The organism is Hirschia sp. (assembly GCF_058892565.1).
The window spans coordinates 1-180,148 of sequence record NZ_JBZXVU010000003.1 but is presented as its reverse complement, the minus strand read 5'-3'; the positions used below and the strand labels follow the sequence as shown (position 1 = coordinate 180,148).

Annotated in this window: 153 protein-coding genes, 5 tRNA genes and 2 pseudogenes; 104 read left to right on the top strand and 56 right to left on the bottom strand. The window is 44.5% G+C overall.

What is annotated here, in order from left to right:
- Positions 1 to 148: 148 nt before the first annotated feature.
- The 3 genes from AC5EF3_RS01500 to AC5EF3_RS01490 all read left to right on the top strand — a co-directional run bounded on the left by AC5EF3_RS01500 (position 149) and on the right by AC5EF3_RS01490 (position 1,789).
- The gene (locus tag AC5EF3_RS01500; RefSeq protein ID WP_015827741.1) at positions 149 to 535 is read left to right on the top strand and encodes an NADH:ubiquinone oxidoreductase subunit NDUFA12; all 387 of its coding nucleotides are present in this window, start codon (positions 149 to 151) and stop codon (positions 533 to 535) included.
- Positions 528 to 1,028 carry an MlaD family protein gene (locus AC5EF3_RS01495; protein ID WP_015827740.1) on the top strand — a complete coding sequence of 167 codons (501 nt, stop codon included), beginning with the start codon at positions 528 to 530 and terminating at the stop codon, positions 1,026 to 1,028. Before AC5EF3_RS01500 ends, AC5EF3_RS01495 begins: the two co-directional genes overlap by 8 nt.
- Before the next feature lie 107 nt (positions 1,029 to 1,135).
- Complete coding sequence (locus tag AC5EF3_RS01490; protein WP_493546756.1) at positions 1,136 to 1,789, top strand: DUF2155 domain-containing protein; 654 nt, start codon at positions 1,136 to 1,138, stop codon at positions 1,787 to 1,789.
- Between the two features lie 41 nt (positions 1,790 to 1,830).
- Here the strand turns inward: AC5EF3_RS01490 and aat are convergent.
- From aat to aroQ, 4 genes and pseudogenes are all read right to left on the bottom strand, one after another.
- A pseudogene (gene aat, locus AC5EF3_RS01485) lies at positions 1,831 to 2,400 on the bottom strand (leucyl/phenylalanyl-tRNA--protein transferase); the annotation flags it as partial.
- A gap of 9 nt (positions 2,401 to 2,409) precedes the next feature.
- Positions 2,410 to 3,753: an acetyl-CoA carboxylase biotin carboxylase subunit gene (accC, locus tag AC5EF3_RS01480; protein ID WP_041302191.1), complete on the bottom strand. Its 1,344-nt coding sequence runs from the start codon at positions 3,751 to 3,753 to the stop codon at positions 2,410 to 2,412.
- 9 nt (positions 3,754 to 3,762) lie between these two features.
- Positions 3,763 to 4,233: an acetyl-CoA carboxylase biotin carboxyl carrier protein gene (gene accB / locus AC5EF3_RS01475; protein ID WP_493546755.1), complete on the bottom strand. Its 471-nt coding sequence runs from the start codon at positions 4,231 to 4,233 to the stop codon at positions 3,763 to 3,765.
- Entirely contained in the window at positions 4,233 to 4,685 is a 453-nt protein-coding gene (aroQ, locus tag AC5EF3_RS01470) for a type II 3-dehydroquinate dehydratase (RefSeq protein WP_015827736.1), read from the bottom strand. The genes accB and aroQ overlap by 1 nt, the downstream gene beginning before the upstream one ends.
- Positions 4,686 to 4,791: 106 nt before the next feature.
- Here aroQ and thiS point away from each other — a divergent pair, with 106 nt between their 5' ends.
- Complete coding sequence (thiS, locus tag AC5EF3_RS01465; RefSeq protein ID WP_015827735.1) at positions 4,792 to 4,992, top strand: sulfur carrier protein ThiS; 201 nt, start codon at positions 4,792 to 4,794, stop codon at positions 4,990 to 4,992.
- Positions 4,992 to 5,780, top strand: a complete 789-nt coding sequence (locus AC5EF3_RS01460; RefSeq protein ID WP_015827734.1) for a thiazole synthase — start codon at positions 4,992 to 4,994, stop codon at positions 5,778 to 5,780. The genes thiS and AC5EF3_RS01460 overlap by 1 nt, the downstream gene beginning before the upstream one ends.
- A gap of 107 nt (positions 5,781 to 5,887) precedes the next feature.
- Here AC5EF3_RS01460 and AC5EF3_RS01455 read toward each other — a convergent pair whose 3' ends face one another.
- The 3 genes from AC5EF3_RS01455 to AC5EF3_RS01445 all read right to left on the bottom strand — a co-directional run bounded on the left by AC5EF3_RS01455 (position 5,888) and on the right by AC5EF3_RS01445 (position 10,974).
- Entirely contained in the window at positions 5,888 to 6,631 is a 744-nt protein-coding gene (locus AC5EF3_RS01455; RefSeq protein ID WP_493546754.1) for a DsbA family protein, read from the bottom strand.
- An 88-nt stretch (positions 6,632 to 6,719) separates the two neighbouring features.
- Complete coding sequence (locus AC5EF3_RS01450) at positions 6,720 to 8,108, bottom strand: M48 family metalloprotease (protein ID WP_015827732.1); 1,389 nt, start codon at positions 8,106 to 8,108, stop codon at positions 6,720 to 6,722.
- A 154-nt stretch (positions 8,109 to 8,262) separates the two neighbouring features.
- A complete protein-coding gene (locus AC5EF3_RS01445) occupies positions 8,263 to 10,974 on the bottom strand; it encodes an Rne/Rng family ribonuclease (RefSeq protein ID WP_493546753.1) in 2,712 nt (903 codons plus the stop codon).
- 423 nt (positions 10,975 to 11,397) lie between these two features.
- Here AC5EF3_RS01445 and AC5EF3_RS01440 point away from each other — a divergent pair, with 423 nt between their 5' ends.
- The 3 genes from AC5EF3_RS01440 (at position 11,398) to prfB (ending at position 16,843) form a co-directional block, all read left to right on the top strand.
- Positions 11,398 to 12,594: an N-acetylmuramoyl-L-alanine amidase gene (locus AC5EF3_RS01440; protein ID WP_493546752.1), complete on the top strand. Its 1,197-nt coding sequence runs from the start codon at positions 11,398 to 11,400 to the stop codon at positions 12,592 to 12,594.
- Positions 12,595 to 12,723: 129 nt separating this feature from the next.
- The gene (locus AC5EF3_RS01435) at positions 12,724 to 15,636 is read left to right on the top strand and encodes a penicillin-binding protein 1A (RefSeq protein WP_493546751.1); all 2,913 of its coding nucleotides are present in this window, start codon (positions 12,724 to 12,726) and stop codon (positions 15,634 to 15,636) included.
- A 93-nt stretch (positions 15,637 to 15,729) separates the two neighbouring features.
- Positions 15,730 to 16,843 (top strand): peptide chain release factor 2 gene (prfB, locus tag AC5EF3_RS01430; protein ID WP_493546750.1). Its coding sequence is split into 2 segments (ribosomal slippage): positions 15,730 to 15,798 and positions 15,800 to 16,843, totalling 1,113 coding nucleotides; the frame shifts between segments, so codons are not numbered across the junction.
- Positions 16,844 to 16,939: 96 nt separating this feature from the next.
- On the opposite strand, the gene AC5EF3_RS01425 is transcribed toward prfB, so the two are convergent.
- Positions 16,940 to 18,826, bottom strand: coding sequence for an AMP-binding protein (locus tag AC5EF3_RS01425; protein WP_493546749.1), 1,887 nt, complete (start codon positions 18,824 to 18,826; stop codon positions 16,940 to 16,942).
- Between the two features lie 219 nt (positions 18,827 to 19,045).
- On the opposite strand from AC5EF3_RS01425, the gene AC5EF3_RS01420 reads away from it, so the two are divergent.
- The 3 genes from AC5EF3_RS01420 (at position 19,046) to AC5EF3_RS01410 (ending at position 22,141) form a co-directional block, all read left to right on the top strand.
- Positions 19,046 to 19,771, top strand: coding sequence for a thermonuclease family protein (locus AC5EF3_RS01420; RefSeq protein WP_493546748.1), 726 nt, complete (start codon positions 19,046 to 19,048; stop codon positions 19,769 to 19,771).
- A gap of 109 nt (positions 19,772 to 19,880) precedes the next feature.
- Positions 19,881 to 21,221, top strand: coding sequence for a glutamate--tRNA ligase (gltX, locus tag AC5EF3_RS01415; RefSeq protein ID WP_493546747.1), 1,341 nt, complete (start codon positions 19,881 to 19,883; stop codon positions 21,219 to 21,221).
- Between the two features lie 227 nt (positions 21,222 to 21,448).
- A complete protein-coding gene (locus tag AC5EF3_RS01410; protein ID WP_493546746.1) occupies positions 21,449 to 22,141 on the top strand; it encodes a GOLPH3/VPS74 family protein in 693 nt (230 codons plus the stop codon).
- Positions 22,142 to 22,181: 40 nt separating this feature from the next.
- Here the strand turns inward: AC5EF3_RS01410 and AC5EF3_RS01405 are convergent, their stop codons facing one another.
- Together AC5EF3_RS01405 and AC5EF3_RS01400 are read right to left on the bottom strand one after the other, a co-directional pair.
- Entirely contained in the window at positions 22,182 to 22,508 is a 327-nt protein-coding gene (locus AC5EF3_RS01405) for an excalibur calcium-binding domain-containing protein (RefSeq protein WP_015827722.1), read from the bottom strand.
- A 10-nt stretch (positions 22,509 to 22,518) separates the two neighbouring features.
- Complete coding sequence (locus tag AC5EF3_RS01400) at positions 22,519 to 23,079, bottom strand: LOG family protein (protein ID WP_493546745.1); 561 nt, start codon at positions 23,077 to 23,079, stop codon at positions 22,519 to 22,521.
- A gap of 102 nt (positions 23,080 to 23,181) precedes the next feature.
- Between AC5EF3_RS01400 and AC5EF3_RS01395 the strand changes: the two genes are divergently transcribed.
- Positions 23,182 to 25,038, top strand: coding sequence for an ABCB family ABC transporter ATP-binding protein/permease (locus tag AC5EF3_RS01395; RefSeq protein ID WP_493546744.1), 1,857 nt, complete (start codon positions 23,182 to 23,184; stop codon positions 25,036 to 25,038).
- A 4-nt stretch (positions 25,039 to 25,042) separates the two neighbouring features.
- Here AC5EF3_RS01395 and AC5EF3_RS01390 read toward each other — a convergent pair whose 3' ends face one another.
- Entirely contained in the window at positions 25,043 to 25,258 is a 216-nt protein-coding gene (locus AC5EF3_RS01390; RefSeq protein ID WP_493546743.1) for a DUF2842 domain-containing protein, read from the bottom strand.
- A 130-nt stretch (positions 25,259 to 25,388) separates the two neighbouring features.
- Between AC5EF3_RS01390 and AC5EF3_RS01385 the strand changes: the two genes are divergently transcribed.
- Positions 25,389 to 26,453 carry a COX15/CtaA family protein gene (locus AC5EF3_RS01385; RefSeq protein WP_493546742.1) on the top strand — a complete coding sequence of 355 codons (1,065 nt, stop codon included), beginning with the start codon at positions 25,389 to 25,391 and terminating at the stop codon, positions 26,451 to 26,453.
- Here AC5EF3_RS01385 and AC5EF3_RS01380 read toward each other — a convergent pair.
- On the bottom strand, positions 26,450 to 27,430 hold the full coding sequence (locus tag AC5EF3_RS01380) for a hypothetical protein (protein ID WP_493546741.1): 981 nt from the start codon (positions 27,428 to 27,430) through the stop codon (positions 26,450 to 26,452). The two genes, AC5EF3_RS01385 and AC5EF3_RS01380, sit on opposite strands and share 4 nt — an antisense overlap.
- 128 nt (positions 27,431 to 27,558) lie before the next feature.
- On the opposite strand from AC5EF3_RS01380, the gene rplM reads away from it, so the two are divergent.
- The 9 genes from rplM (at position 27,559) to AC5EF3_RS01335 (ending at position 41,662) form a co-directional block, all read left to right on the top strand.
- On the top strand, positions 27,559 to 28,026 hold the full coding sequence (gene rplM, locus AC5EF3_RS01375) for a 50S ribosomal protein L13 (RefSeq protein ID WP_015827716.1): 468 nt from the start codon (positions 27,559 to 27,561) through the stop codon (positions 28,024 to 28,026).
- A 2-nt stretch (positions 28,027 to 28,028) separates the two neighbouring features.
- The gene (gene rpsI, locus AC5EF3_RS01370) at positions 28,029 to 28,520 is read left to right on the top strand and encodes a 30S ribosomal protein S9 (protein WP_015827715.1); all 492 of its coding nucleotides are present in this window, start codon (positions 28,029 to 28,031) and stop codon (positions 28,518 to 28,520) included.
- Between the two features lie 101 nt (positions 28,521 to 28,621).
- Entirely contained in the window at positions 28,622 to 29,563 is a 942-nt protein-coding gene (gene argC, locus AC5EF3_RS01365) for an N-acetyl-gamma-glutamyl-phosphate reductase (RefSeq protein ID WP_493546740.1), read from the top strand.
- 226 nt (positions 29,564 to 29,789) lie between these two features.
- The gene (locus AC5EF3_RS01360) at positions 29,790 to 32,255 is read left to right on the top strand and encodes a glycogen/starch/alpha-glucan phosphorylase (RefSeq protein WP_493546739.1); all 2,466 of its coding nucleotides are present in this window, start codon (positions 29,790 to 29,792) and stop codon (positions 32,253 to 32,255) included.
- Positions 32,255 to 34,432, top strand: a complete 2,178-nt coding sequence (gene glgB / locus AC5EF3_RS01355; RefSeq protein ID WP_493546738.1) for a 1,4-alpha-glucan branching protein GlgB — start codon at positions 32,255 to 32,257, stop codon at positions 34,430 to 34,432. The genes AC5EF3_RS01360 and glgB overlap by 1 nt, the downstream gene beginning before the upstream one ends.
- 86 nt (positions 34,433 to 34,518) lie before the next feature.
- Positions 34,519 to 36,021, top strand: coding sequence for a glycogen synthase GlgA (glgA, locus tag AC5EF3_RS01350; protein ID WP_493546758.1), 1,503 nt, complete (start codon positions 34,519 to 34,521; stop codon positions 36,019 to 36,021).
- A 17-nt stretch (positions 36,022 to 36,038) separates the two neighbouring features.
- Positions 36,039 to 37,958 carry a glycogen debranching protein GlgX gene (gene glgX, locus AC5EF3_RS01345; RefSeq protein ID WP_493546737.1) on the top strand — a complete coding sequence of 640 codons (1,920 nt, stop codon included), beginning with the start codon at positions 36,039 to 36,041 and terminating at the stop codon, positions 37,956 to 37,958.
- 96 nt (positions 37,959 to 38,054) lie between these two features.
- Positions 38,055 to 39,713, top strand: a complete 1,659-nt coding sequence (locus tag AC5EF3_RS01340) for an alpha-glucosidase family protein (RefSeq protein WP_493546736.1) — start codon at positions 38,055 to 38,057, stop codon at positions 39,711 to 39,713.
- 197 nt (positions 39,714 to 39,910) lie between these two features.
- A complete protein-coding gene (locus tag AC5EF3_RS01335) occupies positions 39,911 to 41,662 on the top strand; it encodes a sugar phosphorylase (protein WP_493546735.1) in 1,752 nt (583 codons plus the stop codon).
- Between the two features lie 47 nt (positions 41,663 to 41,709).
- Here the strand turns inward: AC5EF3_RS01335 and AC5EF3_RS01330 are convergent, their stop codons facing one another.
- The 5 genes from AC5EF3_RS01330 to AC5EF3_RS01310 all read right to left on the bottom strand — a co-directional run bounded on the left by AC5EF3_RS01330 (position 41,710) and on the right by AC5EF3_RS01310 (position 47,174).
- Positions 41,710 to 42,933, bottom strand: coding sequence for a glycosyltransferase family protein (locus tag AC5EF3_RS01330; protein ID WP_015827707.1), 1,224 nt, complete (start codon positions 42,931 to 42,933; stop codon positions 41,710 to 41,712).
- A complete protein-coding gene (locus AC5EF3_RS01325) occupies positions 42,926 to 43,771 on the bottom strand; it encodes an HAD-IIB family hydrolase (RefSeq protein ID WP_493546734.1) in 846 nt (281 codons plus the stop codon). Before AC5EF3_RS01325 ends, AC5EF3_RS01330 begins: the two co-directional genes overlap by 8 nt.
- 1 nt (position 43,772) lies before the next feature.
- Positions 43,773 to 44,573 (bottom strand): hypothetical protein, encoded by an 801-nt coding sequence (locus AC5EF3_RS01320; protein WP_493546733.1) that lies wholly within the window; start codon positions 44,571 to 44,573, stop codon positions 43,773 to 43,775.
- 125 nt (positions 44,574 to 44,698) lie between these two features.
- Positions 44,699 to 45,274 carry a hypothetical protein gene (locus tag AC5EF3_RS01315; protein WP_493546732.1) on the bottom strand — a complete coding sequence of 192 codons (576 nt, stop codon included), beginning with the start codon at positions 45,272 to 45,274 and terminating at the stop codon, positions 44,699 to 44,701.
- A gap of 88 nt (positions 45,275 to 45,362) precedes the next feature.
- A complete protein-coding gene (locus AC5EF3_RS01310; protein ID WP_493546731.1) occupies positions 45,363 to 47,174 on the bottom strand; it encodes a PHA/PHB synthase family protein in 1,812 nt (603 codons plus the stop codon).
- An 82-nt stretch (positions 47,175 to 47,256) separates the two neighbouring features.
- On the opposite strand from AC5EF3_RS01310, the gene AC5EF3_RS01305 reads away from it, so the two are divergent.
- The 16 genes from AC5EF3_RS01305 (at position 47,257) to AC5EF3_RS01230 (ending at position 61,658) form a co-directional block, all read left to right on the top strand.
- Positions 47,257 to 47,616, top strand: coding sequence for a hypothetical protein (locus AC5EF3_RS01305; protein ID WP_493546730.1), 360 nt, complete (start codon positions 47,257 to 47,259; stop codon positions 47,614 to 47,616).
- A gap of 116 nt (positions 47,617 to 47,732) precedes the next feature.
- Positions 47,733 to 48,944, top strand: coding sequence for an LL-diaminopimelate aminotransferase (locus AC5EF3_RS01300; RefSeq protein ID WP_015827701.1), 1,212 nt, complete (start codon positions 47,733 to 47,735; stop codon positions 48,942 to 48,944).
- A gap of 3 nt (positions 48,945 to 48,947) precedes the next feature.
- Positions 48,948 to 50,237 carry a homoserine dehydrogenase gene (locus AC5EF3_RS01295; RefSeq protein WP_015827700.1) on the top strand — a complete coding sequence of 430 codons (1,290 nt, stop codon included), beginning with the start codon at positions 48,948 to 48,950 and terminating at the stop codon, positions 50,235 to 50,237.
- A gap of 51 nt (positions 50,238 to 50,288) precedes the next feature.
- Entirely contained in the window at positions 50,289 to 51,242 is a 954-nt protein-coding gene (gene glpX / locus AC5EF3_RS01290; RefSeq protein ID WP_493546729.1) for a class II fructose-bisphosphatase, read from the top strand.
- Between the two features lie 177 nt (positions 51,243 to 51,419).
- The gene (gene recJ, locus AC5EF3_RS01285) at positions 51,420 to 53,249 is read left to right on the top strand and encodes a single-stranded-DNA-specific exonuclease RecJ (RefSeq protein WP_493546728.1); all 1,830 of its coding nucleotides are present in this window, start codon (positions 51,420 to 51,422) and stop codon (positions 53,247 to 53,249) included.
- Positions 53,250 to 53,309: 60 nt separating this feature from the next.
- A tRNA-Glu gene (locus AC5EF3_RS01280) sits at positions 53,310 to 53,384 on the top strand.
- 302 nt (positions 53,385 to 53,686) lie between these two features.
- Entirely contained in the window at positions 53,687 to 54,187 is a 501-nt protein-coding gene (locus AC5EF3_RS01275) for a cold-shock protein (RefSeq protein WP_015827697.1), read from the top strand.
- A 135-nt stretch (positions 54,188 to 54,322) separates the two neighbouring features.
- On the top strand, positions 54,323 to 54,805 hold the full coding sequence (locus AC5EF3_RS01270) for a DUF192 domain-containing protein (protein ID WP_493546727.1): 483 nt from the start codon (positions 54,323 to 54,325) through the stop codon (positions 54,803 to 54,805).
- A 194-nt stretch (positions 54,806 to 54,999) separates the two neighbouring features.
- A tRNA-Pro gene (locus AC5EF3_RS01265) sits at positions 55,000 to 55,076 on the top strand.
- 53 nt (positions 55,077 to 55,129) lie between these two features.
- Complete coding sequence (locus AC5EF3_RS01260; RefSeq protein ID WP_493546726.1) at positions 55,130 to 55,825, top strand: sirohydrochlorin chelatase; 696 nt, start codon at positions 55,130 to 55,132, stop codon at positions 55,823 to 55,825.
- A gap of 89 nt (positions 55,826 to 55,914) precedes the next feature.
- Positions 55,915 to 56,220, top strand: a complete 306-nt coding sequence (locus AC5EF3_RS01255; RefSeq protein WP_015827694.1) for an ETC complex I subunit — start codon at positions 55,915 to 55,917, stop codon at positions 56,218 to 56,220.
- A gap of 103 nt (positions 56,221 to 56,323) precedes the next feature.
- Positions 56,324 to 56,400 (top strand) — tRNA-Arg (locus tag AC5EF3_RS01250).
- Between the two features lie 170 nt (positions 56,401 to 56,570).
- Positions 56,571 to 58,334 (top strand): DUF885 domain-containing protein, encoded by a 1,764-nt coding sequence (locus AC5EF3_RS01245; protein WP_493546725.1) that lies wholly within the window; start codon positions 56,571 to 56,573, stop codon positions 58,332 to 58,334.
- A 429-nt stretch (positions 58,335 to 58,763) separates the two neighbouring features.
- The gene (locus tag AC5EF3_RS01240; RefSeq protein ID WP_493546724.1) at positions 58,764 to 59,804 is read left to right on the top strand and encodes a LacI family DNA-binding transcriptional regulator; all 1,041 of its coding nucleotides are present in this window, start codon (positions 58,764 to 58,766) and stop codon (positions 59,802 to 59,804) included.
- Between the two features lie 215 nt (positions 59,805 to 60,019).
- Positions 60,020 to 60,895 carry an aldose 1-epimerase gene (locus AC5EF3_RS01235; RefSeq protein ID WP_493546723.1) on the top strand — a complete coding sequence of 292 codons (876 nt, stop codon included), beginning with the start codon at positions 60,020 to 60,022 and terminating at the stop codon, positions 60,893 to 60,895.
- A 502-nt stretch (positions 60,896 to 61,397) separates the two neighbouring features.
- Complete coding sequence (locus AC5EF3_RS01230; protein ID WP_493546722.1) at positions 61,398 to 61,658, top strand: hypothetical protein; 261 nt, start codon at positions 61,398 to 61,400, stop codon at positions 61,656 to 61,658.
- Here the strand turns inward: AC5EF3_RS01230 and gph are convergent.
- Positions 61,655 to 62,338, bottom strand: coding sequence for a phosphoglycolate phosphatase (gene gph / locus AC5EF3_RS01225; RefSeq protein WP_493546721.1), 684 nt, complete (start codon positions 62,336 to 62,338; stop codon positions 61,655 to 61,657). The genes AC5EF3_RS01230 and gph overlap by 4 nt on opposite strands.
- Before the next feature lie 134 nt (positions 62,339 to 62,472).
- On the opposite strand from gph, the gene glmU reads away from it, so the two are divergent.
- The 7 genes from glmU (at position 62,473) to AC5EF3_RS01190 (ending at position 70,302) form a co-directional block, all read left to right on the top strand.
- Positions 62,473 to 63,819 (top strand): bifunctional UDP-N-acetylglucosamine diphosphorylase/glucosamine-1-phosphate N-acetyltransferase GlmU, encoded by a 1,347-nt coding sequence (glmU, locus tag AC5EF3_RS01220; protein WP_493546720.1) that lies wholly within the window; start codon positions 62,473 to 62,475, stop codon positions 63,817 to 63,819.
- Between the two features lie 46 nt (positions 63,820 to 63,865).
- Positions 63,866 to 64,567 (top strand): ribose-5-phosphate isomerase RpiA, encoded by a 702-nt coding sequence (gene rpiA / locus AC5EF3_RS01215; RefSeq protein ID WP_493546719.1) that lies wholly within the window; start codon positions 63,866 to 63,868, stop codon positions 64,565 to 64,567.
- 49 nt (positions 64,568 to 64,616) lie between these two features.
- Positions 64,617 to 65,990 (top strand): glutathione-disulfide reductase, encoded by a 1,374-nt coding sequence (gor, locus tag AC5EF3_RS01210; RefSeq protein ID WP_493546718.1) that lies wholly within the window; start codon positions 64,617 to 64,619, stop codon positions 65,988 to 65,990.
- 199 nt (positions 65,991 to 66,189) lie between these two features.
- Positions 66,190 to 67,041 (top strand): ParA family protein, encoded by an 852-nt coding sequence (locus AC5EF3_RS01205; protein WP_015827685.1) that lies wholly within the window; start codon positions 66,190 to 66,192, stop codon positions 67,039 to 67,041.
- A complete protein-coding gene (locus AC5EF3_RS01200; protein WP_015827684.1) occupies positions 67,038 to 67,406 on the top strand; it encodes a hypothetical protein in 369 nt (122 codons plus the stop codon). The genes AC5EF3_RS01205 and AC5EF3_RS01200 overlap by 4 nt, the downstream gene beginning before the upstream one ends.
- Before the next feature lie 105 nt (positions 67,407 to 67,511).
- Entirely contained in the window at positions 67,512 to 68,888 is a 1,377-nt protein-coding gene (locus AC5EF3_RS01195; RefSeq protein ID WP_015827683.1) for a class II 3-deoxy-7-phosphoheptulonate synthase, read from the top strand.
- 49 nt (positions 68,889 to 68,937) lie between these two features.
- Complete coding sequence (locus tag AC5EF3_RS01190; protein ID WP_015827682.1) at positions 68,938 to 70,302, top strand: MATE family efflux transporter; 1,365 nt, start codon at positions 68,938 to 68,940, stop codon at positions 70,300 to 70,302.
- Between the two features lie 61 nt (positions 70,303 to 70,363).
- On the opposite strand, the gene AC5EF3_RS01185 is transcribed toward AC5EF3_RS01190, so the two are convergent.
- Both AC5EF3_RS01185 and AC5EF3_RS01180 read right to left on the bottom strand, forming a co-directional pair.
- Positions 70,364 to 70,633 carry an HU family DNA-binding protein gene (locus AC5EF3_RS01185; RefSeq protein ID WP_267879147.1) on the bottom strand — a complete coding sequence of 90 codons (270 nt, stop codon included), beginning with the start codon at positions 70,631 to 70,633 and terminating at the stop codon, positions 70,364 to 70,366.
- Positions 70,634 to 70,747: 114 nt separating this feature from the next.
- Complete coding sequence (locus AC5EF3_RS01180) at positions 70,748 to 71,656, bottom strand: cobalamin biosynthesis protein CbiG (protein ID WP_493546717.1); 909 nt, start codon at positions 71,654 to 71,656, stop codon at positions 70,748 to 70,750.
- A gap of 307 nt (positions 71,657 to 71,963) precedes the next feature.
- Between AC5EF3_RS01180 and AC5EF3_RS01175 the strand changes: the two genes are divergently transcribed.
- From AC5EF3_RS01175 to AC5EF3_RS01145, 7 genes are all read left to right on the top strand, one after another.
- Complete coding sequence (locus AC5EF3_RS01175; RefSeq protein ID WP_493546716.1) at positions 71,964 to 72,884, top strand: Gfo/Idh/MocA family protein; 921 nt, start codon at positions 71,964 to 71,966, stop codon at positions 72,882 to 72,884.
- A 12-nt stretch (positions 72,885 to 72,896) separates the two neighbouring features.
- On the top strand, positions 72,897 to 74,075 hold the full coding sequence (locus AC5EF3_RS01170) for a DegT/DnrJ/EryC1/StrS family aminotransferase (RefSeq protein WP_493546715.1): 1,179 nt from the start codon (positions 72,897 to 72,899) through the stop codon (positions 74,073 to 74,075).
- Between the two features lie 192 nt (positions 74,076 to 74,267).
- Positions 74,268 to 75,929 (top strand): NAD+ synthase, encoded by a 1,662-nt coding sequence (locus AC5EF3_RS01165; protein WP_493546714.1) that lies wholly within the window; start codon positions 74,268 to 74,270, stop codon positions 75,927 to 75,929.
- Positions 75,922 to 76,971, top strand: coding sequence for a class I SAM-dependent methyltransferase (locus AC5EF3_RS01160; RefSeq protein ID WP_493546713.1), 1,050 nt, complete (start codon positions 75,922 to 75,924; stop codon positions 76,969 to 76,971). The genes AC5EF3_RS01165 and AC5EF3_RS01160 overlap by 8 nt, the downstream gene beginning before the upstream one ends.
- 129 nt (positions 76,972 to 77,100) lie before the next feature.
- A complete protein-coding gene (locus tag AC5EF3_RS01155) occupies positions 77,101 to 79,581 on the top strand; it encodes a M1 family metallopeptidase (protein WP_493546712.1) in 2,481 nt (826 codons plus the stop codon).
- A complete protein-coding gene (locus AC5EF3_RS01150) occupies positions 79,578 to 80,102 on the top strand; it encodes a DUF6702 family protein (protein ID WP_493546711.1) in 525 nt (174 codons plus the stop codon). The genes AC5EF3_RS01155 and AC5EF3_RS01150 overlap by 4 nt, the downstream gene beginning before the upstream one ends.
- 126 nt (positions 80,103 to 80,228) lie before the next feature.
- Positions 80,229 to 80,942, top strand: a complete 714-nt coding sequence (locus tag AC5EF3_RS01145; RefSeq protein WP_015827673.1) for a DUF599 domain-containing protein — start codon at positions 80,229 to 80,231, stop codon at positions 80,940 to 80,942.
- Positions 80,943 to 81,216: 274 nt separating this feature from the next.
- Here AC5EF3_RS01145 and AC5EF3_RS01140 read toward each other — a convergent pair whose 3' ends face one another.
- Positions 81,217 to 82,683, bottom strand: a complete 1,467-nt coding sequence (locus AC5EF3_RS01140; protein WP_493546710.1) for a glycosyltransferase — start codon at positions 82,681 to 82,683, stop codon at positions 81,217 to 81,219.
- Positions 82,684 to 82,942: 259 nt separating this feature from the next.
- Here AC5EF3_RS01140 and AC5EF3_RS01135 point away from each other — a divergent pair, with 259 nt between their 5' ends.
- The 6 genes from AC5EF3_RS01135 (at position 82,943) to AC5EF3_RS01110 (ending at position 90,835) form a co-directional block, all read left to right on the top strand.
- The gene (locus tag AC5EF3_RS01135; protein WP_493546709.1) at positions 82,943 to 85,300 is read left to right on the top strand and encodes a putative bifunctional diguanylate cyclase/phosphodiesterase; all 2,358 of its coding nucleotides are present in this window, start codon (positions 82,943 to 82,945) and stop codon (positions 85,298 to 85,300) included.
- Between the two features lie 106 nt (positions 85,301 to 85,406).
- Positions 85,407 to 87,632: an excinuclease ABC subunit UvrB gene (gene uvrB, locus AC5EF3_RS01130; protein ID WP_493546708.1), complete on the top strand. Its 2,226-nt coding sequence runs from the start codon at positions 85,407 to 85,409 to the stop codon at positions 87,630 to 87,632.
- A gap of 217 nt (positions 87,633 to 87,849) precedes the next feature.
- Positions 87,850 to 88,659 (top strand): TIGR04255 family protein, encoded by an 810-nt coding sequence (locus AC5EF3_RS01125; RefSeq protein WP_493546707.1) that lies wholly within the window; start codon positions 87,850 to 87,852, stop codon positions 88,657 to 88,659.
- 3 nt (positions 88,660 to 88,662) lie between these two features.
- Entirely contained in the window at positions 88,663 to 89,142 is a 480-nt protein-coding gene (locus tag AC5EF3_RS01120; RefSeq protein ID WP_493546706.1) for a hypothetical protein, read from the top strand.
- A complete protein-coding gene (locus tag AC5EF3_RS01115; RefSeq protein WP_493546705.1) occupies positions 89,117 to 89,569 on the top strand; it encodes a hypothetical protein in 453 nt (150 codons plus the stop codon). Before AC5EF3_RS01120 ends, AC5EF3_RS01115 begins: the two co-directional genes overlap by 26 nt.
- Before the next feature lie 480 nt (positions 89,570 to 90,049).
- The gene (locus tag AC5EF3_RS01110; protein ID WP_493546704.1) at positions 90,050 to 90,835 is read left to right on the top strand and encodes a hypothetical protein; all 786 of its coding nucleotides are present in this window, start codon (positions 90,050 to 90,052) and stop codon (positions 90,833 to 90,835) included.
- 12 nt (positions 90,836 to 90,847) lie between these two features.
- On the opposite strand, the gene AC5EF3_RS01105 is transcribed toward AC5EF3_RS01110, so the two are convergent.
- On the bottom strand, positions 90,848 to 91,045 hold the full coding sequence (locus AC5EF3_RS01105) for a hypothetical protein (RefSeq protein ID WP_015827665.1): 198 nt from the start codon (positions 91,043 to 91,045) through the stop codon (positions 90,848 to 90,850).
- A 233-nt stretch (positions 91,046 to 91,278) separates the two neighbouring features.
- Here AC5EF3_RS01105 and AC5EF3_RS01100 point away from each other — a divergent pair, with 233 nt between their 5' ends.
- Both AC5EF3_RS01100 and AC5EF3_RS01095 read left to right on the top strand, forming a co-directional pair.
- Positions 91,279 to 91,752, top strand: a complete 474-nt coding sequence (locus AC5EF3_RS01100; protein ID WP_149037392.1) for a hypothetical protein — start codon at positions 91,279 to 91,281, stop codon at positions 91,750 to 91,752.
- Positions 91,753 to 91,961: 209 nt separating this feature from the next.
- Complete coding sequence (locus AC5EF3_RS01095; protein ID WP_015827662.1) at positions 91,962 to 92,210, top strand: DUF3297 family protein; 249 nt, start codon at positions 91,962 to 91,964, stop codon at positions 92,208 to 92,210.
- A 72-nt stretch (positions 92,211 to 92,282) separates the two neighbouring features.
- Here AC5EF3_RS01095 and AC5EF3_RS01090 read toward each other — a convergent pair whose 3' ends face one another.
- The 3 genes from AC5EF3_RS01090 to AC5EF3_RS01080 form a co-directional block, all read right to left on the bottom strand.
- Positions 92,283 to 93,209, bottom strand: coding sequence for an acyl-homoserine-lactone synthase (locus tag AC5EF3_RS01090; protein WP_493546703.1), 927 nt, complete (start codon positions 93,207 to 93,209; stop codon positions 92,283 to 92,285).
- Between the two features lie 155 nt (positions 93,210 to 93,364).
- A complete protein-coding gene (locus AC5EF3_RS01085; protein ID WP_493546702.1) occupies positions 93,365 to 93,853 on the bottom strand; it encodes a hypothetical protein in 489 nt (162 codons plus the stop codon).
- Between the two features lie 244 nt (positions 93,854 to 94,097).
- Entirely contained in the window at positions 94,098 to 94,319 is a 222-nt protein-coding gene (locus tag AC5EF3_RS01080) for a hypothetical protein (protein ID WP_015827659.1), read from the bottom strand.
- Positions 94,320 to 94,570: 251 nt separating this feature from the next.
- Between AC5EF3_RS01080 and moaB the strand changes: the two genes are divergently transcribed.
- The 11 genes from moaB to AC5EF3_RS01025 all read left to right on the top strand — a co-directional run bounded on the left by moaB (position 94,571) and on the right by AC5EF3_RS01025 (position 106,288).
- On the top strand, positions 94,571 to 95,131 hold the full coding sequence (gene moaB / locus AC5EF3_RS01075) for a molybdenum cofactor biosynthesis protein B (RefSeq protein ID WP_015827658.1): 561 nt from the start codon (positions 94,571 to 94,573) through the stop codon (positions 95,129 to 95,131).
- A 2-nt stretch (positions 95,132 to 95,133) separates the two neighbouring features.
- Positions 95,134 to 95,640 carry a cyclic pyranopterin monophosphate synthase MoaC gene (moaC, locus tag AC5EF3_RS01070; protein ID WP_493546701.1) on the top strand — a complete coding sequence of 169 codons (507 nt, stop codon included), beginning with the start codon at positions 95,134 to 95,136 and terminating at the stop codon, positions 95,638 to 95,640.
- A gap of 628 nt (positions 95,641 to 96,268) precedes the next feature.
- Positions 96,269 to 97,429, top strand: a complete 1,161-nt coding sequence (locus AC5EF3_RS01065; protein WP_015827655.1) for an OmpA family protein — start codon at positions 96,269 to 96,271, stop codon at positions 97,427 to 97,429.
- A 170-nt stretch (positions 97,430 to 97,599) separates the two neighbouring features.
- Entirely contained in the window at positions 97,600 to 98,760 is a 1,161-nt protein-coding gene (locus AC5EF3_RS01060; protein ID WP_233356660.1) for a Ppx/GppA phosphatase family protein, read from the top strand.
- Between the two features lie 55 nt (positions 98,761 to 98,815).
- Positions 98,816 to 99,571, top strand: coding sequence for an RlmE family RNA methyltransferase (locus AC5EF3_RS01055; RefSeq protein ID WP_493546700.1), 756 nt, complete (start codon positions 98,816 to 98,818; stop codon positions 99,569 to 99,571).
- 126 nt (positions 99,572 to 99,697) lie between these two features.
- A complete protein-coding gene (gene guaB / locus AC5EF3_RS01050) occupies positions 99,698 to 101,164 on the top strand; it encodes an IMP dehydrogenase (RefSeq protein WP_493546699.1) in 1,467 nt (488 codons plus the stop codon).
- Between the two features lie 218 nt (positions 101,165 to 101,382).
- The gene (locus tag AC5EF3_RS01045) at positions 101,383 to 102,702 is read left to right on the top strand and encodes a hypothetical protein (RefSeq protein WP_493546698.1); all 1,320 of its coding nucleotides are present in this window, start codon (positions 101,383 to 101,385) and stop codon (positions 102,700 to 102,702) included.
- 70 nt (positions 102,703 to 102,772) lie between these two features.
- Positions 102,773 to 103,309 (top strand): hypothetical protein, encoded by a 537-nt coding sequence (locus tag AC5EF3_RS01040; protein WP_493546697.1) that lies wholly within the window; start codon positions 102,773 to 102,775, stop codon positions 103,307 to 103,309.
- Positions 103,302 to 104,609 (top strand): RsmB/NOP family class I SAM-dependent RNA methyltransferase, encoded by a 1,308-nt coding sequence (locus AC5EF3_RS01035; protein ID WP_015827649.1) that lies wholly within the window; start codon positions 103,302 to 103,304, stop codon positions 104,607 to 104,609. Before AC5EF3_RS01040 ends, AC5EF3_RS01035 begins: the two co-directional genes overlap by 8 nt.
- A gap of 232 nt (positions 104,610 to 104,841) precedes the next feature.
- Positions 104,842 to 105,312: a hypothetical protein gene (locus AC5EF3_RS01030; protein WP_493546696.1), complete on the top strand. Its 471-nt coding sequence runs from the start codon at positions 104,842 to 104,844 to the stop codon at positions 105,310 to 105,312.
- A 34-nt stretch (positions 105,313 to 105,346) separates the two neighbouring features.
- Positions 105,347 to 106,288, top strand: coding sequence for a pyridoxal-phosphate dependent enzyme (locus tag AC5EF3_RS01025; RefSeq protein WP_493546695.1), 942 nt, complete (start codon positions 105,347 to 105,349; stop codon positions 106,286 to 106,288).
- Between the two features lie 4 nt (positions 106,289 to 106,292).
- Here the strand turns inward: AC5EF3_RS01025 and AC5EF3_RS01020 are convergent, their stop codons facing one another.
- Positions 106,293 to 107,444, bottom strand: coding sequence for an aspartyl/asparaginyl beta-hydroxylase domain-containing protein (locus AC5EF3_RS01020; protein WP_493546694.1), 1,152 nt, complete (start codon positions 107,442 to 107,444; stop codon positions 106,293 to 106,295).
- A 98-nt stretch (positions 107,445 to 107,542) separates the two neighbouring features.
- Here AC5EF3_RS01020 and guaA point away from each other — a divergent pair, with 98 nt between their 5' ends.
- Together guaA and AC5EF3_RS01010 are read left to right on the top strand one after the other, a co-directional pair.
- On the top strand, positions 107,543 to 109,117 hold the full coding sequence (gene guaA, locus AC5EF3_RS01015) for a glutamine-hydrolyzing GMP synthase (protein WP_493546693.1): 1,575 nt from the start codon (positions 107,543 to 107,545) through the stop codon (positions 109,115 to 109,117).
- 121 nt (positions 109,118 to 109,238) lie between these two features.
- A complete protein-coding gene (locus AC5EF3_RS01010) occupies positions 109,239 to 110,213 on the top strand; it encodes an SDR family NAD(P)-dependent oxidoreductase (RefSeq protein WP_493546692.1) in 975 nt (324 codons plus the stop codon).
- A gap of 58 nt (positions 110,214 to 110,271) precedes the next feature.
- Here AC5EF3_RS01010 and parE read toward each other — a convergent pair whose 3' ends face one another.
- From parE to AC5EF3_RS00990, 4 genes are all read right to left on the bottom strand, one after another.
- On the bottom strand, positions 110,272 to 112,233 hold the full coding sequence (gene parE, locus AC5EF3_RS01005) for a DNA topoisomerase IV subunit B (protein WP_493546691.1): 1,962 nt from the start codon (positions 112,231 to 112,233) through the stop codon (positions 110,272 to 110,274).
- A 133-nt stretch (positions 112,234 to 112,366) separates the two neighbouring features.
- Complete coding sequence (locus AC5EF3_RS01000) at positions 112,367 to 112,975, bottom strand: transglycosylase SLT domain-containing protein (RefSeq protein ID WP_041302170.1); 609 nt, start codon at positions 112,973 to 112,975, stop codon at positions 112,367 to 112,369.
- Positions 112,976 to 113,142: 167 nt separating this feature from the next.
- A complete protein-coding gene (glnA, locus tag AC5EF3_RS00995) occupies positions 113,143 to 114,546 on the bottom strand; it encodes a type I glutamate--ammonia ligase (RefSeq protein ID WP_015827642.1) in 1,404 nt (467 codons plus the stop codon).
- Positions 114,547 to 114,648: 102 nt separating this feature from the next.
- Positions 114,649 to 114,987: a P-II family nitrogen regulator gene (locus tag AC5EF3_RS00990; protein WP_015827641.1), complete on the bottom strand. Its 339-nt coding sequence runs from the start codon at positions 114,985 to 114,987 to the stop codon at positions 114,649 to 114,651.
- A 373-nt stretch (positions 114,988 to 115,360) separates the two neighbouring features.
- Here AC5EF3_RS00990 and AC5EF3_RS00985 point away from each other — a divergent pair, with 373 nt between their 5' ends.
- The 9 genes from AC5EF3_RS00985 (at position 115,361) to fcl (ending at position 126,285) form a co-directional block, all read left to right on the top strand.
- A complete protein-coding gene (locus AC5EF3_RS00985; protein ID WP_493546690.1) occupies positions 115,361 to 116,893 on the top strand; it encodes an NAD(P)H-hydrate dehydratase in 1,533 nt (510 codons plus the stop codon).
- A 44-nt stretch (positions 116,894 to 116,937) separates the two neighbouring features.
- A tRNA-Leu gene (locus AC5EF3_RS00980) sits at positions 116,938 to 117,021 on the top strand.
- A gap of 400 nt (positions 117,022 to 117,421) precedes the next feature.
- Positions 117,422 to 118,762, top strand: coding sequence for a trigger factor (gene tig / locus AC5EF3_RS00975; RefSeq protein ID WP_015827639.1), 1,341 nt, complete (start codon positions 117,422 to 117,424; stop codon positions 118,760 to 118,762).
- A gap of 272 nt (positions 118,763 to 119,034) precedes the next feature.
- Positions 119,035 to 119,655: an ATP-dependent Clp protease proteolytic subunit gene (locus tag AC5EF3_RS00970; protein ID WP_015827638.1), complete on the top strand. Its 621-nt coding sequence runs from the start codon at positions 119,035 to 119,037 to the stop codon at positions 119,653 to 119,655.
- A gap of 200 nt (positions 119,656 to 119,855) precedes the next feature.
- Entirely contained in the window at positions 119,856 to 121,127 is a 1,272-nt protein-coding gene (clpX, locus tag AC5EF3_RS00965) for an ATP-dependent Clp protease ATP-binding subunit ClpX (protein WP_015827637.1), read from the top strand.
- A gap of 207 nt (positions 121,128 to 121,334) precedes the next feature.
- The gene (gene lon / locus AC5EF3_RS00960) at positions 121,335 to 123,749 is read left to right on the top strand and encodes an endopeptidase La (protein ID WP_493546689.1); all 2,415 of its coding nucleotides are present in this window, start codon (positions 121,335 to 121,337) and stop codon (positions 123,747 to 123,749) included.
- 154 nt (positions 123,750 to 123,903) lie between these two features.
- Positions 123,904 to 123,979: transfer RNA gene (locus AC5EF3_RS00955), tRNA-Val, on the top strand.
- 210 nt (positions 123,980 to 124,189) lie between these two features.
- On the top strand, positions 124,190 to 125,308 hold the full coding sequence (gene gmd, locus AC5EF3_RS00950) for a GDP-mannose 4,6-dehydratase (protein WP_493546688.1): 1,119 nt from the start codon (positions 124,190 to 124,192) through the stop codon (positions 125,306 to 125,308).
- Between the two features lie 5 nt (positions 125,309 to 125,313).
- Positions 125,314 to 126,285, top strand: a complete 972-nt coding sequence (fcl, locus tag AC5EF3_RS00945) for a GDP-L-fucose synthase (protein WP_493546687.1) — start codon at positions 125,314 to 125,316, stop codon at positions 126,283 to 126,285.
- On the opposite strand, the gene AC5EF3_RS00940 is transcribed toward fcl, so the two are convergent.
- From AC5EF3_RS00940 to AC5EF3_RS00920, 5 genes are all read right to left on the bottom strand, one after another.
- The gene (locus AC5EF3_RS00940) at positions 126,280 to 127,677 is read right to left on the bottom strand and encodes an O-antigen ligase family protein (RefSeq protein ID WP_493546686.1); all 1,398 of its coding nucleotides are present in this window, start codon (positions 127,675 to 127,677) and stop codon (positions 126,280 to 126,282) included. The genes fcl and AC5EF3_RS00940 overlap by 6 nt on opposite strands.
- A 3-nt stretch (positions 127,678 to 127,680) precedes the next feature.
- Positions 127,681 to 128,790: a hypothetical protein gene (locus tag AC5EF3_RS00935; RefSeq protein WP_493546685.1), complete on the bottom strand. Its 1,110-nt coding sequence runs from the start codon at positions 128,788 to 128,790 to the stop codon at positions 127,681 to 127,683.
- Between the two features lie 32 nt (positions 128,791 to 128,822).
- Complete coding sequence (locus AC5EF3_RS00930; RefSeq protein WP_493546684.1) at positions 128,823 to 131,114, bottom strand: GumC family protein; 2,292 nt, start codon at positions 131,112 to 131,114, stop codon at positions 128,823 to 128,825.
- A gap of 33 nt (positions 131,115 to 131,147) precedes the next feature.
- Positions 131,148 to 131,840, bottom strand: a complete 693-nt coding sequence (locus tag AC5EF3_RS00925) for a polysaccharide biosynthesis/export family protein (RefSeq protein ID WP_493546683.1) — start codon at positions 131,838 to 131,840, stop codon at positions 131,148 to 131,150.
- A 145-nt stretch (positions 131,841 to 131,985) separates the two neighbouring features.
- Positions 131,986 to 134,250: an SUMF1/EgtB/PvdO family nonheme iron enzyme gene (locus AC5EF3_RS00920; protein ID WP_493546682.1), complete on the bottom strand. Its 2,265-nt coding sequence runs from the start codon at positions 134,248 to 134,250 to the stop codon at positions 131,986 to 131,988.
- 365 nt (positions 134,251 to 134,615) lie between these two features.
- Between AC5EF3_RS00920 and AC5EF3_RS00915 the strand changes: the two genes are divergently transcribed.
- The 4 genes from AC5EF3_RS00915 to AC5EF3_RS00900 all read left to right on the top strand — a co-directional run bounded on the left by AC5EF3_RS00915 (position 134,616) and on the right by AC5EF3_RS00900 (position 137,702).
- The gene (locus AC5EF3_RS00915; RefSeq protein ID WP_493546681.1) at positions 134,616 to 135,419 is read left to right on the top strand and encodes a hypothetical protein; all 804 of its coding nucleotides are present in this window, start codon (positions 134,616 to 134,618) and stop codon (positions 135,417 to 135,419) included.
- Positions 135,420 to 135,637: 218 nt separating this feature from the next.
- Positions 135,638 to 136,435 (top strand): metallophosphoesterase, encoded by a 798-nt coding sequence (locus tag AC5EF3_RS00910; protein ID WP_493546680.1) that lies wholly within the window; start codon positions 135,638 to 135,640, stop codon positions 136,433 to 136,435.
- 124 nt (positions 136,436 to 136,559) lie between these two features.
- A complete protein-coding gene (locus AC5EF3_RS00905; RefSeq protein WP_493546679.1) occupies positions 136,560 to 137,021 on the top strand; it encodes a FecR family protein in 462 nt (153 codons plus the stop codon).
- Positions 137,022 to 137,540: 519 nt separating this feature from the next.
- Complete coding sequence (locus AC5EF3_RS00900; protein ID WP_493546759.1) at positions 137,541 to 137,702, top strand: hypothetical protein; 162 nt, start codon at positions 137,541 to 137,543, stop codon at positions 137,700 to 137,702.
- Here AC5EF3_RS00900 and AC5EF3_RS00895 read toward each other — a convergent pair.
- A pseudogene (locus AC5EF3_RS00895) lies at positions 137,655 to 138,599 on the bottom strand (IS3 family transposase). The gene AC5EF3_RS00900 and the pseudogene AC5EF3_RS00895 overlap by 48 nt on opposite strands.
- A 252-nt stretch (positions 138,600 to 138,851) precedes the next feature.
- Between AC5EF3_RS00895 and nusG the strand changes: the two are divergent.
- Positions 138,852 to 139,442 carry a transcription termination/antitermination protein NusG gene (gene nusG, locus AC5EF3_RS00890; RefSeq protein WP_493546678.1) on the top strand — a complete coding sequence of 197 codons (591 nt, stop codon included), beginning with the start codon at positions 138,852 to 138,854 and terminating at the stop codon, positions 139,440 to 139,442.
- A 421-nt stretch (positions 139,443 to 139,863) separates the two neighbouring features.
- Here nusG and AC5EF3_RS00885 read toward each other — a convergent pair whose 3' ends face one another.
- From AC5EF3_RS00885 to AC5EF3_RS00835, 11 genes are all read right to left on the bottom strand, one after another.
- Positions 139,864 to 141,123 carry a glycosyltransferase family 4 protein gene (locus AC5EF3_RS00885; protein ID WP_493546677.1) on the bottom strand — a complete coding sequence of 420 codons (1,260 nt, stop codon included), beginning with the start codon at positions 141,121 to 141,123 and terminating at the stop codon, positions 139,864 to 139,866.
- 71 nt (positions 141,124 to 141,194) lie between these two features.
- Entirely contained in the window at positions 141,195 to 141,758 is a 564-nt protein-coding gene (locus AC5EF3_RS00880) for a WcaF family extracellular polysaccharide biosynthesis acetyltransferase (RefSeq protein WP_493546676.1), read from the bottom strand.
- A 430-nt stretch (positions 141,759 to 142,188) separates the two neighbouring features.
- Positions 142,189 to 143,268, bottom strand: coding sequence for a glycosyltransferase (locus tag AC5EF3_RS00875; protein ID WP_493546675.1), 1,080 nt, complete (start codon positions 143,266 to 143,268; stop codon positions 142,189 to 142,191).
- A gap of 71 nt (positions 143,269 to 143,339) precedes the next feature.
- Positions 143,340 to 144,665, bottom strand: a complete 1,326-nt coding sequence (locus AC5EF3_RS00870) for a hypothetical protein (protein ID WP_493546674.1) — start codon at positions 144,663 to 144,665, stop codon at positions 143,340 to 143,342.
- Positions 144,662 to 145,912, bottom strand: coding sequence for a glycosyltransferase family 4 protein (locus tag AC5EF3_RS00865; RefSeq protein WP_493546673.1), 1,251 nt, complete (start codon positions 145,910 to 145,912; stop codon positions 144,662 to 144,664). The genes AC5EF3_RS00870 and AC5EF3_RS00865 overlap by 4 nt, the downstream gene beginning before the upstream one ends.
- A gap of 14 nt (positions 145,913 to 145,926) precedes the next feature.
- A complete protein-coding gene (locus tag AC5EF3_RS00860; protein WP_493546672.1) occupies positions 145,927 to 146,937 on the bottom strand; it encodes a glycosyltransferase family 4 protein in 1,011 nt (336 codons plus the stop codon).
- Positions 146,934 to 148,001, bottom strand: coding sequence for a glycosyltransferase family protein (locus AC5EF3_RS00855; RefSeq protein ID WP_493546671.1), 1,068 nt, complete (start codon positions 147,999 to 148,001; stop codon positions 146,934 to 146,936). The genes AC5EF3_RS00860 and AC5EF3_RS00855 overlap by 4 nt, the downstream gene beginning before the upstream one ends.
- Before the next feature lie 44 nt (positions 148,002 to 148,045).
- The gene (locus AC5EF3_RS00850) at positions 148,046 to 149,131 is read right to left on the bottom strand and encodes a glycosyltransferase family 4 protein (protein ID WP_493546670.1); all 1,086 of its coding nucleotides are present in this window, start codon (positions 149,129 to 149,131) and stop codon (positions 148,046 to 148,048) included.
- A 76-nt stretch (positions 149,132 to 149,207) separates the two neighbouring features.
- Positions 149,208 to 150,134 carry an acyltransferase family protein gene (locus AC5EF3_RS00845; protein ID WP_493546757.1) on the bottom strand — a complete coding sequence of 309 codons (927 nt, stop codon included), beginning with the start codon at positions 150,132 to 150,134 and terminating at the stop codon, positions 149,208 to 149,210.
- A gap of 182 nt (positions 150,135 to 150,316) precedes the next feature.
- A complete protein-coding gene (locus AC5EF3_RS00840; RefSeq protein ID WP_493546669.1) occupies positions 150,317 to 151,411 on the bottom strand; it encodes a polysaccharide pyruvyl transferase family protein in 1,095 nt (364 codons plus the stop codon).
- Between the two features lie 42 nt (positions 151,412 to 151,453).
- A complete protein-coding gene (locus AC5EF3_RS00835; protein ID WP_493546668.1) occupies positions 151,454 to 152,950 on the bottom strand; it encodes a lipopolysaccharide biosynthesis protein in 1,497 nt (498 codons plus the stop codon).
- Positions 152,951 to 154,214: 1,264 nt separating this feature from the next.
- Between AC5EF3_RS00835 and AC5EF3_RS00830 the strand changes: the two genes are divergently transcribed.
- Genes AC5EF3_RS00830 through AC5EF3_RS00820 form a run of 3 tightly spaced genes read left to right on the top strand, consistent with a single transcriptional unit; the run spans position 154,215 to position 157,679 of the window.
- Positions 154,215 to 155,339, top strand: coding sequence for an OprO/OprP family phosphate-selective porin (locus AC5EF3_RS00830; RefSeq protein WP_493546667.1), 1,125 nt, complete (start codon positions 154,215 to 154,217; stop codon positions 155,337 to 155,339).
- Between the two features lie 17 nt (positions 155,340 to 155,356).
- Positions 155,357 to 155,992, top strand: coding sequence for a hypothetical protein (locus AC5EF3_RS00825; protein WP_493546666.1), 636 nt, complete (start codon positions 155,357 to 155,359; stop codon positions 155,990 to 155,992).
- Positions 155,993 to 156,005: 13 nt separating this feature from the next.
- Positions 156,006 to 157,679 (top strand): methyl-accepting chemotaxis protein, encoded by a 1,674-nt coding sequence (locus AC5EF3_RS00820; protein WP_493546665.1) that lies wholly within the window; start codon positions 156,006 to 156,008, stop codon positions 157,677 to 157,679.
- 54 nt (positions 157,680 to 157,733) lie between these two features.
- Here the strand turns inward: AC5EF3_RS00820 and AC5EF3_RS00815 are convergent, their stop codons facing one another.
- The 6 genes from AC5EF3_RS00815 to AC5EF3_RS00790 all read right to left on the bottom strand — a co-directional run bounded on the left by AC5EF3_RS00815 (position 157,734) and on the right by AC5EF3_RS00790 (position 163,593).
- Positions 157,734 to 158,789 (bottom strand): glycerophosphodiester phosphodiesterase family protein, encoded by a 1,056-nt coding sequence (locus AC5EF3_RS00815; RefSeq protein ID WP_493546664.1) that lies wholly within the window; start codon positions 158,787 to 158,789, stop codon positions 157,734 to 157,736.
- 122 nt (positions 158,790 to 158,911) lie between these two features.
- The gene (locus AC5EF3_RS00810; RefSeq protein WP_015827615.1) at positions 158,912 to 159,796 is read right to left on the bottom strand and encodes a LysR family transcriptional regulator; all 885 of its coding nucleotides are present in this window, start codon (positions 159,794 to 159,796) and stop codon (positions 158,912 to 158,914) included.
- Between the two features lie 88 nt (positions 159,797 to 159,884).
- Positions 159,885 to 160,211 carry a hypothetical protein gene (locus tag AC5EF3_RS00805; RefSeq protein ID WP_493546663.1) on the bottom strand — a complete coding sequence of 109 codons (327 nt, stop codon included), beginning with the start codon at positions 160,209 to 160,211 and terminating at the stop codon, positions 159,885 to 159,887.
- Between the two features lie 12 nt (positions 160,212 to 160,223).
- Positions 160,224 to 160,868, bottom strand: a complete 645-nt coding sequence (locus AC5EF3_RS00800) for a hypothetical protein (protein ID WP_493546662.1) — start codon at positions 160,866 to 160,868, stop codon at positions 160,224 to 160,226.
- 12 nt (positions 160,869 to 160,880) lie between these two features.
- Positions 160,881 to 163,130, bottom strand: a complete 2,250-nt coding sequence (locus AC5EF3_RS00795) for a xanthine dehydrogenase family protein molybdopterin-binding subunit (protein WP_493546661.1) — start codon at positions 163,128 to 163,130, stop codon at positions 160,881 to 160,883.
- A 1-nt stretch (position 163,131) separates the two neighbouring features.
- Entirely contained in the window at positions 163,132 to 163,593 is a 462-nt protein-coding gene (locus AC5EF3_RS00790; RefSeq protein WP_493546660.1) for a (2Fe-2S)-binding protein, read from the bottom strand.
- Between the two features lie 328 nt (positions 163,594 to 163,921).
- Between AC5EF3_RS00790 and AC5EF3_RS00785 the strand changes: the two genes are divergently transcribed.
- The 3 genes from AC5EF3_RS00785 to AC5EF3_RS00775 are packed head-to-tail and all read left to right on the top strand — an operon-like array spanning position 163,922 to position 165,674.
- The gene (locus tag AC5EF3_RS00785; RefSeq protein WP_493546659.1) at positions 163,922 to 164,395 is read left to right on the top strand and encodes a MobC domain-containing protein; all 474 of its coding nucleotides are present in this window, start codon (positions 163,922 to 163,924) and stop codon (positions 164,393 to 164,395) included.
- The gene (locus AC5EF3_RS00780; RefSeq protein WP_493546658.1) at positions 164,346 to 165,143 is read left to right on the top strand and encodes a relaxase/mobilization nuclease domain-containing protein; all 798 of its coding nucleotides are present in this window, start codon (positions 164,346 to 164,348) and stop codon (positions 165,141 to 165,143) included. The genes AC5EF3_RS00785 and AC5EF3_RS00780 overlap by 50 nt, the downstream gene beginning before the upstream one ends.
- Positions 165,144 to 165,152: 9 nt before the next feature.
- The gene (locus AC5EF3_RS00775) at positions 165,153 to 165,674 is read left to right on the top strand and encodes a hypothetical protein (protein WP_493546657.1); all 522 of its coding nucleotides are present in this window, start codon (positions 165,153 to 165,155) and stop codon (positions 165,672 to 165,674) included.
- A gap of 77 nt (positions 165,675 to 165,751) precedes the next feature.
- Here AC5EF3_RS00775 and AC5EF3_RS00770 read toward each other — a convergent pair whose 3' ends face one another.
- Entirely contained in the window at positions 165,752 to 166,087 is a 336-nt protein-coding gene (locus AC5EF3_RS00770; protein WP_493546656.1) for a hypothetical protein, read from the bottom strand.
- A 211-nt stretch (positions 166,088 to 166,298) separates the two neighbouring features.
- Between AC5EF3_RS00770 and AC5EF3_RS00765 the strand changes: the two genes are divergently transcribed.
- The 5 genes from AC5EF3_RS00765 to AC5EF3_RS00745 all read left to right on the top strand — a co-directional run bounded on the left by AC5EF3_RS00765 (position 166,299) and on the right by AC5EF3_RS00745 (position 169,253).
- Positions 166,299 to 166,538 (top strand): FitA-like ribbon-helix-helix domain-containing protein, encoded by a 240-nt coding sequence (locus tag AC5EF3_RS00765; RefSeq protein WP_493546655.1) that lies wholly within the window; start codon positions 166,299 to 166,301, stop codon positions 166,536 to 166,538.
- A 19-nt stretch (positions 166,539 to 166,557) separates the two neighbouring features.
- Positions 166,558 to 166,977: a type II toxin-antitoxin system VapC family toxin gene (locus tag AC5EF3_RS00760; RefSeq protein WP_493546654.1), complete on the top strand. Its 420-nt coding sequence runs from the start codon at positions 166,558 to 166,560 to the stop codon at positions 166,975 to 166,977.
- Positions 166,978 to 167,204: 227 nt separating this feature from the next.
- Positions 167,205 to 167,678, top strand: coding sequence for a hypothetical protein (locus tag AC5EF3_RS00755; RefSeq protein WP_493546653.1), 474 nt, complete (start codon positions 167,205 to 167,207; stop codon positions 167,676 to 167,678).
- Between the two features lie 1,022 nt (positions 167,679 to 168,700).
- Positions 168,701 to 168,943, top strand: a complete 243-nt coding sequence (locus AC5EF3_RS00750) for a type II toxin-antitoxin system ParD family antitoxin (protein WP_493546652.1) — start codon at positions 168,701 to 168,703, stop codon at positions 168,941 to 168,943.
- Positions 168,936 to 169,253 carry a type II toxin-antitoxin system RelE/ParE family toxin gene (locus tag AC5EF3_RS00745; RefSeq protein WP_493546651.1) on the top strand — a complete coding sequence of 106 codons (318 nt, stop codon included), beginning with the start codon at positions 168,936 to 168,938 and terminating at the stop codon, positions 169,251 to 169,253. Before AC5EF3_RS00750 ends, AC5EF3_RS00745 begins: the two co-directional genes overlap by 8 nt.
- Here AC5EF3_RS00745 and AC5EF3_RS00740 read toward each other — a convergent pair.
- Together AC5EF3_RS00740 and AC5EF3_RS00735 are read right to left on the bottom strand one after the other, a co-directional pair.
- Positions 169,250 to 169,693 (bottom strand): hypothetical protein, encoded by a 444-nt coding sequence (locus AC5EF3_RS00740; RefSeq protein WP_493546650.1) that lies wholly within the window; start codon positions 169,691 to 169,693, stop codon positions 169,250 to 169,252. The two genes, AC5EF3_RS00745 and AC5EF3_RS00740, sit on opposite strands and share 4 nt — an antisense overlap.
- 2 nt (positions 169,694 to 169,695) lie before the next feature.
- The gene (locus tag AC5EF3_RS00735) at positions 169,696 to 170,208 is read right to left on the bottom strand and encodes an antirestriction protein ArdA (RefSeq protein WP_493546649.1); all 513 of its coding nucleotides are present in this window, start codon (positions 170,206 to 170,208) and stop codon (positions 169,696 to 169,698) included.
- Between the two features lie 360 nt (positions 170,209 to 170,568).
- On the opposite strand from AC5EF3_RS00735, the gene AC5EF3_RS00730 reads away from it, so the two are divergent.
- The 6 genes from AC5EF3_RS00730 to AC5EF3_RS00705 all read left to right on the top strand — a co-directional run.
- Positions 170,569 to 173,409 carry an SNF2-related protein gene (locus tag AC5EF3_RS00730; RefSeq protein ID WP_493546648.1) on the top strand — a complete coding sequence of 947 codons (2,841 nt, stop codon included), beginning with the start codon at positions 170,569 to 170,571 and terminating at the stop codon, positions 173,407 to 173,409.
- Positions 173,406 to 175,061, top strand: a complete 1,656-nt coding sequence (locus AC5EF3_RS00725) for a site-specific DNA-methyltransferase (protein WP_493546647.1) — start codon at positions 173,406 to 173,408, stop codon at positions 175,059 to 175,061. The genes AC5EF3_RS00730 and AC5EF3_RS00725 overlap by 4 nt, the downstream gene beginning before the upstream one ends.
- On the top strand, positions 175,061 to 177,751 hold the full coding sequence (locus AC5EF3_RS00720; RefSeq protein WP_493546646.1) for a DEAD/DEAH box helicase family protein: 2,691 nt from the start codon (positions 175,061 to 175,063) through the stop codon (positions 177,749 to 177,751). Before AC5EF3_RS00725 ends, AC5EF3_RS00720 begins: the two co-directional genes overlap by 1 nt.
- Before the next feature lie 82 nt (positions 177,752 to 177,833).
- The gene (locus AC5EF3_RS00715; protein ID WP_493546645.1) at positions 177,834 to 178,448 is read left to right on the top strand and encodes a KwaA family protein; all 615 of its coding nucleotides are present in this window, start codon (positions 177,834 to 177,836) and stop codon (positions 178,446 to 178,448) included.
- Positions 178,435 to 179,352, top strand: a complete 918-nt coding sequence (locus AC5EF3_RS00710) for a Kiwa anti-phage protein KwaB-like domain-containing protein (protein WP_493546644.1) — start codon at positions 178,435 to 178,437, stop codon at positions 179,350 to 179,352. Before AC5EF3_RS00715 ends, AC5EF3_RS00710 begins: the two co-directional genes overlap by 14 nt.
- A 533-nt stretch (positions 179,353 to 179,885) precedes the next feature.
- On the top strand, positions 179,886 to 180,148 hold a 263-nt coding region (locus AC5EF3_RS00705; RefSeq protein WP_493546643.1), incomplete at its 3' end, for a hypothetical protein.

Sequence of the window (180,148 nt, the reverse complement as noted above, 5' to 3'; positions counted from 1 at the left end):
TTCAATAGTGCAATATATGTTGTGTTAATGTGTGGATTTTCCCACAAGATTTTGTATGACACAGGTTTGATGAAATCTCATGGCTGTTGGCGCTGGACGTAATGCCTTGAGGGGATTACATTCGCCGCAAATCTCTTAAGGAGCGCGCATGTCTGTTATTGGCTGGTGGAAAAACACCACTATTGGAACTCGTTTTGATATCGGTCGTCGTGCCGTGTTTATCGGTGATGATGAATGGGGCAATAAGTTCTATGAAGAAAAGAAGCCGAGTCAGGAAGGTCGCAAGCGGCGCTACGTTATTTATAACGGTGCAGCAGAGCCATCGCGTATTTCTCCAGACTGGCACGGCTGGATGCACCATACTTTTGACAAACCTCCAACGGAAGAACCATTGGTGAAAAAGTCTTTTGAGCTTCAACACCAGCCAAATTTGACTGGGACTTTGTTAGCTTACAAACCTAAAGGTAGTTTGTGGCGTTCAGACGAGCGTACTAAAACTGCCGGTGATTACGAGGCATGGGATCCAGATGCGTGATTCATTATTTGAAACAATCGTAGGTATTGCTGTTGTTGCAGCTGCGGGTGTTTTTCTGTGGTTTTCATTACAACAATCAGAAAAAACAGCTGGAAATGGAAGTTATGAACTGACTGCTCAGTTCACTGGTCCAATCAATGGAGTTCTTCAAGGAACAGATGTACGTTTGATGGGCGTAAAAGTCGGCGTGGTTACGGATGTTGAGTTAGACAAGGCACGTCTCGTTCCTAAGATTACCATGAATGTTGCTGAAGGTATTGAATTGGACGAAGATACAACTGCCAAAATAGCGTCAGATGGGTTTTTGTCTGGGCCTCATATTGCATTGCTTCCTGGTAGCGGATTAGCAATGCTCGAACCTGGTGATGAAATACTCTACACAAGTGGTTCCGTTGAACTTGGACCTTTATTGACTGAGTTTGCGACATCTCTTGATGGGCGATTGAAGAATATTGCCGAGGCAATATCTGCTAATAATTCAGCAGCCCAGTAATATTTTATGTAGAATTTATTTGATGACATATGCCTAACACATTTAGGCATATGATCAGGGAATGATGATTGAATTGATTCTGATAGAAATTTGTGGAGTTCACGAAAATGCGTAAATTAGGTTTGTGCTCTGCATTTGTTGCTGTTGGTGTTTTGATTTCGGCTACTCAAACAGCATTTGCACTCGATCCACGACCGGGTGTGAAGGTGCGAGCGCTTGAGAAAATTACAGGTAAGGCAACAGATATTGAAATCGAATTGGACGAGACTGTCCAATTTGGTGGTCTTGGGCTAACTGTCCGTGCTTGCCATCAATCACCACCGGAAGATCAGCCACCTGAAGCAGCTGCATATCTTGAAGTGATATCTATGGGAGTGAATGCAGAGACCGGCACAGCAAAGGATGATGATCCAAGGCTTTTCTCTGGATGGATGTTTGCGAGTTCTCCGGGGTTAAATGCGTTGGAGCATTCGCTTTATGATGTTTGGGTAATCAGTTGCAGTGCTGCTTTGCCGGAAACCGAAGCAAAGCCATTGGATTTGTATGAAGAATCCAATCTGGGGTTTGATGCTATTCCAGAAGAAGCACTTCCTTCATCAGATATCAATGAATCTGCATCGATGGGATTGCCTTCAATTGATGATTTTAACCCAGAACCAATATTCGTCGAAGAAGCTGATTTAGAAGCGGTTCCCGTCGAGCGCTCTGGGTCATTTATAGATTCAATTTCTATCCCGAAGTCGTCCATTGATGAGGATTGAATAGCACTAAAATCAGAATAGAAATCACCATTCGCTTTTAGTGCTATTGCTAATTTATTTTGAAATTCATGGCGTGGAATTTCTATCGCACCTAAGCTTAACAAGTGTTCGGTAATGAATTGGGTGTCTAATAAGATGTAGCCGCCAGTCAATAAACGCGCCACGAGATGAACAAGAGCGACTTTTGATGCATTGGAGCGTGTAGAGAACATGCTCTCGCCAAAGAAGGCTCCGCCTAAACTTACACCATAAAGTCCACCGACTAATTCTGAATCTTTCCAGCATTCAACGCTATGCGCGTATCCTTGTCGGTGTAGAGCAGAATAAAGGTTGATGATAGGCGTGTTAATCCAAGTGGATTCTCTGTTTTCATATGGGGCTGCGCATGCTTCCATCACACTTGTAAAGGCGGTATCAAAAGTCACTCGGAACTCATCTCTTGAGACCGTTTTTCTCAAACTTTTAGATATATGCAATGCATCGAGAGGAATTATTCCTCTCTGATCTGGGTCAACAATGAATAGCTGAGTGTCGTCGGCATCTTCCCCCATGGGGAAGACACCGCGACGGTATAGATTCAGCAAATCATCTGGGCCGAAGCCACCACTCATAATTTTGCCTTAGGATTCTCTAGCTAGAAAATGCTCTAGCCAATGAATATCATACTCACCTTTTGCAACATCTTCATTTTCCACGAGACGAAGATGAAGTGGAAGAGTCGTTTCCACACCAGATATTACCATCTCATCCAAAGCACGCTTTAGGCGCAGAAGGCATTCTTCACGTGTCATACCATGCACGATCAGTTTACCTATCAAGCTGTCATAATGAGGTGGGATTTTGTAACCCGTATACATGGCGGAATCGAGACGGACGCCTAAGCCACCGGGGGCGTGGAAGTCTTTGATTGTACCTGGAGATGGTACAAATGTGACTGGGTGTTCTGCATTGATCCGGCATTCTATAGCATGACCGATGAATTGCACATCCTTTTGTTTAAAGGATAGTTTTTCGCCCGAGGCAATTCGGATTTGCTCTTGAACAAGGTCTTTGCGAGTGATCATTTCAGTTACAGGGTGTTCAACCTGTAAACGCGTGTTCATTTCAATAAAGTAGAACTCATTGTTTTCCCAGAGGAATTCAATTGTTCCAACACCGCGATAGCCGAGCTTTTTAATTGAAGCACAAACTCGCTTACCAATTTCTGCGCGTTCAGATTCAGTAAGTGCAGGAGAGGGTGCTTCTTCAAATACTTTCTGGTGACGACGTTGCAGAGAACAATCACGTTCACCAAGATGAACAACATTACCGTGAGTATCCGCAATCACTTGAATTTCAATGTGACGTGGCTTTTGAAGGTATTTTTCTATGTAAACAGCATCATCGCCAAAAGCTGCTTTAGATTCTGTCCGTGCAGTACGGAAGGCCGTTTCTAATTCATCTGGTGTTAGTGCGACTTTCATACCGCGACCACCACCACCAGCAGAAGCTTTGATAATAACAGGATAACCTATCTGTTTGGCTACTTTTTGAGCCTCAGCCACATCTGCTACACCGCCGTCAGACCCAGGTACACAGGGGACACCTGTGCGGATCATGGCATCTTTAGCTGCGATTTTGTCACCCATTAGACGGATGTGCTCGGCTGTGGGTCCAATGAAAGCAATGTCGTGCGCTTCAACGATTTCAGCAAATTTGGCATTCTCTGAAAGGAAGCCATATCCAGGGTGAATACCATCTGCCCCAGTGATTTCAGCCGCAGCCATGATCGCTGGAATATTGAGATATGAGTCCACAGAAGCTGCAGGTCCGATACATACACTTTCATCGGCCAGACGCACATGCATTGCATCGCGGTCGGCTTCTGAGTGGATAGCAACGGTCGAAATGTTCATTTCTTTACAAGCACGGTGAATTCGCAGTGCGATTTCACCTCTGTTTGCTATGAGAACTTTATTTATCATCATTGTGGCCTATTCGATCACCACAAGAGCTTCACCATATTCAACTGGCTGACCATCAGAAACCAAGATTTCTTTTACAATACCAGATTTAGGAGCGCTTACTGGATTGAATGTTTTCATCGCTTCAACGAGTAAGATAGTTTGTCCCTGCTTAACATTTGTACCGACTTCGATGAAGGGGGCTGCACCTGGTTCAGGTGCGAAATATGCAGTACCGACCATAGGAGATTTAACCGCATTTGCATTGTCTGCTGGTGCAGCAGCTGGTGCCGCAACCGCTACTGGTGCAGCGACCGGAGCGGCAGCTGGTGCCATCATTGGCGCTGAAGCTGCGTAAGAAACTGCAGCCGGTTCTGGCATGGAAACGCGAATACGCAATTCGCCATGTTCAACTTCAATCTCGCCAAGATTGCCATCTGTTAGGATGTTAGCGAGTTCACGGATAAGTGCCGTATCTAGCTTTTCGACTTTATCAGCCATTATTTAATGCTCCGTTTGTTCACGAGCGAGACAGCCGCTTCAACGCTTAGGCTATATCCGGCAGATCCAAAGCCTGCAATAACTCCATTTGCACATGGAGCGACATAACTGTTTGCGCGAAATGACTCGCGAGAGTGTGGGTTGGACAAATGCAGTTCAATAATTGGTATTTCCAGTGTCTTGAGTGCATCGTGGATTGCAATTGAGGTGTGAGTATAGGCAGCTGCATTTAAAATCAACGCAGAAGCTTTATTTCTTGCCTCTTGAATCCAATCCACTAGTTCGCCTTCATGATTTGATTGACGAAAGGTAAGTTTCGCGTTCAATTCACTGGCTTTGTCACTAGCGATTTTTTCTATGTCCTGTAATGTCTCCTTCCCATAAATCTCAGGTTCTCTCGTTCCAAGTAGATTTAGGTTTGGACCATTTAGACAATAAAGAATAAGACTCATAAGCACCTCGTAATTCTGCAAACTCGCAAGATGAGACTAAAGACGCAAGCACGTTCTTATGTAAAAACAAAGAAATACGATGAAAACTATAGAAGAGAGGCAAAATATGCAGCTAATTCTCAATGGAAATTCAAAAGAGTTGGATGAAGGCCTGACTTTAGGTCAGTTCTTGAAGGACTTGGGATTGCCAGAAAAAGGTCTGGCTGTAGAACGAAACCTCGAAATCGTTCCAAAATCCGCTTACGATTCTACGCAATTGGAAGCTGGCGATCGCTTGGAAGTCATTCAATTTGTAGGAGGCGGCTGATGCACGCTGAGACCAACCCCAAAGATGTTCTAACAATTGCTGGGCGCGAGTTTAATTCCCGTTTGATTATCGGGACGGGTAAGTATGCTAGCTATGAACAAAATGCAAAAGCAGCAGAGGCTGCAGGGGCTGAAATCGTCACGGTTGCTATTCGGCGCGTAAATGTGATGGACCCTACACAGGAGCGTTTGAGTGATCATTTGAGCCCAGAAAAATTTACATATCTTCCCAACACTGCGGGCTGTTTTACAGCTGAAGATGCACTGCGTACTTTACGCCTAGCGCGTGAAGCTGGTGGCTGGAAGCTAGTGAAATTAGAAGTGCTCGCTGACCAGAAAACACTTTATCCTGATATGGTGGAAACACTACGGGCTGCGGAAGTTCTTATAAAAGAAGGCTTTGAGGTCATGGTGTATTGCACGGATGATCCTGTATATGCACGCCGCCTTGAGGATGTGGGATGTTGTGCGATAATGCCTTTAGGCGCGCCGATTGGATCTGGTTTGGGAATCCAAAACCCTATAAATATTCGCTTGATCGTCGAGCAATCTAAAGTGCCTGTGCTGGTTGATGCCGGCGTTGGAACAGCGTCAGAGGCTGCGATTGCAATGGAGCTTGGTTGCGATGGCGTGTTGATGAATACGGCAATTGCTGAAGCGAAAGACCCGATTCGGATGGCGCGTGCTATGAAACATGCTGTTATCGCTGGACGCGAAGCTTATTTGGCGGGGCGTATGAAGAAGAAAATGTATGCGGATCCTTCTTCGCCTTTGGCTGGTTTGATTTAGCCAAACGTTGATTGGATTAGCTTTTATCTAATTTAAAACGGCGGCACTATTTAGATAGTGCCGCCGTTTTATTTTGATATTTTCTTTAAAAATCAATGCTTACATAATTAGCCACGGGCTTCGGAAATGTATTTGTCCAACATAGGGAAGTTGGCACCTGATACAAATTTCCCATTCACGTAAAAGCTTGGCGTTGCTAGAATATCTGCTTGTTCGGCTAGTTTCATCGTATCTTCTAAAAGGCGGTATACAGTAGCGCTTTCCATGTCTTTAGAGAGCTGCTGAACGTCTAGCCCTTCTTTTTCAGCAATTGAAAGTATCCGGCCTTTTGTTAGGCCGTTTGCTTTCATCATAGCAATGTGTAGTTCTTTATACTTGCCTTGCATGCTGGCAGCTACAGATGCTCTTGCGGCGAGTGCTGAGGTTTTAGTTCTAGAATCTAGAACAGGCAATTCCATGAATATTACTTTTACATCTTTGGAAGCGACTTGCGTCATCACCCAATCCGTTGATTTTTTACAGAATCCGCAATTGTAATCAAAAAATTCAACAATGGTGATTGGCGCGTCTTTATCACCAAGGATCGGCGCGTTTTCCAGTGCAAGGAAAGCGGGCAGGAATTGCTTTTTTTGTTCTGCTTCTGCAAGCTCTTGTCTCGCTTCTAAGGCTTGAAAGGCTTCAACGAGAACTTCAGGATTGGCGACCAAATATTCATGAACGATTTTTTCAATTGCCGCTTTATCGGTTGTTGAAACTTTGCCCGCGGGTTCCGATACCGCTTGTGAGCAAGATGCCGCAAATATGAGCGCGGCACTCGCGAGTGTCGTTTTTATTGTGGAACCCATGTTCATTCGTTATCAGTCCTTTAGGCAAAATTTGTGCTGTTGGTTCATACATAGTGTGTAAACACTTGCGAATATATTAGCAGATAATCACAACTTAGTGAGCAGTTACTGTGAGCTGCTGACTGAAACGGTTGCCCTGTCTACCTGATCGCATTTGAACCTGAGTGATGGCCGAGATGTCATCAGCTCGACGCCATTTTGGTGTGCTTTCAGCTAAGTCTTCTTTGGCACGACTAGCAAATACATTCGCACGGACATAGTCACCTATCGCATAGGCTGATTCAGCCGTCGCGAGTTCTGCTTCGGCATTGCGACCCAATGCACCAAGTGCAAACGACATTTGTTGCCAAGCATAACCATTATCTGGTTCTAGTATGAGAGCTTGGTGAAGCAGAGTTTCTGCTTCTTCGTTTGCTTCTTTCGTCTTTAAAGAAATTAGAGACTGGGCAAGGTTCACATATAATAGAGAGTGTTTTGTTGAAAGTTCTAATGCTTTCCTGTGGTGAGGAATTGAATCTTCAAACTTGCCGTTCTCAAACAAAATCTGTCCAAATAGTTCTTCAAAATATGGGTTGTCTGGCTCGATTTCTACAAGTGCAGCTATTTCTTTTAAAGCAGCTGTTTCATCATGATTACGGTGGGCGGCAATGGCTCTGGCATAACGCGCCGGTGTAGATAAATCAGTCAATGGATATTTGATGTAAGTTGAACGTGGCTGCAAGAAACCAATCAACTTAGCTTGCATCATATCCAGTTCACGCTGGTAATCGGGTGAAAGTGGAGCGGATTTGGCTGTGATTGTTTCTGCGCGATGACGTAATGCACCAATACGTGGCCCAGTTTCTGGGTGTGTGCGATAATAGGGGTCTTGGCGCATTGTCGACATAACTTCAGACACGCGAATTTTCTCCATAAAGGAGACCAGGCCATCAGCTGGGATGCCTGTTTGCTCTAATAATCTTAACCCAGTTTGGTCGGCAGAGCTTTCTTCAATTCGAGTGTATTTAAAGAAAGTCAGGGCTGCTGCCTGTTGGGAAGATGCCATCAAAGCGATACCTGCATCTGGTGCGCCTGCTGCAACAGCTAGAACACCAAGACCGAGTGCGATCCATGAAGAGCCCTGAGCTGATCCCATGGCTTGTGTACGGGTAATATTGTGACCGCCAATAATATGGCCAGCTTCGTGCGCCATGACGCCGAGAATTTCTTGGGGTGTCTCTGCTTTAATGAGAAGCCCTGTATGAAAGAACATATTTTGTCCGCCACTTACAAAAGCATTCAAGCTATTGTCATTGACTATGTATATATTCACTTCATCAGGATTTAGACCGCCAGCTTCAAATAGCGGCTTTCCATATTTTTTTAGTGTCGTTTCGATTTCAGCATCACGCACCAAACTTTGTGCATTTGCAGAAAGAAGTGGGACGAAAAGCAATGCCGCGGCCAGAGCCACGACATGTGGCAAACGTTTAAACACGCCCATTTAGACGGTCTCCTTCATAACCCCACGGTATACAACTATATCCCTGTGTTTTTTGTATCTTAAATTACGAATACAAAAAGAAACACCCCTGAGACTGATCAATAATTATCAACTAATCTCAAGGGTGTATGTCTAACTTAAGGCAATCGAGCGCCTATTTTCTGTTCCACCAACCAATTTTGCGTTTTTTAGGCGCTTTCTCTTCCGCGATTGTAGAGGTGTTCGCGTGCAAGGAGTGGAGAGAAGCCGTTTCTTCCGCTGGTGCAGGTTCTGTTTCTGCCGTCTCTGCTTTTGCAGGTGCGTCTATTTTTACTTCAGCAACTGGCTCAACGGGAGCTTCCTCTGAACTTTTAGGTGCAGAAGTGGACTCATCTGATTTTGAAGTCTCAGAATCTGATTCGCTCTTTGCCGGCTCTTCTTTGGTTAGAGGAGTCGAAGCGTCATTTGCTTCATGAGACACGTCTGTTGTTGGCTCTGACATAGTAGGAGCTGGCACTTCAGTTTCCGCTGGTTTAGCTTCTTCTTTAGTTGCAGCCTCTACGGCTTCTTCTTTAGAAACGTCCGAAGCAATTGCTTGGCTTTCTTCTGAAGTGTTGCTTTCATTTGTGTCAGTGTTGCCGTTTTTGCGACGTCGTCTACGACGTTTTCCATTTCTGGAACGCCCGTTTTCATTGTTGTTTTCTTCAGAGTTGGACTGTGATTCTGCTGTGACTTCTTGTTCCGCCTCATCCTCTTCTTCTTCTGGGGAGACGATTGCGAGAAAGGGCGCAGATGCAACAGCATCCAACATTTCTCCTCCATCCATTGCAACATCTGGTGTGCGACGACGGGGGCGACGACGGCGAGGGCGACGTGATTTTGAAGCGTTGGAAGAATTATTTGTGTCTTCGCTTTCTTCTTCACTATCTCCATCTATGACTTCCATACCGTCAGCAGAAACTTCTGAACCAGTCTCGTTTCCACGGCGACGACGTCCACCACGACGACCACGTCTGCGACGGCGTGAGTTTTCATCTAATTCATCATCGTCTTCCTCGTCTGAGGTGTCGTTTTGTTCAGAATTATCAACTGCTTCTTCGTCCTCTTCTGGACGACGACGACGACGTTTCTTTGGCGTTGCATCAATTGGAACAATTGGCTTGTAGGCAATGATATTGCCATCACCTGTTGCTTCAATTGCAAAGTCACCAGGCATCATTTCATCATCAGCACTGATGAGAATGTCTGCGCCTGTACTTGCTTCCATTGATGTTATGGAATCGCGTTTGTGGTTTAGGATGTAGAGAGCAACTTCAGAAGGCGCTTTTGCTGCAACGCTATCCACGCGTCCATCAGCGCCGCGTTCTTCGATAGCACGAAGTAATTGCAATGCAGCTGATTCAATGGAGCGGTTACGTCCTGTTCCTTGACATGCTTTACAAGGCTCAGAAGATAATTCGAGGACTCCTGCACGACGACGTTGGCGAGAGATTTCGAATAATCCAAATTGACTGATACGTCCTGTTTGAACGCGTGCGCGGTCAATAGAAAGACAATCCTTCATTTTCTTTTCAACAGCGCGATTGTTTTTGGATTCTTCCATATCGATAAAGTCGATAACAACGAGGCCTGCTAAATCACGAAGGCGCATTTGGCGACATACTTCAGCTGCGGCTTCAAGGTTTGTCTTGACTGCGGTTGCTTCGATATTGCGTTCGCGTGTTGCTTTACCCGAGTTTACATCAACTGCAACAAGAGCTTCTGTCTGATTAATCACCAGATATCCACCAGAAGGTAGCTGAACGACTGGTGAGAAAATATTATCGAGCTGAGCTTCAACCGCTTGAGATATAAATAGCGGCGCTTTGTGGCTATGCTCTATCACCTTTTCTGCGTGATCCGGCATTAGCATGCTGATGACGTTTTTCGCCTGAACGTATGCTTCTTTGCCTTCGACGATTATGTTGTCGATGTCGCGATCATAAAGGTCACGAATAGCTCTAAGCACAAGGTCACCTTCCTCATGAATAAGGCAGGGGGCCATCGAGTCTAGCGTTTGATCTCGAATGGTTGACCACAATCTTATAAGGTAATCATAGTCTCTGCTGATTTCAGATTTGGTGCGCTTGGCACCCGCTGTTCTGATAATCAGACCCATGCCTTCTGGCACAGAGAATTCGCCCATGATTTTTTTGAGGCGTTTGCGATCTGCGGCGTTTGCGATTTTACGGCTGATACCACCGCCGCGCGCCGTGTTCGGCATGAGTACACCATAACGTCCCGCGAGGGATAGATATGTTGTAACAGCCGCACCTTTATTGCCGCGCTCTTCTTTAACTACTTGAATGAGCAAGACCTGACGGCGCTTGATAACCTCTTGGATTTTATAGCGACGAGATGGCTTTTGATGACGCGGTTTAGGCGCGCGTTGTTTTGCATTGTCGTCATCAGAACTTGAGTCAGTGTCTTCATCTACAAGCGTATCATCGCCTTCAGATGACAGATTTTCTGTCTCAGAATTTTCATCAGATGAGTCATCTGAATCATGATTATGTTCAACGGAATCTTCTTCATCAACATCATCATCATCATGACGAGATGACGCCATTGTTTCAGCAAGAAGGGCTTCACGATCCTCTTTAGGGATCTGATAATAATCTGGGTGGATCTCAGAAAAAGCAAGAAACCCGTGACGGTTACCACCATACTCAACAAAAGCTGCTTGGAGCGATGGCTCCACGCGGGTTACTTTTGCAAGATAAATGTTCCCTCTTAGTTGTCGTTTATCACGTGCCTCAAAGTCGAAGTCTTCGATTTGTCCGTCGGCGACGACCGTCACCCGAGTTTCCTCTGGGTGAGCAGCGTCGATCAACATGAGCTTGCTCATGTAGGTTAGCCTCATTGTTATTAGGCGGGGCGGCGCAATTGTTGGCGACCAGCATCCCGCTATGTCTGAATAGGGTATGCGTCATTTGACGCTTTCCAGAGCGCGCAAAGCAGATTTCAGATTGTGATAGGGTCTTGCCCATCTTTTTCCTTATCCGGCGGCTGGCTTCCTTACTATTTGGATCTGCCAGCTTCGCACGTTTGAAACTCGAATATCTAAAATGGAGCAGTCTAGCGTTTTTTCGCTAATATGGACTTGCTTCATTAGTGCTGCATAAACGCAACAGGTTACTAACTTGCACAATCTTTTAGAAAAAAGAAAGATAAACTTTGCCGCTAATTGGTGTTTAATCTGCCTTAATTCATTGTTCGTATAGATAAAGCTACTATTTTAGGCTGATCTTGGCGGAGGAATGCAGTTTTGTTGCGACACGTAATTTTTGTTGTTGGATGCTTGGTTTATGGCATTCTAGGCAGCGTTGCATCTGCAGATTCAAATAAAATAGCAAGAATCACCGAAGTGCGATTCGGTGAAAACGGGGCTGCGACGCGTGTCGTTATTGATGCAAATGAGCCTCTAAATTATGAATATTTCACCCTCTCAAATGGCTCAAAGCGCATTGTTTTGGATATGCCGCGTCTGCGATGGAGTATAAATGGCCTAACAAGTGAGGCTGGCAAAGGAGACGGTGGTGGCCTGGTTATGCAATACCGATATGGCCACAATTCACCGTCTACATCTCGGCTTGTATTAGATTTAGATCAGCCTGCTGACATCGTAAATGCTTTTCGAATTAAACCTAAGGGTGATGAAAAAAGTCACCGGATTGTCCTTGATCTGAAGAAAATTTCAGATGTGGAATTTGAAGCCAAAGCTAATGATGATGGTTCGAAAAGTCATAAAAGTCTGGCTAAAAACTACAAAACAAGAAAACCACTTGTATTCATAGATGCGGGTCATGGAGGCAAAGACCCCGGTGCTATTGGTGTGCATAATACTAGAGAAAAGGATGTTGCGTTAGCTGCGGCGCTAGACCTTAGACAAATGTTACTAGCGACCAAACGTTTTGATGTTGCTATGACACGAGACACAGACGTTTTTATTGAGCTGGAAGATCGCGTTAAAATAGCTCGCTCTTATAATGTCGATTTGTTTATTTCTCTGCACGCAGATGCTGGGAAAAAACCAGAAACGCGTGGTGCTTCAGTTTACACTTTGTCTGCTTCCGGTGAGAAACGTTCTGACAGATTAAAAAATTCCAACAATTGGATGTTAGAGATCGAAAAAGATGAAGAGCGCTCAGAAGAGGTGACGGCGATACTGGTTGATTTGGTGAAACGGGAAACAAAAAGCCGGTCAGCAGAGTTTGCAGAGTTATTAATCCCTTCAATCACCAAAAATAGATGGCCTACTTTACGAAACACGCACCGAAAGGCCGGTTTTTTTGTGCTGTTAGCACCAGACGTTCCAGCAGTCCTATTTGAGATGGGCTTTATGACGAATGCAGCAGATGAAGCGATTTTAACTTCTCCACGCGAACGAAAAAAACTTATAAAGGGTATTGCAGAAGCTATAGATATCTTTTTCGCAGATCAGGAATTTTACGTCGCGCAACGTTAAGCTTTTAAAGTTTTTCAAGACACGCCATAAAGTTACCTAATTGCGAGGTGATTCTCGACAGGTTTGCAGCTCAGCGTCATAATTGGTCTCAGGTTTGAGTCCGTCTAAGTGAATAGGTTTGAATACTTTATGTTTAGAAAACTGCTTTTTCTCGCAGCTTTTTGTGCCGGCCTTGTAGGGGCAGGTATTCTTGGATGGGTTTATTCAGTCACACGCGACTTGCCTGCGCCCCGTGAACTCAAAACATATGAGCCGCCTATTACTAGCCGTGTTCATGCCGGTGATGGAACGCTCGTTGCAGAATTTGCGCGTCAGCACCGCGTATTTATTCCCAAAGAAGAATTACCAAATCGGGTTATTCAAGCTTTCTTGTCAGCTGAAGATAAGGATTTCTACGAACACAATGGAATTGACCCTAAAGGTATAATACGTGGTGTCATATTAAATGGTATACGCGGAAGACGTATTACGGGTGGTTCTACAATTACCCAACAAACCGTCAAAAACATGCTGGTTGGATCTGAACGTTCGATTGTACGCAAAGTGCGCGAGGCGTTTGTTGCCCGCCGTCTGGAAAGCATTTTTACTAAAGATCAAATTTTGGAACTTTATCTGAATGAAATTTATTTGGGTGGGCGCTCATATGGTGTGGGTGCGGCTGCAATAAATTATTTTGGAAAACCTCTGCGTGATCTCACAATTGCTGAGGCAGCATTGCTTGGTGCGATGCCTAAAGCACCCGGAAAAGTAAACCCCTACCGAAGAGCAGACGCTGCAGTGGCGCGACGTAATTGGGTTATCTCACGGATGGCGGTGAATGGTTACATCACTGAAGAAGAGGCTGAAGAGGCTCAAAAAGAACCACTCACCACTGTTGATGGGCTCAGAAGCGACGAAGTGCTCGCATCGGCTTATTTCGTTGAAGAAGTGCGCAGAGATATTCTGCGCCGTGCAAAAGAGGGTGAGCTTAAAGGCGTCGATTTTGATCCTTATGCAGAAGAAGCTGAGCAACAAGTTGCAGCTGAAAAGCTATTATATGAGGAGGGGCTATCAGTCCGTTCAACACTCGATTCGCGTTTTCAGTTGGCGGCCCAAACTGCTTTGCAAATGGGATTAGAAACCTATGATCGCCGAACGAAATTCTATCGCGGTCCGTTTGCGAAAATTGAAAAGCCTACCGATGACTGGGATAATGCCCTTTTTGAAATTAGTACGCCAAGTGGTTCAGGACATTGGAAAAAAGCGGTTGTCCTCGCTGTAGATGATAAAGCAGTTAAACTAGGGTTAGAAGAAAACAAGACAGGTTGGTTGGCCGAAGAAAGTCGAAAATGGGTAAAAACCTACAAATCAGCCGATGGAAAATCATCAGGTTTAAAGGTTGGGGATGTTATTCTTGTAACGCAGCAGCTTCCTCCTAACGTCCTTGAGCGGACTATTATGGATGAAGTTACGCCTAAAGAAGATGCGCCTTATCACGTAAGACAATTGCCCGGTGTTGAAGGGGCGTTGATTGCGATGGACCCGCACACAGGTCGGGTTTTGTCTATGGCGGGCGGATATTCATTCTGGCGATCACAATATAACCGTGCTGTTCAAGCTTATCGTCAGCCTGGATCATCTTTTAAGCCTGTTGTTTATGCGGCGGCTCTAGATAGTATTGACCCGAAAACCGGTAAAAATTTCACACCTGCAAGCACGGTTCTTGATGCTCCTTTCGTTGTTGATACGCCGCAAGGTTTGTGGAAGCCGGGCAATTATGCCGCTGGAAGTTTCTATGGCGAGTCGACTTTACGGTTGGGAATTGAGAAATCGAGAAACCTAATGACTGCGCGATTGGCGCAGGATGTGGGGATGGAAAAAATTGCAGAATATGGCCGTAAACTTGGAATTTATCCATATCCTCCGGCAGATGCGACAGAAGAAGAAGCACGCCGAATTCTTGGACCTCAGACATATTTATCTCGCACTCTTGGGGCAGGAGATACAACGCCAATAAAAATGGCGACGGCTTATGCTATGTTCGTCAATGGCGGTAAGCGGATTGAACCAGTTTTCCTTGACCGTATTCAAGACAGATATGGAAAGACAATTCAGCGTCGTAAAACACAAGAATGTGTAGACTGTAATGCGCCATGGTCTGGCCAATTGCCGCCTGTGTTTGAAGATATGCGCGAACAAGTTCTCGATCCGATTACAGCTTATCAGACCGTCTCTTTGATGGAGGGAGTTGTTCAGCGTGGAACGGCATCAAGATTACGGGTAATCGGTAAGCCAGTTGCCGGAAAAACCGGTACAACGAATGATTATATGGATGCGTGGTTCGTTGGCTTTTCACCTGATCTCGTCGTCGCAGTATGGGTTGGATATGACACACCTCAAACACTAGGAAACGGGGAATCCGGTGGTCGAGTCGCAGCGCCAATCTTCCGCGATTTCATGATGAAAGCTCTACAGGAAGCACCATCAATGCCATTCCGCTTGCCATCAGGTGTACGCTTGGTGAAAGTCGATGCGAAGACAGGAAAACTGCCCGATCACAATACGCGAGTAACTATTCTTGAAGCATTTAAACCCGGCACGGAACCTGGTGGAAATTCAGAAGATCTAGATTCATGGATTGCATCACTCGAAGCACAGCGTAACCAATCGCAATCTGGTAGCGAGGGTACATATTCTGGACCTGACGCTTCTACATATGGTGATAATTCAGTGAATGAACCATCTTTTGAATATGATGATCAGGATGGTGTGACCTCGAATGGAAACGGTGATTTTTCACCTTATGATTCTTCATCGACGGCGAATGATAATTCAGCGCCGCTGAATGGTCGTGTCCAATTAGGAGAGGAAGCTGACGGTTTAGGTGACCTTTCTGTGGGTGATGTGGCCAGTCCAACACCAGCGGCAACGCCATTTCGAGATTTAGGGTTTGGTCGTGATGCGCAACAATCACAATCTCCGAATTTAGGGCAGGCTACCCCCTATCAACCACCCGTTCGAGAAGAAGAACCAGATCAAGAGCTTGAATACGGCACGTATTAAGGGCTATTGCTGGCGTTCTTCGTTTTCTGAACCGATTCAACCTTGGTATAACAAGGCGAAATCGGACTTTAATTTAATGCGATCGAGATATTTATGACCCCTGAACTTCAGGCAATGGCCGATAAAATCCAGCAGTCTATTGAACTGCTGAGGAGGCGTCTTTGACTGGGATGTATCCAGCAAAAGACTAGAAGAATTGAATGCTCTTTCTGAAGATCCTGATTTTTGGAATGATGCTGAAAACGCTCAGAAATTAATGCGAGAACGCACCAAGATCGTGACTGCGATGGACGACATCACAGCATTGGAAACAGAGATTTCTGACGCGGAAGAAATGACAGAGATGGCCGAGATGGAAGGTGATAATAGCCTTCTGGAGGATATCGTTGAGTCCATGAAAGCGGCTCTTATCCGTGCGGAACGCGCTGAATTAAGTGCGCTGCTATCTGGCGAAGTTGATGGCAATGATTGTTTCGTTGAGATCAATGCTGGAGCAGGAGGAACGGAAAGTCAGGACTGGGCTAATATGCTTCGGCGTATGTATGTGCGTTGGGCGAATGCGCATGGTATGAAGGTTGAAGAATTAGACAGTCATGATGGTGAGGAAGCGGGTATTAAATCTGCGACCCTGAAAGTGTCTGGTGAAAATGCCTATGGCTGGTTAAAAAGCGAATCTGGTGTGCATCGCCTTGTTCGAATATCGCCGTTTGATTCAAATGCGAAACGTCATACTAGTTTTTCTTCTGTTGCTGTTTCTCCGGTGTTGGATGATACAATAGAAGTTGAAATTGAAGATAAAGATGTACGAACAGACACTTATCGTGCCTCTGGTTCAGGTGGTCAGCACATCAACAAAACCGACTCGGCTATTCGTTTAACGCATGCGCCAACAGGTATTGTAGTGGCGTGTCAGTCAGATCGTTCGCAACATAAGAACAGAGCTTCGGCTTGGAACATGCTTCGCGCACGTATTTATGAACTGAAAATGCGAGAACGTGCTGAAGCAGCACAAGCGAATGCGGATGCAAAAACCGATATCGGATGGGGGCATCAAATCCGGTCGTATGTGCTTCAGCCTTATCAGATGATCAAAGATCTTCGTACGGGTGTCGAAACATCAGATACTAAAGGTGTTCTTGATGGGGATTTGGATAAATTCCTAGCAGCGTCACTATCTGCGGCTGTCGGCGGCGATAACGAAACTTAGTTTTGGTAAAAAAATGCCTGCTTCCAAGTTTTCGGGGGGAGGTTGGAAGCAGGCTAGATGTTTCCATGGTTGGAAACATTCGTGTGTCGTATCAATTTATGAAGCGCAAGCTGCGGCAATGGAATCTAGTCCGGCAGGGTCATCAAGGGTTGCGGGTGTGACCCAATCTTCACCATCAATAATCTGACGAATGGTTTTTCGTAAGATTTTTCCACTGCGTGTTTTAGGAAGTTTGGAGACGATATGGACTCGCTTGAACGCAGCGACAGGACCTATCGTGTCTCGAACTTTGGCAACTAGTTCTTTGATGAGAATATCATCTTGGATGGTGTTTGCCTTTTTTAGGACAACAAAGCCAACTGGTGTTTGCCCCTTTAAGGAATCTGCAGCGCCAACAACGGCGCATTCAGCAACGCTTGGATGGCTAGCGAGAACTTGTTCCATGCCGCCCGTGGATAAGCGGTGACCAGCAACATTAATGAGGTCGTCGGTTCTGCTCATCACATGCACAAAGCCTTCATCATCAATGTATCCGGCGTCACCTGTGGAGTAAAATCCCTCATGTTCAATAAGGTAGCTTTCCAGCATTTTATCATTGCCTTGCCAAAGTGTTGGCAAACACCCTGGTGGAAGAGGAAGTTTGATTGCTATGTCGCCGGTTTCTCCAGTGGGTACGGGATCGTTGTTTTCATCAATTATCTGAATATCAAAACCAGGAACAGCGCGCCCTGCTGCGCCGTGTTTTGTATGCGTATCACCAAGCCCCAAACAAGCTGCCAGAGCAGGCCAGCCAAGCTCGGTTTGCCACCAATGGTCGATAACCGGTTTTTTCAACATGGTTTCGGCCCATTGCAATGTGTCTGGGTCGGCGCGTTCACCTGCAAGGAATAAAGCTTTTAGAGATGAGAGGTCTTTGTTTTTAAGATATTTACCTTCTGAATCTTCGCATTTGATTGCACGGATTGCAGTTGGGGCAGTGAAGAAGATATCTACGTGGTATTCTTCTATGACGCGCCAGAACGCACCGGGATCAGGTGTACCTATTGGCTTGCCTTCATAGATTATTGTCGTGCAGCCAGCCAATAAGGGGGCGTAGGTGATATAGGAATGACCTACGACCCAGCCTATGTCTGAAGCGGCCCAATATACATCGCCCGGGCTTGTGCCATAAATATGTTTCATGGACCAACAAAGTGCAGCAGCATGTCCGCCATTGTCACGGACGACGCCTTTAGGCACACCCGTCGTACCGGATGTATACAAGATGTATAGCGGGTCAGTCGCCATAACAGGTACGCAATCAACTTGCCGATTGAATTGCATTTCGGTTAGCCAATCGACATCCGTCTCTTCATTCAAGGTAACAGGGCTTTGTGGGCGTTCGAGAATAATGCATTTGTCAACTTCGTGTTCGCATAAAGCGAGTGCTTCTTTTAAAAGCGGAGAATAGTGAACAATACGGTTTGGTTCTATCCCGCAAGATGCCGACATGACAATTTTGGGTTTGGCGTCCTCTATACGTTTGGCAAGTTCTTTTGGTGCAAATCCGCCGAAGACAACAGAATGAACAGCGCCAATGCGCGCACAGGCAAGCATAGCGAACATGGCTTCAGGCACCATTGGCATATAGATGATGACACGGTCACCTTTTGAAACACCGTATTTGACCAACATTCCGGCGGTTCTAGCAACGGCTATTTGAAGGTCTTTATAAGTGTATTGGCGTTTTTTTCCGGTAACGGGACTATCATAGATAATAGCAATTTGTTCACCTCTGCCAGCACCCACATGGCGATCAACTGCATTGTAGCAAGTGTTCATGACGCCGCCACGATACCAACGATAGAAAGGCGGGTTTGAGGCATCTAAAATGGTTTCTGGTGGTATCATCCAGTCGATGAGTTTAGAGGCTTCAGCCCAGTATTCTTGCGGTGAGTTTATTGCGTTCTCACGAAGTGTTTCCACCGATAAAGTTGCATTCATTTTGTTGTCCTGCCCCAAAAGCTTTAAAGCTTGTAATTCTCGCTTATCGTGCTGCGAAGTTTTCGATGACAATCTATCAGTTTATGTGTTGGGCTTTGAATTGGCCTTAGGTCGTATGGGACAATAGGGCGCAAATTGCTGTGCTTCATGGCGTAGCATTGCTTTGAAAATAGGTTTGGTATCAGCCTTTCGTTAAGGCTTGCACGTTAGTTTGAGGGTATGAAAATACTCTCTTTTGTCTTCTCTGTTGCGTTGGGTGCGTTAGCGTCTTTGAGTGTGTTTGCAACTGATAAAGCCAACACTACGAACGGGACGTTACAAGTAATATCAGGGCGCGCTGATGTCACGGATGGTGATAGTTTGCGAATTGGTGCTGAGCGTATCCGTTTATTTGGAATTGATGCACTGGAAGGCAAGCAAACTTGTAATTATCGCGGTGAAGAATGGGCGTGTGGTCGTTCATCCCGTAAAGCATTAGAGCGCGCTATTGGAAACAAGCTTGTGGCGTGTACGGTCTATGACACTGATCGTTATAAACGTGCTGTTTCTATTTGTCGTGTGGGTGAGATCGATCTGAATGAAGCTCAGGTTCGCAATGGTTGGGCGGTTGCCTATACGCAATATTCGACGCGATATGTAGAGGCTGAAAAAGATGCACATGCTAATAATCGTGGGATCTGGCGTTCAGAGTTTGAAAGACCGCATGAATACCGAAAGCACATTCGTGAAGTAAATGAAGCGCGGGCTAAAGCTAATCAGGCAAAACCAGTGAAAATAGGATGCGATATTAAAGGCAATATTTCTTCTGGATCTGGTAATCGTATTTTTCATGTGCGTGGACAGCGTGACTATGAGCGCACGAGCATCAATGTGAAAAACGGTGAGCAATGGTTTTGTACCGAAGAAGAAGCTTGGGCATCTGGTTGGCGAAAAGCTTCGCGCTAATTCAAATCAGTCAAAATTAACGCTAGCTCTTGCGTATTTCCTCATGTTGCGGGAATACATGCGCTAGTTTTGGCGAAAATCGCCGTGTCTAATATCTGAGAAATCATACATGTCTTGCAAAGTTCGTTTCGCACCGTCCCCAACTGGTCGTCTTCACGTAGGTAATGTGCGTACAGCACTGATCAACTGGTTGTTCGCAAAAGGACAGGGTGGTGAGTTTGTATTGCGTATTGATGATACGGATCTTGAGCGTTCCACAAAGGAATATGAAGACGGTATCAAAGAAGACTTATCTTGGTTGGGTTTGAAATGGGATGACACATTCAAACAATCCGAGCGTTTTGCTGAATATGATAAAGCGACCCAAAAGCTAAAAGCCGATGGTTTGCTATATGCGTGTTATGAAACATCCGAAGAATTAGACCGTAAGCGTAAGATTGCATTGTCTCGTGGTCGTCCGCCTGTCTACGATAGAACAGGCCTGAAGCTAACGGATGATGAGAAGGCAAAGCTCGAAGCAGAAGGGCGTAAACCGCACTGGCGCTTTAAATTATCGGGTCAACCATGTGAATGGACTGACCTTGTGCGCGGCCCGCAATCTATTGATACAGCGTCGATTTCTGATCCTGTGCTGATCCGCGCGGATGGGTCTTATCTTTATACATTGCCGTCAGTTGTGGATGATATTGATGCTAAGATCACGCATGTTGTTCGCGGTGAAGATCACGTGACAAACTCTGGTGCACAGATTGAGATTTTCCGTGCGCTTGGTGGCACAACACCTCAAATGGCGCACACGCCTTTATTGATTGGGGCTGATGGTCAGGGGCTTTCTAAGCGTTTGGGATCATTATCAATTCAGCAATTAGGACAAGATGGAATTGAGCCTATAGCCATTGCTTCTTTGTTGGCAAAAATCGGGACATCTGACGCGGTTGAGCTGAAAGATAGTCTTGAAACTTTGGCGTCTGAATTCTCTTTTGATAAGATTGGGCGTGCGCCTGCGCGTTTTGATGAAAAAGAGCTTATGGGCCTTAATGCTGAAATCACGCATGGGCTGACATTTGAGGATGCAAAAGAGCGTCTAAATGCTTTGCCGATGGGCGATCTAGCGACACCGGAATTTTGGACATTAGTCGCTGAGAATTTGCAAAAAGTTGATGATGCGGCGGTCTGGCTTCCTGTTTTCTTTGGAGAAATTGAAAAAGCTGACCTTGAAGCTGAAGATGCGGCTTTCATTGCTGGGGCTGCTGAACATTTGCCGGAAGGCGCGATCAATGAGGACACTTGGAAAGAGTGGACGAATGCTCTGAAAAGTGAGACTGGCCGCAAAGGAAAAGGCTTGTTTATGCCGCTTCGCTTGGCGCTGACAGGACAGGCCCATGGACCGCAAATGAATAAGGTGATCGAGCTGCTCGGACGTGAAAAAGTGTTGGCACGTCTAGGGTAATATCTGACAATTAAAGATAAAAAGGCCGCAGATGTATAAATAATCTGCGGCTTTTTGTGTCTCTGGTGTTGATATAATGTGGAATGGCTGTCGCGTTTATATCAAGGTTCTATAGTCACAATGACGCGTTTGTAGCGCGTGAGTGCTGGACTTCCTTTGTCTGCCTTCTTTTTAGCAAATTTGAGGTGTTTCTTATATGAATAAAAATTCATTTAGGAGTGCAGCACATGAATTCTTCTCTGACATTATCTCAAGCACTCATGTTGCTGGCATTGCAGGATGAAAAAGGGACTTTGTATTCTGGATATTTTCCGCAGGCTTTGGCGGGGGTAGGTCTGACTGAATTATTATTGTCGGGTGTATTAGTAAGTGATAGTGGCAAGACACCAAAATACACATGTAAACCTGATGCAATTGTTCAGGGTCAGTTCCTGTCGACGATTGCTAATTACATGCAAACAGATGGCAAAGCGCGTCCTATAAAATCGTGGGCGGAGCGAATATCTCAAAAATCTAAATTCATAAAAATATTAGCGCAGGAATTGTGTGAAATTGGCGCAGTGAGTGAAGAGAAATCAAAACTGTTTGGATTGATCCCACAAACCAAATGGCCAACTGTGAATGGCAGAATAGAGGCGGGACTGATTGAAGAAATTAAAGCGGCTTTAAATCCTAATCTCCCTATCTCTCAAATTGATGATAAAATCGGATTGCTCATCATTCTTTCTGAAGCGGCAGGTTTTTTGAAGCACAATTTAGAGAAGGACTTATACAAGTCTTCAAAGGCGCGGCTGAAAGAGATGAAGAAAGCCGAGTTTATGAATTCGGAAGCTTTTGTGAAAGTCATCAAGGAGACAGAAGCAGCGATTATTTCTGTGATAGTCGCTGCTGCAGTTATTCCGGCAGTAACGGCTGGGTAGTGGTGAGAGTTGTCAGTAAATAGCAAGCGTCAGTTTATGGCTATTCGCAAGCGATACCATCATTATCTCGATCTAAGGCGGGACGATAACCCGGGTCAGAACGTTTCATACGGTAATACCCAGACGCGCGAGCTTCTTTGCAGCTTCTGAAGAATGGGGCGGCAGAATTGGAATTTAGGTTTGGAGCAGATGAACGATTTGGAGATAGCGGAGGGTTTCCTTTTCCTCCATTATGGCAATGGTAATTTCCAGTTTTCCGGTCTGTGTGACAGCCGTTTTTATCTTTGCCACCAGAATGCGCATAGGCGGGATTGTTATAAAGCACTCGTATAATTAGAAAAATTAATACGAATGCTGACTTACTCATAATTCAATTTCTAACCCACATCCACATACCGCTTTTTTAGCTCGTCTAATGTATGGTCTGCGTCATCGGATGTGAATGCGAGATCGAGCATGGATGGCGGTGCGAATTTTGCGTCGACCATTTTTTCCATACACTCAAAAAACGGTGTCCAATATTCATTTTTGGAAAGGAAACCCATTGGTTTGGCGTGTAGGGAAAGTTTGGCCCAAGAAAGCGTTTCAACAGCTTCTTCAAGCGTGCCAATACCGCCGGGTAGTACGACAAATGCTTCAGATTCATCCAATAGAAGTTTTTTGCGCTCGTGCATGGTTTCAACAACAATGTGCGGCACGTCTTCATAATTGCCTTCAATGCGTTGCAGGAATTGCGGGATAACGCCTAGAACTTCGCCGCCTGCTTTATGCGCGGCTTCAGCTGCAGCGAACATTAATCCGACAGTTCCACCGCCATAAACAAGTCTCCAGCCGCGCTTGGCAATTGCTCTACCTAATTCTTGTGCAAGCTTGGTGTAGGATGGATCAGCATCGTTAGATGACCCACAATAAACGCATACAGACTTGATTCCGGACATATACCATCTCCATTTATACTCTGAATCATATATATGGGTTTGAAACCAAAAGGGAGAGTGCAGGTTGTAGAAATTCAACTATTTGCACTCGGAAAGAAAGTTATGAGCCCACGCGGACACGGAAAAATGGCAGCAAGTGCCGACAATGATGGTATTGAAAGTTCCGATGCAGGGCTGATCTCGTCTATCGGTCGCATATTGATTGTGTTGGCACGGCCTGAATTGTCTAAATGGCGCCCATTGATGATTGTTGCGTTTGCCCTGACGGTGATTGCAAAGCTGTTTGCGGTGTCAGCACCATTGTTTTTTGGAGATGCAATTAACGCACTTTCTGATGGTGATTCGGTATTTTATTCGGTGCTAATGGGGATGGCGTTGTGGGTTGGTGCGCGTTTTCTGTCGACGGGCTTTCCATATCTTCGCGATGTGTTGTTTGCGCCGATCAGTCAGGATGCGATGCGCGTTGTGGCTGTTGAAGCATTTGGACATGCGCAGAAATTATCTCTGCGTTTTCATTTGACGCGCCGCACAGGCGCACTCAATCGGATGATCGAGCGGGGGGCAGGTGCCATTGATTTTTTGATCCGGTTTTTGGCATTCAATATCGGCCCGACCATTATTGAATTGGTGTTGGCGTCGGTTGTGTTGGGCGTGAAATTTGGTATCGGCATGTCGCTCATAGCTGTGGTGACTGTAGTGGTGTATGTGATTTTTACGCTCTCAATCACCGAATGGCGTGTAAGGCAGCGCCGTGTTCTGAATGAAGAAGATACAGAACTTCGCGGGCGTGCTGTTGATAGCCTCACAAATTTTGAGACCGTTAAAGCTTTTGCCGCTGAAGAGCGCGAAACTGAACGGCATAATCAATCCTTTTTGAGCTATAATAAATCATTCGTCGCGACGGCGCGTTCCTTGGCGCTGCTCAATGCTGGCCAAGAATTCATCATGAATTTAGGGCTGTTTGGTGTGGCTGGGCTGGGCGTATGGGCCGCTATTAATGGTGGTTTGAAACCCGGCGATGTTGCGGCGGTGACGTTAATTTTGATGAATTTATATAGACCACTGAACATTCTTGGTTGGGCGTGGAGGGAGATCAAACAAGGTAGTGTTGATTTAGAAAAATTGTTTGGCTTGATGGATATGGTGCCCGAAGTTGCGGATGCACCAGATGCCAAAGAGCTAAAAGTGGAGGGTGGCCGTGTTGAATTTAAAAACGCGGCTTTCTCACATGATGGTCGTTCTGCAGGGCTAGAGGATGTGAGTTTTGTGGCTGAGGCCGGCAAGAAGCTTGCGATTGTGGGGCCGTCTGGTTCGGGGAAATCGACATTGCTCAAGCTGGCATTTCGATTTTTTGATGTTGAAAAAGGGCAGGTGCTTTTTGACGGACAGGATTTACGGTCTGTGACGCAAAAATCTCTTCGAGAAGCGTTAGGGCTGGTGCCTCAAGAGGTGGTTCTTTTTAATACCACGATCAAAGAGAACCTCATTTACGGCGCGCCTGATGCTAGCCAAGAAGAAATTGAAGCGGCAGCGGATCAGGCGCAATTGCTTGATTTCATAAATGGTTTGCCGGATAAATGGGAAACACGCGTTGGGGAACGCGGCCTTAAATTGTCTGGTGGAGAAAAACAACGCTTAGGAATTGCGCGGGCAATTTTGAAAAACCCGCCAGTGCTTGTTTTGGATGAAGCGACTTCAGCGCTTGATTCGACGACTGAGGCAGAAGTGCAGCATGCGCTGGAATTAGCGTCAAAGGGGCGCACAACTTTGGTGGTTGCGCACCGACTTTCAACAATTGCAGATGCAGATGAGATTATTGTATTGAAAGACGGACATGTTGCTGAGCATGGCAAGCATGATGATTTGCTCGCTTTTCATGGCATTTATGCTCAAATGTGGGAGCGGCAATCGAAAGGCGGTGAAGCAGAAGGCAGTATTGCGGCGTTTAAAAGAGTTTAGTCCGTTATTCGCCAATCTCGTTCTTTGGTAGCACTTCGTCCTTGGCATGCATCCATTGCAATAGAGGCTTGAGGGGAAGTGCCCAGCCAATACCAGCGATACAGTAAAATAGGATAGACAGGATTTTTTTGCCTTGAAGCATTTCACCAAGGTGTACTGCGACGACGATATAGACGGCTAAAAATGCTAAAAGGGCGATTGATCCAAATACCTTGCGCAATGCGTATCTCCAAATATAGCTGCGGCAAATCATAGCTGCATGAAGCTATTTGTTTGCAGTGAGCACAAAAATTGCTTGTATGCAAAATAGTTCACTACTTAAATATTGTCACAGGCATATCTAAACACACATGCGTACTCAAGTTTCTTCTGAAGATGTCGGTTTAAAAGGTATTCGCCCTCAAAAGGGAGCCAATGCTGTTCGCATTTGGCTTCTTATAATTGCTGCTATGGTTTATGCGATGATTTTGGTGGGAGGGGCAACGCGCCTGACGGATAGCGGGCTTTCAATTACGGAATGGAAACCAGTGACGGGCGCTTTGCCGCCAATGAATAGCGAGCATTGGGCATCTGAATTTGAAAAATATAAAACTCAGACGGATGAGTACAAACTCCAGAATGTTGGCATGGAGTTATCTGAGTTTAAATATATATACTGGTGGGAGTGGAGCCATAGATTGCTTGGGCGGCTTGTCGGTGTGGTTTTCTTGTTGCCGTTTCTGGCTTTTTGGGCATTGGGCTACACGACACCAAAACTGCGCCGCCGGTTGTGGGCATTGTTTGCTTTAGGTGGTTTGCAAGGTTTTATCGGCTGGTGGATGGTCTCTTCAGGTGTGGGTGAAACCTCGCGTGTGGATGTCGCGCCCTATCGTTTGATGACGCACTTTTCACTTGCTCTACTTATTATAGGCGGTTGTGTGTGGACGTGGTTTTCCATGCGGGAGCGTCCGCGCTTCATTGATGATAACAGATCTCAAAAATGGGCTATTATTCTGCTTGTTGCAGCTAGTTTGCAGATGATGCTGGGCGCACTTGTAGCAGGACTGGATGCAGGGCGCACATATACCGACTGGCCAATGATGGATGGATCTGTTGTGCCAGCAGGATATTGGGGCAGTGAATTAGGGTTACGCAATTTCTTTGAAAATGTGGCAACAGTGCAGTTTAACCACAGAGTCATGGCGTATATTCTGTTGGGACTAAGTGTGTATGCTGCCTTTAAATTTCCACGTGCTGCGGGTGGTTGGTTTAAACGTACGGCGCACGCTGTAGCGGGGCAGTCCGTGCTCGGTGTCGTGACACTTCTATTTGGAGCACCCATTGGGCTTGGCTTATTTCACCAAGCCCTTGGTACGATAGTGTTGCTTTCGACAGTTATACTTGTCTGGCAGTGCTCGGGGCAAAGAGAACGTTAGTTTTCTTCGCTCACCGCTTTTAGTGCATCTTGAAGCGCTTTAATTTCTGGTGAAATTGTATTTGTGGCATCTTCTTCTTGGGGTGTGTCTGCATCGTCTGAAAAATCATCCAATAATGTCTCCATGCTAATGTATGACAGCTTGGAGGTGCCGTCATTGTGCTCACCTGCTACGACCAAGAGCCCTTGTGGATAGTCTATAGAAATAAAGTCTGGATAGGTTGCAATGCTTGATAGCGCTTGGGGCGCGTCAACGGACATTCCTTCTTTGAGAGAGTAGGTTTGTCTAGAGCCATTTTGGATGTCTGTTACTAATAAAGTGGACTGAGATTGTTTTGATATAGCAAGAGCCTTGCGCTCCAAAGATTGCGCAGAGGTGGATAGCGTCTGAGTTGGACCGCAAATTATATCGGTTTCTGAGCTGTTAGGTGTTTGAGCAGCCGCCAATACAGGCGTGTCTGTTGATAAATCTATCGCCGCTTTAAAAATTGCATCATCACTTTCATAGTTGATCTGCATTTCGTCCATTGGTTGGTCGGACTTTGCTTCGCATAAAGTATCGATCGTGGGCGATGTATTTAAAGCAGAAAATCCAACTATTTTGTTTTCTGGAGAAACGAGTGCCAAGGATAAAAGGTCATCTTGAGATTTTGCGATGTGTGCGATTAGGTCCGTGCCGGAAACAGAGATTGGTTTGCTAGAGGAAATTTCGGCAAATAGATCGGGTTTTGATCTTGCGACTGGGATTCCATCCATATCAAAAGTCTGGGCAGAGCCGTCTTCTAGAATTGCCGTAGTATAAAAGGCACCTGATTCTGATTTTCCAATAGCAATGTCTATAATTGGCGCGGCCGCAGGCTTAGATTCCCAGATTATTGGAAGTGTTGGAAGGGTGTTTTGAGGCGTTTCAGTTTCAATATTGGGTTGAACAGGCGCGATTTCTTCGCTATTTTCGGCTGGTGAACAGCTAAATGTCAAAAATGTTGCAAGGAATCCTAATGAGATTGCTAGCTTTGTGTTGACAAAGGTTACACTGGACTGTAGCCACACTCGCTCGTTCATTTGAACAATCAACTTTCTATTATATGAGGCCCCGTGAGGGAGCGATGAAAACTTATTCTGCAAAACCTTCCGAGGTCGAACACAAATGGGTCGTGATTGACGCTGAAGGCGTTGTTGTAGGACGTCTAGCGTCTTACGTTGCAAAGCGCCTGCGTGGCAAGCACCGTGCTGACTTTACACCGCACATCGACACTGGCGACCATATTGTAATTATCAACGCTGATAAAGCTGTCTTCACTGGTAACAAACGCCGTGACAAGACTTACTATTGGCACACTGGCCACCCTGGTGGGATCAAATCTCGCCGCGCTGAAGAAATTCTTGATGGACGTTTCCCAGAACGCGTTCTTAAGAAGGCCGTCGAGCGTATGATGCCAAGAGAAAGTTCTTTGGCTCGTACACAATTTTCTAAGTTGCGTGTTTACGCTGGCACAGAGCACCCACATGATGCTCAACAGCCAGAAGTTGTCGACTTCGCAGCTATGAACAGCAAAAACGTGAAAGCTGCTTAAATATGTCCGACGCTGTAGAAAGCCTAGAAGACCTAAAAAACTTGAACTCTGAAGCTGGCGCTGTTGCTGCTGCTCCGTTGATTCCTGTTGAGCCAACTATCGATGCACAAGGTCGTGCATACGGTACTGGACGTCGTAAATCTGCTGTTGCTCGTGTTTGGATTAAACCGGGTACTGGTAAGATTACAGTGAATGGTAAAGACCAGACAGAGTATTTTGCTCGTCCGGTTTTGCGTTTGATCCTTGAGCAACCTTTGATCGCCGCTGAGCGTCGTACAGAGTTTGACGTTGTATGTACTGTTAAAGGTTCTGGCCTTTCTGGACAAGCTGGTGCGGTTCGTCACGGTATCTCTCGCGCATTGGTGGCTTATGAGCCAACTCTTCGTGCTGCGTTGAAACCACACGGCTTCATGACACGTGACTCACGTGAGGTTGAGCGTAAGAAATACGGTCGTGCTAAAGCGCGTCGTTCTTTCCAGTTCTCCAAACGTTAAGTTTCGAAACAATATATTCTGGAAAGGGCGCTTGGCTTATGTCACAGCGCCCTTTTCTTTGTTTAAATTTCTTTGCAAGCTGAATTTAAGAGGTATTTGTCATGGCCCCGACAGTTTTTATTGATGGTGAAGCTGGAACGACAGGTCTTCAGATCGCAGATAGACTACGTGACCGGTCTGATCTGGAGCTTATTTCAATTGCGCAAGAAAAACGCAAAGACGCATCTGAGCGTGCGCGTCTTATTAATAGCGCGAATGTCGTTATATTGTGTTTGCCGGATGATGCAGCGATTGAAGCTGTGTCTTTGGTAAACAATCCCGATACGGTTATTATTGATGCTTCAACGGCGCACCGTGTCGCTAATGGATGGGTTTATGGTTTTGCTGAAATGGCTAAAGGCCAGCGAGAGGCAATTGCTAAATCTAAACGTATTTCAAACCCGGGATGCTATCCAACAGGTTTTATCGGATTGGTGCGTCCGCTAGTTGAGGCGGGAATTATTCCCGCAAGTCATCCCCTTACTGTGAACGCTGTTTCTGGTTATACAGGCGGTGGTAAAGGGATGATTTCTATGTTCGAAGATGAAGCATCTGAACACTATACCACAGAAGCATTTCGCGCGTATGCGCTCGGGCAAGAGCATAAACACCCGCCTGAAATGCAAGTACATGCAGGTTTGGAATATCTACCAATGTTTGCACCTGCTGTAGGGCGTTACGCTCAAGGTATGTTGGTTGAATTGCCGCTGATCACGCGCGCATTGCCCAACAAGCCGACACGCGCGGCTATTCAATCAGTACTAGAAGAAGCTTATATTGGTGAGCAATTTGTTGAGGTGAAATCACTGGATGATTGTGATGCGCTAGGTAGTGTTGAGCCTGAAGCTTTGAATGGCACAAATAAGATGGAATTGTTCACTTTTGGAAGTGATGAACAAGTTCGCTTGGTTGCGCGCTTGGATAATCTTGGCAAAGGTGCTTCAGGGGCGGCAGTCCAGAATATGAATATTGCGCTTGGATTGCCAGAAAATTCAGGACTTTAATCGTCAGCCAGTCTCTCTCATACACCAAATGGTGTGTAGTGATTGTTCAAGCAATTGAGATGGAAATGCTCAATGTTTGTCTGTTGAGCGGGCAGTTTACAAAAAAAATGCTATCTAATAGCGAAAAAGTGAATATCACTCGGTCTTGTTAACTAATCCGGTAGAGTTCATGGCGCAAAAGGCGCATACTATTTGAACGATGACCAATTAGACCCTGGGGAATTTCATGAAACTGAAGTCAGAGGGACTGCCACGTCCCGAGCCTCGCAAATTTGACTCTTCGATACTTGCTACAGAAATTGTTGAACGTCTGACTTACCGTGTTGGTAAGGATGCTGCCAATGCACACAAGCATGACTGGTTGCATGCGGTCATTCTCGTTATTCGTGACCGTATTATTGATGCATGGATTCGAACGAAACAAGAGTTTCATGAAGATAAAGGTAAGCGGGTATATTATCTCAGCCTTGAATTTCTTATTGGTCGTTTGATGCGTGACGCCGTTTCCAACATGGAAATGCTCGAGCAGATGCAAGAAGCACTTGGAAACCTTGGTGTTGATCTAAATGTTGTCGCTGAATTAGAGCCTGATGCAGCGCTAGGAAATGGTGGTCTTGGTCGTCTGGCTGCTTGTTTCATGGAAAGCATGGCAACCATTGGTGTACCAGCCTATGGGTATGGAATTCGCTATATCAACGGTATGTTCCGTCAGGAAATTTCGGATGGCTGGCAAGTTGAGCTTCCTGAAACATGGCTCGCACACGGAAACCCATGGGAATTTGAACGTCGAGAATGTTCTTACGAAGTTGGCTTCGCCGGAGTGGTTGAAGCAGCTGAGAAAACGCTAGGTACACCGGGTAAAATGACATGGAACCCGCAAGAGCGTGTTATTGCGACGCCATATGATACGCCAATTGTTGGTTGGCGCGGCAATCAGGTGAATACACTTCGCTTGTGGAGTGCACAGCCTATTGATCCGATTTTGCTCGATCAATTTAATGCCGGAGAGCATCAGGGAGCCCTGCGCGACAGCAATAGGGCGAGTTCTTTGACACGTGTTTTATACCCTGCAGATTCATCCGTTGCTGGGCAGTCTTTGCGTTTGCGTCAGGAATACTTCTTCACCTCAGCATCTTTGCAAGACATTGTGCGCCGTCATATTCAGGATTTTGGAGACATTCGTACTCTGCATGAGCGTGCGTCAATTCAGCTAAATGATACTCATCCAGCTGTTGGAGTCGCGGAGTTGGTGCGTCTTCTCGTTGATGTGCATGATATTGAGTTTGAAGAAGCTTGGGATATCGCGCGAGAAACATTCTCTTACACAAACCACACATTGCTGCCTGAAGCTTTGGAAAGCTGGTCTGTGCCATTGTTTGAACGTTTATTGCCGCGTCACATGCAGCTTGTATATGCTATCAATGCCCACATTCTTAAAGTTGCGCGTAAAACCAAAGGGTTTGACGATGCGGCTGTATCTGCCATTTCACTTATTGATGAAGCTGGCGAACGCCGCGTTAGAATGGGGAATCTGGCTTTTGTTGGCTCTCATAAGGTCAATGGGGTCTCGGCGCTACATACGGAATTGATGAAACAAACCGTATTTAAAGATCTACATAAACTCTATCCAGATCGCATCAACAACAAAACAAATGGTGTGACTTTCCGGCGCTGGTTGATGCAGTGTAACCCTGAGCTTACCAATTTGATTGAAGAGGCGATCGGACCTGCATTTAAAGATGATGCGGAACGTCTTATCGACTTGAATAAGTTTGCGGATGATACAGCGTTTCAAGAAAAGTTTATGGCTGTGAAGTTGGAGAAAAAAATTCAACTTTCTAATCACCTTGCTTCATATTGTGGTGCGAAAATTGATCCTGCGTCGATGTTTGATATTCAGATCAAACGGATCCATGAATATAAACGTCAATTGCTCAACATTATTCACGCCGTTGCATTATACGATCAAATTCGTACCCACCCTGAAAAGGACTGGGCACCGCGGGTGAAAATCTTTGGTGGTAAGGCGGCGTCTAGCTACCACAACGCCAAGCTGATCATCAAACTTGCTAATGACGTTGCGCGGGTTATCAATCAAGATCCAGCAGTTCAGGGACTGTTGAAAGTTGTATTCGTGCCAAACTATAATGTTTCGCAAGCAGAGAGATTATTTCCTGCTGCAGACCTTTCTGAGCAAATTTCGACAGCGGGTATGGAAGCTTCAGGTACTGGAAACATGAAATTCCAAGTCAATGGCGCTATCACTATCGGTACGCTAGATGGTGCGAATGTTGAGATTAAAGAAAATGTCGGTGACGACAATATAGTTATATTCGGAATGACTGCGGATGAAGTTGCGGCCAAACGTGAAGGTAATTATGACCCCAAAGAAATCATCGCTAATTCACCAGAGCTGAAGCAGGCGCTTACGGCAATCCAGACTGGTACATTCTCACCAGATGATACTTTCAGATATTCTGGACTTATTGATGGAATTGTCGAGCACGATTGGTTTATGGTTGCAGCGGACTTTGATAGTTATTCGTTGGCGCAGCGACGTGTTGACGAAATCTGGAAAGATAAGAAACTCTGGGCTAAAATGGCGATTAAAAATACCGCTAATGCTGGTTGGTTTTCGTCGGATAGAACAATAAGGCAATATGCTGAAGAAATCTGGAAAGTAGGTCTCTAATGACACTAGGATCAGACCGCATTCATGCACTGATCTCTGCGCAGGAAAATGATCCCTTTTCTGTTTTGGGGGTTCATCCTGATAATAATGGCAATAAAACGAAGCGGTTTATTGCGCGTGCGCTATTTCCCGATGCTATTCATGTGGAAGCATACACTTTGGCAGGAAAAAGCGTTGGTGAGTTGACTAGAATTGATGATGCAGGCCTCTTTGAAGGTTCAGTTGCATTGAAGAAACGTCAACCCATTCGGTATGTGGCGAAATATGAAAATGGCGGCACATATGAAATAGCTGATGCTTATAGTTTTGGTCCTGTTCTTGGCCCGATGGATGATTATTATCTTTCAGAGGGCTCGCATTTGCGATTGTTTGATAAACTCGGCGCACATGTGATTGAACACGAAGGAGCTAAAGGTGTTCATTTTGCTGTGTGGGCCCCAAATGCTCAACGCGTATCTGTCGTTGGGGATTTTAATAAATGGGACAATCGCCGCAATCAAATGCGCAAACGTGTGGATACGGGTATATGGGAAATCTTCTTACCCGACATTGGTGATGGTGCAGCGTATAAATATGAGATTGTTGGACCAGACGGAAATACGCTTCCGCTGAAAGCCGACCCATTTGCCTATAAATCTGAATTAAGGCCCAATACTGCTTCTATTGTTAAAGGTCCGTCAGAACGCAAATGGAATGATGATGAGCATCGTAAATATTGGGCAGATGCGGATGCGCGTAGATTGCCGATATCCATCTATGAAGTGCATCCAGGTTCATGGCGCAAAAATGGCTATGGCGGCTTTTTAAGCTGGGATGAAATGGCGGAGCAACTAATTCCATATGTTTTAGATATGGGATTTACGCACATCGAATTTTTGCCAATCAGTGAATTTCCATACGATCCAAGTTGGGGATATCAAACGACTGGCTTATATGCACCCACAGCACGCTTTGGAGACCCTGACGGGTTTGCGCGTTTTGTGGAAGGCGCACACAAAGCTGGTTTAAGTGTCTTGATTGATTGGGTGCCAGCGCATTTTCCAACGGATGCTCATGGTCTCTCTCGGTTTGATGGGACGGCACTTTATGAGCATGAAGATCCACGCAAAGGATTTCACCCTGATTGGAATACTGCGATATTTAATTTTGGTCGCAAAGAGGTTGTGTCCTATCTGGTCAACAATGCTTTGTTTTGGGCTGAACATTTTCATGTTGATGGTCTTCGCGTTGATGCAGTGGCGTCGATGTTATATTTGGATTATTCGCGGGAACAGGGTGAGTGGATACCAAATGAATTTGGTGGTCGTGAAAACCTAGAGGCTGTCGATTTTCTAAAATTGATGAATAAGGAAGTTTACGGCCGTCATCCAGGTATTTTGACAATGGCTGAAGAATCTACCTCTTGGCCTAAAGTTTCTCATCCAGTGCATGAAGGCGGGCTTGGTTTTGGGTTCAAATGGAATATGGGGTTCATGAATGACACGTTGCGTTATCTCGCACGTGATCCAGTTCATCGTCAGCATCACCACAATGAAATTACATTTGGATTGATGTATGCTTTTACTGAAAATTTTGTATTGCCTTTAAGCCATGACGAAGTTGTGCACGGCAAAGGATCCTTGCTGAATAAAATGGCGGGGGATGATTGGCAAAAATTTGCTACTCTTCGCGCTTATTATGCCTTTATGTGGGGGTATCCGGGCAAGAAACTTTTATTCATGGGGCAAGAGTTTGCTCAACGAGATGAATGGAGTGAAAAACGCTCTCTTGATTGGCATTTGCTAGAATATGGGGCGCACCAAGGTGTACAAAGCTTAGTACGTGATCTGAACAATATCTATAAGTCTGAGCCTGCGCTGCATGCACGTGATTGTGAAGGAGAAGGTTTTGATTGGGTACTTGTGGATGCCGCCGCTGATTCCGTGTTTGCGTGGCAAAGAAAAGCACCTGATGCGCCAACTATCCTAATAATTAGTCATTTTACACCCATGGTACGCAATAGTTACAAAATTAAATTGCCTCATGCAGGTATTTGGAAAGAAATTTTGAATACAGATGCGCATACTTATGGAGGATCAGGGGTGGGGAATTTGGGTAAAATACAAACTGATCAAAATGGAATTGCCGATTTGAATATTCCGCCGCTAGGAACGCTGATCTTAAAACTGGAGTCGTAATGATTGTGGCCGCACCAGCTTTGAAGACAAAAGAAAGTTTCGATTTTTTAGAGTCGCAGATTAATACGCAGAAATCTGATAGTGGGATGAGTGGTCCCATTCGTGTGTTATCTGTGACTTCGGAACTGTATCCTTTGATCAAAACCGGCGGTTTGGCTGATGTCACTGGTGCGCTGCCGTTAGCACTAAAAGATCAGGGCGTGGAAGTGCGTTCAATCCTCCCCGGATACCGTTCGGTGATGAGTAAATTGGAAAATCCACGTGTAGTGAAAACCTACAACAACTTATTTGGAAGCAAAGCTGCTATTTTGGCAGATGAAGTTGCTGGCCATAAAATTTATGTATTGGATTGTCCTGATTTTTTTGATCGACCAGGTGGCCCCTATCTTGATGAAAATGGTGCGGACTGGGAAGATAATTGGCAACGGTTTGGGGCATTATCTAAAGCTGCTGCGGACGTTGCACTTGGAAAGTTGAAAGAGTGGGAGCCGCAAGTCATTCATGCGCATGACTGGCAGTCTGCATTGTCGCTTGCATATGTGCGATACGCCAACTTTGGTAATATTCCTCGGATCATGACGATTCATAACCTTGCTTTTCAAGGCAGGTATGATGCTAAAATATTCAAAAAGCTTGGTCTCCCAAAAAAAGCTTGGGCTATGAATGGCGTCGAATATTATGGCGGCATTGGCTATATGAAAGCAGGGCTAAGTTCGGCTGATGTAATTACGACTGTTAGTCCGACTTATGCGCGTGAAATTCGGCGCCCTGAAAATGGCATGGGTCTGGATGGACTAATTAATCATCGTGAGAATGATCTATATGGTATTTTGAATGGGATCGACGATGATGTCTGGAACCCGCCTGAAGACCCTTATATCACGAAACAATATTCGGCACGTAATTATCAGATGAGGCGTCAGAACAGGTTTGATCTGGAGACAGAGTTTGGCCTGTTTCATGATGAAGACCCTCTGTTTGTTATTTGCTCCCGCATGACATGGCAAAAGGGCGTAGATATGCTCCTAGAGCTGTTGGATGAGCTGGTTCCGATGGGGGCAAAATTTGCGGTGCTCGGTCAGGGAGATAATGCAATTGAACGTGGTTTTCTTGCTGCATCGCAACGTCACCCAGGCAGGATTGGAGTCAAAGTTGGCTATGAAGAGCCAATTGCCCATCGTATGCAGGCTGGTGGTGATGCAATCTTAATTCCATCGCGTTTTGAGCCGTGTGGGCTGACGCAATTGTATGGGCTTCGTTATGGGTGTGTTCCAGTGGTTACGCGTGTTGGCGGGCTTGCAGACACGATTATTGACGCCAATGAAGCATCGGTATCTCTTGGGTGTGCGACTGGTGTGCAATTTTACCCGCCCGACCCATTTCATTTGAAACAAGCTGTCGTTCGGACGATAAAGTTGTACAATGACAAAACTGCTTGGAAATCTATGCAGCGCGCTGGTATGAGGTCGGACTTTTCTTGGGGACGAAGTGCAGCGCGCTATGTAGATCTATATCGTCAAGTTATTGCAAATTACGATGCCAAGAAAACGTTTCGGCCACTTTCTCGAGCAATTCGAGCTGCTCTATAGAGATTTAGAGAAAATCAATGATCAACCCTGATCTAAAATTACACCTTGGATCGCGTTTACTTCCCGATGGGGTGCATTTCTGCGTATGGTCTCCTGAAGCATCAAGTATGCATGTTTGTTTATTTGATGGTGATCATGAAACTGATCGCATTCTGATGACAAAGGATGAAGAGGGGTATTGGTCAGCATTCGTCGAAAATGCTGACGAAGGATGTTTATACGGCTATCGAGCTGATGGTGTCTGGGACCCAGAAAATGGTTTGTGGTTTGATCCAAACAAATTGCTTTTGGATCCCTATGCAACCCAAATCAATCAAGCTTTCGTATATCATGCGGATCTGGCGGCGCATCGTGATGCAGAAATTGATACTGCTGCATTGATGCCCAAAGCGGTTGTTTGCGTGCCTCCGCTTGAAGTTGAAAACGCTCATAAAAAGTTTCCTGATGGCGGTTTGATTTATGAGCTTCAGGTCAATAGTTTTTCAAAACTAAACCCCAAAATACCAAAGACTAAAAAAGGCACTCTTGCTGCCCTTACGCATCCATCAGTGATTAAGCATTTAAAACGGATTGGTGTCGATGCTGTGGAGCTTATGCCAATCAATGCATGGATAGATGAACGTCATCTTGCACCTTTGAACCTGCACAATGGATGGGGGTATAATCCTGTTAGCTATTTTGCGCTTGATCCCAAATTAGCGCCGGGTGGGTTAGAGGAATTAAAAGCTGCGGTGAAAGCGTTGCATGACGCAGATATTAGTGTGTTTCTAGATGTTGTTTTCAATCATAATGGAGAAAGCGACGTCTACGGACCAACACTGAGTTTTAGAGGCTTAGATGCCAAATCATATTTTAGAACACATGATGGTCAGCCTGGACATTTGATAAATGATACTGGATGCGGCAATTCCATTGATTGTAGCCATCCTGTTGTACGCCGTTTGATACTTGATTCCATGCGGTACTTCGTGAAATTCGCAGGTATAGACGGGTATCGGTTTGATTTAGGGCCAGCACTGGGCCGTGAAGATGCGAATGGGGGCCATTTCAACGCCAAAGCCAGTCTCATTCAGGAGATGTTGGCAGATGATGTGCTCAATGATTGCGTTCTAATTGCTGAGCCTTGGGATATCGGACCTGGTGGTTATCAGCTTGGTAATTTTCCGTCACGTTTCCTCGAATGGAATGATGCTTATCGTGACGATGTAAGACGTTTTTGGCGAGGTGACGCCGATGCACTTGGGAAATTTGCAACGCGGCTTTGTGGATCGTCTGATGTTTATCAAAATCTGGATGAGGATAAACCTTCAAAGACGCGTTCTGTGAATTTTGTCGCCGCTCATGATGGATTTACACTCGCTGACTTGGTGGCATTTGAAGACAAGCATAATTATGCAAATGGAGAGAATAATCGCGACGGCCACAATGATAATATTTCATGGAATAATGGCGTAGAAGGCGATACTGCCGACCAGTCTGTTTTGAATAAAAGGCGTGTTGATTTAAAAGCGATATTATCGACACTTTTCCTTTCCAAAGGTTGTATTATGCTGACAGCCGGTGACGAATTCGGACGCAGTCAATCAGGTAATAATAATGCTTACGCTCAGGATAATGAGATTACTTGGTTAGACTGGTCAAAGCGGGACAAGAAGCTTGAGCGTCATGTTTCAGAATTGTCTGAAGTTCGAAAAAAACTAGGTCTACATGATGATGTTCACTTTTGGGCGGAGCAAGATGTTGTCTGGCGGCGCTTTGATGGTGAAGAAATGACTGTTCTTGACTGGGAAAAGCCTGATATGGGGGCGTTTGTTATGGAATTGACCTCTAAAAATGCATTAATACTTTTCAACAGGACTGATCGTCATCAGACATTTATTCGTTGTGGAAGTACCCAAACCATAAGTCCGCGGACTGTGAATGTCGTTTTTTATTAAACGGCCCTTATTTTAACATGCTGCATAGATGATATTATCAATACTAAATTCAATTTGAAACCAATTAGACTTCAATTACCGATAGAAATGTAAGTTATGAATATTGTGACCCCTTCAGAAATTGAACTTGGACAAAAGAGCTCAGACAAAGCTCCTTGGTGGAAAGGGGCTGTTATTTATCACATTTATCCGCGCAGCTTCTACGACTCCAACGGTGATGGTATTGGAGATTTGAGAGGGTGTATTGAAAAACTGGACCACATTGCATCATTGGGTGTCGATGCCATCTGGTTATCACCGTTTTTTAAGTCTCCACAGGCTGACTATGGGTACGATATTTCTGACTATAAAGAGATTGATCCCACATTTGGAACCTTAGATGATTTTGATGACTTGGTTGAACAGGCTCATAGTCGTGGGCTGAAGATTATTATTGACCAAGTTTATGCTCATACTTCGGATCAACATGCTTGGTTTGAAGAGAGCCGCCAAAGCAGAAAGAATGCAAAATCTGACTGGTATGTATGGGCTGATCCAAAAATTGATGGAATGCCGCCCAATAATTGGCAATCTGTTTTTGGTGGACCAGCATGGGAATGGGATGCACGCCGCCAACAGTATTTCATGCACAATTTTCTAAAAGAACAACCGCAATTGAATGTGCATAATTTGGATGTGCAGAATGCCATTTTGGAAATTATGCGTTTCTGGATAGATCGCGGTGTTGATGGTTTTCGTATGGATGCCATAAACTTTGCTATGCATAACCGTGCGATGACAGATAACCCTCCTTCAAATTTGGAAAGGTCTCGTGTTACGCGTCCTTTTGATATGCAAAAGCGTATCCACAATCAGTCACAACCAGAAATCCCGCTTTTTATGGAACGTATTCGTAAAGAGCTTGATAAGCACGGCGAGATTTTTACTGTTGCCGAAATTGGAGGAGATGAAGCTTTATCGGAAATGCGCGATTACACGTATGGTGATAAGCGTTTGAACTCTGCATATAGTTTTGATTTTCTTGATGGGCCTCCCGTTTCTGCGGACAAGGTTCGAGGAACTCTTGGAAATTGGATAGGTGAAGACGGCGAAGGTTGGCCGTCTTGGGCGTTTGAAAATCATGATGCACCACGTGCGGTTAGTCGGTGGGCAAAGCCAGAAAACCGTTGGTTCGCAGCGCGTAATTATATGATGTTGCTGCTTTCACTGCGTGGGAACGCGTTTATCTATCAAGGTGAGGAATTGGGATTACCTCAGGGTGAGGTTGCTTTTGAACATCTGAAAGATCCAGAAGCTATTGCGAATTGGCCGAGGACGTTGGGGAGAGATGGTGCGCGGGTGCCGATGCCGTGGAATAAAAATGCAGATCATGCGGGCTTCACAACAGGGACACCTTGGATACCAGTCGATCCAAAACAAGCTGAATTAGCTGTTGATACTCAAACTGATGATATTCCCTGTATGTTGCGCTTCACCAAATATGCGATGGGTGTAAGAAAGAGAACTTTGGCGCTTCGACTCGGTTCGATGACATTTATGGATACGCATAATTCCTCTGTATTGGCGTTTATGCGACGACATGACGAAGAGCACATTATGTGTGTCTACAATTTCAGCGATAAACATTCAAAATGGAATCACCATCTTGGAAAGGGTTGGAAGGTCATGTTTAGTCATGACGGTATGAGTGATGGCTGGGAAGTGCCTCATGATTTACCAGCTTACTCTGCGTATTGGGCAAAACTTACTAAATAACCCGATAAATAAGAAAGGCAGGTGATATTGATTGTCTGCCTTCTTTATGTACGTAATTTCAATATAAACTCAAACCATCGTTCAATCTTCTGGCAGTCGTCTATTAAATTATTGACTGTTATTGCCATCTATTGATGTCAGTAGGACGAGGGCGCAATTTTTCAATTAAGACGCGCGTGCATAAGGCGGAGCATTCTATGCTGGATATTTCTGTAGCATTTAAGACTAAGCTGACTGAATTAGTGAGCTTCATTTATCCTGAGCATGACTGCGATTCCCTTATCGAGCAGATTATCGAAGCGTATTGGGAAGACAGTGATTTAATACGCACTGATCAACGTCAGCCAAGCAATATCGGACTGTGGTCCGAAGATGATGCTGTGATCATTACCTATGGAAATTCGATAAAAGACGGGAAGCATAAGCCGTTAGATTTATTACAGGATTTTTTAAGGCGCTATTTAGGGGACACTATAACTGGCGTACACATTTTACCTTTTTTCCCATTTACATCAGATGATGGTTTTGCGGTAACTGACTATCGTTCAGTCAATAGTGAGCTTGGAGAGTGGGAAGATATAAAACGTATTGGAAAGCGTTTTAAACTGATGTCAGACTTAGTGTTGAACCACGTATCTAGCCAAAGCAAGTGGTTTAACGACTATCGGCAAGGTCATGAGCCTTATGACAAATTTTTCTTTGAGGCGCGTCCTGATGATGATTTGAGTGAGGTTGTTCGTCCGCGTACCAATGAATTGTTGCGGGAAGTGCAAACTCCTTCAGGTAGTAAGCACGTTTGGTGCACATTTAGCCACGATCAAGTTGATGTTGATTTTACCAATCCTGAAGTTCTGCTGGAATTTTTGCGGATAATGCGCCTGCATGTCGATAATGGTGTTAGAATAATCAGGCTGGATGCTGTTGCATTTATCTGGAAAGAAATTGGCACGAATTGCATTCATCTTCCTCAAACACATGCAATCGTTCAGCTCATGCGTTTGTTGTTGGATTTTGCCAAAGAAGACGTGATCCTTCTGACAGAAACGAATGTGCCAAACACAGAAAACCTATCCTATTTTGGAAATAGGAATGAAGCGCATGCAGTTTACAATTTTTCTCTACCGCCATTGATTTTGCAGGCTTTGCTGAGTGGGTCTTCACGTCATTTAAACCAATGGCAAATGGCGATGCCACCTGCGCAAATGGGGTGTGCTTATCTAAATTTCTCAGCATCTCATGATGGTATAGGAATGAGACCGGCTGAAGGCTTGCTCGATGAAGAAGAAATCAATGATGTTATTGAAACAGTAAAATCATTTGGTGGCTTGGTTTCCATGCGCTCGACGCCAGATGGCGGTCAGAAACCCTATGAGTTGAACGTCACATTTTTCGATGCATTGAAGGGGACGCTCAAAGGTGAGGATGATCTTCAGCTTCAACGTTTCTTGTGCAGTCAGTCTATTGTTATGGCACTGGAAGGAATTCCAGCTTTCTACATCCATTCATTGATTGGAACGCACAATCACATGGCCGGTGTTGAAAAGACGGGTATAAATCGCGCAATTAATAGACGGCGCTGGAATTATCCTGATTTGCGAGCTTATCTTGACGATGAAAATAGCTCTCATGCACGTGTATTATCAGAAATGACAGCCCGTATTCAGATCCGCCGTAAACAAGAGGCATTTCATCCAAACGCTACTCAATTTACCATGCAGCTTGGGGATGATATTTTTGGTTTCTGGCGTCAAAGCTATGACCGTTCGCAATCAATTTTCGCATTGCATAATGTAACAGATAGAGAGCTGACCATTCCAGCTGTATCGATCAATCTGATTGGTGGACATGACTGGTTTGATTTACTATCTGGAGAAAAAGTGAACGAGCACACATCTGAAATCACTTTTGCGCCATATCAGTGTCGGTGGATAACCAATCGTTCAAAATAGGAAAAAGCCCCGCATATTTTAGCGGGGCTGACTCTGCGTGGCTTAGCTTAGGGTTGGTAGTCTTCATTATCTTGCATAATTGATTCTGACATCACACGCATGAGGTCTTGGTCTGCTGCGTGCACCCTGCTCCAATTGGGAATGAAAGGTGTTTCCATTGGGTTTTCAAGGAATATTTCACCAGCTTCCATGATGTTAGAAGCAAATAACTCAACTGATTTTTCAGCAGCGTGACGGTCTACGTGAAGACCATTCATAATCGCATCATTGTAATAATTCTCGATCAGGTCCAGAGCGAGACGGTAGTAGGTTGCTTTCAGGCTGCGGAATGTTTCCATAGTGAAAACTGTGCCATCGGCGGCTAGCTTGCGATACAGAGCTTTGCATATATCAATCGACATTCGAGAAAGGCCGGTTGACGCATCTTCTTCAGACAGCGGTTGATGCTTGTGATCATAAGCATCAGATATTTCCACCTGACAAGTGGTTTTGGGAGCTAGATTTCGCCAAGCCTCAGACAAAACACCAATCTCCAGTCCCCAATCGGACGGGATACGCATGTCGGAAAGAATTGACGTGCGCATGGCAAACTCACCAGCGAGAGGATATCTAAACGCAGATAAGTAGTCCAGATAATCACGTTCCCCAATAACTTTTGAGAGAGCGATAAGTATGGGAGTTACGAGAAGGCGGCTGACGCGCCCGTTGAACTTACCATCGGCAATTCTTGGGTAAAAACCTTTTGAAAGCAGGTAAGGGAAGCTAGGGTTTGCAACTGGGTATAGCAGCTTAACCAGCATCTCCTTAGTGTATGTGACGATATCACAATCATGAAGGGCAACAATGTCGCTATCTCCACGTGATAGAGTGTGTCCAATACAAAACCAGACATTACGTCCTTTTCCTGGTTCAATTGGTGAAAGTCCCATTTCAGCTAATCGTAAATCAACGTCCTTTAAACGAGGACCGTCATTCCACAAAACGACATGCTCTTGAGGTAATCGCGAGAAGAATTCTTTTGCATGGCGATATTCGGCTTCATTTGCCCGATCAAGACCAATTACGATCCTGTTGATAAATTTTGCAGAACTCAACTCATCAATGATTTTGCCGAGTGCTTCACCTTGTAATTCTGAATACAGAGATGGCAGAATAAGTGTGATTTTACGCGTTTCAGCAAACTGTTCTAATTCGCGTTCCATTGTCTCAGGATTCACGCGGCGTAGATCATGGAGCGTTGCGACGTGTCCGTTTTGATGAAAATCAGCCAATGTCTTTCTCGCTTTCGGTCTTTGGGGTGTTTTTTATTTGGGGGTTAGAGCCTGAATGTTTGGAGATGAAGTCAAGCACGGCATCATTCCAACCAGCTGGCCCAGTTTTAGTCGTACGTATAATTTTGCCATTAGATTCTTCAGGTAGCTCGGGAATGCCAACTGAATGCTCATTGGAGATAATAACACCATAGTCTGTAGCTTGCAGCATTTCGACGTCGTTTGGAGCATCTCCTAAAGACAGAGAAATAATCTGTTTGTCAGGTTTTGTGTATCGAAGGCAGATTTCTTCTATGCGCTGGCCTTTTGTTGCACCAAAGGACAAAGTCATGAAGCGGCCACCATGGCGGTAACTTACACCGTTTTGAGATAAATATTCGGAGAATGCTTCTTTCATTTCGTCTGTCCCAGTCCATAGGCCAGGTTCAGAAAATTGGCGTTTAGCAGCGTTGACGGCACTCCCACGGGGCAGGCCTGTAATTTCCACTAGTTCTTCAATGGACCAGTCATTAAAGCCTTTATAGAATTGGCGAAGTTTTTCTGGGGCATTGGCTATGATTTGTGTAAGCCGTGTATAATCGGATGCATCTTGCGTTTCAAAACTGGTTTGCCCTGGGGCAAGTAGACCGGCACCATTTTCAACAATGGCAGGACAATCACTGAAACCAATTTCTTCACGTAGTGAATTTATCTCAACGGATGTTTTTGAACTGGCAAGAATTAGAGGTATTTGAAGCTCTTTAAGTGCAATCAAAGCAGGCTTAGCTGAAACATAGCTATAGTTTGAATGATCGAGTAAAGTACCGTCCAAATCAGTAAAAACGATAAGGTTGGGCATTCTACCTTTCCTCGAATTTGATGACGGTTCTGTTTTTGTCTACAAACAATTGAGCACCTGACATTTTTTTTCCGTCTAGCATACGGCGAGTGATCCTTTCATAATAAAGGATAAAGCTTCTAACCCAGTCGCGTATTTCCTCCGGAAGCTCTCCTTTAGGAAGTCCTCGCGTGGTTTCTTCTTGTTCTATTCGCCAATTTAAAACAGTTTCGAAACTTGGGGCGTTCAAATGAAAAAAATGTGGTGAACGATTCCATAATTTTGCGTACGGGCCACTTAATTGGTCTTCTTGGTATTTGCGCCAATTTAATGCTGATTCGGTGTTTTCAATTTCATTCATAGGAGATTCAGTGACGCTGTCTGGTTCAGCCTTTGCACCAACTAGCCAGCCTTCAACAATTATGGCTTTGGCTTTTCCATTGAAAATATGGTCATTCTTCTCTGATTTGCGATCATCTGTAATTTTGTCAAATGATGGAATTTTCGTGATAGATGCAGAATTTGTTGACTGTAATTCGTCAATTTTCTTGTTCAATAATACAAGATCATGCGTACCCGGAGGGCCGCGAGTCTCAAAAAGGGGGGATGTGTCCTTTGCTAAGGCTTGGCGTTCAGCTTTTGTGAGATAGAAGTCGTCAATTCCCAGAATGGCTATTTGGTTATCAAAAGCATTTGCGATTGCATTCATCGCTGTTGATTTACCAATTCCTTGTGCGCCGGATACAAATATGAGCGGAGCGTCATCCGAGGATAAAATTACTTTGCTAGCCCAGTCTTTGAAGTATTGATCAATGCTGGACATTATTGGCTCCTATTCCCTTGAATGTTTTTTGATTACATTAGGGTGTTTTACAAAAAAAAATACAAGTAGATTTGGTGAACATCACTTTTAATGCCTAATTATAGAGCTAGAACTTCCCTTGATTTTTAATCCTTGTTTGGTTTTTGAGCTTGAAAAATAAATCCACCACAAATTCCAAAAATAAGTGCCAAAGATAAAAATACTGGCCAGATTTTCTGAAAAACAAACGGCGTAGAAGGGGTTTGGCGTCCGATAAGTAATTTGTATGGTTTTGTTGTCTCATCAATATTAATCGAAGAAACTCGCGCATACGATGGACCAATTGTAATACCTGTCTCAGATCCATTAAATTGATGCCAACCATTGTAAGGTTGGGCGTGTTCAGGCCAAGCCTTTAAATTACCAGTGATTCGGTTGCGTTCGGAATCGGCTAAAAAATACAATTTTTCAGCAGGGTAGCGTTGCATTTGCACTTGCGAATCTATCCATTCGATAAGGTCTTGTAAGTCAGCGTCAGTTTTTTCTAATGCAGCATTCAAAAGCATTGCATCCGTTTCAATCTCCTGTTTAGCAGAGATTTGACTACTTTGCAGGGCAACAAAATGGGCAGATGCATAACTGAGCAGGAATGCAAAACAGATAAGAAAACTTGTCGTTAAATGAGGCTTTAGGTGCTCAAGTGTGAACCTAATCTTAGACATAGCTTTCCCGTCCTCTATGTGGCGAAGTGCTTGTACGCCTGCAATGAGGATTCTCAAAGCGTTCAATGCATGAGGCGGGATTTCAGCATTAACTTTTTCGCCATTGGTGAATATCCGCTAATTTGGTTTTGACATATTCGCCGGGTGCTGGAGGTGCACCTGGAATAGTTTGGGGAGGAGCTGTTTTCTCGCCTGAGTGTTGGGATAACCATTCGGCCAAAGCGGGCCACCAGCTGCGTTTTTGGTACTTTGCTGATGCCTTCCATTCCGCACCCGTTTTTAAAGTAGGCGTTCCGCCGCTCCAGTGGCCATATTTATTATTGATAGGAGGGTTCACGACGCCTGCGATATGCCCTGATTCTGCGAGGATGAATTTTGTCGGTCCTCCAAATAAGTGCCTGCCTTTGTAGACTGATTCATAAGGCGCAATGTGATCGCCTGCGGCAGCGTGAATAAAGACTGGGCATGTAACATCTGAAAGTGAAACTTTCTCGTCAAAAATCGTGAATTCACCTTTAGGGAGTTGATTCTCTAGATAAAAATTTTGCAAGTAAGTAAGGTGAAGAGGACCGGGAATATTGGTTTGGTCACCATTCCAAAATAATAAATCGAATGGCTTTACGTCATTTCCCAGAAGATAGTTGTTTTCAACGCACTGCCAGATAAGCCTTTGAGGCCGTAATGTGTTGAACCCATCCGACATAAGTTCACCGGGCATAAGGCCTTTATTTTTGACTATTGCGGCGGCAGTGTCGGAAAATGTTTTTTCGCTAACCACGACATTCATCATGCCAGCTTGAGAAAAGTCAGTTTGAGCTGACATAAATGTTAAGCTGTTGATACGCTGGTCTTTTTTCTTAAATAGATATGCAGATAGCGTTGAAAGCATTGTGCCACCAATGCAATATCCGGCGATATTAATGGCAGTTTTGTGCGCTTCATAAACATATTCGATTGCAGCTAATCCGCCTAGTCCTGCATAATCGTCCCAATTGAGGTCGCGGGTGACGTTATCGCCATTGCGCCAAGAAATGACATACACCGTAAATCCTTGGTCGCGTAACCATGCAATAAGTGAATTTTTTGCTTGTAAATCAAGAACATAATATTTGTTGATCCAAGGTGGAAAAATCAAAAGGGGCCGTTCATAAACCTTACCTTGAGATGCATCGAAACGAATGAGTTCGATCAGTTCGTTTTTAAAGACTATCTGGCCTTTGGTGGTGGCGACATGCTTGCCAATTTCAAATGCATTCATATCACTTTGGCTGATGTTTAAGTGTTTGTAATCACTGTCATAATCTTGAATTAAATTCTCAAGCCCTTTTTCGAGTGAACGGCCTTTTGTTTCAACAAATTTTTGAATAGCGACCGGGTTTGTGAAAAAATTATTTGCCGGTGAAAGAGATGTCATCAATTGATGCAAATAGTATTGAATTTCTTGTCTTTCGGAATCGGATAGATTTTCAGCCTGAGTAATGAGATCTCTCAACCATTCTGTACAGACAAGATAGGACTGACTGAGAAAGTCAAACAAGGGATATTTTTGCCAAAGATGATCTGAAAACCTAGAGTTTTCAATACGTTGTGTTTCAGAATGATTGTTTTCCTGAAGGGCATTTGTGTCTTGGTCTAGAGTGATTTTTGCTGCATTTGCAAGGCGTTGTGCTAAATCTTGTTGGGCTTGAATGAGTTTCTTAGAATTTGTGCCAAAACTGCGCTGTAATGTGTCCAGAGCCATAAACATGTGCACAGTTTGTGTGGATGTAGTGTCGTCATAATGTATAATTTCAGCTAAGAGTCTGTGAAACTCTGTCGAAAGACTGACTAAGCGTTCTTTTAAATCTTCATTTTCATCAGATTGATGAAATTCTGGATTTTGAGGTTTATCATATTCCATCGTCACGCTAATCAGACTTTCGGTAAGTGTTTCTTTTCACTCATTCAGCTTCGCAGGAATGACTCGAGGGTTTGTTAAACATATGTTGAAATTTTGTCGAATTGCGATCGCATTGGCAATCCCTGTTTTTGTCGCGGGGTGTGCTTCCGGTTTAAAAGAGCGTCTGGAAGCAGCTGAGGAAAATGCACCAACTTGGTATGAGCAACAAAAACAAGAAACCATAGACCGAGGATATCCTGAGTTTTCCAGTATTCCAACTGAATCTCAGCGCGGGCCTATTCCACAGCATATACTTGATGGTGAAGCGCAACTTGACGCTGAATTAGAAGCCCTAGAATCTGACCCAAAAGCGAAGACTGCTTTGGAAGATGGATTAGAAGATCCTAGCGTTTGGGCACAACGAATGCGGGACGAAGTTGAAAAAGGTATCTTAGAAAACTAATTTCGCGCAAAAAAAAGATATTTTACGTGCAAAGCGCAGGATGACCGTTTAAGACCTTTTATCCTAAGCCTCTGTAATTGTGCGAGGCTCTTTGAAAGTATAATACTGGTGTCCTAATGAAGTTGGAATTTCACAAGATCAGACGTCTTCCTCCCTACGTGTTCGAGCAGGTAAACCGCAAAGCGGCCGAGCTACGAGCGGCGGGCGCGGACATTATTGATCTTGGTATGGGAAATCCAGATTTACCGACACCCAAGCACATTATCGATAAATTATGTGAAACTGCATACAAGCCAAAAGCGAATCGGTATTCCGCCTCTAGAGGGATTCCCGGATTACGGCGCGCTGCTGCAGCCTATTATGATCGCCGTTTTGGTGTGGAATTGGACCCGAATAAGCATATTGTTGCGACATTGGGATCTAAAGAGGGCTTTGCGAATCTAGCGCAGGCTATTTCTGCGCCGGGTGATGTGATTATCGCGCCAAACCCATCATACCCTCTGCATACATTTGGGTTTTTGATTGCTGGTGCTTCCATGCGTCATATCAAAGCAAATTCACCGGAAGAATATTTAGCTGGAATGGATAAGGCGATTCGCCATTCCGTGCCTAAACCGACCGCTATGGTATTATGTTACCCAGCAAACCCGACAGCGCAGGTTGCGGATCTGGATTTCTATAAAGAAGCGGTGCGGATTGCGAAGCAGCATGAAATCTGGATTTTGTCAGACTTGGCTTACACAGAGATATATTTTGACGATCCACCACCATCAGTCCTTCAAGTAGAAGGTGCTATGGACATAGCAATTGAGACAACATCATTGTCTAAAACCTATGCAATGGCTGGTTGGAGAATGGGGTTTGCTGCAGGTAATGAGCGTCTTGTTGCAGCTCTCGCGCGCGTTAAATCTTATCTTGATTATGGTGCTTTTACGCCCGTTCAAGTTGCCGCTGCTGCTGCTTTGAATGGGCCGCAAGAATGTGTTGTGGAAATGCGTGAGATATATCGGTCCCGCCGTGATGTGCTGATCGAGAGTTTCACAAGAGCTGGTTGGGAGGTTCCATCACCACGCGCATCTATGTTCGCTTGGGCTCCTATTCCAGAAGAATTTCGTCATCTAGGTTCATTGGAGTTTTCACTTCGCTTAATTGAGCAAGCGCATGTTGCTGTCGCACCGGGCGCAGGGTTTGGCGAGTATGGTGATGGTCATGTTCGTATTGCACTTGTTGAAAACGAACAACGGATAAGACAGGCTGCTAGAAATATACGTCGCTTCATTGAAGCTGGCCCAAATAATTCAGAACCAGTCATAAGTGCTGGAGAGTAGAAAATGACAGAACAAAATAAACTTCGCATAGGAATAGCTGGGCTGGGTAATGTCGGTGTTGGGCTTGTAAAGCTCGTCAATGATCAGGAATCACTTCGTCTGCCGGGTGAAATGGTAATTTCTGCTGTATCGGCGAGAAGTAAGACACGCGATCGCGGTATCGACCTTTCAGGTATCCGCTGGGAAGATGATCCAGTGAAACTGGCAATATCAGATGATATCGACGTTTATGTTGAATTGATTGGTGGATCTGATGGGCCGGCGCGGCTTTCTATTGAGGCTGCTCTAAAGGCAGGAAAGCATGTTGTAACGGCGAACAAAGCAGTCGTTGCAGAGCATGGTGAAGAGTTGGCTAGGTTAGCTGAAGAAAACAATGTGCATCTTCTTTTTGATGCAGCTGTTGCTGGCGGTGTTCCTATTGTTCGCGTTATTCGCGATAGCTTATCCAGCGTAAATATCTCGCGCGTGTCGGGTATTTTGAATGGAACATGTAATTACATTTTATCGGAAATGTTGACGACTGGGCAGGAATACTCACCTGTTTTAGCAGAAGCCCAGAAGCTTGGTTATGCCGAATCAGATCCATATCTGGATGTCTCTGGTATGGATGCAGCTCATAAAGCACTTATCCTGTCAGTATTGGCATTTGGTGCGAAACCAGATTTCTCAAAAGTGTTGGTTTCTGGTGTGGACCAGATTGATGGGGTTGATATCCTTTTATCCCAAAAAATGGGATATCGTATCAGGCTGGTCGCTGAAGCTGTCAAAAACGATTCAGGTGTGCGCTGTAATGTTGCGCCCGTTTTATACAAAGCAGAGCATCCTCTTGCGCAAATCACAGGCCCAACGAATGCCGTTATGGTAGAAGGTGAGCCTTTGGGAAGTGTGACTATGGCTGGCCCAGGTGCGGGTGAAGGTCCAACTGCTTCAGCTGTGATGGGAGACATTGCGCGTGTGCTGCAAGGCCCCGCAACGCCCCCATTTGGTACACCTGTTGCCAAATTGAATGAGAGAATGGTGCGTGCTGTCGGTGATGGTCCCGAGACCACATGGTTTATTCGTACCCGTTTATCTGATAAATCTGGTGCATTGGCGTCTTTGTCTAAAGCTTTAGCAGTTTGTGATGTTTCGATTGATCAGATGCATCAAGATTCAAGTGCAGGGCAATTGGGTGCACCGATAGCTATAATGACTCATCCATGTACAAGAAAAGCGGCAGAATCTGCAGCTGCCATGGTTGAAGAATTGGATACATGTGTTGATAAACCGCGTGTGTTACGCGTTGAGGCATGAGTTTCGCATAGAGAGCCGTAATTAAGATACTAAATAAAGAATGGGACAATAATGACTTCTAATGCTTTGAATCCAACATATGCAGATGCGATGGTGCGCGTAACAGAACGTGCAGCTGTTGCGTCAGAGACAATGGTCGGTCGCGGCGATGAAAAAGCAGCTGATCAAGCTGCGGTGGATGCGATGCGTACAGCTTTGAACGAAGTTGTTATGCAGGGCCGCATTGTTATTGGTGAAGGTGAGCGCGACGAAGCTCCAATGCTTTACATTGGTGAAGAAGTTGGAACGGGTAAAGGCGCTGAAATTGATATTGCGCTTGACCCATTGGAAGGCACAACACTAACAGCGAAAGCAATGCCGAATGCATTGGCAGTTCTTGCTATCGCGCCACGCGGCGGTTTGCTGCACGCGCCAGATGTTTACATGGATAAAATTGCGGTTGGTCCGGGCTATCCTAAAGGCGTTATTGATTTGGATAAATCAACAATTGAAAACGCTAAAGCGGTTGCTGCTGCTAAAGGTGTTTCAGTTGATCAATTGAACGTATGTGTTCTGGACCGGACGCGTCACGCAAAAATCATAGAAGACTTGCGTTCATTGGGTATCCGCATCTCTTTGATTTCTGATGGGGATGTGGCTGGTATTATCAACACAACCAACCCTGACACTGGCATTGACATGTATATCGGTTCTGGTGGGGCACCTGAAGGTGTTCTTGCAGCGGCTGCGCTAAAATGTGTGGGTGGGCAGATGCAAGGTCGTCTTACATTCCGCAATGATGATGAGCGCGGACGTGCGTCACGTATCGGTATTACAGATTTTGACAAAAAATACGATCTTCACGAGCTTTGTTCAAAAGATGCAGTCTTTGCCGCAACTGGTGTAACAGATGGTGGTCTGCTGTCTGGTGTGAAACGTCGCAATGGGAAAGTTTATACCGACTCAGTCGTGATGTCTTCTTTTGATGGTGTTGTGCGTACTGTGAAGTCTACATACCCAGGCTAAACTTGGCCGGTTGAAAATTATTCGTTTGAATAGAATTAAAAAGAGGCGGTTTCTCGTAGGGAAATCGCCTCTTTTGCATCTGATGAGATGACAAGTGTGTGTGAAGGGGTAGAACAGGTCTTGATCAAGCATTTTGCTTTTAAAAGCTTAGATGCGTTTTACAGATTGGTTGTTTAGATGTCTCGTTCCCCATTCCTTGATCCGTCGCAAGACCTTGTTGTCGAAGATACTGGGCCAGCTTTTTTGGGTGTTGAGCATTCTTTGACAGGGCGACGATGGAGAGTTCGGCCTGTTGATGATGAAAAAGCCACTGAAATTTCGCGCAGACTTTCTAAGCCAGACCTGATTGGGAAATTACTGGCTGGGCGTGGGGTGACTTTGGATGAGGCTGATACTTATTTTTCTCCAACTCTGAAGGCCCTTTTTCCTGATCCTTCTAGCTTTGCTGACATGGACGCTGCTTGCGACGTGATTTTAGAGGCATTGGTGAGTGGCCGAAAATGTGCGGTACTTGCAGATTATGATGTTGATGGTGGTACGTCGGCGGCAATTTTGACGAAGTATTTCAAAGCTTGGGATCGAGAGCTGATTTTATATGTTCCAGACCGTCTAACGGAGGGCTATGGCCCTTCTGTGGAGGCGTTTGAATCGCTAAAAGAACAAGGCGCAGAGCTTGTTATGACTGTGGATTGTGGAGCTGCTGCTGTGGAGGCACTAGAGGCAGCGCATGGTCTGGGTTTGGATGTTGTGGTGCTTGATCACCATTTGATGCAAAGTGAGCCTCCCCCTGCGGCAGCTGTTGTTAATCCCAACCGACCTGATTGTAAGTCAGGTTGCGGGCATATGGCGGCGGCAGGGGTCGTGTTCGTCCTTACAGCGGGATTGAATAGGTTGGCGAGGCAAAAGTCAGTGGCTCCAGCTGGTGGTTTGCCTGATCCAATGAAGTGGCTGGACCTTTGCGCATTAGGTACATTGTGTGACATGGCACCGCTTAAAGGCGTCAATAGAGCATTTGTAAATGCGGGTCTTAAAGTGCTGCAACGCATGGACAATGTTGGATTGGCAGCTTTGTCTCAAGTATCTGGCGTTGAAGCACCAAAATCAGTCTATCACGCAACTTTTTTGCTTGGCCCAAGATTAAATGCAGGAGGGCGAATCGGTGATCCTTGGATTGCGGCCAAATTGCTTGCGACTGAAGACAGAAAAGAAGCGCTTGCATTAGCTGAACGACTTCAGGCTCTAAACGAAGCTAGAAAAGAAATTGAAGCTGAGATTTTAGATGAAGCAACACGAATCGCCGAATCACGTCTAGTCGAAAAACCTGATGCAGGTGCCATAGTTGTGGGCGGTGAGGGATGGCACCCAGGCGTTATCGGAATTGTGGCGGGACGTTTAAAAGAAAAATTTCATAGGCCAACAATCGTTATTGGGTGGGGAGAAGAGCTTGGCCCTGTTGCAAAAGGGTCTGGTCGGTCTGTGGCTGGTGTAAATTTAGGGAATTTGATTGCTAAGGCGTCTAAAGAGGGAATCATTCTTTCAGGAGGTGGTCATGCTATGGCGGCGGGATTGTCACTTGAACCTTCCCAACTGGAAGCTTTTCGAGATTATATGGAAGAGAGCACAGCTGAAGCTAAAAAGGAATTAGAGCAGGCGCGCGTTTTAGAGCTTGATGGATTATTGTCTCCTGCATCAGCGGATGGAGAATTATTGCTCTCAGTGGATGGGGCTGGACCATATGGTGCAGGTTCTCCAGAGCCGATATTTGCTATGGCGAATGTGCGGTCACACAATGTGCGACGTGTTGGAGTGGATCACTTAAGCTTTGAAATATTAGGAGAAGACGGTGGAAAACTTAGAGCAATAGCGTTTCGAGCTGCAGATGCTGATCTTGGCCAAGCGATTCTCTCGGGGCAAATGATGCATTTGGCCGGTAAGTTGAAGCCTGATGAGTGGAGAGGAGCTGGAAAAGTTCAGTTTGAGGTGTCAGATGGTTTTTTTTCTAAATAATTGAAAAAAGAACTTGCATCTAAAAAGGCACATTTGTATACAGCGCTCTCACACCGATGCGGTCCCTTCGTCTATCGGTTAGGACGCTAGGTTTTCAACCTAGAAAGAGGGGTTCGATTCCCCTAGGGACTGCCAGGTGTTTGAAAATATAATTCCCGATCTGGGATTTTTCTCATTCATAAAGCTGATTTTTTGTGCGTCGTGCGACTTTGTGTGCATGACTATTGTTGAAAAAATATGTTTTCTCGGCTTTTTCAGACTGGTGAATTGCTTGGTAGGGTTAAACACGGAAATGTTTAGCCTTTGACATATTAAAAAAACAACTTATTTGATTAAGATCAGACTGATGGGCTGTCGGTCTTGTAGGGGCCTATCCTTGCGTTAGTATAGGGATAGGAATTGGTTTAAAGGCGGCAGGGACTTAAGTAAGAGAAAATATGGAGCAGGGGTCAAACGAAGCTACCAATAATGAAGTACCGAAAGTCTCAATTTCAGGGCGCGTAAAGTGGTTTGATTCTGTCAAAGGCTTTGGGTTCATTATTCCTGATGATGGATTAGATGGTCAGGAAGCTTTGCTACACATTTCGATTTTGCGTGAATTTGGTGTCGAACAAGTTGTCGAAGGCATGCTGATTTCCTGCGATGTTGTGAAACGTGAGCGCGGATATCAAGTAACAGAAGTTAAATCATTAGAGGGCGGCGAAGTTGTCGTCGCACCGGTCAATGCAGAACGTGAAGCTGTTCTTATCAAATGGTTCAACCGTACAAAAGGGTATGGTTTTGTTCATCGCGTCGGCGAAGTAGAAGATATATTTCTTCACATGGTGACACTGCGCAAAGCAGGGCTTGAAGAAGCAGAACCTGGTCAAAAAGTTTGGGTGACGATTGGTAAAGGCCCTAAAGGTAGTTACGTCGTTGATGCTAGTCTCGAGCCGTAGTTTTCGATTTGTTTTTAAATCACTATTTGCTGTTTAAGCAGGCTTGGGCTTGTCGTTTAAGGTTTTTTCGGTAATTGGTAGCAAAGGAAGCCAAACTGTTCTGGTTGTCTAGTAAATTGCTTTGTGAGGCCTAAATTGAAGAATCTGTTTTCTGCAATCGCTGTTTTCTCTGTTGTGTGTATGGCGATTCCACATGTGAGTGCTCAAGATAGTGGTGTTAAATTTGAAACTGGAACATTGGTTGTTGATACAGGTGAAGCTGAACACCTAATCAATATTGAAATCGCAGACAGTCCAGAAGAAACATCTCAAGGCCTCATGTTTCGTGAAAGTTTGGCGGAAAACGCAGGCATGTTGTTTGATTTTGGCGAACCGCGTGAACCAAATATGTGGATGAAAAACACCCTCATCCCATTAGATATGCTTTTCCTGGATGATAATGGTGTCGTGGTTGCTATCGCACGTAATGCACGTCCTCACTCTGAGCGCCGTATTTCTCCAGGAATGGCTGTAAAAGGTGTGTTGGAATTAGCTGGCGGTACGACAGGTACGTTGGATATTTCACCGGGCGATGTGGTGCATCACGCTATATTCAACAATGTGGAAGCGGCTGAATAGGGCGTTTATCGACAGAAATATCGTTTAATGATGAGCTTAGACAAAGTTTTTTCGCTTTTAAGCAAAAAAACTTGAATTAGGGTCTTTTGTTCTGCGAAAATTTAGATACAAAGCGTCCTCTGAGCAACGCAGTTGATTTTCGAATTAGCTAAAATGTTCAGATTAAACTGCTTAGGCAGATTATTTAAAATAGTCGGGACGTAGCGCAGTCTGGTAGCGCATCTGGTTTGGGACCAGAGGGTCGGGAGTTCGAATCTCTCCGTCCCGACCATTTTAAATTAAAATCATCCTCACAAAATATCCAATGGCTGATATACAGAGAAGATGAGAGATTTTTCAGAAACCGATATTCTTTTTTGTGCACATGGCGATAGGCGTGGTGCGCAACGCAACTCAAATTTGAAAGAGTTGGCGGCTAAAGTCACACAGCAACTCAATCCTCATTCCTGTGATATAGCATTGTTATCTGAAGAAGGTGATTTGGAGCGCAAACTAGATGCAGCTTCGGGGAGCCGCTTCATTATTATTCCGATGATTTTTTCTGACGGTTACTTTTTCACTAAAATCACAAATGCGGTTAATGAGCCTGTCGCGAATCATTCCTATAAGTCGATTAATGTGATGCCCCCTCTTTGCGATTGGCCGGAGTTGGCCCAAGCAATCAATATTAGTTTTCCTTTGGGGCCGATTCTTTTAGTCGCGCATGGATCAAAAAAATCTTCTGCTTCACGTCTTGCCAATGAGCGCTTGGCTGACCGGTTGAAACAAAAATATGGCCGATCGGTTGAATGCGCTTATCTTGAAGAGGAACCCTTTGCTGAAGAATCGATTCAAACCTTTTCTGAAGCAATAAATGTGGTGGGCCTATTTATGGGCGAGGGGCTGCATGGAGATGAAGATTGGCAAGCTGTATTGCATAAGGCCAAAGAAACGCCCATTCGCGCCTCTACTATTGGTTCAATGGCAGAGTTATGTCCGTTAGTCGTAAGTAAAATTCAGTATGCTATCGATGATGAGTAGGTAATTCTCGATAAGGATATTGAATTTTAACCCGTTTACGGGCATTCACTAGGAATAGTTTCAATTCAGTGAGGAGCGTGCGTAAGTCCATGCTGGCCAAAATATACAAGCCATCTAAAAATGCCATGCAGTCTGGTAAAGCAAAATCTGATACTTGGGTATTGGAAATGGATGTAGCAGCATCACGTAGCATTGATCCGCTAATGGGATGGACGAGCACAGACAGCACTGAAACTCAGTTGCGGATGAAGTTTGATAGTTCTGAAGAAGCGATCTCTTATGCGAAACGTGAGGGCCTTGAGTTCACTGTCGTGACACCCAGAGCGCCAAAACGAATCATTAAAACTTACGCAGAAAACTTTTCGGCAGACCGTAAAAACCCTTGGACACACTAGTGGGCTGGTTGAGACGAAAAGTTTGTTTGAATTAATCTGGTTTTAATTGCCATTTGACAGGTGCATTTTATAATCTGTTTTGGTATGAGACGTCTTGAATAATGGTTCCTTAGCTCAGCTGGATAGAGCGCCCGCCTTCTAAGCGGATGGTCGCAGGTTCGAATCCTGCAGGGACCACCATTCTTTCTCTTTGAAATATAAGGATGTTTTGTAAGATCTATCCGAAAATCTTCGTTCTTGCAGACATTCATTCTGACGCGCATTCTTGCAATTTCAGCCTTTAATCAGTCTTGATTGTATTGTTTTTCTCACGCACGTTTGGGATTGTCCCAATCTGGAGTGCGGTAAAGATGCGCGATTATGGAACCTCAAAAATAATATCTAGCTTAAGTTTTGTGTGTCTGCTGGTCATGCCGGGTTGTGTGGCCAATCAATTGGACAATTCTACGATCGCTCGGTTTGAAGCAATATATCAAGAAGAGTGGGATTTAAGAGGCAAGAGTTATCTTGAGTCAGCTGATATAGATAGTTCGCAAAGATTTGATGACGTTTCTTCAGTGCGAATGGGCGCGACGAGAAAATATCTTGAAGGTGTGCAGATAAAACTGCAACAAATTGATCAGTCATTATTGTCGATAGACGATCAGATAAATTTCCAAATCTATGCTAGGCAAATTGCTGTTAAGCTCGACGAGCTGAAATTCCGTGACTTTGAAAAACCGCTAAATTCTGATTCGTCTTTTTGGTCTAGAATTGCTTATGGCTTTCCTAAAAAACTGGAAACCGAACAAGATGCAATAAAATTTATTGCTAAGCTTGAGGACTTGCCCAGATTTTTTGATCAACAGATGGATAATATGAGGGCAGGCTTGGAGCGTGGCTTCACACCTCCCAGAGTGACACTAGAGGGGCGAGAACAATCCATACTCAATATTGTGGATACGAATGAAGAAGACACTAGCTTTTATGCGCCATTTGAAAATTTAGGTGCGGGCGTTCCACCGGAGAAAGCTGACATTCTCAAGGCAGATGCGCGCAGAGTTATTCGAGATAAAATAAAACCAGCTTATGAAAAGTTGGCGCAGTTTTATATCGAGGAGTATCTTCCGCAGACGGTTGTTTCTATAGCAGCGACAGACTTACCTGATGGGGCCGATTACTATCAGGCTCAAATCCGTAAATACACGACTTTGGACCTCACTCCAGATGAAATACACAATATTGGATTGTCTGAAGTTGCAAAAATACGGTCTCGAATGGATGAGGTTATTGCTGAAACGGGATTTGATGGCAGTTTCGAAGAGTTTTTACACTTTCTGCGCACTGACCCTCAGTTTTACGCAAAGACTGAACGAGAATTGCTGATGCGTGGCGCTTGGACGGCAAAAAAGTTTGATGCAAAAGCTGAAGAATATTTTGGTCGGATACCGCGTAAGCCATTTGCAATAAGGCCAGTTGCGGCAGACATCGCGCCGTTTTACACCTCAGGTAGAGGCGGCCCTGGTTCATATTGGATAAATACATATAATCTTCCTTCAAGGCCGCTTTATTCATTGCCTGCGCTGACCTTACATGAAGCAGCTCCAGGGCATGCTTTTCAAATACCTTTAAGTCATGAACAAGATGACCAGCCAGAATTTCGACGTAAGGACTATATTTCTGCATATGGTGAAGGCTGGGCATTATATGCTGAGACACTTGGTGAAGAAATGGGGATATATGAGACGCCCTATGAAATTTTTGGGATGCTGAGCTATCAAATGTGGCGTGCTTCCAGATTGGTTGTTGATACCGGTGTTCATGCTAAGGGGTGGAGCCGTGAACAAGCGCAAGCTTTTCTGCGTACAAATACAGCATTGGCAGAACATGAAATCATTACTGAAGTTGATCGTTATATCTCATGGCCTGGCCAAGCATTGTCATATTATCTTGGTGAAATGACTATATTGAAACTGCGTGCTCAAGCTGAAGATGCATTGGGTGCGCAGTTTGATCTTCGTTATTTTCATGATGCCGTGTTGCAGATAGGCTCAGTGCCATTGCCTGTGCTGGAAGAACATATTCAGCGCTTTATTGAGGGGGCTGGCAAAGACCCTTATCTAGAAGAAAAGTAGAGCTGATTCGATATCAAGGTATCAAGTGCAGTAATGTAATCGTTTAGGTAATGCTCAATTTAAAGCTGTTTGAAACTGAGTCTGATTAAAATGATTGCGCTAGCTTGAGTTGAATTGGCGAGATGTGTGCTTGCTTACAAAAGTGCTTTGACCCGTAATGCTGATAGCGTTAGCATAAATTTCAAATAAGTCGGGTGCTTTGCTGATTCTAAAATTAGCAATTGGATAGAATATATATCTAATTGTTCTCAGGATTTGGTCTAAGCTAATTTTGTTAGATAGTTATAGAATTCAAGAGAAATTCGTTTCCATGTCTGGTAGCGCTGGATTTTAAGTCTATGGATATGAAGAAAAATTCACGTACAAATTGACAATATGCATTTGTCTTTGGAGGGTGTTGCAGGATTTTTCGAGATTAGGATCAAATTTGTGACCACAAAAAAAGAGCGTGGAAAAGCATCCATTACTTTAATCGATGTTGCAAAACACGCAGGCGTATCACCAATGACTGTGTCACGTGTGCTTAATAACCTTTCCATTGTAAAATCTGCAACGCGAGAAAAAGTATTGTCGTCTGTGGAGGAATTAAAATACTCTCCAAATCAGGCGGCACGCAGTTTAGCCAGTGGTCGTACAACACGCATTTGTCTTCTGTACGGTAACCCATCATCAGCATATTTAGGAGAATTGCTTCTTGGGGCTTTGGAAGCGGTTGGTAAGCTCGGATTTCAGCTTATCGTGAACCGCGTGCCCGAGGATATTTCTCCCGACACTCTAAAAAAAGACCTTCATAGTACATGGGATGGCCTCATAATACCTGCTCCAATCAGTGATGTAGCGGGTATTCGACGCCTTATGGATGCAGAAGGTTTTCCCGCTGTATTTTTGGAAAGTGGCGGCGTAGAAGGGCGTGCTCACGAGATTGGAATTGATGATTTTCAAGCTTCCAAGGATATGACAGACTTTCTAATTAGTCTTGGGCATAAACGGATCGGGTATATTCAGGGACACCCCAATCACAGAACAAGTGTTCTTCGTCAGGCGGGTTTTGAGGATAGTGTCAGCAAAGCTGGCCTACCGTTTGGTGGTGAATTAATGACTCCGGGTTTCTTTACTTACCGATCAGGAATAGAAGCGGGACTTCAATTGCTAAAGTCAGATAACCCTCCAACCGCAATTTTCGCAAGTAATGATGATATGGCCGCAGGTGTCCTTGCAGCTGCGTCTGAATTAGGGCTGAAAGTTCCACGAGATGTGTCTGTTGTTGGCTTTGATGATTCGCCAATCGCGACGACAGTTTGGCCAAACCTGACGACAATTAGGCAACCTTTGTCTGAAATGACTGAGCAGGCTGTTAGATTGCTGAGTGAGATTATCAACGAAGGCAATAATAACGTTATCCCTAAAACAACCAGCTTGTTAGATTATTCTTTGATCAAAAGAGAGTCAGCTTCGGCACCTATTTCGTAAAATTATAATTTCTCTAAAATTTTTTGAAAATGAAAATGCGTAAAAATGCTTGTCAAATGATATGATAATATGGTAACGCTATCATAACGTGGAGTGGTTGCATTCCCAATTCGCGTTCTGGAGGAGTATCGTCCCGTATAACCTCTCGTATCTTTTAGTGGGAAGAGAAGTCCTGTAAGTGTGGACGATCTCTTCCCCTTTTTTTAGAGCGAAATATGATCTCGACTGTTATTCTCAAGAATGAATTCTTGGAATTTGGGCTTTCACCACAATTTGGCGGAATGGTTACTTTCTTTAAAGCACACGGGCGTGATGTTTTTCGTCCGCTGGCTCCTGATGTCGATCAATCACCGCTCAATTCCGGGTCGTTTCCGCTTATTCCTTTTTCCAATCGCATTCATCACGGTGCTTTTGAATATGAAGGGAAGCAAATCCAACTTGATATAAATTGGGATGCTGATGAGCATGCTATTCATGGTAATGGATGGCAGAGTGTTTGGCAGGTTAAGAGTCAGACCAGTTCATCTTGTAAACTTGTGTTTGATAGCAGCACTGAATGGTGGCCGTGGCCGTATCACGCTAAAATGTCGTTTTCTCTTGAGGGACGTGTGTTGACGATGAGTCTGGATGTGAAGAATACGGGACGTCAAACAATGCCTTTGGGGTGTGGGTTTCATCCTTATTTTTTGGCAACTGAAAATACGAAACTACATTTTTTGGCTAAAGAAGTTTATCTTCCATTTATGCAATCTGAAGCTATTGCTTTGCCTGCAGCTGCACAAGAACGGTTAGATTTTTCGCAATCAAAGCCCATTAAACAGCTCGAATTGATTGATCACAATTATGACAATTGGGATGGTGTAGCTCATATTGAAAAATGCAATGATACGATCGACCTTTTGATTAAGGCTGATCGGAATATGCGACGCGCTATGGTTTATTCGCCTCCCAATGAAGGTTATTTTTGCTTTGAACCGACGACGCATTCAGCAGGTGCGTTTAATTCCGAAAATTTCGATAAATTGGGCGGCGTTAATCTGTCGGCTGGAGAGCGCTTGTTAACAAGCTTTTCGATAGAGATATTGAATTAATCTTCTTTTTCAAAATCGTTGATCTGCGCTGAACTGTAGTGTGGGCTTGTTCATTTTTTAATGTTGTACCCATTTCGATGGATCACGCATTTTCTTGCGTGTACGCATTTTGCTCGATTCGCAATCAAGCCTTTCAATACCGTTTCTATCTCAATGAATTGGTGCGGAAAATGAATGTCTGTTCAGTTCGAATTTGTATCCGTTATTCGTTCAGAATAAAATTCAAATTTTTGTTAAATCATAATGATAATCAATAAAAAATGTATCTCTACATGAATAGAATATGAACAAATAAAAGTTTGTTCAGCTTAGGTTCAGTTTTGTTGAAAGTTTTATGCAGTTTAATTTAAACTATTGAATTTACCATTTGATGAGATATATTTAACTCATTCAAGTAGTGAAGAAAACAACAAATATCAGTGCTTGTTTATTTAGAGGGACTTGTCTCTACCATTGACGCAAGAAGTAAATTCAATGGATAGGTTTGGAGAAGTAAAGTAAAATGGCCAGCGATTTTTGTACTGAAGACGGCGCTTTGCGTATTAAAAACAAGATCGAAGAATATTGGAAAAACCGCGGTTATGACGTGAATATCAATCTGGTTGATGCTGGATTTATTCCTGCAATGCGATCAGCTAGAACAGATATTCGTTCCAATATGGTGAACGGTATGCCAACTCCCGGTGTGGGAGGCTCACTTAGGGGAAGCTCAGAGAAAAACTTCGACTACGCCCAAAGAGTAGACCGTCAGATGATGAACTAATTTACTTGCTTCAAAAGAGACAAAAGTGAACTAGGTAATTCATTGAAGTCATCGATTATCGCATCTGGATTTAGATCTATTGGTGCGATGTCGGTGTAACCAAATGAGACTAAGACAATTGGCGCACCGGCATTGCGGGCTGCGCCAACGTCAGAGTGTGAATCGCCGATCATAATCGATCGTTTTGGGTCGCCTCCTGCTTCTTCCACTGCTTGCAAATAATGTTGTTGGTGTGGTTTGGCATGAATGGCAGAATCTGCGCCTACAATACTTTTAAACCTATGAGCGATGTTAAGGGTTTCTAGTAATTGAACCGCTAGATGTGTTTTTTTGTTGGTGCATACACAAAATTGAGCGCCTGCAGCTTCCAAGGCATCTAGTGTAGTTTCAACATTATCAAAAAGATGACTTCGACCAGCAATGTCGGCTTGGTATATTTCAACAAATTTGGAAGTTAATTCGTCCAGCTTATCGGATTTGAATACTTTGCCAGATATCGCGGCACCTCGTTCTATGAGTGCTCGTGCACCCTGACCGACAAAAGCTCTGACATTTTTGAGGCTAACTTCCTTTAGGCCTTCGGTTCGCATGATTTCATTCGTGGCCCTGTGTAGGTCTGGGGCAGTTTCAACCAATGTTCCATCAAGGTCGAAAACTATTGTGTAACCGTCTAAAAACATGATGCGTGAGACCTCTTTATAGTGGAGTTGGTTGGGGCGCTAAAAAATGCAACAGAAAAGCTTGCTACAGAGAGCCAATTGAAGGAATGTCCGGCAATCTTAAGGGATTTAGTTACTGACAGCGAGGGGTGGATATGTCTAGAGCAGCAATTATTTTGGCCGCCGGTAAAGGCACACGCATGAAATCGGCGACGCCGAAAGTCCTACACAAGGTTGGTGGACGTGCGATGATGGCTTGGACAGCCGACCTTGCGACAAAATTAGGGTGCGAAAAAACGATTATTGTCGTTGGGCCTCAGTTTGAAGATGTTCATCAAGCTGCTGTCACATTGGTTGGTGCAGAAAATGTTTGTGTTCAGGAAACACAATCTGGAACAGCGACTGCTGTACAGGCTGCATCGTCTGCGCTGAAGGGTTTTGAAGGCGAAGCTATCGTCCTTTATGCTGACACACCACTAATTCCTGAAGAGGTAGCATTGGGTGCTTTTACTTCGATTGAGGAAGGCGCTTCGATAAGTGTTCTGGGCTTTGAGGCAGATGACCCAGGAGGTTATGGTCGTTTAATTCTGGGGGAAGATGGTGGTTTAGATCGCATCGTTGAAGCAAAAGATGCGTCTCCTGAGGAATATGCTGTTCGTTTATGTAATTCTGGTGTGATGGCTGCGCCGTGGCCACTTATGGAAGAGCTGCTTGGTGAGGTTAAAAACGACAACGCTAAAGGTGAATATTACCTCACTGATCTAGTTGGATTAGCACGTAAGCGTTCACTGAAAGCTGCAGCTGTTTCGTGTCGGGAAGATGATGTTCTCGGCGTGAATTCTCGTGTGCAATTAGCCGAAGCTGAAGCCGTTTTCCAACAAAGAGCACGCATTCGTTTAATGGAAGAAGGTGTCGGGATGATAGACCCGAACACAGTGTATTTTTCATGGGATACACAAATCGGCAATGATGTGTTTGTCGAGCCAAATGTGGTGTTTGGCCCAGGCGTATCAATTGCGAGTAATGTTACCATAAAAGCGTTTTGCCATTTTGAAGGCGCTAGTGTTTCTGAGGGCGCTGTGCTTGGTCCATATGCGCGTTTGCGTCCAGGCGCATCTATAGGAGAGGACGTGCGTGTTGGAAACTTTGTCGAAGTTAAAAACACGACAATGGAAAAGGGTTCTAAAGCCAACCATTTAGCGTATTTAGGTGATGGTGTTGTCGGTGAAAATGCCAACATTGGGGCGGGGACGATTTTTTGTAATTATGATGGGTATTTCAAACATAGAACTGAAGTCGGAAAGGACGCATTTGTAGGTTCCAATTCATCATTGGTGGCTCCAGTCAAAATAGGAGACGGAGCAATGGTTGGTTCTGGGTCTGTTGTAACAAAAAATGTGAATGCAGGTGATTTGGCATTAGCGCGAGGGCAGCAGATTACAAAAACGGGATGGAGTACCAAATTTCGTGAAGTGATGAGCGCACGTAAAAAGAAGCAATAAATACGCCTCTTGAGTTTGAAGAAATAATGGAATGGAAATCTAGAACATGTCAGATATTGCTAAACGTAATGCCGCAATCGAAGCTCTCAAACTTGTGGAAGATGGAATGACGCTTGGCCTTGGAACTGGCTCTACAGCAGCATTTTTCGTTGAAGAGCTTGGCAAGAAAGTGCAAGCGGGACTGGATGTTATCTGTGTATCTACTTCTGAAGTTACAGAAGCTCAGGCGCGTTCATTGAATATTCCTATGGCTGATTTGGATACAGCACCAACAATACACCTTACCGTAGATGGAGCAGACGAGTTTGATCCTGAGCTTCGGCTCATAAAAGGCGGAGGTGCAGCTTTGTTACGTGAAAAAATTATTGCTGACTCTTCTGACATGATGGTTGTGATCACAGATGCTTCCAAACAAGTGGCTCAGTTGGGTGCATTTCCACTTCCTGTAGAAGTTAATCCATTTGGTATGGCGCTCACAAAAGCGCGTATTGAAGAGACATTAGAAATTCTAGGAATGTACGGTATTCACGTCAATGTACGTTTAAATGAGGGGGGGGGACCTTTACTTACTGATGGTGGTCACCACATTCTGGATCTACATTGTAAGGCTATTCCAGACCCAGATATGCTAGGTGCCGTATTGGACCAAATTCCAGGCGTTGTTGAGCACGGATTATTTCTGGATATTGCTGACGCGGTGATCATTGGAACAGAAATTGGCGCAGAAACGATAGCTAGAGAAGAATAAACTTCGACGCTTTGAGTTTGCCAAGAATAGAATGCGGGAGCTATCGCACATGAGCTATGATTATGACTTGTTCACCATTGGAGCTGGATCTGGTGGTGTGCGTGCATCCCGTATTGCTGCGTTAACGGGCGCTAAAGTTGCCATAGCTGAAGAATTTCGTACCGGTGGTACGTGTGTGATTCGAGGATGTGTTCCCAAAAAATTCATGGTTTACGCGTCCGAATACCAGAAGGCATTTAAGGATGCCAAAGGGTTTGGGTACACTATTCCCGAGATATCATATGATCACAAAGCGTTTATCACATCTCTTGGTTCTGAAGTAGATCGCCTTTCAGGGATTTACGCGCGCAACCTAAATAATGCGGGCGTTGAGCTAATTCATGAGCGTGCCGAAATAGTTGATGCTCACACAATAAAACTTGTGAAGTCAGGTAAAACGGTAACAGCGGAACGTATTCTTGTTGCTGTGGGTGGGACGCCATTTGTTCCAGGTGAATTTGAAGGTGCCGAACACTGTATTTCATCAGACCAAATTTTTGATGTTGAAGAATTGCCTAAATCCATTGTGATCGGTGGCGGCGGATATATTGCGGTAGAATTTGCACATATTTTTGCTGGGCTTGGTGTTGAAACGCACCTTGTTTATCGTGGAGATACCGTACTTCGCGGGTTTGACGATGATATCCGTACTGCTGTGCATCAGGGCATGGTTCAGGCCGGTGTGCATGTTGTGACGAGTGCTGTTTTTGAAAAGGTTTCTAAAACATCTGATAGTGACCACCAATACAAAGTGGAACTGTCAAATGGTCATACGATAGATGCTGATATTGTCATGGGGGCCTTTGGGCGATCACCCTATACAAAAGGACTTGGACTGGAAAACGCTGGAGTTGAGTTGGCAGCGAATGGATCGATTAAAGTTGACGAGTGGTCAAAAACAAACGTGCCGTCCATTTGGGCTGTTGGTGATGTGACTGACCGCGTCAATCTAACACCAGTTGCCATCCGCGAGGGGCATGCTTTTGCAGACACAGAATTTGGTGGAAAGCCGCACCATTTTGATCATGATAAGATAGCGACAGCAGTATTTACTCAACCTCCTGTCGGAACGGTTGGCCTTAGTGAAGAACAAGCCAGAGCTGAACATGGTGAAATTGATATCTATAAGTCAGATTTCAAACCCATGAAGAATGCGCTTTCTGGAGATCAATCCCGTGTGTTGATGAAGATAGTCGTCCGCGCCAGTGATCAGGTTGTATTGGGATGTCATATCGTTGGGCCAGATTCACCTGAAATCATTCAAGCGGTCGGTATTGCAGTAAAAATGAATGCGACGAAGCAGGATTTTGACAATACATGTGCATTGCACCCTTCTCTTGCAGAAGAGTTGGTGACTATGCGGACTAAATTTGTTCCGACATAGAAAAAATACGGTTCTTAAAAAAAATTCATAAACAGACTTTTTTGCAAAAAAAGTACAGGTCAGCCTAGAATATACACAAGCTGTAATCTTAAGGTGGTTGACCTGTGCTTCATTCCGTTGAACCAAGAATATGGTAAATACACCGGTTTCGTTGTTGGCTGTATTGCGAATTGTTTAGTTTGAGGAGTCATCACTAATTATGCGTATTGTGTCTGTGATGAACATGAAGGGTGGCGTTGGGAAATCCACGAGCGTCTGCATGTTGGCTGAAGCGTTAGCATCTCAAGCTTCAATGCGCGTATTGGTCGTTGATTTAGATCCACAATCTAATGCATCCATGATTTTGTGTGGTTTGGATAAATGGTCTGAGCTACGGGAGTCTGAACGCACACTAGATGCATATTTTGCGCAGTTTGTGCATGGCACTGAGCCACGCAGATTTCATGAATTTATCGCGCCCCGAATTAGTGACTTACAAGGGGAGCCCGTCGTCGACCTAGTCGTTGCAACACCCGAATTTCGGTATGTTGAGCGTGACGCTTTGGATAAATTTATTCGGCAAGGTTTCACCATTACTGCTGTTCAGGAGCGCTTGACGCGTTTAATGGCTTCAGCTGTAGAAAGTGTTGCGTCAAATTACGATGTTGTGCTGTTTGATTGTCCACCAGGAATATCGTTATTTGCTGAAGCGGCTATCACAATGTCTGAGTATGTGGTGATCCCGACAATCCCTGACTATGTTTCTCGATTAGGTATTTTTGCTTTTCGTCGCCGCGCAGTGCGATCTATGGAAAAACGGCGTTTCACAGAAGACAATATTCTGACTCTGATTACTAAATATGATCCCAATATCGTTCTTCATGAGAGTGAAGTGCTGTCATTACGGTCGGACTTTAAAACTTTTGATATAGTCGTTCCTCAAAACGAAAATATTGCACGTGCTGGTGAGTGGTCAGAAACGCCTCGAAGTTTTGATCAAAAATATGGAGATGCTGCAGGCATTGTTAGAGACCTTGCAGCTGAGTTTCAGGAAAAGGTTGGACTTTTATGATCGAAAAGTCGCTTAAATCACTATTTGGTATCGTGGCAGATGAAGCAGCAAGAAATCGTGCATTTGCCCGTAAGCTGGAAGATGAAATCTTAAAGCAAGCAAAAGATGTTACCAAAGCGCGTGAATTAGAAGAGCAGGTTACAGGCTTTAATCCTAATGTTGTGTTTAAAGAAGCGGGTGCTGAGGGTCTAAAATTTGCTTTAAAAAACAGATCAATTGCTGCATTGAAAAAGATAGTTGAACGGCACAATATAGATCCGTCCAATCAACTTGGAAGTCGGCCAACGCGCGGGAAAATTGTAGAAATTATTCTAATTGCGGCTGATAAAAGAGCAAAAAGAGACGCGAAACTCTTTGAATACTAAGAAAAATGCAAATTTCTTGTTTAAGTGATCAAAGCAGACCTTGCTCTATTGCATTGCTGTTGGCTATGACAGTAGCTCAGTTTTTATAAAAAGAAGTCAGTCATCATGACAAAATGGGCACCAGATTCATGGCGGGCAAAACCTGCTAAACACATTCCAGAAGATTACCCAAATTCAGCTGCCCTAGCTGACGTTGAGGCAACACTATCTCAATACCCACCATTGGTGTTTGCAGGAGAAGTGCGTCGATTGAAAGCGCGTTTGGGTGATGTTGCTGCCGGAAGAGCATTTTTGCTTCAGGGCGGTGATTGTGCTGAAAGTTTTAAAGAATTTAACTCGAACAACATCCGCGATACGTTCCGTGTGATTTTGCAGATGGCTGTAACGCTAACATTTGCTGCATCAAAACCTGTTGTGAAAGTGGGCCGTATTGCAGGACAGTTTGCTAAGCCACGTTCGAGCCCTGTTGAGGTAAAAGACGGTGTAACTCTTCCTTCCTATCGTGGTGACATTATCAATGGAATGGAATTTACGCCTGAAAGCCGTACGCCTGATCCTCAGCGTTTGATCCGCGCGTATAACCAGTCGGCTGCCACAATGAATCTCGTGCGGGCTTTTTCTCGCGGCGGTTATGCTGACCTACACAATTTGAATAAGTGGATGCTTAGCTTTGTTGATCGGTCACCCCAAGGCGAGCGATTTCAAAAAATAGCGACACAGATCAATGAAGCTGTTGATTTTATGGAAGCTATTGGGCTGACACCTGACAACACGCCGATTATGAGTGAAACTGAGTTTTATACATCTCATGAGGCGTTGCTGCTGGGGTATGAGCAGGCGATGACACGTGAAGATTCAACAATTCCGAATCAGACTGTGGATACATCAGCTCACATGCTTTGGATTGGTGATCGTACTCGTCAGCTTGATGGAGCGCATGTCGAATTTTGTCGTGGTGTTATTAATCCGATTGGCATGAAGTGTGGTCCAACTTTGGATCCAGACGAGCTGATTCGCTTAATAGACACGCTCAACCCAGAAGATGAGCCAGGGAAAATGGTTCTGATTGCGCGATTTGGTGCCGATAAAGTTGAAGATGGACTTTCCAAATTAGTCCGACGTGTCGAGCAAGAAGGGCGTTCTGTTATCTGGTCTTGTGATCCGATGCATGGAAACACACTCACATCTGAATCTGGGTATAAGACACGACCTGTAGACCGTATCTTGTCGGAAGTTGCTCAGTTTATTGACGTTGTGTCGACTGAGGGTGCGTACCCGGGTGGTGTTCACTTTGAGATGACTGGTCAAAATGTAACTGAATGTCTAGGTGGAGCTCAAGATATAACGGATGCAGATCTATCATCACGATATCACACGCATTGTGATCCGCGATTGAACGGTGAGCAGGCTCTGGAATTAGCTTTCTTAGTCGCAGAGAAACTTCGGTCAAAAAAATCAAGTGTGGCGCTAGCGGCGCAGTAGGTATAGACCCTTCTTCGCTGGCCGCTCGGCTAGCGAAGGAGCTTTGCTGATGTCGACTTTAACTAAAAGTAAATTACCCGAATGGGCGCAACCAGATCAAGTTGTTGATCTGATGAAATTGGCGTTTCCAGTCGCTTTGTCGCGTCTTTCTCTTCCCATAATGTCTGTGACTGATGCGGTTGTTCTTGGTCGAATGGCGCAGCTAGAAGTGCCATATATTACCATCGCTTGGTTATTGTTGAGTATTGGTATGGCCGCCGGTATGGGCGTTTTGCAAGGTGTGCAGGTATTCACGGCTGAACTAAATGCATCTGGCCATTATCGTGATACAGGGCGGGTGTTTCGGCGTGGGATGTGGGTAGGCTGCTCTATAGGCCTTGTTAGCATGCTGGCTATTATTATGTGGTCTCGTCCAATGTATGATCTGTTGGGCTTACAAGCCGAAGTGGTTCAAGGGGCCTCCTCAGCAGCGACAATATTGGCATATGGCATGATTGCTCACATGCTTGTGTTCGGCGCGACAATGTATTTGGAAGCATTGAGGAAACCTGTTTGGGTAACGATAATCACCTATTTGGGGGTGGGTGCTAACGTATTGTTTGATTTAGCTTTAGTTGCTGGTTGGTGGGGTTTTGACCCAATGGGAGCAGACGGCGTTGCTTGGGCAACGACTGGCTCTCGTGCATTTACGGCGGTCTTCTTATTGATCTTGGTTTTTGTTTATACGCCGGGGTTTAAAAAGTCGAAACCTGCTCCAAAGGGAGAATTTCTGAGACAAAATACTGTCGGCATTGGAGGCGCAATCGCGAATATGGCCGAGTTTGCAACGTTTAATCTAACATTCGTTATTGCGACTTTGGCGAGCACAATGACAGGCATGATTTATTCACTCGCTATTCAGCCGATATTTTTCAGTTTCATGCTCTTTGTAGGGATTGCCACGGCTACGTCTGTGCGTGTTGCTGAAAGTTTTGGGCGCGGCGATGCAATTGGTGTAAAGAATGCCTCACGCCTAGGTGTATTCGCCGCTGTGTTGGCGGGTGTTGTTGTGACGACAATTATATATGTTTTGCAGATGCCTTTAGCGATAGGTATGGCTAGCAGTGAGGAAGCTGTGACTCTAGGTACAATTGAGTTGCTAGCGCCTGTTATCGGAGTGGCGGCTTTTGTGGTGATGTTTGACGGGTTACAGGTGGTGGCGTCTTCAGCACTTAGAGCGCAGGAAAAAGTTTGGATACCTGCGGCAATCCACATAGGTGCCTATCTAACGGTTATGTTGCCATTGGTGTATTGGTTCACTTTGATCAAAGGATATGGCGCTGTGGGTGCTATGTCAGGTGTTGCAATAGGTTCGCTCGTTGTCGGTATTTGTCAGGTCATTTTCTTAGAATGGAAAACGGCGCGCAACTCGTGAGCCGCGCGCCGTTTTTAGTATCTTAAAAAGATAAATTCCACCGTCTCGGTGAAATATAGCTCTAAAGGTCTTTTAGAACTGAGGCAGGTTTAAATGACGCCGAAGTTTTCTTCGGGATTGTCATTGGCTTGCCTGTGGCAGGGTTGCGGCCTTGACGCTCTTCACGTGTTTTGGCCAAGAAAGTACCAAAACCAGCAAGTGCAACTTGCTCACCCTTTTTAAGTTCGCTGGAAATAGTGTCCAAGACAGCATCAACAGCGCGGCCTGCTTCAGATTGAGTCATGCTAGCAGCTTCTGCAACTTGCTTCGTAAGTTCGGACTTGTTCATTATGTCCCTCCTAAAAAACGATCCGCCGCCCGTTTGTTGCGGCGACTGGCGCGATCTCGCAGTTGTTTGGCCGTTTAGTAAAGCCTTTAACTGTCGAAAATGCCGATAAACAGGGGCTTATACGCCAAAAATCCATCCTTCCTCGGATGAAACAGCTGTTTGAGCCGCTTTTGATCCCTTTTTCGGGCCTTCGAAGAGGGCGGCGATTCGGTCTTTTTCGTCTAGATTCGCAATATATTCGGCCATGATTCGTACTTGAGCTTCGTCTCTAATCTCTGTTTCGGCATTCTTTTGCTCAAGCATTGACGGGTAAACTTCTGCGACAACGATTGATATTCCCTCTAGGTTTTCTTCTATCAAAGGCTCTAAAGGTAGTTCAAACGGCCATATACGGAGGCTATCAAAATCAGCACGAAGTTTATGGATGACAGGAAGGCCCGTCATAACCTGTCCGCCTACGGCTCCAGCATATGCGATTTTCCAGATAGGTTGTGGACGCGCTAGTTTTTGTTTTGTGAGTTCTGCTTCAGTGCGGCGATATTCTTTCATATCGCCACTTTCGTGCTCACGAGGTTTTTTTACAGAGAGAGTTGTTAGTTCATCTCTCTTTGGACAGCCCCAAAAAGGAAAGGGGCCGTCTGAGATGAGGCGGTTCATACGCGCTGCTAACGCGAATCTATTATTCGTGTTGTCCGGCTTATCTTTCATTTCTTTTTTTAAGAAATCACGCATGCTTTCCCAAGGCTTGTCACCTTTTAGGCCTAGTTTTTTAGATGTGCCTTCCGGAAATCCGAGTGGGAAGCCAAACCCAAGGAACACTCTGTCACCTCTGTTTGTAAGGCGCGTCAGTAATTCTTGAAGTTGCTGATATGCGATTTCGCGCGTGGCGGGATTTGATGCACGAAAAGTTAAGCGTAGGCGTGCGTCTGGTACAAGTGCACCAATCCAGATGGAGTCTTTGCCTGTGGTTGGTTTAGAAGTTGCGCTCCAATTAACCATGATGAAGCTATCAAACAGGCGTGACATGACCTATCTCCGGTATTCTATATTGAAAAGATTCTGAGGTACGTGACAGGACGCATTCTCTGTTTACGTGCTCAGCAGGATGCTAATCATGTCCAATGAATGTGTTCAACCCATTGGGGAGTTTTTCGCAAATCAATTCGTATTAAATTTGTAGTCCTACCTATTTAAAGTATCGTTTTAAGCATGCAATGTAAAATATCGTAATGCTGTTTGATGGACGAGATACTTGCGTAATGGGTGTATATCAGGTCTTGGTTTCTTTAGGGTTGGGTAGAGTCGAAATTTACGATCTGGAAGGATCGCTTACGTGTCTGAGTTAAGAGTAGGTTTAATTGGAGCTGGTGTCTTTGCTGGCTATCACGCCCAGAAAATTGTTCAGTTTGAGAACGCAGTTTTTATGGGAGTCTTTGATTTAAATCCCGAAGCTGCTCAGGCAGTCGTGGATAAAGTCGGTGCTGGTGAAGTTGTCGATGATATTGATACGCTGATTTTAGTGTGTGATGCTATTATGATAGCAACGCCTGCGACGACACATGCACAGCTTGCTAGTCGAGTGTTGCGTGCAGGGCGTCACGTTTTTGTTGAAAAGCCATTAGCTCTTACAGGTATAGAAGCAGACACACTCGTTGCTCTAGCGGACGAAAAAGGCGCGACTATTCAAGTTGGGCATCAAGAGCGGTTTGTTTTTGAAGCGATGGGAATTCTAGGTGCACCTGAAAAACCACTGAGTATTGAGGCCGTACGCGCAGCACCAAGATCACCGACTGGGCGTTGTGAAGATGTGAGTGTTGTTTTTGACTTGATGGTCCATGACATCGACCTCGCCAATGCCGTTTTTGATGCGAAGGGTGCTGTTGATAAAGCTTCAGGTAAAATCGAGCACTCAAAATGCACTGATGAAGCACATGCTGAGATTCAGTATGAAGGTGGCGGTGTTGCAAAATTTACAGCGAGCCGTTGTGCACCTGAACGCAAGCGGACAATGAAAATTGTTTACCCATCTGGTGTCGTGGAAATCGACTTCTTGGCGCGCACGGTTAAAAATGAAACTGGCTTTGACATCAAACTTGATGTTTCCGATGTTTTACCGGATCCGTTGCAGAAATCTGATTTTGCTTTCTTCCAAGCTGCAATAGATGAAGTTCCTTCCCCGATTTCTGGCGAAGCTGGTGCACGCGCTGCTGCACTAGCCGAAGCCGTTGAAAATGCTATCTCCAAACAAGCGTAAGAGTATTATTACATGTCAATCGACCTATCCAAATCACCAAGTGTTGTCATTCCTCAAGCAGATGAGAGCGCTCCGATTCAGTTTTTTGATCTCCAAGCGCAACAAAAGCTTGTTCGAGAAAAAGTAGAAAAACGTTTCACGACGATTTTAGACCATGGACGTCATATCGGTGGTCCTGAGGTTGATGAATTGGAGCAAAAACTAGCTCAGGCGACTGGTGCAGCGGACGCAGTGGCAGTCGGCTCTGGTACGCAGGCGTTGGTTATGCCCTTGATTGCACTTGGTTATGGCCATGGAGATGCTGTTTTTATTCCTGGATTTACATATAACGCGACAGCAAATGCTGTTTTGCTTGCAGGTGCGACACCGGTATTTGTGGATATTGATCCAAAGACATTTAATATGTGCCCTCGCGACCTTGAGCGTCAGATTAAGGTTGTAAATGCGCGTCGCGATTTAACAGCAAGAGCTATTATGCCAGTAGATCTTTACGGTCTGCCAGCAGACTACAACACCATTCAGGCTATTGCAGATGCTTATAAATTACGAGTTATAGCAGATGGCGCGCAAGCTTTTGGTGGAAAACAAGATGGCAAATGGGTAGGAGCTATCGCTGAAATCACTGGAACATCTTTTTATCCAACGAAAACACTAGGTGGGTATGGAGATGGCGGCGCTATTCTAACAACTGACACAGACTTTGCTGATGTGCTTCGTTCAATTCGTTGGCACGGTACTGATAATCAACGTAAACTTTCGGTTCGCGTTGGTATAAATGGGCGTTGCGATAGTATTCAATGTGCTGTGGTAAGCGATAAATTAGATATATTCGGTGCAGAACGTGAGCGACGCGTCGCTATTGCCAATATCTATGATGAGCGCTTAACAGGCATCCTGCCACTGCAAGAAGCTCAACCGGGCGCAGAAAACGGGTATGGCTTATACACAGTTCGTGTTGAAAATCGTGATGATGTAAGGGCTGCTATGCAGGCTGAAGGTGTGCCAACTGCCGTTTACTACGACACTGCTTTGCATCAGATGCAAGCTTTCACAGCATACGCCCCAGCAGGTGGGTTAGTGGAATGTGAAAAAGCTGCACGCGAGTCTATGTCTATTCCGATGCATCCGTATTTATCTGATGCCCAAGCGCATCGTGTGTGTGATGTTTTGCTAGCCAGTTTGGCAAAATAATATCCAGCTTTGACGTAAAGAAGCGAAATTGTTGCAACTTTACCTTGTTGAGTTGATAGTGAAAACCTTAATGGGAGAGCGTTTATGCGCTTTCCTAAATGGGCCAGCTAAATAGATTGATTGCATGATAAAATTGAACTTCCTACAGAAGAGAGATTGCCCCATTGGGCGACGCACTCTAGGTCTATATTCATGAGTGATAGACTAACCATTTTATCTGCACAGCTTAACGCAATCGTTGGCGATGTAGACGCGAATCTTGAGAAAGCGGTAGGGGCTCTTAAAGAAGCACACGCATGTGGTGCAGACCTTGTCGTGTTGCCCGAGCTTTTTTTATGTGGGTATCCCCCTGAAGACCTTGTACTCAAACCGGCTCTATCTAAGGCTTGCCTGCGAGCGGCGCATGAACTTGCATCTCAAACAAGGCAAGATGGGCCCGGTATTGTTGTTGGAATGCCAGTATGGGAAGAAGGACAGGCTTTACCTTACAATTCGGTTGCTCTGATAGCCGATGGAGAAATCAAAGCGCTTCGTCATAAATATGAGCTTCCCAATTATGATGTGTTTGATGAAAAGCGTACTTTTCAGCAGGGCCCTATGCCTTTGCCGGTTGGGTTTCGTGGTTTCACATTAGGTCTTCCCATTTGTGAAGATATTTGGCTTGAAGCCGTTCCTGATGCATTGAAGGAAAAAGGCGCTGAAATACTACTTAGTCCCAATGGATCTCCTTGGCGTCGCAATGTGAGAGATGCGCGCTTAAAAGCGTTTTCGCAATGGGCAGATCTCCGGCTTCCATTGGTTTATGTTAATCAGGTCGGCGGACAGGACGAATTGGCATTTGACGGAGAGTCTTTTGCAATAGATTCTCGTGGACGCATTGTGCAGCAATTACCCGACTTTGAAGAAGCTTACAGTGTATCTGTATGGGAACGCACGCCTATGGGCTTGATGTGTGTTGAAGGTAAAAAAGATGAGTTAAGTAGTGACCTAGAAGAGACCTATCTGGCAACGATGATGGGGCTTGGTGATTATGTTCGCAAAACAGGATTTCCCGGCGTATTGATCGGGCTCTCAGGTGGAATTGATAGTGCAATGGTAGCAGCGATTGCTGTTGATGCACTTGGATCTGAAAATGTCTGGTGTGTGATGATGCCATCACGATATACGTCTCGTGAAAGTCTGTTAGACGCCCAGCAATGTGCTGAAGCGCTTGGGGTTAAATACGACAATATTCAGATTTCATCCGCAGTGAATGCTTATGATGAAATGTTGTCTGAAGCCTTTAGTGGAACAACACCTGATACGACCGAAGAAAATATTCAATCTCGTGTTCGTGGCGTGACGCTGATGGCTTTGTCAAACAAGTTTGGTCACATGGTAACGACGACAGGTAATAAGTCTGAGATGGCTGTTGGATATGCCACGCTGTACGGTGATATGTGTGGTGGGTATAATCCACTAAAAGATATCTACAAAACAGAAGTGTTTGAATTGGCGCGTTGGAGGAATGCTAACGTTCCAAAGAATGCGCATGGCCCTTCTGGCATTGTTATTCCTGAAAATATTATTTCCAAACCACCATCTGCAGAATTGCGTGAAGACCAAAAGGACGAAGATTCTCTGCCGCCTTATCACATATTAGATGACATTCTTTATGGTTTGATTGAGCGAGAAGAAAGTATCGAAGAAATTGTTTCGCGTGGGCATTTTGAGGATGTCGTCAGGCGAATAGATAGTCTTGTTCGAATTAATGAATATAAACGCCGGCAAGCGCCTCCCGGCGTAAAAATAGGCGATAAGAATTTTGGCAGAGGGCGTCGATATCCATTGGTGAATAGATATCGCGATGTCTAAACCTATTCGAAAATATTCTAAATCTTCAAATTTCTACGCTTCTTCTAAGCAAGAGTTTTTTAGCAGCAATGATGACTTGCTAGCGAAGGCTAAACGTCAGAACGAATTATATGCTAAAGGTCCAGCACGCTTAAACTGTAAAATATGCGGCGACGTATTGCTAGAAGAAACCGACATCAAATCACATGGTGTTGAATATGTATTTTGTCGAAATTGTAATCATCTAAACGGCCGCCACGATGACACACAGGATTTTGTAAATTCACTATATGTTGCCGATGGTGGAACAGATTATGCCAATAATTATATTGATAATGAATATGCATCTCGTGCCGAGAAAATTTATATTCCAAAAGCTGAATTTCTGAAAGATAGCCTTCCTCGTACTCCAACAGGTATTTTGGATGTTGGTTGCGGTGGGGGATACTTTGTCTATGCGGCTCAAAAGCTTGGATTTGCGTCCTTAGGCATTGATGTTAGCGAAACAATGACAGCATATGGAAATAGTCAGATCGAAAACCATCTCGGTTGTGAACCACTCCATTGTGTTGATGAAACAGAATTGTATGAAGCTGTTCGATGTACGGCTTTTGATGTTGTGTCAGCTATCGGTGTAATCGAGCATCTACGCGAACCAGAACGATTTTTTGATGCGGTGAAGAAAAGTAAGGCTTCTTTTCTCTATTATTCAGTGCCGATGTTTTCACCATCTGTTTTTCTAGAAAATGCCATGCAGGACATTTTTCCAAGACAATTGTCTGGTGGTCACACTCATTTGTTCACCGAAGAATCCCTTCTAAAGATGCATGAATTGGTGGGCGGAACCAGTATAGCTGAATGGAGATTTGGAACGGATATGATGGATTTATACCGTTCACTTGTTGTTTCTTTGCAAAAAAGCGGCGGTTCATCATATGCGCAAGAGCAAGTCTCCAGCGGGATGGGCGGGTTGATTGATGGGCTACAAAGTGTGTTGGATGAAAATCACTTTTGTTCTGAGATTCATGTGCTTGTTTCTTGCGCGAATTCCCGTAATGGGTGATTAATTAGAGCGTATTTTGCTTTGATGTAAGTTTTTTCAGTCTTGAATAGTCAGATTGACGCATACGGCTCGCTTTTTCTGAATTTTTTGTTAGAAACATCCCAAATGGAATTTCTGACGAGGAAGATAATGAGACGATTGGCAGTGGCTATAAGCTGTGCATGTGTTGCTTTTTTGAGTTCAGCTCACGCTCAAGGTATTCAGCAGACCAAAGGGGATTTTCAAGATAAATTCCGTCAATTGGATGAAGTTTTACCTTCTCCAAATGTATATAGGAATGCAGCAGGTGAGCCGGGGCATCAATATTGGCAGCAGGAAGCAGACTATAGTATCCGTGCCGAATTGGACGAAGAAAACCGTAAATTGATCGGTAAAGAGACAATTTCGTATACGAATAATTCTCCCGATACTTTGCGATATCTATGGTTGCAGCTTGAGCAAAATATATTCAAGCGCGATTCTATGAAAGAATTGGCCACTGATTTTGGTGGTGTAGGCCGCCGTGGGCCAGCAGTTAGTGCTGGCGGGAATGGTGAACCTGCGAAACTTAGCTTGGGTGAAATTGCGCGCCAGCAAGACATGGCTGATAATGACTATGGTTATGACATCACGCGCGTAGCGGATACTCGCGGAAATGCATTGCCTTACACTATCGTTGGAACGCTAATGCGTATTGATCTTCCAACGCCTCTGACATCAGGTAAATCTACAACGTTTTCAATTGATTGGGAGCATTTGATTGTAGAGGAAAATATCGTATCCGCGCGATCTGGTTTTGAACATTTCCCGGATGATGAGCGAGAAGGCGGGAATGATATTTTCCTGCTTGCGCAATGGTTTCCTCGTATGATCGCCTATTCTGATTATGAAGGTTGGCACAATAAAGAATTTCTTGGTCGCGGTGAATTTACGCTAGAATTTGGTGATTACGATGTTCAGTTAACCGTTCCAAATGACCACATTGTATCGGCAACGGGTGAACTTCAAAATGCAAGTGCTGTATTGTCAGCCACGCAACGTTCGCGTTTGAATCAAGCTAGAAATAAAACTGATGCTCCGATGTATATCGTGACACCGGAAGAGGCGTTGGAAAATGAAAAATCCAACCCAACAGGCAAAAAGACTTGGCGTTTTGTTGCTGACAATGTGCGCGATTTTGCTTGGGCATCTTCGCGTAAATTTATGTGGGACGCTCAGGCTCACAAACAACCGGGCGCAGAAAATGACACGGTCTTGGCAATGTCATTCTGGCCCAAAGAGGGGGGAGAACTCTGGGAAAAATATTCAACTGCGGCGATCGTGCATACACTTAAAGTCTATTCACGTTTCTCATTTGATTATCCATATCCAACAGCTCAATCCGTTAATGGACCTGTAGGTGGTATGGAATACCCCATGATTACGTTTAACGGGCCGCGTACGACACTTCAGGATGATGGTAGTCGTACATACACCATGTCAGAGAAGGTGTTTTTGGTTGGTGTTGTGATCCATGAAATCGGGCATATTTATTTTCCTATGACTGTGAATTCAGATGAACGCCAGTGGACTTGGATGGATGAAGGTATCAATTCTTTCCTAGATCTGATCGCTTGTTATGAGTGGGATCCTGATATGCCTTGGATTGGTGCAGGTTTGCCGCGTGATGTGACTGCATATATGGCTTCATCAAATCAAGTGCCGATTATGACACAGTCAGATTCAGTGCTAAATTTAGGCTCCAACGCATACCGCAAACCATCTGCTGCTTTGCATATCTTGCGTGATACTATTTTGGGGCGTGAGAATTTCGATTTTGCATTCAAAGAATACGCACGTCGCTGGAAGTTTAAACGCCCTACACCGTCAGACTTTTTCAGAACCATAGAGGAAGCTTCTGGGACTGATCTTGATTGGTTTTGGCGCGGTTGGTTCTATACGACAGATCATGTCGATATCTCTATTGATGGTGTTTACAAGCTACAAATGGATACGAAAGACCCAGACATAGACTATCCACGTCAACGTCAGGAAAATGCTGACAAACCAAATAAAGTTGGTGTTGAACTTGATAAAGCTGAGGGTATTGAGTCTTGGGTAGATTCTAACCCGAAAATTCGTGATTTCTATGATGAGAATGATATTTATACCGTCACCAACAAGGAAAGAAACGAATACAAATCATTCTTGGATGGTTTGAAGCCTTGGGAACGAGAAGCATTTGACCGGGCTGTTGAAGAAGATCAGAATTATTATGTTCTTGAGTTCTCAAATATAGGTGGTTTGGTTATGCCAATTATCCTTGATCTTGAGTTCACAGACGGTTCGACAGAACGTGAATATATTCCCGCAGAGATTTGGAGACGTAGTCCAGCAAAAGTGCGTAAATTGCTCACATATCCAAAAGGAAAGCAGTTAACGCAAGTTATTGTCGATCCAAATTGGGAGACTGCTGATGTGGACGTTGATAACAACTACTTCCCACGTCAAATTATACCGTCACGTATCGAAGCCTATAAAAGTAAGCGTAGTTCAAGCCTGAACGGGCGTGATATCATGCATGATATGACCACAAAGCTTAAAGTTGACGATGTAGAAAAAGAAGAAGCCGCAGTTGAGGCTGCTGAATGATCTCTAAAATTGCTTCTTATGCAATATTGGCGTGCCTTGTCCTTTTAGGGCAAGGCGCTTCTTTTGCTCACCCTCAGAAAGCAGCTATTGCGACAATTGAGCCCAATTATCGTACTGGTGTTATTGAGATTGTGCATCGTTTTTCCCAGCATGATGCAGAACATGCTGCTCATCTTGTGGGGGCTACGCCTCAATCGATAATTTCCTCTGATGAAGTGCAAGAAAAATTTGCGGAATATGTAACGCAGTCTTTTCGCCTTTCTAATCTCAAAAATGAAGAAATTGACTTAAACGATATCGGGTTTGAATTTGAGGGCGGGTATATTTGGGTCTATCAAGAGACACCACTGCTGCAGGGTGTTGAAGGATTGATTGTGCAATATTCAGCACTACAAGAAATTTGGCCGGATCAAACAAATACAGTGAATATTAAACTAGATGGGGATGTCAAAACCCTGACTTTCACAGGCAATACACGCATTCAAGAAGTTTATTTTGCTAAACCTTTGACCAGTAGGTAACAAAACCTTCAACTACATTGTTTATCTCCATCGCATAAACGTTGATCTGCGTTGAAGTTTATTATAATCCGCACTTCAGAGGCCCGTTAGAGATTCAGGCTGAGTCTAAGATTAGGAGCAGTCGATATGTTTCATTTAAGTTTGATGATGCCGCTGCAAGACACTCTTGCATTGCTCTGGTTTTTTCTAGTTTGGCGGGTTTTTGCGTGGGTCACAGATGACAGCAAGTGGCGTCATTTAACGCTTTCATATGCCATGCATGAAGAACGTCGTCGTTGGATGCATTTAATGGCAGATCGTGATGTACGCATTTTGGATGGCAATATTATAGCGGGACTTCAGCAATCAACTTCCTTCTTTGCATCCACTTCATTGCTGGCGATAGGTGGTGGATTTGGTTTGTTGACTGCCGCAGATGATTTTCAGGCTGCACTAGAACGTTCCCTGCTTCACATCAGTCCGTCTCAAGAATTGTTTTATTTAAAAATTGTCGTGCTGATGAGTATGTATGCTTATGCATTTTTTAAATTTGGTTGGTCATACCGTCTGTTCAACTATTGTGCGGTGATGATTGCAGCGACACCAGAGCATGGGCAGAGCAATTCTCATGAGAATGCGGCTGCTGCGGCTGAGATGAATGTCGAAGCTAGCAAACAGTTCAATTACGGTCTGCGAAGTTTCTTTATGGCAATACCAATTCTGGCTTGGTTTGTTTCACCAATTGCTTTTGCTGTTGTGGCGACATTAGTGGTGACTGCGTTGACGCGGAGACAGTTTTTCTCTCGGTCGCGCCTGATCGCTCGCCAAGCATTTCATCTAAATACTGAGAAAAAAGACTAAAGTTTCATTTTCTTGTTAATGAAATCGACCAAAAGGCGACTTGTCAGGACCTGTTTCAAAGCCAAGGCTGTTAAATATTTTGGCGACGAGCAAAAGTCCTATGACTGCAGATAGGAGAGCTAAGAAACGCCAAGGAATTAGGCGTGGTTCAGGGTTGTCATGCGGCTTGTGTGCGCGTTCAAAGCAAAAATAGGCGCTCGCCCCACACAATATTATGCCACACAATGTGATCCCAAAACTGTATATCATTGCAGCCATTTTCCATTGCTTATTATTACGTCACTGGTTCTTTATGTAGTAACGGAATTTTTGATTTTGAGATACCATGTTGGGTTTTTGACCAGATATAAGGGCGTGTATGTAATTCCCATATTGCTCTTATGAAGGCAAAGCTCATAAGGGGCCAATAAAAAGGAGCGGTGAGGAGGGGTTTAAAGCAGCGTGTTACAGCGCTGGAAGCTAAAGCGGCAAGGATGACGCTGGAAAAAGCTAAAATAATAGGAATTAAGTGCAATGGGTTCAGGGTATTTGGAGCGGTGATGATGCTGTATGCCAAATATAGCAATAAAGGCCCATGAAGCCCTGCCGTTAAAATTGCTGAAACGAATGTGATTAAACAGCCCAATGATCGCCAGAGACCTAATGATTTAATCGTTTCGAATGGTTTTCGAGAGAGAACAGCGAGAGATTGTATATGGCCTTTAATCCAGCGCGTCCTTTGAGGTAACCATTGTGCAAGGTTGATTGGTGCCTCCTCTCTAGTAGGCAGCTCGATCATTCCGGCGCTATATCCATTTAAGGCAAGTCGATATCCTAAATCTGCATCTTCTGTGACGTTAAAAGGATCCCAAGCGCCAACTTTTTCTAGGACATTTTTCTTAAAATGGTTGGACGTACCACCAAGAGGTATTGGCCACCCCATTTTTGTCATTGCTGGAAGCCACACATCGAAATGAATGGCGTATTCAAGATCAAATTGGCTGGCAATCCAACTTTCTTCCCCATTATAGGCGTGTAAGGGCGCTTGAATGACAGCAAGGTTCGTGCCTCCATTTTGAAAAGCTTGTGCGGCGGCGAACAATTGTTGAGGGTGAGGGATATCTTCGGCATCATAAACGGTTACAATATCACCGGTGGAAAACTGAAGTCCGTAATTTAAGGCTTTGGGTTTCGTCCTTGGGGCATGCTTTGGTACTGAAATAATTTTAAAATTTTGATGTTTGATAGCTTTTTTTAAGGCGCTCTCAGTCGCTTTATCGTCTTCCTCTGTTAGATAGAAAACTTCCAATTTATCTGCAGGGTAATTTAAAGCTTCCATAGCTGATACTGAACGTGAGGCGACTGCTTGTTCATGATATAAAGGGATTAAAAGTGTGAATTTGGGAAGGGCAAATGAAACGCTTTTTTTTGAAGGAGACGTGCTCTTAGTTTTGGGACTGTTGAAAATGCTTATTTTAGCGGCGTAAAACCGAAAAATAACTTGTAAAAGTAGGAAGATTGAAAACACGACCATTATGTCATTTATGGAAAATTGTCCGAGGATGAAAAGGGCGCAAGTGATTGTCAAAAACACAAGGAAGGAGACCTTTTGACTGATAGGTATTCCGGATTTTATGCTTTTGTCAGGTTGAGTTTTCAAAAGATGAAAGCAAGCTTTTTGTAGGCGACTTTCTCGATAACCAGGCGGCGGAAACAGAATTTTAGACTGTTCTTCATGCGCAGGATTCTGATAGAGATTCATTGTAAAAACACCCCCATAAACATCAACGTGCACAATGAGGTTTCATGGGGCATGTTGTTGTTTTAATAGGATTAAACACTCACCAAGCCACAGCAAGTTGATTCAACCCTCAGAGTTGTTTTAAGGGTGGGTTTCTAGTGTTGGGATATATGTGTTGGTTAATGTAATCTGGAAAAATAACCTTCTCGTTTAATTATATGTCCAGCTGTGACTGGTAATGTTGGCTGGTGAGAAGTTATAGATTGCTGGGTGTGCATGAATGCAACAGTTTAGTTTTACGTCTTTTTTTCTGGGAAAAGTTGAAATTCCAGAAGAGAAAAAAGCATGGATTCAGGCTGAACAATATCGTGCATTCCTTGGAATGGCACCTGTTGCTGCTTTTGGGCTAACTGCGACTGGGGCATTTTTATCAATTTTGCATCACAATAGTAGTCTGGGTCCAATAATGTTTTCTTGGGCCTATTCTGCAGGGGTCCTAGCGTATGTGATGATCCGATCTTGGCAGTTGTCTATACAGCAGCCTGACAAAAATTTTCATACCTCACAAAAGTTTAAAAAGATTGGATTTTGGGCTGCCGGTATTGGTTCTGTATGGGGACTGTTAATTGCGGTTTTGATCATGCATGATCAAACCAATTTAGCCCTTGTTGGGGCTGTTGCGGTTGGCATGCTCAGTATGGGTTCATTTGTGCTTGCTGTTTTACCGGTTGCATCTTTGGTATTCATGCTTGGCATTTTGGCTGGTTTCGGCGCTGGAGCAGCTTTGAGCGGGGATGTCGCTTTTCTGGTAATTGTGCCGTTATTTTTGATATTTATGGTTGTTATGCAACGTTATGCTGCGTGGACCTTTCGAAATTTTGTGTTGCAAAGACTGGATAGAAATGCCGTTTCGGAATCCAAGGAAGTTATTTCCTTGCTTCTGCATGATTTTGAAAGTCAGTCATCTGATTGGTTGTGGGATACCGATGAAAACATGTTACTAGGGCGTGTTTCTCAACGGTTTGCTGAAGCCGTTAAACGTCCTGCTGAAGTCCTAAATTCTGAGTGTTTCCTTCATTTTTTTGAAGAAGATTCCAAAGAGCAATTACAAGAGCTGTTTTTAAATCAAAGGTCATTTAGAGATTTCGTCGTACCCATTCGTATAGAAGGTGAGCTGCGGTGGTGGTCGATAAGTGCATCCCCAAAAAGAAATTGCGAAGGTGAATTTACTGGCTACCGAGGCGTGTGTTCTGATGTGACTCAGGAGAGAACTGCTGAAAAGAAAATAGCATATATGGCGCACTTTGATGCGCTTACAGGTGTGCATAATAGAGCAAATTTTTCTACTGAATTGGAAAAAGCGGTTGAGCGTATGCATACGCAAGGAAAACCCTTTGCACTTCATTGTATTGATCTGGATAATTTTAAAACTGTGAATGATACAATGGGGCATCCTGCTGGGGACTCACTTCTAAAAATTGTAGCTCATAGATTGTCCATGAGTATTTCTGATGGTGATGTAGTTGGCCGCCTTGGCGGAGATGAATTTATGGTGCTTCAGATGGGGTGTAATGATGCTGAAGAGGCAATGCTTACCTCGGATATGATTACTGATGCGCTTCTTGAGCCTGTTTCGTTGATGGGAAGCGTTCTGCCTGTTTCCGGTAGTGTTGGAACGTCGTTCGCACCACGAGATGGAGAGACAAGCAAAGAAATAATGCAGCATGCCGATTTAGCACTATATGCAGCCAAACAAGATGGGCGTGGTTGTAACCGTATGTTTGAGCCCAAAATGGATTTGGATGCAAAACGTCGTACACAGTTAGAGATTGGCCTACGCCGTGCTCTGCAAGAAAACGAGCTGGAAATGCATTATCAGCCCTTAATGGATGTTAGAAGCGGAACAATCAAAGGATACGAGAGTTTGTTGCGTTGGCGTCGAGGGGAAAATGATGTTTTACTACCAACGGAATTTATCGAGATTGCGGAAGACACAGGACTGATAGTACCTCTGGGGGAATGGATCATTAGAACGGCAATCGCCGAAGCTGCGACCTGGCCCGAGAATATTTCAGTCGCAATTAATCTTTCTCCGACGCAGATGAAAAATCCATCACTGATTTCCACGGTTATCAGTGCTCTAGCAAATAACGCTATGGATCCAGCACGTGTGGAATTCGAGATCACAGAATCTGTTTTGTTGGAAGAATCTGAGGTGAATATCAAGACACTTCATGTGCTGCGTGATCTGGGTGTTAAAATTGCGCTTGATGATTTTGGAACAGGATTCTCTTCTCTAAATTATCTCCGAGCTTTCCCATTTGATAAAATTAAGATTGATAAGTGTTTTGTAACGGAAATGGAAACTCGCGATGATTGTCGAGCCATAATTAGAGCCGTTATGGGATTGGCTCGTGATCTTGGGATGAAAACGACTGCAGAAGGTATTGAAAACCAAACACATGTAGATCTGCTCAAAGCAGAAGGTTGTGACTACATGCAGGGCTTTTTATTCTCTCGTCCGATTCCCGGGCGGTATTTACCGCGTAAAGATGAGACAGCTGAAAACCGCTCAACAATTCCTGATGAACTGCATGAAAAGGGTCGCATTCACTTGCTCAAGCAAGAAGCGGCCTAATTTTAGTTCTTGTGATTGTATACTGCTGACAAGATTTGGCCAAATCATATAAAACAATTGATTTTTGGGGCTTCACTCAGCTTGCTGTCCGCATCATATTGTTGAAATGAATAAGACACCGAAAACTCCCAAATCGTCCAAATCTGTTTCAGAGGCGCCTGCGTCTGCATTTCTATATGAAGGTGCAGAAGAGTTGTTACATCCGTCTGTATGGAAACCGCACCGTCCTGAACGCCAATGGGAAAAGTCTGAAGGTGGGAAGCTTTTTGAGCTTAAATCCGAGTATGAACCTGCAGGAGATCAGCCCGAAGCGATAAAAGAACTTGTGACCGGTGTTGAGACAGATGAAAAAGACCAAGTCCTTCTGGGTGTGACTGGCTCCGGTAAAACTTACACGATGGCGCAAGTGATTGAACGCACACAGCGGCCTGCTCTCATACTTGCGCATAACAAGACGCTTGCGGCTCAATTGTATGCGGAATTCAAGAATTTTTTTCCCAATAATTCGGTTGAGTATTTTGTATCCTATTATGACTATTACATGCCTGAAGCGTATGTTCCGCGGACCGATACTTATATTGAAAAAGAAAGTTCGATAAACGAAGCCATCGACCGGATGCGACATGCGGCGACGCGGGCGGTTTTGGAGCGCGACGATGTGATCATTGTGGCGTCAGTGTCGTGTATTTACGGTATTGGGTCGGTGGAAACTTATTCCGCGATGACATTTGTGCTGGAAGAGGCGCAGACCAGAGACCCCAGAGATATTGCGCAGGATTTGGTGGCGCTGCAATACACACGCAATGATGTGGCGTTTGGGCGGGGGACATTCCGCATCAAAGGGGATGTGCTCGATATCTGGCCTGCCCACCAGGAGGATCGGGCTTGGAAAATCAGTTTTTTCGGCGATGAGATTGAAACCATAGTGGAGTTTGATCCGCTGACGGGAAAAAAATCCAAGCCGCTGGGCAAAATCAAAGTCTATGCGAACTCCCACCATGTGACACCTCGGCCAACTTTGAATCAGGCTGTTAAGCACATAAAGGAGGAAATGAAGCAGACTGTGGCGCGGTTTGAAGCCGAAGGTAAATTGCTCGAAGCGCAGCGGATTCAACAGCGCACAGAGTTCGATATGGAAATGATGGTGGCGACGGGTTCGTGTGCCGGCATTGAAAATTATTCGCGCTATCTTTCGGGCCGTAAACCGGGGGAACCACCCCCGACATTTTTCGAGTATCTACCAGATAATGCACTGGTTTTTGTCGATGAGAGCCACCAAACCATTCCCCAGATTGGGGCGATGTATAAGGGCGACCGCAGCCGCAAAAACACGCTTGCGGAATTTGGTTTCCGCTTGCCCAGTTGTAAGGATAACCGCCCCCTCAAATTCGAGGAATGGGAGGCCATGCGCCCGCAAACTGTGCATGTGTCGGCCACTCCCGGCAAATGGGAGCTGGAGCAAACACAAGGCGTGTTTACTGAGCAAATTATCCGCCCGACAGGCTTGATTGATCCGCCTGTGGAGGTGCGTCCCGTGTCCAAGGACGGCGCCAATCAGGTGGACGATGTGATCGCCGAGGTCAAAAACACAACCCAGCGTGGATTTAGAAGTTTGGTGACGACACTGACAAAGAAGATGTCTGAAGACCTCACAGATTATATGCACGAGCAGGGCGTCAAAGTGCGCTACATGCACTCTGACATCGACACGGTGGAGCGCATTGAAATCATCCGCGATCTGCGCCTTGGCGTGTTTGACTGCCTGATAGGTATAAACCTGTTGCGGGAGGGGTTGGATATCCCCGAATGTGCGTTTGTCGGGATACTCGATGCCGACAAGGAGGGCTTTCTGCGTTCAGAAACCTCGCTCGTGCAGACGATTGGGCGCGCCGCGCGAAATTCAGAGGCGCGCGTTATTCTATATGCGGACAAGGTGACTGGCTCTATGGAACGCGCCATGAGCGAGACCACTCGCCGCCGCGATATCCAGCGTGCGCATAATGAAAAACATGGCATCACGCCCAAAACAGTGGTGCGCGCGGTCGAAGATATTATGGAAGATATTGGCGGCAAGAAAAACGCGGCATCTGATCTTGTGCCCAATGGCCGCGACCCGAATAAACGCTCAGCCAAAGGCGTGCAGGAAAGTAAGGCCGGCGTCGCCAGCATGGCACCCGGCGGCAAAGGCCACAATCTGGCCGGCGTCATCGCCTCTTTGGAAAAAGAAATGCGCGAAGCCGCCGCCAATCTCGAATTTGAAACCGCCGCCCGCCTGCGCGATGAGGTGAAGAAGCTGCGGGAACAGGAGCTGGGGATTAGTCTGGGGAACTGATTCTGTATGATTTGAAAAGATTGAGCTGGTGGGTAGCAGAATTGAGGATTTTTAGATGAATGGTATCTTAGCGCGGTCGATTGGCGTTTAGAAAAGCGCGCAAGGCGTGAGGGTAAATCAAAACTCATAACATGTTTTGCATTATTTTATCCTATTCAACTTAGCGATAAGATAATATAATCGTGATTCTAAGGTATTGAAGATTGTGCAAACCAACATGATAAACAAACGTCCGAAAGGACTTCCTGACTTTTTGAGGCCACCTCTAAATGAGGTTGTTGTTGGAGTTCAATATGAGCCAGTTCCGTCTTACCGCGGAATTGATGCTTTTAAAGTTTGGAGCATTTTTAAAGAAGAATATCCAGAGGTTCATGAAAAGCCTGAGTTACCTCCTTCTTTTGAAACATTCGGTAAGCCTGAAAATGCGTCGTTTAAATTTCAGTTTGGAAACAAGCACCCTCAGCCGAGATATTGGTTTGTTGGAAAGAATGAAAATGACTTACTCCAGTATCAGTCTGACCGCTTAATTCATAATTGGAGAAAGATCGAGCATAAAGATACTGAGTACCCTAGATTTGAGTATATGATAGAAAAGTATTCGAAAGAATTAGAATTTTTAGATGATTTTTACATGAGCGAGTATGGTACTCCAATGTATTATACACAGGCTGATGTTAGTTATATTAATCACATTTCACTAGAAAATAACGATGGTTGCACAGCGCCTTCTTATTGGATAAATATTCTTCCGGCTCAAAAATGGGAGTATGACGATATTAGTTTGTCATTGAGTCAAATTCTTAGAAATGAAAATGGAGAACCCTTTGGGCGGATCGTAGTTGATGTAAAGTCTGGGTTTAAGGATAAAGAACGAATGCTAATATTGAACTTATCTGTACGTGGGGCTCCAAAAGCACCTACTAAAGATGGTGTTTTGGAGTTTATTCAAACTGGAAGATTAGAAATCGTTAAAACATTTGCTGATATTACAAATAGTGATGCGCATAAATTTTGGGGGAAGATATAGAGTATGAGTTTTTCAGAAATCGGTGGAATAAGCGCCGAAAAAAGCGATAATATTATCTCTTCATCAGTTTTTTCAGGCCGAGTTGTGAATTCTGTAAACGGAGGTTGGGTGGCTGAAAGTGAAAATAGATTGGAGCGCTTGATAAGCTTGCCAAATGGATGGGATGGAGGAGTTGCACAGGGTGTTTCGTTTCGGAATGCTAATTTTGCGATGAATGTTCTTGGAGCTGTGTGTGATAAAGGCTCACCTACTCCTCAGTTTGTTCCAGGAACAAATGGAGATTTGCAAATAGAGTGGCACCTAGTTGGAGGCTCTATTGAATTGCATATATTGAAACCTAATCTCGTAAAAGCTTGGTTCGAAGTAAATAATTCAGCTGAAGAAGAAGGCGAGCTAGATTTAACTAATAATTTTGCAATCGTCTCTGATTGGTTGAAGAAGATACTGGGAGCCCAGAGTGCCGCCGACAGAAACGCCGCTTAAAGATGGTGATGGGAAGATTATTCCTCACGATCATCCCGAGATAGCAGGTTGTCAAAATGTTATAAGGCGCGTTCCTGAGCACTGGAAAGTGCAGCGAGCAGACGGCACCTACCGATTGTCTTCAATGGCTTTCAAGTCTTCAAAAAATGAAATGTCTGTCGATTTAGAGTGGTGGTTACAAGAAGATGGAATTGACCCCGCAGGTTTTGTAATCACTCCTCATTGGGTTGCTGCAATTCTTTGGCGAGTTCAAAAAGTAAGGGAGTTGGAATTTCAAGTTGGGTATGAACCTGTGCAGGACGGAAGTTACGAAAATGCATACCATGGCGAAGTTTGGGGAAAGTCTTGCAAGAAAAAGCAAAATGCTTTGTGTGATTTATCTGTATGGTTGGTAGAGATGCCTGATGTTGATTTAGCCTTGAAATAAATGTTGTTTCTAAGGTTCCGCTTGTGAGGCTTTACCCACTAGGCGGGTATTTAGATAAGGAAATAATGAGCGCCTTTGGCGCGCTTATTGTGCTGGTTCCCCGCCTTCGCGGGGAAAACGGTGGGGCTTTTGATAATTTACTTTAACCGTTCTTCCCTGCGTAGGCAGGGATCTTGTTGAAATCTGAGTGGGGTGGATGAGTTTCCCGCCTTCGCGGGAATGAGCGGAGAAAATTGCGGGCATCAGCGGAAAAATTGTGGGCATGAGTGGGTAAAGAATTAAGGAATAATGAGCGGAAAAAATGTGTGAGAATGCGCGGGGTTTGCGAGAATACGCTGGTAAGGATTTAGGAATTAGCAGGATTCAAAAGAACTAATCCCACACCTGCCCAAGTCTCATATATTCGCATGTATGAGCTATTATTCACAACTGACATTTTATGAGAAGCAGCAATTGCTGGAACACGCGCGGGGGCGGTATGTGGCGGGGGAGACTTTGGATCAGCTGGCGGCTGATTTGCCTGTGTCGAAGGCGACTTTGCATCGTGCGCAAGTGGAGCAAGGTTGGCGGCGCAAGGATTTAGACGCGCAGGCGGCTGGGCTGGAGAATGCGGGCACGCCCGATTGGTTGATCAAATATAGGGCGGAGCTGGCGCGTGTGCCTTCGGGTGTGGATCGCGCATTGGTCAATCAGCCGGACCGTTTGGCGGAGCTGAAAGCGCAAGCTGAGGCGTTGCCGGAAAGCCTTGATATTACCGATATGAAACAGGCGGCGCAAAAGGCGGGGGAATTGGCGGCGCGCTATCAATTAATGGGTGAGGTGAAACTGGCCGATGCGCAGGCGCGTCTGGCGGAGCGTTTTGTGCGTCTGGCGCTGGGGATGGCGCGCGTGGATGGGAAAGCGACCATTGAGGCAGAAGAAGAGGTTGATACCAGGCCGAGTCTGGAAGAAATGCGCGAAGTGATTGAACGGCGGTTGCTTAGGATTGCAGGGCCGAGGAATGAAGGGTGCACAATGGGCGATTTAGATGATGAGGAGGAGCGGGCGAGGGCTGAGGCGGCGCGCGCCAAGGAGGGCTTGGACGGGCAAGATTTAGATGCGGGGGAATATGGGGCTGTGGCCGTTGATGCGTCTGATGAGGTTGAAGAGATAGCGGCGGATGATGGTGCGGAGGTCGGCGATATATCGCCCTATTCCAGCGCTGAAGAATGGGAGGCAACGCTGGAAAGGGGGAGGCATGCAAGTGTTCGTGTGCGCCAGCTATAGATATTGGCTGAATTAGCTGGCGTGTTTTAGGTCTTGCACGATTTTGACGAGTTGGATCATCAGGCCTTTGGCAGCTACGGCTGGCGGTGTTGTGCCTATGCTGCGCGACATGGTGCGCGAGAGATAGCGGACTGTGACATTAGGGCCGTCAACTTCGTAAGAGCCTGTGTAGGTTTGGCCGTCTAACTGGATTTGCGTTGGTATGGACATTGGTCATGTTTCCTTCAGTGGTTGATGATGGCGTGACGCACGCACTGGGCGGCGCTGTCTTGCTCTGTCGGCAACGTTCGGGAGGTCTGATTTATGAAAGATATACTAACAGATATACGCTAAAAAGGGAAGTTTCAGAATGATACGCCAATAGCGCGAATATGGCCCGATTTATGCAGTGGTTTGGTTAGACACGCCAAATCATGGCGGTAAAACAAGAATTAGGGGCTAAAATGAAACGTACTATAATTTTTATCGCCTTGTTGGCGGTTATGCTGATTATCCCATTTGTGATGAGTGAACGCTTTAGTTCGGCAGATGCGAATGTGCAGGTTATCGATATTGAGAACGCACCTGTTATCAAAACACCGCAAAGTGCGAAAAAAGGTCAGGTTTGGACGTTGGCGGGTAGCAATGTCACGAACGGTTTTTTCATTGTGTCTAAGGTTGAGCGCGTCAATGGTGTGATTGTTGTGCATGGGTATTTGGATGGCTTGATCCGCAATGTGAACACACGCAAATCTGTTGTCGCGGATGAAACTTATATCAGCTTATCGCTTGGTGCATTTAACCGCAGTGTCGTGCAGCTTGTGGGTGATACATTGCCGCGTGAAGCATCAGATGATGCTTATGCAGCATGGAGTGCGGCTGGTGCAGATGTGTCTAATCAAACAATCGCTGAGATTGCGAACTACCGTTTTTCCTAGGGTATCCTATATTTTAGCGGTAAGGTTTGAGAAAAGCTTGCCTCTAAACGCAAAACAGGTGACATAGCAAATTCAACGCTGGGCAATATCATTGCTGGGCGATAATTAAGAGGTTCATCGCCTCACCTATATGCCGCGCGCTTTATGAAGTCGTCAGCCTCGCCGATTTGCTTGGGGCATATAGAGATTATGAATAAAGAGATTTTGCTATGACTGACACACCTCCAGATCGCCTTTCACTGGATCCATCATCAGAATATTTTGACGCAGACATAATTCAGCGCGGTGTAGGTATTCGGTTTAAAGGTGTTGAAAAGAACAATGTCGAAGAATACTGCCTTTCCGAGAATTGGATTAAAGTGTCCCTACCTAATACGCGTGACCGCAAAGGGCGCCCGATGCAAATGAAATTGCAGGGTGAAGTTGTCGCCTATTATCAAGATGATAAAGCCGAATAAGTTTTGGGCGTAAAAGATAGAAAGGCACCATAAATATGGTGCCTTTTTTTGACTCGATTCAGAGAGTCTAAGTTATGATGCTTTTTGCGACAGATCTGTCGCTGGAGCGTCATTATTGGCTTGCATTTGCAGTGTTTCTATTGATTGGAAATCTGAAATTGAGTGTTCATGCAATCGCGATTGCAATATCTCATTAAATGAATGGATAAGAGCGATTGCACCGGCTGGATTGGCTATTGCTCTTTGAGCCATTTCATCGGCAAGAGATTGAACGATTTTTTGCGCATTCACTTTCGACATTAATTTCATTTTTGCGGCGGCTAATTCTTGTGCGGCTTCATTCTCCATTTGATCTGGGCTGAGGTAGAATGGCTTAGGCTGAACTTCAAATAGTTGTTTTTGGCTAATGCCCGTGGCTGCTCGTGCTCTGGCTAAGGCTGTTGGCCCCGTTTCTAAGAGTAAAGCCTGAGCAATCCCTTTGCCTTCATCAAATTCAACTGGAGGCCCCAAAGGTGAATAATGCATATCCACGCGCGCCATTCTTTCCACGAAGGATGGATCACATACGGTTGTTAGGTGAGAAATACCTCTCGATACGGCAAATTCATGGACACCTATGATTGTTTCGCGGGCAATTTGAATTGCTTTTGAAAAATCCTTTGAGCGGCGATATCGTGTCGCCATTATCCAGCGTGTTAAATCCCATACCTCTTCTCGTTTTGGTAATTCGCCATCTACAAAGTTCGAGAGTTTATCGGCAAGAAGGTTGGGGCCAGTTGAAGAATTGAGGCGGTATGCAGAGGCAACCCGTCCATCAAAATCCAAATTGATAAGATAAACGACGTCACCATCGTCAAATTCATCTGTTTCTTTACCATTGATACTTTGTAGGGCGTCCCAGCCTTTTGCTTGTACGAAATATTCATGGCGCATACGGAACATTTCATCGAGTTGCGGTCCATAAAGATGTTGGTTTTCACCTGTAACAACGTGGATCATTTCACTATTCCTTTTGGGTTGATAAAAACAACCTAAACATGCATTATTGGTTAATCAACACTTTATTTATACTTATGGTTGTATTTTTGGGCGTGCATAAAAAAATCCGCCTAACTTAGAGCGGGCGGATTCAATCAGTTCGAAATGAAAGTTACTTAACTGGCGCGAACGTCTTTACTGAGACGTCTGGAGAAGGCCGTGAAGGCGCGTTTTGCGTCGCTCCAAGTTGATCCATGTCTAGCGTCACGTATAGAGCTAGAAAACAGCCTTGATTCTGATTCAGTTATGATTTCTCCATTGAGATCATAACTTGTGCCTATCAATTTAGCGCCGCCAATAGAAACACTTCTAAATTGATCCAAGCCAGGGGTGTTGCTGACTTGTTCAAATGTTGGATGGTTAGGGCTTATATCCTCAATAAGAAGATCAATTCGAGAAATATTGAGACCATCTTTTTCTATTGTTTTCATGAGGCGCTCACGCAGGGCCTTTTCCAGAACCTCTTTTTCTCGGTCGCCATAGGTTTCAGAAAATTCTTCTAAAACATCATCGGAATATCTGATCTGTATTTCTTGAGCAGATGCTGACTGGCTTGCGAGCCCTATCAAAGTGGCTCCCATTAAACTCATTAGAAAATGTCTCATAGTCATGCTCCTTAAAGAGTTGGTATTCACCGGTATCTTACAGGAAGTATGCTTTGATTAACTGAATTTGTGAAGGCATTTACAATATTTGTGATGATATTGTGATAAGAGGGGATCGCGCTTGCTTTTATAATGCAGGGATGAAACCGGCCAAGGCGTGTGGGCAGTTTTTGGGTATTTTTCTGGACAATAAAAAAGGCCCCGAAGGGCCTTGGCGTGTATATATGCAGAAAACAAGCAGCTGCTACTTGTTTTTCTTTTCTGCTTTTTTTTGCTTCTTCCAGTCTTTTTTCATTTGTTCTTCATCTGATGTCGTGACCTGATCAACAGCTGCACCAGCCACTTTAAAAGGGGCTTTTACAGTGCCTTCTACGACATTTCCGGCTACGCCGATTGCTGATGAAATACAGCCACCAAGTCCTAAGGTCAGCACACAGCTTGTTGCGATTGCAATTTTACTCTTCATGTATGAAGCTCCCTATCAAATGCAGGACTATAAGCACATGATGTGGTTAATAATACCAGAACGATTAAGCAGAGTATGTGTTGTTTTAAAAAATAGCTCTGCAATGGGACCACATATCATGAATATATTGAGCGATGATACCTGACTGTCTGTGAAACCTAGTTTAGAATGATAGCAATATTTTATTGTCGATGATTGATGTGTTTCTCGTAATACGTCAGACATATCAGGTGTGATTAGAGGAAATTAGTATGTCGCAGACTCCAGAGATCCCAGCGCCAGGTGGACGTATCCATGAAGACAGACCGTTTAAGCCGGTCAATATTGCCATTCTAACTGTGTCTGACACACGAACGGATGATAATGATACTTCAGGGCATATTCTGGTTGAGCGTGTCAAAGAGGCTGGGCATAATCTAGCCGCTAAGAAAATAGTCACGGACAATCAAACTATTATTGAGCATGTGGTTGGGGATTGGATTAAAGACCCTGAAATAGATGCCGTCATCACGACAGGTGGAACAGGGCTAACCGGACGAGATGTAACACCTGAAGCGCTGCGTCCACTTTTTGAAAAAGAGATAGATGGTTTCAACACTATCTGGCATTTGGTGAGCTATCAAAGTGTTGGTCTTTCAACGCTTCAATCTCGCGCATGTGCTGGTGTTGCGAATGCGACATTTGTCTTTGCTTTGCCCGGTTCAAATGGTGCATGCAAGGATGGTTGGGACAAGATAATCCGCTGGCAATTGGATAGTCGCCATGGGCCTTGCAATATGGTGGAGCTAATGCCGCGCTTGTTGGAGAAATAGCGATGGCTTCGACCAAGAGCGCCGAAGATGCATTAACGCCAAAACTGACTCATATAGATGAGGAGGGGCGAGCTTTCATGGTTGATGTGTCTGAAAAATCTGAGACACGTCGAACAGCAGTTGCTAGCGGTATTCTCTATATGGGTGATGACGCGTTTAAGGCGGCAATATCGGGCGGTGGCAAAAAAGGTAATGTCATAACGACAGCTGAAATTGCTGGTATTATGGCAGCCAAGAAAACATCCGACCTTATTCCTATGTGTCATCCTTTAGCTATTTCAAAGGTGAGCGTTAAGGTGGAGCCTTTGGAAGAGGGGGGCGGATTAGGTGTTCGGGCAGAAGTTGTCACAACAGGAAAAACTGGTGTGGAAATGGAGGCGCTTACTGCTGCAAGTGTGGCCTGTTTGACTCTTTATGACATGCTAAAAGCGATAGATAAAAGTATGGTTTTGGCTGAAATCAAACTAATGGAAAAGTCTGGTGGCGTGTCTGGAGATTACATTAGATAAGGCGTAATGTTTGCGGCATTAAAGCGTCTTTGTTAATTATAAAACTGGTTTAAATTTCTTATTCTAGGGCGTGGTTTTGAGGGTCTTTCAACAATGATTCGCGAACAGAAAAGCTAAAAGCTAGGAAATTTGACGGAAAAAACGGAGCTTTTCGTTCCCCAAAAAGAACTTTCCGGAAATTTTTCCCTGTATTGCTGATTTTTCATGAAGTGAGACGTTTTGTCCTTAAGTCATGTATGTGAATTTCTGTTCATACTCTTTGGATTGAGAATTGTGTTTGATGAGTTATTCAGGAATAAGCTGGTTTCCCTTATTCTATAGGGGGTTTGGCTATCAATTTGTCGCCAGTTTTGGGGATGCGCATGATGGGCGAACTTACAGAATGAGTGTTTTTTAGGATTTTATCTTGCCAAATAAGTTTTATTTGGCTTCGGTGGGCTGTTGCTCTTAGGTCGCGTTTTAGTAAAAAAGACATGATACCTCGGTAACAAGCAGTTGAAAGTGTCGCCTTTCTTTTGAAAAGAGTGTATCGAAACTTATGGAATGCGGGGCGACCGCGTTCTTGATTCTTGATGTCTGCATTGCCTAATGTGGATTCAAAAAATACCTCAACTTACAGGGGATGGGTATGAAAAAGGCACTATTTTGCGCCACTGCGGCCGCCGCATGTTTGTCGGCACCATTTGTGGCTCACGCACAAGAAAATGACGGCTGGTATGGTCGTGTAGCTGTTGGAGTTATTGCGGACGGGAATTTTGACCCTGATGCACCTTCAAACAGTGTTAGTGGACAACTTGGCGGTGACGCTGATGCAGACACAGACGTAACCTACTTAGGTGCTATTGGTTATAGTTACGCAAACGGTTTCCGTTTGGAAGGTGCTATTGACCACCGTAATGCTGGCCTTGAAGTTGGTAACGACTTTATTGGTACAATAAAAGGTAATGGTCCTGAAGGTTCTGGTTCATTGCGCGCTACAACTTTGATGCTGAACGCTATCAAAGAATTCGGCAACGATAGCGGTGTTACACCTTATATCGGAATTGGTGCAGGTGCAGCGGCTATGAGTGCGCGTGCAGCTAACCTTTACAGCCCGACATCTGGAACAGCAATTAATGGTCTAGATGATTCAGATTCTGGTTTCGCCGGTAACATTCTTGCTGGTTTGAAAATGGATTTGACTGACCGTTTGTCTTTTGACCTAGGTTATAAATTCCTAGCGACTGATGAATTTGAGTTCGTTGGAAACGATGCAACTTACGAAGGTGAGTACCGCGAGCACTCAGTGATGGCTGGATTGAACTTCCTACTTGGCGCACCTGCTGCACCGCCACCACCACCGCCTCCGCCACCACCTCCGCCACCACCACCTCCGCCACCTCCACCACCGCCTCCTCCTCCGGAGACATTGGTTGAAGAAGCTCCAGTGGTTAACTGTGTGGCTCAGTCTCAAGACTTCGCTGTATACTTCGAGTGGGATAGTTCAGTTCTAACTGTACCTGCACAAGAAGTTGTAAACAGCGCGACACGTCGTGCTCTTGAAAACGGTTGTACAATTTCAATTGCGACAATCGATGGTTACACTGATACTTCAGGTAACAAAGCTTATAACGCTCGCTTGTCTGCACGTCGTGCAGCAGTTGTTCGTGATGCTTTGATTGCTCGCGGTGTTGATGCTTCTGTTGTAACAACAGACGCTAAAGGTGAAGAAGGCCTAGCTAAAGCAACAGCTGATGGTGTTCGTGAGCCGCTTAACCGTCGTGCTCAAATCATTCTTTCTGTTCGCTAAATTTAGCGAATAAGTCTAAAAATAAGATGGCCCGAAGATGTATCTTCGGGCCATTTTTTTGTCTTTACTGATTTTTTTCTCAATTGCTGCAGGTCCGTCACTATTTTTATTTTCGAATATTGCTATGTTCGCCTCAACTTAAAAATATGGATTGCCCAATGGCAAGAAAAATGACGGCACCCAAAAAGCCTTATCGGGGCTCTGGTGCTAAGAACAGGTCTGCGACTTTTGCTGCGCTGGATCTGGGAACAAATAATTGCAGGCTGCTTGTGGCAGACCGCGCGGGAGATGGATTCCGTGTGTTGGATAGCTATTCTCGAATCGTAAGATTGGGAGAGGGGTTAGCCTCTAGTGGGCAATTGTCTGAGACGGCGATGGATCGTGCAGTTGAAGCTTTGAAGAATTGTAAGACAAAGCTCGATAAATATCGCAATTGTCAGGTCAGATGCATAACAACTCAAGCATGTCGAGCCGCGTCTAACGGCAATGAGTTTCTGCAACGCGTCAAAAAAACAACAGGTCTAAAACTCGAAACAATTAGCCCCAAAGAAGAAGCGAAACTCGCACTATTAGGGTCGTTGGACCTGGTTGATGATTCCAAAGATTTCACTCTAGTTGTTGATATTGGTGGTGGTTCTACAGAACTTAGCTGGGTTGATGCGAAAGCTGCTAAGCGTCGCGGCGTTTCAGGAAGTGCTGCTAGGCCCCCAATATTAGGCTGGGCGTCTTTTCCTGTTGGTGTCGTGACTTTATCAGAAACCTTCCCAGAGCATGCTGATGGAGGAGATCCTTTCTGGTATGATAAGCTGGTTGAGTATGTCGTTAAATTATTACGGGAAAATGATGCCGCTGATCGATTCGGACCATTATTTGAAGCGGGACGCGGTCAGTTGTTAGGGACATCTGGTACTGTGACCAGCCTCGCAGCAGTGCATTTAGGACTTTCCAAATATACCCGCTCTGCTGTGGATGGGGTTTGGGTTAGCCAAGAAGGCATGGATGCCGCTCGGGATAAGCTGCGTTTTGCGACACCAGAAAAGCGGGCAACAGAGCCTTGTATTGGGCCTGATCGCGCTGAACTAGTCTTGGCAGGGTGTGCGATTTTGGATGCTGTTTGGCAAATTTGGCCGTCTGAGAGATTGCGTGCTGCTGATCGTGGATTAAGAGAAGGGGTGCTGCTTTCCCTTATTCACAGCAATAAACCTGCCGGTAAGAAAAAGCGTAAGCGCACTCGCAATGTCAAAAATCAAAATAATACAAACGCAAAACCCAAGACAAACGCACTGAATGGCACAGATAACTTATCTGACAGTTTGGATAAATTAAGTTAGATTAGATAAGACATTTTGATATTCGATTTGATGCTTTGCACAAGAATGAAAATATATGACCGACGATACGCCTAAAAATTCAAAGCCAAATGATGGAAAACGTCGCTGGAAAGGTCCAAACGCGACTGATGCTGAGCGCGTGCGAGAGAAAACGTTTAGCACGAAGAAAAAAATCAAGAAGGGCGGCATTACCAAGAAGTCATCCCGTGCATGGATTGAGCGTCAATTGAATGATCCCTATGTTCGGCGTGCACAAGAGGCTGGATGGCGAGCAAGAGCAGCATATAAATTGCTCGAATTGGATGAGAAATTTGGCCTGCTTAAGAATACGCAGCGTGTTGTTGATCTTGGCTGTGCACCCGGAAGCTGGACGCAGGTTCTGATGCAAAAATACGGCGCGCATTATGTCGTCGGAATTGACCTTTTGCCAGTTGATCCGATCGCGGGTGCGCACTTGATTGAAGGTGACGTAAACGATCCAGAAGCTATGGCAGAAATGATGTCGGTCTTGCAGGGTAAGCCCACCCTCGTTTTATCAGATATGGCGGCAGCCACGACCGGCCATAAGCAAACTGATCATGTTCGAACTGTTCAACTGGCAGAAATGGCTGTTCAGTTTGCCATAGATAATCTTGAAGTCGGCGGCAATTTTTGCACGAAAGTGTTTCAAGGCGGCGCGCAAGGTGAGTTAAAAGCTTTGATGGACGCCAATTTTGCTGAAGTTAAATATTGGAAGCCGCCATCAAGTCGTGCTGGTAGTCCAGAAATGTTTGCTGTCGCGCTGGGTTTTAAACAAACCAAGAAGCGCTAGCGTAATTTAGGTAGCGATTTTCGCCATGACAAGCGATAAAACAGCAAAGAAAAGTCTCCATATTTGATTTGGGGGCTTCACAGATGCTGTTACCTCCCTTATTAGGCCAAAAAGGGAGCTTCATCCATGAAAATTCGCCAAGCCATTACGTTCGATGATGTTCTACTCGAGCCGGGTCCGTCGTCAGTTCTGCCCAATCAGGTAGCCATAAAAACAAAACTTACAAAAAAAATAGATCTGAATGCGCCTGTGTTATCGGCTGCAATGGATACTGTTACGGAATCACCTTTGGCAATCGCGATGGCCCAAGCCGGCGGTATCGGTATTCTTCATAAGAATATGACGATTGAAAAACAGGCCCAGCAAGTTACCCGCGTCAAGAAATTTGAAAGTGGTGTTGTTGCTGATCCTGTTACTTTGACACCGGATGCTAAGCTTGAAGATGTGAAGCGTATTAAAGAAGAATACGGTTTTTCTGGAATTCCGGTCGTTGAAAAGGGAAATGGCGGCAAAGTCGTTGGTATTATTACTAATCGTGATGTTCGTTTCTCTGATGATTTAAGCATGCCAGTATCTGAATTGATGACGACGAAGCTTGTCACCGTTCGAGAAGGTGTGTCGCAAGATGATGCGCGCCGTCTATTACATCAGCACCGAATTGAGCGTTTGATTGTTGTTGACGATAAAGAACGGTGCGTCGGTCTTTTGACCGTCAAAGACATGGAAAAAGCCGCGTCTAACCCAAATGCCGCTAAGGATTCTCAAGGCCGTCTTCTTGTAGGTGCTGCAACTGGTGTAGGAGAAGATGGATTTGCGCGTGCTGAAGCCCTAATCGCTGCCGGCGTAGATGTGGTTATCGTTGATACGGCACATGGTCATTCAGCTGGTGTGTTGAAGGCTGTCGAGCAGATTAAAAAGCTTTCTGGAGATACACAGGTTATCGCTGGCAATATCGCAACTTATGATGCTGCAAGAGCATTGATTGATGTTGGTGCGGATGCTGTGAAAGTGGGTATTGGGCCGGGGTCTATTTGTACAACGCGTATTGTTGCCGGTGTAGGTGTGCCTCAGTTAACAGCTATTTCTGATGCATCCAAAGCGGCGGCTGATCAAGGTGTGCCAATTATTGCTGATGGCGGTATTAAGTTCTCTGGTGATTTTGCAAAGGCGCTAGCCGCTGGTGCAAGCTGTGCTATGTTAGGGTCTATGCTGGCAGGTACGGATGAAGCGCCTGGTGAAGTGTTCCTGTTTCAGGGACGTTCGTATAAATCTTACCGCGGTATGGGATCAATTGGTGCCATGGGACGCGGGTCTGCTGATCGGTATTTCCAAGGCGATATCAAGGACACGATGAAGCTAGTGCCCGAAGGTATTGAAGGCCAAGTGCCTTATAAGGGACCGGTTGGCGCGATTCTTCACCAAGTCATTGGCGGTTTGCGGGCTGCAATGGGCTATGTTGGTGCTGCCAATATTTCTGAGCTTCACGAGAAAGCCCGGTTTATCCAGATTACAGGTGCGGGCCTACGCGAAAGCCATGTGCACGACGTGAAAATGACGCGAGAAGCGCCAAACTATTCATTCACTAGCAATTAGGTTTCTTTGATTGTTTTGATATTTTGAAGCGGGCTGGATATACTGATTATTCGGCCCGTTTTTTTGTTTAGAATACGTGCAAATGTGATGTAATGTTAAGCATTACTAAGAATTTGGTTTCACGTAATTGGATTTGAAGTGCAGGCAAGCAGGTATTTATTGCATGCTGGTCGCGATATATAAAACACTTGAGTGAAGAAATTTGTGGGGTAGGTGGCATGGCTATTCGTATTGTGTGTGCGGAGGCTGATATGAAAACCGCGTCTTCTCTGGCGCGGTTTCTTAAAAAGCAAAACATACCCACTGTAATTGGCGGTGTGATGGGCAGAACGCACTTGGATGGCGGTGCAAGTCAGATTGTCTTATGGTCTAATCATCTAGCGCCTTATAAAAAGCGGCTCAAAGATCTACCAAACAGTCAGCTTGTTATACTGGATGGTGCTGGTGTGCCACCGGAGCTTTCCAGCCTTGATCGCGTTGATGTTAAAAGTATTGGCATGCGCGAAAATAGAGCGTGGCGTGATGTTGCTAAAATGGTGCGTCGAGATGTGTCGAGTGAGTATCATGACGTTGCGATAGATCGCGATGTTTTACCAAAAGCTGCGCCAATTAGCTTGGAGGAAACTTCTGTGGAGGTTTCTCAAGATGAAGGTGTTGTTGCGGCAGAGGAGAGTCTTGTTGAGGTGGAGGTTGAAGCCGCCCCAACGCTAGAAAGTGTTGAAGATTTACCAGAACTTGATCTACCTGAATTAGATGCTGAGATTATCTCAACGGAACCAGAAATGGAAAGCGTCTCAGAAATGGTTGAGGCCGATTCTGAACTGGAAGAGATATCTGTTGTTGAGGCAGATGCTTTGCCCGATTTGGATAGTTTAGACGAGCCTATTATTCCTGCGGAACCGGAAGAAACAAATTTAGCTGAAATTGAAGCTGAAGACTTTGGTTTGGATACTCTGGAAACGCCACTGGAATTGGATTTGGGTGAATTGGTGGACTTGCCGACTCCAGATGAAGTTGAAACGATTGAAGTACCCGATGTCCAAGTGCAATTGGCCGAAGCATTGCCATTAAGTGATGTTGAAAAACAGGGGGCTGATGAAGAAGATACCGTAGCCGAAAATCTTGAAGAAGAATGTGAGCCCGCTGCAACGGTGAATGAGGATGTTTTACCGAGTGTAGAACACCTAGAATTGCCAGAAGCTGAAATTCTTGAGGATGAGTTTGTTGTATCTGACAGCATCCAAGATGAGGCGATACCCGAACCGGTGCCCGAACAAGAGCAAGAGGTTGGGCAAGAACAAGAGGTTGAGCCAGTATCTGAGGAAGTCGCGCCAAGCGTATTGGACGAAGTTCCAAGTTTTAGTGAGCTTTCTGCTGCGCATAATGTTGAATTACCAAAGCAAGAAAACAAAACTTTTATCATGCCGGTATTGGTTTTGATTGTACTTATATTTGGATTGGGCGGCGCTGTTGGTCTATTACACCCTGATAGTCCGTTTCACATAGAGTCGGACGCAGCCTTAGAAGAAGCTGAATAAGCCTTTAGAAAACATCTTTAATAAGCTATTGCTCATCCAATATTAGAATTTCGTTTCTGGAGTTGGTTTGATGAGCGATCTCATAACTGAAGATGATTTGCCCACAACTTCAGTAGATGAAGTATTTCGCCGGTTTGGAGAAGTGAGCTTTCGAGCGCAAGCCTTTGAGCAAACACTAGAAAACACTGTTTGGTCGATGATCAAAGCAGAAGGCGAAGCAAATCGAGACGCTCGAGACGAGCTTGAAGGTCAATCTTTGGGAATGATCTATCGACGCGTTGAAAAGACTTTCGCTGAACAGGATCCTGTCTGGGCGGGTTCGGTGAAGGCTTTCATTCGATATCGCAACTATCTGGCACATACTTTCTTCATAGATGCGGCGCAAATACATACCAGCAAGGAAATTCGCATAAATGCATTGCTTTATCTGGATGAATTTGAGAAAGCATGCGCCACAGCTTCTTTCCACTTGTATCTGCTCACTGATGCGCTCGGGATTATGCATGCGGGTCGGTTCTCAGGAAGCATTGAGACGCGCTTAGCTAATTCAAAAGGCGTGACGCAAGATACGACGGTGACTTTTAAAAGGTTTAAACCAAATGCGTGACGGCGGAAAAATCGACGCAGCGATTAGTGTATTAACAGACGTGCTGACACGTCATCAACCTGTTAAATCAGCAGCAAAAGACTGGGGCAAGCGTGCGCGCTATGCGGGATCTAAGGACCGCGCTTGGGTATCTGGACTGGTTCTTGATGCTTTGCGCAACAAGCTGTCACTTGCTCATGCGATGGGATCAGACGAACCACGAGCGCTTGTTCTTGGTGCATTAACGCATGTTTGGAAATGGGATATTGGCCGCGTTGATGAAGCTTTTGATCAAGATCATGCGCCTTCAGCCCTAACGCTAGATGAACGTGAACGCCTTGTTATGGCACCAGACCCAGTTGCTCCTGCGCATGTGCGTGGTGACTATCCTGAATGGATGCATGGCATGATGGAGCGAGCCTTTGGTGAAGAAGCAGTCATTGAAGCGCAGGAAATGGCGGTGCGGGCACCGGTAGATTTAAGAATTAACACGCTCAAAGCTGAAGTTGAGAAAGTTGAAAAAGCACTGCGTTCTGTGCACGCGGAGCCTATTCCAACACTTAAAAACGGATACCGTATTCCTGCGCCAGACCCTTCTGTACGTGCAAACTCTGTGGAAAGCATCCCCGCATATTCTAAAGGTTGGGTGGAAGTACAAGATGCTGGTAGTCAGATGGCGGCGGCTGGTGCAAACGCGCAGCCCGGTGAACAAGTTCTAGATTATTGTGCTGGCGGCGGCGGTAAATCACTCGCTATGGCGTCCACAATGCAAAATAAGGGACAGATTTACGCTTACGATATTGAGGGGCGTCGCTTGTCCGCGATGATTCCTCGTTTGCAGCGTGCCGGTGCGCGAAATGTGCAATTGCGACACCCTCAAGAGGATAAAGGGCTCAACGATCTTGAGTTGAATATGGATTTGGTGATCATTGATGCACCGTGTTCTGGTGTCGGGACTTGGCGTCGCCGTCCAGATTCGAAATGGCGACTGAAAGAAAATTCCCTAAACTTACGTCGTCAACAACAAACAGAAATCCTGCACAAAGCTTGTAACTTCGTAAAACCGGGTGGACGTCTTTTATATATTACGTGTTCATTCTTAATGGAAGAAAATGAAGATCAAGTCGCCTCATTCCTAGCTGATAGAAGTGACTTTTCTCAGGAAGACGTTGTGGACAGTGCGATACAGTCTGGTCAATTGACAGCCGAAGGTGAAGCGATGATGGCGCGTTGCAAACGTCCGGGTGGCTCTGTGCGCTTAACACCAAGAACAGCTGGAACAGATGGGTTTTTCATGGCGCTAATGCGCCGCGAAAGCTAAATTAGTGCGGCTTTGCCGTGTCTTGAAAGGGCGTCGAGATGTGGATTTCGACGCCCCTTTTTTATCAGTTTGAATTGTTTTTCGCCTTTGTCTTTTTTCACTTTTCCATTTCAGATTTTTGATGCATCATTATTTTAAATGACCATTGTTATTTCGACGTTTGCGTATTGTATATGAGGCGTGTTTAACGAGATGGGTTGCGTTTAAATGAAGCCAAGAGTGATCATTTTAGATGTCTGATATTCCCCCAAGAGATGCGCCGCTACCTGATACATTGAAACTTCGAAATGGTTGGATAGCCAGCTTATTGATGACCGGGCTTTGCATCGCCTTTGTTTTGATATCCATAGGATATGTCATTGCAGGCAAAGGCATGTTGGCCATCTTTGCTATTATTGTTTTTATTCCCGGTATTTGGTTGGGCATAGAGCATATTAGAACTGAAGGATCTTACATTCTATTAGAGCCGCATCAATTTACGCGTGGTGTTTATGGCCATGTTCGGACGTGGTCTTGGAAAGAAGTGTCTAGTTTTCGTGCTGAAACATATAAGGGTAAAAAGGGAATTTGGTGTCGCCTAGATAAAGGGGATACTGGCGACGATATTCTGATTGAATCAGGTAGCCGAAACCCAGAAGAATTAGCTGATCTATTAAATCGCTTTAGACAGAGAGCTATTGGAGAACGATTCACCTCATTATAGGTATTCATGTAGAAGAATGTGCTAAGGGGTGGCTATGGTTATTTCAGTTCACGATGTGCATGAAGCAGCAAAACGTATTGCGCCTTATGTGAAGCAAACACCTGTCATGACGTCTGAAAAATTTAACCAATTTGTTGGTGCTGACGTCTTTTTTAAATGTGAAAATTTTCAACATGTTGGGGCATTTAAAGCACGTGGTGCGATGAATGCCGTATTTGCTCTAAACGATGAAGATGCCAGTTATGGCGTGGTTGCGCATTCCTCAGGAAATCATGCGGCTGCTTTATGTCTTGCTGCGCGTAATCGCGGGATTTCTGCGCGCATTGTGATGCCGGAAAATTCAAACAAAGTAAAAATTGCTCAAGTGCGCGAATTGGGTGGTCAAATAGAATTTTGTATACCAACAGCGCAGGCTAGAGAGCAGGCGGCAGCTGCCATTGTTGAGGAAACGGGCGCGCGGCTCATTCACCCGTTTAATGATGCACACGTAATTGCTGGACAAGGCAGTGTTGCATTAGAACTATTGAGCGAAGTGTCAGGGTTAGATGCTATTTTAGCGCCGGTGGGTGGCGGCGGATTGATGTCTGGTTGTGCATTGACGGCCAAAGCGATTAAGCCAGACATTTTCACATGCGGGGCTGAACCAAAAGAAGTCAATGATGCAGCGCGTTCTCTTAGGTCGGGACAGTTGCAAGGAAACGTCACTACCAATTCAATTGCCGACGGTTTGCGCGGTGATTTAGGGCAAATGGCTTTTGATATACTTACAAAACATTTGGATGAGTTAATCGAAGTGTCTGAAGCGAATATCGTCGCTGCAATGCGTTTTATATGGAGTGATCTAAAAATCATAATCGAGCCAAGCAGTGCTGTCGCAATTGCGGCGCTAATGGCTGAGCGGTCAAGAATAAAAGGTGATCGGATTGGGGTGGTGATTACTGGAGGTAATGTCGATTTAGATGAATTGCCTTGGTAGGCATTTATTCTTCGTTTTGCGCGATTGCTTCAAACATTTTTCCTATCAGTTCTCTTTCTTCTTTTGTAATTTCAGGACGCCATATTTCAAATAATAAGATCACGCGAGTTTGCTGACTTTTGTTCCAAGCTTCGTGCTCGATACTATCATCAAAAATGAGCATCTCACCCTCTTTCCATTCCAATACTGCGTTACCAATTCGGATGCCGCATGAGGGAGGAATTATAAGGGGGAGGTGGCATATTAGCCGTGTGTTCAACATACCATTATGCGGAGGAATGTGGGCACCAGGTTTAAGGACTGAAAAGAGCACCGATGGCGCTTGGTTTTTCAGAAAATCCATCGGTAGTGATTGAAGAGCAGCAACGGTTTGAGGGCATTTGTTTGCCATGTCATTTTGCAATTCACCATTTTTCCACAAATAGCAGGCGCTCCAATCGGAATTGTTGATTAGTTTTTCGTTGCGAAGAACAATATCTGAATCTTGTGCTTGAATGTATGGCGCGAGGTTTTGTTGATCCAATAGGACCGTTTCAAGTTCGGCTTTTATAATTTCGGTTTTGGATTCGAGTGCAGGCACCCAGTCAAATTCTTCTCGTGAGAAGACTGGTTTTTGAGGTAAATCTGGAAAATAATAACGCGTTGGCTTTTGTTGATACGGTTTGGCGCGTCCAAGAAGGATGTCGACTGATTCAGAAAAACGTGTGGATGTTTCTTTGATTTTTTCTGGTGATGGGAGGTTGGCCATCAAAGAATTTTCATATTTGGTAGTCTGGCTTTTTATAAGTTCGAATGCTGCCATGAAAGCCGGCCTAATATCTTGCGGGATTTTGTCTGGTGGCGGTGCAACAGCCAGTGCTGCTTTGTAAAATTGGGTGGCTTTTTGTAATTCCCCCTGCTGCTCAAGTAGCCCGCCTTTGGCTAGCAACGCTCTCATGTGGTTTGGGGCGTTTGCGAGTGCAGTTTCATATGCTTTCATTGCATTTGAAGTGTCATTTGTACCGATACAAGATTGGCCAAGTGCAACCCAAACATCAGGATGTGCGTAGCCTTTTTGGATAGCAGTTTCCAGATTGCTTCGAGCCGATATCGGATTTCCTGCTCTTAATTGTTGGACGCCATATTGCGCGAAGTCTTGTGCTGTTTGTGGAGTCATAGCAAAAAAATCTCTATCTTCTACAAAATCAGCATAACCGTAAAAACATTGCAATGAACAGACTGTGCAAAAGGAAAAACTTCCGCTATGTGCTTGCCATGACAGATATACACGACATGAATCACGAAAAAGCGCTGATCATCGACTTTGGTAGTCAGGTGACGCAGCTCATCGCTCGCCGTCTTCGCGAAAACGGCGTATATTGTGAAATCCACCCTTATCAGAATGTGACGGACGCATCGCTTAAAGCGTATAATCCCAAAGCGATTATATTCTCTGGTGGTCCAGACTCGGTTATGCGGGAGGGATCTCCAAGACCGCCTAAAGCAGCTTATGAGTTGGGCGTTCCAATACTTGGTATCTGTTATGGTCAGCAAGTGATGATGCATGATCTTGGAGGCCGTGTTGAAGCAGGTGAACATGCAACAGCTGAATTTGGACGTGCCTTCGTTACGCCTTCTTCGAACAAGCTGGACATGCTTGAAGGTTGGTTTGAAGACGGAAATGAACAGGTCTGGATGTCTCATGGGGACCATGTGGCGGAAAGAGCACCAGGGTTTGAAGTCTATGGGACGTCACCGGGTGCACCATTTGCCATAACGGCAGATGTGAAACGTAATTTTTTCGCTGTTCAATTTCATCCTGAAGTGCACCACACACCCAATGGTAACAAGCTTTATGCCAACTTTCTAAAGCTTGCAGGCTTTAAAGGTGATTGGACGATGGGTGCTTATCGCGAAGAAGCGATAGCACGTATTCGCGAGCAAGTTGGTGATAAGCAGGTTATCTGTGGTCTATCTGGCGGTGTGGATAGCTCTGTGACTGCATTGTTATTGCACCAAGCCATTGGTGATCAGCTGACATGTGTGTTCGTCAATAATGGTTTGCTTCGCAAGAATGAAGCTGAAGAAGTTGTGGCAATGTTCACTGAGAACTACAAAATCAAGCTCGTCTATGCGGATGAGAGTGAGTTGTTCTTGGGTGAACTAGAGGGCCAAGATGATCCAGAGACTAAGCGTAAAATAATTGGCCGGCTCTTTATCGATGTTTTCCAAAAATACGCGGATACAATTGAAGGCGCTGAGTTCCTTGCTCAAGGAACGTTATATCCTGATGTGATTGAATCCGTCAGCTTTTCTGGTGGTCCGTCCGTCACGATTAAATCACACCACAATGTGGGTGGTTTGCCGGAAAAAATGGGTCTTAAACTTGTTGAGCCATTACGTGAACTTTTCAAGGATGAAGTGCGTGTTTTAGGGCGTGAACTTGGGCTACCGCAAAGCTTTATTGGACGTCACCCTTTCCCTGGACCGGGGCTTGCTATTCGTTGTCCTGGATTGATTACGCGTGAGAAACTCGCAATCCTGCGTGAAGCGGATGCTGTTTACATTGATCAGATCCGTAAACATGGTCTCTATGATGAAATCTGGCAGGCCTATGTTGCAATTCTACCTGTTCGCACTGTCGGTGTGATGGGAGATGGACGCACTTATGATTATGCGTGTGCTATGCGAGCTGTGACGTCAGTTGATGGTATGACAGCAGATTATTATCCTTTTTCACACGAGTTTCTTGGTGAAACTGCAACGCGTATCATCAATGAAGTCAAAGGTATCAATCGAGTCACTTATGACATAACATCGAAACCGCCGGGGACAATTGAGTGGGAATAGATGATTCACTCATTTGGTTGAATCATCTGTTCTTTGTATAGCAATGGTTCAATTCAACTGAGTGAACCTTTTTGCTGCTAGAAGAATGCTTTGTCTTAAGCGGCTTAGATTAGAGATAGATATGACAATTCTCGTAACGGGTGCAGCTGGTTTTATCGGGTTCCACACCTGTAAGGCTTTGGTTGCGCGTGGCGAAACGGTTTTGGGTTTAGACAACGTCAACGGATATTATGATGTTGAGCTGAAGCAAGCCCGCTTAGAACAATTGCTCAGTCAGAAAAATTTCACTTTTGTCGAGATGGATATTTCGGATAATGATGCCTTGGAGCGAGCTGTTTCTGGACAAAAAATACACGCCGTTTTGCATTTAGCAGCTCAAGCAGGTGTGAGATATTCTATTGAAAACCCAAAAGTTTATGCGGATACGAACTTGCAAGGTTTTTTCAATGTATTGGAATATGCACGCAATAGTGGTGTAGCGAATGTGGTGTATGCCTCGTCATCCTCTATTTATGGCGGCAACACGAAAATGCCATTTGCAGAAGACGATGTAACCGATACGCCGGTTTCATTTTATGCGGCGACCAAAAAATCAAATGAATTGATGGCCCACTCTTATGCGCATTTATATGGGATTTCATTGACTGGTCTGCGTTTTTTCACCGTCTATGGCGAATGGGGACGCCCTGATATGGCGTATTGGATCTTCTCTGAGAAGCTACGCCGAAATGAACCTGTCCAGATATTTAACAATGGTGATATGAGCCGCGATTTTACATATATTGATGATATCGTGACGGGTGTAATTGCAGCAATTGATAGGCCTGCATCAGCTTTGGGGTTAGATGTGCCTCATCGTGTTTATAATCTTGGAAATGATAAGCCTGAAAAACTCATGGATTTGGTCGGTTGTATTGAAAAAGCCTTTGGGCAAGAGCTCATAAAAGAATTTCAACCAATGCAATTGGGTGATGTTGAGCGAACATGGGCAGATATTTCAAGAGCACGCAAAGAACTTGATTTTAACCCTCATACATCGCTTGAAGAAGGAATTGAGCGATTTGCAAGCTGGTTTAAATCTTGGAAGATGCGTTAAATTAAAACAGGTCTTTGAGATCTAAACCAAACTTGAAAATAGGAATTCATTTTAAAGGCTAAATATCTAGCTCTTCGACAAACTCTGCATTGTCTTGAATAAACTTAAAGCGGTGTTCCGCTTTTTTACCCATGAGTGTTTCCACAAGTTCGCCGGGGCTTTCTAGACCATCGGGAAGAGCGATGCGTGCCATTGATCTTTTTGAGGGGTCCATTGTTGTTTCTTTAAGCTGAGCCGGCATCATTTCACCAAGCCCTTTAAAGCGAGAGACTTCAACGTTTTTGCCTTTAAACATTGTTCTCATCAGCTCATCTTTATGCTCGTCATCACGCGCATATGCTGACTTGTTTCCTGCCGCCAATTTATATAGGGGCGGCATGGCCATGAAGAGGCGCCCTGATGTTATCAAGTCTGGCATTTGCTTGTAGAAGAATGTGATGAGCAGGGCAGCGATGTGTGCACCATCGACATCAGCATCGGTCATGATAACGACGCGCTGATAGCGAAGATCGTCGATATCGAATTTACGGCCAATGCCGGTTCCAAGTGCTGTTGCTAGATCGTTTAATTCAACATTGGCTCTTAGTTTGTCTGCACCGGCGGAAGCAACGTTCAAGATCTTACCGCGTAGAGGTAATATAGCTTGCGTTTTACGGTTACGTGCTTGTTTGGCAGATCCACCCGCTGAGTCACCCTCTACGATGAAGATTTCAGTATCTTCTTTAGAGTTGCTGGAACAGTCTGACAGTTTGCCCGGTAGTCTTAATTTGCGTGTAGCAGATTGACGAGAAACTTCTTTTTCTTTGCGGCGGCGCATCCTTAGGTCAGATTGCTCAATCGCCCAATCTAGGAGTTTGGTCGCTTCTTTAGGGGATGCGGTCAGCCAATGGTCGAAACGGTCTCGAAGGGCTCCCTCTGCAACGCGAAGGCCTTCGGGGGAAGAGAGTTTATCTTTTGTCTGGCCTACAAATTCAGGTTCACGGATAAAAACAGATAGCAAAGCCCCTGCTGAACTTAAGATATCTTCGGCTGTTATTTGGGAAGCTTTTTTCACATTGGTCAGCTCACCATATGCGCGGAGACCTTTTGTGATGGCTGAGCGCATACCGGCTTCATGGGTTCCACCATCGCGTGTTGGCACGGTGTTACAATATGAGCGTGTGATACCATCTTCTTCGCCAAAGCCATTGGCTGACCAGCACATTGCCCATTCACAAGCTGCGCCATTATCCATTTCGACGCGACCTGCGAAGATATCGGACGTGACCATGATTTTGCCTTCAGACATTTCTTTCAGCATGTCTGCTAATCCATTGGGGTAATGGAGTACAGCTTCTGTTGGGGTTTTGTCGTTTTCCTTTAGAAGTTCTGGGTCGCATTTCCAATGGATTTGTGCGCCTTGGTGCAAATAAGCTTTTGCTTTAGCCATTTGGTAAAGGCGGGCGGGTTTGAATTGTATTTTTGTGCCGAAAATTTCAAAATCAGGCTTAAAGCTGACGACTGTCCCGCGACGGTTAGGAGCATTTCCAATCTGTTTGATTGGTCCCATTGAGTGACCGCGCTCAAAGGCTTGGAAATATAGTTTCTTGTCGCGTGCAACTTCCACTTCAAGGCGCTCAGAAAGAGCGTTCACGACGGAGATACCAACACCGTGTAATCCACCCGCTGTTTGGTAGGCTTTGTTGGAGAATTTACCACCCGAGTGAAGGGTTGTCATGATCACTTCAAGGGCGGACTTACCCGGGAATTTTGGGTGTGGGTCAACAGGAATACCGCGACCATCATCACGCACGCTTAGATAGCCATCGGCACGCAAATGTACATCGATACGTGACGCGTGGCCGGCAACGGCCTCGTCCATAGAGTTGTCTAGAATTTCTGCAAAGAGATGATGGAATGCGCGTTCATCGGTTCCACCAATATACATGCCGGGCCGTTTGCGAACTGGTTCGAGGCCTTCGAGAACTTCAATATCCTTAGCGGAGTATTCTTGCTTTTCAGCTTGTCCTTTGGCGGCCATAATTAATCCTGTCTACTCTATTGGTCTGCTCGTTGATTAGCGACCATGGCTGGATTTGTTCCAGTCGAAAAGGTGGTTAATGATATTTATTCAGGCTTAAAGCAATATTTCATAGGATTGCTTAGGTTGATCCTTAAAAAAGCCAGCGGCGTTGGAGCTTTTTCTTGCAGCCTTGCACTTGTGTTTCATAACGGTCCGCATTGCTGTGCACTCTATTCGCAGTATTGATCAGCCAGTTTTTGTTTTTCCAGCTACCGCGTAAATACCCACCAGCACCTTCGTGATAAGCGAGATAGTGGCCGCGATAATTATATTGGCTGATGCCGGTTCGTTTTCCTGTTTGAGCGACATACCAGCCTATAAAATCTGTTGCATCATCGAAATCATAGCGTTCTGCCCCATTATTGCCTGTCGCTTTTTTGTATTCATTCCAAGTGCCATCTAGAGCTTGCGCATATCCATAAGCAGATGAGGGACGCTTGCCGGGCAGGAGACCTAACATACGACGTTTGCCGCGATCGGGTTTGGCTTTGTGTTCAAATGAACTTTCCTGTCGAATGATTGCGAGCTGCAATCCAATAGGGGCACCCCATTTTTTAGCGCTAGAACGAAGTGCGCGATACCAAGCTTTATTCTCTTTTAAAAACTTACATGCGTTTTCTTGTTGCTTAGGTGGGGCTGATGCACAAGCGCTGACAAAGAGACTGAGAGTTAGCGCGAGAGAAAGGGTAAGTCTTTTCATAAAGATCATTTACTTCGTTAATGCTCGATATTTCAAGTTACAGTTTGAATACGTTTCAGGCAGAATGAGCTTTTGATGCCTGAAAACGAATTTTCAAATAAAAAACGCCAAAGCATTTCTGCTTTGGCGTTCAATATAATCAAAAAGTTCTAACGAACTCTAAGCGACTAAGCTTTGTAGTACATGTCGAACTCAACAGGGTGAGGGTGAAGCTCAAGAGCCATCACTTCTTCCATTTTAAGTTCGATGTAAGCGTCGATTTGATCGTCATCAAATACGCCACCAGCTTTCAAGAAGTCACGGTCTTTGTCTAAGCTTTCTAGAGCTTCGCGCAATGAACCACAAACTTGTGGGATTGAAGCTGCTTCTTCAGCTGGTAGGTCGTAAAGGTCTTTATCCATTGCATCACCCGGGTGGATTTTGTTTTGGATACCGTCAAGACCGGCCATAAGTAGTGCTGAGAATGCTAGGTATGGGTTTGCAAGAGCATCAGGGAAACGTGTTTCGATACGTTTCGCTTTAGCACCGGCACCGTAAGGAATACGGATAGAAGCTGAGCGGTTTTTCGCAGAATAAGCAAGCATCACTGGAGCTTCATAACCTGGAACAAGACGCTTGTATGAGTTTGTCGTTGGGTTCGTCAAAGCACAAAGCGCTTTGGCGTGCTTGATGATACCACCAATGTAGTAAAGACATGTTTCAGATAGGTCAGCATAACCGTCACCAGCAAAAGTTGGTGCACCATCTTTCCAGATTGATTGGTGAACGTGCATACCAGAACCATTGTCTTTATACATTGGCTTAGGCATGAAAGTCGCTGTTTTACCGTATGAAGCAGCTACATTGTGAACAACGTATTTGTACATTTGAACGCGGTCAGCCATTTCAATCAATGTACCAAATACCATACCAAGCTCGTGTTGAGCTGGAGCAACTTCGTGGTGCTGCTTTTCTGGTTTCATGCCTAGCTCAGCCATAACTGAGAGCATTTCAGAGCGCATGTCCTGACAAGAATCGATTGGTGGAACAGGGAAGTAACCACCTTTAGGGCCTGGGCGGTGGCCCATATTGCCTGTTTCGTATTCTTTGCTTGTGTTTTCTGGAAGCTCTGTAGAATCGTATGAGTAACCAGTGTTGTTAGGTGCAACTGACCATTTTACATCGTCAAACACGAAGAATTCTGGCTCAGGACCGAAATAGGCTGTGTCACCAAGACCAGTCGATTTCAAGTAAGCTTCTGCTTTCTTCGCTGTCATACGTGGGTCACGGTTATAAGCCGTCATTGTGCCTGGGTTCAGGATGTCACAATTGATAACCATTGTTGTTTGTTGGAAGAATGGGTCGATGTGAGCTGTAGACGCATCAGGTAGAAGAACCATGTCTGATTCGTTGATGGCTTTCCAGCCAGAAATAGATGAACCATCAAACATAGTTCCATCTACGAACATGTCTGCATCAACTGCGTCTGCTGTGAATGTTACGTGCTGCCATTTACCTTTTACGTCAGTGAAACGCAAATCAACGAATTGTACGTCTTTTTCTTTAATTAGTTTTAAAACACTCTCGGACACGGGGCCACTCCTCTATTTGGTGTGTTCAATAGTAATCTGCTTTTACAGCCAATAACCATTTAAATGTAATACTTATTTTAGATTTTTGTCTGTTGATTTGGTTTAGATGGCTTTATCGCCTGTCTCACCTGTACGGATCCTAACGACTTCAGATACGTCAGATACAAAGATTTTCCCGTCGCCGATTTTTCCAGTTTGTGCTGCGCTAGATACTGCTTCTAGGGCTGCATCTAATTGAGAATCTGCAACAACAACTTCAACTTTCAACTTCGGTAGGAAATCGACGACGTATTCAGCGCCACGATATAGCTCTGTGTGTCCTCGTTGGCGGCCGAAACCTTTCGCTTCAATAACAGTCATCCCTTGAAGGCCAACTTCATGTAGGGCTTCTTTAACTTCGTCGAGTTTGAAGGGTTTGATGATCGCTTCTATTTTCTTCATTTTCAATCACACCTTATCGGGCCGTGTCTATGGTTATGGCCCTCTTTATATTGTGGGCGAGTCAGCATTTTGTATGCGTGAGGAAAACATCTATGAGTAGTTAAAATGCTCGGAATCTTTTCGCTCGGCTTTGGGTGCTTAAATAGTGTGCAATAGTGCTTAAACGGTGGGCGGCAATTTTGATAGAGGCATTTGGTTTTATGTCTATATTTGTCGCAGTTTGATCCTAATCCATTGCATTAAGTGGGGCGAGATAACATGCACATTTATCTTACATTTTGTATGGATAAAATAATGTTGGCATCAAATTTGGGTATTGAATAAGAAACGCATGCAAGACGTCTAAAGAATCTTAATTGGAGAATAGCTCAAAATGCGCATAATTAGCGTCAATCAGATGTATGAAGCTGATCGTATGATGGCAGATTTGGGCATGTCAGGCGCAAGTTTGATGGATGCCGCTGGACGTAATTGTGCCGAATTGGTTCAGAAAATGTGGCCAGTTGGTCGCGTGATTGTATTATGTGGTCCAGGAAATAATGGTGGCGATGGATTTGTGGCTTACCGTTATCTGGAACAAATGGGGAGAGACATCCATTTGTTTTTAGCCGGAAATGTTGATCAATTATTAGGCGATGTAGAAGGTGCAGCCGAGTTAGTTCTAGATGATATTCGCCCGATCTCACAATTGCTGATGGATGGTGATGAAGGTTTTAAACTGCAATCAGGTGACGTCGTGATTGATGCGATATTTGGTGCAGGTTTATCACGCGCATTGGACGGCGAAATTTTGGATGTGGCAAATCTGATAAATTCGAGCCAGACCAATGTAATGAGCATTGATGTTCCAACGGGTGTATTTGGCGATAGTGGTGAAATGGTTTCAGATGCAATACGCGCTGACGCAACCATAACTTTTGAAGCATTGAAAACAGCTCATATTATTGAGCCAGCAGCAAGCATTTGTGGCCAAGTGCATGTTGCAAAAATCGGAATATCGCCCGAAGTTTTTGATCAAATATGCGAAGATATCTACCTAAACACGCCCGATATATGGGCGAAGCACTTAACATGGCCGAACAGGCATTCTCATAAGCATATGCGAGGGCGGTTAGGCGTTGTTTCTGGAGATGCAGGATCTACAGGCGCGGCAAGGTTAGCGGCGCGGGCAGGGCTTCGTATGGGGGCAGGTGTTGTTACATTGTTTGGTGAGCAGGAAGCGATTCCTGAGATGGCAGCAAGCATGCAAGCCGTAATGACACGTGCTTATAGTGATGTTGACGAATTGTTTATAAGCGCTCGCGAGATGTCGAGCTTGGTATTTGGGCCAGCTGCTGGTGTCACAGAGGTGACGCGGTTTAAGGTTGCCGCATTATTACAATTGGGAATTCCTATCGTCCTTGATGCTGATGCTTTGACTGTTTTTGAAGATGATCCATCCTATTTGTTTGGGTTGCTGCATGAGAAATGCGTCATCACTCCACACATTGGAGAATTTGAGCGTATTTTTCCAGGCGTGCTAAAAAAATCTGAAAATAAAATAAATGCAGCGCGTTCAGCCGCGCAAAGGGCAGGGTGTGTCGTGGTTCTTAAGGGGGCGGATACCGTCATTGCTGCACCGAAGGGAGACGCGCGGGTGAATATTCATGGCTCATCTTTTCTAGCAACTGCAGGATCTGGAGATGTGTTGGCTGGAATGATCGGCGGATGGATGGCTCAGGGTGTTGAGCCGCTAGAAGCTGCATCCGCATCTGTGTGGCTGCATGGTGAAGCATCATTGACAGGTGGTGCAGGACTGATTTCTGAAGATCTAATGGAGTATTTTCCACGCATTTTAACGCGCTTTTATGAGGAAAGTGGGCATACAAATGTACTTTGGGAAAGAAAAATTGAAATTAGCTCTTGAACTTTAGTGTGAACTTCGAGTAGAGACGCTTCTTCTGGTTCGGCGCGGGTATGGCGGAATTGGTAGACGCACTGGTTTTAGGTACCAGCGCTTATGGCGTGGGGGTTCGAGTCCCTCTACCCGCACCAACCAGAATATTGATTTGATGAGCGCTAAGGCTGCTCTCGCCAAGTTGTGAATTTGGCAAATATATTTCCTTAAAAACAAGAAATTTAATATTAATCCGACATCGGACCAGCATTGGGCTTGCGATTGCATTCTGGAATTCATGTTTGTCGAAGACGTGACTTTGAACGCAATTTAAAGCCAGAAACTCAGCGTTTGAGTGGTGTTTCTTGCATTTGCTGTAGTTAAGGATGAAATTCATCTAAAATCGCCAATGGACAGCGGCTCTCCTGTGTGACATACCACCGGCCAAACTTGCGCGGCGCTTGCTTCCTGAACGGGCTATGGCAGCCGCCTTTCATTTCACCACAACCCTGGATGCCGGCGCGCGCTATAGGGCTAATAGAATTTGAGGAATCTGTGATGAACGTCACTGAGACCAAGTCCGAAGGACTGACTCGAGAATATACAGTCGTTGTTTCTAAAGACAGCCTAGCTGAAAAGCTAGAAGCGAAAATTGCTCAACTGCGTCCGCAGATGAACCTTAAAGGTTTTCGCCCGGGTAAAGTGCCGGTCGCGCACATTCGCAACACTTATGGTAAGTCTATCTTGGGTGATATCGTTCAAGAAGAAGTAACAGCGACATCTCAAAAAACGCTTGAGGACAAAGAAATTCGTCCAGCTGCACAGCCAACTATCGAGTTGACCTGTGATCAAGAGCAAATGATGGATGGGAAAGCTGACCTTGAGTACTCCATGAAAGTGGAGCTCATGCCAGAATTTGAACCAGCTGATGTCACAGATATTGAGCTAGAGCGTCTTGTTGTTGAAGTGACTGATGCAGAAGTTGATGAAGCACTCGGAAAGCTTGCTGAATCAAACAAGCAGTATGAAGCGCGTGGTAAGACAGCCAAAGCACGTGAAGGTGATGCAGTTGTCATCGACTTCTCTGGTAAGATTGATGGCGAACTCTTTGATGGTGGTACTGCTGAAGGTCAAACTATCGTTCTAGGTGAAGGTCGTTTCATTCCTGGATTTGAGGACCAGCTTATTGGTGCGAAAACAGGTCAAGATGTAACTGTGACTGTGACATTCCCAGAAGATTACCCTGCTGAAAACCTTGCTGGTAAAGAAGCAGTGTTTGAAACTAAGGTGAATGAAGTTCGTGCACCTAAAGAAGCAACGATTGACGAAGAATTTGCAAAAGGTCTCGGTATTGAAGATCTTGCGACACTAAAAGATCTTATCTCTAAAAATATTGAGCAAGAGCTTGCTGGTGGATCTCGTCAACGCTTGAAGCGTGTGCTTCTTGATGCACTTGATGAGCGTCACGATTTTGATCTTCCTCCTGGAATGGTTGAAGCTGAATTTGATCAAATCTGGAAACAGTTTGAGCAAGAGAAAGAAGCTGACCGTCTTGATGAAGAAGACAAAGCTAAGAGCGAAGATGAGCTTAAAGCTGAATACCGTAAGATTTCTGAGCGCCGCGTGCGTCTAGGTCTTGTGTTGGCTGAAATCGGCCGCATCAACAAAGTTGAAATTAAACAAGAAGAAGTTTCACGTGCGTTGAACCAAGAAGCATCACGCTATCCAGGTCAAGAGCAACAAGTTATCGAATTCTACACAAAAACGCCTGCAGCTATGGCTCAACTTCGTGCGCCATTGTTTGAAGAAAAAGTTGTCGATTACATTATCGAGCGTGCGAAAGTGACTGATAAAACAGTGACACGTGAAGAATTAGAAAAAGCGCTAGAAGAAGAGTAAATTCTTTTATCTGCCATAAAATTGGAAAAAGGCCGTTGTGTATTCAGCGGCCTTTTTTCTTCGATGGACCATATTTTCCGGCTTTTGCTCATTAAGAGTTAGGAAATTTATGACCTAAATGATTTTTCTGTGTAAATTTAAGGTGAGTTCTGCCTTCTATTCATAGAAATTCGTATTTGAGGTCTTGCGCGAAGCGACATGAACCCAAATATTGAGCCTAAATATCACGAGTCGCGCCAAGGGGTGCGACATAGCCAAAGACTGCGAACATTATGCACGACCCAATTGAGACTGCGATGAACCTGGTGCCCATGGTAGTGGAGCAAAGTAGCCGGGGCGAACGCGCTTACGATATCTTTTCCCGCCTGCTAAAAGAACGGATCATTTTCGTCACGGGTCCTATTGAAGATGGAATGGCGACGCTGATTACAGCCCAGCTTTTGTTTCTTGAGTCCGAAAATCCGAAAAAAGAAATTTCAATGTATATCAATTCACCGGGCGGCGTTGTGTCATCTGGTTTAGCGATTTACGACACGATGCAGTATATCAGTGCACCTGTTTCCACTGCCTGTATCGGAATGGCAGCAAGCATGGGATCGCTTCTTCTTGCTGCTGGTGAGAAAGATATGAGATTTGCGACGCCGAATGCGCGTATCATGGTTCACCAACCATCAGGTGGCTACCGTGGTGTTGCATCAGATATTGAGCGTCACGCAGAAGAAATTCTAGAAATAAAACGCAATCTGAACAATATATACGTGAATCACACTGGCCAAAGCTATGAAGCAATTGAGCAAAAGCTTGACCGCGATAGCTTTATGACTTCAGCTCAAGCTGTTGAATTTGGCATAATTGATCGTGTATTCGAGAAACGTGCTGTTTCTGGGGAATAGTTTTTTAAGGCGTTTGTGTTTTACTGACGCCATAATTTAGCTTTGAATCTCGGTTTTATGTTAATCGAATAGTTAAAGCTGTGGTCTATTCTCTCAAAAGCTGAGAGAAACCTTTCGTAAACGTTAGGTAGACTAAAATAGCGTATTGGGTCGCTTTGCAGGCAGAAAATCTGTCAGCGGCCCCACAAGTTGAGGTGTCCATGACCAAGAACGCATCAGGCGGAGATAGTAAGAGCACATTGTATTGCTCCTTCTGTGGTAAAAGCCAGCACGAAGTAAAGAAGCTGATTGCGGGTCCTACCGTTTTCATTTGTGATGAGTGTGTTGAGCTTTGCATGGATATTATCCGTGAAGAGAATAAAACGACACTCGTTAAATCAACTGAAGGTGTTCCAACACCTCAGGAAATTTGTGATGTTCTAGACGATTATGTTATTGGACAAGCGCAAGCCAAGCGGGTCCTCGCAGTGGCTGTGCACAACCATTATAAACGTTTGAGCCACGCATCTAAGAACGGCAATGAAGTAGAACTTGCTAAATCTAACATTTTGCTCGTTGGGCCTACTGGTTGTGGTAAAACGCTTCTAGCTCAAACATTGGCCCGTATCATCGATGTGCCATTTACAATGGCAGATGCGACAACACTTACGGAAGCGGGATATGTGGGTGAAGATGTTGAAAATATCATTCTTAAGCTTCTTCAAGCATCAGACTACAATGTAGAGCGCGCTCAACGCGGTATCGTCTACATAGATGAGATCGATAAAATCTCACGCAAGTCTGACAATCCTTCGATTACACGCGATGTGTCTGGTGAGGGTGTGCAGCAAGCATTGTTGAAAATTATGGAGGGAACAGTTGCTTCTGTGCCTCCTCAGGGCGGACGTAAACACCCCCAGCAAGAATTCTTGCAAGTCGATACAACGAACATGTTGTTTATCTGTGGTGGAGCGTTTGCTGGCCTCGATAAAGTTATTTCTGACCGTGGACAGGGGTCTTCTATAGGGTTTGGTGCGACAGTTTCAGACCCAGATGATCGCCGCGTTGGTGCTGTGCTTCAAGATTGTGAGCCAGAAGATCTCGTGAAATTCGGTCTTATTCCCGAATTTATCGGTCGTTTGCCGGTGATCGCGACGCTTGAGGATCTCGACACTGATTCATTGGTCATGATTTTGACTCAGCCTAAAAATGCTTTGCTTAAACAGTATCAACGCTTGTTTGATATGGAGAATGTTCAGCTAACTTTCTCTGATGATGCATTAACAGGGGTTGCCAACAAAGCGATCCAACGTCGCACTGGTGCGCGTGGGCTTCGTTCCATTCTTGAAGGCATTTTGCTCGATACAATGTTCGAACTGCCAAATCTACGTGGTATCGAAGAAGTTGTTATTAATGCTGAAGTCGTTGAGGGGCGCGCGAAGCCTCTTTATGTTCATGCAGAAAAAGCAGCAGAGAGCGGTGAAGCCTCTTAATAGAAGCTAATTTACGCGTATTTATGCAGCAAAAACTGTGTTTATATAACTTTATGCGTCCGTCATGGGTTGAAGCCTGTGGCGGACGCATCCACATTTAAGACATGGAATGATGATCCGTTCGCGGAGAAACATTTTAGTGAGAAGTAACAATTTCAAGGACTGAGCCCGATCATGCAATCGTTCAGTGCCTTGTAGGAGAAATAAATGTCAGAACGTAAATCACTCCCAGTCTTACCTCTGCGCGATATTGTTGTGTTTCCTCAAATGGTGGCTCCACTATTTGTTGGGCGTGACAAATCTGTACGTGCGCTTGAAGAGGTCGGCAGTGAAGGTGGAGAGATTCTGTTGGTGGCTCAGCGTGATGCTGGGACGGATGATCCTACTGTAGACGATTTATTTGAAACTGGTGCAATCGCGACGATCTTACAGCTTTTAAAGCTCCCTGATGGAACGGTGAAGGTCCTTGTTGAAGGAAAACAGCGCGCGAAATTACGTGAACTTGTTGATCAGGGCGACTATTATACAGCTAATGTTGAGACAATCGACGAGCCGGTAGAAGAAGAAGAGGGTGAAGCCTCTGCGTTAATGCGCACTGTTATCGAACAGTTTGAAGGGTATGTGAAACTCAACAGGAAAATCCCGCCTGATACTGTTAGTAATATGTCGCAAATCACAGACCCAGGTCGTTTGGCTGACGCCGTATCTGCTCAACTTTCTATCAAGATCACTGAAAAGCAGGAATTGCTTGAGCTTGCCAGCGTGTCTGAGCGTTTGGAAAAAGTCTATGCGCTCATGGAAGGCGAAATTGGCATGCTCCAAATGGAGCGTAAAATTCGCAATCGTGTGAAGCGCCAGATGGAAAAAACACAGCGTGAGTATTATCTCAATGAACAGATGAAAGCTATTCAGCGCGAACTTGGTGACCAAACTGAAGAAAAAGACGAATTAGCTGAACTTGAAGAAAAGCTAAATGCGCTGGAGCTTTCCGAAGAGGTTAAAACTAAAACGGCTGCCGAGCTGAAAAAGCTACGTCAAATGAGCCCTATGTCGGCTGAATCGACAGTTGTTCGCAATTATCTTGATTGGGTTATCGCTTTGCCATGGGGTGAGCGTAAGGAAATCAACACAGATCAGACTATTGCGGAAGAGGTTCTTGAAGGCGATCACTACGGCTTAGACAAAGTTAAAGAACGTATTCTTGAATATTTAGCAGTTCAGTCCCGTACCAAAAAATTGCGCGGACCTATTCTTTGTCTAGTTGGTCCTCCCGGGGTTGGTAAAACATCCCTAGGTGCCTCAATTGCCAAAGCGACAGGGCGTGAGTTTGTACGTGTGTCCCTTGGTGGTGTGCGTGATGAAGCTGAGATACGCGGACACAGACGTACTTATATTGGGTCCATGCCGGGACGTATTATTCAATCGTTGAAGAAAGCCAAAACAGGTAACCCGCTCTTCTTGCTTGATGAGATTGATAAGCTTGGTCAAGATTTTAGAGGTGATCCATCTGCGGCGCTTCTTGAAGTGTTAGATCCGGCTCAAAACTCAACTTTCAACGACCACTATATGGAAGTTGATTACGATCTATCAGACATTATGTTTGTCACAACGGCAAACTCTCTAAATATGCCTCAGCCTCTGCTGGATCGTATGGAGATTATCCGTATCGCTGGATATACTGAGGATGAGAAATTAGAGATTGCAAAACGTCACCTCATTCCAAAAATCGTCAAAGATCATGGTCTTAAAGATGGTGAATGGAGTGTGACGGATGGCGCTATTCGTGACCTTGTCCGTTATTATACACGTGAAGCAGGTGTGCGTAATTTAGAACGTGAAATTTCCCGTCTAGCGCGTAAATCTGTGCGAGAAATTGTTCAAGGTGTTTCTTTGTCTGTGACAGTTACGCAGGACAATCTGGCTAATTATGCGGGTGTTCGTAAATTCCGTTTTGGTTTGTCTGAGTTAGATGACCAAATTGGGGCTGTAACTGGGCTGGCATGGACAGAAGTTGGTGGTGATCTTCTCACGATCGAAGCTGTACAAATGCCTGGTCCGGGAAAAGTGACGGTGACCGGTAATTTGAAAGATGTGATGAAAGAATCCATCTCAGCGGCAAATTCACTGGTGAAATCACGTGCTGCGTCTTTGGGAATTAGTCCGAAAGTCTTCAATAACACAGATATTCACGTCCACGTTCCAGAAGGTGCGACGCCTAAGGATGGGCCGTCTGCTGGTATTGCAATGACGACTGCAATCGTTTCTCTTCTTACCAACAATCCTGTATCTAGGGATGTTGCGATGACGGGTGAAATCACGCTTCGCGGGCGAGTCCTGCCTATTGGTGGTTTGAAAGAAAAGCTTCTTGCAGCACTGCGTGGTGGCGTGAAGACGGTTCTTATTCCTCAGGAAAATGAAAAAGACATCGCGGATATACCTGACAATGTGAAAGAGGGGCTGGAGATTATCCCAGTGTCTACAATTGATCAGGTTTTAGCCCGCGCTCTAACCCGGCCAATTTCGCCAATCGACTGGACAGATGCAGATGATGCACAGCTTCGGGCTGGGTTTGGGCGTACACCGCCAGCAGCGGATGGTTCAAGCGTTCCTTCGCCGCACTAATGCGGCTAATTGGTTGGTTTAAATACAAACTAAAATGATAAAAACCTCCATCTGATTTTGATGGAGGTTTTTTTATGTGATTTATGTTGTTTTTTTGATTTTAGGCGTTGCAGTCTGAGTGAAATATGTATATTTCATGGCTCTTCAAATGCTGGGGCGGTTAGCTCAGTTGGTAGAGCATCTCGTTTACACCGAGAGGGTCAGCGGTTCGAGACCGTTACCGCCCACCATTTGAAACCATCGGCTTGGCGCAATTAGAAGCCAAGAAATACTCATCATACAATCAAAGATATGTTTCCTTATGGTGAGTTTCAATCGCTAATTATTTTCGTTCGCTTTATTGTAATTAAAGTCTGCTATTTCAAGGTGAGACTATTTGACAATTTTAGTCATGCGTGACTTATAAAAAATAGGTTTTTTCGCAGAACGGGTGGGGCATAATGAAACGTGCGTTGATTACTGGTGTTACAGGCCAAGATGGGTCTTATCTAGCTGAATTTTTGCTAGAAAAAGGTTATGAGGTGCATGGTATTAAGCGTCGTGCATCGTCGTTTAATACCCAACGCGTTGACCATATTTATCAAGATCCGCACACCGATAATCAGCGTTTCAAACTCCACTATGGTGATTTGACTGATACATCCAATTTGACACGTATCATGAAAGAAGTTGAGCCTGATGAGGTCTACAACCTTGGGGCACAATCTCATGTGGCGGTTTCGTTTGAAGCTCCCGAATATACAGCAGATGTTGATGCGATAGGGACATTACGCTTGCTTGAAGCAATTCGTTTTCTTGGGTTGGAAAAGAAGACACGCTTTTATCAGGCTTCAACTTCTGAACTTTATGGTGAAGTGCAGGAAATACCACAAAAGGAAACAACGCCCTTTCATCCACGTAGTCCTTATGCCGTTGCGAAAATGTATGCGTACTGGATCGCAGTGAATTACCGTGAGAGCTATGGCATGTATGCGTGCAATGGTATTTTGTTCAATCATGAGAGCTCTCGACGTGGTGAAACATTTGTAACGCGTAAGATCACACGTGGACTTTCTAACATCGCACTTGGTTTAGAAAAATGTCTCTATATGGGGAATATTGATGCGCTGCGCGATTGGGGGCATGCGAAAGACTATGTGCGTATGCAGTGGATGATGCTTCAGCAAGATCAAGCTGAAGATTTTGTTATCGCGACAGGTAAACAAATTTCTGTGCGTGAGTTTATCGTAATGAGCGCAAAAGAACTTGGTATCTCACTTAGTTTTGAAGGCAAAGGGCTTGAGGAAAAAGCGATTGTGACGCACATCGAAGGCGATAAAGCGCCGGCGTTGAATGTGGGTGATGTCATTGTTCAGATTGATCCACGTTATTTCCGTCCTGCTGAAGTGGAAACACTTCTTGGAGATCCGTCAAAAGCAAAAGAAAAGCTAGGCTGGGTTCCAGAAATTACGGTTGAAGAAATGTGTGCAGAGATGGTCAAAGCAGATCACGAGGCAGCACGTCGTCATTCCATCCTAAAGGAACATGGCTTTGATGTTTCAGTGGCCGTTGAGAACTAAATCTAATGTTTAACACAGATGCTAAAGTTTTTGTTGCTGGTCATCGCGGAATGGTTGGTTCAGCGATTGTGCGCCAATTAGAAGCTAAAGGGTATAATAATATTGTTACCCGGACCCGCTCAGAATTGAACCTGTTGAGCCAAGTTGATGTTAATGCGTTCTTTGAGTCCGAAGGTATCAATGAAGTTTATTTAGCCGCGGCAAAAGTCGGGGGTATTCACGCGAATAATGAATATCCAGCCGATTTTATCTATGAGAATTTGATGATCGAGGCCAACATTATTCATGCTGCGCATAAGAATAATGTTCAAAAACTCCTGTTTTTGGGGTCATCATGTATTTATCCAAAGCTAGCTGAGCAGCCAATGCGAGAAGATGCATTGCTAACTGGAACTCTAGAGCCAACAAATGAGCCTTATGCGATCGCTAAGATTGCAGGTATTAAATTGTGCGAAAGTTATAATCGTCAATACCAACGAGATTATCGTAGCGTTATGCCAACGAATCTTTATGGGCCGTATGATAATTTTCACCCAGAAAACTCACATGTTATTCCTGCACTTTTGCGCCGCTTTCATGAAGCAGTGGAGCAAGGTGTAGACACAGTTACGATATGGGGAAGCGGTAAGCCTATGCGAGAGTTTTTACACGTAGATGATATGGCTGCTGCAAGTATTCATGTGATGAATCTGGATCGTTTTACTTATGACGCGAACACGCAGCCAATGCTATCTCATATCAATGTGGGTACAGGTGTAGATTGCACGATCCGTGAACTGGCAGAAACCATTGTTAAAGTGACTGGGTTTCAAGGAAAGCTTGAGTTCGATGCGACTAAACCTGATGGAACACCACGTAAATTAATGGATGTTTCTAGGTTGAAAGACCTCGGCTGGTCATACTCTATTTCTCTAGAAGATGGGCTAAAAGATGCTTATCATTGGTTTGTTGAAAATCATACCGATGCAAGGTTATAATTCAATGTGACTGCTAGCGTTCTTGGCTTTGCTTGAGTTTCTTTCACTTTTCTTAGATTCTGAAAACATTATCCCTAAACACGCAGCTGTGAATACTGCGATTGCAGGCGTTCGTGTAGGATAGTCAGCTAAACTGTGAATTATAGGTATGAAGACAACCAAACTTGCTGCACGCCGTATTCCGTTGTGAGAAGCTGGGGCACGCCAAATGTTTATAAGTTGCGTTCCAAAAAATCCTAAGAATATAGCGATGAATATCGGGAATAGGATACCTGTTTCCAGAGTCCACTCAAGATATTCATTGTGAGCATGGTTCATGTAAGTTGAGGTTACTTCACGTGGGTTTTCATAGATGGGGAAAATTTGTTCGAATGAACCAAGACCAGTGCCTACTGGAAATGTATCTTTTATCCCTTGGATAGTTTTTTCAAATAGGTAGGGACGAGAGCCTATACCCTTTCCAAAGCCTGTTTGTCCAAGGCCACTTAGTTGTGGGCTTGTGAGTATTGAATTAAGTGAAAAGCCAATAAGGCAAACTGCACTAACAAAATAGATCGGATTTATTTTACGTTTTTGGCCTAGAAATATCATTAAACTTGAACCTAGGCTGAGAATAGCAAGGACATAACCAGCGACTGAGCCAGCTGTAATAATGCCGATTAGAATGATTAGCCCTACCAGTAAAACAATTACATTTTGTCCGATATTAGAGCGATGCGCGATCATTCTCTCATGTTGTTTGATGGCAAGCACTGTGAAAATTGGTAGGCTCATAACTAAAAAGCTTGCTTGATGATTCACGTTCGCAAAAAATCCGACCGCAAAACCCTTATTTGTAATCTCATGAAAGTATAGAAAACTTTCTTTGCCAGAAAAGATTTGAATAATACCAATTAAGACCGAGAAAACTGCAATGGCTGAGATGGTCCATACAAAAACCGGCGAGGAAGAGCTTACTTTCATTTTGGATATAAGAGAAAAAACAGCAATTGCGGGTAGGGTAAACAATAGGCTCGATACCGTTTCTCGTGGAGTAAGAGAGAAAGGCAAAGAAATATTGTTAAGTCCAAGTAGGTCAACGCCCTTTAGAATAATGCCTCTGCCTGGAAGCGTACTCCAAACTTCGTAGGGTAACGGAATGGTTTGTAGGCTTAAAAGAAATGCAACAAAGCATGACACGAATATGAGTAATTTGGATTGTAAGGAGCTTTGGGGAAGCCGATTGTCTAACAATACGAAAAATAGAGTCAGGATAGAAATAAAAGATAAAAAGAGACACACGGCTTCATTGTATCTGCTTGCACCACCCAAAATGATTGAAGAGCCAAGGATCATAAACAATAGGAATTGGGATATGTTCTTTGAAGAAAGTATTCGAATAGAAAACATCATAACTTACTCCCCTTCTTTGGAAATGTCAGAGGAGGCTGTGAGAGAAACGTTTTCTACCAATGTTCTGGCAATAATTGGATATTCTCCGGCTTCACCCCATAGCTCAAGGTGTTGATAAGAACATTCCGTTTCAGGTATCGTTAGAGAAAATGAGTAGTCTCTTGGGGTAGACTGCAAGTCTCTAATCTTGGTTCTTCCTGCTTCAAACTTGCTCGTAGGACAAATAATTTTCCAAATAAAATGTCCACCATTTTCTTTAGAATGACCACTCATGCGACTTGTAAAAGTATAATTTCCTGGATTAAGCAGTAATATTTGCTGTGCAGAGCGTGTTCTCCCTTTTCCAGAAAAAAAGGAATAAAGGCCATTTTCTTGTTGCTCAGTCGTTTTAGAATGGAGTTTCCAGCCAAAAGGATTGTCTGCACTTGTATTTACAAAATTTGGATCAGTCGGCCAACTAAAGTTGGCTAATTTCTCTGGAGAAGAAAATTGTTGCCAAGCTAGAAATGCGCGCTCAATATCATTGTTGCGGATGAGGTCTTCAACATAAAATTTGCGGCCCTCAGGTAGATGGCCAGCTATTTGATAAATTCTAGCCGGTGTTTCTTTTTTAGCAATGTGAGCCAAAAAGGGTCTAATCCATTTGGGTGTAGGTTCTGAATTTGTTTCGTCTTTAAATACTTCAAATGACTCAGGATTTATCGCTAAATCAAGCAAAGTATCAAAGTAAACGGTTCTATCCGAGATTCTAAAACGTAGAATATCGCTAATTAGAGATACAGCGGTTTTGTAATCGGCAAGTCGAATAGCGTTTTGCGCTAGTCTGTGCCTTATAATTAAGTCACGGGGCGAGAGGGTATACGCGTGTTCGAGAAATAGCTTTATCTTATCTGGTTGGGTTTCAATTGAAGCAGTTTTAGTGAAATGTTTGGGGGAGAGTGGTGCGATTTTAATAGCGGTTATTTTTTCACAATCAACATTATTTATAATGCAAGGGTAATATCCGCCTTTTTTTGTCGGAAGAACAAAGAGCTTAGCAATCAATGTAAAAAAGACCAACGTTAACAAAAAAAGGCAAATTCCACGTACAACAATATTAAGGAAGGTGCCCATTTGAGTTTTCTTTTCGAAGAACTGAATCTATATCAGTTGTCAATTTTAGTAGAGAAGGTTTTCACTTGTCTACGTTTCGTTGCATCTGATCTGTCATCATCAGTTGCGACAGTAATGGCGTTTGCATAAGGGTTTTTGCCGTTACCACCATAACCATATCCGTACCCATAGCCGTATCCATAACCATACCCGTGGCGTTTCTGATTAAACTTAGTCAAAATAACACCCACTACATTGGCCTGACTTGCAATAAGGCGATCTAAGGTAGAAACAGCCAAAGGACTTCGAACGCTGCCTGATTGCACGACAAGGAGTGTAGCCTCACACGCTGAAGACAGTATGAGTGAGTCTGCAAAGTGCATGACCGGAGATGAGTCTACAATTACAACATCGAAGGCTGAATAGGCTTCTTCCAATATCTGATTTAAGCGACCTCCTGCAAGTAATTCCGCGGGATTCGGCGGACTAATACCAGCAGGTAGTAAGAACAAATTATCATTGTCTTCACTTGGTACGACACTGCTTTCTACCCGTCCTTGAGGGTCTGTTAAGAGGCCAGATAAACCAGTAGATGAGTTTGAGTCGACGATAAAAGAAGGTTTTCTCATGTCAGCATCGATAATGAGAACTGTTAAACCTGAATTAGCAAAGCTTGTAGCAAGCCCCAATGAAGTACTTGTTTTTCCTTCAGCAGGTTTTGAACCTGTGATCAGTATGGACTTTGGCAGTCCGTGTGATGTTGTAAACTGAAGAGCTGTTTTGGCAGAAAAAACTGCTTCAGATATTTCAGATCGAGAGTCCTTTAAGGCGTCTGCCATGACAAGATCACCGCGCATTTTGGGTATAACACCAATTGTGTTGATACCTAATTTCTGTCTTACATCATCAGGGGTTTTTATTGTATCATCGATATAGTCGAGTAAAAACGCTAGACCAATGCCCATAGCCAGACTGAGTATCAAGCCTTGCAATATCGCACGTTGGATGTTTGGACTAAATGGTGAAACAGGCGTTTTAGCAGTGTCGACAATAGACACTTGATTGGTACCAATCCCGCTAGATACGCTGACTTCTTTTAAGCGTTGTAAAAGTGCTTCATATTGCGATCTGTTTGTGTCTACTTCACGTTTTAAAATCGTATAATCAATCGTACGACCTCTAAGATCTTGTACGTTTGATTTTAATTCTGCAACACTAAGTTTTAATGAATTTTCCTTCGCTTGGGCAGCTTTGAAGTCAGAATGCAACGCTTGAATTATGCTACGTTTTTCTCGTTCAATTTGCTGTTCAATAGCTAGAAGACGATCGTTAATTAGGATCATATCGGGATATTGCGGTTTAAATTTACTTAGTTTTTGCTGGTATTCCGCTTCAAGCTCAGCGCGTTTTATGTTTAGAGTTGTAACATTATCACTTTGAAGCATTTCTCGGGTCGCACCATCTTTTTGTGCTTCAAAATAAGCGTGCTCCGCTGCAATTCGTGCTTCTTGTGCTTGTGTAAGAGAAGCATTTAGCGCCATTAGGGCTGATGCATCGAGAGAAGCACCAGAATCTGACCCACCAGCACTGCTTAGGTCCAAAATTCCTTCATTTTCTGCGTACTCGACAAGAACGCGTTCAGAAGCTTCAAGTGCTATTTTTGTTGTTCTTAGGCGTTCCTCAAGGAAGTTTCTCGCATAAGCAGTTGAGTTGTATTTGCGTTCAAGATTTGAGGCTATGAAATTGTCAGCGATTGCATCAGCAATACGCGATGTTTCGCTAGAGTAGGGGCTAGTAAAGTCTATTGAGATAATGCGACTACGACCAACTGGAGAAATGCTTAAATTATTTAAAATTGTATTTGTCGCTTGTGATAAACGTCTCTCTCGGTTGAGAGATTGATCCGCATATCTTTCATCTGAAGGCAGATCCAGCAGTTCGGCCACACGTTCAGCTAAAGAGCGACTCTTAAGCAATTCATATTGAGTCGCCATAAATTCTGCATCTGCCACAAGAGCAGGGTCAACACTTTGACTGGCTAAGATTTGTTGTTCTTGCTTCTGAATTTCTATAGTCGTTGAAGCTTTATAGAGCGGTATTTCACGCAAAGTCAGCAGAGTTGAAGCACCAACTCCAATGATAACAATAGCTAAAATGAGCCATTTCCAGCGGGATAGAGTTTTAATAACTTTCCAGAAATCAAAGCCTTCTTCGTCTATATAGTCGTCGTGATTTCTGCGCCCATAATCTCTTGTTTCGGTAGAAATGGATTGTTGCGAAGTCGATTCAACAAGCGCCTGACTATTATTCCATTCAGCGTTATCGTGATTTGTGATTTTATTCATGTGTCCAACCCAGTTCCAAATACGATACTAAATCTACAACGCTACAAATAGTGCAAGAAGCGGAATTGATCTTATTGCGTCTAGATATGTTGAACGCATGTTTCCTCCGTCTACAACAATTATATCATTTCCATAGATTTCAGGATCTTTGGCATTTCCGTTTCGAATATCTTTTAAGCTGAAACCAGCAGCATGGCGTTGATTATTTATCTGTCTGAAGATCACAACGCGTTTAGGATTGGCGTCGTCGGATAGACCACCGGAGAGAGCCACCGCTTGCACAAGGGTTGTTTTTCCTTGAATGGGGTAAAGCCCTGGTTTGTTGACGGAGCCTTCGACAGTAACTTGGTTCACATTAATTTGCTTAAGTTTAACAGTTACATCAGCACTTTGAAGGTGATTTTGTTCGTATCGCGCTTCTATTATTTCTGCGATTTCAAATGATGTGAAGCCCTTTGCTTGAATGGGGCCGATGAGCGGTAGGTCAACATTTCCTGAACTGTCTACTTGGTAAATACCGCTTAAGTCTTTAACGCCAAAAACAGTGATTTCCAGTTCATCAAGATTGTTAATTCGCAGATCTCCGACTTGAACAAGCTCAGTGGTATCAGGCGCGGCCAATTCTTGTCCATCATAGGAGATGTTGCCGTCAGATGACGCGCAAGATGCAAGAATTAAAAATAGTGTGCCGATAAGTAAGTGAACGGGCAAAACTGAAATACGCATAAAAACTCAACCCAAAGTAACGTGTACGTTTTAAAACGTCGCGTCCCCATGACACGAAACCTGACAAAATCTCTAACTGAATATTAAAGAAGTATCAACTTTTTACATCAGCGTAAAAGCAATCTTTATGCCGTGTGTGTGGTTTTTACTCAGATAACGCCCTGGCAACTCTAAATCCGAAGAAGGGCATGTACTGATCTGCGGGAAAAGCGTATCGATTTGAAGAACCCAAATAGTCCGGTTGGACACTGAAAGACCCGCCACGAAGGACTTTTGTGTTGTTATTGCACTGTTTTGTCCAAGCTGAGCCGTCAGAAGGTGCATTATTGTAATCTGGGTGCCAACAGTCTTCGACCCACTCCCATACATTTCCGTGTATGTCGTATAAACCGAATTTATTCTCTCGAAATGTGCCAACTGGTGCTGTTTTCTTTCCAAAATTGTCTGAACAAGCTGTATTTCTCCACGGATATTGAGTGGAAAGGTCAGCTCCATTGCCATATTGGCACAATTCACTTAGGTCTTCGCCAAATGTATATGTTGTAGAACTACCAGCACGTGCGGCGTATTCCCATTCTGCTTCAGATGGTAGTCTATATTTTTGGCCAGTTTTTTCGCTAAGCCATTGAGTATATTGTTTAGCGTCATGCCATGACGTGCCGATAACAGGACGATTTCCGCGTCCCCATCCCATATCATTTCCGATAGGGCGGCATTTTCCATCAGCCACACAAGCATCCCATTCTGCGAAGGTTGCTTCAAAGGAGGCTAAGGCAAACGCTTGGTTAAAGACGACTTTTCGTACAGGAATTCTGTCTTCTTGGGCATTACCTGACATGTCACCCATTACAAATCTGCCTTTGGGTATAACGACAAGTTGTGGGCATTCAGGGCAATCTTGTATGAATTGTTGAGGCGTTTTTGCGAGAGAGGGAGATGTCGGTGAGGGGGTTGATTGCTTTGGCTGCTGTATTTCTGTGGAAGGATTGGGTGTTGGTTTAGGAGTGATTGTCGAAGTATTGGGGTTTTTTGCTGTGGAAATTGTCGAAGGAGTGTGTGCTTGAGTGGTGGTTGAGTTCGTTTCCTCATTTTTACTCAATTTTTTCGCACTGAGATCGTTTTCATGAGAGATTGACGAGGCGATATTAAGTGTTTCAGCCTTATCGGTCTCTATCTTAGATATGGGAGTAATTTTAACTGACGCCCCTTCAATTTCGTCTAGGTCCTCAGTTTTCGGAAGTTTAGTAATTTGAGGCGTAAGATATAAAGAGCCGAGTTTGGTGTCCTTGGCTATTTTATACCCAGCAATTTTGGTGAGTGCTTCATATGTCTCCATGCGGAGTGTGCCATTCACTTCGAGATTAAATCGAGTTTGGAATGAAGTCACAGCATTAGATGTCTCTTGGGTTATTATGCCGTCTGACGCGCCGGGATTGAAACCTAAATGCTTTAGAAAATCTTCGGCTTCAGCAATGAAAATGCGGTGTTGCTTTTCTAGCCCTTTCGCATCTTGGGTATGGTTTCCATCTGGAAAATCTATGCGGTAGGATTCAATATGTTCGAGGATTTCAGTAGAAGAATTGGAAGTTAGAACATTTTCCCAAATTCTTTCTTCTAGTTCTTTAAGGTAGCGACCCGCTTTTTCACTATAACCAGTATCGGGCGCTGCGGACATAATAGCGCGTAGTGCGATCGGGTCATTATCTATTCTGGCTTGAGCCAATTGAGCTGTAATAGCGTCTCTTGCTTCTTTTGATAAAGAAGTCGATTGATTTGAATTGGCCTCAACAGGAAGCTTTGGTTTGAGATTAAACGCATACAAAGCGGTTCCCGTCACGAAAACAGCTGAAACGAGCAATCCAATTTTAATGGCATTCTTTATTTTCTGAGTTCTGGTGGGAGGAAGTATGTAATCATCTTCTGGAGGATTTTCGATCAACTGAAGGGGCGTGATTTCTTCATGAGATTTTTTATCAATTGCCAGCTCTGTATTCTGGCTGATGATTTCAACGTCCGTGATATCTTCAACAGGAGAAATAGATTGGATTTGGTCTATCAGCACATCCCAACCATTCGGCGATGAGATTTGAGACGCCATATAGGCCATTTCAGGAATACCAGTGATAGACCTGTTGGGAATATCATCTAGGTCAATTTCGATTAGCTTTCCGGCAATTTCGGCTTCTTTAGCTGAAGTTTTTAGAAAAGAGGACGAAAGTGATTTAGTCGTCCAACAGGCAATAACGCAGTTTGCTTCTTGAAGTTTACGTTCGAAAACTTCGATGTCTGCTTCTATAAATAGGGAGTCTGCGGGTGGCCAGATACTATGGCCCGCTGCCGTTAGCGGAGTGACAATATCTCTTACTTTGTCGATATCATCTTTAGAATAAATGAGATAAATCTCTGACATGTTCCCACCGAATTTAAAAAACTCTACCCAAATACCAGCTGCGTTCGATTAAATCTGGAATTTTCTTACCTTTTTTTTCGGCAGATTGTCTATGACACGCGTTAAGTTAATGCCTGTAAAGGTTACTCGAGCATAAAGGCTATTGGAGCAAATTTATACATCGGAGATATAAGTGCATTCGTTTTCGTTAAATTGGATTTATTTTAAGTTAAAACAAAGCAGTTAAAGTATATGTTCAGCTTTTGTTGAGGTGAATGTATAGTTAATACTGTAGATGATAATTTAGTTTATCCATCTGCAAAATATAAACGTCAATATGGTCTAGTTCAATCAAACAAAATATAAAAACGAACGGAGACCACCCAATGACCAAGATCAGAGCGTTTGCGCGCTTTGCAGCATTAGCTGCATCTGCCGCCTTTCTTACAGGTTGCATGAGCTTTCAGCCTATAGAGCCTGTTAAAAACCCACCTCTTTCATATAGATTCGACACAACAGTGCCTGTTGAATTTGTGCACCCGACTAAAGTAGGCTTTCGTTGTGCCGAACGTGGTGCGAAATTTCTAATGATGCCGGGGATAAATTCTCAAGCTTGTGCAAGTCCTGATTTAGTCACTATGCCAAATCCATGTATGACGGTGACAGGAGGATGGTATGCAGCTGTCTTGTGTCATGAGCTAGCTCATGCAAATGGTTGGTCGCCTTCTCACAAAGGTGGGAATTGGGTGCCTGATAAGATTAAATTTGGCACGGCTCGTCCAGATGCAGCTCAGATTGAGAAGATAAAAGCTGAAGAAATGGAAGCTAAAGCGGCGCTAATGACGCCTGTAGAGATGGAAGAGGCTGCTGAAGTTTTGAAGCAACCATTGGAATCTGTTGACGTAGATCTTCAATCTCCGGCACCTGTTATGTCTGAAGCGATGGAGATCGTTCCAGAAACTGAGTCGGAGCCAGGGTTAGATGTCTTGGATATTGCCTCAGATGCGCCTGAAACAGAAATTGCAGAAACCAATGTTGAAGAATTACTTCGCCCTGTAACAAGCGACTCTGATTTAGAAGAAGCGATGGAGCCTGAGGTGGCCAAAGCTGATAGCATTGAAGCATGGAAATCAGCTGAATTACTTCCTAATCGCTATATGTCCTTTGTGGCGTTTAATTACGCGATCTAAATTTTCAAACAAATGATCGGAATACGGGTGCCCTCGCCTTTTGGGGTAGGGCGCTTGTCTTTCCTATAAAATTTAAAGAACAAAAAACTTCGTTCTACCTTCTACTCCTGCCCGAATTTTCGGTTGGGAGTAGCTTTTTAGGGCTATCATGCGCGCCGTAATTAAAGTAAATTTTCAACTGAACTGAATAAAAATACTCCGTTCAAAGTTGGGTGCATATGTTTTGGTCTAAATCCAAGAAGCTTCACAATAAAACAGCAGAAAAATCGTCTAGATATCCTTTCGGTCCAGATGGGAAGCGATGTTATGTCGTTGGTGATGTGCATGGACGACTGGATCTCATCAAAGGCTTGTTTGCTAAAATAGAGCAAGATAATGCATCCAAAGCAGAAGCGGAAACGATCATTGTTATGCTGGGTGATTTGATTGATCGAGGTCCCGATTCTAAAGGTGTCTTAGATTTTTTGATGAAATCACCTCCCAAATTTGCGAAATTGATCAACCTCTCCGGAAATCATGAAGATGCACTTTTGCAAGGGCTTGATGGCAATATGGATATTCTACGTATGTGGATTGAAAGAGGGGGTATGCAATGTCTACAAAGTTATGGTGTTCCTCCGCATTTTATTGCTGGTCAGCCTGAAGAATATATTCACAAAGTTATCCAACAAGCTATTCCACAAAGTCATGTGGAATATATGAGAGCATTCTTTAATTCGGCTCGGTTTGGAGATTATATTTTTGTGCATGCGGGCATGCGCCCAGGTGTCACTTTAGAAGACCAAAAAACATCAGACTTAAAATGGATAAGAAAAGCTTTTATTGAAAGCGATGCTGACTTTGGAGGGGTGGTTGTGCACGGCCATACCGTTGTCAAAGACGTTGAGATAAAAGAGAATCGTATAAATTTGGATACAGGGGCGCATCGTTCGGGGCTTCTTTCAGCCTTGGTTATAGAAGGCGAAATGCGTGAAATTCTGTCAGTTTCTGGTGAAAAAGGCGAATTAGCCATTTAGGTACTGTTCAATTTTGGGGCATTGGGCGGAATTTATGTGTATTTAGGATGTGTTTTTCATGTACAATTCACAGGGGTTATGTTAACGAGTAGTTGTTAATTTATTCTAGTGGGGGATATTTCTCATGCTTAAGGTTATTCGTTCAAGTATTGTAGCAATTTCCGCTACGACTATTCTGGCCGGTGCTGCTTATGCGCAGCAAGTTGGTCAAGTTTCTGCACTTTCAGGTGATGTTGTTGTTGTGCGCGGCGCTGAAACTTTTACGCTGAGTGCGGGTGATGCAATCATGCAGGGTGACCGTGTGTTAACACGTGCTGATGGTACGGTTTCCATTCAGGTTGAAAACTGTGACCGTTCTTTAGATTCTGCACAGTCTATCGTCGTTGACTCAGCATTTTGTACTAAGGAAGTTGTTTCTTTAGCTTCAGACGGAACTCCAGTTGTTCAAACAGCTGATGCAGGTGCTGTAAGCGGCGGTGGTATTGGTGCTGCACCGATTATCGGTGGTGTATTGCTTGCCGGTGGTGCTGCAGCTGCAGCTGGCGGCGGCGGCGGTGGTGATACACCTACTCCTGTTTCTCCGTAACGAACCGAGCGATTACGCATAAGAATTTAAAAGCCTCTGAACCTTTTGTGGTTTAGGGGCTTTTTAGTTATCAAGTAATGATGTTCACAATCCTGTTTAGGGGCGAAGGCTTTCAGTTTTCGTGATTGTTCAAAGAAAGCTTGATTTTTTACGTGAGGAAGGCTCCTATATCTTTTTGGCTAAACTTTCTCCATCTATAATAACTAAACTACCTTCGTTAACGGTTTTATCGATTTCTCCATCTGTATCACTTATCACAATTAAGACGAGCCTCACAGCTGTGAGGCCATGGGTTTCTCAAGTAATAATAAAGCCTTTCAGCTAAATCATCGCGCCCAAATTGTGTCGTCTCTGTCTAGTGAATATCTGCATGGCAAACACGCGTAAATCGTACGAAACTTTAGTTGCCTAAATATCGCTGATGGCCTGTTATCGTATTTAAATATAAATAATTATCCGTAAGGTGAAAGCAACATTACATGTTATCTGTGAGGTAGCATTATGGTAGGGATAAAAATATTGATTAAAAAAAATCCGATGATTAGTCTGGTCTGCTCCCCGAAAAGTGGTCCAGGTGTTGAGTTGGATCTGGCTTCAACTGACGCGCTTGGGAATGGTGGTCCAGGGCCGGTGTTAAAATCCAGCGGCGATTTGGACTGGTCCAGTATGGCAGAGACCTGATGTTTCAGCAAATTCTGTTGGCGATTTTCCATTGTAAGCCATGTGAGGCCAACTATCATTATAGTCTCGTCTCCAAGCCTGGCTAAGTACTTTGGCTTCCTCGATCGACTGGAACCAGTTTACATTCAAAAACTCATCCCGAGCGTACCATTGAAGGACTCAATGTGTGCATTGTCTGTTGGTGTCCCCGGCTGGGAAAAATCCATTTTGACCTTATGAGTATAAGCCCAAAGGTCGATGATCTGACCTGTAAACTCAGCGCCATTGTCGCAAAATACTGCTTTGGGTTTCCCAGGCAAATAAACGAGGCGATTAAGAACAGAAGCAACGTGTTCACCACGAAGCCTAGTCCCAATTTCTATTGCTAGGCATTCGCGGGTGAACACATCGATAACCGTCAAAAAACGTAGTTTAGAGCCATTTGCCAGATTATCGTGTACGAAATCCATGCTTCACGCCTCATTGGGCCTTTTAGGTTGGCAACGTGCTTCACGATGGGCTACCATCTTCCGTCGACGGGGCCGTTTACTGCGTAAACATAGGCCTTCTTCACGGTAAACACGGTAGACAACATTCTTACCAACCTGCCAACCTTCTCGCTTGAGAGTGATATGAACGCGTCGATATCCATATAGAATACGTGTGGGTGTGATCTCTCGTATACGCTGGCGTAATTCTGTCCGAAGATCGCGTGTAGAGGGCTTTGCGCTGTGTGGATCTATGCTGCTGTGGCAGACGACAAGCTCTGCGCTAACTATAGCTGTGTGTCTGAACCACATAATCTACAATCTGTTCCGTGACCCCTAATTGCCGGATTAAGTCGGCCAACGGCAAGCCCAATTCCACTTGTTTTAAGGGTACAACGATCTGTTCTGTTGAATATTTCTTGCGTTTCATGTCGGGTTTCCTTCTTCAAGAAAACCGCTGCAAAACTAACACCAGTTTCGGACCACTTTTTCCAGACCACGTCAGTCTTCAAATAGCAAAGTCTTAGTAGAATGTTTCGCAATTCATCATTCATTCGATATGGTTCGTCAAGCGAGTGGAATATGAGAATTGGATCAATATGTCATAATACCTTTGAATCAATCTGGTTTACATATTGCAGTAGTCAGAATATTGATATGTAAATTCTAGGAACTTCTTGGGGTGAGTAGAGTTGGTTGGGGAAATCAAGTGAATAGAAGTACAGCACAATTACGTCTCGTCGATAAAGCACTAGGCGAAAGTCGTTGGTATGTTGCAAAGACACAACCACGCAAAGAGGTGCTTGCTGAGCAGCATTTAAAGCGACAAAATTTTGAAACATTCTTACCTTTTGCGCCCAAGACTCTTACATCGAAAAAAAATAAAGCGGCCAACTTACGTCAACCGCTTTTCCCTGGGTATATTTTTGTAAAAATTGATTTAGGTGCACAAAGATGGCGCGCTATCAATTCAACAATTGGTGTTCTTTATTTAATTCAGTTTACGGATAAACCATCTCCTATGCCAATTGGTGCGACTGAAACTATGATTGAACAAACGGATAAAACCGGCCAATTTAGTTTTGAAGACAATTTAAAACCTGGAGATAAGGTTCGTGTAGTAGGTGGGCCAATGCACGACTTCATTGGTGAACTCATTCGTAATACTGGAAAAGGGCGTTCTATAATTTTGGTTGAGTTTATGAATCGTCAGATTAATACCGTTATTCCAGAGGGCCGTATAATACTAAACGAAAATTCCAATATGTCGTAGTTTTAGAGCAGGGTATCTTAAAACATTTGGCAACAAAAATATCCTTACACATCTCTATACTGCCCAAGTTGGATGAGAATTTCAGTTTAAAGAACAATCGACTGCTGAATTGAGTATTTAATTTAAACCCAAATAGTTTGGCTTCACAAAAAGTAGTACATAGTGGCCTGCCGCTTTGAGATGTTCCAAGGCTAACGCTAAATTTCAACGAAGATTTTTGCACTGACAGCATGGTATAGTTCGTTGTTTCGGGCAAAGTCATCGGGAGATTTTCCATCGTGACTTATGTGAAGCCAACAACCCAATCTGCCAAAATTAATCATCATTAAACAATGCTTCGGCAACTTTGTTTCTCGAAACACCGCGTCTTTGATCTCCTGAGAACTTGAATTTCAATTGTCAACCGCGCCTTGATTGGATGCTAATCAGATAGCAACACTTTCCATTGTTCTAAAACGTCTTGCTTTTTTGCATTTTCCTCAAGCCAAACTCTTGCATTACGCCCCAATTCTCGCACTTTCGTCATGTTTGATGAGAGGTGCTGTATTCTATCAGCTAACCCTTGGCTATCACCAATAGAGTAAGCATAACCAAATCTACCATCATTTACGGCTCTTGCTATTTCTCCGTTAGTATCTCCCACAACTAGTAATCCTCTTCCTGCTGCAGCTACGCCATAGGTTTTGCTCGGTACGATCAAGGCTTCTAATTCAGGCTTCAGGCTGAGCCAATGAATATCAGCAACACCAAGCGACTGAGGGAGCTCTTCTCTTGGCTGATAAGGCTGCAATAAGATGTTATTCAAACCCAATTGATCTAATTTTTCTTGAAGTAGTTTTCTAAGGTGGCCGCCACCAATAAACAAGAATTTAATATTGGTTTCGTTTTTAAGAAATTCCGCTGCTCCGAGCATCGTTTCTAAATCGTGAGCACGTCCTAAATTTCCAGAATAGCAAACCACAAAGTCTGATTCAGTTAATCCCCATTCTTTACGAAGGTCCCGCCCTTTAAAAGGTTGTTCGACAACAACCGTATCATCCGAAAAGTTGGGAATGAATTTGATCTTGTCTTTAGAAACCCCGTTTTTTTCGAGAAGATCTCCCATTAGGTGGCCGATAACCACATTTGATTTAGCTCTTTTGAGAGACCTGTTTCGTAGTATCGTTATAATTTTCCCTATAGGGCCCTTAGCGAAACTTACACCCAGCGCACTCGCTGTTTCAGGGTAGAGATCCTGGAGCCAATTGATCTGCTGAGCTCCCTTAAACTTAATCGCAATACCTAACGGAACTGATAGGAGAGGGGGATCAGTTTTAATGATAACAACATCGCCTTTTGTAACATGCTTTAAAACTGCACAAAAGGATGATACATAAAATGAAACGTAATCCAATGCGCGGCCAATGAGTTTACCTCGACCAAACTGAGTTGTAGCTATTCGCTGTACTTTGACATCATTTACGTTTTCGCTTGGGAGAAGTTGAGCTTCACCTTCATAAAGCGCTCGTCCGGTAATCACACTAACATTAAGGCCTTCAGTCTGCAGATAAAATGCTACATCGCTTAATATCTGAGAGGTCGCACTAAGGTCGGGAAAAAAATAACGATTGATGAATAGTATTCTTTGCATCTTATTTTCTTGCGTTTGAAATTGCCCAGGCTTTTGAATTTGACACACCATTTGGACGGGATCACGAGCACTTAATGGCCCTGCCGTCAAGCAGGTCCGTGGATAAAAATGTATTAGGAAGTTTACAGTGTTGAATTAATTGTACGATTTTTAACAAACTGTGCTGGAGCCCCAACATAAACATTCCAAGCCTCAAGGTTTTGAGAGGTTGTACTCCCAAGTCCTAGAACTGCTCCTTCTCCTATTGTTACACCTGGTCCAACTGTTGATTTCGCAGCAATCCATGCTCCATCACAAATTGTGATTGGTTGGGTAATAAGATCAAACGTCGCGGCGCTCCAATTGTGACTCCCTGTGCAAAGATAAGCGCCTTGTGACAAACATGCGTGTGAGCCTATGTTTACCTCAGCCAGATTGTCAATCCATACATTTTCTCCAATCCAACTATAGTCACCAACACTTAAGCGCCAAGGGAATTTAACTCGAACGCTGGGTTTGAAAACGACACCTTTACCAATCTTTGCTCCAAACAATCGCAATATCATTCTACGCATTCTGCTACCAGGGATCCAAGAAGATACCAAAAGACTGTCGATAATTATCCATAAGCCAAAGACAATGTTAGACCGACCTCTATGAAACGCGCCTATATTATATGAGGCAAGGTTTGTTTGTTGATGAACCATTTTTTTAGATGCTTAATCCAAGTTATGAGGACAGGTAATCGAGGATCATTTATTGAATTCTACGAATACCAAATAACGCCATTTAATAATCTAGTTTTTAAAAATTATTTGATGCCGTGATGTTGTTCATTGGTCATTGATCGGGGGTCAACGGTTTAGGCTTTGTGTATCCAAATTTAGGACGCTCGAATGTAGAATATTGTGTAAGTGTAAACGAAACTTTCAATAATGTTTTTTCAACTGGACACTGTCGTTATATCACTTCTTGAAGAGCCTTGAAGCATTGAAATATGATTTAACTTTAATAATACGAACTCAAAGTATTTTCTGTGAGATGCTATCATCCTGAAAAGTCTAACGGGGGTCAGTATAATTCATCTAGTTATCGTGAAATAATACCAGTGGGTTATTCTATTAATAAAATCATTGATTACAGTAGACTTGCATAAACAGAAATGAAATCGTTGGAAATTTTAGGCCAACTATAATTCTTAGACATCAATGTGCGACCACGGGAACCCATTTCTAGAAGTGTCTTAGGTGAACATGATGTGGCTTCGGATAAGCCTTGTAATATACCATTCTCTGAAGGTTCAACCCACCAACCACACCGATGTGTAATAAGCTCTTTCCAAGGAGCTCCATGAGTGGTGAGAACTGGCACGGCAAAAGCCAAAGATTCTGCAACAACAATTCCGAAATTCTCAGAATATGTTGGAAGTATAAAAATATCTGCATTTTGAAAACAAGAAGCTTTTGCCTCTCCGTTTAAAGGCGCGTGTATAGTTACACAAGCTGAAAGATTATTTTTACGAATTAGATTTTCTATTTCTGCTTTATGCCCTCCCTCATCAGGGCCAACTATGTCTAAATCCCACCCGTCCGGGCGCAATTTACTCCAGGCTGCAATAAGCAATGGAAGTCCTTTTTTAGGATGTATTCTGCTAAGGAAGAGAGCCTTTTTTCGAGAGACTGAAGGCTTCTCATCATACAAATCATTTAGAGGAAGAGTAATACCATTAGGGATATTAATTATATTATTGTTCAGCCCAAGGTTTTTTAACGATATTTTTTCTGATTGGGCCGTGGCATGGAGTACGTCTGCAGAAAGGAGGTCTCTTTTTTGATAAATGAGCCAGCTAAACTTTTTCTTGAAACGTTTATGATTTAATGCCCACGGTTCTAACATTCCTCGGGTACTTACAATACGGGGGATATTTAAATCTCGCGCTATGTTGGATATTGAATGATTATGAGGAAGCCAAACCCCGCTATCATGAAAGATATCTGGGCGACCAAATTGATGAATTGCATTTTTGAGAGAGCCATCTAAGAGCAATACTCCAGAATCATGCATATGAGATAAATACTTGATCGTTGCAGTGCCATCTGGGGCCCAAAGACCTACTTCTAAGCCATGTATTGATAATTGTCGAGCTAGTTCAGAGACTGAAACAGCAGGTCCACCATAGCTTGCTCGAAAGCTAGTGCCTGAAAGAAAAATTTTCAATATCTTATCCAAATATATTTACCCAGGTGCCCTTGGTACTTCTATTTCAGGACACTTGACTAATAGTTACATTAAAATTGTTTCCTGCTAGTTCTCGACTTTGAGTTTAAAAGAGCCATGGTCAATCCTAACACTAACCACGGTAGAAATGCATTTAGCGGTGAGTTAGTTATCTGCCCAAACGAAATTTGAACCGCAACAAAGCCAGTAAGAGGCAGAGCTGCTAAGCTATTATTTTTTGCATGTTGCATTGATTTGTAGACAATCCAGCCTGAAGTATAGAAGCGTAAGACAATAAGGTAAGGACCTAGTACTAAACCTAACTCATTAATATTTCTGGCTAAATCTCCTTCTCCCATGCCTAAAGAAGGAAGCCCTAAAAAAATTGCTACCCCGGGGGCACCAATACCTATTCCATAACCCAGAAATGGTGCTGTCTTCCATGGCTCAATAAATCCACCAACTAAAGTAAAAACTCGGTTCCATATTGAGCCTTCAGATCTGGCTGCTGTTTCAAATCGGTATTTCATAGCTTCCAGCATATCAGGAAATTGTACAGCCAAAAGGTACACAGAAAAAAACACAAATCCAATGACGAACAGATTTACGATCATTGTCGAAAGTCGAGGTTTTATTATCGTTGAGCAAACGATAGTAACACCAACAATAGCCGCTGCTATAAAATACAAAGCTCTACTTCCAGCTAAGACGGACATTGAACAAACTGCCAACAACCCAAGCCCTAACAAAGCAGTTTTCATTGAATACTTTTTCGGGGTAAGGAAAAGGGCTAAATACATCGCAATGCTAGCACCAATGTACATCACATTTATACCAGCGTAGGTGAAAAAACCAAAAGGTCTAATAATAGTATCACCTATACCAACTGCTGCTGTATCATCTCCAGCAACACCAATATTGATAAATGCTCCACGTCCAGCGCTATATTGTGCGGTCATCAGTATTGCAGATGGTATCGCGGTTAAAATATTGAATTTTAGAAAAGTTACTACGTCTGAGTGCCGGAAATTTGAAGCTATTACAAAAGCCAATGGCATATACAACCAATAACTTCTTATTCCTAAGGTTAGGCCAAAGAACGAAATTCCGTTAATTAAAAAAGGTAAACCACCGGCCAGGCTAGAAACCAAAGCAAAGACAATCCAATGCCTAGAAATAGTTGTATAATCGATTAAATTATAACGAAAACTATAAAGATAAACGAACATCACAATTGGATCACGTATGAAAATCAACGGTGTACTTAGGCTAGGAAGAAACCATTTCCTTAAAGGTCCCTCCAAGAGAAAGAGTATGTAAAGTAAGTAAACTGCCCCTACAACGACACGTCGTCTCTTTTCTAGTAAATAAATATTCCTACTTTTTACAACAGTCATTTTACCAGTACTTCAGATATAAAGTTACCGATTTTTGAACTGTAATCATCCCATCCAGATCTAGCTGCGGTAGCTAGGGCATTAGCGCTCATAGTCTGTCTTTCAGCCTCATTATAATAAAAATGGTGTATTTTTTCACATATAGCGAAGGGATCACGAATTGGAACAATAAATCCTTCTTGGCCGTTTTTTATAATGTCAGGGGCTCCAGAGTTCGGTGTAGCAATTAAAGGCAAACCAGCGGACATCGCTTCGTACATAACCATAGCCAACCCTTCTGCTATTGATGGAAAAACAAAAACATGAGCTTTAGACATTTCTTCCAATAGGGTTGCATGGGGTAAGTGCCCCAGCCAGTTACACCTTTCATCTGATAATAGATCGAACAAAATGCGTGGTGCATTTTTAGGCACTGAACCAGCTAGTGTTAAAGACCAAGGAACTTCAAGTAGCTTCAATGCTGCTATAAGATATGCTATACCTTTTCGTTGTCCTATATGGCCGACGAACATTATTTTTATAGGATCTTCGGGTAGGCGTTGGGAAGGAGGGAACAAAGAGGGGGAAGGTGCTCCGAAAGGAATAACTGTGATGGGCATGTTGTCCCCATAATTCGCCTCGATACTGTTTTTAACAAAAGTTGAAGGCACGATGATGTGATCGGCAAGAGATATTTCTTGGTCTTTTCGGTTAAGCTTTTCTTCGCTGTCGAGCAATGCTGGCATAGTTGCCAGCCATTCAGGGTGAAGTTCTGCTTCTTCTTTCATAAGCTCATGAAGACTTCGCCAATAAGCTATTGGTAAGTCGTAAATGCATTTGGCTTGTTTTTTTTTTGCGGACTTAAAAGTGAGTTCCGCTACATCTTCATATGCATACACCGCTCCGAATTTTTCTTCAGACGCTTGTGTGATGTACTTTGAAACAGATTTGTCCATTGTTTGATATATTTGGTGAACAGATGCCCAGCCAGTTTCATGACGAGTAAACACCTTATGGCTGAACAATGGACGAGCTAATCTTACCAATTCTCTCGTAGGGTTGGTGCGAATATTGTAGTAAGGAGTTTCATTGAAAGTGCGCCTACCTAATTCTCTTCGAAGGCTTCGTCCTAAGAGATTCCAATTTGATATTTGAGACGGGATAGCCACAGAAGTCCAAAAACTGTCAAGATTTTGGCTATTTTCTAACGCCGTTAATACAGCGCGAACATTTGCGTTCCCAGTTGGGTGACTTAGAATTACGGACATTATGAATTATTACTCTATTGTAATATATTTTTAAAAACAGTCAGATATTTTAGTGCAGTTGCGGTTGATGTGTGTTCTTTGAGGTGGGATGTAGCTGATCTAATTTTCAATAAAGATGTACATGGGTTATTTAATGCAGTATTCAGTACATGTGAAAGCTCATAAATGTTACCGTTGGAAAATGTGTATCCGTTACCGTTGATAGCGTCGACCAAGCCACCGCGTTTTGAAACTATAGGAACACACCCGCAAGCTAACCCTTCCAATGCAACAATACCGAACGGTTCCTCATATGTAGAAGGAACCACCATGAAACGGTGCTTATTTAAAGAGCTAGCGAGTTTATTTCCCTCCATAGGCCCAGTAAAATCAACCTGTTGTTCGAGTTTTAGTTCTCTTGTTAATGCTAACAAATTTTCAAAGTCAGGGCCATCGCCAATAATGGTTAATTGGGGATGTAAGTTAGACTTCCGAAGTTCTGCCAGAGCCTTAATCAAGACATCACATCCCTTTTGGGAGACCAAGCGCCCCAAGAACACTAATTCTTTTTCTCTTTCTGACCATGGTTTAAAGTTCGTGAACACTAAATCATCGTAAGCATTAAATATTGTGTGAGAACATTTTAGTTTTGATGCAGTGTAACCACTATTTGCAATACCAGGTGTTGTTCTTGCTATAAGGCGCTTAATCCTATCATTCCAACTTAGTGTCCCATCATCCATCTGGTATGCGTTACCATGTCTGTAAATCATACGACCCGGTGCCAAAGCTTTAGCCCAAAAATATTTTAAAGAAACATTTGCCTGTAAGTGAATGTCACACCAACAAAGTAATTTGATGAATTTTGCTAATGTTGGGTTACGAACTACTTCAAAAGAATATTGATTTTCAGACAAAGAAGGGGTTTGTGTTGCCAGAATAACTTCATGCCCCAGCTTTGTGAATTCACGACATAAGGTCTCAGCCAATTTCTCTATGCCACCAACACTCGGAGCAAACACAGTTGTGAATACAAAAATTCTCATCGAACAGCCTTAAGTATCAAGTTTGCGGTTTCTGAGCGATTATGGCCACAATACCAATTGTATCCGTCTTTAGCTATTTGTTTAAAGTCAGGCTGGTCAGTCAGCAATCTTTTTGTTGAGATGAATTCAATCCCATCTTTTAGTTCAGAAGCTGTTCTGTCTCCGGCATAAGTGTTCACCGTAGCTAAGCCGTGAGCTAGATACGCCGCTGATATGCCAGACTTTGTGAGCACGTCTGATGGATAATTGACCAACCCAACTTTCGCTTTACACAACTGTTTTGAGATTTCTTCGTTCTTCAATATACCCATGGATTCAACCGCGATCCCTAAGGTTTTTAGAGTGGGCAGAACTACCTCAGGTGCAGGACCAATATCAATAATTCGTTCTATTCCTTCTTGCTTCAAACGCTTGAGGATAATTTCACCATGCTTATCACACAATGATGAAACTAATCGCTTTCTCTTTTCAAGTCTTCCAAAAACTACTGCGGTTGCAGACCTTTCGTCGAATGAATGTAATTCGCGGAGTTCACCTACGTTTGAAAATACCGGATTGAACTGAATGTCTTTTGCGTCATTCCAGTTTTGGAGTTTTTGAGTCGTTGAGGCTGTGGTGGATATTGTATAATCGCTATATTGAAATAGTCGTTGTGCGAGCAACTTTTGCGGTACACATGTCCAGAAACTTGTTCGCCACATTGGACCAGTAGCGTATAATTCGTGAAAAAGAGTGATCACTCGCCTATTTTTATTTGCACATTTCCACTTTATGACTCCGTCCAAAAGCCAGTCACAAAGCCCCCAACGGGCATATCCATACCCAGAATAATGCACCAAAAGGTTACGGGTCTGTGTAGCTTCTAACGTTCGATATAGTTTTTCTCCATCTCCTTTGGGAGTGCTCGTAACCGAAAAATTTTCTAACCGTTTAGGGTAGTGTCCGGGAACAACAAAACTACTTTCCGTACCTGCTGTCTTTAAAGCTTTAGCTAACGCCAAAGAGTAGTCACCTAAACCATCGACAATAGGCGGAAGCGCTGGAACTATTTGACAAATTTTCAAATTTCTATCTCTGGTTCTATTGGTAAAAGCAAATTTTTATTGTTCTAATTCTTTATTATGTGGGGAATCAAAATACGCTCTAATTTTTTTTCAAAGCAATCTATTCCAAAATGGGTTTGGACCGCATCGTATAAACTTGAGGGCGGAGGAGAAGGTGAATTCAACGCAGCGATAAGTGTTTGTTCGAACTGTTCTTCGGACACACACCAACCTAATTCACCATCCATCAAAGCATCGGGAGCACCACCAATATTAAGTCCAATGGCCTGAGTGCCACAAGCCATTGCTTCTAAATAAACGATCCCAAAGCCTTCTCCTTTAGACGGCAGTACGAATAAGTCAGCAGAACGATAAAGGTCGGGTAGATCATTGGTTGGCACCTTACCTAAAAATCTAACATTTTCGCTAACGCCACGCTCTTTTGCAATTGTTGCAAGTCTCGCCGTGTCTTCACCAGCACCAGCTATTAAGTAAATTACTTTTCTACTGTTTGCTGCTATGATATTCGGCAACGCCTTTATTACAGTATCTTGTCCTTTGTGACCTTGCTTGGCATCCAGCCTTCCTACCGACAGCAAAGCTATTTCTTTTGCGAGGCCAAATTTTTTTCGAGCCTTTAAAACATCCCCCGGTTTAAAGGCACTTCCGACGGTGTTGTGCAAAACAGCACCGTTTTTAGGTGGAAAAACTGCTTGTTTGGTGTACCTTTTACAAGTGTCCCTACTGACACAAAACACAATGTCTGATTTTAATAATGGCTGTAATTGTGCGGGCGGCAATTTTTTCCAAACTTCTATACCATGTAATTGGCTTGTTAGTTTGGCGCTGTGCAAAGAAGCAATTTGAACAGCTAAGGGGCCATGATAAAGATGACTGCAGACAACTATATCAGGTTTTATTTTGTGTGCTAAAAATAAGCTCGAAATACTGTACTGTATTCGACCTGATCTTGCTCGATACTGAGTTATTTTGTCTGGTAATTCGTCGTAATTTTCAGGACAAATACGAGGTAAAATATAGATTTCGGAGATTTCTTTTTGTTTGCTAAGAGCAGTAAGAAAGTCTCTGTTATACTGAGCAATTCCTCCATAGCCTCCAAATGCATCGGTAACCAACGCTAAAACTTTCATACTGCTTTCCAGTTATACTAATCAGACTGAGATTTTATTGAAAATCGAATTTGTCATTTATCGACACTGAGATTTTTCAGTGGGAACAGAATTTTCGTCCTAGATTTATAAATGGTAATTCGACGACATAATAACTTATAGTTGCTAAAAAAAGTGTGAGTGTAACCATCAAGAGTTTCAACGATATGTTACCCTCTAATGCTGCATCACCGATGGTAATTTGAAAAGCAGTTAGAACTGGTTCATGGAGCAAATAAACTGAAAATGATATTTTCCCCAAATATTGGAAAGGCCACAGGCTGAATAGACCTTTTGCTTTCGTCCCTATCCCAATAGTCAAAATACTTAACGGGATGAACATTAGAGTAAACCAAGGACTGAGTCCTGAGATGGCCATTATTACCAGAGAAAAAAAGAACACCGCCACGGTCATTTTGGATGAATGGATTGAGAATCCTAAGTTAAAGTTACTCCAAACTAGAAAGAAAAGTGCACCAGTAAAAAGGCTTGAGCTAGCCCGCAACCCTCTTAAATCACTTCCAGAGCTTAAAGAAAAAGTGGCATACACACTTAAGGTCACAGATATTGCAAATAGTACAACCAAGCATTTTGGAGGTATTTTAATTAAGGTTGACGCGCAAATTAAAATGATCCCAGGGATTATGAATTCAAATGGAATTGACCAAGATGGACCATTGATGGATTGCAAGCCAATAGCTGAATGAACCATTAGAAAATTTGCCGCAATTGTTGTATTTGACCAATTCGATATGCCTAACATCAGTAACATTGATAACGTTGCTATTGTCATTACGGGGCCAAGGCGCGCTACTCTTTTTATAGAATATTCCGATAAATTCATTGGCCTGTAATAGAAAGAACGAAAAAGGACAAAACCACTAAGTAGAAAAAAGAAGTCAACAGATAACCCCCACTCGCCGTTGTCAATAAATCCGTTGGTCAATTTCGAAAGTAGCGTGTTTAGTCCAATATGGTAGACCATTACGACGACTGCTAAAATACCACGAATTCCGTCAAGTTCAAGAAAATGTTGGCGTATTTGAGGAGAACTGTAATTTCTAGTTTTGTATTCCATAATTAACTTTCTGAATGCTAGAAATCGGCTGAATAAATTAAATTATGGGCAAACAATAGCGGTAAGAAAAATCAATTAAAATGAGGTGTTTAAGTAGCATGCTGCTTTCTCAAATCTTCGAATACTTGGCACTGCTTTTTTAATATAGTGTCTCTATTTAATTTGATTCTATCGGAGTGCTGTTGAGGGGCTTTTGATACATCTTCAATCAAATCATATGGAATATTAAATTTAGGATCTTGAACATCCATCAATAAATTTTCTTCTTCTATCATATTAAAATGATCAGTAAGTTTTTCATCATACTTTAAAGCTATGGCAGGTACTCCATATGCATGTGCAAGTATCGCTGCGTGAAGCCTTTCACAGACAATTGCAGTTAAACTAGCTAATTGTGAAATATCAGCCCAATTCTTGTGTGGAGATAAAATAGTTTTAGGAATTATCCCAGCCTCATTGAAGGCATCCAAAGTAATCCTATCGTCAATTTTGTGCATTGAAACCAGAGCAAACGAGTGCCCTAACTTCGCCAAAGCTTGTATAATCTTAATACCGATTTTGTATGTTTTTTCATTGCGCTCAAACTTATGCGAGCCTAGGTTGAAGCCAATCATACCTTGATTTAACGGTGTGGGGTGTGGAGGAAAAATGGACGCCGTCACAAGAGCAGGGTCGCCTACAGCGACAGCATGCTCTACTCCGTACAAATTCTTACAGAGCTCTACTGACTTTTTACCTCGAACATAGAGGTGTGAAGTTCTATTTAAACAATTTTCCCAACGCGTTCTAACATCATTGTCTGGATGCTTATCGGAGCAACCGGTTCCAAAAGTGAAATACTTCCTTCCTTCATCTAAATGCTCTTCGATAGCCGTTAAATAAGGACCTCCAATTAAAGTTCCTCCCCCTAGTACACTAATTTGGGGCGCGGTGGGGCGCAAAAAATGAGAAAACTTTCCTTCTATAGACTTTCTAGGATATGCTTGAAACGGTATTAGATTATCGAAATAATATTTAAAAGCTAGAGCTAGAACAGTATCGCCGTAATTGTTGTGGTTAAGCCACCCGATATAATAAGCTATTGGTCGATCTCGTAGCAGATCGCTGATATTAGCTTTTAAGGGATGGTTTCTGTCAAAAGCAACAGTCCATGCCCGTAACCGTCTCGATAAACTTTCGTGCATTTCTCTCTTTCCCAATCTAAAATATTTCTGCGTATAGCTAAGTTATTTGCTAAATTTAGGAAAATTTCTATTTAAGAAATAGAATAAAGATTGAAAATCTTTTCTTACGGAGGGAATAAATAATACTATCGACAAAAATAGAAACGACGAGATTACAGCATTTGTAATAACATTCATTAACGGAACAAATTTAACTGTTGGAACTATAAACTCAAAACAAGTCGCTACATAGACAAATGCAATGATACCAGTGATAGGTGCAGTGGTAATGTTTGATACCGACAAGAGAACCTTTTTTGAAACATAAGTCAAAAATAGGGGGAAACGAACTAAAGCATTAACAGACGAAAATGCTATCGCAAGACCTATAAGTCCCCAGTGCATTCCTATTAAAAACGCTACGACCAATGAAGCTGCAGAAAACATTCGCCACTTTAATAGTGCTCCCGGATAACCTGCCGCCACCAATGATGTAGCCAGAAGGACGGATAAAGGTTCCGTTAGGCAATAAAACGCAAATATTTTTATTAAATTAGTGGTCTCTTCCCAGCCCGACCCTAGTAAAACAAATGATAAATCTTCAGCGGAGATGAAGAGTTGAATGGAAACAAATGCAGAGACGAGCGAAACTCGTTTTAACCCCTGAACTAACACCTGTTCAAATCGGTTTTTATTTTTTGATAGCCTAGCCAAAGCTGGGTTCAAAACAGAAAATAATGCAGGTGTTATTTGTTTATTTGGGAGCGAAGAAAGAGTAGAACTTCTTTCCCATAACCCAACACCCGATAGCCCTGACACGGTTTTGACAAATATAGGCGTCATTCCACTGCTTAACGCATTTAGTAAGTTTCCAAATACTAGTTTTACACCGAAGGTAAAGAGTTTTTCTACGTTTGTTGGTCGCTCAAACGGCCAAGGCTTCCATGGACTTACGCAAACTAGACAAATTAAACGGATAACTGCAGCGGTCATTAGCTGTATAATTAGGGCCCAATAACCAGCTCCATTATAGGCTAAAACAACAGTCAATAAAACGGCGACCGTAGAAGCACTCACATCCACGATCACAATAGTTTTGAACATCATTCGGCGTCGGAGTACTGCATCACTCTGGGCAGCCAAACCATTAATTATGAAGAGTATAGCTAACACTTGGATAACCGGCTTTAAAATCGGTTCGTCAACCATCGTTGAATATAGTGGCGCAAAAAAAATGGAAATTGCAGCAATTACAAAGCCAATTAGAACGTTCAAGTAGAATAAAGTAGCCACCTCTCTAGAACGAATCTTCGGGGCTTGTATTGTAGCAAAAACTAGCCCAGGTTCAGAAAACACCTTCGCAAAGTGAATGGCTACGGTCGCAGTTGCAACGATTCCAAAATCTGAAGGTTCTAATAACCTTGAGAGTACAATCAAACTAACGAGATGCAGTGCACTTTTTATAATCTGGCCTGTTAAGGTCACGATTAAATTTTTAGTCGTGCGGCTACTTAAATTATGTTCAAACGACTTTACTTTTAAGGATGCTGAGTTAGCCAACTTCTTTCTTTTTCTGTTCCCAGAAAGAGACAAATTATATGAACTGGGATTCAAGAAAAAGTCCATTGAAAAATATGAAGATAAAGTGCCAACTTGTCTGGTATACCCGCATCAAGGATATGAGATTAGCCGTCGCGCTTGGAGCGGAGGAAGAATATTGAGAAAATATATTTTTAATAACGAAAGCTACCGCAGTAGTACTCTTGTTGTAAAGAATACTATTTAGTTATTTGTTGCTAAATTTATAATCTCTTCTAATTTGATGTCAATCTTTTTCCCTATTTAGATTGCAGTGATGATTTTGTGTGTCTGTTGAGACAAAGATAAAATGTCTTTTTTCGTGCAAGACTGAAATGTCATTGTAGCGTTAATGTATTCCTTCTTTTGGGCGTATAGATTCTGCTGGTTCCCAAACTTCATTGGCGTTGTAGATGTCTCATCTTGAGACAGCTTGCTCTGCTCGAAAACTTCACCCAAACGCTTGTTTTCTGATCTGTACGACATTTGTACTATTCACAACACCACGAATAATTTTAGCTTTTGATGGATAATAAAGTACGATGGCTGTGGTCTCTAGTCGTTTTCCTACAGCACCTAGCGGCGATCAAACTATAATGATCGCGGGAGGGGTAAGGTTCATCTATCAATTATTTGGTTGAGCTGTGGTGCAAATTTAAAGCCCATACAAAAGAAACTAAGTGGTTTTGAGTCGCATTTTCTGCGGCGATAATTGTCAAGCGATGAGTGGTTAATATTTGCGCCATTTCAAGGGGAAGACTGCGTTTGTGTACCGTTGACAGTTTCTGGTTATGTTCTGGTGTATTTTGGCCTATAAAGTGTCAACGTTTTTGGTTAAGTTATTGTTTTTTTTAGTTTAACTGGTCGTTTGCACCGAGAGGGTCAGCGGTTCGCGACCGTTACCGCTCACCAGTTGAGAATGAAGGCTTTCTGTTCATAATTCTTATTTGATATTGTGATTTTCGAGCTGTGTTTCTTGCAGATAGGCAGATCAATCCGCTCCAATTTTGCCCATGCTCTTTGTATTTTATGGTTTACTGTATGTGTTTTGGTTAATAATTTGACCGATTTTGTAAGCCTTTAGTTCTTTGTAAATACAGAAAATTCGAAACGTTGAACAAAACCAAAGGTTAATTTTTGGCATGTGTACACTTTGAGATTCAATTGCAGACAGCAAATGTTAACTCGCTTTTAAGCATACGCGTAGATTTTAGCATCCAGATGAAATTGTAGTGTTAGGATTAAAATGCGCGTTCAGATGTATGACGTTATAAAATTAGGACTTTTTACTGGCCTGTGCGCAGGTACTGCAGTGTCAGAAGAGGTTAAGGTTTCTCTCGGTGCACATGCTTTTCTGGATTACGAAAACGTTGAAGTTGCTGGTGACAACGAGGTTGACGGCGTAGATTTAAGACTATTCCGCGTCGATGTTAAAGGTAGCTATGGCAATTACAATTTTAGCAGCAATGTGGATTTTGCTGGCGATGACATCAAGGTAAAGGATCTCTTTGTTGAGATTAAAGGTGATACAACAGTTCGGGTTGGGAATTTTAAAGTTCCGAACGGATTAGAGCAAAGCTCATCTTTATACTCAACGACCTTTATGGAAGGTAGTTCAATTGCGAAAATAAACGGGATTAGCCGTTCATTGGGAGTTGCTGCTTACAAGAAACACGGTTCACTAACATTCAGTGGTGGTGTTTTTGGACCAGATGCAAATGTTACATCTGATCAAGATTTGTTGTCAGTATCAGGGCGTGCAACTTATTCAGCTGAGCCGGCTGGAGAAGATAGTGTCCTGCATTTAGGTGTTTCATCTCGTTATAGAAAAACGGGAGCGGACGATGCTCCATTTAGTTTTTCTCAAAAACCGTATGCGGCGAGTGCATCTAAAACGATTAAAACACCGTCCATTTCAGAGAGTGATGTATTTACTGGAGTGGAAGGTGCTTTCGTAAAAGGCGGACTTTCATTTCAAACTGAATATGGTCTGACAAGCGTCAATTGTCACGATGCTTCATGTGACGATGATCCCACCATGAGTGCGTATTATCTTGATGCTAGTTATATGTGGGGCGGACACCGTAATTACAAAAATGGTGTATTTAAACGAGATTTTGTTGAGAACCCAGTTGGTAAGGGTGGACGAGGTGCGTTTGCTGTATCAGCACGTTATGATGTCGCCGACCTTAGTGATGGTTTTACACAAGGTGGGAAGCAAGACACTTATGTCGCGGGAGCAACTTGGTATCGCGATAATTTTTTCAGGGTTATGCTAAATTATTCTCACTCAGAATTCAAAGACAGCCCAGTTTATGGCGATGACAGTGCAGATTCTATTCTGTTGCGTGCACAAATAGAAATCTTTTGATTGAAAAGAATCTAATAATGAAAAATTTGAATGGTCTTCGATGGTTAGGCGCTTCTGTCATTGTATTAGCTCTAATGCCAATGGGAGCAATAGGGGCTGCAAATGCACAAGAGAATGGTCAAATCGCAACAAGTTTAATAGATGATGAGGTTGTTGGAGATATTCGTGAGTTCTTACAGAATGATGTTGTCCAAATCTCAGTAAATGCTGCGAACCGGCGTAGAGAAGGAATTTCTGAAGCAGAAATTCTTGAGTTGGATAAGAAGTGGCGAGAAGAGAAAGTTAGTTCTGGAGAGCAGCCACTGATTGCAACTGCGCTTGGTAGCCCGGTCTCATCATATTTGCTCAGAGTTCAGGCTGCCTCTGGTGGGCTATATAATGAGATTTTCGTTATGGATGCTAACGGGCTGAATGTTGGTCAGAGTTCGATAACATCTGATTATTGGCAGGGGGATGAAGCTAAGGTTCAGAAAACATTTGATGTTGGCATTGGCGAACTATTCATAGATGAACCAGAATTCAATTCCCAGCGTGGAATTTGGTCGGCGCAAGTGAACCTTACATTGGATCATGATGGAAATGCGATCGGCGCAGCAACTGTCGAAATCAACTTAACAGAATTAAAGCGTAGAAAAGAATTGGGACTTATTTGAGATGATTAGTAAAATGAGTGTTACCCAAAAAACGTCAGCTGCCTTTATGGTGTTGGCGTCAATATGCGCTGTTGCTGGTGGAGCAAACATTGTCAACGTTAATGCAGCAAAAGAAGAAAATAACAGCATTCGTGATCTAAGAGTTTCACTGGATACGCTGTTTGGGTTTGAGCGAGAATTAAACAATCATGCTTTCGTAGGTGATAGTTTTCTTTTAACTTCTGATGCAGATGCGCAAAAAAGTTTTGAGGCTGCTAGAGACGAACTCAATATGGGGTTTAATCTCTCAATTGAACAGCTTGAACAGCACTCTCCTGAACTTGTCGATTCCCTAAATGAAGCTCATGCAAGCTGGAAAAAATTTGCTTATGATTGGATGGGAAATCAAATCAATTTGATGAACCGTCCCGAGACAATTGATTTGGCGAGAGCGAGAGAGGGTGAAGGTGAAGGACGCCGGATACTTGAAGATACGCATGTGGCCATGGGAGCTGTTTTGGCAGGCTTGTCTGAAAAAGCCGAAGCGTCTGCAAGTCGAAGCGATGCAAACCTTCAGTCAATTTATCTGGTTGTGATAATTGCAACTCTGGCCACATTGTTGGCGTCTGTTGGTATGGGTTTCATGTTTCACCGTATGCTTTCACGGCCATTGTCTCGTATCAGTGATACAACTAAAATGTTGGCCAGTGGGGATTTGAATGTAAACATTCCCTACAATTCTCGTGGCGACGAGATTGGAGACTTGTCTAAAGCTTTGAGTGTGTTCCAGATCAATCTGGTGAAAACCCAAGAAATGGAAAAAGAACAGCAAGCCGCTGCTGCCAGAGCTGAGGAAGAAAGACGGAAAATACTGCAGGAAGTCGTGACTGCGTTTGAGCAGCAAGTAATGGGTTCCATTGGAGATATTTCCCAAGCCATTACCAATTTGCAAGCTATGACAGAAGAAGTGACAGCTGGTGCTCAAAAGACTGATAGCAGTGCGTATGAAGTAAGCGGCGCCACGGAAATTTCTTCTCAGAATATTACTACCGTTGCTGGTGCTGCTGAAGAAATGTCTGCAACGATTCAGGAGATTGCATTTCAAGTTACTAAAGCAGCTTCGACTGCACAAGAAGGTTCACTTGCAAATAGTCGAGTGACAGGTGAATTGGAAAGCCTGACTGAGATTGTTGGAAATATTGAATCTGTAGTTAGTTTGATCTCTGACATTGCTGAGCAAACTAATTTGCTGGCGCTAAATGCAACTATAGAAGCTGCACGTGCAGGTGATATGGGTAAAGGGTTTGCTGTTGTTGCCAGTGAAGTTAAAAACTTGGCATCACAAACTGCTAATGCGACAGAAGACGTTTCGCGCCAGATCGCACAAGTTAGGGAAGCAACACATAATGTGGTTGGTTCAATAAATGTGGTAAGTAAAGTTGTTGCGGATCTGGATGAGATTTCGACATCTATTTCTACAGCAATGGAAGAACAAACAGCAACGACACGGGAAATCGCTCACAGTGTTGAGCAAGCTGCTGTCGCAGCAAGTAGTGTGTCTTCAAGCATTACCTCAGTTTCAGAAATTGCGCGTATGACGAAAGGGGCCTCAACCCAGATTGCAGAGGAAGCCGTTCGTATGAGTGGACAAGCGAAAAATGTTCAAGAACGTGCTGCTGACTTTGTTAAAAAATTGCAAGCTGGATAATTCGGCTCAAGCACTATAAGTTATTGACTTTATAGACTTTAATAACAAACTAACTTAAGGCTTTGAAGATGTTGAAAAACTCTTTAAAGCCTTAACAACGATGTCTGTATGATCGGTGAAAACCCCATCAATGCCAGCACTCACTAAGTCTTGTGTTAGGTCGACAAGATTCCCAAAGCTGGTGGCATTATTCGCACCGCCTTCCGGTCCAATCCGATATTTATGAGGCAGCATAGCGTTTTCTGCGCGAAGTGTCCAAACATGGACTTTAAGATTTGCAGCATGTGCATTTTGAATGAGTTTTGACTCAGTTGGCTGAGTGGTGTCTGTCGTCGCCGGAAATACCAAGCTTAAATCTGGCCCAATACCATCACAGAAATTGGATATAAATTTCAAATGGTTAGGCTCAAATGCCTCTTCCCATTTGGAAATATTTAGAGTTTCTAAAACTGAATGATCTGGCGGGGTGGTCGCAAGCAATAAAATCAAAGGAAGAGGTGTTTTGTCACGGATCTTTTGTAAGGTTTGCGGCCAAAAACATTGAATGAAAACCGGCAGGTCTGGAGTTTGCGAATTTAGGTCATTCTTTTCTAATATAGCTAGAAAGCTATCTTCCATTGGTAGGCCAATATCATTGAAATATGTGGGGTGTTTTAGCTCAATATAGAGGCCAATTTTACGCTTATTTAGATTGCTCTGTTGGCGTGCAAATACTATAATTTCTTCAAGCGTTAATATATCTAACTTGTTGTCAAATAACGTGTTTTTCGGTCTTAAATTGGGTAGACGTTCTTTGGCTTTCAATGTTTTTAGTTCTGCTAAAGTGAAGTCTTCCGTAAACCAGCCTGTGTGAATTTCCCCTTCAATGGTTTTGATTGTTTTGCGGGAAGCAAATTGTGGATGATCGGAGACATTTGTTGTTGTGCTTATCTCGTTTTCATGGCGTGCGATTAATACACCATCTTTAGTCATCACAAGATCAGGTTCGATAAAGTCTGCCCCCATTTCAATAGCCAATTTATAAGATTCTAGAGTGTGCTCGGGGCGATACCCACTCGCGCCTCTATGGGCTATGATGATTGGAAGGGGCTTTGTTTCAGATGATGCCATGTTGCTTTGGTGCCTAGAAATAGTGTATTTATTGTCGATGCCGTGCAGTGTTGGTGGTGTTTGCGTGTCTGATTGATGAGGGCTTTTTGTGTGCTGGCTGTCAATCTTTTGTGGACCCGATCTTAGCTAGATAAAATTGAGTGTTTTTCTGTCACGAGTTTTACCAGAAACTCGCTTACTGCCTGAATACGCGCAAGCGAATGTGCATCCTGATGTGTCGTGAGCCAAAATGATCGCGTAATGTTGATTTCATTTGGAAGGATACGGACAAGGTCTGGATGCTTCTCTGCCATGAAACGAGGGAGGATGGAAATTCCGGCACCGGAGCGCGTCATTTGTAATTGAGCGACAATGCTGGGACTGCAAAGGCTGGGTTTTAAGTCTGGAAAAATTTCTTGATAATAATTCAACTCGTCTGAGTATAATAACTCATCCATATATCCGATAAGTGTGTGACCGCTGAGATCAGATTTAGATTTTATGTTGGAAAATTCATCCAGATATTTTTGTGTTGAGTACAGGGCCAGTTGATAATCGGTGAGCTTTCTGACTTTAAGTCGTCCTTTTTGGGGGCGTGTTAAAACGATAGCTAAATCAGCTTCCCTTTTGGATATGTTTGCATATCCAGGGATAGCGATAAGATCGAGCGCAATATTTGGATGTAGTTGTGTGAAGTTGGCGATTTCGGGTGCAATGAAATAAGTGCCTAAGCCCTCGGTGGTTGCTAATCGCACATGACCAGCAATTTGTTGCTCTGTCTGAGCGTAGGTCGCTATGCTTAAAATGGATTGCTCCATTGCTTCGGCTTGAGCTGCAATTTCTAGAGCTTCGGGGGTGAGAATATGACCTCGTCTTGTGCGTTCAAATAAAGTCAGACCAATTTCAGTTTCAAGCTTTTTAAGACGTCGACTAATGGTAGTGGCGTCTTGTCCGAGTTTTTGACTTGCCTCGGTTAGAATGGGGTATCTGCTAACAAGAAGTAAGAGCTTTAAATCATCCCAATTCATCAAAACATCCTCATCTGCAAAAATGCAGGTTAAGTTGGTGTGTTTTGGGATTGAATGTCAATGGTCTTATGCGATGAGGCTGGTGTCCCTATTTTACCGAAGAAAGCTTCTGATAGTCACCAGTCAAACGGCTGATCAACCGCGCAGAGAAATAACCCAAAGTGATTGGCATGGGTAAGATGAGCCAAATGCCGCTTAGGTTTAGAAATGAAATGGAGGCTATCCATAACCCAAGCGTTGCCAATACAAAGATCCAATAAATGCGTTCGCTTCCTTTGGGCATTCTGGTTGCCAAATACCCACCTAATGCTCCCAGTGCAGCAAAAACAAATATTCCTAACATTGTTTCTTGAAGGATAACGCTGAAAAGCAAACCTATTATTGAGCCGGTGATGAGAGGCAAATGCTTTTTCACTAGAATATCCTTTTATTCTTCTGCTTGCTTGGGAGTTTCAAGATAGGTGGAAATATCATTTGCGTTTTCAATTGGGCAGGGTGCGCCAGCGCTTTGCCATGATTTAATAAATCTAGCCACTTCACGGCTTGAGTAAGGGGCGGGTTGACGCCCCGGCCCAGGGTTCCAGCCCCAATGCACGAGTTCATCATGTTCGATATGCTTTGAAATTTCAGCTAAAGTGCGGTTACCGTTTCTTTCTGGATCTTGAATTTGTTGGCAAATATAGCTTGAGCTCTTGCCAAACCATTCCATTTCAACTGGCGGTAAAAACCAAACGTCATTCCCTGGTGGTGAATGTGGTTTGGTATCATTCCGGTGCTGATGGCATGTGGCACAGGGCGTGGTTTTTGCGCCGGTACGGTCATTCCCTGCATTGATATACATTGCATGATACATGTTGCCTCCTTTTGGGAGGTTGTATGCTTTTTCGTAAGATGGCCCTGACCATTTTGGTCTATTGTTTTCTCCAACATGACAATTGGCACAGCGTGGATGAGAGAAGACTTCGTATATTTTTGCCCAGACTTTCAAGCCGTCATTTTGCGTTTTTTCTTGGGCGAGTGCGCCGAAGCTGGAAAGCGCGGCAATCATTATAAGCGCAATGGATTTGATCATGGAGTTTGCCCTCTATATGAAGTCGATATGTTTGTTGAAGGGCATTTCGCGAATACGTTTTCCAGTCGCTGCAAAAATAGCGTTTGCTAAGGCGGGTGGTGCGACGGGCACTGTTGGCTCACCAATACCTTTGACAACCGGGCCATTTTCCAAACCCCTTACGATTATCTCAGGACATTGATGCATGCGCATGCCGGCATGCATGTGATAATTTGTTTGTTCGGCCATGCCGTCCCAATAGGTGATTTCAGCATTCATGGCGTGCCCAAGCCCCCAGACCACACCGCCCTTCACATGATTATCGAAATTTATTGGGTCTATGATTTTCCCAACATCAGCAGCAACAAAGACTTTGTCGATTTTTATGCCGTCTGTAGTGTTAGTCACTTCAACAATTTGCGCCACGGGTACGCCAAAGGATTCGACGAAAGCGACGCCCCGCCCTTGATTTGGTGCCATTGGGCTTCCCCAATTTGACATGTCGGCGACCGCTTCGAGTACTTTGCGAGATACATCATGTTTTGTCATAAATATACGAGCTTCAAGCGGATCCAAACCTGCCTCATGGATGAGCTCATCTATGAAACAGTCAGCAAAGAAACCACCTGTTGCAGCGCCAACAGATCGCCACGAGCTTGTGGGTGCTAAGACACCATCTGGCACTGCATACCCACGCATTCGATAGTTTGGAATATCATAAGTTAGATTCCACATACCTGAAGCGATTTGGGCATCTGGGCCAGGAATAGGCATTCCCATTCTTTTGCTCTGAGATCTCACGGCTGAAACGGACGCACATGACAGATCTATGGTTTCGATTTTACCGTTGGAAATTACACCCTTACCACGCGCCATTGCTATTTGGCGGGTGTAATCATGCAGCATATCTTCTTCGCGGGAATAGGTTAGTTTTACAGGCGTGCCGCGCATTTTATTTGCGATTTCGGTGGCTTGTAGAATGTTGTCAAACTCTAAACGATGGCCAAAACTTCCTCCGCAATACTGATTGTGGATGTATACATTTTCTGGTTTGTGGCCGGTAATGCTTGCGACCATTTTTTCAACAGCGGCGGGTATTTGGTGGGATACCCAAATATCGGCGCGATCATCACTGACCTCTATGAGCGCGCCAAGAGGCTCTAGTGGTGCATGTGCTGCGTAGGGTGCTTTGTATTCTGCTTGGAAGACTGTTTCTGAATTGGCTATAGACGCCTGCGTATTTCCATCGTCTCGCCAAACTTTATCTAAGCGATCGGGCGTGAAACTAGCTTCTAATTCTTTCCAATGTTCAGCTTGGTTGGGTGGATAAGGGGCAGGCCCCCATTCACATTGTACAGCGTCGGCAGCTTGGAAAGCGCGCCACGTATTATCTGCAATGATCGCCACCCCGCCTTTGATCTCAAAGATGTCGATAACGCCTCGCATATTCTTTGCTTTTTGTGCGTCAAAGCTTAGTAAAAGACCGCCTTTACGTGGATTGGTTTTAACCGTGGCGTGAACCATTGCATCTTTTTTTAGGTCTATTCCGTAATTTTGTTGGCCGGTGGATTTTGCAACAATATCCAGACGCGTCATTGGTTTTCCAATGAGCCGCCATTGCGAAGCAGGACGTAATTGAACATTCGTGACTGGTTTTATGGGAGCGGCGGAGGTGGCTAGTTCAATATATTTAAGTTGAGTGCCATCAGGGAGAATGACGTTTCCGCTTTGGGTTTTGAGTTGCGATACGGGAATGGCGGTGGTTTTCGAAGCTGCTTTTTTAAGTGTTTCACGGGCAATTGCGCCGGCTAACCTTAGCTTGTGAAAACTGTCAGATGTGGACGAGGAGCCGCCTGTTATTTGTTGTCCCATAAGTTTGAAAACTGAATTTCCAAAGTCACCGAGTTTGGTTTGCACAAAACTTGTATCTGTGGCTAGAGCTGGGAAGAGCTCTGGACCCATTGCTGTATTATAATAGGCGGGACTTGTTGCGCCAAAGCTAGTTTCGAATTGGCCAAACTCTAAATCCATCTCTTCGGCCATCAATGCTGCTTGCATGGACACTGCGCCTTGACCGATATCAGGGTGGGGGGTGATGAGCGTGATTTTATCAGGAGATATTTTGATCCAAGGATTGAAGCTGGCTTCATCTGGTTCAATGTCATCTAATAGGGGATTAGCGTGGGGTTTTTTGACCGTGTAATATCCAAATGCAATTCCGCCAGATATAGCCATCGATCCAGCCAAGAATGTACGACGCGCTATTTTGAATGCTTTGCTCATATCAAGCACCATTTAGTTTGGCTGCGGCGGTTTTGATGGCCTCACGAATTCTTGGATATGTTCCACAGCGACATAGGTTTGCGGACATCCCCTGATCAATTTGTTCATCTGTTGGGTTTGGGGTGGATTCAAGTAAGCTCACGGCAGACATGATTTGGCCAGATTGGCAGTATCCACATTGAGCGACTTGATGGTCAATCCAAGCCTGTTGCACAATGTGCATAGCATTAGGTGATCCTAAGCCTTCAATCGTTGTGATGCGGCTTCCATTGATTTGTCCGACAGGAATACTGCACGAGCGAACAGCCATCCCATCAATATGCACGGTGCAGGCACCACATTGAGCGATACCGCAACCGTATTTGGGGCCAGTAATATCTAATTCGTCCCTCAATACCCAAAGCAATGGCATGTCGGGTTCGACTTCAAATTCGAAAGGTTCGCCATTTACTGTAAGCTTCATTGCGCGTCCCTCAATATGTTTCAATTTTAATAGTTGGTCTTATTGAAGGCGTTGTGTCAACCAAATCAGAACATTCATTCTAATTTTGAGCGAGTGAAATTGTCGTTGGAGTGGTGCTCCGATACTATCTCAATAAATTGGATCATCTGTGATTAAATCTATCTTGAACTAGAAAGGGTGCCCTTATCACTAGGAGCATCAAGGTCAATAAATTAGGAGGTTAAATGGTGCCACCAGAAGTTCTGGATTTAAACACTATTTTTGACGATTTAGCCGCTATTGAAGACCAGCTCAGACCATACAAGTACGAACTTGAGGAGCTGGGGCAATGAGAAGACCTGGTGGAACCAAGACGTATGAAGTGTTTTCTGAGGCGGTTGGCCATTGCGACATAGCGGTAAGGCCGCCTCGATCAGCGACAACAAAAAAACGCAACGCTCCGTTTTCATTGAGGCTGACCGTTGAAGAGCGCTGCAAGCTGGAAGAAGAGGCAAACGGCGAGCCTTTGGGTGCGTATATCAAGTCTCGTCTTTTTGCGGGCGCAAGCTACCGATCTCGCGCTCGGCAAACGGACAGAGAAGCGCTTGGTAAAGTGCTTGGTGCTTTGGGGCAGTCGCGGATTCCTCAGAATCTGAACCAGATCGCGAAGGCCGCGAATATCGGTGCGATGCCTGTCACACCTGATTTGGTTGAAGAGCTTCACGAAACATGTGCTGAGCTAAAATCTCTTCGGCAGGATATCATGGCTGCGCTTGGCTTGCGGAGCCGCTCGCCATGGCAATACGCGGGGCGGCGGACGTGAATTAGCAATCCATCTTCTACGGACTGATGAAAACGAGCATGTGATGGTGCATGACGTCTCAGGGTTCATGGCTGATGACATTCGCGGTGCTTTTGAGGAAGTGGAAGCGTTGGCCAAAGGCACGCGCTGCCAAAAGCCGCTTTTCTCACTCAGCCTATCGCCACCAAAAGACGCCAATGCAAGCGCGAAGGATTTTGAAAAAGCAATTGCTAGAACTGAGAAGGCGTTGGGGCTTTCCGGTCAGCCGCGCGTGATAGTGTTTCACGAAAAGGGCGAGCATCGGGATAGGCATTGTCATGTGGTTTGGTCGCGTATTGATGCGACTCAAATGAAGGCCATCCCGCTGCCGTTCAATCGGCTCAAAATGCGTGATGTCAGCCGTGAGCTATTCATTGAACATGGTTGGGATGTGCCGCGCGGTCTGATCAACACACAGGAGCGCAATCCGTTGAATTATACGCTTGAGCAATATCAGCAAGCCAAGCGCTCTGGGCGGCATGCTGAGGATGTTAAAGCCGACCTTCAAGCGGCCTGGGCGACAAGTGACACGCGCGCCTCTTTCGAGCATGCGCTGCAAGATAAAGGGTTTAGGCTCGCAAGAGGTGATCGACGCGGCTTTATCGTAGTTGATCATCAGGGCGAGGTGATGAGCCTACCGCGCTGGCTTGGCGTGAAGACCAAGGCCGTTCGAGAGCGTTTAGGATCAGAAAAAGACTTGAGCGATGTGGAAACGGTTCAAACGCAATAAGCCCGTGACATGGCGAGCAAGATGGATGGTTTTGCCGATGAATTGAAAGCTCAAAACAGTGTCCGATTGGCAGAGCGCAACGCAAAAAAACAAGCGCTCGTTGAGCGGCAACGTGATCAACGCGCCGTGCTTTTGAAGCGGATTGAGGAGCGAAGTATTGACGAAGCGCTTGCTCGGCAAGCCAGATTCCCAAGTGGTTTGCTCAAGCGGGCGTGGTCTTGGTTGAATGGAGAGACTGCGCGGATCAAGCGAGAAAATGAGGCTGAGGCTATTGAGGCTAAAGCCCGCGACGATGCGGAGAAAGAGGCCCTGATTGAGTGGCAGTGGGAACAAAGACAGTTCTTCATTCAGCGTGAGGCGCAGAAGCGTGAAAAGCTGGTGCAACAACATCGGGGTGTATCAACCGAACGCGCCGAATTTGAGAGACGCGCAGACCCCGCACAGGATACAGAACTTGAAGCGTTCAAGCGGAGTCGCCGACGAGATAGCATCGCCGTCCATCGTTCTCGAATTGATCGTTCAGAGCCTTAGTTACTGCTGACGATGGTCTTGCACCATCTCAAGGCGCTGCGGCTCTGAAATTGAAAGCTAGAGTACGAACAACAGTGCTAATCTTGCGCTCGATGCGGTGGCTTGGGCAAACAATTTTCTAGAAGCCAACTACCCGCAAATACAACATCCAAAGTGCTGATGCCATCACCGTTCGTACGAGCCACTATGTAAGCAGAGTCGCTAAGCACCCGCGTACTAACGGGGCAGCCAGCTTCCTCAAGACTTTCAATGACAGCTTGGAGAGTGAACGAATTGACCGCCGACCCATGAATGATTTCAACGGGTTTGCCTTCTAGCGTTGACGTTTTAGGCTCCATAGTGAGCGCTTCCTGGGCAGCTGCTGCTTGGATACTCAAAAATTTAGCCAGCACGCAAAGTGCAAATATCTTCATCGAAAAAAGCCCACCAAAACACCTTTGTTCTAAAACCTCTAAGACAAACCACCACGACAACACTGCGTAGAAAATTGAACGGTTCCTAATTCCCCTACAAAACGCCTGTTCTTGCAACGTTATCCCGAAGACGGGCAAGTATCATAGCGATTGCATTGCAATCATTGCTGTCATAATGATATAATTATCCAAGTCAACAAGGAGATCAATGATGGCGACACTGACCATTCGAAACATTGACGATGCAATCAAAGACCGCTTGCGGGTCCGCGCTGCCATGCGCGGCCACTCGATGGAAGAGGAAGTGCGTTCGATCCTGCGTAAAGCAGTGGGCGGAGTAACGGGAAGCGTTTTGTGGGAACGTTCACGCGTATTGTTTGACGGCGAAGATGGTGTGGATCTGCCGTTGGCGGAGCGTGGTGGAGACCGATCCGCTCCTAACTTTGATTAGAGTTGGATAGCGCGGGTCTATGATACTTCTGGACACCAATATCATTTCAGAATTGATGCGGCCTGCTCCAGCTGAGACGGTTGCGCAGTGGATGTCTCGCTTGGGTGATGAGCCACTGGCGACAACTGCGATAACAGTCTCCGAGATTGCTTATGGTTTGGATCGGCTGGCTGATGGTCAGCGCAAGCAGACTCTATGGCAGCGCTTTCAGGAATTCATCGCACCCGAAGGCGGTTTACCCATCTTGCCATTTGATGAAGATGCTGCCCTCGTCGGCGGTCAGTATCGTGCGCTGAGAGAATGCCAAGGCGTTCATGCGCACCCATCGGATATGATGATTGCGGGGATCGCAGGCTCGGTTGGCGCACAATTGGCGACACGCAATGTGAAGGATTTTTCCGGCCTTCCTATCTCTCTCATCAATCCTTGGGACGGGTAAGAAAAACTAACGTCATAAATGAGTTTTAATTGCGCATTGCAATCGGCAAGTGTTGTACAACAACAATCATTTACTTGATAGTTTTGGGGTGAGTTTTTATGATTAAGAATTATGATTTTAACCTTCACCAAATAGCGAAATATATTTTCTAGTCAATTGTGGCTTTGATATCCCCCCTATTGCTTGTAGCATCCGCATTTGGATTGGGAGCCATCGTAGCGGCCGTCTTGATTATTCTTACTTATCTTCTTTCTTTTGTGTTTATTCTAATTTACATGGCCTGGTTCGGGGTTGTGGATTGGTACATTAAATCAGTTCATAATATTTATGATCACTTCAATATTTCAGTACCATATATAAGCGATGTAAATGTGCAGATATTGGTCATCGGATTTGTGCTGTGCGCTCTTTCAATACTTAGTCTATTGGCTTTGTTTGGGGTGTTGATGATTGTTCGTTTAGTTTGGGATAAGTTGGTGAGTTGGGAGGGTGCGAGAAACGTTAACTTGAGTGGTGAGAGTTTTGTCTTCAGAATGTTTGGTTTTGCGTTATCGCTGATAGGTTTTTTTTTGCTATTTATTGTGCCGATCATAATTGCAGCTTACCCAGTTGCTTTGGGATCAAGTTGGGTGCGTGCAGCGCATTGCGAGATGCTCGAAAACACCCCTAATGGTTACTCAGCCTTTGGCTGCTCCGATTGATTTTGATCGCAAAAGAAATCATGTGCAGCGCTCCAATTCACCGCGGCTTTGGAGCCGTCCGATGACCATTCGCTAAAACGTTCCATGACTGCGCATTGAGTAACATTTTCGTTAAACCTATCGGCAAGAGTGAGAAGTGCGATTCCCCCAAATACGGCATGTCTTTTTTTTATTTTCATAACCTTACCCTTTTTGTTTTTAGAATGTTAAATGATAATGATTATTAATCGCATATTGTTGCCGGCGTTTTCAATGGGAAATAATTCCTATATTATTGGATGAAAATACGGCTTCGCATGCGAACAAAACTAAAAATCAAACAAATCCATTTGCTGGGTTAGCAGCTCATCCAAATAGATGAGGTGTCCGAAATTGTTGGCGATGTGATTATGCTTGAGGCTCAGGGCGGTGTGAACATCACCGCACGTAGTAACCTCGCCCTGTTCTGGTGATTTCCAATCGCTTGAGCCTAGCTCTCGGACGCATTCTCTGTAGCGGCTGATGTCTCGCCGCAGGTCGGCTTCAAACTTTGCGCGCAAAGATCGTAGCTTCTCAGATCGCTTTGGTTCTGGGAGCGCATCGGCAGCCTTGATGTCCTCTCTGGCGTAACCCTGATAAGGGTTTTAAGCTGGCTCGCGGGAGTAGACGTGGTTTTGTTGTGGTCGATCATGCGGGTGAGGTGATGAAGCCGAAAAGGGAGCTCTGATCCGGCGTCAGCCAGAGAAGCGGCAGTTCTTCCAACAGCGTGAGGCGCAGAAGCGTGAAAGGCTGGTGGTGCGAGATAGAGAAATCTCGACCGAACGAGCCGAATTCGAAAGGCGAGCAGAGCCGAATCGCGAGGAGCAAAAAGAGGCCTTCAAACAACGCCGCCGCGGGCCAGCAGAGCGCCGTTTTACAGCTGACCGAAGCCCGTCTCGTGATGGATAGGCAGGGGGGGGCGTTGTGGTGGCATGCTTGATATAGAGAAGAAGAATTGGCAATTTTTGTCAATTTATGCCATAATGAGGGAAAGGAGAATCGCCATGGCCACCATGAATGTATCATTGCCCGACCAGATGAAGGACTGGGTTGAGAATCAAGCTCAATCAGGCCGTTATTCCAATTCCAGCGATTATGTGCGCGATTTGATCCGCAAAGATCAAGAGCGAGCGTTAAAAATTGCGAGTATGCAAAAGCTGATCGATGAAGGGCTAGCGAGCGGGCCAGCCGAGAATTTTAACGTTGATGGTTTTCTGTCTGAAATGCGTGGGACGCATAGTGGATAAGGTCACTGGATTCAAACTCAGACCTACTGCCAAACAAGACCTTGCTCATATCTGGCGTGGCACCGTTGAAACATGGTCGATCGGTCAGGCTGATCGATATGTTCGAGAACTCAACGATGCGTTCGGGTTGTTGGTCGAGCAACCTAAAATGGCGCGTGAGCGTCCCGAACTCTCTCCTCCGCTGCGCGTTCTGAGATCGGGCTCGCATATGATCTTGTATCAGATTGTAGGCGATCATATCGACATCGTTCGTATCCGTCATGTACGCGAAGACTGGCTAAGTGATCCTCTAGGAGAAGAGAAAGGCTAGAAATCAAACAAATCCATTTGTTTGGAAAGTAATTTATCCAACGTGATCAGATGTGCGAAGTTGTTGACCATGTGATTGTGCTTGAGGCTCAAAGCCGTGTGAATTTCACCACAAGAGGTTACTTGGCCGTTTGTGGGCTGATCCCATTCCGTCTTTCGCAACTCTCGGGCACATTCCCGATAGCGGCTGATATCTCGCTGTAGATCGGCTTCGAATTTTTCACGCAAGGATCGTAGCTTCTGAGATCGCCTTGGCTCTGGGAGCGCATCGGCAGCCTTGATGTCCTCTTTGGCGTAACCCTGATATTCGCTCAAGCGGGTGGCTTCTAAGATCTCCTTAGGACGCTTGGGGCGTCCTCCTAAAAAATAATACCAAGGGTGGCCTGGGTTGTAGCCTTCATGCTCGTAAGGTTCTGAAGTCGTGAAAAGCTGATTTGTCATCTCTAAGCCCTCCAGAATATGTGGACGGCTTCAAAGCCTGTTTCGATAGTCAAAATGTCATTGATTTCCCAATCACGAGCCATTGCACCCCAGTCGATGTAGTATTGAAGGCTTTCTGGGATGTCTGTGCCTTGCTCGGTCATGTCCTGAACGAAATCGGCAGTGGAGCGATATTCTCCTGCGTATTGGTCGCTGATGGCGTTCTGAGCGTCTTGCAGGCTCCCAAAATACTCGACCAGCTTGCCTCCTAGCTTGCCATGCTCTGCGATGAATGCGGCGATCACTCGCTCGAAACTCTCCCATTCGCTGATGGAAACGCCCTCAAAACCTTCATAATCATGGATTGCCCATTCTTCTGCATCGTTTTCGGGGGAAGCCTTGAGCATTTCTGTGACTGCATCCCAGATCGCCCATGCATCTAGGTTAGCATCAATCCAGCGTCCGTGGAGAATGCCATTGTTGTAGGCTGCCGAGCACGCGACATATATGCGGATTTTACTCATTTGTTTGGTCATTTTACTGTCCCTTCCTTTGGGTATGGGTTGCACATGCAACTCTGCCTCGTGGCAAACAGCGGGTGTCCAAGCGGAGGGAAAAATCGACGGCGGGCGCAGGGGCATAGCCCTGAGCCTCGGGAGACCGTCTATTTTTTACGAAGTGCGGTGAGGGCAGCGCCCTAAGCCTTCACGCAAGGGATGGAAGCCGAATGGTCAAGACCGCCCTGGCTGGCTTGGTTCACGAGAGCCCGGTCGGCTTAGCCGATGCGAAATATAGAGACGAAAAAACAGAATTCGTGGAAAAATCAATGTTTTCCTTCTTTTCGAGCAACGAAACTGGCTATAGTTGAACAACTTTAGATAAATATTAGTGATTCGATGAATTATACGCAGTTCCATAGCAAATACCTTGCAAACAGAATTACGCTTTCTGGTCTTGGAGATGAGGCTTTTGCAAAGTCGCTTTCAACTGCTCGTGTTGATATGAACCCGCATCAGGTAGATGCGGCGCTCTTTGCTCTTCAATCCCCCCTCTCGAAGGGCGTTATTCTCGGCGATGAGGTCGGCCTCGGTAAAACGATTGAAGCGAGCTTGGTGATTGCTCAGAAATGGGCAGAACGAAAACGACGCGTGCTGTTGATCGTCCCTGCATCGCTCAGAAAGCAATGGGCGCAAGAGCTACGTGAAAAGTTCTCGCTCGATAGCGTTATTCTTGATTCCAAAACCTATAAGGACGCACAAAAATCTGGTGCACGCCGTCCATTCGAAGCAGACAATGCCGTTGTGATCGCGTCATACGAATTTGTTGCCCGCAAGGCTGATGATGTGGCGGTTATCACTTGGGACTTGGTGATCTTTGACGAAGCGCACAGGCTTCGTAACGTTTACAAAAAGAATGCTTCCAAGCGCGCGAAGACGCTGAAAGAAGCCCTCAAGAATCCGTTCAAAATTCTGCTGACAGCAACGCCGATGCAGAACTCCTTGATGGAACTGTATGGCCTCGTTTCCGTGATTGACGATCACCACTTTGGCGATGAAAACTCATTCCGTACCATGTATGCGGGCGCACGTTCTTCTCCCGTAAGCTTGGTCATGCTCAAGAGCCGCTTAGCGCCAGTGTGCCAGCGGACGCTCCGGCGACAAGTGGTCGAAGCAGGACACATCAATTATACAAAGCGCCTGCCACGCACCTTCGACTTTGAGCCTGGAAATGAGGAAGTTCGGCTCTATGAAGGCGTGTCGGCCTTCCTTCAGCGCAAAGACACAATCGCTTTTGGTGACAAAGCCAATCACCTCGTCACCCTTGTCGCTCGGAAAATTTTGGGTTCTTCGACCTTCGCCATCTCCAAATTCCTTCAAGGCGTCATTGATCGGCTCGAAGAGAAAAAACGACTTGATGAGTCCATTCTCGAAGACATCGACACCTTTGACGAGATTTCTGAGGAGTTGTCAGACGACGACACTGATGTCGATATTGAAGCGCCTGCTGACCCTGCCAAACTCGCGGCTGAGATCGCCGAACTGAAAGCCTACAAAGAACTCGCACTTTCCATCGGCTCAAACGCGAAGGGCGAGAAGCTGGTTGAGAAGCTCCCCGAAATTCTGGGCGAAATCGTCAAACTCGGTGGTCGCGAAAAAGCGGTCATTTTCACGGAGTCTGTGCGCACTCAGAAATACCTCGCCGAGGTTTTGGGCGCAAACGGTTATGATGGCCGAGTTGTACTTCTTAATGGCCAGAACAATGATGCCGAAAGCAAAGCACTCTATGCGGACTGGATGAAGCGTCATGCCGGAACGGACGCGATTTCCGGCTCGAAGAGCGCCGATTTGAAGGCCGCAATCGTTGAGGCCTTCAAAAGTGATGACAAAACAATCCTCATTGCAACGGAATCTGGCGCGGAAGGTATCAACCTTCAGTTCTGCTCATTACTCGTGAACTTCGATCTCCCGTGGAACCCGCAACGCGTGGAACAACGTATTGGTCGCTGTCACCGATATGGCCAAAAGATCGACGTCATGGTCGTCAATCTTTTGAACCGGAAAAACCAGGCCGAGCGCCGCGTCTATGAATTGCTCGACAAGAAATTCAAACTCTTCGAAGGCGTGTTTGGCGCGAGTGATGAAGTCTTAGGAGTCATCGAACGCGGCGTCGATTTTGAACGCAAAGTCCTCGACATCATCCAAGAAGCGCGCAGCGATGAAGAAGTTCAGCACGCGTTCGATGAGCTTCAGGAAGAAATGGAAGATACCATCAAGGCTGACATGCTCGATGCGCGTACCAAGCTCATGGAGAACATGGACCAGGACGTCGTTAGCAAGCTAAAAACCCGCAAGGGCACGATTGAAACCACGATGAATGAGTTTGAACGCCGTCTGGCGCTCATCGCCCGTGCTGAGCTGCCCGACGCTGAATTTCATGGAAATGATAGCCCACGCTTTGATTATCAGGGAAAGACTTACACGACTGAATGGCCGCTCGCCGATGAAAACGGTTGGCAATTTTTCCGCCTGGCGGATGGAAACCTCGCACAGGAAGTCGTCGATCAAGCGAAAGCGCGCGAACTGGATACCAAACTCGTCCGCTTTGATCACAGCGCCTATCCCAATCAATTGATGGATGTAGCGGCATTGGTTGGAAAAAGCGGTTGGATGAAGGTCTCAAAGATCACTGTCAGCACGCCGCAATCTGATCGAGAAGAGCTGATCGCGGCCTGCATAGCCGATGATGGAACAGAGATTCATCCTGAAACGGTGGATCGCATGTTCTACGTTCCTGCCCAATCGGAAGAAGCCTACAGCGCAGAAGCATTACCGGAAGCACTTGGTGAACTTGAGGCAACACTGAAGACCAACATCATTTCTGGCGTTCAGGAACAGAACGCCATCTGGCTCGACGCCGAGACCGACAAGCTCGACGCCTACGCCGATGATCTTGAGAAAGCTGCCGAAGCCGAAATCAAAGAACTCGACGATGAAATTAAGGCCGCACGCAAACTGCTTCGCAGTAACACTGCTCTGCCGATGGATGAGAAGCTGAAAGAGAAGCGCCGCATCAAGCGCCTGGAAGACAAAAGAGACGATATGAAACTCGAAACATTCGAACGTCGCAAGAATATCCGAAAAGAAGTCAACAACATGCTGGATGACATCGCCAACAGCCTTGAAGCGGAGCCTGTCATCACGCCCGTCCTCACCATTCGCTGGGAGGTGGCGGCATGAGCAAGAAAAAGCAGAAGCTGGAACTCACGTGGATCGGCAAAGATGAGCTTCCGAAGCTTGAACCGCGCATTCTGATCGAAGATCGAGAAAAATCTCACCTAGCTCAAGAAAAGCGTGATGGAGATATTTTTGAAAATCTCCTGATCCGTGGAGACAACCTGCTTGCGCTTAAAGCTCTCGAACAAGACTACGCCGGTAAAGTTAAATGCATATTTATTGACCCTCCATTCAACACGGGACAAGCGTTTACACATTACGATGACGGATTAGAGCATTCGATTTGGCTCTCCATGATGAAAGTCCGTCTAGAAATTCTTCACAACCTGCTTGCTTTAGACGGCTCAATTTGGATTGTGATTGACAGCAACGAAAGCGCCTACCTCAAGATCATTTGTGACGAAATTTTTGGTAGAAATTGTTTCGTGGAAACAATCGCTTGGCGGAACTCAGACAGCAGCAACAACAATGCGAAACGAGTTTCATTGGATCACAATGACATCATTGTTTTTTCAAAGTCGCCTGAATGGGAGCCGAACTTTTTGGACGATCCCTCCAGAAGAACTCATTTCAAAAACCCCGATGACGATCCGAGAGGTCCATGGTTCGACGGCAATAACATGCAGAATCCTGCATTGCGCCCCAACCTTCAGTACAACGTCACGGGACCAAATGGCGATATTATCCCTCACCCACCAAATGGTTGGCGATGGTCCAGAGAAACACTAGAAGCTAAGATGGAAACCGGCGAAATCCGATTCACGCCCGATGGGAAGGGTTTGCGGCGAAGAACTTACTTAGCCGACATGAAAGGTTTGCCCCCATCTTCACTTTGGATTGATTTGGAAAGAACCGGTCACAATCGTCAAGCAAAATACGAATTGAAGGGGCTCTTCCCAGGAACTCCAGTTACCAGTTTGTTCTCGACACCAAAACCCGAACGATTAATCCGCTATGTTATGGAACTTGCCAGCAATCCAGGTGATCTAGTCTTAGATTCATTTGCCGGTTCTGGAACAACTGCTGCCGTTGCACATAAAATGAAGCGCCGCTGGATCACTGTCGAACTTGGGGATCACTGTGACACGCATTGCCTTCCTCGCCTTCAAAAAGTAGTCGATGGTAAAGACCCGGGCGGCGTGACAGATGCGTTAGATTGGAAAGGTGGCGGCGGCTTCCGCTATTATCACCTTGCGCCGTCACTTCTCGAAAAAGACAAATACGGCAATTGGGTCATCTCGAAAGAATATAATGCCTCAATGCTCGCTGAAGCCATGTGCAAGAACCTTGGCTTCACCTATGCCCCTTCGCAGGATGAACAGGAATACTGGCGACACGGTCATTCGACCGAGACCGACTTTATCTTCGTCACCACGACATCGATGACGCATGCTGCGCTGAAAAAGCTATCCGAGGATGTCGGGCCTGATCGCACACTTCTGGTGTGCTGTAAGGCGTTCAACGCGGATGCCGACGCATTCGACAACCTGACGATCAAGAAAATCCCGCATGCTGTTCTGAGCAAGTGCGAATGGGGCAAGGATGATTACAGCCTGAATGTAGCGAATCTGCCCATGGCGAAAACGGATAAGGAGATTGAAGAGGAGCGCATGCGAGATGAGCTGCCCCTATTCGGACTGGGGGAGGAAGAATAATGGCGAACGATCCACGCATTGTGAGGCAAATCACACAACGGCTTTCCTTGCGCGCACCGCAGGAGCACTCGCTTGAAATTCTTGCTGAAGTTGTCAACGAGATTGAGCTGGGAAAAGACGTCGATCTCCAAGACGCTCTGAGCCGCATTCAGGCAAGTTACCCGACGGTCACGGACTTCGAGCGGGATTTTCCGTCTTTATGTTTTGCGCTTGCCACAGGCGTCGGAAAAACGCGCCTGATGGGAGCGTTCGTATCGTTTCTGTATCTTACAGAGCGTTCCAAAAACTTCTTTGTGCTCGCGCCGAACACAACAATCTACGACAAGCTCATTCAGGATTTTACGCCTGGCACCTCGAAATACGTCTTCAAGGGCATCGCCGAATTCGCGCTCAATCCGCCAATCCTAGTGACAGGTGAGAACTGGGACAATGGTCGCGGCGTTCAGGGAACTGATCTGTTCGACAATGTGAGGATAAACATCTTCAATGTGGACAAGATCAATAAGGACAAAGGCCGCATTAAGAAGCTTCAGGAGTATATTGGGGAATCTTACTTCGACTATCTGGCAGGTTTGCCAGATCTCGTGCTGCTGATGGATGAAGCCCACCGCTACCGCGCAAAAGCAGGCATGAAAGCTGTTGCCGAACTTAAGCCGATTCTCGGCCTTGAATTGACAGCTACACCTAAAACAGTGGGCGCGCGATCCAACGATTTTAAGAACGTCATTTTTGACTATGGCCTCGGCAATGCGATGGCGGATGGTTTTGTCAAAGAGCCTGCCGTGGCAACGCGGGCGAACTTCAGGCCGGATTCCGTGACGCCTGAACAGTTAGAGCAAATCAAACTCGAAGACGGCATTCACTATCATGAGTACGTCAAGGTCGAACTCGACATCTACGCACGAGATACCGGCCAGAAAAAAGTCCATCCCTTTATGCTGGTTGTCGCGCAGGATACCGAGCACGCAAAATCGCTTCGCGAACGTATCGAGAGCGATGCCTTCTTTGGTGGCCGCTATAAAGGGCGCGTGGCTGAAGTCCACTCTGCTCTCAAGGGTGATGAAAACGACGAGGCCATGGCGCGCTTAGTGGCGCTCGAGACTGACGGCCAGACTGACGTCGTAATCCACGTCAACAAACTGAAAGAAGGCTGGGACGTCACCAACCTCTACACGATTGTCCCCCTGCGCGCGTCGGCGTCTGACATTCTGACAGAACAAACGCTCGGACGCGGGTTGCGTTTGCCCTACGGCAAAAGAACCGGAGTAGAAGCGGTCGATACGCTGACAGTTATCGCGCATGATCGTTTCGATGATGTAATCCGCAAAGCTCGCGAAGACGACTCTCCGTTCAAGATCAAAAAGGTCACAATCGGTGACGGCTCTGACGTGTCAGATAAGGGCGCGAGTGTGCTTGAATCCCCCTCAACACTCGACACGCTTTTGACAGGCGCGAAGGCTGGCATTGAAGGCACAACCGAGAAAGAGGCGGAAACTGCGCCGCCTCTTTTCACTACTCCTGCAGAACAGCGGGCGGCTCAAACTGCGATTGAGCTGATCCGGTACCAATATGAGAGAAAGCTGAAACGCGGCTTTCAGGAACTCGGTTCGCCTGAGATTAAGGGTGAACTTGCGAAAGCCGTTCGTGAGACGATCAAGCCCGCCCAGGGCGAGCTTGAAGGCATTGGCGAAGAAGCTGATGTCGAAAAAATCGTCGAAATAGTAACATCAAAAATTATCGAGCTGACGATTGAAATACCGGAAATCGTTGTGATCCCCACACGTGAAGTGACGTTTGGTTTCAACGATTTTAACCTGACTGGATTGAAAACGATTTCCAAGCAGCCGATATCTGACGAAATCCTCATTACAAACATGCGGACCGATGCGCGCTCTTTCCTTGCGAGGGCTATCGAGGGCGCATCTGAGGAAATGCTTGAGAACTATATCGTTCGGCACCTGATCGAATTCGATCAAGTCGATTACGACAGCCAGTCTGATCTTCTATACAAGCTGGCAGGGCAGATGGTCGCTCACGTCAAATCCTACCTGTCAGTTCCTGAGGATGTAGAGAATGTCTGCCTTGTTCACGGCAAAGAGCTGGCACGGTTCATTTTTGAACAGATGAAGGAGAATTACTGGGAAACGCCGACGGACTACCGCGCACAGATTTCACGCGGATTTCAGGTTCTCAGACCCCAGAATTTCAACGTGTCCGATCGAAGTCGCGTCAAGCCTTTCACGAGCGCGGTCACTCCGCTTTCCGACACCAAGAAACATGTCTTCACTGGTTTCAAAAAGTGCTGCTACCCGTTCCAGAAATTCGATTCAGATGATGAGCGGAGGTTCGCGGTTCTGATCGACTCCGATCATGAGCCAAGCGTTATTCGCTGGATGAAGCCAGGGGCCAAACAATTCCAGATCGAGTATCTATCTGGCAAAGGATATGAGCCTGACTTTGTAGTCGAAACCGACAAAGAAAAACTGATTGTCGAAGTGAAAGCCCGTAAAGACATGACTGACGAAATCGTTCTGGCTAAGGCTCGCGCTGCGTACGAATGGGTGAAACATGCAAATGATCATGCCAAGGGAAATGGCGGAAAGCTATGGCGATATGCGCTCGTACCAGACGACGAAATCAGAGAGAACTCGACACTGGTAGGGCTAATAGCTGCGTATGGGAGAGTGTGATTACTAAAGTTTTCCCAGCCCATGTTTCTGAGAGACGAATTTTCTTGGCGTGTATGCCCGTAACCTATGCTACTTTAGATATATGCGACCTCGTTTTATCATATCTTTGATGGTCTTTCTGGCTTCGTATTTGCCACTAAGTGCCATTCTGCTTATTCAGGACTTTCGATTTGAACTGATTGGAAAGCCATTGTGCAATCCGCTTTCGAGCGGAACACATTGCGAGTTTCCATTCTCCAACGGTGTTTTTTCGATCTCCATATTCTTAGTGTGCCTTACGTGTTTGGGAGTTTCACTTACAACCATACAGTCTATTAAAGCGAAACGTTCAATAAACGTTGTCTCAGCCAAACACTCCCCCGCGGAACTCATCAACTATTCCATTCCTTACGTCGTTACATTCATGAGCATCGGCTATGACGACACAGGTAAATTCATTGGATTGATCATATTTCTCGTATGGATGTTTTGGCTCAGCCACATGTCAGGACAAATCATTCTCAACCCCGTGTTGATCGCCTTTGGATGGCGTTTTTACGAAATAACGTATCATCATATTGGAAGTCAGATTCCGCAGACTGGATTTGCATTAGCGCGCGCTGAAATCCACGCGAAGGAACAATGGAAGCACGCACAAATCAGGGACATTCTTGTGCTTAAAAAGACAAATGATGCGAGGGGAAATGCCAGCACTTGAAGACTTGAAAAACGTAAATTTTGATGAAGCTGAAATCACGCTTTGGGTGTTTAAAAAACCTAGTGCGCAGGAAGGTAGCGTTCGCTTTTCTGGCGCATGGGTCGAGACACACGAAGGCGTAGATGCAGCTTTGCGTGAGGTGCTAACAATTCAACGCGCACGCATTGAAGAAGTTGAACCGTATGGCCTCCTCGCACAGAATAACGAAGGCAGTGCGTTGTCCATTCCCTTGATTGAAACCCATGCAGGATTAGCCATTGGAGTCGCTGCCGAGCACTCCGATACGAAAAGAGCTAAGTCGATCAAAAAGCTTCGACCCGCAGAGTTCTATGTCATTAAGATTGTCTTCAACGGACAAATTTTTTTCGCGTTCAGAAAAGCTGATAAAAGTTGGAAGACGAAAAAGTCGGTTAGCTTTCATTTCTCCGATGAGACTTTGAAGATCGACCCATCGCCCAGCTTAGACTTGTCTCCTTTGATTGATTTCTTCGTAGTCGGCGACGAAATTTTGATCCTGAACAAGGCAAATTTTGAATCAGTTCTCATGTACCGCGAAGCGCATGAAAACGCGTTTGAAGAACTAAAGGCCGAGGCAGAGTTCACCGGTATTTTCGCTTCTATAGATCATATAGACACCTATGTCGGCTCCAACAAAATTCAACTGAGACGAGCTAATGCCATTCAGCAAAAAGGCCACTATAAGGATGCGGACTTTATGGAGCGTTTGCGAGCGAGACATGCTGACTTCAACTTAATCATAAATTTCGATGACAACGGACGGATCATTCCATGTGGAGAAACTTGTCGAGACATTTTTCAAGCACTGCTGGATCATAGGTTGTCGTCGGCTTTTTCGGAAAGCATATATGACGTTCCAAACGCGACAAAAGTAGATGGAACCTAGAATAAGTGTGTAAACATGAATTCATGCCGTTTTCATGAAGCGGTTATGGGGTGCAGGGGAGAACGAAGTCTCCCTTGCGAGTAGTGGAACGGCGATACGTTCTATTGGTTCGGCGATGGCGTCGGCTTGGAATGGAGTTGGAGAGGAATTGGATCGCAAAGGGAATGAGCGGACGATGCTTGAGCGGAGCCAAGGCCTGGAGGGTCCACGGGAGGCGCGCAGCGGGCCTCCCTGGCAAGGTTGCTGGTATTACCAGCATACACCTTGCGCATCGCACAATTGCCAACCACCTGCATTGTACTACCCAATTTATTCACAAATACCGCCGCACTCACTGAACTAAAACTGCGCTTGCGCATATGCTTAATCCAATATTTCTCGCTTGCTCTGAACCTCCTAATCCAAACTACATTTACCGCATCGACCTAACCATATAATTCGATTTCGTGCCAACCCGACCTTGTACATTCTTTTGAACTTAACCCACCATTTTTCTCTATCACTCGCCACCAATCGATCCTTATACTGAACGCATGATCGACCAAATCAAAATTGAACTTAAACGCACCAATCTGACACTGCGTGAACTTGGCCACTATATCGCTCGTCACTCAAATCGTGATATCGATCCTCAAATTCCGCGTTTCTTAATCGCTGGCCATAGCCTTGAACAATTACGTGATCAGCTTAGTCCAATTCTTGAAGCACTGCGCGTTATACCTGATTCAGACCCAAGCACTATTTCGACAACACACTCCAAAACCCGTAAACGCATTGCGCTTACACCCGAAATGCG

Excerpts from the sequence above, each read along its gene's own strand:
- AC5EF3_RS01300 (WP_015827701.1), top strand. The coding sequence starts at position 47,733 with ATGAAGTTGGAATTTCACAAGATCAGACGTCTTCCTCCCTACGTGTTC.
- AC5EF3_RS01435 (WP_493546751.1), top strand. The coding sequence starts at position 12,724 with ATGTTTAGAAAACTGCTTTTTCTCGCAGCTTTTTGTGCCGGCCTTGTA.
- AC5EF3_RS01060 (WP_233356660.1), top strand. The coding sequence starts at position 97,600 with ATGACGGCACCCAAAAAGCCTTATCGGGGCTCTGGTGCTAAGAACAGG.
- argC (WP_493546740.1), top strand. The coding sequence starts at position 28,622 with ATGGCCCCGACAGTTTTTATTGATGGTGAAGCTGGAACGACAGGTCTT.
- AC5EF3_RS00910 (WP_493546680.1), top strand. The coding sequence starts at position 135,638 with ATGTTTTGGTCTAAATCCAAGAAGCTTCACAATAAAACAGCAGAAAAA.
- AC5EF3_RS01150 (WP_493546711.1), top strand. The coding sequence starts at position 79,578 with ATGATCTCTAAAATTGCTTCTTATGCAATATTGGCGTGCCTTGTCCTT.
- AC5EF3_RS01125 (WP_493546707.1), top strand. The coding sequence starts at position 87,850 with ATGATAAACAAACGTCCGAAAGGACTTCCTGACTTTTTGAGGCCACCT.
- AC5EF3_RS01495 (WP_015827740.1), top strand. The coding sequence starts at position 528 with ATGCGTGATTCATTATTTGAAACAATCGTAGGTATTGCTGTTGTTGCA.
- AC5EF3_RS00885 (WP_493546677.1), bottom strand. The coding sequence starts at position 141,123 with ATGGTGTGTCAAATTCAAAAGCCTGGGCAATTTCAAACGCAAGAAAAT.
- AC5EF3_RS01020 (WP_493546694.1), bottom strand. The coding sequence starts at position 107,444 with ATGACTCCACAAACAGCACAAGACTTCGCGCAATATGGCGTCCAACAA.
- AC5EF3_RS00920 (WP_493546682.1), bottom strand. The coding sequence starts at position 134,250 with ATGTCAGAGATTTATCTCATTTATTCTAAAGATGATATCGACAAAGTA.
- parE (WP_493546691.1), bottom strand. The coding sequence starts at position 112,233 with ATGGCCGCCAAAGGACAAGCTGAAAAGCAAGAATACTCCGCTAAGGAT.
- AC5EF3_RS01425 (WP_493546749.1), bottom strand. The coding sequence starts at position 18,826 with ATGAATGCAACTTTATCGGTGGAAACACTTCGTGAGAACGCAATAAAC.
- AC5EF3_RS00785 (WP_493546659.1), top strand. The coding sequence starts at position 163,922 with ATGAGAAGACCTGGTGGAACCAAGACGTATGAAGTGTTTTCTGAGGCG.
- accC (WP_041302191.1), bottom strand. The coding sequence starts at position 3,753 with ATGATAAATAAAGTTCTCATAGCAAACAGAGGTGAAATCGCACTGCGA.
- AC5EF3_RS00740 (WP_493546650.1), bottom strand. The coding sequence starts at position 169,693 with ATGACAAATCAGCTTTTCACGACTTCAGAACCTTACGAGCATGAAGGC.
- AC5EF3_RS01335 (WP_493546735.1), top strand. The coding sequence starts at position 39,911 with ATGCTGGATATTTCTGTAGCATTTAAGACTAAGCTGACTGAATTAGTG.
- AC5EF3_RS00925 (WP_493546683.1), bottom strand. The coding sequence starts at position 131,840 with ATGCGTATTTCAGTTTTGCCCGTTCACTTACTTATCGGCACACTATTT.
- recJ (WP_493546728.1), top strand. The coding sequence starts at position 51,420 with ATGTCTCGTTCCCCATTCCTTGATCCGTCGCAAGACCTTGTTGTCGAA.
- aroQ (WP_015827736.1), bottom strand. The coding sequence starts at position 4,685 with ATGAGTCTTATTCTTTATTGTCTAAATGGTCCAAACCTAAATCTACTT.
- AC5EF3_RS00815 (WP_493546664.1), bottom strand. The coding sequence starts at position 158,789 with ATGGCATCATCTGAAACAAAGCCCCTTCCAATCATCATAGCCCATAGA.
- AC5EF3_RS00735 (WP_493546649.1), bottom strand. The coding sequence starts at position 170,208 with ATGACCAAACAAATGAGTAAAATCCGCATATATGTCGCGTGCTCGGCA.
- AC5EF3_RS00730 (WP_493546648.1), top strand. The coding sequence starts at position 170,569 with ATGAATTATACGCAGTTCCATAGCAAATACCTTGCAAACAGAATTACG.
- AC5EF3_RS01245 (WP_493546725.1), top strand. The coding sequence starts at position 56,571 with ATGCGCGATTATGGAACCTCAAAAATAATATCTAGCTTAAGTTTTGTG.
- AC5EF3_RS00915 (WP_493546681.1), top strand. The coding sequence starts at position 134,616 with ATGACCAAGATCAGAGCGTTTGCGCGCTTTGCAGCATTAGCTGCATCT.
- AC5EF3_RS01040 (WP_493546697.1), top strand. The coding sequence starts at position 102,773 with ATGAGCGATCTCATAACTGAAGATGATTTGCCCACAACTTCAGTAGAT.
- rplM (WP_015827716.1), top strand. The coding sequence starts at position 27,559 with ATGAAAACTTATTCTGCAAAACCTTCCGAGGTCGAACACAAATGGGTC.
- AC5EF3_RS01235 (WP_493546723.1), top strand. The coding sequence starts at position 60,020 with ATGATCTCGACTGTTATTCTCAAGAATGAATTCTTGGAATTTGGGCTT.
- AC5EF3_RS00720 (WP_493546646.1), top strand. The coding sequence starts at position 175,061 with ATGGCGAACGATCCACGCATTGTGAGGCAAATCACACAACGGCTTTCC.
- guaB (WP_493546699.1), top strand. The coding sequence starts at position 99,698 with ATGAAAATTCGCCAAGCCATTACGTTCGATGATGTTCTACTCGAGCCG.
- AC5EF3_RS01100 (WP_149037392.1), top strand. The coding sequence starts at position 91,279 with ATGAAACGTACTATAATTTTTATCGCCTTGTTGGCGGTTATGCTGATT.
- AC5EF3_RS01045 (WP_493546698.1), top strand. The coding sequence starts at position 101,383 with ATGGCTATTCGTATTGTGTGTGCGGAGGCTGATATGAAAACCGCGTCT.
- AC5EF3_RS01310 (WP_493546731.1), bottom strand. The coding sequence starts at position 47,174 with ATGGAATATGATAAACCTCAAAATCCAGAATTTCATCAATCTGATGAA.
- AC5EF3_RS01080 (WP_015827659.1), bottom strand. The coding sequence starts at position 94,319 with ATGAAGAGTAAAATTGCAATCGCAACAAGCTGTGTGCTGACCTTAGGA.
- gmd (WP_493546688.1), top strand. The coding sequence starts at position 124,190 with ATGAAACGTGCGTTGATTACTGGTGTTACAGGCCAAGATGGGTCTTAT.
- AC5EF3_RS01105 (WP_015827665.1), bottom strand. The coding sequence starts at position 91,045 with ATGTCCATACCAACGCAAATCCAGTTAGACGGCCAAACCTACACAGGC.
- AC5EF3_RS00935 (WP_493546685.1), bottom strand. The coding sequence starts at position 128,790 with ATGGGCACCTTCCTTAATATTGTTGTACGTGGAATTTGCCTTTTTTTG.
- AC5EF3_RS00880 (WP_493546676.1), bottom strand. The coding sequence starts at position 141,758 with ATGGTTCATCAACAAACAAACCTTGCCTCATATAATATAGGCGCGTTT.
- AC5EF3_RS01000 (WP_041302170.1), bottom strand. The coding sequence starts at position 112,975 with ATGAAAAGACTTACCCTTTCTCTCGCGCTAACTCTCAGTCTCTTTGTC.
- AC5EF3_RS00970 (WP_015827638.1), top strand. The coding sequence starts at position 119,035 with ATGCACGACCCAATTGAGACTGCGATGAACCTGGTGCCCATGGTAGTG.
- AC5EF3_RS00810 (WP_015827615.1), bottom strand. The coding sequence starts at position 159,796 with ATGAATTGGGATGATTTAAAGCTCTTACTTCTTGTTAGCAGATACCCC.
- AC5EF3_RS01095 (WP_015827662.1), top strand. The coding sequence starts at position 91,962 with ATGACTGACACACCTCCAGATCGCCTTTCACTGGATCCATCATCAGAA.
- AC5EF3_RS01180 (WP_493546717.1), bottom strand. The coding sequence starts at position 71,656 with ATGTCACGCCTGTTTGATAGCTTCATCATGGTTAATTGGAGCGCAACT.
- AC5EF3_RS01460 (WP_015827734.1), top strand. The coding sequence starts at position 4,992 with ATGCACGCTGAGACCAACCCCAAAGATGTTCTAACAATTGCTGGGCGC.
- AC5EF3_RS01395 (WP_493546744.1), top strand. The coding sequence starts at position 23,182 with ATGAGCCCACGCGGACACGGAAAAATGGCAGCAAGTGCCGACAATGAT.
- AC5EF3_RS01025 (WP_493546695.1), top strand. The coding sequence starts at position 105,347 with ATGGTTATTTCAGTTCACGATGTGCATGAAGCAGCAAAACGTATTGCG.
- AC5EF3_RS00930 (WP_493546684.1), bottom strand. The coding sequence starts at position 131,114 with ATGAATAAAATCACAAATCACGATAACGCTGAATGGAATAATAGTCAG.
- AC5EF3_RS00840 (WP_493546669.1), bottom strand. The coding sequence starts at position 151,411 with ATGCACGAAAGTTTATCGAGACGGTTACGGGCATGGACTGTTGCTTTT.
- rpiA (WP_493546719.1), top strand. The coding sequence starts at position 63,866 with ATGTCAGATATTGCTAAACGTAATGCCGCAATCGAAGCTCTCAAACTT.
- AC5EF3_RS01090 (WP_493546703.1), bottom strand. The coding sequence starts at position 93,209 with ATGATCCACGTTGTTACAGGTGAAAACCAACATCTTTATGGACCGCAA.
- AC5EF3_RS00845 (WP_493546757.1), bottom strand. The coding sequence starts at position 150,134 with ATGGTCTACCATATTGGACTAAACACGCTACTTTCGAAATTGACCAAC.
- AC5EF3_RS01405 (WP_015827722.1), bottom strand. The coding sequence starts at position 22,508 with ATGAGTAAGTCAGCATTCGTATTAATTTTTCTAATTATACGAGTGCTT.
- AC5EF3_RS01145 (WP_015827673.1), top strand. The coding sequence starts at position 80,229 with ATGTTTCATTTAAGTTTGATGATGCCGCTGCAAGACACTCTTGCATTG.
- AC5EF3_RS00865 (WP_493546673.1), bottom strand. The coding sequence starts at position 145,912 with ATGTCCGTAATTCTAAGTCACCCAACTGGGAACGCAAATGTTCGCGCT.
- AC5EF3_RS01410 (WP_493546746.1), top strand. The coding sequence starts at position 21,449 with ATGAATTCTTCTCTGACATTATCTCAAGCACTCATGTTGCTGGCATTG.
- AC5EF3_RS01360 (WP_493546739.1), top strand. The coding sequence starts at position 29,790 with ATGAAACTGAAGTCAGAGGGACTGCCACGTCCCGAGCCTCGCAAATTT.
- accB (WP_493546755.1), bottom strand. The coding sequence starts at position 4,233 with ATGGCTGATAAAGTCGAAAAGCTAGATACGGCACTTATCCGTGAACTC.
- thiS (WP_015827735.1), top strand. The coding sequence starts at position 4,792 with ATGCAGCTAATTCTCAATGGAAATTCAAAAGAGTTGGATGAAGGCCTG.
- AC5EF3_RS01195 (WP_015827683.1), top strand. The coding sequence starts at position 67,512 with ATGACAAAATGGGCACCAGATTCATGGCGGGCAAAACCTGCTAAACAC.
- AC5EF3_RS00770 (WP_493546656.1), bottom strand. The coding sequence starts at position 166,087 with ATGAAGATATTTGCACTTTGCGTGCTGGCTAAATTTTTGAGTATCCAA.
- AC5EF3_RS01500 (WP_015827741.1), top strand. The coding sequence starts at position 149 with ATGTCTGTTATTGGCTGGTGGAAAAACACCACTATTGGAACTCGTTTT.
- AC5EF3_RS00940 (WP_493546686.1), bottom strand. The coding sequence starts at position 127,677 with ATGATGTTTTCTATTCGAATACTTTCTTCAAAGAACATATCCCAATTC.
- AC5EF3_RS00760 (WP_493546654.1), top strand. The coding sequence starts at position 166,558 with ATGATACTTCTGGACACCAATATCATTTCAGAATTGATGCGGCCTGCT.
- AC5EF3_RS01200 (WP_015827684.1), top strand. The coding sequence starts at position 67,038 with ATGATCGAAAAGTCGCTTAAATCACTATTTGGTATCGTGGCAGATGAA.
- AC5EF3_RS01065 (WP_015827655.1), top strand. The coding sequence starts at position 96,269 with ATGAAAAAGGCACTATTTTGCGCCACTGCGGCCGCCGCATGTTTGTCG.
- AC5EF3_RS01135 (WP_493546709.1), top strand. The coding sequence starts at position 82,943 with ATGCAACAGTTTAGTTTTACGTCTTTTTTTCTGGGAAAAGTTGAAATT.
- AC5EF3_RS01325 (WP_493546734.1), bottom strand. The coding sequence starts at position 43,771 with ATGCCCAACCTTATCGTTTTTACTGATTTGGACGGTACTTTACTCGAT.
- gph (WP_493546721.1), bottom strand. The coding sequence starts at position 62,338 with ATGTTTTTAGACGGTTACACAATAGTTTTCGACCTTGATGGAACATTG.
- AC5EF3_RS00985 (WP_493546690.1), top strand. The coding sequence starts at position 115,361 with ATGCGCATAATTAGCGTCAATCAGATGTATGAAGCTGATCGTATGATG.
- AC5EF3_RS01260 (WP_493546726.1), top strand. The coding sequence starts at position 55,130 with ATGAGAGATTTTTCAGAAACCGATATTCTTTTTTGTGCACATGGCGAT.
- AC5EF3_RS01055 (WP_493546700.1), top strand. The coding sequence starts at position 98,816 with ATGACCGACGATACGCCTAAAAATTCAAAGCCAAATGATGGAAAACGT.
- AC5EF3_RS01165 (WP_493546714.1), top strand. The coding sequence starts at position 74,268 with ATGAGTGATAGACTAACCATTTTATCTGCACAGCTTAACGCAATCGTT.
- AC5EF3_RS01155 (WP_493546712.1), top strand. The coding sequence starts at position 77,101 with ATGAGACGATTGGCAGTGGCTATAAGCTGTGCATGTGTTGCTTTTTTG.
- AC5EF3_RS01190 (WP_015827682.1), top strand. The coding sequence starts at position 68,938 with ATGTCGACTTTAACTAAAAGTAAATTACCCGAATGGGCGCAACCAGAT.
- AC5EF3_RS00715 (WP_493546645.1), top strand. The coding sequence starts at position 177,834 with ATGCGACCTCGTTTTATCATATCTTTGATGGTCTTTCTGGCTTCGTAT.
- AC5EF3_RS00795 (WP_493546661.1), bottom strand. The coding sequence starts at position 163,130 with ATGAGCAAAGCATTCAAAATAGCGCGTCGTACATTCTTGGCTGGATCG.
- AC5EF3_RS00750 (WP_493546652.1), top strand. The coding sequence starts at position 168,701 with ATGGCCACCATGAATGTATCATTGCCCGACCAGATGAAGGACTGGGTT.
- AC5EF3_RS01400 (WP_493546745.1), bottom strand. The coding sequence starts at position 23,079 with ATGTCCGGAATCAAGTCTGTATGCGTTTATTGTGGGTCATCTAACGAT.
- AC5EF3_RS00830 (WP_493546667.1), top strand. The coding sequence starts at position 154,215 with ATGCGCGTTCAGATGTATGACGTTATAAAATTAGGACTTTTTACTGGC.
- AC5EF3_RS00990 (WP_015827641.1), bottom strand. The coding sequence starts at position 114,987 with ATGAAGAAAATAGAAGCGATCATCAAACCCTTCAAACTCGACGAAGTT.
- AC5EF3_RS01160 (WP_493546713.1), top strand. The coding sequence starts at position 75,922 with ATGTCTAAACCTATTCGAAAATATTCTAAATCTTCAAATTTCTACGCT.
- AC5EF3_RS01230 (WP_493546722.1), top strand. The coding sequence starts at position 61,398 with ATGGCCAGCGATTTTTGTACTGAAGACGGCGCTTTGCGTATTAAAAAC.
- moaC (WP_493546701.1), top strand. The coding sequence starts at position 95,134 with ATGGCTTCGACCAAGAGCGCCGAAGATGCATTAACGCCAAAACTGACT.
- AC5EF3_RS01295 (WP_015827700.1), top strand. The coding sequence starts at position 48,948 with ATGACAGAACAAAATAAACTTCGCATAGGAATAGCTGGGCTGGGTAAT.
- AC5EF3_RS01170 (WP_493546715.1), top strand. The coding sequence starts at position 72,897 with ATGTCAATCGACCTATCCAAATCACCAAGTGTTGTCATTCCTCAAGCA.
- AC5EF3_RS01305 (WP_493546730.1), top strand. The coding sequence starts at position 47,257 with ATGTTGAAATTTTGTCGAATTGCGATCGCATTGGCAATCCCTGTTTTT.
- AC5EF3_RS01255 (WP_015827694.1), top strand. The coding sequence starts at position 55,915 with ATGCTGGCCAAAATATACAAGCCATCTAAAAATGCCATGCAGTCTGGT.
- AC5EF3_RS01035 (WP_015827649.1), top strand. The coding sequence starts at position 103,302 with ATGCGTGACGGCGGAAAAATCGACGCAGCGATTAGTGTATTAACAGAC.
- AC5EF3_RS00775 (WP_493546657.1), top strand. The coding sequence starts at position 165,153 with ATGGCGAGCAAGATGGATGGTTTTGCCGATGAATTGAAAGCTCAAAAC.
- lon (WP_493546689.1), top strand. The coding sequence starts at position 121,335 with ATGTCAGAACGTAAATCACTCCCAGTCTTACCTCTGCGCGATATTGTT.
- glmU (WP_493546720.1), top strand. The coding sequence starts at position 62,473 with ATGTCTAGAGCAGCAATTATTTTGGCCGCCGGTAAAGGCACACGCATG.
- AC5EF3_RS01340 (WP_493546736.1), top strand. The coding sequence starts at position 38,055 with ATGAATATTGTGACCCCTTCAGAAATTGAACTTGGACAAAAGAGCTCA.
- AC5EF3_RS01315 (WP_493546732.1), bottom strand. The coding sequence starts at position 45,274 with ATGTCTAAGATTAGGTTCACACTTGAGCACCTAAAGCCTCATTTAACG.
- AC5EF3_RS00870 (WP_493546674.1), bottom strand. The coding sequence starts at position 144,665 with ATGACTGTTGTAAAAAGTAGGAATATTTATTTACTAGAAAAGAGACGA.
- AC5EF3_RS01030 (WP_493546696.1), top strand. The coding sequence starts at position 104,842 with ATGTCTGATATTCCCCCAAGAGATGCGCCGCTACCTGATACATTGAAA.
- AC5EF3_RS00860 (WP_493546672.1), bottom strand. The coding sequence starts at position 146,937 with ATGAGAATTTTTGTATTCACAACTGTGTTTGCTCCGAGTGTTGGTGGC.
- guaA (WP_493546693.1), top strand. The coding sequence starts at position 107,543 with ATGACAGATATACACGACATGAATCACGAAAAAGCGCTGATCATCGAC.
- AC5EF3_RS00710 (WP_493546644.1), top strand. The coding sequence starts at position 178,435 with ATGCCAGCACTTGAAGACTTGAAAAACGTAAATTTTGATGAAGCTGAA.
- AC5EF3_RS00765 (WP_493546655.1), top strand. The coding sequence starts at position 166,299 with ATGGCGACACTGACCATTCGAAACATTGACGATGCAATCAAAGACCGC.
- fcl (WP_493546687.1), top strand. The coding sequence starts at position 125,314 with ATGTTTAACACAGATGCTAAAGTTTTTGTTGCTGGTCATCGCGGAATG.
- uvrB (WP_493546708.1), top strand. The coding sequence starts at position 85,407 with ATGAATAAGACACCGAAAACTCCCAAATCGTCCAAATCTGTTTCAGAG.
- AC5EF3_RS00850 (WP_493546670.1), bottom strand. The coding sequence starts at position 149,131 with ATGAAAGTTTTAGCGTTGGTTACCGATGCATTTGGAGGCTATGGAGGA.
- tig (WP_015827639.1), top strand. The coding sequence starts at position 117,422 with ATGAACGTCACTGAGACCAAGTCCGAAGGACTGACTCGAGAATATACA.
- AC5EF3_RS01450 (WP_015827732.1), bottom strand. The coding sequence starts at position 8,108 with ATGGGCGTGTTTAAACGTTTGCCACATGTCGTGGCTCTGGCCGCGGCA.
- AC5EF3_RS01120 (WP_493546706.1), top strand. The coding sequence starts at position 88,663 with ATGAGTTTTTCAGAAATCGGTGGAATAAGCGCCGAAAAAAGCGATAAT.
- rpsI (WP_015827715.1), top strand. The coding sequence starts at position 28,029 with ATGTCCGACGCTGTAGAAAGCCTAGAAGACCTAAAAAACTTGAACTCT.
- AC5EF3_RS00825 (WP_493546666.1), top strand. The coding sequence starts at position 155,357 with ATGAAAAATTTGAATGGTCTTCGATGGTTAGGCGCTTCTGTCATTGTA.
- AC5EF3_RS01490 (WP_493546756.1), top strand. The coding sequence starts at position 1,136 with ATGCGTAAATTAGGTTTGTGCTCTGCATTTGTTGCTGTTGGTGTTTTG.
- glpX (WP_493546729.1), top strand. The coding sequence starts at position 50,289 with ATGACTTCTAATGCTTTGAATCCAACATATGCAGATGCGATGGTGCGC.
- AC5EF3_RS01275 (WP_015827697.1), top strand. The coding sequence starts at position 53,687 with ATGGAGCAGGGGTCAAACGAAGCTACCAATAATGAAGTACCGAAAGTC.
- AC5EF3_RS01205 (WP_015827685.1), top strand. The coding sequence starts at position 66,190 with ATGCGTATTGTGTCTGTGATGAACATGAAGGGTGGCGTTGGGAAATCC.
- AC5EF3_RS00905 (WP_493546679.1), top strand. The coding sequence starts at position 136,560 with ATGCTTAAGGTTATTCGTTCAAGTATTGTAGCAATTTCCGCTACGACT.
- AC5EF3_RS01455 (WP_493546754.1), bottom strand. The coding sequence starts at position 6,631 with ATGAACATGGGTTCCACAATAAAAACGACACTCGCGAGTGCCGCGCTC.
- AC5EF3_RS00800 (WP_493546662.1), bottom strand. The coding sequence starts at position 160,868 with ATGATCAAATCCATTGCGCTTATAATGATTGCCGCGCTTTCCAGCTTC.
- AC5EF3_RS01445 (WP_493546753.1), bottom strand. The coding sequence starts at position 10,974 with ATGAGCAAGCTCATGTTGATCGACGCTGCTCACCCAGAGGAAACTCGG.
- gltX (WP_493546747.1), top strand. The coding sequence starts at position 19,881 with ATGTCTTGCAAAGTTCGTTTCGCACCGTCCCCAACTGGTCGTCTTCAC.
- AC5EF3_RS00790 (WP_493546660.1), bottom strand. The coding sequence starts at position 163,593 with ATGAAGCTTACAGTAAATGGCGAACCTTTCGAATTTGAAGTCGAACCC.
- AC5EF3_RS01385 (WP_493546742.1), top strand. The coding sequence starts at position 25,389 with ATGCGTACTCAAGTTTCTTCTGAAGATGTCGGTTTAAAAGGTATTCGC.
- AC5EF3_RS00820 (WP_493546665.1), top strand. The coding sequence starts at position 156,006 with ATGAGTGTTACCCAAAAAACGTCAGCTGCCTTTATGGTGTTGGCGTCA.
- AC5EF3_RS01420 (WP_493546748.1), top strand. The coding sequence starts at position 19,046 with ATGAAAATACTCTCTTTTGTCTTCTCTGTTGCGTTGGGTGCGTTAGCG.
- AC5EF3_RS01320 (WP_493546733.1), bottom strand. The coding sequence starts at position 44,573 with ATGTCCAGCATTGATCAATACTTCAAAGACTGGGCTAGCAAAGTAATT.
- gor (WP_493546718.1), top strand. The coding sequence starts at position 64,617 with ATGAGCTATGATTATGACTTGTTCACCATTGGAGCTGGATCTGGTGGT.
- AC5EF3_RS01140 (WP_493546710.1), bottom strand. The coding sequence starts at position 82,683 with ATGAATCTCTATCAGAATCCTGCGCATGAAGAACAGTCTAAAATTCTG.
- glgB (WP_493546738.1), top strand. The coding sequence starts at position 32,255 with ATGACACTAGGATCAGACCGCATTCATGCACTGATCTCTGCGCAGGAA.
- clpX (WP_015827637.1), top strand. The coding sequence starts at position 119,856 with ATGACCAAGAACGCATCAGGCGGAGATAGTAAGAGCACATTGTATTGC.
- glgX (WP_493546737.1), top strand. The coding sequence starts at position 36,039 with ATGATCAACCCTGATCTAAAATTACACCTTGGATCGCGTTTACTTCCC.
- moaB (WP_015827658.1), top strand. The coding sequence starts at position 94,571 with ATGTCGCAGACTCCAGAGATCCCAGCGCCAGGTGGACGTATCCATGAA.
- AC5EF3_RS01085 (WP_493546702.1), bottom strand. The coding sequence starts at position 93,853 with ATGAGACATTTTCTAATGAGTTTAATGGGAGCCACTTTGATAGGGCTC.
- glgA (WP_493546758.1), top strand. The coding sequence starts at position 34,519 with ATGAGTGGTCCCATTCGTGTGTTATCTGTGACTTCGGAACTGTATCCT.
- AC5EF3_RS00725 (WP_493546647.1), top strand. The coding sequence starts at position 173,406 with ATGAGCAAGAAAAAGCAGAAGCTGGAACTCACGTGGATCGGCAAAGAT.
- AC5EF3_RS01010 (WP_493546692.1), top strand. The coding sequence starts at position 109,239 with ATGACAATTCTCGTAACGGGTGCAGCTGGTTTTATCGGGTTCCACACC.